We start from the raw sequence: 230,686 nt of genomic DNA on the forward strand, positions 1-230,686 counted from the left end.
AAGCGCCCCACTCCACCACTTCGATTTTGACATCGACATTCAATTCCTTCAACTTGGACTGTACATACTCGGCAACCTTGATGCGCTCCGGATTATCGTTGGTCCAGATGGTTGTGGAGAAACCTCCCTCGTACCCGGCCTCCTTCAGCAGTTCCTTCGCTTTGTCTATGTTATATTCGATCGGCTTTACGGTGGCATCATAGCCGTTTACGTCCGGTGCCAGCGGACCCACGGCAGGAATTCCCGTACCTTCATAAATACCCGAAATGATCTCATCCTTGTTGATGGCCATGGACAAGGCTTGCCTTACCTTCACATCATTAAACGGCTTCTTATCGTTATTAAATCCGATATAAGACAAGCTCAGCGAGGCTTGACGGTTCAACGACATGCCATCTGTGCTTTCAACGCGGCTGATGCTGCTTGGCGACACCGGATCTATAATGTGCGCATATCCCGTTTCGATCTCGGCGATCCGCGTCCCTTCTTCACTTACGACCTTGAACGTCACCCGGTCCACCTTCGCTTTATCCCCCCAGTAATCGGCATTTGCGACAAGTTTCACTTCCTGCCCGGGGTTCCAGCTCTCTAACTTGAAGACGCCCGTACCTACCGGATTTTGTGCAAGGTACGTGCCGGCTTTCTCACCTGCCTTCAGCTTGTCATAATCCAGCTTGATGGCCTCTGCACTCACCATGCTGACCGCGGAATGGGCAAGATGCGCAAGCAGCGGCGAGAAGGCATACTCGGTCACGAACTGCACCGTATACTCGTCAATAACCTTGACCTCTTTAATCATGGCGACAAGCGAGGCTCGCGGAGAGGCTACGTCCGGATCCTGCATACGCTCTATGTTCGCTTTTACGACCTCGGCATTGAATGGGGAGCCGTCCGTATACTTTACGCCCTGTCTCAGCTTGAACTCCCATGTCAGCTCATCGATTGCTTTCCAGCTCTCGGCCAGCCCGGGCTGAATGTTCAGGTCCTTATCATGAATCACCAGCGTGTTATAGATATGTGTTGTCATTACACTCGTTTGCTGGTCCGTCGACATATGAGGGTCCATGGATGGCGGATCAGAAAGCCAGGCAATCACAAGCTCATTCGCACCGGCTTCGGTCGTCCCCTCGGCGGGATCTTTGCTGCCTGTCTCCGGAGCCGGTGTATTGCTGTTATTTGACGGCGTTTCGGGATTACTGCTCTTGCTTGAACTATTGCACGCTGAGAGCACTACGGTAAGTATGACCAAGATACAGACAAGCCACCTTAATCTTCTATTACCTGCCATGTGAAACAAACTCCCCCTTCTCAATCAAAATAGGAAAATATTTTATACACAGTTAACATATATTTTACTATTTGATATTTATACCAGAAGAAGCCAGATTTACTTGCCGTTTCTACGACACCAATTCTGATATCCATACTCTGAGAAAGGATGATTTCACGTGCATAACATGACCGCTGATGCCAGACCACAAGAATCCGGTAATCATGGAACCCGCCTCGTACAATGGAAATCTTTCTACCACCGTCTGAGGAAAAACAAAGCGGCCTTATGGGGGGGTTATTTTCTCCTGCTGATGATTATTGTCGCTGTCATCGGCCCCCTGCTCACCCAGTATGATCCGACCAAAGTAGACTATTCTACGAAACTGCTCAAACCCTCTGCTGCCCACTGGTTCGGTACGGATCACAACGGAAGAGATATATTCACACGAATTATCCACGGCATGCGCCTCACACTCTCGGTCGGTTTTATCTCCGTCATCATCGGAGCTGCTTTTGGTGTCGTACTCGGAATCATATCAGGCTATTACGGCGGCAAATGGGATACTCTCATTATGAGAATTACTGATGTCATGCTGGCATTTCCAGGCATTCTGCTAGCATTGGCGGTTGTAAGCGTTCTCGGAAAAAACCTGTTTAACGTGATCATTGCAGTCAGCATCTTCTCGATTCCCACTTTTGCCAGAGTCGTCCGAGGCTCCACGCTTGCCGTCCGCAAGCTCGAATATATCGATGCCATGCGTTCGCTTGGCGCGAGCGACGGCCGCATCATCTTCGGACATATTCTGCCGAATATTACATCCCCCATCATCGTGCAGGCTACGCTGCGGATTGCGGTTGCCATCCTGACCGCCAGCGGTCTCTCCTTCCTCGGTCTTGGCGCCCAGCCTCCGACACCGGAATGGGGAGCCATGCTGAATGATGGGCGCAACTATATTATGGATCACCCTCATGTCGCCCTGTTCCCCGGCCTGTCGATCGTTGTCGTGGTCATCGCATTTAATCTGCTGGGTGACGGCTTGCGAGATGTCCTTGACCCGAAAATGAAAAAATAATGAAGGGAGCTGCCGGGCCATGCTCATCTATTCCATTCGAAGGCTTATTCAGACGATACCTGTCGTCATTGGCGTCACCATTGTTGTCTTTCTGCTGATGCACCTCATCCCGGGGGATGCGGCGCAGGTCATTATTGGGGAAGGGGCACCTAAAGAGCAGGTTGAGAAAATCCGCGAAAATCTGGGATTGAACGATCCGCTGCCACTGCAGTATTGGAACTATGTCAGCGGTTTGCTGCAAGGAGATCTCGGCGATTCAATCCGCAGCAACCGTCCCATCGCCGATGAAATATTCAAAAGCCGGTTCTGGATCACCATCGAGCTGGCCATCTACAGTACGATCCTGGCCGTATTTCTTGGCATTCTGGCAGGCATCATCTCCGCCGTTAAAAAAAGCTCGCCTGCCGACATCGGCGTCATGTTCATCGCCCTGTTCGGGCTGTCGATGCCGAACTTCTGGCTGGGGCTCATGTTGATTCAGTATTTTGCCGTAGATTTGGGCTGGTTCCGCCCTTCCGGCTGGGGCACCTGGTCGCAGACGGTCCTTCCCGTCATCACGCTCGGGACAGGCGGCGCTGCGATTATCGCCAGAATGACCCGCTCCAGCATGCTGGAGGTTATCGGTCAGGATTACATCCGCACCGCCCGTGCCAAGGGTGTCCGGGAGCGCATCATTGTCTACCGGCATGCCTTGAAAAATGCCATGATTCCCGTCATTACGGTCATCGGCCTCGAATTTGGAGGCCTGCTCGGCGGGGCGGTGCTGACCGAGTCCGTCTTTGCCGTGAACGGCATGGGACGCTATGTGATCGACTCGATCAGGGCGAGGGATTTTCCCGTTGTGCAGGCCACGGTACTGGTGCTCTCGGTCATGTTCGTGCTTGTCAATCTGCTCGTGGACATATCCTACCGATACTTCAACAAGCGCATCGATTTCGATTGATTGATCTGGTTAGGATTCCAATTGACCCCCTACTCGCTGCCTGCCGGACTTGATCTATTTCTGGGGTGCTGCGCAGACGCATGATCTGCTATTTGCTCTGAATCGACCTATTCTCAAGCCCTTGCGGACACACGATCCGTTATTTGCCGAGAATCGACCTATTCTCGAGCCCTTGCGGACACACGATCCGTTAATCTACTCAAAACCGTGGATTAATCCCGGAATATCTCGCATTAGCGGATCTGGTGTCCTCATACTGCTACTAAATGGCTAAAAACAAACAAATAGCGGAACCACGGTCCGAAAGCTACCCTATTGAGACAAACTGAGCTATTGGGAAGACTTTTGCACACCAACATTAGATACCAAATCCTCATTAACCTAACGAAGGAGCCGCATTTACTGAAATTACTTTGTTTCGGGACTTCGGGACATATACTCATGAGTAGCCCAACATCGTACTGTTTCGGGACTTTGGAACATACACCCCTGGTTAGTTGAATTAGTTGTTTTGGAACTTTGGGGCATTTAATCCAACACCGGACACACGATCCGAGGAGCGAGCCTGTTCTTGATTTCCTGCGGACACACGATCCGCTATTTGCTCAGAATCGACCTATTCTCGAGCCCTTGCGGACACACGATCCGTTAATCTACTCAAAACCGTGGATTAATCCCGGAATATCTCGCAATAGCGGATCTGGTGTCCTCGTACTGCTACTAAATGGCTAAAAACCAACAAATAGCGGAACCACGGTCCGAAAGCTACCCCTAATTGAGACAATCTGAGCTATTTGGGAGCCTTTTGCACACCAACATTAGATACCAAACCCTCATTAGCCTAACGAAAGAGCCGCATTTACTGAAATTACTTTGTTTCGGGATTTTGGGACATATACTCATGATTAGCCCAACATCGTGCCGCTCCGAGCCAACATCGCAAATACCGTCAGATCAATTGAAAGCGAAGGGAGCTTAGACCATGATGAAGATGGAACAGCACGCATCAAATCTGCTTACGATCAAGAACCTGCAGACCTCTTTTTTCACCGACCTGGGAGAAGTGAAAGCGGTGGATGATATCAGCCTGAGCGTACGTAAGGGGAAGACACTCGGGATCGTTGGCGAATCCGGCTCAGGCAAAAGCATATTGTCCTTGTCCATCCTGCGGCTGATCCTTCATCCGGGACGAATCGTTGGAGGACAAATCCTATATAACGGAGAGAATCTGCTCGATAAATCGGACCGGCAGATGCGCAAATTAAGGGGCAACCAAATCTCGATGATCTTCCAGGAGCCGATGACCTCGCTCAATCCGGTCTTCACCGTTGGCGATCAGATTGCAGAGGCGTATCAGATTCATGAGAATCTGAGCAAAAAACAAGCCATGGACAAAGCCGTCGACATGTTACGGCTGGTGGGCATTCCCTCCCCGGAAAAAAGAGTGCGCCAGTATCCCTTCCAGCTGTCCGGCGGTATGCGCCAACGTGTCATGATTGCCATGGCGCTGGCCTGCAACCCCGATCTGCTGATCGCAGACGAGCCGACCACGGCGCTTGACGTGACCATCCAGGCTCAAATACTGGAGCTGATGAAGGAACTGCAGCAGAAGCTGCAAATGTCGATTATTTTTATCACACATGATCTGGGCATTGTAGCCGAAACCTGTGATGACGTAGCGGTCATGTACTGCGGAAAAGTGGTGGAATATACCGATGTGCGGACCCTGTTCAAGCACCCGAAGCACCCCTACACCGTCGGCCTGATGAACTCGCTGCCGCGGCATGATGTCGATAAAGAAACGCTTGAGCCGATTAAAGGCTCCGTCCCAAGCCCTTATGATCCGCAGGATGGCTGCCGGTTTGCGCCGCGCTGTCCGCACGCCGCCCAGCTGTGCTATGACAAGCTGCCTGACCTCCAGGCACTGGATGACCATCAGCAGGTAAGGTGCTGGATATACACGGATCAATGGCAGACCGAAAGCGAGGTGAACGTTCTCCCATGAGCAAAGAGCTGTTAACCGTCAAGAATCTCAAGCAGTATTTCCCGATCAAGGGCGGCGTCCTTGGCCGCACCGTCAATGTCGTAAAGGCCGTGGATGACATTTCGTTCTCTGTGCATGAGGGGGAAACCGTCAGTATCGTGGGCGAATCCGGCTGCGGCAAATCCACCACAGGCCGGGCCATCCTAAGGCTGGATGAACCGACCTCCGGCGAGGTGCTGTTCGAAGGGACGGATCTGCTCTCCCTGAACAAAACGCAGATGACCCGAAGGCGCAAAGACTTGCAGATGATTTTTCAAGATCCCTACGCGTCGCTGAATCCCAGAAAAACCGCGCTGCAGGTACTGGAAGAAGCGATGGACATTCAGAATGTCGTGCCGAAGAAGGACCGCCGGTCCCGTTCCATCGAACTTCTGGAGACCGTCGGGCTGGCTTCCTATCAAGCCAATCGTTATCCCCATGAATTCAGCGGCGGGCAGCGACAGCGGATCGGGATCGCCCGTGCCCTGTCCGTGAATCCCAGGCTGATCATCAGCGATGAAGCAGTCTCAGCGCTCGACGTCTCGATCCAGGCACAGGTACTCAATCTGATGAAATCGCTGCAAACCGAGTTCAAGCTCACCTACCTGTTCATCTCCCATGATCTCGGGGTTGTACGCCATATCTCCGACCGGATCATCGTGATGTACCTGGGAAAAATTGTGGAAATCGCGGATAAGCGCGCGCTCTTCCAGCAGCCGCAGCACCCCTACACCCGCGCCCTGCTATCCGCCATCCCGACGCTGGATCCCGAGCGCAAGAAGGAACGAATCATCCTGAAAGGGGATGTTCCATCCCCAATCAATCCGCCTGACGGCTGCCGGTTCCACACTCGCTGCATGTATGCCAGGGACCTATGCAGATCCGAAGCCCCAGCGCTTCGGGAGGTGATTCAGCAGAACGGCGGCCATCAAGCAGCCTGCCACTATATCGAGGAGATTGCCGCCGGTACGCTGGGAATGGCGCAGCCCTGTTCACCACTTCGGACCGAATGACGGAAGTGTACAGGATGCGCGTGGCCCAGGGCATACTTGCAATGGCTTCCGAGACAACCACACGATAAATGCGCCACGAAAAAAGCGAGAGAACCATCATCTCGCTTTTTTTAATGCACGGAGCTATTAACCGGCCCCGGAATGAAGCGTAAATACCGAAATTTCTGGTGGATTGCCCAGCCTGATTTTAAAGCGCGTTGTGCCGATGCCCCGGTTCACATATAACCGTGCTTCCCGCTCTGAGCCGGATAAGTCGTACATCCCGCTTATATACTTGTCCGCCAGCGAAGTCCTGATCCATGCTCCCAGCACAGGCACATTCACTTGACCGCCATGGCTGTGACCGGACAGAATCAGGTCAATCGGATACCCAAGCAAGCGATCCGCTACGTCAGGCTCATGCACAAGCAGCATATTGAAGTGATCTTCGCTCAGGTCGGATAGTGTACCTTCAGCGTCCGGCCGACCCAGAAGATAATCGTCCAAGCCCGCAACGGTCATCGTCTCTCCGCTGCCGAGCGTTATGTTTGCCGTATCGTTGACAAGCACGCGGAACCCTGCCTTTTTCATATATTCCTGGTACACGCGGCTGCCCCCGCCTCCGCGGTCGTGATTGCCATAAACGGCGAATTTGCCTAGCGGTGCCTCGATCTCGGACAGAATATCCGGTACTTCCTGGATACTCGCCGGACTTCGCCATACCGAATCAAATAAATCGCCCGTAAATACGACCAAATCCGGCTTTTCCCGATTCAATCGCTGAACGAGTTGATGGAGCTGGCGGTTCGAATAGCTTTCGCCAAGATGAGTATCACTGAACTGGGCGATTTTGATCCCATGAAAAGATTGCGACAGGTTCGGCGATTCCACCGTATGATGGGTCACCGTCAGTCGGCTCGGTTCTATTTGCGTAGCATAATAATAAGTCCCGGCAGTCAGCAGGAGCATTCCGATTACAATCCAAACGATGACACGGAGTGGGCTAGGTGATTTGCCCATTCCCGCTGCAGCAGCTTTTGCCTGCACTCCGTCGTGATCCAGCATTCTCATATCAGCCTCTTCCTCTCTTTATCCCAGAACTCGGTGCCCCACATACAGCAGCAGCACCACTAGCAGGAAAAACAGGCTCAGCAGCAGACTCGGCAGTTTATGAATCATGGGTGTCATCCCTTTCTCTCGGTGATGACTACATCTTAGGTCCCCTCTGTTACATCAATGTGACAGCAGCAAAAAAAGCCAATACAACAGCCTCACGGCTGATGCATTGGCTCTAATCGATCCTCCTCACGAACGAACGATTTCAGGATCGCTATGATGATCCATGAACGGCAGGGAAAAATAGAAGGTCACCTCATCTGCGTCAGGACGGACCCCATAGATGGCATGATGCTTCTCCAGAATCGTCCGTACAATCGACAGGCCTAGGCCTGTGCCGCTGTATAACTTGCTGCGCGAGGATTCCATCACATAAAACGGCTCCCATACGTGATCCCAATCGACTGGAGATCTTGCAGACGGTCCTACTGCGTTGGTGATTTCGAAATGAAAAACACCCACCCTGCGCTCTGCCCTAACCCGGATGGTTTCATCCGCGGTATACTTCATGGCATTTGTCAGCAGATTGTGAAACACCGAGGCCAGCTTGGCCTCGTCGGCCATCACCATGCCGCCCTCTGGCGGCAGCAAATCCTCAAACTGCACGCTTAAACCCTGCTGTTCAAAGGATAAGCGGTACGTATCCAATATCCCGGTTAGCAGCTGACGAATCTCAACAGGAGCATGCGTATACGGCTCGACCTGCAGCTTGGAGAATAACAGGAGACGATCAACCATCTCCGTCATGTCATCGGTTTTGTTTCGTATAATTTCCGTATTCCGTCGTCAAGTCCATCCTGAATGCCTGTCGCATACGCCTTGATCAAGGCTAACGGTGTCCTCAGCTCATGTGAAATATCGGCAATAAACCTGCGCAGCTCCTCATTCTTCCCCTCAAGTGTCACATGGGCACTCTCCAGCTTGGTACTCATCGAGTTAATCCGCTCAGCCAGCTCCTCCACCTCATCACCGGTGCGAATGTCCGCTTTTGTAAAGGCCAGGTTGGAAATCGCTTCGGCGGTTTCATTCAGCTTCGCCAGCGGCTTGACGATTCGTGTCGTAAACAGCACGGACAGCAGGATCAGCACCACCAGGGCCCCGCTCCAAATATAAACATTAAAGTGATTAACCATCGAGATGGTGTCAGACGTATACGGAATGGACTCTCCAACGGCAACAACATTCCCTTCCATTGGCAAAAAATTGACGAGGAAGTTCGATTTTAATTTGGGTTGGTCGTATATTTTGTTAACCCTTCCGCCTTCCCGCAACGTATCGATGTTGTCCGTAGTCAGCCAAAAGCGGCTGAGCGTAATCCGCTTCTCATTCAGCCGCGTCTTGAGGCGGTCATTCAACTGATCTTCGCTCTCCGCCAGATCCGCATAAACGATCGTAACCCGGTAGGTCTGCTCCAGCTCCGCTATTTCCTCCAAGAGCCGCTTCTTTTCCATCGACAGCACATGGGAGCTCACTTCCGCGAGCTTCTGCTTCTGTTGGTATAACACGTATTTCGGGAGAAAATACGTATTTAAGGCAAGAGACACGATGAATACGGCGGAGAGCACCAGCGTAATGCGGATGATCAGCTTTTTGCTTAATTTGCTCATAGGCGATCATCCAGACTGTATCCCATCCCGCGGTGGGTCTGAATGCATGACTCGCCGATCTTTTCCCTAAGCCGCCGGATGTGGGTATCCACGGTGCGCTCATCGCCAAAATAATCAAAGCCCCATACGTGATCCAGCAGCATTTTTCTCGACAGAATCCGACCTTTGTTGGCCAGAAAATATTTCATGAGTTCGAACTCTTTATGCGTAGCCATCACGTCCTGTTCCCCGCGGTAAATCCGCTGCTCCTCCAAATCCACGGTCACGTTGCCGATCACGACCTTGGCGTTCAAATGCAGCAGCTTCTTGGCGCGCAGCAGCAGAATACGGGGATCAAACGGCTTCCGTACATAATCATCCGCACCGGACTGCAAAGCCGCAAACTCATCGTCCGCCTCGCCTTTAGCGGTTAACAGCAGAACTTTCGTATGGCCAAGCTGTTTAATGGTTCTGCATACTTCAATCCCGCTCCGCTTGGGCATCATCCAATCGAGAATGACCAGATCCATCTTATGATGATAAAAGAGGTCGACCGCCTCTTCCCCGTCCCGGGTAAGAAAGACAGTAAACCCCTCTTTTTCGAAATAAGCTTTCAAAATATGAAGCATGTGCTGTTCGTCATCTGCTATTAACAGGTTCATATACGTCTCCTTTTAACCTCATCGTGAGTATATATGCCCATCAGTATAACAAAAGACGATCTTCCACAGCAATTACGCCGCCTTCACAGAAGGCGCATCCCCCGCTTCGCTTGGAATCATGTTCTTCCGTCTGTAGATGGAGAGAAGCAGGCCGACCGCAGCGAGGTCCATGATTTGGTTCATCCCGCTATAGGAGATGAATGGCGGTTCTAATGTAACTTTTGGAAAAACACCCAATCCCATTAACATAGGCCAGAGCAAGCGGAATCCAAAAACAACGATCAGTAACGAAGAGATGTGTTTAGCATAAATGTCTTGGTGGACCGCAGAAATGTTCCATATCCTCATGAGGAATAGAAGAATCAGCACTCCTGTCGCAATCCCGAACATCCACCCGAAACAATAGATCAGATAAGGAAACACGTTTTCATACAGGACATAAGGGATCTTCGGTGTAACTTCACCAAATCCTTGTCCAAACCAGCCCGCTGCCTGGATCGTCTCAGCGTTATTCCCCATGTACCACAATTCCTTGGCTGACGGATTCACGAACTCTCTCCACCTGAGCAGTAAATGATCCATGCGAGTGAAGAGAAAAATGGATAACCCCGCAAGAGGCATCACAGAAATCAAGGCAAATTGTTTTCGGCTTCTGCTCGTTCTCCAAGTTAATACAAGAAACCCGACCGTATAAATGTACGTGTATATAATCGAGCTGCTTATGCTGTACAGAACTACTGGCAGAACCCCGCGATACAAGATGTTCAGTACCGTCTCCCACCGTCCCCACTGGCTGGCAGGCTTCATGCCTGCTAAGGCGATCAGAAGCGGCAGCAGCGAGAACGTGATGATATTGACGCCGATGAAACCTATATTGATATAAGGAGTTCTCATATCGTATAACTGCCCATATAACAGCGAGAAGGCTAATAGAAGGACGACGAAGAAAAACACAGGTGCCGAGTACTTTCTCAATTGCCGATAATCCAGAAAATAAAAAACGGTCATACATAGAACACCGATTCCGAGGTAGAGCAACTTTCTCTCTGCAAGGACGATGGAATACCTTTCGTCTCCGTAATACACACTCAACATGCCAACCAGCCCTATAATCAAAAGAAGCCCCAGCATCACCAGCAGCTTCCAATCCATCTGGGGCCGATGGGCCATGTGCAGGCTCTTGCCGATATCCTCCGGGACCCCCATCTGTTTTACCGCATCCTCCACGGCCGATTCTTCCGTATTCCCCTCCCGCATCAAAAACTCGACCCGATCTTCGATATGACTGAGCAGTTCCTCCCGAATCTCTATATGCATTTGTCTTGTGCGAACTTGTTTGCACACACGGTCCAAAAATTGCCGAACAATCTGATACTCCTCCATTTGCCGCATGCGGTTCCTCCTTGACAGAATATAATTCAGCATTAGCTTCCAGAAGTTTAATGACATCACGCCATAATAATCTTGCATATATAGGCAGGTTACATTAGCTAAATGATGAATACTTTTACAATAGTTAATTTAAAAAAAGATAACTCTCCCTAAACTTCGAAAAGAGTTATCTAATCATGATGGGCTAAAACAGTAGAAGTTGTACGATAAACCTGTTCGATATAACATAAGTTGGCTACATCAGCATTGCAATTACGCCGCCTTCACAGAAGGCGCATCCCCCGCTTCGCTTGGAATCATGTTCTTCCGTCTGTAGATGGAGAGAAGCATACCGACCGCAGCGAGGTCCAGCATGTTGTTTGTGCCGCCATAAGAGATGAATGGAAAATCCAGACTCACAACCGGTACCACGCCAAGTCCCATAATGATCGGCATGAGCAGGCGCAGGCCCAACACGACAATGACACCGGTCACGATATTTTTCCCGTAGGAATCGTGAAGTACATTGGATATGCTCCACATTCTGGCGAGGAACAAAAGAACGACCATCCCGACCACAATGCCAAACATCCAGCCGAAGCAATAGATCAGATAGGGATATATGGAGTCGCTGTAAACGAACGGGATCCCCGGATTCGGCGTTGCAAAACCTTGACCAAACCAGCCGGCAGAAGAAACGGCATCGGCGATGGTCCGCATGAAATAGCCCCCGGCTCCTTCTCGATCTGCAACCCCCTCCAGTCTCCACATGAGATAATTCCTTTTTGTAAACAGGACAACCGCCAATCCGGCAAACGGCAGCAGGGTCAATACTGCAAATTGTTTACTATTCTTTTTGGTAGTCCAAGTCAGTACCAGGAACGCCAGCAAGTAGATGAACATATACACCATGGATCCACTCAGACTGTACAGCACGATAGGCAGCACACCCCGATACAGGATGTGAAATACCCCCTCCCATGGTCCCCATTTGCTAGCAGGCTTCATGCCTGCCGCAGCAAATAGGAGAAGGAAGACGGAAACCGTTCCCAGCATGGGAATCACAATAGGCCCGAAGTGAAGATATAGGTTTGCCCCATTCACATTTGAGCCGAAAAATTCCGTCATCGCCATGAGGCACAGCGTGATGAAAAATAAAAATCCTGAATATTTTTTAAGCTTTCTGTAATCCAGGAAATAGAGGGCGATGAGAAGGATGAATCCTATACTCAGAAACACGGCTTTTCTTGCGAATATATCTGTGACGTGTTCCGTGCCGGCATAGTCCACGCTCAGCGCGCCGAACAGTCCAATAATCGAGAGCAGGGCCAGCAGAACCAGCAGCTTCCAATCCATCTGAGGCCGATGGGCCAGATGCAGGCTCTTGCCGATATCCTCCGGGACCCCCATCTGTTTTACCGCATCCTCCACCGCAGGCCCTTCGGCATTCCCCTCCAGCATCAGCAGCTCCGTACGCTCCTCAATATGCCCGAGCAGCTCTTCGCGGATTTCCGGATGCATGGCTCTGGCACGCACCTGCCTGCACACGCGGCCCAGAAAATCTTGCACCACCTTGTATTCTTCGATCGGTCGCATGCTAACGACCCTCCCCGATCACGGTGTCCACCGCCGTGCGGAACCTGACCCATTCCTTGGTCTTCTCACGGAGCTGGTCCTTCCCAAGCTCGGTAATCCGGTAATATTTACGCTTTCGGCCATCATGCTGACTCCAAGAGGATTCAAGCCACCCTTCCGCTTCAAGCGTGTGCAGAATCGGGTATAACGTGCCTTCCTTCATCAGAAATACCCCGTCCGAGCTTTGCTCGATCTCCTTGATCAGCTCATAACCGTACATTTCCCGCTTGTTCAGCACGGTAAGTAATAAAATGACGGTGCTGCCCTTAAGCAGCTCTTTGTTAATGCTCATTCTCTTATCACTCCAATACCTAGATAATCTATGTATCGTAAATCTATGTATATGAGTATAAAATAAGCTTCCCCACATTGCAACGGTAACTTCTCAAGTATTTTGATGCTCCATGTCCTTGCCGATCACAAATGATTCGTGCCTGCGCATCTGTGCCCCACGCTAAAAATAAAATCACAGCAGCTCCAGTAAAGCCTCTCCTTACCGCCCTCTGTATGACTCCACAGCGAATAGCCCGGAAGCTTCTGCTGCCAGGCTATTCCATCAGTTTTCAATTATTCAAACAGCTATTCCATCGATTAATTAAACAGCTCTTCATTTCTTCCTATCCAAACGGCCACGGAACCTCAACAGGCTGTAGTTTCGAGTATGGGAAACGACGATTTGGCCTTCCTCGCTGTTCGTAAAACCGTAAAAGATCCGCTACGCAGGAATCCGCACACTTTTTGTGTACCTTCCTTATCGGGACCGCACCACATTTGTTACATGCTGGGCAAAATCCTCCGCATAACGCCGCAGCTCTTCATCCGTCAGCTGCATGGCATTATGGACGGTAAATACCGGCAAGTACGCCGCGCCTACCAGACTGGCCGTCACTTCATACGGCCGTGTCAGCTCCTCCACCGTATAGCGGTTGTATCCCCCGCTGCCATACGCTTCTTCGGCTCCACCGGTCGTCACGGCCACGCCCCACTCTTTCCAACGAAGCTTGTCGCCGCCCGGACCATACGCCCATCCGAAAGTCAGCACCTGGTCGAACCAATGCTTCAGAAGGGGCGGTGAGCTGTACCACCAGAAGGGAAATTGAAACACGATTCGGTCATGCCGAAGCAGCAATTGCTGCTCTGCCGCGATATCGATGCATCCATCCGGATACTGTTGATACAGGTCATGCACCGTCACATTTTCCATAGATCTCACCGTCTCGGTTAGTTCCCGATTGATCCGTGATCCCGTTTGCAGACTCGGATGTGCAACGATTACCAGTGTTCTCATGTAGGATCCCCACCCTTTTCTAGGTCTAGTGTTATGTATACAAAAGGTATCAATCCCGACCGACGCCCGAATATGAGAAATGTCACAGGTAGCGTTATCCGTCTGTGATACTGTAGCAAGGAACATTGCGGGCGAAAATAAAGTACGCCAAGGGAGGAGAATGAGAACGTGGCCCTTGTTATTCAAAATGTCAAACTGGCTCATCGCATCTATCGACTTACCATTCAAGGCAGCTATTCGGCACGAATGGGGCAGTTCTTCATGCTTCGCTGCTGGGATACCTATCCCGTGCTGTCACGACCGATCAGCGTTCATAACCTGACGGAGGACTCCGTTTCCTTCTTGTATCGCGTGCATGGAACAGGCACATGGCTGCTATCGGCGCTTCAAGCGGGTGACAAGATTCAGCTGGAGGGGCCTTTCGGGCAAGGATTTCCTGAGCCCCAAGGCCGGACGGCACTGGTAGGAGGCGGCATTGGAGCAGCCCCACTGCTGCTGGCAGCTAAGGAAATACCTGATGCCAGCGTATATCTGGGATACACCAGCGTCCCTTTCGGAGTCACCGGATTCCACGAGATCAGCCGCAATGTCACCGTCAAATCCGGCGGCACCATCGTGGATGCAATTGACCCGAGCCGCTACGACACGATCCTTGCATGCGGTCCGGTTGCCATGCTGCAAGCTCTGGCCAAAAAAGTGGAGGGCACCCACGCCGAGCTTCACGTCTCCATCGAGAAGCGAATGGGCTGCGGCATCGGGGCATGCAACAGCTGCACGTTAACCTCCGCTGGCGCAAGCCGCAAAGTATGCACCGATGGTCCTGTCTTCCCGGCGAAGGAGGTGAATTGGAATGATCTCCATCGATTGTGAACTGGCAGGCGTGCCGTTGTCGAATCCGATACTGGCGGCATCAGGCACCTTCGGATTTGGCAAACCGTATGCGGATCTGTATCCGCTTCGCAAGCTCGGAGGCATCGTTTCCAAGGGACTGACCTTGAATCCTCGCCCCGGCAATACGGGTACGCGGCTCTATGAAACGCCATCCGGCATCATGAACAGCATTGGCCTTGAGAATCCGGGGATCCGGGCTTTTCTGGATTCGGAATTATCCGAAATGGCCTCGCATGGGACCGCGGTCATCGTCAATCTTGGCGGCGGTACCTTACGTGAATATACGGAGGGCGCCGAGCTGCTTACGGAAGCCAGCCTCAAGCTACAGGCAGCAGGCAAGCGTGCCATCGATATGATCGAGCTTAACATCTCCTGCCCCAACATCAAGGAAGGCGGACTTGCCTTCGGCGTTGAGAACGAACAGGCACAAGAGGTGGTCCGGGCTGTCCGCAGAGCTACTGCGCTGCCTCTGCTCGTCAAGCTCTCTCCCGGAGCACGGGATTTGAAGGAAATGGCACGAATGTGCGAAGCCGAAGGCGCTGACGGGCTTTCCCTTATCAATACGATTCAAGCGATGGCGATTGATATCCGGGAACGGCGAAGCGTATTTGACAGGGCTTATGCCGGATTATCGGGGCCGGCGATTAAACCGATTGCACTTCGCATGGTTCATCAGGTAGCCCGATCCGTATCCATCCCCGTCGTTGGGATCGGCGGAATCAGCTGTGCCGAGGACATCCTCGAATTCATCATGGCAGGTGCGGCAGCCGTGCAGATCGGCACCTTCAACTTCATCAACCTGCGAGCCGGCGATACCCTGGCTGAAGAGCTGATTCAGCTGATGGATCGTGAAGGGATCCCTTCGCTGGATGATATTCGAGGCATCATCTAGCCTAATAGCCCTCATCTGGAGTCATTCAAGTGGTCCCACACCCGGAGCATTATTGCTATTTGTGATTTTTTTCACCGATAACTATTCTTTTTAAGAATAAAATGAACTCAAGAACATCATTTGTGAAGTAATTCACAAAATTATAGGAGGAAACCAGAATGAAAAGGACACTCTCTCTATCCCTCTCCATTATGTTAATGTTTGCGCTGCTCGTTGGCTGCGGGGGCAACGGAGACCAAGAGCCTGCCACCACGGACAAACCGGCAGAGAGCCAAAACACGGATAATGGCGGAACTACGGAGCAACCGGCACAAGAAGGAACAGCCCTGCAAGACGGCTTGTATTACGCTGAAGGCGAGTTTGCCGAAGATTCCGGCTGGAAGGAGCTCGTAGCCATTCAAGTCGAAGACGGAAAAATCGTCAGCGCCAACTGGAACGGACTTCACAAGGACGGCGGCTTGGACAAAAAGACTTTTTCCGAGAAGGGTTTCTATGGCATGAAGGAAAAAGGCGGCGCTCAAGCGGAATGGCATGAGCAGGCAGCCAAAATGGAGGAATACCTCGTGGCTCAGCAGTCTGTCGATGGCTTGACCTTGAACGATGAAGGCCGCACGGATGCCGTTTCCGGGGTATCCATCCACGTCAACGGATTTACCGAACTGGCAGCAAAAGCCCTCGCGGCAGGACCTGTCGAAGCAGGACCATACAAAGACGGCAGCTACCATGCGGAAGCGGCTGACTTCGATGCCAACTCCGGCTGGAAGGAAACCGTTGACGTAACTGTCATCAATGGCAAGATCGCAGCCGTTAGCTGGAATGGTATTCACAAAGACGGCGGTACCGACAAAGTGACCCGTTCCAAATCCGGGGAGTACGGCATGAAGAAAGGCGGCGCTCAGTCTGAATGGCATGAGCAGGCTTATCAAGCCGAGCAGTACTTGATCGAAAAACAAGATCCGCAAGCAATCGTTACGGCCGAAGACGGCAAAACCGATGCCATTTCCGGTGTATCCATCCACGTCAACGGATTCGTAGAACTGGCAGCCAAAGCACTCGAAGGCGCTAAATAAGCAGCAAGAGCGATAGAAACAAGACAACTATTCCTTGAGGGGAGATTCGCATGAAACAGATTATCGTGCTGGGCGGCGGATATGGCGGCATACTCACGGCCAAGAAGCTGGCTAAACGACTGCGTAAACAGAAGGATTTGCGGATAACACTCATCGACCGCAAGCCGTATCATACACTGCTGACCGAACTGCATGAAGTAGCCGCTAACCGGGTAGAGGAAGATTCCATTAAGGTGGATCTCAAAAAAGTGTTTGCCGGATTCCGTAACGTGGATGTCGTGCTTGATGAGATCGGCGATATCGATTTTGACAACCAGAGACTCCGCGGTGAGAAACAAACCTATAACTACGACTATCTCGTCATCGGAACAGGCAGCAAGCCGACCTTCTTCGGCATACCGGGCGCGGATCAACACGCCTTTACCCTGTGGTCCTATGATGATGCGGTTCGCTTGAAGGAACACACCCTGAACATGTTCCGCAAAGCGGTACTTGAGCGCGACCCGCAGGTTCGCAAAGAAATGCTGACCTTCGTTGTGGTCGGCGGCGGGTTTACCGGCGTTGAGATGATCGGTGAGCTGGCTGAATTTACTAAAGAACTCTGCAAGGAGTTCCATGTCGAGCCAAGCGAGGTAACTCTTCATGTTGCCGATATGGTCGACAAGATCCTCCCGATCCTGCCCGAGCCGCTAATACGCAAAGCCGAAAAACGGCTGCGCAAAATGGACGTCAACATCATTACAGGCTCCAAGATTACAGAGGTTAAGGCGGACGGCGTTACCGTCGGCGGCAGCGACATTAAATCCCGTACGGTGATCTGGACCGCAGGAGTCGAAGGCTCGGACGTGGTTGGCAGCATGGATGTTGAGCAAAAAGGCCGCAAGCGGATTTTGACCAACGACAAGCTGCAAATCCCTGCCCATCCTAACGTGTACGTTGTAGGCGACAATATATTCTACATTCCTGAGGGTGCAGCTGCACCTGTCCCGCAGATGGTAGAAAACGCGGAGCTGGCAGCCCCGGTCATCGCATTTAACATCGTGGCCGAGCTGTTGAACAAACCGATGAAGTCCTACAAACCGACGTTCCACGGCACGATGGTCTGTATCGGCAGCCGTTACGGGGTAGCCAATGTGGGGGTTCCAGGCCACATGTTCAAGCTCAGCGGCTTCCTGGCTATGGCAGTCAAGCATCTGATCAACATGGTGTATTTATTCCAGGTGTGCGGCTTCAACAAGGTATACCATTACCTGCTGCATGAGTTCTTCCATGTCCGGAACAACCGCAGCTTCCTGGGGGGACATTTTGCGAAACGTTCGCCGAATTTCTGGCTCGTTCCGCTGCGGATTTTTGCCGGATGGATGTGGCTCTCCCAAGGCTGGGATAAGATTCACAAAATTATCGACGATCCGGATAAAGTGTTTCTGATTCCGGCCAAAGCAGCCGACGGCGTAAGCGCAGCCTCTGCTGCAGGCGCTGACGCCGCCGGAGCCGGAGCGGCAGATGCGGTGTCCGCCGCCTCCGCTTACACGGCTGAAGCGGTCTCGGCACTGCCAGTGCCGGATTTCATAAAATCGATGGTGGACTGGTCGATGGACCTCATGTTCTATACCGGCGACGGCGGTTATACTTCGCTTGCTTATGTGTTTCAGACCTCGATGGTACTGGCTGAGCTGATCGTTGGCATCCTGCTGATTGTCGGATTGTTCACAGCTCCTGCAGCCATAGTCAGTGTTGCTATGGGCGCCATGGTCTGGGTATCGGGCATGGCACCTAACGAAATGCTGTGGTACCTCGCAGCAGGGATCGCCTTGATCGGCGGATCGGGCAGCACGCTGGGTCTGGACTATTACGTGTACCCTTGGCTCAAAAAGGTATGGAAACGAATACCGCTGGTAAGGCGATGGTACGTGTACACGGACTAATCCCTTTCACTGTTATGAGAATAACCGTCACCATGCACGGCTGATTCATCTCATAAGCCGCTTCTGCGTCGGTATTTGGAACCCCATGATCAGACCTCAGAGCCGCGCATGTGTCCAGAGCGTAAGTTGCGTTCCCTTGTCGTTGCGATGCCGCCGCGGATTCTGCCCTGGTCCCCGGCGGTAACGGACGATTAAACGAACGTCCTGCGCTCTCTAATCAACACGAGCCTTCCGGAAGGAGTCAATCAACGATGGATATGAAGCTTTTACAAGATACAATCGACATGCTTCGGTCGCATATCGATTCCGGAACGGATATCGATTGGACAGATATGGATAACAGGCCGGTGAGGGACATTGCCGATATGCTGGACGCTTATGAATTGGCCCATTCCCGCAAAATGACGGTACTGGCATGCTGCATCCTGATTCAATCCGCGCTCAGCAAGCACGGCAAGCTGCACGCGCAGGATAACGAGAGATTGACGAGGATGCTGCTCGACGGCGATTATTTGACCGGACTCATGTACCGGATTGCCGTCAAACGGAAGGAGTGGAAGCTGCTGTCCCGGCTCCTGCCTTTTCACAAACGCATGCAGCTGACCCTGCTGAAGAAGAATGCATCACCTGAAGTCCTGCTGAGCGAGCTGAAACGTGAAATCCGCAGCTACCTGGAACAACGGAGCGCATAAGGAGCCCTTAAGGGAAAAAGGAGCGATTATTCAGATGAATATTCATAAACAAATAGGAGTGGATCTCGCTTCCTTTGACCGCCTGCTCCGGGAGGTGGTCACTTCAGACCGTGACCTCTCACCTCCATCCGTTGTGCTGGAGAGCGTCGTGAATCTCATCAACTCCGGCGGCAAGCGGCTGCGGCCGCTGATGGTCATGCTCGGCAGCCGTTTCGGGGTAAGCGGGCATGAGTCCGCCGTCATGAAAACCGCCGTGCTGCTCGAATATTTACACATGGCTTCGCTGGTGCATGATGACATCATCGATCAATCCGATATGCGGCGCGGCATGCCAACCCTGCATGAAACAACGGATGTTCAGACGGCCGTGCACATTGGCAACTACATGATCGCCCGTGCGATCGAGTGGGCTGCTGGCCATCCGGGCGAGGAATCAGACGGGGCCAGCGAAGCTGTCTCCGAGGAGGATGCTTACCGTTTGGCAGAGCTTGCCGCTCTCGTGACGGAGCTCTGTATGGGGGAGTACGACCAGCTGCATCACCGCTTTAACTATGATCTGACGATGGAGCAGTACTTGGAGAAGACACGCTGCAAAACCGCCCTGCTCATGGCTCACTGCCTGAAAGCGGGCGCTGAGGCGGCCAAAGCAGATGCCAGAACCGCTGAATTGCTCTTTCAATTCGGCGAAGCGCTGGGGATGGCGTTTCAGATCCGGGATGACCTGCTCGATTTCACGCAGTCCAAGGAGACCATCGGCAAACCCGCAGGCGCCGATCTGCGTAACGGCAACATTACGCTGCCCGTGATCTATGCCCTGAACGAACCTGCCCTTGCAGCGAAGATCAGGCAGCTCGGCCCAGGCTCAGCGGATGCTGACATGGATGAAGTGATACTCCGCATCGCGGGAAGCAGCGCAACCGAGCAGAGCGAAGAACTTGCACGCTCCTACGCGGAGCAAGCTCAGCTCATGATCGGTGAATTGGCTGATCATCCGGCCCGGTGTGATTTACAGGCTTTGCTCCATTATTTTCTGCCCTAAAGACATGAACTCATATATTCCAACTTGAACAGGGATCGTCCAATACGGGCGCATCCCTGTTCGGTATGAAAGGATGTTCAAGCACATGAATCACAAACAAATATGGAGGTGGAGAGCAGCGCTGATCACCTTCCTGATCCTGCTTGTCGCCGGAGGTTTCATGCTGTTCAAGTCCTCTCCCCTTGCCGATTGGGCTGCAGGCGACACACAGGTGAAATCCATTGCTGTTTTTGCTCTTAAGAGCTGCGGCAGCTGTTCCATAGCACTGGATGCCATGGAACAGCTGGAAGCAGAAACCCCTGCCTACCGCTTCCAGTACTTCAGTATTTCGGAGGATACGGAAGCCGTTAACCGGTACGGGATCATCGAGCATCCAACCATCCTGTTTCTGAACGCTCAGGACGAGGAAGTCGGAAGATTGACGGCAGATATTTCGAGCGAACGGATTATGCGCGAGCTGGAGACCCTCGCCGAAGACCCGGAGCGCGTGAGCCCGGCTGAAAGCACGATTATATCCGCCGTTCCCAGCACCATGTCCAGCGTAACTCTCCATGCCTATGACCCGCACAGCGGTTTATTCACGCCCGTGTCCCAGTATGTTCAGGCGGATACCGCTGTCCGTTATCCCAAGGTCAGTGCCATGACGATGCTGACCCAGCTTGGGGATCTGCTTCCACCTGAACTTGAGAGCGCCATTCCAGCAGGCGTAACCTTCGTGGAGATCCGAACCGAGAATGGGACAACCGTGGTTGAATTATCCACCTCCTTCCGTGATTTTGCCGCCTCGGAGGAAGGACAACGGGCAGAGCAGGCTATCGCTTTGACACTGCATACGTTCGAAGGTGTCCATGGCGTTCAAGTGGTAAGCGGTTCGTATCGGGGGAGCGTGCTGCAGGCGGAGGATCTGGCCGGCCGATCGGACGGAAAAAGCGACTATCTGCTGAACCCGGCTTCGCCCCTTCCCCATATAACCAGTGTAAAGGAATACAATGCGGCGATTCTTCACGCCAGCCACTTAGCCTTTATGCCCTGCTTCTGCGGGTGCGGCGATGCCGGCCACAGCAGCAATCTCAATTGCTATTATGCCAGGGGAGACGATGGCCGGCTCACGCCAAACACCCACGCAAAATTCTGCCAAACCTGCCTCGACATCACGAATATGTATCTGGACGGCAGGCATCAGGGCCTTAACCTGAAGGACATCCGGCAGTCCGTTGATCAGGCCTATCAGGGGATCGAACCGACGGACACCCCTTTGCCGTTAGATTAATAGGGAGCACAGGGAAACACCTATCTTGCTAGGATAGGTGTTTCCCTGTGCCAGCGAGGGCTGCAAGATGATCTCACCAAAATAATCGTTCAGTCTTCCAATTCATACATATTTTTACCATTTTATAGCTTTACGCCTAATATGAATCTAGTCTATGATTTGACTGGGTAAATCATCCATGGATCGTATACATCGGGCAGTGAAAATCGACGGATCAGAAGAGGGGACTTATTGAAGAGTGCGCAAAAAATACCTGAGCTTTATGACAGTAGCCTTACTATTTCTCTTGTTTGCCCATGAAGAGACCAGGGCTTCAAGCCAGAAAATGAATTTGACTATTTCTAACGGAGTAACCTATTACGGGGAAGTGAAGAATAACAAGCCCCACGGGAAAGGCACCATGAGATGGGGACCCTACAAAGTGTACAGCGGGGATTGGTACGATGGTCAAAGATCCGGCTTTGGCAAGTACATATCGGATAGAGTCTCTGATCATACGATCATCGTCTATGAAGGCGAATGGAAAAACGATCGTCCGAATGGAAGCGGGATTCGCAAAGAAAGCAACCCCGAACTAGAATTCTATAGCATCTCAAAGGGTCTGTTTCAAGATGATGTCTTGACATCAGGTCATTCCATTGTGCAATCGATCGGCGAGATTTGGTTTGAATATCAAAATGGGAACACCTACTTGGAATTTTCCGTCATGGATAACGAGGATGCTGCTGCTGTAATGCATTCCGAACTGGCAGACGGTACCATTGAAATTCTGAAATATTACAAAAGAATAAAGTCAACGCCTGACTTCAAAGGGTTCGAATATGCAAGGAGCGTAGAGGATTTCGGCAGTTCCTCCAGCGAAGGCTTATACAGGCCCGGTGATTATGATCTGATGGAAATCTATACGGGGGTCCATCAATATTACGCTGGCGGGAAGTACTATAGAGCAGAGAATTATAAGAGCGGGAAACTGCTTTCAGCCAAAGACATACTGGAGAAGGGACAGTTCGATGGGAGCCTCCAAAAGAAAATCAAAGATCATAAACATGTCTTGCTACCCTATCTGAGCGAATTCTCAACACTGTTGAAGGAGATTGAAAATGTCCCGGAGTCAACAGGCTGTCGCAATACCTCCACAAGCATATGCGGTTCCTTTCCGATTAAATTCGAGTAACCAACCGCAGTCCCTTAGGGACTGCGGTTTTCTCCATGTTCATGACATACCTACAGCAGTGCAGCAGCGGCCACAGGCAGCAGGAACGCCCCAACAAACAGCGTGTCTCCCCGTTTCCATACGAAGGCCCTGAATCGGCTTCTCGGCGCCCCCAGACGGTATCCTCTCGCTTCCATGGAATCGGCTAGCCCGATAGCGCGGCGGAATGCGCCTGTCGTTACAGGCACCAGCAGGGCAATGATCAGCCGCGCCTTCTCTCTCAGCGGCCGGGACGACAGGTCGAGTCCCCGGGATTGCTGCGCCTTCCACAGACGTTCCGCCTCCTCGAAGATAGTCGGAATGAACCGAAGCGCAATGCCAAGCATCAGTACCAGGCGATCAGTCGGCAGACCGATACAGGTCAGCGGCTTCAGCAAGCTGCCGAGCCCCTGGGCCAGCTGCTCCGGTTGTGTCGTAAAGGTCAGCACCGCAGCCAGCATGATGAAGAGCGCCATCCGCGATGCGGATACGATGCCTTTTTCCAGTCCGCCCGCATACACCTTGAACGCACCCGCATCCAGCAGCTTGCTGCCCCCTGCATCATACAAGAGATGAAATACCAGAATGAACAACATCAGGAACATAAGCGGCTTCATGGCTCGTATGAAGTAGCGGTACGGAATTCCGGTACCTCGGATCACCGCGAGAGTAAACAGCAGCAGCGCGAGTGCACCCATGTACCCGTCCACCATAAACACGGCCACCATAAACAGCGGCATGGCCGCCATCTTAGCACGGGGATCCAGCCGATGGACCCAGGAATCGCCTTCCATGTATCGACCCAGAATGATTTTTCGTTTCATGACTGCCCCTCCCTTCGCTTATGCCCTATGATTGTGATTCGAGAAGCCCAGCATACCAGTCCGCCAGGGCTGCTGCATCCGGCAGCATCTCCGGTGTCTCTATTCCCAGCTGCGCTGCAAGAGTACCTGCTATCCGTACCGAAGACGGAGCCATCAGACCCGCCTCCTCCAGTACCTCCTGCTTGTGCACCAGTTCCCGGGCCGTGCCTTGAAAAATAACCCGTCCGCCCTTGATCACCACGAAATCATCCGCATAGGATACAAGCTCCTCCAACCTGTGAGTAACAACGATCACCGTCTTCCCTTCCGTCTTGGTCAACCCATGCAGCCGCTGCATCAGATCCTCGCGGCTCGCAGGATCAAGGGATGCCGTAGGCTCATCCAGGGCCAGGATATCAGGATCAGCAGCCAGTACAGCCGCCACGGCCGCCTTCCGCATCTGCCCGGAGCTTAGCTTGAAGGGACTCTGTGCCAGCAGTGCCTCATCCAGCCCGACGAAGAAGGCTGCCCGGCGGACCGCTTCGGCGGCTTCCGCTTCACTCCATCCGAAATTAAGCGGCCCGAACAGCAAATCCTTCTCCACCGTATCCTCAAACAGCTGCTGCTCCGGATATTGAAACACCAGCCCCACTCTTTGCCGAAGCTTGGGAGGGATCTTCCTGCTGTCGCCTGATTCAAGGTTGAAATCCAGAATGCGAACCAGCCCCTCATCTGCCCGCATCAATCCGTTCATATGCTGAAGCAGCGTGGATTTTCCCGAACCCGGTGCGCCGAGGACAGCAATCATTCGTCCTTCTTCCAGCTCCAGATTCAGCCCGTCCAGTCCAAGAATCGTGGTCATCCCCCGGTCCCGGTAGCGGTAAGAAACCTCTTCGAATGATATAACCATAACGCCTCCTGCACCTCCTTCTCCCTGACAAGCTCACCGATATCGATCCCACGCTCTTTCAGCTCCCTGCACAGCTGAAGAGCAAATGGAGCCTTCAGCCTGCACCGCTGGAGCAGGTCCTCTCGCAGAAGCAGCTCCCTCGGACTGCCGTCTGCTGTGACCATTCCGCCATCCAATACGATCAACCGGTCGGCTTCAGCCATCTCCTCCACATCATGGGTGATGGAGATCAGGGTATACCGGCCATCTGCATGCATCGCTCTCATGGAATCCAGCAACTCGTTCTTGGACTTCTCATCCAGCATGGAAGCCGCCTCGTCCAGGACCAGTATGGAAGGCTCCATGGCCAGTACAGCAGCAATGGCGGACCGCTGCTTCTGTCCGCCGGACAGGGTTGCCGGATGGCGTTTTAACAGATGGACGATATCCAGCCGTTCCGCATAGGTCTGAATTCGATGCTGCATCTCTTCCCGGCTCAGACACAGATTTTCCAGGCCGAACGCGATATCGTCTTCCACGGTCAGGCCGACAAATTGATCGTCGGGATTGGCGAATACCATGCCGATATGGCGCCGAATGTCGCCCAGCGTACGGCCGCTTTGCTCCAGACCATCGATGAGAATGCGCCCGCGGCTCATGAGAAGCAGGCCGTTTAACAGCCGGATGAGCGTGGACTTCCCGGCCCCGTTCCTTCCGGCGATACAAACCCACTGCCCATGTGGAATAGCCAGCGAGACGTCCTTGAGCACATTCGTGCAGCCTTGTCCGTAGTACACATGCTCCAACAGGACGGCATGCTTTGATTTATCGATTGTGCCCATGCCCTTCGCCCCCTCCTTAGCTTTCCGCATGAAACATGCCAAACGGATCAATCCGTCTCAGGGATTCAATCAGATGTTTAGCAGCCCATCCGACAAAAATCCCCGTTACCACCCCTGCCCCGAGCAGGAACGGCAGGTAAAAGTATATTTTCGTTGTACCCAGTACGAGCGAGGCTGCCGTCAATTGGCCGATATTATGAGCTACGCCTCCCGCGATGCTCACGCCGGTCAGACTGAAATTGCTTCCGCCGAGCCGGAGCATGACATACATCACCAGGAAACTGCCCAGAGCCCCAAACATGCTGAACATAAAAGTCGAGAAACTTCCCAGTATAAAGGCGGTCAACAAGGTTTTTAGAACAATGAGCCACAGGGCATCCTTCCCCCCAAGGCAGACCAGACAAGTCAGTACGAGAATATTGCCAAGTCCCAGCTTGGCACCGGGTATCGTAACCGCGAACGGAATCAATGCTTCCACGATGCCAAGCACCACCGATAATGAAGCACAAATGGCGATCACGATCAGTTTGCGCAGCGCATAGGGATCAGGAGACAACGGCATCGGGCTCACTTCCTTCAGCTTGATCTCCGGTTACTTCCACAAACACGCGATTGGGCAAGCAGACAATGGTGTCATGGACATCATGGACGTGACCGAAGCCAACGCAGAGCTGGTCCGGACAATCCGACTCAACCATCTCGATTCCCTCGCGCGATATTCTCAGAAGGTTATGCCCCCGCTCTGTACGGATTTCTATATCCTGCGGTTCCTCCGTAAGTGCCACCGTATCATAATGCTTGCCGTTCACCTCGATCATGGCATAGGTTCCTTTCGCCGTTCCGTCTTCTCCCATAAACCTGGACAATCCAAACCAGGCGACAACGGCTATCAGTACGAGCGCTATTCCAATATCTCCGCGTTTCATCAGCATCTCTCCACTCCGCTTTGCTTATCTTCATTATCAGGCCAACACCAAGTGCCAGAAATGATTTTTCTCACATTCAGCACGATAAGGGTCTGATACGCTGGAATCATCAGAATCGAAGAGGAGGAGGCCCTGCCATGTACCGCACGTTTTTTTCCTTCGGCAGTAAACTGGTCATGTCCGCCATCCTGTTAATAGGTTTAATAGGATGTGCGTCCACAACGGATCGGAAGGAAGCAGCCGTAAGCACTGCACCGGCAACCGAACGTTATTTTATATTCGACACGATTGTAAGCCTGCGTGTTTATGACGAACGAATGACATCCCAGCATTTCGATGAGGTGCGCGGACTGCTGGAGCAAATCGACCAACGAATGAACCGGCTGCTTGCAGGCAGCGAGATTGATCAGGTCAATCAGGCAGCAGGGGCTTCTGCTGTAAGCGTCTCAGAGGAAACCTTCAAGGTTGTTCAGACAGCCGTTGATTACGCAGCAGCTTCTGGCGGGCATTTCGACCCGACCATCGGACCGATCGTCGATCTATGGGGAATAGGCAGCGAGCATGCGGCCGTGCCAGAGGATCGTAAATTGACTGCGGCAATGCAGAAAATTGACTACAAGAATGTGACCTTGGAACCGTCCTCACACGCCATCATGCTGAAGAAAAAAGGCATGTCGCTTGATCTCGGCGCAATCGCCAAGGGCTATGCCGCCGATGTGATCGCGGATTATTTGCAGCAGCAGGATTTCAAATCCGCCATTATCGATCTAGGGGGCAATGTCCTCGCGATGGGTGCAAAACCGAACGGTTCCCCCTGGAATATCGGTATTCAGGACCCCGGGGAACAACGCGGACAGCACCTGGGCACCCTTGAGGTCGTGAATAAAACCATTGTCACCTCCGGTGTATATGAACGGTTCTTCGAATCTGAGGGAAACGTGTATCACCATATTCTGAGCCCCTTCACCGGCTATCCGGTTGATAATGACCTGCTCAGTGTAACGATTGTGACCGAGACGTCCATGGACGCGGACGCCATGTCAACTTCCGTCTTCTCGCTCGGTCTTGCGGAAGGACGGCGGTTCATTGAGAGCCGGGACGATGCTGAGGCTATTTTTGTCACCAAGGACCATCAAATCTATCTCACCTCAGGCCTTACCGAAACATTCAATCGGACCAACGACGATTATCAGCTTGCCGAATAAGCTTACGGAAGGAGAAGATCGTATGAAACAGAATAGGGGCACCAGGTCCGATTCAAGGGATGGAGGGTTGTTTCCCGCGGGCACTTCCCCTCGTCTACTCACCGCCGCATCTCGCTTTAATCCGAGAGATTGCGGAGCCTGTCCGATTGTTGGCCGGCGATTATTTATATCAGGAGAACGATCCTGCTGACCAGCTGTATTTTGTTCATCGGGGAAGCTTGAAAGTGTCCAAGCTGCTTGAAGGAGGACTGTCAGCGACATTGTCCCTTCATATCCCCGGCGATCTGTTCGGTGAACCCGACCCGTTCGGGCGAGCCGTCCATCAATTCGAAGCCAAGGCGCTGGAGGATAGCGAGGTTGGGGTAGTACCGCAGACGGAGCTGGATAAAATCATCCGCACCAACGGCGACTTTGCCCTGGAATTCATGGGCTGGATGGCGCTTATGCACCGCACGACACAGAGCAAATTGCGTGATCTGCTGCTGCATGGTAAATCCGGCGCATTATGCTCTCTGCTGCTCCGTCTGTACAATATGTACGGCACGAATGGAGCAGGCAAGGACAGCAGAGCCATAATCAGCAAGCGGATAACGAATCTGGAAATGGCGGAGATGATCGGTTCAACCCGTGAAAGCGTCAATCGCATATTGAACGAGCTCAAGGAACTGGGCGTAATTTCAACCGAACGGGGACGCATTGTTCTGAATGATCCCGAGTATTTGCGAAATATTTGCCACTGCGAGGAATGCCCCAAGGAAATATGCCGAATGTAACGAATAGCCTGAATGCCAGATTGGCAGCGATACCACCAACAAACCGGCGCTTCCTCGTGAAGCTGCCGGTTTGTTGTCATTGTCATGATAGCGGAATGAAATTTTCACATGAAAACAACGCTAATTAGTGATGTATTCTGACTCTTCCCTCGCACGCTATCATAGAGTGGGTCCACAACAGCAGCTAGCAGATCTGAAACTGCCCTGTGTATTTCTGATAGCGTTTCCAATTCAATTATGCATAGAAATGAGGTTTTGCCCCATGACGTATCCATTTCAAAATCCGGACCTTCCGCTGGAAGAGAGGGTGAATAGGATCAACCTGAACTGCATAGCAAGAATTCATCAGATGTGCTTATTTCCCGGCTCAATCACCAGATTATTTTGGAAGTATAAGACTTCTAATCATTCGTATGGTTATGAAAGATAAAAGCCGTCATCAATGGCCTGCCTATGAGCGCCAGATACAATCTGGTGGTCTTTTTAGTTTTTGCACTAGGAAGGTTTACATATTTACAAAATACAAAAAACACATTAGATTTCTTCCATCAGTATTTTATTAAAAAATAACCCGTTGGAATTGATCATCAGCGGGTTTTCAAAATTCAATTTTTTAACATATAGATCAACCGATTTGACATACCAGGAAGATGACCGTCACTTGCTAATACAGTCTTACATAAAATAAGACCCACCCACGCATTCACGTGACAGTAGGTCTTATTTCGAGTTTAGAGGAATTTCATCTATTAGTTCCGACCCCGTATTCTTAACGTTTCCTACTGCAGCAGAAACGGGGTAGGAACGCATTTAAGCTGCAGGGAAAGGAGATAACAGTTCTTGCCCTTACCCTTATGCTGCAGAATATTAAAAGCGACATAGATTAGTCCTGGTGTTCGATCCATTTTTAGGATTTGATAAAAATCTGGCCATCGTTGCATCAAAGTCTGGTTTACCGGTAGTTATATCACACGCCACAAATTCTCTGTCCAGAGTCGTTCCTTTACCAGTTGCTCTGGCGGCTGCTTGAGTAATTTGCTGGTATCGATAACTCACATCATTTTGATGCCGTGTATATAATAACTTGCTCCTCTATATCTAAGATTCCCCTAATACCATCTATTTTCAATTCGGCAATGTGATCCTTTGCAGGTTCATTTAAAATAAGTCCGTGTTAAGAAAGATGAACTGCCTCAATAATACGTGGGGAAGTTCTGAATTTGTTGCTCTAAGATGCCAAGCGTCGTATTCGTCACTGGAGAAAATTGCACACCCTTTTTTATTCAATATGAGGTTGTACAAATATAGAATTTATCAAATGTCGATGAGTCACCTCATACATATTACAAGTAAGATGTTAAAAGCGTGGAGGTGAGAAAAGTCTGAAAAAAATCAAAGCAATCCGGCGCACACGGTCGAATATCAGGCTGATTCAGAAAAAAATCAAACTTAATCGTAGGTTGATTCGGAATTTGAAGCGTGCGTTGTATCAAAACCGAAGGCATGCAGTTTTTAAAAGAAATAGGGATAAAGCAATAAGAAAAAGGAGGTTTTCAAATAAAAGAAAACAATGCAATCTTGTTCGCAATAAAAAATACATTAGAGGACCAATCGGTTTTCCTGGAGCCATCGGAGCAACGGGACCTACAGGTATAAGCGGTCAGCAGGAGGGAATAGGTTCAACTGGGGCACAAGGTACTAGAGGTGCGACAGGTGCGACAGGTGCGACAGGCATTGGACTCAGCGGGATTGTTCTCTTTGATCCTGCTACAAGTGGACTGTATTCCCAAGGACAAGTGGTCACTTATAACGGAAGCACCTATATTGCAAACGTTTCTTCACCTATAGGGATACCATCAGAATCGCCAGATTATTCCTTGATTGCAGAAGCAGGTGTCGGACTCAATGGAGTAATTCCATTTGATCCTGCATTAAGTAATAGTTATCCAGCGGACCAGGTGATTACCTTTAATGGAAGTACTTATTTGACGAATGTTGCCGATCCCGAAGGTTTACCCGGAATGTCTCCAGATTATATGCTACTCGCAGCAAGAGGAGATACGGGCATAACCGGGGCTACTGGTGCAACCGGCGCGACTGGCGTTACCGGAGCCGCGGGCGTTACCGGAGCTACGGGTATAACCGGGCCTACAGGTGCAACGGGAGCTACGGGCACAATTGGGGCCACGGGCGAAACGGGAGCTACGGGCTCAACCGGAGCCACGGGCGTTACCGGAGTCACAGGTACAACCGGAGCCACGGGCGTTACGGGAGCTACGGGCTCAACCGGAGCCACGGGCGTAGCCGGAGCCACAGGTGCTACTGGAGCCACGGGCGTAACGGGAGCTACGGGCACAACCGGAGCCACGGGCGTTACCGGAGTCACAGGTGCAACTGGAGTGACTGGCGTAACGGGAGCTACGGGCACAACCGGCGCCACGGGCATAACCGGAGCCACGGGCGTAGCCGGAGCCACAGGTGCTACTGGAGCCACGGGCGTTACCGGAGTCACAGGTGCTACTGGAGTGACTGGCGTAACTGGAGCTACGGGCATATCGGGAGCGACTGGCGTAACAGGAGCTACGGGCGTAACCGGGGCTACTGGCGTAACTGGAGCCACAGGCGTTACCGGAGTGACTGGCGTTACCGGCGCCACTGGCGTTACGGGAGCCACGGGCGTTACCGGAGCCACGGGCGTTACCGGCGCCACGGGCGTTACCGGCGCCACGGGCGTTACCGGGGTCACTGGTGCAACGGGAGCGACTGGCGTTACCGGAGTCACAGGTGCAACCGGAGTGACTGGCGTAACTGGAGCTACGGGCATATCGGGAGCCACAGGTGCAACTGGAGCGACTGGCGTTACCGGGGCCACGGGCGTTACCGGAGCCACGGGCGTTACCGGAGTCACAGGTGCAACTGGAGTGACTGGCGTAACTGGAGCTACGGGCATATCGGGAGCCACAGGTGCAACTGGAGCGACTGGCGTAGCCGGGGCCACAGGTGCCACTGGAGCCACAGGCGTAACGGGAGCTACGGGCACATCCGGAGCCACGGGCGTTACCGGAGCCACGGGCGTTACGGGAGCCACGGGCGTTACCGGAGCCACGGGCGTTACCGGAGCCACGGGCGTTACCGGAGTCACGGGCGTAACGGGAGCTACGGGCGTTACGGGAGCCACGGGCGTTACCGGAGTCACAGGTGCAACTGGAGTGACTGGCGTAACCGGGGCCACGGGCATAACCGGAGCCACGGGCGTTACCGGAGCTACGGGCACAACCGGCGCCACGGGTACAACCGGAGCCACGGGCATAACCGGCGCCACGGGCGCAACCGGGGCTACGGGCACAATCGGGGCCACGGGCGTTACCGGAGCCACTGGTGCAACGGGAGCGACTGGCGTTACCGGAGTCACAGGTGCAACCGGCGCCACGGGCGTAACGGGAGCTACGGGCGTAACGGGAGCCACGGGCGTTACCGGAGTCACGGGCGTTACCGGGGCTACTGGCGTTACGGGAGCTACGGGCGTTACGGGAGCCACGGGCGTTACCGGAGTCACAGGTGCAACTGGAGTGACTGGCGTAACTGGAGCTACGGGCATATCGGGAGCCACAGGTGCAACTGGAGCGACTGGCGTAGCCGGGGCCACAGGTGCTACTGGAGCCACTGGCGTAACGGGAGCTACGGGCACATCCGGAGCCACGGGCGTTACGGGAGCCACGGGCGTTACCGGAGCCACGGGCGTTACCGGAGTCACGGGCGTAACGGGAGCTACGGGCGTAACGGGAGCCACGGGCGTTACCGGAGTCACAGGTGCAACTGGAGTGACTGGCGTAACTGGAGCTACGGGCATATCGGGAGCTACAGGTGCAACTGGAGCGACTGGCGTTACCGGGGCCACGGGCGTTACCGGGGCTACTGGCGTTACCGGAGCCACGGGCGTTACCGGAGCTACGGGCACAACCGGCGCCACGGGCATAACCGGAGCCACGGGCATAACCGGAGCCACGGGCATAACCGGAGCCACTGGCGTTACCGGAGCCACGGGTGCAACTGGAGTCACGGGCGTAACGGGAGCGACTGGCGTAACCGGGGCCACGGGCGTTACCGGAGCCACGGGCGTTACCGGGGCCACGGGCGTTACCGGGGCTACTGGTGCAACGGGAGGCACTGGCGTAACGGGAGCCACTGGCGTTACCGGAGCCACTGGTGCAACTGGAGTCACGGGCGTAACGGGAGCTACGGGCGTAACGGGAGCCACGGGCGTTACCGGAGTCACAGGTGCAACTGGAGCGACTGGCGTAACCGGGGCCACGGGCATAACCGGAGCCACGGGCGTTACCGGAGCTACGGGCACAACCGGAGCCACGGGCATAACCGGCGCCACGGGCGCAACCGGGGCTACGGGCACAATCGGGGCCACGGGCGTTACCGGAGCCACTGGTGCAACGGGAGCGACTGGCGTTACCGGAGTCACAGGTGCAACCGGCGCCACGGGCGTAACGGGAGCTACGGGCACAACCGGCGCCACGGGCGTTACCGGAGCCACTGGTGCAACGGGAGCCACGGGCGTTACCGGAGCCACTGGTGCAACTGGAGTCACTGGCGTAACGGGAGCCACGGGCGTTACCGGGGCTACTGGCGTAACTGGAGCCACGGGCGTTACCGGAGTGACTGGCGTAACAGGAGCCACGGGCATATCGGGAGCCACTGGTGCAACTGGAGCGACTGGCGTTACCGGCGCCACGGGCGTTACGGGAGCTACGGGCACAACCGGAGCCACGGGCGTTACAGGAGCCACAGGTGCTACTGGAACCACGGGCGTTACGGGAGCTACGGGCGTTACCGGAGTGACTGGCGTTACCGGAGCCACGGGCGTTACCGGAGCCACGGGTGCAACTGGAGCCACGGGCATAACCGGCACCACGGGCGTTATGGGAGCCACGGGCGTTACCGGGGTCACTGGTGCAACGGGAGCTACAGGCGTAACGGGAGCCACAGGCGTAACGGGAGCCACAGGTGCAACGGGAGCGACTGGCGTTACCGGAGCCACAGGTGCTACTGGAGCCACGGGTGTTACGGGAGCTACTGGCATCTCGGGAGCCACAGGTGCAACGGGAGCGACTGGCGTAACAGGAGCCACGGGCGTAACCGGGGCTACTGGCGTAACGGGAGCCACTGGCGTTACCGGAGTGACTGGCGTTACCGGAGCCACGGGCGTTACGGGAGCCACGGGCGTTACCGGAGCCACGGGCGTTACGGGAGCCACGGGCGTTACCGGGGTCACTGGTGCATCGGGAGCTACAGGCGTAACGGGAGCCACAGGTGCAACGGGAGTGACTGGCGTCACTGGAGCTACTGGCGTCACTGGAGCTACTGGCGTAACGGGAGCCACGGGCGTAGCCGGAGCCACAGGTGCTACTGGAGCGACTGGCGTTACCGGGGCTACTGGCGTAACTGGAGCCACGGGCGTAACCGGAGTCACAGGTGCAACCGGCGCCACGGGCGTTACCGGGGTCACTGGTGCAACTGGAGTGACTGGCGTAACTGGAGCTACGGGCACAACCGGCGCCACGGGCATAACCGGAGCTACGGGCACAACCGGCGCCACGGGCATAACCGGAGCTACGGGCACAACCGGCGCCACGGGCACAACCGGCGCCACGGGCATAACCGGAGCCACGGGCATAACCGGAGCCACGGGCGTAGCCGGAGCCACTGGCGCAACCGGCGCCACGGGCATAACCGGAGCCACGGGCACAACCGGCGCCACTGGTGCAACTGGAGCCACGGGCGTAGCCGGAGCCACAGGTGCTACTGGAGCCACGGGCGTAACGGGAGCTACGGGCATATCGGGAGCCACAGGTGCTACTGGAGCGACTGGCGTTACCGGGGCCACGGGCGTTACCGGAGTTACCGGGGTCACTGGTGCAACGGGAGCTACGGGCACAATCGGGGCCACTGGTGCAACGGGAGCTACAGGCGTAACGGGAGCCACAGGTGCTACTGGAGCCACGGGCGTTACGGGAGCTACGGGCATATCGGGAGCCACTGGTGCAACGGGAGCGACTGGCGTTACCGGAGCCACGGGCGTTACGGGAGCCACGGGCGTTACCGGGGTCACTGGTGCAACGGGAGCTACAGGCGTAACGGGGGCTACGGGCACAATCGGGGCCACTGGCGTAACCGGAGCCACGGGCATAACCGGAGCCACGGGCATAACCGGAGCCACGGGCGTAGCCGGAGCCACAGGTGCTACTGGAGCCACGGGCGTAACGGGAGCTACGGGCATATCGGGAGCCACAGGTGCTACTGGAGCGACTGGCGTTACCGGGGCCACGGGCGTTACCGGGGCCACGGGCGTTACCGGGGCCACGGGCGTTACCGGAGCCACGGGCGTTACCGGGGTCACTGGTGCAACGGGAGCGACTGGCGTTACCGGAGCTACGGGCACAACCGGCGCCACGGGCGTTACCGGGGCGACTGGCGTAACCGGAGCCACAGGTGCAACGGGAGCTACAGGAGTATTCCAGCAATTTCAAGTATCCGTGAATACTCCTAACACCTCTGGGAGCTCTGCAATTTTGCTAACTGCAGCACCGACAACGCTTAAAACAATTACCGTTACGTCCATTCCTGCAGGGAGCAGGGTATGGTTAACAGGAATAGTTGGTTGGGAGGCGACTGCAGGAACCTCTTCTATTCAGTTACAGATTCTTCGAGGAGCAACTGTTATCTTCAGTACGAATGCCCATGCTGCAGCCAATAGTGCGTTTGCAACAACAAACGTTAACCACGTAGATACAACACCAGGGACTGGAAATGTCACGTATTCATTAATTGCTGTAATGTTAGTGGGAACCGGTACGGCAGTAGGCGGAATAACTTTTACAGGCTCTTTAATCAATCCTTAACAAAGTGAACAAGGAGATTGTTTTGGGCATTGAGTGATGGTTTATAAAATTGCTTGTGAAACAGCTTACGCTTCAGCGGTAACAGCAGCAGTGGCAACAGCTCTGCAAGAGATGAATGCAATTATAGATGCAAAGACAGATGTTAACCATTTTGAGTTTAATCGTTTTATCGTTCAAGAAGGTCGTCTGACAGAAGCATTCCGCTTCGAAACTCAGCCTGGCGGTACTGCCATCATGAAGTCCTGGGAAGTAAATCAGCAAGCTTTAATTCGGGCGGTGCATGCAGCCAATCCGAATACGGTAGTCGTCATCGTCGGCGGGTACCCGTTTGCCGTGAACTGGGAGCAGGAGCATGTGCCGTCCATCGTCTTTACGTCCCATGCCGGTCAGGAGCTGGGGTATGCGGTCGCCGACGTGCTGTACGGGGATTACAATCCGGGTGGACGCTTGAATATGACGTGGTACCAATCCAGCGAGCAGCTTCCGGATATAATGGATTACGACATCATCAAAGGAAAACGGACCTATCAATATTTCGAGGGGAATGTGTTGTACCCGTTCGGTCACGGTCTCAGCTACTCCCACTTCAGCTATAGCGGCCTGGCGTTAAGCCAATCGAACATCCGGGCCGATGGCCAAGTGACCGTCACGCTGGTTGTGAAGAATGAAGGTCATCTGCCCGGCGATGAGGTCGTTCAGCTGTACGTAAAGGCTGATTCCTCTCGTGTCATCCGACCTCTCAAAACCCTGAAAGGCTTCCGCCGCATTCACCTCCAGCCAAACGCTTCGGAAACGGTAAGCTTTGAGCTTAAAGCGGGGGGACCTGGCCTTCTGGGATGTCACCCGTGATCGCTACTGTGTGGAGAGCGGCAGCTACACCCTCATGGTCGGACCGTCCTCCGGTCAAGTAGCTGAGACGGCCGTTCTTCAAATCGCAGGTGAAACCATTCCACCACGTTCCCTGCTGGAGCCCGTTCGAGCCGTGAATTATGATGACTATCAAAATGTCTTCATAGACGAATGCCGTGAAGGCGGCGAAAGCATACGTATGGCTGGTGATTCGGGATGGATCGCTTTCCATGACGTGAGCTTCGATGAAGCCTTCACCGCATTTGAGGCCAGGGTGAGCGGACACATCAAGGGCGGCGAAGTCATCGTAAGAACAGGCAGCCCCGACGGTCCCGAGGCCGGGAGCTGCAGGGTCCCTCCTACCGGAGGACGCCAAGCCTGGACAACCGTCAAGGCTCCTCTGACAGGATTAGCGGGAAGGCACAACGTATTTCTTGCCTTCACCGGCGAGGTACAGATCAGTTGGTTCCGTATAACATAGACTGTAAAAAATGGTAGCGGTAATTCACCCAGCATGCATATAACCAGTCCTGCTAACATGACATAGTTATCGGCTGATATCTAAAGAACATCTGATCCTCTTTTTTATAAGGGGGCAGGTGTTCTTTTTTGTTAGAATGAAATAATTCTGTATCCATAGAAGCAATTCAAAAAATATGAACCCTTTGCAACGGTCATTTGTTTATATAACATAACGCGAAGAAAGGAGTGCCTTGGATTGACGGAACGCGAGTTATTCGATGCTTATAACAAGGACGTGTACCGCACCTGCTACTACATGCTGCGGAACGCACAGGATGCGGAAGATCTCTGCCACGACGTGTTTGTCACCGTATTTCGTCAGGAATGGAGAAACGTTGAGCATACACGCGCCTGGATCATGCGTATCACGATGAACCACTGCCTGAATTTACTTAGAAGGAATCAGACACAGCGGGAAAAACAAAGCCAGGTTCAATGGCTTCACGAGCAGACCACCGCATCGGTTAAATCCGTAGACACCATCGTATTGGAAAAAGCGGCAACAGCCGAATGGGAGAAACTGCTGAATCAGCTTCCGGACAAGCTGATGGCCGTCATTACGCTCCGCTACATCGGCGAGCTGTCGATGACGGAAATCGCCGAAACCCTGAAGATTCCTGTAGGAACAGTTAAATCAAGGCTTCACAAAGCACTGAAAATCATGCGTAAAAAACTCGAACAAAATCACAGCATTTGGTTGAAGGGAGAGAAACAATATGGAACGCATTGAGAACAATCTGAAAGAACAAATGAAAGCAGAGAAGACCACGCCCTACCCGGATTTTGACCGGATGTGGAGCAGTATTCAACAGGATGAGCTGCGGGTCGCAGCCCGTGATGCGGCTGCACTTCGCCCTCGAAAGCGAAAGCAAATCGCCATCGTGGCAGGGATATCCGTTGCATTGATGGCTACGCCGGTATATGCAGCCCTGTCCTACGATTGGTCCAGCCTGCTCTCCTATCGAGCAGGTATCACAAACGCCCTGGAGCAGGGCCTTGGTCAGACGATTGAGCAATCCGTTACGAAGGATGGCGTAACCTTAACCGTGCACACGGCGTTTATCGATGACAACCGGACTTTCCTGCTCTACAGTCTGGACCCCGGATCATCACGGATGGGAGTGCAAGCAGGGTTTGATCATATCGGGATGAAGGATCACATGGGCAACCCCATTGAAGGTAATTATTCCCACCAGTGGAATGAGGAGCTTGGTGTATTCCAGGGTTATTTTGAGACCGATTGGGTTGCGGATGGGAAGACGGCTGACGTTGAATTTTCACTGGATAATATCCGCTTTACGGGTGACGGGATGCATTCCATCAGCTTCGACCCGAACAACCCCAATACGCAGGAGTTCCAGGTTCAGAAGGACGGTATTGGCAGTATGACCCTGCAGTCTTTCGATCAATCCGGTGGAAATATGCTCCTGAAATCAGCCATTACGTTCACGGATCCTGAGATGAGGCACCGAAGCTGGGTGCGGATTCAAGCCCTTAATGACAAGAACGAGCCTATTAAGGAAGCCGAGACCCCTGTCTTCGGGACACCTGGTGCTTCTGGAGAATACTTGAGTCAACAAATATTCAAGTCGAACTCCATACGTGCTCAGGGTGTCCAGTTCCAGCTGGCTTACGACCGCACGCTAGGAACCGCTGAAGGCACATGGAGCTTGAATTTGGCCCTGTCCAAAAAACAATTAGAAAACGGATCATTTAAGGAGACTCTGAATATCCCGCTGGATCAGGTGCCTGGCGGAACGAAGATTCATGAAATGATTGTCACGCCAACGCAAGTGCGATTGATCCTGACCCACAAAGAGAAGTATACCCGCGTTCCTTATATGGATTATCAGCTGGATGTTGGCGGGACACTGCTCAACGGAGGTATATGGTATAAGTCCGGTTCATCCAACCAAACGGAGCTGCGGTTTGAAATGACCGGACTGGATGCAGCCTCTCTTACTAAACAACCTGTGTCCTTGATCGCCAAGCACCGTGTCGACGAATTTGCCGGCGACAAGAATCCGATCAAACTGACCGGCATCTCAGCGGAACATCAAAGCTTGACCACCACTATCGCGGGGTATCCGATCACATGGACCTACTACATGAAGGAGAATCATCTCTATGTGGAATCCTTGAGCTCCGATCCGGCGTTTGGCGGTATCAATCAAACCTATTATTTGGATGGTAAAGACCGGAGCTATGGGATGCCGGCCATGATCGGTATGCTTGGCAATGAGAACAATAAACATATGGACGTGTATGAGAATTTCGATCAGACTGAGCTCGATATTTACATTTCGAACTACACAACCCACAATCGAAACGACGCGCTGCGCGTTCCACTTAAGGCTGGGCAATAACCTATATAGCACACGTTATCGATGAGAAAATAACAAGACAAAGAAACTCGCTTAGATGGACTTGAGCCGTGCCCCGCAACGGAAGGCGCTTCTGTGAAGAAGTGCTTTACCCACGGGGGCTCGTTCTCGACTCCAAAGGGGTTTCTTTTTTTTCTTATAATCCACGTCACAATCCTGCCCGGTGAACTGTCATATGGTTGAACATCAAATTTATACCGTAAAGGGGAACTGAACATGGAACTGCGAATGAATTACCGAACGGCCAATCCCGATGCCTTCAAGACGCTGCTAGCCCTTGAACAAGCCGTGCAAAAGAACGGGCTGGATCACAAACTGTACGAGATCATTAAACTCCGCGCATCCCAGATCAACGGCTGCTCCTTCTGTGCAGATATGCATTCCAAGGATCTGCTGGCCATGGGTGAGAGCGTGGATCGGCTGCTTCTGCTGCCGATGTGGCGAGAGGTTCCGATTTACTCCGAAGCGGAGCGTGCGGTCATCGAATTGACGGAATATGTGACCAAGCTGTCTGAGGCAGGGGTTCCCGCCGAGGTGTACGAACGTGTGCGGAAGCATTTTGACGAGAAGCAATACGTCGATTTAATTATGGCGATCACAACGATTAATGCCTGGAACCGGATCGGCGTTGCTACGGGCCTGTTCCCGGGCTGTTTTGATTAAAAAGCCGCAATTTGTCGGGATTGACCACCAGAAAAATCTGGCGGATCCGGGATAGGTCGGGCTCCCAATCGACTGTAAGCACCATGGAAACCCTGCCATTCCGTCTCAGCAGCAAACCGGGCTCTCCGTTGACGGAAACGGGTTCAAACCCCTCCCGGAATGAGCCCTTGGCGTACAATCCTTCGAAAAAAGCACATACCCGTTTCACACCCAATATCGGATTGAGGGCTGCCCGAGTCTTGCCGCCTCCATCCGAGAGCAGGGTAACCTCTTCTTTCAGCAATGAAAGCAGCGGCTTAAATTGGCCCATATCGGACGCTCGCAGGAACGCTTCAACGAAGCGTTCCTGCATTTCTGTCCGGGGTCCAGCGCCGGCTGGATCCTCGCGGGCAGGCCCCATCTTCTGCCGCGCCCGGCTGAAGGTCTTGCGGCAGCTTACCTCCGTCTTTCCCAGCATTTCCGCTATGACCTCATATTCGAGGCCCAACGTTTCCTTGGCGATATAAATGGCTCGCTCCAGCGGCGTTAATCGCTGAAGCAGCACAAGGTACGCATACCCAATATTCTCGCGGCGTTCCGCAGGATCGGCGCGTGTCAGCATATCATAGTCAGGCATCGGCTCCGGCAGCCAGGGACCTGTATACGTTTCGCGCTGCCGTCTGGAGGATTTCAGCAGATTGATACAGCGGTTGGTTGTCATTTTTGCCAAATAGGCCTTCTCGTTCACAATATCTCCCCGGTCCAGCCCCATAAAATGTGAAAAAACATCCTGCACGATGTCCTCCGCATCCGCTGCATTTCCCAGCATCCGGTAAGCAAGGCCAAACATCATCGGCTTGTACTGCGCATAGATCTGATCCAATAACATAAGGCACACCTTCTCACTCTGTATATTATGGCATGAACACCAATACTAACATGACAGATGAACGCCACGATCTGTGACATCTTGACGTTCTTCATCGGAGTAGTTTGGCTCACATGTGGATGCAAACCTTATCTGTAATTATCCGCCGCGATCGAGTGAACTCGAGATGATCTGCGAATAATTTCGCAGTCAGTCCCCTCTTTTTGCATACAGCGTCACCTTTTCTATATAGTATACGAATACTTAAACCCTACTCTATCCGTATTCCCTGATCCATGATAGGGGCCAGTTTGTCAGAGAGTTTCAAGGTCAGTGGAGGCAAGAGACCATTATCCAATATGTACATTGTGACAACCATCGATAAATCTATCGACATTTGGGTAATTTTTAAATAACATATGTGATGACTCATCACAGCGTACAGGTTTATGAGCTTAGAAAGTAGGTTAGATATGAAAAACTCCACCCCCTTACGCCGCGTTGAACTCGGATATTTCCTGCTGATTGCTCTTGCCATGGTCCAGCAACTGATGATTTACTGGAACATTTACGTAAACCAAACGTTTACTTTCACGGAATTCATGTTCAGCATTGGCACCCTTGCCGCCCTGTTGATCGGTTTTTTTCTTCCGGTAGGGGTTTCGACGGTTACGGTCTTTATGTTTCTTGTCACTTATTTTGTATGGCTATCCACCTTGGCACCCGTCAATGCACTCACGCTGTCCTGGATTCTGCTCCTGCCCGCCAATACCGCTGTTGCGATCCTCATCAAGCTGGCCCTTGTCCGAAGCCGGAGGTTTATTAAACGTCTGGAGCAATTAAGAAAAACCAACCCGGATATCGATATTGACACTTCCCTGGGAAGTAAAGATGCATTCGAGGACACACTAATGAAACAAGCCAATTTGGCCAATCGGTATTCGGATCAATACGGATTTTGCATCGTGATGTTCAAACTCGATTTTCTCCCCTTAACCAGGGAATCTGTCGGCTCACACCGCTTTGCCAAACTAATTATGGAGTTATCCCGCACCATTCAGAAGCAGATTCGCTACGAGGACTATAAATTCTCCATTGGTGAAGGGCGTTTTATCATCCTGTGCCCCCTCACCAAGCCAGAGTACCTCAAAAGCTTGATGGAACGCATCAAAATCGCCATGATGAACGTGCCCTTCCGCGATAAAAAAGGAATGTCGCTTAAGCTGGTGGTTCGCGCCGGTGGCCTCGTATTCCAGAAGGAACAATTCAGCAGGTACGAAAACATCGATGACATTATCTCCGCATTAGAACGAAATACGGAAACCGACCTGATCGGGGAGTATATTTAACCCGTGTACAACATGATTATAAGGAGGCCTACGATCCGATGGCGTACACCAGCTGGTTTATCCCTCTATGCATCGGGGTCAGTATTGTTTTCTTCATTTCCATCCTTCTTCTTACGGTGGCGACCTTAAGCTTCCGGTCAAAAATCAAACGAAAGTACGATCGGGGGAGGTTCAGTGACTGACTTTTTGCTGGTCATCTCGATCATCAGTATATGGGTTGCCGTTCTGGAATCCATCATTATTATGGCCGGCGCGATTCTGTTCATCCATAAACAAAGCCGTCAGAAGCTGGTCAACCCCAGCAATCTGGAGGATTTCCCAACTGTAACGGTTATGGTGCCCGCGCATAACGAGGAGCTGGTCATCCAAGCAACGGTCGAGCACATTCTGCAGATGAATTACCCTCATCACAAAATGCAGCTGATTGTCATTGCCGACAATTGCAAAGATCATACGGCCGAGCGCTTACGCGCATTAAAAGCCAATGAGCGCTACCGGGACCGCAACTTTATCATCTTGGAGAGAACCGGAACCGGCGGCAAGTCGGGGGCCTTGAACGATGCGCTCAAGCAGGCCACAGGCGAATGGATCTGTGTCTATGATGCGGATGCCGCGCCTGAGAAGAATGCGCTGCTGTTCCTGACGCAGAAGGCGATGGAGGAGCCTGAACGCTATGGTGCGGTCTTCGGACGCAACAAAGCCCGAAATCGCGGACAGAATTTTCTGTCCCGCTGCATCAATCTGGAGCTGGTTACCATTCAGCGCGTGCACCATACCGGTCTATGGCAGCTTTTTAAGCTGGGTACCATTCCAGGCACGAACTTTATCGTGAAGACTGGGCTGATCCGGGAAATCGGCGGATGGGACGAACATGCGATTACAGAGGATACCGCTATATCGTTCGAGATTCTGACACGAGGACAGCTGATTGCGCTGGCTCCGCAAGCTGAGGCTTATCAGCAGGAGCCCGAGGATCTGAAGGTCTACATGAAGCAGCGCGAACGCTGGGCCAAAGGAAACTACAGCGTGGTTACCGATAATATTCATCACCTGTTTGACCGGACAAGCTGGCGGATCAAGCTGCACGTGCTGTATTACGCGGCCAGCTACTTCTGGTTCATGATTGCCATCATCATCTCGGATATCATCTTCGTCGCAAACATCGTGTACCAGATCATCGCGCTGTTTAACCCGGCTGTGGTCTCTCCCTTCCGGTTTGAGGGGGACGTGTACATGTACCTGATCATTGCATGGGCGTTAATGTATTATATCTACGTCCTCCAGATCAACCTGGCGCTCGCCACGGACATTGGTCAGAGCAACACACGCAACTTCATTCTATCCTGCGTATCGTATTTCACCTACGCCCAGCTGTTTCTGGTTATATCCATCAAAGCCTTTGTCTCCATGATGAGGGACAAGATCACGGGCAGAGAGTCCAAATGGTATAAAACCGAGCGGTTTGGATGATTAGGCGTATGCTGATCATGAAGAAGAGCGAGTTAGTGGGGCATTCCCCTCCTGACTCGCTCTTTTTCCCGTGCATTTTAACTCCGTATTAGACATGTTTATTCTTCAACAGGCAGGTTGAATTCCAGTTCAGGTATATATGTTTTTTTATGCTCTGAACTATACACATAAGGTCTGACCGTGATGGATTTCGGTTTGGTTGGGAACGGTTCGTACATGAACGTGAATGTAAGATGGCTGCCGGAGCCGCTGCCCATGGCACCAAGGGATTTGGCTATTTCCCCCTTCTCGTTCATCACCTCATAATCAATATGTATGAAATCTTCCACTTTATATTGATCAGGAACAGATTCAATGAACTCCTTAAGATCCTGGCCTGGCTTACCCGTGATGCTAACTATCATTTGCATTGTGGCAGGGGTAATTTTAAAGCTCCTGATCTCCATATGGATATTGTCATGTATTTTAGGCTCCTCCGATTTAAGGACCGCACGATCCGCAGCGCTATTTTTGACCGGAATGCTGAATCTAAACGGCTCCGATACGCTGATGTCTCGAATAACGACCTCTAATGTGAACTCGTCGGGCAGTCCCTCTGGCGACAAGGTCACGATATCCGAATTCGGCGCGCCATCCCCTACTCCTGTAATGCTGTAACCGTAATTCCCCAGTTCCTCCCCATCCACGTAAAATTGGACCCCATTCACGTCCCCGCGCTGACTGGCCTTACTGCCTAATTGACCAAACGATTCATTCTTGCCATCGATGGTCTGCCGGGTCAATACCATTGAAATACGACTTCCGTCATACATCAATTCTGATATGCTTATCGTAATCCCATCATGGGCAACACTCTGTTGAACTTCCGTTATCATGCCCTGTCGGCTAGCTGTTTTTAACCCTTCATCCCCGTCATTCAGAAAAATGCTACCTAAAACCGGTATGTTTTTTAGAGCTTCGGCCATGACCGGGGAGATGAAACCCGATCCGATAATCAGTAACCCCGACACCGCCACAGCCACCAACAAACCAGTCCAATATCGCTTTTTTCGAACAGGAGGACTATTCTCTATAATCCGATAAGTATGGTCTAAACGCATACGGATCGTATCCGGCAACTGCTGAACTTCCCCTGCTTCATCCTTCGCCTGTTCAAGTTCGTGATTAAGGTCATGGTTCATACGTTAACCTCCCCTTCTTTATGATTGGTAAGCCATTCTGATAATGTAACCCGAGCCCGGTGGAGACGCGTCTTAACAGCACCTTCGTTCAAATCGAGCATTTCCGCAATTTGTCGTAAAGGTAAATCCCGAAAATAATGCAGGATAATGATGGTGCGAGACACCTCCTCCAGTCTGTACACGGCTTCGCGCAGATCGATCCTAACCTCCGGGTTCGGTGTATCATATTGGGCTTCATCCAGGTTTAACAAGGGAATCATGCTGCTTCTTCTTCGGATGATGGTGTTGCATTCATTGATCAGGATGCGAAACAGCCATGTTTTGAAGAAGGACGGTTGCCTTAAACTCGGGAGCGATTTATAAGCTTTCAATATGGCTTCCTGCATGGCATCTGCACAATCCTCATCGTGTCGGAGAATGGCCTTCGCTATGCTGTACATTTGCAATTCTAACGGTTTAATCAGATTAATAAATGCCTCATGATTTCCATTCTTGGCGAGTTTAATCTCTGAATCTTGCTCCAATTCCAAAGCATAACCTCCCTTCAGAGCATCTTCGTTAACCAGATTTATGTTGGATGATTTCAATGATTAGATGTCCGGGGCTTTCAAAAGGTTACACCCATACTGTATGTATTATATCGGAGCCACACCAAAAACTCCCGCAAGTTCAGTGAACCTGCGGGAGCTGTTATCTTAGGATATAAAAGTCTTTAAGGGGCTAAAAGTACGCAATAACACTTCGGATTGATAACTCACAGCCAGTAGTCCTTCTTTCAAAAAACCAGCTGCCGCAGTTCAATTATCTTTTAACTGCTTCTGCTTATCACGAAGCTTCTCGGGCGTTACATCGTTTCCGGCGGGATCCACGATGCTTAATCCCGAGAAGGTGCTGAGTACTTGTCCGCGAATTTCAAGCAAATATTCTTGGCGCAGGACCTGTTGCTCGTCTTTTTCCGCTGACGTGAGTGTGCCTTCCCGCTGTTTTTGGGCCAATTGATTAATCCGGGTTAAGCTTTGAATCATGAATATCGCCTCTTTTCCGTTGAATTCATTTCGTATTTTATCTTAATATAAAGATATAATATTTTAAGGAATTTGTCAATACTTTCCCCCTTTCCCACTCCCACTTCATAGTCGCCCGATTCCTTGATCCACAGCGCTGTGCTGGCTCAAACTTTATATTTCGGGTTTATTCATTTGCCATTCGTGGTTAATGTTAGTAGTGAAAACTTGGTTTTCGCAGCATACTAACAAACAGGTCCTTTATCCCTTAGGAAAAATTACTTATTCCTTTCTGATGAACTTGCAATATAATAGAAGAACTTAACTCTAAACTACTGGGGGACCGTCTATGAAGTCTACGCAAAACATCCCGGCAACGGGGAAAAACGACCGTTTTTCTTCAGCTGGTTTTATTCTGGCCGCGATCGGGAGCTCTGTCGGTCTCGGTAACATGTGGAAGTTCCCCTATATTACGGGCGAAAATGGCGGGGCAGCTTTCTTCCTGCTCTTCATCATCTGTCTCATCGTCGTTGGTTTGCCTGTTCTGCTGGCAGAGCTCGCCATCGGACGAGCCGGACGGGGAAGTGCAGCCACTTCCTTCGTGAAAGCCGGCGGTCCCAAAGCTTTCGGGCGTCTGGGACTGCTCCAGGTTATTGCTCCGTTTCTCATTCTGACTTTCTACGTTATCGTGGCTGGCTGGACGCTTCATTACGCAGTGATGTCCTTTAGCGGCAGCCTGTACAACAATACGGACTTCGGTGGTCAGTTCAGCACATTTACGGAGGGCTACATGCCGATTGTATGGCAGGTGGTTGCTATTGCAATCACAGCATGGGTCGTGGCAAAAGGCATCTCCGGAGGCATTGAGAAATTCAACAAGGTGCTGATCCCAGGCCTGATCATTCTGCTGGTTGTGTTGATGATTCGGGCGGTGACCTTGCCGGGAGCCGGGGAAGGCGTATCCTTCTTCCTGAATCCTGACTTCTCGAAGCTGAGTCCGGAAGCGGCACTGGTCGCGTTAGGACATGCCTTCTTCTCGCTATCGCTGGGTATGGGAATTCTACTGACGTATGGAGCTTACGTGGATAAGCGGCAATCGCTAGGTCCGGCAACCCTTGCCATCGGTGCAGGTGACCTGATCTATGCGTTTATTGCGGGTCTCATTATTTTCCCGACTACCGCTTCCTTCGGTATCGAGCCGGATTCCGGACCTTCGCTTGTCTTTATTGCACTGCCGGCTGCCTTCTCGGCCATGCCATTGGGTGCTTTTTTCGGAGGGTTATTCTTTGTCCTTCTAGCTATTGCCGCACTGACCTCCTCTGTATCCCTGCTGGAGGTGCCTACCTCTTACGTCATGGACCGCTGGGGTTGGGGACGGACCAAATCCGTCATGATCATCGGTGCGTTGGTTATGCTGGTTGGTCTTCCCTCCGCGCTATCATTCGGCATCTTGCCAGGACTAACCAATATAGGCGGCAAAAGCTTCTTTGATTGGCTGAATTTCATCACAGCTAATATCCTGCTTCCTGTCGGGGGACTAATTACGACGATCTTCGCGGGTTATTTCTGGAAGAGGGCTGCCGATGCCGCTGGTCTGAAGGCTGGCTGGTTCCGGGTATGGCTGTTCATGCTCCGTTATATTGCGCCAGTGCTTGTACTTCTGGTGCTGCTCCATACAACGGGTCTTATCAAGTTTGAATAGGTTGACCACAAGGCAATCTCTTAGCCTCTTGCGGGCGAACGAGGTTGCCTTTTTTATTCCCTTGCCCCAGGTTTACGAATTGAGAGTGTTCTGAAAACGACATTATCGATATCAACTTGATGGGTATCAGAAAATTCCAGTAAAAAAAAGGTGGAGCAAATCATGAATTTTGAGTATGTATTTGGTGTTGGATTAACCTTAATTCAGTACCTCCTGCTGTTCTTCTGGGCCTATTGGATGCTTATCAGTCTCTTTGGCTTTGGCAAACCGAAGAGACTGAAAGAACATGAGCCTGAGAAACGATTCCTTCTTTTGGTTCCAGCGCACAACGAAGAAGCGGTAATTGGACACCTGGTAGAGAATCTTCACAACATGGATTACCCGAGGGATCTCTATGAAGTGTGTGTTATTGCTGATGGATGCAAGGATAGAACAAGTGAAATCGCTAGAAAACTCGGTGCAACCGTTATTGAACATACATACCTGCCAGGAGAGCAAAAGGGAAAACCATATGGAATCAAATATGCGATTGAGCAGTATGGAGATCGGTTAATCCATGAGTTTGACGGTATCGCTTTCTTTGATGCTGACAACCTCGTTTCGTTAAACTATTTAAGGGAAATGAATAACCACTTGTTGAACGGGGATAAATTAATACAATGTTACCTGGATTCCAAGAATCCGAATGACAACTGGGTGACCATAGGCTACTCCGTAAGCTACATTTTCATGAACCGCTCCTGGCAGCTTGCCAAGTCCCGGTTAGGCTTAGGAAATGCCATCGGCGGAACGGGGTTCTGCGTAGATACGACCCTATTCCAAACGATCGGCTGGACTGCTCGTTCCTTAACGGAGGATCTTGAGTTTACGATGCAGTGCTTGCTTGAAGGCGTACCCGCTAGGTGGTGTCATTTTGCACGCGTGTACGATGAGAAGCCGGAGAGTTTCAGATCCTCCTGCATTCAACGTCTCCGTTGGGCAAGAGGGCACTGGGATGTCTGCTTCAAATACGCTCACAGATTAATGTGGCGATTCGTCACCAGACTGGACTTTAAAGCCTTTGATGGTTTGATGTACCTGATTAATCCTGGAAAAATTGTATTAAGTGCAACCACAAGTCTGCTTGTGTTCATATCTATGGCTACCGACTTATTAGATGCTCATCATTTGATTCCTTGGCAAGTATGGGTGATATGCTTGTTGTTCCAATTCATTTACGTAGGATACGCTCAGTTCCTCGATTCCAAGAATAAAGTCGGCATTTTCCGAAGCTATGTGTACCTGTACTTCTTCAATCTGACTTATGTACCGCTATTTCTTTGGTCACTCATCACCATGAAGAACGTCAACTGGAATCCAACAAAGCATACAAGAGCCCTTCAGTTGAGCGAGATTGAAGTGGATCAATAGCAATGTACATAGTGGATGAATATCACCAAAGCCGCAGGGAGCCTAGGCTCCCTGCGGCTTGCATTTCATCAGACCCATGACAAAGACTAGCAAACCAGGCTTTTAGCTCCAATACGCTAAGCGTGTGTTTCTCCTTTTTAAGCTGCTGAAACTACTATATATTTCGGACATTCCGCCAGCAATCGCTATTTCCCGAGAAATAATGACAAGCGCTCAGACCAATCTAAATTTATTATAAAATTAATTTTCATATTGAATGATAACTTACTAACATTTCCAGGATGAAGTAAAGAAACTATCGCCAAAAAAACCCGACACACTCTCAAATTGAAAGTCCATCGGGCTACCATTTACCATTATTCATCACCACTCGATTATTACAGCATCGCTTGCAGCCGGACGATCGCCTGTGCCCGATCCACCACTTCCAATTTGCTGTAGAGATTACTAATATAATTACGGGCAGTACCTTCGGCGATGTGCAGCATATCTGCGATTTCCCGGTTGTTCAGCCCCTGGACCATCAGTCTTGCCAATCCCTCTTCCCTTTCGGTCAATCGGATTCGATCCAGCCGGTTTCTCCGCATCACAGGATGGCCCTCCGTCATTTTGCTCATCCTTGCCGCCAATTTGGCTGCAACCGGAGCAGGAAGGATAAATTGGCCCGCGACCGTATCACGGATCGAGGCAATCATTTTATCTGCATCCATATCCTTCAACATATAACCGTTCGCTCCATGCGCCATTCCTTCTACAATGTAATCCGTCTCAATAAACGTAGTCAGAATGAGAATATAAATATCCGGATGGCTCTGCTTAATGTGCTTCAGGGCTTGAATGCCGTCCATGACGGGCATTTGAATATCGAGCAGCACGAGCCTGGGACGGAGTGTCTCCACCATTTCGCAAGCTTCTTCTCCGTTCTTGGCTGCACCGACCACCTCCATGTCATCTTCCAGATCCAGAATCGTCCGAAGGCCTTCCCGTGTTAACAGCTGGTCATCAGCAACTACAATCGTGATTTTTTCCATTCCTTTTCCCCAATCCATTGCATTTGGTAAGGCAAATCAATCCGCAGCATACAACCCTGTCCAGGTCTGGAATCGACCGACAAGCTGCCTCCCAGTTGTTCAACACGTTCTCTCATCGCTTTCAGTCCAAAACCCATCACAATCATGCGAGCTCCAATGCCATAATCCTGAAGCCTGAACTCCAGCCTATCTCCCACAGGCATCATGCTAAAATGAAATTCCTTGCTTCCCCCATGACGGATTCCGTTAGTCAAGCCCTCCTGCAGCGCATGATAGATCGTCTTCTTGTAAGCCGTGGATAGCCACTCGGGCAGATCGTGGATAGCCGCATGAATGATGACGCCCGTATTTCGCTCCGTGTCCCGGATCAGCTCGTGGAGCATGTTGGCAAGGTCTGCATACTTGTCCTCCTTCAACATGTGCACGGAGCCCCGTATTTCATTCAGGCTGTGCCGAACCAGATCCTGTGCCTCATTCAGCCGCTGAACACCGCCCTGCATGTCCTTATAGAGCAGCCTCTTTCCGGCTTCAATCTGCAGAATCGTCGACGTAAGCGTGTGCCCAACAATATCATGAATTTCTTGAGCAATGCGATTCCGCTCCTCATAGACAGAGGCCTCTGCCAATGCAGCGGATGTTTCCCGCATCGAGCGCTCCAGGCTTCGCGTTCTCTCCTCCACTTGCTGCTCCAGATTCTCCTTCAAATATTGGATTCCGGTATATAACTTAGCATTAGCAATCGAGATGGCGCATTGCGAGCCCAGCAGCTTCAGTACATCCAGCCGCTGTGGTGTAAATACGCTTCGTGACAGCTTGTTCTCCAAGTAGAGCATGCTGATCGACTTGCTGCTCTATATCAGATGCAGCACTTCCCTGCACTATGAAATCAAAAGATTCATCCCGTAATGGACAAAACGAATGGTGAAAACAGACCTCCTGTCAGAAGGTCTGTTTTCATGGCCTTGCATATTACTGCCAGGCATACCTTCCATTAGTTCCCCCATCTTCCGAAACAAACACCTCTTTCTATGTATTAATGATGTTTTTCATCGCTGTACCGAACACATATCATTTAATATAATGGAAGGGTCGTTCGACAAATAGTGAGTGCTGTCATCAAATTGTCATGTGACATTGATCCGTTTTTGGCGTGATGTAAGGTGTTTACCAAGTATTCGTGCCGCATCGTGCAGATTACTCAGGGTCAGGGGAAGTGCTTTCGGGTTTCTTCTTCTCTTGAGGAGCTTCTTCCAGTTTGAATTTATGGATGTCAATTCCTAGCTGAATACAAACGTCTTCTATTTTCAGATTAATAGTCATACATCACCCCAATGTACTCGCTATGACCTTACTTGTTATCCATCGATTGAAATCATGTTTCGTATCCAAAGCTAGGCGCCTTATGTCTCCTAAATATAATGCAAGGTCCGGTGACACCAATAGTGTGCGTTGTCATCAATATTGTCATATGACATCCACCTCGATTTGGTTAATAAGGAAATAAATGCAATAAAAGAACACTGATTATATTGCTCTTTTATTTATTTTCCACGTCATATTTCCAGTACGGCACCCGCTTTAGTCAGCATCATGCCGCTCGTTGCCAGCAATGAGTGAATTCCAGTTCCTAGTCAATCCCTCCCTCACCCAGCCGGTTCATCCCGTCCCACACAAACCCCGAATCTGAGTGTTGTCCCGAACCATGTCTGTTAGTCTTTGAATCGCCTCTATAAGTTCTGTAGTTGGAAATAACGAGTTATCACAGATTTCGGAGAGGACTTTTCATTTGAGGGGAACGAAAAAGATCCCTCATCCGTTTTACACGGTATAAGGGATCCCTTCTATAATGTGTATCTGCATCCATCCGGGCAAAACCGCCCATGGACGGACATTCTATGGTCACTTACGCCTGAACCTCTGCTGCTTCCACTGCCCAGTTGATAAATGTTTCTGTGCTCTCAAGGCGTTGACCGTCCAGCTCAACGACAATGTTCCAGCCCTGAGGATTGCGAACGGTCACGATCCGTCCAGCTCCCGCTTGCTGCGGTGCAATAGAGATATCCAGCTCGGCTTCACCTATCTTGAGATTGCTCAAGCTGCACTCACGATCCGACCACGAGGTTGGAAGCTGAGGCTTGATATGGACCGTCTTCGCATGCGCACTTGGCGTCACGCCGAAGAAGTGGCGGATAACCGGAACCGTGAGGGCATACAGCGTCCATGCCTGTACCACGCAGCCGTAATCCGGGGACATCTCGGAAAAAGAGCCCGGGAGCACTTTCGAGAAGGACCCCAGCATTCTGCGCAGCAGTGCCAGCGCCTCGTCCGGATGGCCGTTGGCCGCTTCCGCTACCGCATGAACACCCGTCGAGATCGTCATGGTGCCTTGCTTATAGATCCCTGCAAGATAGGTGCCGTACTCTCCAATGAAGATGTCGGAACGCATAGTTTCAAGCGCCCGCTCGGCCTTCTCCGGATCGGCGATTCGGGTCTCCATCGGCGTCACGATGACCCAGTTCTTGTTAAGCAGCCATCCACGGTCAGCCTTCGCATCTTTGGCTTCCGTTAACATCTTCTCCAGGTACTCGCGATATCCCTGAATCCCTTCCTTCTCCGCCAGGGAAACCATATAATCGACCTTCGGTTCTATATCGCTTCTCGAAGCAACCGCATCTGCGTACAAACCTTCCGACTCGCACCAGTACACTTCGTTAATGGCGCGTACTGCCCGGTCTGCAAGCTCATTATACTTCTTCGCGTTCTCTTCCTCGCCCAGATACCTGCTCATGTCCACCATGGCCTGCAGAGCCTGCGCGGTATACACCGCACTGTCGATCAGTTCCATGTTAAGGCCTGCAATCTCAATGATGCCATAACCCGAAGGGAACAGGTCCCCGTCCGGATCCATTTCTTGCAGAAGCCAATCGATACCCTTCACGCAATAGCGGTAATGGCGCTGCAGCAGCTCTTCATCTCCCGTCCAGCGGAACAGCTCCCATACAAAAGCGATATAATGAGCCGTCTCCTGGGTATTCCCCGGGTTCGATACGGCGCCCATGGTCGTGATCTCATGCACGATTCTGCCGTTGCCGTTGGCTTCCTCCGATTTTTGCAGCAGAAGATTCAGCGTATCCTTCGCCAGCTGTGCATCCCCGATAGCAAGCACGCCTTGAAGGGAGTACGTATTGTCGCATCCAAACCACCACGGATAGGTAGGTCCCCCGGCAGTTAAGCCGCGTCCAATTCCATCCACCTTCTGCACCAGCCACTGATTGTTCCACTTGGCCCATTTAAAGGCTTCATTCAGCAGATCCTCACCGGCGATTTCCAGCTTCGCGCGGTTCTCCACTACTTCATACAGTGCCTTCTTCTCCTGAAGAAGCTCCTCATGCGAAGAGACAAGCTTGTTATATACCGCTGCACTCTCCTCCTGAGATTCGTAGGAGCCGGCAACAAACAAACGGAATTGCAGTGTCTCCTTCTCCTGAAGCTCGATCACTCCGCTCCGGAAGACGACACCCGTCCCGTTTCCGGCCGTAAACTCCGGCCCGTACACGGAGGCTCCCGTCTCTACCTCGGTCCCCGGTAAATCCGTACCGATCTGGACATACCAGTCATGGGCGCTGTCCTTCACCGCAACGGTTCGTTCGGAAGACAGGATGACTTCATCCTGTTCGCCGTCTATAATGCCGATTTCATCGGAGAACCAAACGGGACGAAGATCGGTACGAGCCAGCAGCTCCAGCTTCAGCCGCGTGGTTCCTTTTCCATAGGACAGCAGCTGGTAATCGGCCACCATTCCTTTTTCCAGCTCAGGGGCGAACTGAACACGCTCCAGCCGGACCGGAATATGGCCAAGGCCATGATCGTATTGGAACCGGCTGCCCCAAGGCTCACTCATGAAGCTGTCCGAGCGGGACCAAACCGAAATGTTGCGGTCGATATCCGTGATTCTCAGCCAGAAGCCGTCCAGCAGCTTGATCGGGTGAAGCCATACACCGCCCATCTCGTTAGCGACATGGTGTCCGAAATCCGGGAAATAGCCATCCTGGGTTCCGCAGATTTTCATATACTCACCGGCGTTATAGTATAGATTGAAGGGGTGTCTGCTATTTAATCCTGATGTACCCTGCATGTCAGCCTCCTATGGCATCCATCCGGTCAACCTTTAATCGCTGAGGAGATGGATATGCCTTCGATGAAATATTTTTGTGCCAGGAAAAATACGATTAATGCCGGCAGCATAATCAGAATCGTAGCCGCCATCAGCATGTTCCATTCGACGTTATACAATCCCTTAAACATGGAAAGACCCAGTGCCAGCGTATATTTATCACTGGAGTTCAGATAGATGAGCGGTCCCTGAAAATCATTCCAGACGCCCATGAAGGTAAAGATCGATACGGCAATCAGCGGTGCCACCGACAGCGGCAGAACGATCCGGGTAAAGATCTGGAACCGGTTGGCTCCATCCACAAAGGCGGACTCGTCCAGGTCCCGGGGAATGCCGCGCATGAACTGGCGGATCAGGAATATATTAAAGGCTCCGCCGCCAAAAAACGCAGGAATGATCAGCGGCAGGAAGGTATCCACCCAACCGATCTCCTTAAACATAATGAACATCGGAATCATCGTAACCTGGGAAGGCAGCATCATCGTTGCCAGCAGAACCAGGAACAGCGTTCGTTTGCCTTTGAAGTTAAATCTTGCGAATCCGTAAGCACAGATGGCCGAAGATAATACGGTTCCGATTAAGACCGGAATCAGAATCATGACGGTGTTGCCCAGGAACTTGAAGAATGGTACGGCCTGCACGGCATCCCGGTAGTTGGTCCAATGCCACACGGTCGGGAAGAAGTTATCTTTGAACACCTCGGCCGGTGATTTCAGTGAGGTGAAGAAGGTCCACAGTAACGGCACAATGACGATAAGAGCCCCGGTAATGAGCGCCAGCATGGACAGGATATGCGGCAGGCTGATACGCTTGGCAGATTGATTCATGAATGACGCCTCCTTTAATCCTTATCATCGTCGCCCTGGTAATACACCCACATGGACGAGCTTCGAATGACGATCAGAGTAAATACAAGAATGATGACAAACAAGATCCAGGATAATGCCGAGGCATAACCCATCTCATAATCCTGAAATGCCTTGTTATAAAGATACAGGTTATAGAACAATGTAGAATTGAGCGGACCTCCGTTGGTCATGACAAAAGCTTGGGTAAAGTATTGGAACCCGCCGATAATCCCCATGATCAGGTTGAAGAATACCGTTGGCGATATCATCGGCAGCGTGATGCTGAAGAACCTCCGGATACGTCCGGCACCGTCCAGTTCGGCTGCTTCATGCATATCCTCCGGCACGCTTTGCAAGCCGGACAGATAAATAATGATGGTATTGCCGACACCCCAGATTCCCATTACAATGAGTGCTCCGAGCGCATAGGACGGGTCTTGAAGCCAAGCCGGGCCCTGGATGCCGAACCATCCAAGCGCTTTGTTCAATATTCCGTATTCGGGATTGAAGATCATCACCCACATCATCGATACGGCAACGGCCGGAATGACGGACGGCATGAAATAAATCAAGCGGAATACGTTCATGCCGCGGCTGCGCATATTAAGCAGCACCGCGATCAACAAGGAGACGATTTGGTAGAGCGGCACCGATACCAGTGCAAATATAAAGGTTACCTTTAGCGATTGATAGAACAATTCGTCATGGAAAATCGCCTTGAAGTTGTCCAGCCCAACCCACTCGATCGATTGCACGCCCGTGATGATGTCCCACTTGCTGAAGGCTAGCAGAAGTGAGAACAGCATCGGGCCAATCGTAAACAGCAGAAGTCCCAGAAGCCATGGCATGATGTACAAGTAGCCGGCCCAATCCGATTTTGACTTTCGCATAACAGCCTCCTTGATGAAGCAGGTGAAGCGCATGAGCATGCGCTTCACCTGTCATTTTTACTTGATTTTGCTATCCACGTTTTTCGCGGCTTCATCCAAAGCGCCTTTCACATCCTGCTGCTTCAGCAAAATCTTCTCCATGGCTTTGGTGAATTCTTCAACAAAAATCGGGCCATGGGTAGAGCGCAAGGTGACTGGCTTCTTCGCATAATCCATCATTTCAATAACCGGCTTGTCCGCAACTTCGTTAGCTTTCACTTCTTCCAGTTCCGTTACGGTTGCTGGAAGAACCTTGCCGTTCTCGGAGCGAAGCTTCTGGGCTTCGGTACCAGACAACCATTTCAACAGCTCATAAGCTTCCTGTTTGTGTTTGCCGTTCGCATTGATCGCCCAACCTGCACTAGCGATAATGCTGGTGCGTGTTCCGTCCTCACCGGTCGGAATCAGGGCTGAGCCGTATTCCACGTCCGATTTGTCCAGATCCGTCTTCACCCAGCGGCCTGTCACCATCATGGCCAATTTATCCGTCATGAACATAGAGGAGTCACCGCCAAGCGTCTCGGCATCCTGAGGGGTAGGCGATACGCGGTCTTCGCCTTGCGACAGCGCCACATATTTTTCAATAGCGGCTACCGTCTTCTCACCGTTCATGAACCCTTCGGCTTGCGTTCCATCTTCATTGGCTATATCTGTTCCATGATCCCAGAGGTACGTGTAAATCGGATATTCCCACTTGCCGGCATTGAAGCCGAATTCGGTATATTTATTGCCTTCCTTCTTGGTCAGTTTCTTGGAAGTTTCGATCAATTGGTCCCATGTCCAGTCATTGGACGGGTATTCCAGGCCAGCTTCATCAAACATGCGTTTGTTGTACCAGAGCGCCAGCGGATTGAAATCCTTCGGCAGATAGTACTGCTTGCCGTTGATGTTCATATTGTCGATCAGATCCTTCTGGAAGATATCCAGACTGAAATCACTATCCTTGCTCAAGTAGTCATCGAGCGGTTCCACAACACCTTTTTCAACATATTTGAAGTAATCGCCTTCGCCGATCAGGAACACGTCGGGTGCTTGTCCGGCTGCAAGTGAAGTTGTCAATTTCGTGCCATAGCCTTCACTTGGAATCGGCTCGAATTTCACCTGAATATTCGGGTGAGCTTTATTGAATTCATCAGCAAGCTTCTGCTCATTCGCGCTGGCGTTCACATCCCCCCATACGGTAAACGTCAGGTTAACCTTCTCGCCTGCAGCCCCGTTGCCAGACTCCCCGCTCTTACCGCCGCAAGCGGATAATGCCAAAGCCGCGATGATGACCATACTAAGCATTGTTGACCATTTCCAATTCTTTTTCATTGAATGACCCTCCTGAATGTTCAATATTGGATTTGAAGCTCTGTTGAGAACTTGATAGGGTTGCCGTGAATGACCAGCTGCACTTCCTGATCCGAATTTGCGGTCAGCGTCAAGGTCTCCCGGTTGATATGGACCTCCAAACGCTGCCCCTGCCAGTACAGCGGGAAGGAAAGCTCATCCCATGCCTTGGGCAGATTCGGATTCATATGCAGCTCTCCGCCAAGCATGCGGACTCCTGCGAACCCCAGCACGACGCATTCCCATATGCCGCCAAGTGAAGCGGAGTGAATACCGGCATCAGAAGAATACATGTACGGCCCCAGATCGATTTGCGAAGCCCGTTCAAACAGCTGATAGGCCAGATCCCGATCACCAAAGTCATTCGCCAGAATGCTGTGCGTTGACATGGAGAGGGAGGAATCATGAAGCGTTTTCGGCTCATAGTAGTCATAATTCGCTCGCTTCACTTCTGGCGTGAATTGATCCTCCAGCAGAAAGAACAGCATCATAATATCAGCCTGCTTGGATACCTGCATTTCCCCAACCTGATCCAGGTTATAGTCGTCGAAGATGCTGCCTACCTTGCTCTGCAACTTATATGGTGTTAAATCGATGAGTTTCTTCTGTAAGTACGTGTCATCCTGCGGGATAATCCCATCCTGGTTTGGCTGTGGCAAATAGATTTGCTCAATCTTGCTCTGCCACTCGTTCATAGCTTCCTCCAGTTCCAGCTTCCCGTTCAGCGATTGGAACAAGTCAGCATTCGAATTCTGGAGACTGTGATAGTATTCCATAGCCAGTCGAATATTAAAGGAAGCCATATAATTCGTGAATGCGTTATTGTCCACATGCTCCTTGTACTCATCCGGGCCCACTACCTCATTGATTTCATATACACCCTTGGCTTCGTTCCACTCCAGACGGCTGGCCCAGAATTTAGCGGTATCAAATATCATCTCGTAGCCGTATCGGTCCATAAAGTCCTGGTCGCCTGTCGCTTTGTAATAGTGCCATACCGCATAAGCAACATCGGATGTAATATGCTGTTCAATGAAACCGGACCAAATCTTAATCTGCTTGCCGGTTACGATATCCACCTGTCCCCACTCCGGCGTGACTTCGCCATCGCTTGGCCAAGCGGCCTCCCAAGGATACATCGCGCCTGTGAAGCCGTTCTCAATCGCTTTTGCTCTGGCGCCTTCTAGACCAAGATAGCGATACTCAAGCAAAGAGCGGGCGACCTCGGGATGGGTATAGATGTAGAATGGCAGGATGAAAATTTCCGTATCCCAGAAGGAATGACCCTTGTACCCCTCTCCGCTGAGCCCCTTGGCGCCGATGCCCATTCGCCGGTCATGTGCCGGTGTCATGATCACCAGATGATATATGGCAAACCGGACAGCCAGCTGATCGAAGGAGTTCGAAGATTGAATGGATACGTTGTATTGCTCCCAAACCTTGCTCCAGGCTAATTGATGTTCTGCAAAAAGCGGATCGTAACCAGCAGAATGGAACGCTTTCAATTCAGCCAGTGCATGCTGCCGAATATCGTCAAGGCTGGTTCCTTCAGCAAATTCACGGTCACGGCTTGTGAATACGGTTGCCATCTTCTCGAATTCGAGACAATCGCCCGCCGCTACATCAAATGCATAGGATACGGCCACTTTACGACGATCGATATCCATCTTGGGGGCTGCATCAATCTCTTGTTGATTTAACCGGAGTCGATGCGCCGCACCATGGACGAAATCCACCTTGGACTCGGTTGTCGTCTGAATCAGCTCAAGGAAGGTTTTATCGTAAATCCGCTTCTCACCCTCGTGGAAATGCTGACTGCCGCTGTTGCTGACCTGCCCGTCGATACCGGAGTTAATTACCAGTGTTATGCCCTCGTTCAGAGGAGTTATGCTAACCTTCAAACCGATCTGGTGCAGCTTGGCTAATGAGACAAAGCGCCTGAACTCAAATCGGATTTTCTTGCCCTCGTATTCCCAGATAAAACTTCGCACGAGCTCTGCATCGCGAATGTTCAGCATTCGCTCATACTCGGTCACCGTTCCCCGCTCCAGCGAGAACCTTGTACCATCTATCCGGATGTCAAGTCGCGTAATATCCGCCGTATTCGGAAGCTCCGTCACCTCGAATTCATCGAATTTATTAAATGTGCCGTTAACGAACAGGTTTCTCTTCTCCCCGATATACGACTCTTCCGCAGCTGATCGGAGACCCATATATCCATTCCCAAGCGACATAATCGCTTCACACTTGCCTAAAGCCAGCGGATTGAAATGCACCTCGGCAAATGACCATTTATTCAAATCTTCAGACTGTACCTCGTTGTAGCTCAGCATGGTTGTCATCCTCTCCAACTGTTTTTTCTCTATTTTTTGTAAGCGATACCTAAATCGTTTTCGATATTTTAAAAAAAGACCGAAAACGATTTCGAAATGAGCCTAAAATAAAAGCTTTCTTCATGCGAAAACGTTTTCGATAACATTATTGCACCATTATTGTCTCTCTGTCAACAATTTCGAAAGAAAGAATTTTATGATATCCTGGCGTTTGATTCTCCAGCATCTTGATGACTTCCTCAAATGCCGAATAGCCGATTTTTGTGAAGTCCTGCCTGACCGTTGACAATCTGGGAGTCGTATAACTGGAGAGTACGATATCGTCAAAGCCCATGATGGAGATATCCTCCGGAATTCTAATGTTCAGCTCGCGGCAGCGCGTCATAAATCCGATGGCCATCAGATCACTGGATATAAAAACTGCGGTCAGATTCGGATGCCTCTCCAAGTACGGCTCGGTAGCCTCATACGCTACTTGTTCGCTGAAATCCGCTTCGATTACCCGCTTCGGATCATATACGAGTCCCGCCTCTTCAAGTGCTTCCCGGTATCCCTGAAGACGCTGCACGCTAACCGCTGCAAAATTGTGCCCATTGATCATACCGATCTCACGGTGCCCTTTATCAATTAGATACTCCACGGCTTTTCTGGCGGCGCCTACGTTGTCCGTAATGACCGATCCGGTATGGGGACCGACAATGTCTGCATCCACTACCATGCATGGAAACTCACTATTCACCAGCTCGTCAAAATATGGATCCGTTGTACGTAGTCCGGAAATCACAACGCCGGCAATTTTGTTTTCCTTACAGAACTGCCAGTACGATTTATCCTGCTGTTCAGACAAACTACGCGTATAGATCACCACTTCATATTGATAATGCTGTGCTGCGGCATAGACGCCGGTCATGATTTGGAACATAACGCCATCCTTGCCGTTTGCCTGTTCAAAGTTCGATATGATCAGCGCAATGGTCTTGGTGACCTTGTGCTTAAGGTTTTTGGCAAGGCGATTCGGGAAATAGTTCAGCTCCTGCGCAGCCTTCATAACCTTTTCTTTAGTGGTTTCGCTTACATCGGAATAGCCGTTCAGAGTCTTGGAAACGGCTGAAATCGATACATTTGCCAGCTTGGCCACATCTTTGATTGACACCATTTATATCACCACTACCATTCGTTAGATTCACATACTATTGTATCCGTTACCAGTAAAATAGCAACAAAACGGATAAATTAGGAAGAAAAAAACGGTTCAATATCATACAAAAAGTGTAAATGATTTCAGCCTTTTCGAGGCTCTGTGGATGCATGATCGCATCTTCCATTGCAAATCCTATACCTGGATTTATTACTAGTATGGGAGGAATTCAATTGGAGCGTTTTGACCCGGAACTGGTCTTTTTCGAGCCGGCCGCTTTGGAGTATCCGCTTGGCAAAAAGCTTCATGCATGGTTTGAAGAGTTAGGCACTCCCATCAAAATGACCACTTCCCATAATCGGGTAACCGGCATTCCGGGGGAGACCGAAACTGAAAAATACCGCAACGCTAAGCGCACCCTCGTTGTCGGGATTCGAAAAACTCTGGAATTTGATACGTCCAAGCCATCTGCAGAGTATGCCATCCCGCTTACCACGGGATGTGCAGGACATTGTCATTACTGCTACCTCCAAACTACTATGAGCTCGAAGCCTTATGTTCGGATTTACGTCAATCTGGATGAAATTCTGGATCGGGCGAAGCAGTATATCACAGAACGTTCACCGGAAATTACCCGGTTCGAGGCGGCTTGTACCGGCGATCCCGTCTCCCTGGAGCATCTGACCGGAGCACTGGCATATTACATTGAATTCATGGCTAAGCAAGAACATGGACGGCTCCGATTCGTGACCAAATTCGCCAACATTGATTCCTTGCTGAACGTCGAGCACGGCGGACATACCCGGGTCCGATTCTCCATCAATTCCGATTATGTCATTCGGTATTTCGAGCCCGGAACCTCTTCCTTTGAAGAACGGATCGAAGCAGCGGGCAAAATTGCGGAAGCCGGATATCCGCTGGGTTTCATCATCGCTCCGATTGTCAAGTATGACGGATGGCAAGAGGGCTATTGGCATCTGCTAGAGAAGCTTCACGAGCGGTTAAGCCACGTAGAGGTAAAGGATCTAACATTTGAACTCATTCAACATCGGTTTACCAAAACAGCCAAAAACACCATTTTGAAGCGTTATCCGAAAACCAAGCTGGACATGGAAGAAGAAGACCGGCAGCTTAAATGGGGAAGATACGGAAAATTTAAATATGTCTATAAAGCAGAGACCGTTGAAGAATTCCAGCAGCTGTTCGAAAAGGGAATCAAGGAATATTTTCCAAAAGCGGAAATTGCGTATTTCGTGTAATCGGGTACACGCACCCAGCCCTGATCCGAAACTTTATTCTCCGCTCAACATGATAACGGACACCTCACGGTGCCCGTTATTTTCCGATATGTTTCTATTGATCTATCGTTAATCTAAGACCTTCCTCTATCCCATAACCTCGATCGTTTCGGCCTTGTGATCTTGCTCGTACATCCAGACATCAATCTCATCAATATCCATCGGTTTGCCGTAATAATACCCCTGCATGACATGACAGCCGAGTCCGGTCAGAAAGTCGATGTGCTCTTTATTCTCCACACCCTCGGCAATCACATCCAGATTTAAATTCTCTGCCATGAGAACGATGGCGTTGATAATCGCCCGTTTACTGGGCGTATCTAAATCGTTGGTGAAGAGGCGGTCCAGCTTCAGTGCATCGATCGGAATCCGGTCGAGCAGCCCGATCGAGGAATAACCGGTTCCGAAATCATCCATGGACACTTTAACCCCTAAAGCTCTGATGTTCTCAAGCTGTCGAATAATGTCGTTCACATCGTGCAGCACCATGGACTCTGTAATCTCAAGCTCTAACAGATGCGGGTCCAGCTCCGCCTTGTCCAGCACATTCCGAACAAGCTCCAGCAGATTATCGCCGTGAAACAGCCGAATGGACAAGTTCACCGAGACGGGCTGAACGATTCCTCTATCCTTCCATGCCCTGCACTGCTTGCAAGCCTCCTCAAGCGTCCATCGGGTCATCGGTATAATGAGCCCCGTCTCTTCGGCAATCGGAATAAATTCAAGCGGCGATATTATACCCAAGCGGGGATGATTCCAGCGAATCAACGCTTCAAACCCGACCAACCGGTTGCTTTTCACATTCCATTTCGGCTGATAGACGATGAAAAATTCCTTAAGCTCAAGCGCTCTCTGCAAATCCTTCTCCAATTCCATTTTGCGGACCTCTTGAACGCCCATCTCCTCGGTGTAGAGGCATTGCTGATTCTTGCCGAGTCCCTTCGCCTTATACATCGCCGTATCCGCATTCTTCAGCAGCGTGGACCTGTCCGAGCTATGAACAGAACCGATGCTGATTCCGATGCTTCCCGTAACGTACAATTCATTGCCATCGATAAAGTATACGTTTTTAATTTTTTGCAGAATATCTTCAGCCAGCCGCTGGGCATACATCGGATCACTTTGCTTCAAAATGATGAGAAATTCGTCTCCGCCGATTCGGAATACCTGCTGGTAGCCTTGAATGAATTGACGCAGTCGATTCCCCACCTCCTGAACGAGCATATCCCCAACATGATGACCGAGTGTATCGTTGATGGCTTTAAATTGATCCAGATCCAGAAATAAAACACTGATCTTCTCCGTTTCGGAATTACTTTCGAAGAAGCGGTTCATTTCATTGCGGTTAGGCAAACCCGTAATCGTATCCTGATAGGCCAGCTTTTCCAGCACATGCCGGTCAAAGAACATGGCCCCCCACGAAATCAACAGAATCGCAAAAATCGTAATGGTCACACAGTACAACAGAAAGAGATCCACAGACTGCGGCTCATGCTGAGTGATCATGCCGGAATGAGGCTCAAACCGTGCAGCCATCATTCCTGTATAGTGCATCCCGCATACGGCAAATCCCATAATGACCGCGGAGCCCCACTTCAGGAAGCTGGACTTGGAATGATTGCGAAAGCGGAGAAACAATATTAACGCTGCATAAGATGCAGCCAGTGCAATGATGGCAGACAATACCCAAATGACCGGGTCATAGCTTATTTCCGCGTGCATAATCATGGCTTCCATCCCCATGTAATGCATGGTCACGATTCCGCTGCCCATAATCAAACCACCGATGGCGATTTTGGACCAGTTGATGTCTCTGGGCATGGTAATGTAAAAAGCGATGAAGGAGGAGACCACACTCGCCAGCATTGACATGATCGTCAGAGCAACATCATACTTCACGTTCATATTCATATGCAGGGCCAGCATGCCAACAAAATGCATCGACCAAATTCCGCTCCCCATCACCATTGCGCCGCCAAAAAGCCAAAAGAACCTGGATTTGCCGCTCGCATCTGAAATCTTGGACGTAATATTTAAAGCGGAATATGAAGCAAGTATAGCAATCACGATTGAAAGCCCAACAATATAAAAATTATAGCTGCCGTCCATCTGAGCTGTGCACACTCCTTTTTCGACTAATTCTTAAGTCCTATGATGATCATACGTTTCCTGTCGGACAACGTTCCTGTTTCATTCCGTATCTCAAACCTGTTCGTACCGGGAAAATGCCAAACTCTGATTATTTATTACAGCCTCCCTGCCCCCGCATCCTATTCCATGATAACCAAGTGAACTATTCAATTTCTCGACAAGCTCGGTATCGTTCAAAAGCAGCAAAATATGAATTGAGTCTAAAGAACTAGATATTCAACAAATCTCTGGGTATTCCCTCTATTACTTTAGAAATAATGGAAAATAAAGTGGTTACAGCAAAAAAATAAAAAAAACTGCGGAACGCCATAGTTCGGTCCGCAGCTTGCTCTTATATATTGCCCTCAAGGGTGCTTACCTTCGTTTTTTCATTCAAATACTTCTCGCCCCAGTCGCAGATTTGATCCAGGATCGGCTGCAGCGAGTCTCCCAATTCACTCAGCTCGTATACTACCTTCGGCGGCACTTGATTAAAGACCGTTCGAGTAATGATCCCATCCTCCTCCAGTTCCCGAAGAGTCTGGGTCAACATCTTCTGCGTAATGTCCGGCATCTGCTTTTTAATTTCGCTCGTTCGCTTGGGACCATAACTTAAGTGGCACAGTACAATGACCTTCCACTTGCCACCGATCACATCCATCGTCGCTTCAGACGGAATATTGTATTTCCGCTCCCCGTTCACCCGTATACCCCTCCCCTCAAGCGTAGAGTTATATCGACTTCCTACAGGCACTTCCAGGTATTAATGATACTTTTGGGTACCTATAGAACTATTAAGTGCGTACTTCCTTCCTGTCATTATATGATACATAATCTCCTTAAGCCAGTGCTGCAGCAAATTATTGGAGGTGGAATCGCGATGACACTTATTTACATTGCTGGCGGTTATGGTGTAATCGGCAGTGCGCTTAGCATTCTGCTCTCCATTGAGCGCATTCTGGGCTGGGACGGCTCACCGCCTGCCCCGGGAGGCTTTTACCTGTCCGAAACATTAGTGCATGCAGATGCCGCAATGTCGCGTATTGAACAATTTGGCATACAAATTTTCAGAGAAGAAAGAGAAGGTGAATTTTTATGAAAGTACTAACGGTTGTCACACACCCACGGGAAAATTCCTTTACGTTTGCAGTTACCGCGAGATTTGTGCAGGGGCTTCGGGATGCCGGGCATGAAGCGGAAGTACTGGACCTTCATCGCATAGGTTTCAATCCGGTCCTATGGGAGGCCGACGAACCCGATTGGTCTGATCCTAAGAAGCTTTATTCTCCCGAGGTTGAAGCCGAAATATCACGAATGAAGGAGCACGATGCACTGGCTTACATCTTCCCGGTGTGGTGGTATGGGGTCCCCGCGATGCTGAAGGGGTATATCGACCGTGTCTGGAATCAAGGCTTTGCTTACGGCGGCGGCTCGAAGCTTCACCATAAACAGGTGTTATGGCTGGCCTTGGCAGGCGCTTCAGAAGACCATTTTGCCAAGCGCAGCTACGATCAAATGCTCTCCCATTCCCTCAATGTCGGGATCTCCAATTACTCCGGAATCGAGAATTCCCGAGTAGAGTTCTTCTACGACACCCTGGAAGCTATACCGGAGCACATGGAGGGCTTGCTGGAGCGCGCTTATCAGTTGGGACTGCATTATGCGGATCTCAAGGGATAAAGAAATCACTGCTTCATAAAATAGGGTCAAACGTTCGTACGACAAAAAAAGCGACCTCCCTCGGAGGCCGCTTTCTGATTGATAAAACCCTAACAGCTATCCGTAGAACTCTGGAGTTTCTATGGATCCACATGCAATCATGGTCCCAACACACGGGACAGTCTAACGAGCAGAACGGCTGCTTCCGCCCGCGTCATCGGCTCGTTCGGAGCAAAACGGTTAGCGCCTCTTCCTTGGAGCAGTCCATAATCTGCAGCCGCTTGTACGTACGGCTTAGCCCAGACTGGAATCCCGCTGTCATCAGCATAGGAGGTATTCCCGTCCATTTCACCGGACTCATTCATCACACGGGACAGCACCGCGGCGATCTCGGCGCGCGTAATCGGCTGGCCAGGCCGGAAGGTGCCGTCGGCATAACCGATCATAAGACCTTCCGTAACCGCCATATGAACCCCATCATGAGCCCAGGCAGGTATCGAATTGCCATCGGTAAAGCTTATGGAAGAGCCGGTTAGATCGGCTTTCAGCAATCTTCCCATCATAACCGCCCATTCGGCGCGGCTGACAGAAGCATGGGGACGGAAAGTACCGGATACGTCTCCCTTAACAATCCCGAGCGTAAAAGCCTTCTGGATGTCGGGCTCGGCCCAATGCCCCTGTATGTCAATAAAAGAGTTCTGAATCTCTTGATTCGGCTGTTCCCCTGTCTCCTCCAATGGCTCCCGCTTCAAGGTAAGGCGATAGGTTGTCGCCGATCCATCCTCAGCCTGAACACGAATCGTCAAGACATTATCCCCGTCCTTTAGAGGAACCGTGTAACCGGAGGTTACCCGCTCACCGTTGATCTCAACTTTTGCAGCAGAATGCATGATACGAGGGCTCACTACAACTTGAGCTTCCTTGGTGGTTACCGTATAATCGTAAACCCCTGCCTGGAATGGTGGAGTCAATGTGATTGGTTGGTCCCCTGCCGTAAGGCTCAGCTGCTGCAGCCTGGATTCCGAAGATAGTACCGATGGAACGGAGCCCGAGGACGATGATCCTGATCCTGACCCTGACCCCGAGCCGGAACCCGGAGCTGATGCAGACTGAATGGTCCCTTCAAGCCCTGGGCTGGCATTTCGGGCCGCATCCACTGCTTTAATCGCAAAATTATAGGTCGTATTCGCGGCCAAGCCGTTTATTGTATAATTTCTAGTTGTTGCAGGAACAGATTGTATAATCGTACCGCTTTGATATATTTCATAAGCAGCAATTCCCCTGTCGTCACTTGCTGCTGGCCACTCCAGGGTAACGGCACTTGACGTAACACTGGAGAATATCAGCTTCGCGCCAGTTTGCCATGAAGGCGGGGACGTGTCCGGAGAATCCGGCGGCACATCCTTAACGAGTGTCATGGAGACAACGGCTGACGCCTCCTGAGCGGATTCATTGCCAGCGGCATCCGTTGCGGTCACAACGAATGCGTAGGTACCCGGACTGAGGTCACCGATATCAGCAGGCAGTATTGAGCCGTCGGCTGCACTGAAGCCCAGCCCAATCGGTGCTCCCCATTCTCCTGCATTTACTGTGCCGTCCGCATCGGCATCTACCCAAGGGTACGCCTTCACCATCGCTCCAGCTTCGCTGACCGCACCTGCCTCACCGTACAATTGATCCGGCATTCCCTGATACTGATCGATGATACGAAACTTGGAGACATCAAGGACAGGGGGCGTTGTATCCGGAACAGCTACCGGTTCACGAATCGTCACTTCGGCTCTCGCAGATGCTCCAAGAACAGCACCGTTCGTCGGATTACCCAGTTCAACAAAAAATGTCCGATCCCCCTGATCCCCATTCCTGCCTATAATGGAAATGGGATAAGACTTGGTTGTCTCTCCTTCATTAAACACAAGCAGCTCATCAACGGAGTTATAATCCGTACCGGCAATTGCTGTTCCTTCTATTGTGCGAAGCGAAACCTTGGTTTGACCGTAGCTGCCTGCTGCCCGGTAGACCGAAACCGTCACGCTTGCCGAATTCTCGGCAGCCTCGTATCGATCCTGCGCCAGGGACACAACACCCTCAGCAGCACTGTTGAAGATTTTAATATAGCCATAACTGATATCGATTATATCCGCTTTGCCGTCCCCGTTAAAATCCCCCGAAGCCACCGCAGATGACGGCCGGTCGAAATATGTCCGGGCAGATTGAAAGGTGCCATCCCCGTTGCCCAGCAGTATCGGATTGGATGAATCCTGGACTCCTCCGAGGAGATCCAGATTACCATCCCCATCAAAATCAGCAACCTCAAGATCTAGAGGAGAATGCCCCAATGGAAGTGTAATAACAGGCCAGAACGTTCCGTCCCCGTTACCAAGAAACACGTTCGCCGTGTGATCTCCATTGGCGGCTAACGCCAGGTCCATGTACCCGTCTGAATTCAAATCGGCTGCTTGAAGACCAATAGGCGATCTTCCCGAACTGATGGCCAATACGGAAGTAAACCCGCCCTGGCCGTCACCAAGCAATATGTTTACGTTATTCGATCCTACATTAGCAACAGCTAAATCCACGATCCCGTCGCTATTCAAATCCTCAGAGGCTACACTGCGAGGTGACATCCCTACAGGTACTGTGATCGCTGTCCTAAATGTTCCATCACCCATGCCCCGCAAGATGGATACGGTGTTGGAGCTGTTGTTCGTTACGGCGAGATCCAAGATCCCATCCCCGTTAAAATCCTTAGCTGCCAATCCCACTGGCCAATTGCCTGTCGGGTACGCCACTTGTTGTTCGAATGTCCCATCCCCGCGTCCTATCAAAATGCCTACCGTATTATCCACGGCATTCGACACTGCCACATCTGCATGCCCATCGCCATTAAAGTCGGCAACAGTGACCGCGCGAGGAGACCTCCCGACAGAAGTATCCTGCTTCATCTGGAAGGTTCCATCCCCGTTACCCAGGAGAACAGATATTTTATTTTCCACCAAATCGAAAACAATGACATCCGCTCTTCCGTCCCCATTGACGTCATCTGCCACAGCGTCGTAAGGATTTGTTCCCGCGTGGTATAACACGCCATCCTGAACTAGCAGTTTGTCCGCGGCATGCCCCTGTAAGGGTGCAGCCAACAGAGACAGACCCAGAAGGATCGGTAGCAATCTGCGGGCTCTGACTACACTTTTCTCCAGCTTCAACTCTCATTCCCCCTTTTAAGCAAATCTATTATATCTCAACCTTTCCAACGAAAAATCCCCCTGCAGGGGGATGTGGGGCCATTACTTATTGCTTCAGTAGGATCGTCGGCAGACATATTTCAAAATTTGAAACATTTTAACCATGGGTACCGTACATATAAACAATGAAAATTACGGACAGAAGGAGGTACCGTCGATGATGCCCCAAGGAATGTCTTTTGGCGGAGGGTTTGATTTTATGTTTACGCTGGTTCCCATTCTGATCGGGATTGTGTTCGTTATTGTGATTGTCGGCTTCATCTCCAATGGCGCCCGCTATGTCAAGAATGCCAAATCGCCACGCACTTCCGAATTTGCCCGGGTGGTCTCCAAACGGATGGACGTCCGCCATCATACCAATCACCACAACGACGACAACGGAATGATGCACGCGAACCACTCGTCCCGCACGTATTATTACATCACCCTCGAATTTGATAATGGAGAACGGAGAGAGTACCTCGACGTCAAAAATCTATACGGTCTTGTTGTGGAGGGAGATACCGGCTATGCTTCCATCCAGGGCGATTGGATCGTTGCGTTTGAGCGGAATCTGCAGCCGCAATCCTAATGGATATGAAGATCATACCATTCTAAATTGCAACCGTGCTCCTACTTAAAATATCGCCACAGAACGACAGCCTTAGCTCCGTGATCATCTCGGGACTAAGGCTGTTGTTCATAACATCGCAAGAAAGGCAGTGCCGTCGTAAGCCATTATTTTGGGATTGATATGGACACGGACAGCACTAATGACGCTGCCAGCAGCTCTCTCCGGGACACGCCGCCCTTCAAACCAAAGCCAATGCTTATTCAAATGTTGGGAAACTTCGCAGAATGGTTTCCTTACGAAACTTCATGTACCACTGCCCCCACGGATGGAGGTTGTCGAACTTTCCCCCGCAGGCTTGGAACAGTTTGATATAACGGCCCATTTCCCGGAGCTTCATGAAGTATGGGATTTCCCGAAGCCACTTCTCCTCCAGCTGATGCTCTCTACGATATCCATCCAGGAACGGCATAAGGAATTTGCCCGGGTCCGGGTCGGCCCCTTCGGTTAAACTTGAGAAAAAAGCAGCCACCGCAATATCATCAATAAACCATGAATACCGACTCGCATCAAAATCAATCAAACACAGCGAATTCCCATGAACAAAAAAATTACCGTAATGAAAATCAGCATGAATCAATCCATAAGTCTCCGCTGACACCGGAAGGGCTGAGATATAATGGAACAATGCCTGGTACCGAGAGATGATCTCCTGTTCGGATGGTGGTAAATCGATATGCAACACCTTTTGGGCTTCAAATGACCAGTCCGGCCGTTTCGTGACAGGATCCTGGTGAACGTACGCTTGGGTGATGCGGTGCATATGGCCCATGAATTGGCCCATTCCCCTGTATAGATGCTCATTGGCATCATTCTCTCCCACCGGACGCCCCTTGGCCTCCTCGTAACATACGGCCGTATATTCACGGCCTTCCGCCGGGATGCGCTCCGCCAACTTCCCATCTACCGAGTACAGCGGTCTCGAAACACAGACACCCTTGCTTGCCAGAAACTCGACCCACTGTACTTCGCCTGCAATCTTCGCATACGGCTTGTGGGACTCATCGGTTATACGCAGGAAAACCTTGCGCTCTCCATGCCGATAGGAGGAAATCAAGCTATGCTCGGAGTCATGCGTTTGCTCCAGATTCTTTTCCAGCAGTCCGAATTTGTCTGCAGCTTCTATGCTCCACTTCATCCGGTGTTCCAATCCACAGCACCCCCTAACAAACTAAAGAACATTCCATTCCATCAGCCTAACCAAAAAGCGACCCTGTCAGATCTACGGATCACACTCCTCCTCTGCTCCAAGGGTAACCCTCCCAATCCCTTTTTCAATTCCAATTGTTGTGGTCAAAATGTTGGAGGGATATAATACGGGAGATAGATAAAATCGTCATGCATGAAAGAGGACCCCTATTATGAATCCTGAAACTCGCCATACCCGAACCCAACTCATCATAGAAGCAGCCGAGCATGTGTTTGCACATAAAGGCATTGAAAAAGCCACCATGCAGGATGTGGCCACCGAGGCCAAAATAGGCGTAGCGACCGTTTTTCGCTTTTTTCCCCGCAAAGAGAAGCTTGTTGTTGCGGTTGCGACGAAGAAGCTGGAGGCCGTCCTTGAGACCTTTCACTCCATCGCTGACCTGCCGATTTCCTGCATCGAGAAGCTGGAGCTGTTCTTCGACAACTTCATTTCCCTGCTGGAGCAAAAAGCCAGTTCCAACGTCAAGCTGCTCGAGAATTTCGAGAGTTATGCCGCTAAATTCACGGAGCCTCTCGAAGATATCGAGCTGTTTAACGCCGTCTACCGGAACATCTCCAAGGTATTCTCGACCATTGTCGAGCAAGGCATCCAGGACGGGTCGATTCAAGCCGACCTTCCGATCTCCGAGACGCTCTCTACCATCATCAATACGTTTGGTATTTTTGCCAGAAAGCTGTCCCTCCAGAAGAACATTCTGGTGGTCGAGCCTGACCTCGCGCCCGAGAAACAGCTGGCTATTCTTAAGCACATCCTGCTCAATTATTTGAGAACATAAGGATGAAGTCCCCATAAAAAAGAGTGCGCAGCACCCTATCTGCTCACTCTTATTTCGTTATGTCCACATCTACAAACCCAGCTTATGTCCCCGCTCCAAGCGCTGAATCTGCTCTTCGCCCGTTACGGCCAGTTCGCTGAACTGCTGGATCGTCTCCCGCATCCGCGGAAGAGCCTCCTGCTTGTAGGTGCTGATGGAATCCAGAGCCGACAGCACATCCGTGAACGCTTGCTTCAACGTATCCACGGAAATACTCGTTTCGAGCGATTGCTTGTGAATGGCAGCACCCTGATCCTTCAGCATTTTGGAGGTTGCGCTGATCAGGTTATTCGTGGTTTCGTTCAACAGCTCGATTTTCTTCAGGACAATCTTCTGATTATAGAGGGCGCTGGCTACCGTCACCGAGATTTTGAGCGCCGATACCGTTACGTTCCTTGCCCGATCCACGCCGCGGATCAACTCCTTGTTGTTCCGGATGACGACTTCAATAGCCATGATCCCCTGCTGGTTCACGACCAGCATCTGCTGCAGGTCCATCACCCGCTGGCGCAGCGGGAACAGTACCTCCTCGGTAATGAACCGGATTTTGTCCTCCGACTCCTGGCGTATTTTGGCCGCCTCAATCTGGGATTCGATTTCGGTGTCCATCAGCATACCCAGCTGAATTTCCTTTTGCAGCCTTTTGGTGAGCTCGCGGAGGGCCTGCTGCTCAATCTCGAGCGTGGTATTGTCGTTCTTTAATACCGTCTTTCCTTTATCCAGGGAAATGATGATATCCGAAATCACGGCATCCGCTTTTTGAAACTTGGCAAAATATCGCCGGAGCGGGTTAAACACCATGCCCAGAATCCCGCTCTTCGCAAAATCGATGACGCTCGGGTCCAGATCCTTCAGCTGCAGCTGCAGCTCCGTGAGCCCTCTGGCAACCTGGCCGCCTTCGTCCCCGGTTTTGGATAATCTTCCTACCGATACTTGCAGCAGTCCATTCTTCTCCGAAGAGGATCTCATCGTGCCCATACCGAAGGTGTCAATGGATTGCAGTACCTGTCTTCTCTTCTCGAGTGATTCGATATCCAGCTCCATGATGGCCTGCACGTTGCTCGCTGCCAGCTCCTTGAGCTGCGTGACTTCCTCTGGCTCGGGCTTCACCTGCTCTTCAATCGCATGCTTAATCTCTTCGGGACGAATGACTTCCATCGTAAATGACAATATAACCCCTCCTACAAGTTTCTGTAAAAACTTCGATATCAGAATAATATAAGATGCCCTTTCCTTCCGAGATAAGGGGTATGCCTCTAGAGTTTATGCTTGCTTATCTCTTAAAATGAGCGAGTATCACTTGGGATGAAACTACATCTGCACGTTCAGCAGCTGACCGATTTTATATACGACATCATCCGTATCGGCATTGATGCTGGCCGCTTCGTTAATGCTGGAGATGCTTTGAAGCGCCTGGATGTTGGCGTTATATCCAATTGTGTATACCGGGATTTTGAAGGCTTTAATCAGCTCCCGGATATCATCAAGGGAATGCCCTACGTTGGTCTCCCCGTCACTCAGCACAAAAATCAAAGGCTTCACGTCCGGATTCACCGCCATCTCGTCATGAAGCATCTTCATCGCCACCACAATGCCGTCAAATGTTGCGGTATTCCCGCTGGCCTCAAGGCTGTTAATCGCTCCGACAAACATCGACTGCTGGTTCAGGTCGTATTTGCCGATCGGAAGATTGATCGCGACATCCGTGGAATACGATACGAAGCCGATGCTGTTATCTCTGCCCAAATATTTCTGCCCCGTCAGCAAGGATTCCTTAAGACGGTGCAGAGGCTCGCCGTCCATGCTGCCTGATACGTCCGCTACAAATACGGCCGCAACTGGCTTGTTGCCATCCTTCTTCTCCTTCCACAGCTTCTGTGCGGACGGCAGCAGACTGCTGTCCACGACATCCAGCTCGGGTTGGTAATCATTAAGGCCATTGAACCCTTTTTTATCGGCTAACTGTTGATATGGATCCTGTTCCACAAACGCTGCAAATTTCTTAATAATTTCTAACTTCTCCTTCGGCAAGTTCCCCAGTGCATACAAGGGACTGTCGTGCCTTACGCCAAACGGAGTAAACACGTAACCGCTCTTCATATCCGCCGCATTGACATAAGTCTGGTACTCCAGAACAAAAGCGTCCAGCATGCCCGACTTCGCCGCATCACGCATCTGGATCGTGGTTGAGGCCGTGAAAGGGACGTTCGCCTGGAATTTCTCGAAGCCCTGCACTGCTTTTTCGCTGAGCAGGTCTGAACTGTCAAACGTTTCAAGTGCCGTAATCAGGAAGTTAAGACCCGTGGAGCTGGCAAAAGGATCCGTGTAACCCATCGCCAGCTCATTATTGGATATCGCATCCGTCAGCGTCTTGACGTTCAGGGAGCCGTACTTCTCCACCAGCTCATCGTATTTGGCCTTTCTGGTCACAACACCGGTCACATTTCCGGTCAGACGCTTGGATACAAGCTCCGCCTTGACGCCATATTCCTTAACCATTGCCCCCCACAGCTCATTCGAGGGCGTAAACGCATCCGGTACGTACTTGCCTGATGTTATGTAATCGGTTGCGGTTCCTGAAGCGATGTTGCGGATCTTCACAGATACCGGCTTTCCATTCACCACCGGCTTCGACAGGTTGAACTCCGTTGCTACTTCATTCAACCATCCGTCAATGCCCGGTCCTGCCTTCTCCGGAGATGAGAAGATTTCGACGAAGAGCTCCGTTGTATTCTCAACCGAGATCGGGAATTTGGATATGTCGGGCAAAGAATCCGCTACGGCGACCGGATCCAGGTCAACCTGACCTTTGATCGGGTCCGCCGCCGTGACCACAATGTCCTTGTAGATTTTGTTTATTTTCTTAGCTGCATCTTCCGAGTTAACCTCGGCTTGGCTTTTTCCCAGATTGGAGGTTAACGTAATCCCCGCATACACCAGAACAAACACAACGACCGCAATGGCCACTAGGACAACAAAGGCACTCCCTTTGCTTCGCATACTCATCTCCCTCTCTTATTGCTTGTATAATTTGGTTTGCTTGATCAACGCATCGATTTCCTTCATGCACGGCATATCTTCAACATCCCGGTAATCGGAACTGCCCAGTAATGAGATTTCCAGCAGCAGCTTATCCAGCTTCAGCATAATTTCCTCGTTGGCATCCAGATAACCGGCAACGTATGCCAGGTACTCCTGGTACAGTTCCGTTTTCTTCTGTGCGACCTTGCTGGATAGCCGGGCTGATTTCTGCGGATTGGACATATTCGTGAAATCGGAAGCGGTGAAGGCACCAAGCTTGTTAAGGATCCCTCTGATATTGAGATAGAAGAGTTTCTCCACCTCGTCAATGACCGCCATGAATTTCTTGTAGCTGAGCTCCGTCGGTTCAAAGCGTTCACCCAGAACGCTTAGCAGCGCGCTTCTCTTTTTCTCGATTCGTTCCAATTGGTCGAGGGCAAGGTCAATGTCGTTCTTCAGCACTTTCACATGGCGGTAATGGTGAAGGGAGTTTATGTAATCCTCGCGGGTTTGAATCGTTTTGATCGGCTTCGCAGCCGGAGACTTGAATAACAAGGCATAACTGCCATAGAACAATAGAAGAGCGCTGACAACCCATACCGTAACAACCGATGCCGTCTCGAAGGCGCTGTCGCCGCCGATGTGGAATCCCAGCAAGCCGGGCGAAACAAGCACAACATTCACCATGGCGATAACCGCCATAAGCAGGAGCAGCTTCACAGGTTTCGAGCCATTCAAGAAATTAACACCTCCCCTACTCCTAAAGAGCGATAACTGGTTTTTCCTGGTTCTTCCCTATAACAGCCTCTCAAATATCCATAAATCCATAGACAACTGAAGGATATAACACATACTACGTCTTCATTCGAAGTTAGATGCATTTTCCTCACGGGATGGGCCTGGCGATTTACAATTCATGATTCATGGCATACTTATCGGATTTGCGCCTGACCCTGATAATACCCATATTATCGTCCTTGCCTGGAAATTCGTGAGTGATCCTAAAAGAAACTGCCGTACTAACAGGGGATTCAAAGATGAGGTAAGTCAGATCATAGAGGTAGCGTAACTATATCAAAATTACATAAATAATCCAATGGTTCTGCGTCAAAAGACACAAAAAAAGTCTTCCAGGCCAACCCATCCCTGAAAGACTTTTGTTTCTTATAAATAGCTTAAGCTCCGATCAGCGGGCAGCAGCCTTACGCCTTCCCACGCGGGAGTTTATCCGCATACCTTGTCCGCAGTTTCCCCAAATCATCCAGCTTCTTGAGCACCTGCTCCTTGTTCAGCATGCCAATGCTCAAGATCAGCTGCTCCACGAGCAGCAGCGGCGTCACCATGGAATGAAATTCTCCCATATCCCCCCGACTGACAAAAAACGAGAGCTGAGCCGGTGTTCCATACCGGAAATCCTCCCGGTCGGTGATCATGATGGCTGCATTTCGAACACGACTCACACAGTCCAGGATGACCTCCGTTTCCGGCAGCATTCGGGTGAAGCTGAAGATGAGCACGACATCGTCCTGTTCCAAATGCGCGAGCGATTCCAGCAGCTCATGGCCGCTTCCGGCCATAAGCCGAATGGACATGCCGAACCGGGACAGGCGATACGATAACAGCTCCCCGAGCGATAAGGACGGTCCCGGCGCATACACATACACACGTCTGGCCGAAGCCATCAGCCTGGCCGCCTGCTCCAGATCATCCGGATCCGTCTTCTTCGATGTCTCTTGAAGATGGTGCACGGCCTGCTCCAGCATCTTTACCGGCAAGCTGGATGCATCCATCTCGGATATCGTTTTTTCCAGCTTCACAGCCGGTGTCTTGTCCGAGGTCTCCCGAAGCTTCAGCTTAAACGCCTTGGCATTCTCGTACCCGACAGCACGCCAGAACCGGGATACGGTTGCAATGCTGGTACCCAGCCGGTCCGCGATTTCCTGCTCCGTCATGAACAGCATCTCCTCGGGATAGCGTTCGATGAAATCGGCGATTTTGAGCTGACTCGGCGAGAATCCGGATTTATCGGAAAATAGGTTCTTCAATTGCGCTGCACTCCTTCTACAGTGGGAATCTTGGGCGTCTTCTTACCAGTCCATCATACGCCGTGATTGTTATGTAAGTTTTATTTCATGATTATATTTATGTAAAAAATATTACACTGCGTTGACATACTACTCCGTTCATTTTAATAATCGCCTCCTATACTAATAGCAAATCCCATTTCCAAGGAGGCTTTTCTTAATGGCAAGCAATTCACGGGTGTACACCCTCACATCTTCCCAGAAAATGATGATCTTTGTTCTGTCCATGTCCCTGTACGGACTATCCAACATGTTCACGGAGCTCATCCCGTCATTCCGATTAGGTCCTGTCGAGCTTTCCGTTGAGTATTTCGCTTTTATCCCCCTCACCCTTTGCATGCTGTTTCATCCTTTTTATGCAGCTGTAGGAGCGGCGCTTGGCGAGGTCATCTTCGGTGAACTGATGCTGGGTCAATTCGGTGGATTGGGCGAGCTGGAGAAATTCCTTACCTTCTCCTTCGCCATGTACGTTGCCGGACGCATGGTGAAGGATCCTCTTAACCGGACGCAAGTAGGCGTTGCTGCCATGACCGGCGTTATCATCCATCAGTTGTGCAGCTCATTGGTGGATATCGGCAAGGTATGGATCGGCGTCGAAGAATTTGAAGCCGTTCCCGGCCTTGCGCAGAGCGTGGTTCTGGTTGAAGGCGTCGGCTTCCTGAATGATGTGCTGTTCTCCGGCATTCTGTTTGCCCTGCTGCCTACATTATATCTGGTTCCCCGATTGTATGGAAAAATCGAGCCGCTGCTTGGCATCAAGCCCCGGCAGAAGCTGACCCAGTATGAAGCGGCCGGCATCATCTCGCCGAAACTGGTTATCCTCGGGATCGTGCTTGCGCTCGTTGCCTTCGGAGCCGAATCCCTCTCCGAGACGGACTGGAACTTCGGGGAATGGGACAGCGGCTTTGCAGATCGGTTCGGTGTCGGCGCCATCTGGATCAGTATCGCAGCAGCTGCGATTATCGCCTTGGCCGTGCTGGTGTTCATGCGGGTCCGCAGAAACCGCAGTATGAAAGAAGAACATGCAGCGGAGAAACTGCCTTATGTCTAAACAAGTTCCCCATCCTAATGTCCCGGCTGTAAACATAACCGATGTAACGTTTGTCTATCCCGGCTCCGAGCAGCCGGTGCTGAATGGAGCTTCCCTTACGATTGGCCGGGGCAGCTTCACGGCGATCATCGGCGGGAATGGCTGCGGCAAATCAACGCTATGCAAGCTGTTCAACGGCCTGATCCCCCATTATTATTCAGGGGATTTCACGGGAACCGTTGAAATATGCGGGCTATCCGCCGAGAAGCATACCGTCTCGGAGCTGTCCCGTATGGTGGGTTATGTATATCAGGATTTTGATAACCAGCTGGTCCGACCGACCGTGCTGGATGAAGCGGTATTCGCTCCGCTGAATTATGGTCTGGCCGAATATCAGGAGATGGGTTCCCGCGCCCTTGAGCTGTGCGGACTGACACATCTGAAAGACCGCTACATATGGGAGCTGAGCGGCGGTCAGAAGCATCTGCTCGCCTTGGCGGGAGCGCTCTCGCTGGAGCCGGATATTCTTGTCGTTGATGAGCCGGTATCCCAGCTCGACCCCCAGCATGCCAGGCAAGTATATGATGTGCTGCGCCAGCTGAACCGCGTACACGGGAAGACCATCATTGTAATTGAACATCATACAGAGTTTATTGCCGACTACTGCGAGGAAGTCTGCCTGATGGAGCAGGGAACCGTAAGATGGCAGCGGCCCGTAGCAGATGCGCTGAACAGCCTTGAGGACCTGGAGCGGCTGGGTATCCAGCCGCCAGAGGTTACCAAGGCGGCCGTCCAGCTGGCGGTCATGCTGAATCGTAGCGACATGGCTGCAGACCGTCCGCTTGGAGCACAGCCGATGCCGACCGGCTCCGAATCCGGCTCCCGCGCTGCCGGATTCGCTGAATCTCCGATCAAGCAGCCTTATCCGATTACCGCGGAAGCCGCCGAGATCTACTTCCGCGATCTTCTAACTCGGCAGGATGATCATTCACAGATGAATCGCAAACCACCCGCTCCGGGAGCGAATGATGATGCCCTCTTTACCGGCTTACACACGAAGCGAGGAATTCCTGAACCGCTGATGCAGGAAGAGGAGTTAGAGAGGCATCGGCGGCCAAGCACGGCTGTGCAGGAAGAGGTGGCAGGGCCGCTCTGGAAGCACAGCACGGCTGGGCGGGAAGAGGGCGCAGAGCCGTTCCGGAAGCACAGCACGGTTGTGCGAGAAGACTTGGCAGGGCCGCTCTGGAAGCACAGCACGGCTGTGCGGGAAGACGTGGCAGAGCCGTTCCGGAAGCACAGCACGGTTGTGCAGTTGAATCAGGCCGCTCTAAGGTACCGCACGATCCGCAAAGTAGATCATGAAGTGCTGCGAGGCATCGATTTGAGCTTGCACGAAGGCGAACGGATCGCTCTTGTAGGCAACAATGGTGCAGGCAAATCGTCCCTTCTGAAGCTGATCGCCGGAATCGCCAAGCCTTCAAGCGGCTCTGTGGAAATTATGGGACAAAGCACAGCGTTATCGTCGATGGAACAGATCTCCTCAAAGGTGGCTTATGTCTTTCAGAATCCGGAGGATATGTTCATTGAGGATAGCGTGTATAAGGAAGTTGCCTACGGCTTGACGAGCCGCCACTACCCGGAAGCGGAAGACAGGGCCAATCGAATGCTGGCCCACTTCCGCCTCGAGCCCTTCAGGGAACGAGATGCCCGGCTTCTCAGTGGAGGGCAGCAGCGGCGTGTATCGCTGGCGATAGGCTCGGCGATGATGCCTCATCTTATTCTGCTGGATGAGCCTACCGCCAATCTGGATTTAGCCACCCGTGAAGAGCTGCTGGGCACGCTGAAGGAGCTGGAGCAGCAGGTCCGTACGGTCATCATCGCCACGCATGACATGCAGTTGGTCCACCAATGGGCAACCCGAGTGATCGTGCTGCATCATGGCATGGTCGCTGGGGATGGCTCGGCTGCCGACATTTTTGCTGATCCTGCCTTAATCCATCGAGCCGGGCTAGCGCCTACTCAGATGATGGATTTATCCGCAAGGCTCGGCATCAACCCGCCGTACAGCTCTCCCACTGGGTTGGCACAGCATGTATACGCGATGATGACAGAACAGGAGGGAAGACACGATGCAGCTCGTCCGCAGCTGGTTTAACAAAATTACCATCGAACGCATTCAGCTTGAGCTGATGAATACCGCCTATGGGAGCGGTCATGCCACGCTATCTCGGCTCGATCCGCGCGGGATGCTGATCTGGTATCTGTTTTTTGCCATCGCGCCATGGTTTATCTCCAGTATGACCGTGCTGGCCGGATTGTTTCTCATGATGGTGGTCACCACGATCCTGTCGCGGGTAACGCCGTTTATTATTTTAGTCCTCTGTCTGGGCTTGATCGGGCAAGTCGGCTGGCTGTTTATCCTGTCTCTCTTTTTTGGCGGGGACATCAGCTCGGCCTTGCCGCTGCTGAAGCTGACGCTCAAGCTATCGGTCGTGTCGCTGGCCAGCATCACGGTTTTCTCCGGAATGGATCCTGAAAAAATCAGCGACGGTCTGTTGGCGCTCGGCATGCCGGCCGCTTTCTCGTTCAGTCTGTCTTACGGCTACCGGATTCTGCCGGTACTGTTCGAGGAGTTCCGCCATGTGCTGCTCTCCTATCGACTGCGGGGTAAAGCGCCGGATCAACCCGGCTTTCTCTACTGGCGGCTCGGCGTCTATTATTTGAAGCTGCTGGTGCTATCCTTCTTCCCATTAATGCTGGCCACGGCCAAGCGTTCCCGCACGACGGTGGAAGCGCTGGAAACCCGCGGTTTTTCTTATGGCATGAAGAATCCGGCAGCGAAGAAGCTGAAGCTGTCCCATCTGAAACTAACGTCGCAGGATATGCTCTTCCTATCCGGTACCGCCGGATATACGGCTCTGCTGTTCTGGGTCGGCTAACTCTAATACAGATTTTATAAGGAGTGTTTGAATATGAAGATTGATCTGCACACCCATGCCAAATTGTCCAAGGCATCAGACTTCTCACAGACCTACTATGAAGAGATGGTCCGCGAAGCCATGGATAACGGGCTGCATGCACTCGCGCTCACCGAGCATTTTAACACACGCAACTTCGACGAGGTGTACCAGCAGCTGGACCGGATGTTTCCTTACAATGGCGAGTATTATGATGCAGGCGGTTTAAAAATATTCCCCGGCATGGAAGTCGACATTCGGGAGACCGGCCACATTCTGCTCATCGGACGGAAGGAGTTCATTCTGGAAACCCGCCACCAGTTGAACGATTATACGGAGAAGGGCGCTTTTATTCCCTTTGATGATCTGATGGATCTGGCCGAAGCCCTGCCACTGCTCAAAATCGGAGCCCATCCGTTCCGGGAGAGCACGCCACTCCATCATTTGGACCACAGCCAGCTCCAGCGTCTGGATGCCTTTGATCTCAATGCCAAGGACATGTACCAATACGGCTGTGAGGCCAATCAGGATCAGGTCCAGCGTTTTGCCGCCAAACTCGGCAAGCCGGTGACGGCGGGCAGCGATACCCATCAATGCCTGCAATATGGAAGTGTCTACAACGAGCTGGATATGCCCTGTGAAACTGTTGCCGAGCTGAAGCACGCGATTCTTCAGGGTGCTTACCGGCTTCATGTCTCGGATAGCCTCCCTCTTCAGGTCAAGGCGTCCGTCATGCTGAAAAAGCTGATGAAACAAATCATCCGACTCGAGACAGCTCCAGGCATCGTATAAGGTCACGGAATACGTTGTCAGCCCAGAGGCGGCTGGGTCATAAAAATGACTCGGCCGTCTCTTGGCTGTCTAGTCCCTTAGGTAGAAGGGGAATCTGCGGTGAGGGTGGGGAAAAACCTAAGATAATCCATCGAATCTGTGGCTATTGAGCGCAAGAGTGGATAGCAAATCTTGTGACTAATCAATGAATCTGTAACTAACTATTGAACACCAACGTGGGGCAAATCTATGCCCATTCAACGAGTCTGTGACTATTGAAAGCCGAGAGTGGAAAGTAAATGTTATGACTAACCAAATGAATCTGTAACAATTGAGCGCCAACGTGGAGCAAATCTATGCTGTTCAACGAGTCTGTGACTATTGAGCGCAAGAGTGGAAAGTAAATGTTATGACAAATGAATCTGTAACTTTTGAGCAGCAATCTGGAGAAAATCTATGCGTATCAACGAGTCTGTGGCTATTGAGCGCCAAGAGTGGATAGCAAATCTTGTGACTAATCAATGAATCTGTAACTAACTATTGAACACCAACGTGGGGCAAATCTATGCCCATTCAACGAGTCTGTGACTATTGAACACCAATGTGGAAAGCAGGAGTTGCTATGGCGCTTGAACTCTACCAAACATGGTAACTAGAACTTCTCTTGACGGATGCCCGTCTATGCGGCTTACGGACCCTGAGTACGCTATTACCGCAAAAATAGTACTTTTCAAATTATAACGGACCGTAGGGACCTTATTTTGCCTTTAATTACGGTTACGCACGGTTTTTTTGCTAAATAACGGCTGTGGTGTCCGATAAACCACGAAATTATGCGGATGATTGATAATAGCGTACCCTCGGTCCGTTAGATCCGGCCATTGCCAAGCAAACAGGCAGATGGTGGGTATGTGTGTGTGTGTGTGTTACTCACCAAGCGAGCTGAGGAAAGGGGAATGCGGTGACATCATCAGGCGAGTCAAGGATGGTGCACGCACGTTGCCATCATCAAGCAAGCCGAGGATCGGTGCACTATCAAAAGAGCTGAGAATAGCTGAACCCGTTGTCATTATGCAAGCGAGCTGAGGATAGGCGAACGTGGCGAAATCATCGAGCGGACCGGGGATTAGTGCGAGCTCGCTGTCATTATCAAGTGAGCAGAGAATTTGCGAGCTTGATGACATCATCAAGCAAGCCGAGAATTGGCGAGTCCGATGATATCATCAGGCGAGCCAACGATAGGCCCGCGCGGTACCAACAACACGCGTGCCGAGGATTCGTGCGCACGCAGCATCCCCTAACAGAAACAAGGGGGTGTCCCGCCAGATCCAAGATCTGCTGGGACACCCCCTTTTGATGCATCAGCCGAACCGACCGCTGATGTAATCCTGTGTACGCGAGTCAACGGGATTGGCGAACAGCTGCCGGGTAGCGTCGTGCTCGATAACCTCGCCGTTCAGGAAGAACACCGTCTGCTGCGATACGCGCGCCGCCTGCTGCATATTGTGCGTAACCATGACGATGGTATAGCGATCCTTCAGCTCATGGGTCAACTCCTCGATCTTGAAGGTCGAGATGGGGTCCAGCGCCGAGGTCGCTTCATCCATCAGCAGAATATCGGGCTCTACCGCGAGCGCCCGGGCAATACAGAGCCGCTGCTGCTGTCCTCCCGACAAACTGAGCGCAGGACGCCTCAAGTCGTCCTTCACCTCATCCCACAGCACGGCAGAACGAAGGCTTTGTTCAACGAGTTCGTCCAGCTTCTTCTTGCCGCGAATTCCGTGCTGCTTGGGTCCAAAAGAGACATTATCGTAGATCGATTTCGGGAACGGGTTCGGCTGCTGGAATACCATTCCGATTTTTTTGCGGAGGGATTCCACATGCACCTCCCCGGAATAAATATCGATTCCGCCAATGGCTACCCTGCCTTCAACCCGTGCACCCGGAATCCGGTCATTCATCCGATTAAGGGTCCGCAGCAGCGTGGACTTGCCGCACCCGGACGGTCCGATAAAGGCGGTAATCGCACGCTCCGGAATCTGAACCGAAACATCCTTAAGGGCATGGAACTCGCCATAATACAAGTTCAGTTTGTTCATTTCAATGAAAGGCTGCATGACATGTCCTCCCGGTGTTGTTTTTGACGTGTTATCCAGATCGGCTTGACCCCATCAGGCTTTATTTTTACGTTCATTCAGCCACAGCGGCACACGGAATACGATATTAATGAGCAATGCAACAATGATCAGCACCGCCGTGGTCTTCTGGGCAATCTCCTGGGCATCCGGCACAATGGCCTCGGATTGGACATACCACAGATGTACGGCAAGGGTTCCACCCGGCGATAACAGATTGAAATCCCACATTTCCCCGGAGGTGGATACCCCGGCGGTCAAAATAATGACGGCACTCTCGCCGAACGCCCGGCCTGCTGTCAGGCAGATGCCCGTCATGATACCGTTCATAGCCACCGGCAGCAGCACACGGCGGATCGTCTGCAGATGGGTGGAGCCGAGCGCAAAGGACGCATTGCGAAGCTCAACCGGAACCGCCCGGATCGATTCTTCGGTCACTCTTGTAAGTACGGGCAGATTCAGGAAAGCTAAACTAATAGCCGCACCTAGAATCGTAAGACCGATCTCGAAGAATTCCACGAACAGCGCAATGCCAAACAATCCGAAGATGATCGACGGAACGGATGACAGTCCCTCCACGCATATGCGGACCACCTCAATCAGTTTATTGTTCGGGGCAAATTCCGCCAAATAAATACCGGCTGCTATGCCGATCGGGATGGAGACAATGAGGGAGATGATGAGCACATAGAATGAGTTAAACAGTGCCGGTCCGATGCCGCCGCCCTCTTCAATCTCGCTTGGCAGCCCGTACAGGAAGTTCCAGCTCAGCTGTGGCAGCCCTTTTTCAAGCAGCAGAAACAATAACCCGACAATAAATAAAATCACGATGATGCCGGTACCCCATACGAGTCCCGTAAACAGTCGATCCAGAAGGACGGAGGCCCCTCTGCGTTTGCCAAAGGAATAGGCCAGAGTAGAATGAGCCGGCTTCTTCACACTCATGAGTAGCGCCCCCCTTTTTTCTGAAGTATTCTAACCGCTACGATCATCAGCAGCGAGATGGCGAGCAGAATGAAACCCATCATGTACAAGCCATAATTCCAGGTGGAATCAAATTCCACGCTTGAAATCTGCATGACGATGTTACTTGTCAGCACGGCTGTCGGGGTAAACAGGCTGTTTGGCAGCTGGGCCGTGTTGCCGATGACCATGACTACGGCCATGGTTTCGCCGATCGCACGGGCCATGCCCAGAATTACGGCATACATGATGCCGCTTCTGGCCGCTGGCAGCACGACCCGGAACACGGTCTGAAACCGGTTCGCACCAAGCGCGTAAGCCGCGTCGCGATATTTATTGGGCACGGCAGAGATGGCGTCGTCACTGATCCGGCTGATCGTTGGAAGCACCATGATCGTCAGAACGATGGAAGCCGCAAGCAGACCGTCAGCCAGATCATGTCCGCTGAGGTTGCGAAGCCAAGGAATGAGCAGGGTTAATCCCAAAAAACCGTACACCACCGAAGGAATTCCTACGAGCAGATCCAGCACGGGGCGCAGCAGATTGCGAAGCCACTTCGGCGTCATTTCGGCCAGGAATACAGCGATGATGACAGAAATCGGAATCGATATCAGCATTGTCAGGCTGGTTAGCGCCAGCGTTCCGAGAATAAAGGTAAGCGCTCCATAGTGCTCATTCTCCGGGTCCCAGTTGGTGGAGAAGAAAAATTCCGTCAGCGAGACGTTCGAGAAGGTCAGGACGCCTGTACGGAGCATAAGGACCAATATGCATAACAGGACCAGGCATACAAACAAGGCGCTGCCGATACAGATCATGCGAAAAAGTTGGTTGGACCAGCGAAGACGCGCCTTCCGGTCAAACTTGGAGCCGGAAGTCTTGCCAAAGCTTTGACCCAGCTCGGCCGGGGCCTTGCTGTTCGTGGACGGGTTCATATCGATCATGTGGGGCTCTTCCTTTCACATAGAGAAGCCAGCTTGGCGTCCGTGCGCTGAAGCTGGCTAACCCTTTCCTTATGGAATACGCGTATGAATAACGTTCAAAGCGCGCTTATTTAACGGCGGAAAGCGGAATGAATTTCAGCTTTTTGAGGGAACCGTTCTGGAACTTGCTGCTTTGGATGTATTCGATGAAAGCTTTCGTTGCGCCGGTCGGCTGGCCTTTGGTCATGTAATAGCCGATGCCCCACACTTTGTAGCTTCCGTTAAGCACGTTTTTCTCTGTTGGCGCCACACCGTTGATCGACAATGCCTTCATCTTGCTGGTGACGTAAGGAAGGTCGATATAACCGATGGCATTCGGCGTTGTCTCAATCGTGGTTTTCATATCGCCACTGGAGCCAACCTCTTTGTAGTTATCACCTTTGTTCATAAACTCTTTGCCATCCAGCGCTTTTTGCTGGAAGTTAACGCGGGTGCCGGAACCGAACTTACGGTTAACGACTACGATTTTGGCATCCGAGCCGCCAACTTCCTTCCAGTTTGTCACTTTGCCGGAGAAGATGTCCTGAAGCTGCTTGGTCGTCAGGCTGTTTACGCCCACATTCGGATTCGCAACGGCTGTGAACACCGTTACCGCAACGGGGTTTGCTACCAAGCCATCGAATTTATTAAATCCAGGGACGTTCTTGGATGCGTCCCAATCCACTGCGCCGATGTCGGCAATGCCTTTACGTACCGATTGAGGACCCGTGATCGAGCCTGCTGCGGAAGCCGAGATTTTCACTTTCGGATTCTCTTTCTTGAATTCACTCGCGGCTTGAAGCGTAAGCGGCAGCAATGCGGAGGAACCGTTGATGACAATATTGCCTTTCAGGTTGCTTTTGGCTTCTACAGCAGACGAAGCGCCGCCGATCAGAGACACGGCCACCATCACCGCTGTCAGGGATTTCATCCATTTTTTCATGTTATATAAACTCCTCTCGAATTGGAAAAAGATGGTCTATCCTTGATTGAAAACATTACTTCGTAACCGCTCTCCAGCTGTCGCCTGCATTCACCAAAACCCGGCCGTTCTCGATGATGGCGATTTGCGATCCGGCTACGGTGATGGCGGATACGTCAGCAGATACCGTGTACAGCTTGGTTTGTTTGCCCGTCGCCGTATCAATGGAATAGATCACGCTGTTGCTGTCGTCTTGGGCAGCCAGCACATATAGTACTCCACCGGACAGAATCGCTTGCTCCACATCGTAATCGGCAAACACGTTGGCTGCCTTCTGAGAAGCATCCACGGACAACAGCCTGGCTTGATCATCTGTGGACGGGACGCTAACGTAGTATGCTTTCAGTCCATCCGTGGACAGTACAAACACTTTATCATCCGAGGTCGTAGTCAGCTTCACAGCTTCCGGTTTCGATCCGTCGATGTTAAACGAAAAGATTTGCTGCTGATTGGATGAGAAATCAATGGACACATTGTCTTCATCGATATTCGTGGTATCGGAGGTTACCGTACCGAGTGTGGTTACAGTGTAAATGAATTTCTTGCCATCGGCGGAAACGCTCAGATTTTCCTTATAGTCCACCTTGTCCTCCACCAATTTCGCGATGGAACCGTCGGCCAGACTCAGCTTGGCAATCACGGTGCCTTTATCCCCTTGCAGAAAATAGATAGCACTGCCGTCAGCCGACCACACGAGCTCCGGTTTAATGCTGTTATCGTTCGTGATCTGACGGGAAGCTTTGCTATTCAGATCCAGCACATATACCGCACCTTCTGCGTCCGTGTAGGCTGCTTGATTGCCGCTGGGCGCCACCACCAGATCGGACCCGCCGCTTGTTGTCAGCAGCAGCTCGAACTTACCGCTTGTTGTATCAACCAGGTAATCCGTTCTGCCATTCTCATCGCTCTTGGAAACGATCAGTTTGCCCGCTCCGGCAAAACGAGGGTTCTCTGCGCCTTCCAGAAGTGGTACCGTGCTGATCTCAAGCACGCCTGCTCTGCGGGCAATGGTTCCGCCAAGCCCTGATACCAGTGGACGTAATGCAACATAGCTTGTGCCGCTAACATTTGTGACAGGCTGGGCCAGCGTGGATTTCACTCCATCTACCATCATCTGAGTCGAATTGGCTTTCAGTACAACGGTATGTCCGTTCAGCGTTATTGTCGTAGTGCCGCTATGTACTTCTGCTTGCGCGCCGGTTGCCTTGATCACATCGCGCAGCGATACAAGCGTCTCGCCTTTCTTCACCATGGAACGAACCACAACCGTGCTGCCATTGATGGTGAACGAGGAATTTTGCACCTGGGCTGCAGCTGCAGCAGGCTTTACAGCCGGTGCGGCCGATACGGCGCTAACAACAGAAGTACCAACCACTGCGGCTACCATGGATACTACGAATGCTTTCTTCATTGACATTGGCTCTTGTCACCCTTCTCTTTTAACATTCTATTGGTTTAGGACTGTTTCACCCTGCTGCCCGGAACTCTGCTATTCTATTTATGAGAGCGTACCTGGCTCATCCCCCCAAACTCCTATCGTTCATGGTAAGCAGTAACCCTGCTTGATTGCTATTATAGGAGCGAATTGTAAACGGAAAATGTTGGAATTGTTATCTTAGTGTCAATATTTTCATATGCAAACAAAAAAGAGCCGCTGGAATCATCCAGGGCTCTCCTTCTCGTATCGCATGGTGTTACTTCATTTGATTCAATAGATTCAGCATGGCCTGTGCGCTTTCAGCACGGGTGGCAATCGCCTTGGGTGCGAATGTTCCGTTCGTATGACCCTTCATCAATCCAAGGGACAAGGCCTGATTCACCTCTTTGGCTGCCCATGCCGATATCTGCGACTGATCCTTCAGCTTCGGAGCTTCCACGGCAGTAGCGTTCCCCTTCAACTGGTAGGCACGGAAGAGCATGACAGCCAGCTCCTCTCGGGTGACAGCCGCATTCGGTGCGAAGGTGTCTTGGCTTCTGCCTTTCACCAGCCCATGCTGATGAGCTGCTGCAACAGCGGACGCATACCAGGCATCGCTGCTCACATCAGTGAAGATCGTACCTTGAGCATCTTCAAGGTTCAGGGCCGAAGCGAGCATCGCGGCAAACTCAGCCCGTGTCAGCTGCTGATTCGGGCTGAATTTTGTATCACTGGTGCCTTGCACCACCTGTTTTGCCGCAAGCGCTTTTACCGCCTGCTCCGCCCAATGGCCAACCAGATCGGTAAATGATTTGTTGTACTCCAGTACGGCATATGTGCTGAAATGGCTCACCTCTGCCGTCAGCAGCCCATTCACGAGCTTGCCGCCTGCATAAGACAATCGGCCTTGGTCTGAGATTTGGTAGATTCCAGCCAAGCTGCCCTGTATACCACTGTCAACTGCGAAACCAAGCCGTACGGGTGCGGTGAACTTCTCCTGTACATATTCCTTGCCGTCTTTGGTCTTCACGGAAAGGTTAAAATCATACATCTTGCTGCCCTGCTTCAGCTCAGCCTTCCCGAAAGCAGCGGCTTTAGCTATGAGTGAGGCAGCGGTCTGAGATGCAACCTCTTCCAGCTTGAAGGAAATCATCGCATCCTTGGCTTGATCCGCTGGCACAAGCTGCCGCAGCGCTTTGAGCAGTGCTGACGGAAGCTGGACAACCAGACCGTCTCTCTTTAGTTCCAGCGGCTTCGAACCGAGAATTTCTCCTGCTGTCAGTGGCAGGAGAATCCCGTTATCCTCTGCTCCAAGCTGAATCGTTACGTTCTCTTGCCCGCCTCGCAGTGACTCTTCGGAGATCACGCGCTGCCCCTTATCCGGCTTCGTTCCCGGATCGGTAGACGGGCTGCCGCTTGTTCCTCCATTGCCGTTGCCGCTTCCGCTTCCAGAACCGGGATTGCTGCCGTTGCCGCCGCCGCTCTTGGCGTCCGTCTTAATGACAACAGCCGTGAGAGGCTCAAGCGTGATCGAGCCAGCTGTTAATGCAAAGCCCGATTTTGCCTTGACGCCAACCGTGCCTGCCTCGTCATTATCCACAAGCACCGTGCCGGAAGTCAGGTCCTCGCTCAGCGTCAGCGATCTCGACTGGTTATCGGCATTAACAAACACATAGTAGCTACCTGTTCCGTCCGTCGCTTTGTTTTTGTAGGCTATAACCAGATCCTGGGCTTTCACTTCAGGGATCTGCAAAAGCGTCACATTTGAATCCACTGCAGACTTGTCGCCCAAACGGAAAGCATCGGACGATTTTCTTAATTCAATCAATCCGGTAGTGTACTCGCGTGTCTTGTTATTCTCCGGGTATTTGACTTCATTAGTCGCCTTCTCCCAATCAAACATGTTGATGGCATCGGAAGAGTCATATGAGTCATGAATGAAATATCCGAATCCCTTGCCTGTCTCATCAACCAATTCATGATACTTCTGTTCCGGAACGCCCGGGGCTTTCCACTGTTTCGTACGGCCGTATTCCTGCCCGGCATGGAGGAAAGACGTCCCTTGGGAAGTCAGAGTAAGCAGGTTCCCAAGACGTATCCGTTTATGAATCTCCAGATCATGAGCTGCCACCGAAGGGTCCTTCTTGATGGACTGTGCAATAATATCGTATAACGGCAGATTGTCATGGGCTTCAATGTATTGAACCATGTCGCCCGGATCGTCCTGCTTGGTATTGCTTGGCTGCGCCTTGATATTGTTAAAAATCGTTTGGATATCGCGCGCGCCGCCTGTAATGAATCTAGGCTCTCCTTCGTTACCGAAGCCGGATTTCAATTCGTTGCGGTATTCATCGGAGAATACGCCGACGTCATTCGTTTTGTCCATCCAATTCTGGTCTGCGCCCTTACCCGCCAGGGAAGGATCAGACAGATGTCCACCGAAGGTTATCCAGCCTTCACCGATAAACAACGCCTTCGGATTAATGGCAGCTGCGGCATCGTATGCGTTCTGTACCGCGTCATACGTGGCGTCGCCCATCATATCCCAGCGCATGCCGTCGATCTTGTACTCCTCGAACCAGTATTTCACGGAGTCTACCATCAGCTTCTCCGCCATTTTGTGGTTCGTTGCCAGATTGTTGCCGAAGCCCCCAATGAAATTGCCGTTAGCATCCTGGAAGGCATAATAGTTAGGCACGATATCGTTTAAAAATTCAGCCTTGGCCATATGGGTGTACACCACGTCGAGAACGACGCCCATATCCGCCTCATGAATGGCGTCAATCATCGCCTTCAGCTCTTTGATTCGAAGCTCCGGATCCGCAGGATCCTCGGAGTATGCACCGTCAGGCGAGAAGTAACTGTGCGGATCATACCCCCAGTTATACTCGTTGTCTTTTGCCGAATAGTCCAGTTCTCTATTCTTCATGGCAGCTTCGTCCCCGTAATACCAAGCCATCACAGGCAGCAGCTGGACATGAGTCACGCCCAGTGACTTAATATATTCGAGCTTGGCTTTGAAAGCATCGTACGACCCCCAAGTAGCGTTATGCAGGTCATTCTCGATGGTTGGATCCGAGGTAAAATCCCGAACATGGATCTCCCAGATGATGGCGTCTTCCCGCTGCTCATAACCCGGAATATCCGCGAAATCAAACCCGGCCGGATTCGTCTGGCTTAAGTCAACGATGGCCGCTTTGCCGACGGTATCGCCGTCAGGCCCAACTTCGCCCTTCGTATTCACTCTGAATTGCGCCATGGATTTAGCGTATGGATCAAGCACATTTTTCGTTACGCCGTTATGGCTCACCTCGTATTGATAGAAGTATCCTCTGAAGTCCTGAATGCCAAGGTCCCCAGGCTTCACCTGGACTGACCAGACGCCTTTATCGCCTTTTTGCAAAGCGACGTTGCCAATAAACTGCGCAGCATCATCCTTGTCGTATACGTTTGCGGTAACCGTGGTTGCCGTCGGTGCCCACAGCTTGAGCTCGGCCCCGCCAGCCTGGTAGGTTGCCCCAAGATCATTCCCATCGTAAGCATACATTTCATCCAGCATTCTCCAGCCTGTGGAGGCCGATATGGTTTTACCCGCGTAGCTTACCTTCAAGGGAATCTGATCCAGCTGGAATAACGCCATAACTTCAATCGTGGTGTTACCGGTAATCTCCACGTTCTGGATGTTAACGCTACCCCCGTCTTTGTCCTTGATTTGGAGCTCATTCTTCAGGGTCTCCGCTTCCAGACCTTCGGTCATCGTAAAACCAAGCTGGAGCTTCCCGGGTGCCAACACCTCAGCCGAGACTAATCCGGTAGGCACTTCACCATATGGCGATGTGTACACCGTGTTATCTCCCTCTTTAATAAACAGGTGCTGGTATCGGTCTACCAAAGTGAAGCCTTTGTCACCAGCTTCCTTGCCCGCATCTCCCTTGGATGGATCAAGGACCAGGAAATTCATCTTCTGAGCTCCCGATTTCATCGGGATATCCACATAAGCGCCATAGCGGTCCGTTTGACCCGCAGGGAACATCGTTGCGCCGGTCGGCCAGTCATTCGATGGCGCCGCTACATCTCCCCATAACCATAGACCAAACGGTTGGTAGTTCTGATCCTGTCTTGCATAGTGAACACGTACCGTATCTGCTGGAAGATCCACCGGTTCAAAGCTGTACACCGTATCGGAGCCTTCCTTAAGCCATACTTCCTTCATGTCCGGTGAAGCCAGCGCGAATTTCTTGTCTCCGCCGTCTTTATTGCCGCTGACGCGGTCAACAACGACGATGCCCACCTTCTGTGCCGCATCCTTCAGCGGAATGTCGACGAACGCGCCATAGCTGTCCAGCTGCCCATTCGGGAATGGCGTTGCCCCGTTTGGCCAGTTGGCCGAAGGAGCCGCAACGTCGTCGAATACCCACAGCCCTGTGCTGCCGTAATTCGCGTCAGCCCGATTATAATGGACACGCAGGTGGTTTGCGGGAACCGGAATTCCCGGATCTACAGGCACTGTAAAATCGGCAGCAACCTGATGATTGCCAGCGTTGTAACTGAACGTTACCTTAACATCCTGAGGCAGTTGAAGCGCCTCTCGGTTAGCCGGATACACCGGGCTAGCCGCGTCACCCCCTAAGGCAATCTGGTATTCGTGATCACCGCCATACACATCGGCTGTGACCGTATACACATTGTCATAATCGGCATCCTGCATGATCAGTCGTGCATCTGCCGGCGACCAGTCGGCCGCTTCGCCGATGCCTGATTGGAAGCTTCCTATGACTCTTGGAAGCTTATTCGCTTCCATCGGCGCGTAGTATGTAGAATCTGCGATCCGGTGGGTTCCATGATTGTAATAAAAGGTGACTTGGGCGTCCTGGCTTAGATCGATGAGAATATTGCCGTCCTTGTTGGCACCGCTGGTATTGGAGTAATTAGCGAATCCATAACTCTCCGTCCAATCCCCGTCAATGGCGATCTTGTATTCATAAGATCCCGCAGGCAAGTGGCCGGTAAACCTGTATTCGCCGTTCCCCATATCATTCATGGTGGTTGCGGCTGCTGTCGGATCCCAATCCGTGTTATGACCAAGCTCGGACTGCAAAGTCCCGACCAACGTGACCTGGCTTGGTGCGCTATTGGCATTGGCCGCCGATGGCGGAATGCCTAGCATGGAGATAATCAAAGAAAAAATCATAATGATGGACCACGTTCGCTTGCTTGCTGCAGTCATTCTCATTAACAAATAGCCTCCTTCTGTTTTTTAAATCAGGTAAGTGGTTGATGCTATTCTGATGCCATTCTTTGCGCAAACGCTTGCATTAATGAGTTTAAGCTTCCATCGTTTCAGGGAACGACAATTACTGACAATTGGGGAAGAATCACTCCGATATCTAGTGCTGGAACATGAGATGAAAGCGATTTCAATGAAAACGTTTGCATTTCTTATTGTAGTATCGCATCTCAAGGTCGTCAACCACATTTTGACCTGTTTTTAAAAAGTATTTTTCAGCTTGAATCAAGCTCTATCCAGCAGTATCTAGCTATAACAAATAAAGGGAAACAGCGACTGTATGGCTGATTCCCCTTCAATCTTATTGAACCGTTTCAGCAGTTTCCGTTTCTTGAACGGTTGACATGTCTTATTCCTCTAAGGTGTGCACATTAAACGTCTCGGTGGCTAATGAAACACCATCGATGCCTAGAGCCTGAACATCTACATGGTTATGGAGTGATTGGTCTTTGATATCCCATACCAAAGACCAGCCGTCTTCTCCATCACTATCATACCCTATGAGTTTCCGTTCCTTGCCAACCTCCGTTCCTGTAGGAGATGACCAGAATAACACAGTGTCGGCATGCTGTGCCTCCACATAAATGGTTATTGTGTCAGCATCCCTTGGGACAACCCACCATCCATTTTCCTCCTCGGCATCTGTATATACTTTGTCCATCATCACGGATGTTTTGCTGAATCCGGAAGGAGCATCGGAATTTGCTTTGTCTGGAATGGTTTCAGGTTCCTCGTTGCGAGAACAAGCTGATGCCAGAATCATGGTCAGCATCAGAAATGAGATTACGATTATTTTTTTCATATAGATCCCCCATGTGTGGTTACTTTGCAAGACTATTGAACTTCTAGATAATAATGTTTTGATGATGATTCGGATGATCTGTTGAATGATCCCCATGCTGTTTTACCGGCTGTCTAGGATATGTGACGTTATATCAAGTATAGGAATTAGCTAATACCCCAGCATAGGACTTATTAGCTACTGCCGCAGCATAAGAGACTTCTCTTTTGTTCTAATATTTACTGTTCATATATATATTAACTCTTAACACAAGCAATGGTTACGCAAAATTTTAGAGAGTTATGCCGCCATACCACTAGTGTTCGCAAAACTTAGGATTGATTTCCCTCAACGATTCCCATAACATTAAACATTATAATGATATAATGTTTAGTGTTTGCAAAATCTTGGATGCAGGGGGATTTCATATGAAATTTCGTTTCGCGGGTGCTGTATCGGATATACTGCCCGGTGCGCAGCTGCTGCTAGACGAACTTGGCGTAGAACTTGGGGAAGGCGGAGTCACGGTTGAGGTAGCATTGTCCGAGGGCGAGCTTCAAGTCGGACGAGAACATACCCGAGCTTACATTCGTTACGGCAGAAAGCATCAATTCTTCCGGGGGCTCGGCTTGCTCATTCAACATAGCCGCCATAGCGATACGTTCCATCTTCAAGAGAACCAGCAATTTGACCAGATCGGCCCGATGTTTGACCTGTCCCGGAACGCCGTGCTCACGGTGGACAGCTTTAAACTCATGCTGAACAAGATGGCCTTGATGGGAATGAACAGCGTGATGTTATACATGGAGGATACCTACGAGATCAAAGGCGAGCCCTATTTCGGATACATGCGCGGCCGCTACACGCAGGCGGAGCTAAAAGAAATTGACGATTATGCCGACCAGTTCGGCATTGAGGCTTTTCCAAGCATTCAAACCTTGGCGCACCTGGAGGAGTTTCTGAAATGGGAGCCCATCAAGCATTACCGTGATACAAAGGGTGCCCTGCTTGTTGGCGGCGAGCAAACGGATGCCCTGATTGAACGAATGATCGAGGCTGCAAGTGCCCCTTTTCGCAGCAAGAAAATTCATATTGGCATGGACGAAGCGGAGGAGCTTGGACGAGGCAAATATTTGGATCACAACGGCTATGTGAGCCGCTTCGATATTATGATCGCCCATCTGGAGAAGGTTCTGGCAGCCGTTCGAAGGCGCGGCCTGAAACCGATGATGTGGAGCGACATGTTCCTGAAGCTCGCTTCCGGCGGAGGCGGCGATGCGGCGTATTACGATAAGGAAGCCTCGATTCCGGAGGAAATGGCCCGCCAGATTCCGAAGGATGTGGACATGGTGTACTGGGACTATACCCATATGGAGCCGGAGGATTACGAAAAGGTGATTGCCAATCATCGGCCGCTCGGCTGCAATCTCGTGTTTGCGGGAGCAGTCTGGATTTTTAACACGTTCGGCGTAAACTACGGTCTGTCCCTGAACGCTTCCGATGTGGCGTTGCAAGTGTGCAAGCAGGAAGGAATTCGTGAGGTATACGCGACCATGTGGGGCGATGATGGCAACGAAGGAAATCCCTTTGCAGCCCTGCTTGGCCTCCAGCTCTATGCCGAGCATGCCTATTCGGAAGAGAAGCCTTCCCGGACGCAATTAGCGGAGCGGGTGAAGTTCTGTACGGGCATCGAGATGGAAACCTTCCTGCAACTGAAGGATCTGGACGAGATTCCCGGCCAGGAACCCAACAACGCCAAACAGAGCAATCCTTCGAAATTTCTGCTGTATCAGGACGTGCTTCTCGGGATGTTCGACAAGCAGATTGAAGGCCTGGATCTGGCGAACCACTATGCCGAGTTAGAGCAAAGCATACGCGGGAAACGCAACAGCCGCGCAGAGCTGGATTACCTCTTTGAAATGCCGGAGAAGCTGAGTGCTGTCCTCAAACGCAAGAGCGAGATCGGTATCCTGCTGAAACAAGCTTATGATGCCAAGGATAACGATACCCTAAGACATATGGCCAAGAACGTGCTGCCTGCCATCTCCAGAGCTGTCCAGGAGCTGCGTCTCGCCCACCGTACGCAGTGGCACCGCATGTTTAAGCCCTTCGGCTGGGAGGTCATCGACATCCGCTATGGCGGCGTTATCACCCGCCTGGACACTGCGTCGTTCCGCATTCTGGAATACGCCGAGGGGCGAGTGGCACGAATCGAAGAACTCGAGCAGGAACGGCTCGTGTTCAGCACGACCCACCGCGGCAACCACAAGGGTGTCGGCTGGTGCAGCCATTATTACCGGATGGCTTCGCCGAACGTGTTCTACCATGTGCTGAATCCTTTTTAAGGGTCCAAGCTGCCTGAAATTGCAATACTTTTCACCAATACATCATGAAAAAGCCCCGGAGACCGGGGCTTTTTTGCATAATCGCTAAGTCTTAGATGATATGCCCTAATCCACGCTTAAGATCCTTGATTTTGCACTTCCTCATACCAGACTCGTACATCCCGGCTAAGGCGCTCCACGATCTCGGGATAACGGTCCGCCAGGTTGGATCGCTCTCCCGGATCCTTGGACAGATCGGACAGATGAACCTGATCCGGAACCACGCGATCGAAATCGAGTTTTCCGTTCAGCACCAGCTTCCAGTTGCCTTCCCGGAGAGCCAGTTGACCTTGATACTCCCAGAACAATTGCTTATGCGGTGACGGCTTGCCCCTGAACAGCATCTCCTTCAGGCTGCTCCCATCCAGGGTAATCCCTTGAAGCGGTCCCGCCGCCAGATCGACGCCCGCCAGATCCAAGAAGGTCGGAACGATGTCCATCATGGCCGCGACCTCATCGCGCACTTGTCCGCCTTCCCATCCGTTCGGCCAGTTCAGTATGGCAGGTTCGCGGATTCCACCTTCGAACAGGCTTGCCTTATGCCCCCGAAAGATCCCCGCGCTCCCGCCGTAATAAATGTCTTCCGTCCCGTCCAGCCAGTTACGGCTCTCGGAAGACGGCCCATTATCGCTGGAGAAAAAGATGACCGTATCCTCATAACAGCCGGCTTCCTTCAGCGCCTCCACAATCTCTCCGACGCCATCATCCACCGCCGCAATCATGGCGGCCATCACCTGCCGATCCCATGGCAAATGCGCAAACCGGTCCATGTATTCCTGCGGTGCATGCATCGGATAGTGGGGCGCATTGTACGACGCAAACAAGAAGAACGGAGCCTCCTGCTCCCGTGACCGCTTAATGAAATCAACCGAGCGTTCTGTTATCAGTTCGGTCATATACCTGCCGTTCTCCCAAACCTCCGTTTCGTTTTCCCATAGATCATGCAGGGGATTGACGCCATGACCTTGCCCCCAATAAAAAATGTGCGAGTAAAAATCGACGCAGCCTGCCTTAAATCCAAAGAACTCATCGAACCCATGCGCATTCGGGCTGGTTTCCTTGGACAGGCCCAAATGCCATTTTCCATAAAGTGCCGTCCTGTACCCGGCAGGCTTAAGCGCCTTGGCCAACGTCACCTCGGCGGCAGGCAGCCCATGGGAACTGCGCTTCGCCCCCAGGATTTCACCGACTCCCGCTCGGACCGGATATTTGCCTGTCAACAAAGAGGCTCGTGACGGAGAGCAGACCGGGGAATTCGAATACCAATTCGTAAAACGAACGCCTTCATCTGCCAATCCGTCCAGATGCGGGGTTCTCACGGAATCCGAACCATAACATCCAAGATCCCCGTAGCCTAGGTCATCACAATAAACGACGACAAAATTCGGTTGTTTCATATCTCCATTCACCTCGGATATGCTCGACTTGTTCCTCATATCGTACCCTGTCGCGGATCAACACGGAATGTCCAATCCTTGCAATCGTTATACAATATGTTGCATATTAGCATTATCAAGCGAAGTGATCTCGTTTAGCTGGAAGGAGGAAGCAAAAGCATGACAGTGAACCAACGGCCATCCAGAGAAGAATACTTTAACAATCCGGCTTTCTTTGAGACTCAACTGGGACTATGGATATTCAAATCCGGATCCCATCCCTTCTTCACTGAAAAAGCCGGTCCCCGGTCCGTCGAATTTTATAGTATACATTTCGTTGCCTGCGGCAAGGTACGGTTTGAATGGGACGGCCGCAACGTCTCCCTCTCGGCAGGCGACCTGTTCTGCCTCTTCCCCGGCTCGGTCTATACATATGCCAAGGACTGTGACCAGCCGTCTACGATGATCACCTGGACGGCCTTTATGGGCGAATTGATGCCATCCATATTAAAGCATGTCGATCTATGCCCCGAGCAGCCCTATCGACGGAATGCCTTCGGGGAGAGTGCCTTGGCGGTGATCAAGGAAATTCAGGGATTGCTCCGGCAGCCCCAACAGGATCACAGCCTTCAGCTGATGTCGCTGGGCTTCCAATTGATCCACAGCATCGATCCGAACCGGAACCAGCGACATCCGGCTTCTTCGTCTGCTTCCGATTGGCTCGAATCCGTTCCCGGGTATATGAAGCTTTATTGCACAGAGAACCTATCTGTGGAGGAGCTTGCTGCGTGGGCCGGTGTGCATCGCAGTCATTTCACCCGTGCGTTTACCCGCCGATACGGTATCTCTCCGTCCCGCTACATGCAGCAGCTCATTATGGAGAAAGCGACCCGCCTGTTATCCGCTGAGGGAACCAGCATCACGCATACCGCTTTATCTCTGGGGTATTCGGATTTGTTTACATTCTCCCGCGCCTTTACCCGGTATTTTGGTATGACGCCGAGTGCATTCGTAAAAGGTCATCGCTCTTCATCGACGGCACGCGAATAAGAAGAAGCCATTGCGCTGAACAAACGTCCTACTCTTCCATCCGTTCCCACAGCGCCGTGAAAGCCTCGGCATCCAATTGAAAGAATACAGGAGCGTTTGCGTATCTTACATATTCCCCGTCTCTGAACAATCTTAACTGGACTTCCGTTCCGTCCTGGAGCTTAATATACAGAAATTTCTGTTCTCCCGATCCGGTCTCGTAGATCCCTTGCTCGAATAGAGGATCGGCCGCAATCGGCTTCGCCTCATACAAGGCCTCGACGAAGGCTTGCACCTCCGACTCGCCGGAAAAATCGTGCAGCTTGTTCTCCCCCATGTTCCAGCTGTCAAAATCCTGCCATTTTACCGATGTCATTCGATCCCTTAAATTCAGCTTGCCTATCAAGTCCTCGCCCTTGGTCACCGTAATCCCATTCAAATGCTCATACAGTTCAGCGTAGATCTCCCCATCATGCTCTACATAGGACATGATTCTAAAATCCAAGTCATACCCTTTTACCGAGTAGATGTCCATTTCTCCTATTGTTGAAGCGAGTTCCGTATAATCGTCGGGGGAACTCCATTCCGTAATGCCCGATTGGGACCGTCCCAGCTTGTCGCCCCGCAGCTGCTTGGCGGTTTCCGGCGATATTCGCGTGCCGGTCTGGGTGTAGATATTCCCCTGATATACAACTAACCCGATCATGTCGGCTTTAACACCGCTCTCTCTCGGAAGCTCAATCTTCGGAATGATCACCGGATCATGACCGACCTTAGCGATCGGTGTCGTGTTCTCTCCGGTCCCGGGAGTCACCGGGGTATTGCTGACAACTGGAGCATCTTCTCCATTCAACATGAGCGAAATAACCAACACCACACCCAGCATGACAGCCGCACTAACACCAGCCATCCCCATCCGGTTCCTTCTTGGCGTTTGGCGCCCATTCTGTTTCATTCCATTCATAAGCCGCTCCTCCAATCCTTGGTCAGGTTCTATTTGATCTATCAATTGGTTATAGTCATTCCGATTCATCAATCGTCCTCTCCTTCCAAGTCCATTCGCAGCAGCTTCCTGCCGCGCTGAAGGCGCATCTTGACCGCGGATTCGTTAATCTGCAATATCCCGGCAATCTCCTTAACAGAATAATCCTCGTAATAAAACAGGTGGATGACCGACTTATATTTGAACGGCAAACTCATGACATGGTCCATCAGCATCCGTTCAGATGGCTCAGCAAAATAATCGTTCATATGCTCCATTTTGGTTACCCGCCTGCGCCACAGGCTTCCTTGCATGTTCTTGCAATAGTTGGTTATCACCCGAATCAGCCAAGCCTTCTTATGCTCCTGGTCGCTGAATTCAGGCGCTTTATGCATCAATTTGATGAATGTTTCCTGAATAGCTTCTTCTACATCCTGTTTGTTCCCAAGGTACACCATCGCTATTTTAAAAAGCATATTTCCATATAATTCATAGGTTTCCGTAAAATCTCCGCCCGGCCGGAGCGAATCCATCTGCATCGCGTGTAGACCTCCTTTTACCCTTAACACAGTTATGGACGTGGATCGGTCACATTTTGTTTTTGCTTTTACGAACTAAAAAAAAGAGCTGCCCCTCAGGGGCAGCTCTTTCTCGCCAACCAATATCTCCGCTTATTGGAACACGAACACTGATGTGAACATCCAATCTCCATAAGCCGCATGCACTGCATGTTTATTTTACATACGTCAAATCCTGAATCATGCGATGAAGCACAGCGGCGCTTTCGGCTCGGGTTGCGCTGGACTGAGGATTGAAGCGCAGCTTCGGATCCCCGTTCAGAATACCAAGACCCGCCAATTCATATACAGCTGCCTGCGACCATGCGCTGATCGAGGACGCGTCGGCGAATTGGGCTTTTGCCGCGTCTGCCTGATGGTATCCGGCATAGTCCATAGCTTTGTATACCATCAGCGCCATCTGTTCGCGTGTAATGTCCCGATTCGGCTTAAAGTTGCCGTCCAAATATCCGGTTATGATGCCGGCATCGGCTGCCGCCTGGATCTCACCGGCATACCAGTCGGATAACGCAATATCCTGGAAAGCCACTGCCTTAGCGTCGGCCGTGAGGCCCAGCGCCCGGACTACCAGTGCCGCGAATTCGGCTCGGGTTATCGGAGCATTCGGAACAAAGTTCTGCTCTGAACGTCCGGTCACGATCATGTTGGCTGCAAGGGATTCAACGTCTCCCTTGGACCAATGTGTCTCCATATCCTGGAACGTTACCGGGTTCAGAAGGACCAGATACGTGCTGTTCGTTTGACTGTAAATATCGATTCGTTGACCATTCACCTTGAACGGCACCGGCGTGTATCCACTGCCTGTTCCGTCAACCCGAACAACCGCAATTTCGGAGGAACGATAGGTCTTGGCAACATTCAGGGACCGCTTCACATACGATTGGAACTTATCCAGCGTGATGGTTTTGCCGCTGCCGGACGTTGCGGTTACCGTGTAGCTTACGGCTTGCAGCGCATCATGTCCTTTGGAGACTGCCGATTTAAGAGCATTCGAATCCACGGCAAGTTGAATGACCAGCTGGATACTGTTTATATCCGATCCAGCTTGAGTTGCCAGAGCCTGCAGGTTGATCTCCCGCTTCGGAAGCTCGTAGCTTCCGTATGGAGTGACCACGTTCAGCACTTGAGCGCTTGATTGATCAAGCCATGCCCGCAGCGCTTCATTCTCAATCGTAATGGATGAAGACTCTATAGGCTGCGCACTTGTAACCTCAATGGTGACTTTCCCGTCTGAAGGCAGCTTCAACGCTTCCTTCATGGCCGCTCCGGTTACGGAGCCTGCTGCCGCGCCATTCTCCACTTTAACCGGAACCTTCACCTTGCCTGGTTCCGCCGGTGTCGTCGTGCCAGGGTTTGTAGAATTCACTGGAGGCGTCGTTGGCCCTGGAGTTCCAGGCGTGCCCGGGTTCCCAGGGTTGCCTGTTCCAGGCTCTCCCGGCCCACCAGGAAGCGGCGCTCCTTTCAGGTCTGTAATCCGACCCTCGACGGCCGAAGTCTTGTCCGTGATGGTGCCTACTTTTTTCACGTAATTCGAGAATACCTCATAGTCAGGCATATAGAGCAGGTTCACGCGCCCTTCCAAATATGCCTTTTCGAGCGAAGCGTAGAAATCGCCGCCCTTAGCAGTAAATGCATTTGTCGCTACCTCATATGATTTGTTCATATCAATCGGCTCGTAGCCGTTCTTGCCTTTCACCTCGATACGCAGTACGCGCGATCCAACCGGTTTGGTTGAATCGTAGATAAACTTCATGCCCGCAATATGCGGGAAGCGTCCATCCTCGGCCGGGGTTTTGGAAACCCCGTTCTCCATCGCTTCTTTAAGCTCGGAGCCCGTCAGCGTGATGGTGACGAGATCATTGTTAAACGGCAGGACGGTCATTACGTCACCCATCGTAACTTTACCGGCTCCAATCGAATCGCGAATTCCGCCGCCATTCTGCAAGGCAATGACCGCATTCGTTCCGGCTGCTTGCGCCGCATCCAGCATTCCGTCCGCGATGAGATTTCCGAGATTCGTTTCCTTCGTTCGCACATCGGCGCGGACGCCGTTCAGTTTCACTTCCGTTGTACCAACCTCGGTTTGTTTTAACTGATCTACGCCAGGTTTGTACTTGGCATTCAAAATGGCAAGTGCTTCTGTATCCGGCTGAATGACATACTCGCCTTTGCTGTTTTTCTCGTCAACTGAAATGAGGCGGCTGTTCCACTCCTGCAGAACGCCCTCGTTGTCAAATACGACCTCCAGCTGGCCTAAGAATTGGCCTTTTTCACCTGTCTGCACGATCAGTTTCGGCTCGCTGTCCGAACGGTCTACAACCGCCTGATCCAGCTTGGTATGACTATGACCGCCCACGATGATGTCGATGCCTTCAACTTGCTTCGCCAGGTTGACATCCACGTCATAACCGAGGTGCGACAGCACAACGATTTTGTTGATGCCTTCATTCTTCAGCATCGCGACGGTGTCTTTTGCCTTTTGCACCGCATCATCAAAGGTAACGTCTCCAGGGGAAGCGATGTTTGCCGTGTCTTCGGTCGTAAGACCGATCAAGCCGACCTGCTCACCGTCTACCTCCATGATGATGGCCGGGTAGATGGTTGCATCCTTGGCATCCCGGGCTACTTCATTCTTGAACTTTTGGCTTAATATAGCATCGGCTGAGAAATTCACGTTCGATGAAACAAACGGGAACTTCGCATGCTCAATGAAATCATTCAGTACTTCGGATCCTTTATCGAATTCATGATTCCCGAAGGTCATAGCATCATATTGAACCATATTCATGAACTCCAGATCCGCAAGTCCCAAGTATTGGTTGAAATAGAGTGTACCGGAGAATACATCCCCCGCATCCACGAGCAGTGGATTGACCGCATGCGCTCTCGCCTCTTTAATTGCCGTGACCCGGCGAGCAACGTTGTTCGGAGAGCTTGTGGTATCCAGATTGGCATGCGTGTCATTGGTATGCAGGATCGTAAGCGGGAACCCGTTAGCGGCCTCTCCTTGCAAATCGATCTGCGCGACAACCGGATCATGATCCGATACGCGGCCCTTAGAAGCCGGGAAATCGGCGTTCAGGTGCACTACATCGACTTGCGTAGAACGGGTCAGGTTCTTGCTGACCAGAATATGATCCAGCACCTGCGAATTTCCGTCATACGTGTACGTATACTGCTCTTTCAGCGGCAGCGTATCAATCAAGTTATCTAATTCATTCCCTTTCAAAATCGTTGCCGTCTGCGTAAATTGGAAATCATTCAAATCGCCCAGAACAACAACGTTTGCGTCCGGATTTGCGGTTACCACGCTCTTAACAAATCCGTTAACGACAGCCGCGATCTGATGGCGCTGCGCTTCGCTGGAGAGAACCGGCGGCTGCGTATTGCCAAATGGTCCCTGGTCCCCGGATTTCGAGTTAAAATGATTCGCAATCACAATCACTTTCTCGCCCCGGAATTCAAACTGCGCGGCCAGCGGCTTGCGTGAGGCATTAAATGCAGGATTCTGCGGATCAATTCTGCCTGGATTATAGGTCAGCTGATCCTTAGCTGCATCATAGGCCACGGAATCCGTGGAAGAGCCTTTTTTGTTGTTTACACTGTCCGATAATTGAACACGGTCCGGGTTGTAGAGGAATCCGACCCGAATGTTGGCTCCCGGCGCTCCCCCGTCATTATTATTAACCGGATCAATGTCGGTAAAGCTGTAGGTTGGGCCTCCCGCTGCCTTAATGGCTTTAATCAGAGCATCGTAGCTTAAGTCTGCTGCGGTGGTTCCATTGTTCTGCTCACCGTTGTTGTCCTGCACTTCTACAAGCCCGATAATATCCGGGGACTTGATGCTGCTAACAATCGACTCGGCCAGCTTGTTGATTTTGCTGGAGCCTACGCCCGGATAGAAGTTCTCGATATTATATGTCGCCACCCGAAGCTGCTCGGCATTCACATCAATGGTAGATACCTCTTGTTGAAATGGGCTGCTGTTAATTGCAGGCAATTCGCCTTTGCCCGGAATCACCTTGAAATTGCCGCTGTTGTATCCGATCACACCGATCACATCATCAGCAAACGTATCCCCGGTGCTTACTTCCTGTCCTGGATTGCCATAGGCAATAATAAGGCGCTGCGGATTGAAATTCCCTTGCTCTTTCAGAACGAGACCGCCAGCCGGCGTAATCACATCTGCTATATGATTTTCCACGCGGGTCGCGATATTGTACGTTCCGCTGCTTGTCCAGTACGGACTAATGATGGTTGGCTGCGGAAGTCTGACCCGCATACCCTCCAGGGACTCATAGAAATCGATAGCGTCTTCCTGCGGCTCGAATGCTGTCATCCCGTCGTTATCGATAATGGCAGCCGGAATCGGACGTCCACCCTTACCTAAAGTAACAGGCTCCGGCAGTGGTTGACCCTGATCCAGATTCTTCAAGGATTGCAGCTCAATTTGAGTCGATGTCAGATTGCTTGAGCTTCCTTCGTTAAATTCGGCCACTTTACCGGTGACGCTGACCAAATCTCCGATCTGAGGCCGGCTTGGGTCCGTAGAATACACAAAGATCGCATCAGAGGTATTCGGATTGGAATCCGGCTTCGGATCCTGAATATAAAAACCTTTGATGTTGCCGTTAGAGAAAGTATAGCCGTACTGCGTGACAACACCCTCGATATCTTTTACGGTTTGACCGTTGTAAGGCGAGGCATGGGTTTCCCCCTGAATGTCCGCAATGCGCGGCTGCTGTGTAGCCTTGTAGGCAAATTCGTATACCTTGCTCACATCCACACCAGAAACAACAATCGCTTTGATAGTCGTATCACGGTCAATTGGAATTGGCGAGCTGTACTGCGTGCTGGATGTCGTTGGAACCGATCCGTCCAGCGTATAATAAATGTTTGCACCTTGCGTAGGGCTGGACAGCGTTACCTTTCCGCCGGTAACAATCGGTCCGGCACCCGGGCTCGCCATCACAGAGAATAACTCTTCGATTAAGGCATCCTCACCCAGGGGGATCAGTTCATAAATACTTCCGAACTGCTTCACCACACCCGTAACGCGGCTGAACGATTTAACTGTCTTCAGCTTGGACAAGCCGGAATAGATAATGAATTCATGCCCGCCCTGTTCGGCTGTATACTCACCCGGCTTGTTCTCCGACTTGATGGTTACATCCTCCAGGGAGACGAGCCTTGCTTCGTATGTCTCTCCTGTTGCTGGAGACAGATCAGCCCCGGTGATTGGGAGAGCCTGCGGCAATCCCACTTGGGTGCCCGTTACGCTGTTCGGCAGCAAGGCGTGTGGTTTAATCTCCTGAAGATTGTTGTAAATCTCCATCACGCCTGCCACACTGACCCGGTCGCCAACACCAGCATTCAGCGGGTAGTCATAAAGCACGATACCGGCCGCGTCGTCTTGAATATAGGTTTCTCTGCCTTCGATATGCGTAATGATGCCTTCCGTCCACACATGCTCGCCTTTTGCCTTGCTGCGGGCTTCCGTAACGGATTTCTGCGTTAAAACATCGTATTGGAACGAGGTTACCGGTCCATCCGGTTGGCCGTCCTGGGCTGCGTACGCATCCACTCGTGTTGGCTCGTTGATCACAATTGGGTTATTGATGAGCTGGAAGCCGGACCCATTCCCGCCGGACAAGTACACATCCGCATAGACGGAAGCTCCCACCGTAGGAGGACTTAGCGTAATCTCCGTTCCGGCTGGCCAAGCATTCGGTCCTGGATTAGCCGTTACCAGGCCAAGTCCATTCCCCGGATTGACCGGTGTTGCAGGAGCTGCACTGTTACGCGGATCCGGCGTCGCAACGATAAAATCCGCTGCATTGTTATCCGTATCAAGACCACGATCCGATTGACCAGTGGTCAATTCTTTGCGAATTGCTGCCGTGCCGTTGGACAAAGCTGCCGTTGGATTCGTTTCAGATTCTATTGCAGTTGATCCATAACCAATGAGATCGATACGATCTCCCGCCGCATTCACCAGATCCACGATTCCGTTGCTGCCGCTTAAATTAAGCGATCCTAGAACATCGGGTGTCGGCAGAGCATTCCCTGTTGTGCCACCACTCTGTTGGACTAATAGATAGGTATAAGGCTCCATAATGCCGTTTAAAGAGGTTGTACCGTTAAATGCACCCGAGGCTGCGCTGGCATAACGTACCTTCCAGCCTGTGAGGTCAACTGGACTGCCCGTTGGATTGAACAGCTCGATAAAATCATTCTTATATTGCGCTCCGCTGTTTCCCCCTCCCCCGTATACCTGGCTGATGACAACCTGATCATTGTGGGGAGCAGCCTCCGCAACCTTCACGGGACTGAAAGGAACAAGGATACTCAGGAGCATCACGATGGCCAAAAGCATGCTGAGATGCTTTTGGTACTTATGTAATCGAATGTGCATTCAGGTTTTTCACTCCTCTATTCTATCAAATTTTGTAGCCTTATTAACTATATATAACAGATATGTTTGGGGAGTTCTAACATAAAGTATGCCCTATGTAAAAAAACCTCCGATAGACCTAACCCATAATCTGGGTAAGCATATCAGAGGTTCTACTTATGTTACATTTCCTTGCGTATACGTTACCGTTTACCTGAATCGAACGGCTCCCCTACCGCCTTCGGCGCATTCGAGGATTTGGAGAAAATAACCAAAGCGATTAGTGTCACCACATAAGGGAAAATCTTAAGAATAACCGGTGGGAACACCGCCAGCGATGGAATGACCTGCGATACGTTGGCTACCGTCGTGGCAAACCCGAAGAACAAGGTCGCCAGCAGGATGCCAAGCGGCTTCCATTGTCCGAAGATGAGCGAAGCCAAGGCAAGGAACCCTAGTCCCGCAACGTTCCCCGTAAATTCGCCAGAATACGTCAACAGGATAACAGCTCCCCCAAGCCCGGAAAAAGCCCCCGAGATCATGACGCCGACATACCGCATGGACTGGACTTTAATCCCTGCTGCTTCCGCCGCATGCGGATGTTCACCGCAGGACCGAAGTCGCAGGCCGAACGGTGTTCTGTACAATGCCAGTGCACTGAGCACCAGCACCAACAGAACTAACCAGGTCGTAGCATAGGTTTTAGTAAAAAATAAATCTCCGATGATCGGTATCTTCGACAGCCAAGGCACATCGAACGGCGCGAAACCATTCGTGATGCTGATCTTGCCGCTGCCCGTGATGTTGCGGGCCAGGAAAATCGTCAAGGCGCCTGCAATCATGTTGATCGCCGTTCCGCTTATGATCTGGTTGGCACTGAGGTTAATGCTGGCAAAGGCATGCAGCAGAGAGAACAGCGCACTCGCTGCGGCCGCTGCCAACAGCCCTACCCATAATACCCACGATTGGCCGGGCCATTGCGCCTGCATTTTGAAAATAACAAAAGCTCCGATGAAAGAACCGACAATCATCAACCCGTCAAGGCCGATATTCACGACTCCGCTTCGTTCACTGAACAGCGCGCCCAAGGCGGTAATCAAAAGCGGGATCGTGTAAGCGATGGCATACGGAAAAATCTGTTCAATCGTTGTCCACATATGTCCTTACTCCCCCTGCTTTTTATTTGCCGCACGACGCAGCTTCAATTTGCGGTAAAGACGTTCGATCAAGATGCTGGTTGCTGCAAAATAGATAATAATAGCGATGATCGAATCGGCAATCTCCGGCGGAATCTCCGTCATGGCATTCATAAACCCTCTGCCCGAGTAGAGAATCCCGAAGAACAAGGCCGACACCAATACGCCGAGCGGCGCGTTAATTCCGAGCAGGGCAACAGCGATGCCGTCGAATCCCTGGCTTGGCAGCACGCCGATCTGCATGCTGGATGCATTCCCAGCATATTGCGCAACGCCGGCAAGGCCCGCGAGCCCCCCGGAGATGAACATGGACAGGACGATGCTGCGTTTTACGGCAATCCCCGCATATTCGGACGCATGGCGGTTGAACCCAACTGCCTTCAGCTCATATCCCAGCGTCGTTTTGTTAATCAGGAAAGCAACAATCAATACGGCGATGACCGCGATAAAAAAGCCCAGATTGACATAGGAGCCTTGGAACATATCGCTGAGCCACTGCTGATGCAGCATCGCATCCGGCGGAAGCTGGCGAGATTCCGTCTCCAGGCTTGTCCCTTTGAAATAAGCTGGAATGACATAATAAACGGTCCAGTAGGCCGTCCAGTTCATCATGATGGTGGACACGACCTCATGCACGTTATATTTGGCCTTCAAAAAACCGGGAACGACCGCCCATAGCGCACCGCCGATAAACCCGGCCAGCACCATCACCAACAGGAGCAGGGCACGCGGCAGATCCAGCGAGAGACCAACTGCCGTCGCGCAAAAGCCGCCGAACAGCATTTGTCCCGCTGCACCGATATTAAACAGTCCGGTACGGAAGGCAAAGGCTACCGACAAACCGGTCAGAATAAGCGGAGTTGCCGTCGCCAGCGTATTTCCGATCCTCTCCGGGTTCTTGAGCCCACCCTGGATGAGATACTTATACCCTTCTACCGGATTATGACCGGTCAGCGCCATAAGCAGTGCCCCCGCGATGAGTCCGAACAGGACGGCAAGCAACGATTTTACGCTGTTATTCATGTGGTGCCTCCTCTTTTTGATACCCGGCCATCATCAGCCCGAGCTCTCTTTCGTTCGTTTCGGAGGTTTTGACGATACCTACCAGTTCACCGTTATTTATAACGGCAATCCGGTCCGACAAGTTCAGCACTTCATCAAGCTCCAGGGAAACCAGCAGAACGGCCTTCCCTTTATCACGCTGTTCGATCAGACGACGGTGAATGTATTCAATCGAGCCTACGTCAAGGCCGCGGGTCGGCTGGACCGCAATGAGCAGATCGGGATCACGTTCAACCTCGCGTCCGATAATCGCTTTTTGCTGGTTGCCCCCGGACATTGAACGCACGATCGACCGGCCGCCCGTTCCTGACCGTACATCAAAGCTCTGGATGATATGCTCCGCATGCTTGCGAATCGCAGCAGGCTGAAGCAGGCCATTCTTGGAGTAAGGAGGCTTGTTATACACCTCGAGAATCAGATTCTCTTCGATTGTATAGTCCAGAACAAGTCCTCTTTTTTGGCGATCCTCCGGGATATGACCGATCCCGCTCTCATTCCGCTGACGGACAGATAGGCCGTTCAACGCTTTGCCGTTCAGGTTTACCGTTCCACTCTCCGCTTGCCGAAGACCGGTGATGGCTTCGATCAGTTCGGATTGGCCATTGCCATCCACGCCCGCAATGCCCACAATCTCTCCGGCATGCAGATCCAGGCTAAAGCCTTTGAGTGCATCAACCTTCTTGCTGTTTTTCACTGTGAGCGACTGAATTCGAAGAACGGTTTTACCCGGGCTGCTCTCCTGCTTGTCTACCTTGAAGGAGACGCTGCGGCCCACCATCATTTCGGCCATGGCCTCGCGGCTGGTGTCCGCGACATCGACGGTGCCGATTGTTTTGCCCCGGCGGATGACGGTACAGCGGTCCGCAACCGCTTTAATTTCTTTCAATTTATGCGTGATCAGAATGATCGATTTGCCTTCCTTGACCAAATTTCTCATGATGCCCTGCAGATCTTCGATTTCCTGCGGCGTCAGCACCGCGGTTGGCTCGTCAAATATGAGTACTTCCGCATCGCGGTACAGCATTTTGAGAATTTCTACCCGCTGCTGCATACCTACCGAGATATCCTCGATTTTGGCGTAAGGGTCTACGTTGAGGCCGTATCGTTTGGACAATTCCTCCACCCGCTTGGCAGCGGATTTTACATCCAGGCCAAAGTAATATTTGCGCGTCTCACTGCCCAGAATAATATTCTCGGTCACTGTGAACGGGTCGACCAATTTAAAATGCTGATGCACCATCCCGATTCCGAGTTTATTTGCCACATTCGGATTGGAAATCCGCACTTCCTTGCCGTTGACCTTGATCGTGCCACGGTCAGGCTGATACATGCCGAACAGGATACTCATCAGGGTTGACTTGCCCGCTCCGTTTTCCCCAAGCAGAGCATGAATCTCGCCCTTCTTCAGCCTGATCGTGATATCGTCATTGGCCACAATCCCCGGAAATTCCTTGCGGATGCCCACCATCTCGACAACATAGTCCATGGTTTAGGGTCCTCTCCTTCTTCTTGGTTAAATATCTTCTGTGTTCAAAAATTGCTAAAAAAAACGCGGATCGACTCACTTCCAAACAGCCAGAACGCAGTTAAATAGTTCTGATTCTATTCAATATCAGGATGCAATCGCTTGCGCCGGTGATACGGTCTGATACCTAAAATAGCCCCACAAAGTGGAGCCTATGCTTCGATGCTTGTTCCAAATACTTTGCGGGGGCCCCAAAACATATAAATGCGATTACAGAATTGCTTACGCTTCGCTGAAATAACTTATTATTTCTAATACCTTAAAAAAAGACGGAAGGGAATCCGTCTTTTTTTCATGCGGTATCGCTGCTTTTCAAGTAAGTCTATCCACGCTCTGCTAATGCTCTTGTTGTCTTGAATTACTTAATCAATTCGCCTTGCTCTCCGGCTACTTTAATTTCCCCGGCTTTGATCTTGTTGAACACATCATCCACTTGCTTGAGGATGTCTTCGCTCAGGTTCGGGTTCTTCTCAGGAAGACCGACACCGTCATTGGTAGCATCCAGTGTGAGTGTTTGTCCACCTGGGAATTTACCTTCGGTTTCCGCTTTGATCATATCGTAAGCCGCTTGGTCAATTTTCTTAACAGCGGAAGTCAGAACGACGGACTTGTCGCCTTCGTAAACGCCATCTTGATACTGGTCAACGTCAACGCCAACGATCCAAACGTCTTTGCCGTTCTGAACGCGGGTCTTCGCTTCGTTAATCGCACCAACACCTACGCCGCCAGCTGCCGCGAAAATGACATTGACACCGCGGTCATACATTTGAGCCGCCAATTGGTTACCTGCTGCAACATCGTCGAAAGTTCCTTGGTATACCACGTTTTCTTTGTTAATAACCAATTTTGTTCCGAGATTATCGTTCGCATAAGTCACACCTTGCTGGAAGCCCCAGTTGAACTTCTGTACAGGCGGAATTTCCATGCCGCCGATAAATCCGGCTTGTCCATCCTTCACATGAAGCGCAGTCGCTACGCCAGCCAGGAAGCCAGCTTCATGCTCAGCGAAGAAGATCGATACCGTATTTTCTTTAACTACCGGGGCTGCGCCTTCTTCTCCTGAATGAGGCGTTCCGTCGATAATAACGAATTTAGCGTCTGTATACTTGTCCTGTGCTTTGAACACGGCTGTTTCAAATTTGAAACCCGGGGTTACGATAAATTTAAATCCGGCATCGTACAGGTTTCCGATCTCTTTGGTGTAGTCAGCTTCTGTTGTTCCTGCAGGCTTCAGGTATTTATACTCCATTTTGAAGTCCTCATTGGCCTTCACAATGCCCTCATATGTTCCCTGGTTAAACGACTTGTCATCAATGGTTCCCGCGTCCGTAACCATACCAACCTTAAAGTTCGCTTTAGGTGCGTCTCCTCCTGCACCGCCGCTTGGTTCTGTAGCTGGTTTGTCGCCGCAACCTGCCAGCATTGTGACAGATAACGCCAAACTGATTAAAGATATGACCCCTTTTTTCATTAAGGATAACCCTCCTAGGTATATATGCCCGAATACTAGATTCGTGCTATTTACAATATATTAATAAAACAGACCCTTTTCAACATAAATTTGGGGGATTCTGTCAAACTGCATCTGTGCCGCGGTGAAACGTTTAAGACATGTTTTATCCCAATTTTAGAAGACTTAGGTAACCGCTCTCAACACGATGTTGATATAACGGTTTTTATAGATAACACGGGGGTTACAGGTGATGTGATACACAAAGCGAGGAGGATATAATATCAACTAAACTTCGAAAAAAATAAATAGACTTTATTCTACCACATTTGTATTTGGGCTTGTTTGTTATGGCTGCGTTAAGTATTAAGGCCTACTGTTTACATTCTGTTCTTGTACAAAAATACAGGTCGTCGGAATGAGACACATTACCAAAACTCCTACTTCCATTCCTTTCGTCACCCGCAAGCTTCCATATCCTGAAAGAAAGCACCTCGGCAAGGTGCTTGAGCAGGATGTCATCCATCCTGTAGCTTGAATTATTATTCATTTACGGCGAACTTTCATCATGCGGTTATACATGACAAATGCGGCAATAATCATCGCAATAAAACCGAGATTGCTCGCCGACTCCGGCGACATGCCGAACACCGCAGCCAGGTTCGAAACCAAGCCGTTCGTAAGCAGCGCAACCGCAATCAGCATGATCGGACGCCACACATTATACCTTCTCATCCTCGAAACACCCCTAAGCCAGTTTCGCAAGCAGAATACCAGAACATCAGAATACCTGAGATCATAGACTATTAGCTGTCATTATACCATGAATAAGAATGCGTTTACATTAATAATTAGATTCATAGGGGAATTTATGAGTCGATTGATTCAATAACAAATCCAAAGTCAAAAAAGAATCGGAGCCGGGATGAGAACGAAATTTCGAGAAAGCTGCTTCATTTGAAAAAGATATTTTATATAGAAGAAACAGCAATTGATTTGTAGAACAAACACCTAATTATAGTAAAACGAACAGCCCCCCGCTCCTTTGAGCGGGGGGCTGTTTTCATGAAGTAATCGATAATTCGCTGGCTCCAGCCAACACTAGTATCATGAAGTAACGAGTCTGAAACTGCTCAGCGTAACCATATGTTGTGCGGCTATTTCAAGTTAGAGCGAAACTCAGCCCAGCTTATGTCCACAATTCGGACAGAAATTCGCCCCTTCGTTCTTCGCGCCGCAGTTCGGGCAGAAGTTAGGCTTCTTATTGCCTTCGGAGGAAGATGAAGCCGCAGTTGACGCAGATTTCTCCTTCTCAGCTGGTGGCTGCTGGTTTTGGTTTTGGCTCTGGCTCTGGTTTTGGTTCATATTTTTCATCATCTCATTGGCCATGTTCATGCCCATCATCATACCCGCCATATCCGAAGCAGCGCCGCCGCCCTGCACCTTGCCAGATGCGATACCGTCGGTCATGCTGACCTGCTGGTACTTTTGCAGATTGCCAATCATTTCATGGGAAGCCGTCTTCGTAATCATATCCTGAATTTCCTTCGGATAATTGAAGCTCATCACCTGGAAGCCGGTGATTGTCATCCCGTTGTCCATCACCTGCATATCCAGATCTTCACGAATCCCTTGTGCAATATCCGCGGCATTCGCCTGCAGATTGAACATATCCTTGCCTTCTCGACTGATCCACTTCATCAGCAGTTGATCGAGCACCGACGTAATCCGGATCTTCACATCCTCTACAAGGTAACTCTCTTTCATGCCGGCAATTTTGTCGATCAGTGTAACATAATCGGTCACTTTGAAATTGAACGTGCCGTTGGCACGAATTGGCATACCCCCGGGCAGCTGGGGAGTCGGGATCAGAACCGGATTCTGCGTCCCCCACCTGACGGTGAATTCCTTGGTGTTAACGAATAACACCTCCACGCGCATGCCGCTGTTAAAGCCGAATTTAAACCCTTTTAACGTGGACAGGAATGGAATGATATCCGAGTCAATGCTGTATACCCCTTCATCCTCGAAGATCCCTTCGATCTTGCCGTTATTTACAAATATTGCGTCTTGCCCGGAGCGAATGACCAGCTTGCTTCCTTTTTTGATCTCCCGGTTGCTCCATTTCCAGAAAATCATGTCATCTCTAAACTCTTCCCATTCCACGACATTGGAGAATTGGTTCTTAAAAAATCCCATCTATACAATCCATCCCTTCCATTAAAATTTCCCGCTGCTGCTGCTGTGCGAATGCCCACCCCTGGTGACGCCTCCGCCTCCTCCGCCACCCGAACCTCCGCCCGTGTTGCGCTCAATCTTCCGCTTCGTTGTTGTTGTTCGAATGTATCGGTCCTGATGATCCATGATTCCCGATGTGCTGGCATCCTCATAGGTTCGACGGTTGACCGTCACACGGCCGCCGGAGCGGTAAGCCATGATGCCTACGGCAATTGCGCCGATGGCAGCGGCACTGCCAAGTTGGAACCAAATGTTAAACAGGACATTATCCGGGTTCACACCAGGCTCAAAGCCCATATAGCGGTGAGCGGTTTTGATGTATTTTTCAAAAGCCTGTTTATAATCACCATTCGATAAATCGGGTGTAATCTTGCTGCGTATTTTCGTAAGCCTGCCGGAGTCCAGATACTTCTCAGCCTTATAATAACCTTCCAAATGCACGTTCCGAGTACCATCACGAGCACTCATGACCATGGTCAAAATGACGGTATTGCCGTGCGGCTTGTCATACCCGGGTGCATACTCATCGTAAAAATTTTCCGTCCATAACTCATAATCGTCATTGGGAACGCTGTTAACCGTAAGGATCATAAAGTCCGTCTCGCGCTTTGCGCCGTACTCATTCGCCATTGCATTCAGCTCATTGCGTTCTTCCGGACTGAGCAGATTCGCTTCATCGAAGATCAACGGTTTCATATCCTCTGCTGCCACCGCACCGGCGGGAACCATCCAATATACAGCCAGTAAGAATAAGACCGCCCATAACGTATATCGTCTTCTCACAGGAACCCTCCCCCCATCGCCCAGGAGATTAGCTTCAATGATAGCAAGGAGACGCCAGAAATGCCTGCAAACCATGCAGCCACCTTGGCTTTGCTGATCGGCGGTTTGCCGACGACCTTACCCGTCTGACCATTCATCGCAAAGGTATGCTCGGATTTATTGTAGTCATAGTGAACCATCCATACCGGAAGCAGCACATAATCGGCTTGTTTTAAAGTTGTATCGATCTGTTTGTTGGTGTAACTCACGGTTGTATAACCTGACACCGCTGTCGAAATATAGGAATCAATGTAGGAGCTGATTTTTTCTTTGGCGCGTGGATAGAGCTGCTCGTCGTTCTGACTGTATTTCTCCGCTATGTAACCGGCAAGATACGGCGTCTTGAACTCCTTCAGCTGCTGATAGGGAAATGGCTCCAGCTTATCCATCAACTCATCGTTCATCTTCTCCGAAGCGTCAATTGGCACCTTCACATAGTTCAGGCGAATTTTCCGATAGATATCAAAATGCTGCGTTTCCGTGTACTGATAATCGCCTCTCGTGTAGGTTCTCACCTTCGTACCGCGGGCATGAACCTCGACCCGGTTATGCAGTTCATACAACCAGAAGGGCACATACATCCCCGTAATGCCCTTGATGCGATCCGCGGTCATAAACCCGCCTGGCGTCAGCAGGCCGTTTCTGCACCATTTCTTGAAAGCCTTCATGGCCTCTTCCTTCGTAATCGAAAAAGGGATCACCATCACCGGAGCCAAATTACCGCTCAATCGATCGCTGAGCACAACGGCCGAACCGCAGAAGCTGCAGGTCGTTGCACTTGTCTCCGGTTCGGTCACGATGACAGCCCCGCAGCTGTTGCAATGATACTCCTTCACCTCGTCCTCGATAAAAACCTGCTTCTTCAGGGGATCCGGGATTTGCTCGATATTGTCTTTTCTACCGCAGCTTGGGCAGGATAACATCCCTGTATTACCGTCAAAAACCATGCCACTGCCGCAATTGGGGCATTTGTATTCAATAACCGGCATCTGCTCACCTCAATAACAAAGAAATGGTTAGTCCTTCTTATTCAGCTTTTCCTTCATGGCTTCCAGTTCATCCTCGGCATGGGGAGCCTTGGTTGAACCGGCTACGCCCTTCTCCATGTTCTTCTCCAATTCGGCGATCAGATCATCCAGATCATCTTCCTTAGCACCCGCACGAAGCTCAGCCAAGGCGATCGCTTCATCCAGCGCGCGGCTCGCCTTCTCTTCCATCGAATGAAAGGCTGAATTCGCGCCACCCGAGGAAGAGCGGGAATTTAATTCCTGCTGAGCCTTGGCAGCGGTCATTTTCCCTTTCAGCTCGGCATGGCGTGCTTCCAGCTGGCTCATATCCGATACAAGTTTATCCTGCATTCGCTTCATATTCGCGGCGTTTGAGGAAGCGGCATCATATGCAGCCTGCAAATCGTCCAGCTTCTCAGCCTGCACCGCTTTTCTCTGCAGGAACTTCAAGGCATCGTCCTCGTTCCCCGCTTCCACAGCCTTCTCCGCATATCGCTGCAGCTTCTTGATCTCGGCGCTGCACTCATCAAGCGCCCGCTTTGCCCTGCGCTCATCCGATAGCACGGAGGCCGTCTCCGCTTTCACCTTGCCCAGATCACTGCTCAAGCTCCGCATATAAGTATCCACTGTTTTCTCCGGATCTTCGGTCCGTTCCAACAATGAATTCACGTTGACCTTCATAATATCCTTAAACCTCGATAAGATTCCCATCATGAGTTTCCCCCTCGAAAAGTTTACATTTACCCTATAATACCCTATGTACCGACAAAAGGTTTCATTTGCCGAAATTCGATGGAATATATGTAAATTTATAACTATTAATTACAGAAAAGAACCCCCCGACCCTAAGGATCGGAGGGTTCGTATAGGATTAGATATCATCCCGAATCTGGATGCGTTTCTTACCGGAGTTAGGCTGCTTCGGTATTTCAAGCTTAAGCACCCCATCCTTCAGCAATGCCGAGATTTGGTCCTCCGCAATCTGCTGAACGTAAAATCTGCGGACATACTCGCCATAACGGCGTTCCTTCCGGACGATGTGCTGGTCCGTATCCTCTACGCTGTGATCTTCCTTGCGAACGGCTTTGATCGTTAAGTAAGGGTCAGCGTAGCTGATTTCGATGTCTTCTTTTTGGAAACCGGGCAGCTCCGCCTCAACCAGATAAGCCTGCTCACTCTCTTTAATGTCCGTCTTGAAGGACATCATCGAGCCCTTAAACGGCGCAAACACGTCATCATTAAAGGCATCATGAAACGACTTCACCAGCTGACCGAAGGCATCTTCTCTGCGCTTCCCAAAAGGAATCAATTCAAACATCATCTATTTCCCCTTTCTTTGACCTTATTTGACCTTACGCCTTTATTATATGCCGGGAGAACGTAGATGCCAAAACCGATTTAGAAGGAAAACAGACCAAAATAACGCGTTTTCAGCCATTTTACGTGGGTAATTTAGTTTGATCTTTTCGTTTGACCTTTTTTGATCTTCGGACTTATTCACTCTGGATTCATTTCTCATTAAGCAGCGTGAAATTAAAGAAAAGGACATCCCTGAGGATGCCCTTCCATATCGGCTTATCGTTTCTTCATAATCTGATCGATTTCACTCTTCAACAAAAGGTATCGATGCACGCTTCGCATGATCGGAACTTTGGTTAGCTTATTCTGATCGACATAGCTTTTCATTTGATCCTTAGACAGACCTAACAAATTACCTGCTTCAGAAACGGTTAATACCACTTCGTTGCTTGTCGCATTAAACGTTTTCTTCACCTTTAGATTCCAATCCTCGAATACCTGCATGAGATTCTCAACCTTTCTTATACTTAACTAATGAAACGAACAAACCATCTTCTATCGGAATTGCAGGAGCCTGCCTCTTACGATTTAGTATCCTTGCGCTGATTCTTGCGGTAAAGTTTGATTTGCTGATCGGACGAAACGAGTATCGGCAAAATCTTATTGCTGCTGACCATGGACGACGCGCACTGTGAACAAACGGGAACTTCCTTGAACGAGAAGCTGTCTCGAATCCAACCGTTGCACCCTTCCTTCGTACAGGACCAAATGGCGGTCAACTCTTCTGGCAAATTTTCCAGTGGTCTATTCCAAGAGTAAGACATTGAATTTCCCCCTTAGCTACATTTTTAACGCCCTCATTGCCCTTTTACAAAGCTTGCCTTTTATAAAAAAATCCCCAAACGATACGTTTGGGGATCCTTTCAGAAATCTACAGTTTTACAACGTTCTCGGCTTGCTGTCCGCGGTTACCTTGGACTACGTTAAATTCAACGCGTTGTCCTTCGTCCAGCGACTTGAAACCGTCACCTGTGATCGCACTAAAGTGTACGAATACGTCTTCTCCACCTTCAACCTCGATGAAGCCAAATCCTTTTTCTGCGTTAAACCATTTCACTGTTCCTGTTTGCATAGAAACACCTCCTAAATTTATATGATTTTCTCATTTTGGTTAAAAAACAAAAAATTCACATATTGAACAAGGTTAATAATCAAAATAATAACCCTCTGCAATATGTGAATCCCAGGTCAAAATCCCAATAAACTCATTATACCCCAAGGGTCAGGAAATAGCAAATGATAAATCATTTCCAATAACATCTGCACAATTAACGTAAATAAATAAGGTAAACATCGTTTTAAAGATGAAGAAGAAGCCCGCTCCTCGAGCGGACTTCTAAATATTTCACAAAGACAATGGCATACAGATCATGCAGCGTTTTACCAACGATGCTGTCTAAACCCGTTTAAATTCAATCCAATCGATCTGTAGGCCAGGTTTGACAAAATCCAGCTTCATCTCATAATTACCGGCCTCCAACCGGACTTTGACGAGCTTCTGTTTGATCCATCTGCCGTCCGTGCCGTTCGTTTGAATCGTTGTCACCGGCTGATCATTCAGCGTCACGTTGCACGCGCTTTGCGCCAGCTCGGATTCCGGCGACATGATGCGTACAATGATGCGGTATTCGCCAGGCTCCTCCACGTTCACATAAGTCGATCCGCCTGCGGCAGGCTTCACCTGCATATTCCCGGATAAGGTCTGAGCCTGTTCCGGCGAGAGGGAACGATTGGATTTAAAAGCACCAACGGCCTCCTCCTTCACCTGTTTCCTGGAGAATACCGGAGCGTGCATCAGAAATTCGCATATGTTCATCGCGCTGCGCTGCAGCTCCCCACGGGTAAGCGTACTATTTTCGAGGGATTCCAGCGTATTGTCTTCCCACGCATTGATTTCCGCGCCATAGTTCATGACCACCATGTACAGATCATTTTGCGCCCGGATCATCCAGTTCGTATTTTTTCGATCAGCTGGACCCCCGTTTACCACATCATTCATAATGGCCCACCAGTCGGTCATCACAATGCCTTGAAAACCCCACTCCCCGCGCAGGATCGTAGTATTCAGATCATAATTGGATGCTGCCCAGTGCCCGTTAATCGGGTTATAGGAGGTCATGATGCAGTTCGCCCCGCCCTGCTTCACCGCAATTTCGAAGCCTTTCAAATAAATCTCGCGAAGGGCTCGTTCGGACACAATCGCATCCACCTTACTCCGATGTTTTTCCTGGTTATTGCAGGCAAAATGCTTCAGGGTAGCGTTGGAGCCGCCCTTTATAATCCCGCGCGTGCACGCCGCAGCAAATGCCCCGGAGATCAGCGGATCTTCCGAGAAATATTCGAAGTTTCGTCCATTCAGCGGACTCCGCCGAATGTTCAGTCCCGGTCCAAGCAGCGCATCAATGTTGTAACTGAGCAGTTCCCGGCCTTCCATAACATACAGCTCTTCGACCAGTTCCGTATTCCAGGTCGCTGCGAGCAGTGTGCCAATCGCAACCTGTGTGGCCTGCTGTCCGCTGTCCATCCGAATCCCGGACGGGCCATCCGCCGTACAAGCCACCGGAATTCCGTAGTCGAGCAAGCTGTCGCTTAACCCGCCGAATGCGGAGGCCGTTCCCGCTGTCACCAGCGGGCTGCTCATGCCCTCCCCTCTGACAATCACCGCGAGATCCTGGTCGCTAAGCTGAGCGACAAAGTCCTCCATGCTGGCTTTGCCCTCATAAACATCTCTCAATTTATAGCCTTTATTTTCGGTTTGCTCCAAGGCAGCGGGCAGATTATGCTGGATCCGGTCCGCCATGGATACCTTGCGCTGCGGAACTTCCTCGAAGATCAGTTCATAGGAGCCGTCATCCTTGCGGGCACCCGGCTTCATTCTTGTGAAGCTTTCCGTTGGCGCCATGGCTTCCTGAAGCTGCTCCACCACTCGAAGCGTATCCACCACGTAGCCGCTGTGACCCTCCATACCGATGGGCTCCACGCTTCTCACGCTGGTTCCCACGTACAAGTTATAGATCCCGGCTTCTAACACATACGCGGAAGGCTGCCCCGTCACACCGGCATCATCATAAGAAGCCATTGCATGAACCGGGAAGCTGATCGTAAGCTGCTGCGAATCGCCCGGTTGGAGCTCCCGCGTCTTACCGAATGCGGCCAACACTTTGGCGGGCTGACCCAGCTTTCCTTGCGGCGCTTCGTAATAAACCTGCAAGACCTCTTTACCTGCATAGGTGGACCCTGTATTTTTTACGTTTACACGGACTTCAATGGATTCTTCACTATCTTTGACCGTTCTCTTGGCTTCTTCAAGGGCAACTTCGAACTCGGTATAGGACAATCCGAAGCCGAACTCATACTGAACTTGGCCGGGTCGAAACGTTTCGAAAAAACGGTACCCTACATAAATGTCTTCCTGATACAGGTTCTTCTGTTCATTGCCATAGTTACGGGTGGATGGATAATCCTCGATTGAATAAGCAATGGTGTCGGTTAACTTCCCGCTAGGGGTCACCTCACCGACCAATACGTCCGCAATCGCGTTGCCACCTTCCATGCCACCGTGCCAAGCGTAAATGACACTGGAAATCGGGTGTGCGTAACCTTCATCATTCATCCAGCTCATATCAATAATGTTGGATACATTCAACACAACAACGGTCTTATCAAAATATGCTGTCACCTGCTTCAGCATCGCTTGTTCCTCTGCCGTTAACTGGTAGCTGCCGGACTCGTCGGCATTATCCTGGTCTTCTCCCGCGGTGCGGCCGATTACGACAATCGCTTTGTCGGATATATGTCTTGCTGCGGATACCAGTTCATCCGTTAGAGGCATTTCCTTCTGGTGCCACGGCTCAGCCGCCCAGCCACCACCGCCATTATCGAAGGGGTTCTGCTCAATCCACTGTTCATAGGCAGTTGCTAATTCCTCGTTAATCGCAATGCTTTTCTTATCCCGAAGTCCGTCAAGCAGATTCGTGGTATGGGAAACATGAACACTCCCTCCCGAACCGGTACCGCTGCGGTAATAGTTAATCTGCGTTCTGCCAAAAACGGATACGGTATCGTGTGCTTGAAGAGGAAGCACCTGTCCTTCATTCTGTAACAGTATGGCACCTTCGGCGGAGACTTTTCGGCTGAATTCAGCAAAGCCTTCCAAAGGAACTCCTAATCTCTCTGTGCTCAATAGATTCCCTCCTAATAAATAATCGACATCTATTCACTATCATAGTAACAAATTCTGTATATGAATATGTAAAAAACTCTTGTAAGGAAATTCTTATCCTATTTCTTGCAAATAAAATAATTACGATTGAATGGTGAAGCTGGTATACTTGAAGGTATAACGTTTATCTTGATTGGATTGGCACGCTTTTTTTGAGAATATAACTGCGAATGGATCTAGTACCTTAATATAATCTGCTTTCAATAAAAGGAGGCACTCCCTTGAAGATCATCTCCAGGCTGTTTTCTGAGTACTTGCTTATCCCCCGGCCTTTTCGGCTATTGATTTTATGGGGCTGGATTTTCCTCTTTTTTGCCATTGGCATTAAGCTCAATTGGTTTATTAACTTTTAACAACGTACAACCTCCATATTGGAGGTACGACAAAATACAACCATTAAGAATCCCATCTCCGATGGCGGAAATCACAACCCATTACTAAGAAATTGCAGGTAGTCTCCTGGTTCAGATAAAAATTCAATTGCTAAACCAGATATTCCTATTAAAACACCATACAGAATATGAACCTTTTTCTCGCTTAACTTTGTTTTTTCAAAGATAACAATTAATGATATAAGAATCACCAAATCAACAAGATTACTGGCACTACTTTCTTTAACAAAGTTAGATAAGAATAAAGAAACACCAAGAGCAAACAAAAACAACGGTATTCTTAAGGTGACCATTGTAATCATAAACTCCTTCCTTTCTGGGTGCTCAGTGTGCGGAAGCTGTTTCGATGGATTCGTCGGAAGCTAAACAAGCAAAAACCACCGTCTAAGGTTGGAGCCTGTTTACGGTGGTTTGTCGTTAGATGATTAAATTATGTCTCAAACGCACGCCGTGGGTTTCACAGCCTTTGATCCTGAACTTTAGAGTCTTCACCGTTCCCGCGGTGAGGGCTCTATTTCTATTATAGTTAGTAATACTACGACGCAATTACTCTTTGTAATCATATTTTTGCGTAAAACAAAAATATTCCTAAACCTGTTGTAACGTTTATCATGATTTACGGATATATAGTTTGGGGAGGTGAACAGATGCAAGACACCGATGAATTATACAGGGAATATTCGACCCAAGTATATAAATTCGTATTCAGTTTTTGCCACAATCACTTGCTGGCCGAAGAAATCACACAAGAAACTTTTTATAGAGCTATAAAATCCATACATAGATACGATGGAACCTGCAAAGTGTACGTGTGGCTTTGTCAGATAGCTAAGCATGTGTGGTACCAGGAGCTGGACAAGCAGAACAAGAGGAAGGCTGACCCGTTGGAAGACAGTTCCTTATCCGAATCCTCCCATTCCACAGAATCTCAGTTCATTCTGGCTCAAGAGAAAATGGACTTGTTCAAGCAGCTTCATTTACTGGATCCCCATACAAAAGAAGTCATGTATCTGCGCATGACCGGAGAATTCAGCTTTCGGGAAATCGGCGAAATTCTGGGCAGAGACGAAACGTGGGCCAGAGTTACCTTCTACAGAGGAAAACAAAAATTGATGAAAGGAAGAATGTCATGAAATGCGATATGGCTCGGGACTTGTTACCCTCCTATATTGAGAAACTAACTTCTTCGCACAGTAACGAAGAAATCGAAAAGCATCTGCAAACGTGCGAAGAATGCCTCCAGTATTACAAGGAAATGACCAAACCAACGGATCTCTCCGTGCCCGTCATGGATAAAGAAGAGGTTGAGAACATCAACTTTTTGAAAAAGGTGAAGCAAAAAAACAGAAAAACACTCCTTCTCTCTATCTTGGCGGTGCTCATATTGGTGGCTGCCATTATTAAGCTGTTTGCCATCGGCTTTACGGTGTCATCTCAGGATGTAGATATCGTTCATCAGAAAGTGAATGGTCGCCTGGAGGTACACCTATCTCTGAAGAAGAACGGCCAGGACTTGGTGTTCTCGGGCAATAGCAAATTTATCTATGATGAGAATGACAATGTAATCGGCTACGAAACTCGTTACACCCCTAAAGGCGTGCTTCATAATCCTTTTGATGATGTGGGCGATGAGATTATGCTGGGTACAGAGATGAACAACGATACGGATTATTCGAACACGTTTATTCTTCTATTCAAAGATAAAACCATGACGTTCATCGATGGCGTTCTGGTGGAATAGAATACATCGGATAACATCCGGTCACAGCCTATGCAAAATTAAAGCCAGTCCCGCTCATTTCTTGCGGGACTGGCTTATTGTAACTCCAGCGGTTCATCCATTATCCTTCAGCTATAAGTCTAGCTTCGTGGCTGCCGCCGAAACGAAACGCCCAACCAATCATTCGGTAAAGTCTCTGAGCTTCTTGAATTAATGCACCTGATCGAGCAATTGATAGGCTTGCTCCTTCGTTGTCACCGCCAATAGCGCTTCTCGGAAATCATCATCCATCAGCTTGCGGGACAGCATCTGCAGCACTTTCAAATGTGCATTCTGTTTACTATTCCGCGGCACGGCAATCATAAAGATCAGTTTGGCTTCACTGCCGTCCAGACTCTTCCAGTCCACACCATCCTGCTTGATACCAAAGACTACGCTTGGTTTCAGGACAGCATCCGATTTACCGTGAGGGATCGCAATATTCAGGCCGATGCCGGTGGAGCTTTCTTGTTCCCGGGCTAAAATGGCCTGTTTAAAATCTCCATCAGCGCGTACCGACCCGTTCCGCTCCAAGATCCCGATCATTTCGTCAATAACGGCATCCTGTGTCGTTCCAACCAGATTCAGATTTATAAGCTCCGGTGTTACAATATCCGTCAATTTCTCAACCCGAATAACAGGTGGTTCCGTTACTGTCCCCTTATTACTCTCGATCGAGGACACTTCAGCTGAGTTCCGAGCCAGAGGTACACCTGCACCTGCGTCTTCGTCTGCTGCCAATCCCTCACCTGATCCGGCAGGATTACCAGCCGCTCCTCCTCCAAAAGCTGCCGGCGTCACAGCTGCCACATCTTTCTTGAGCAGGCTTACCATCATCACCGATACGGCTGCGCCGACCATGACCGCGATGAAGAACATCAACACATTATCAACGGCACCAAGTACGGCTACAATCGGACCGCCATGGGCTACGCTGTCACCGACACTGCCAAACATCGCAATCACCGAACCTGTCATCGAACCGACCATGATACTCGGTATGACGCGCAGCGGATCTTGTGCAGCGAATGGAATCGCTCCTTCGGTAATACCGAACAGTCCCATCGTAAAGGTTGCCTTCCCAGCTTCACGTTCCGAAGGCGTAAATTTCCTTTTGTTCATCATGGCTGCCAGTCCCATCGCAATCGGAGGAACACAGATGGCAACGGCAATTTGGCCCATAATCTCATAATTTCCTTCACCGATCATAGCCGAGCCGAACAGGAACGCAACCTTATTCACGGGCCCACCCATGTCAAAAGAAATCATCGCGCCCAGAATAAGCGCTAACAGAATCGAACTTGTGCCCTGCATTCCCGCGAGCCATGCGGTCAACGCTTCGAACAGGTCCGCAACCGGAGCACCAATCACAAAGACGAAGATTAACCCTACAACCAGTGAAGCCAGCACCGGGATAACGATAATGGGCATAATCGGCTGCAACGACCGGGGAACCTTGATCTTTTTAATCGCAAGTGCAACATAACCTGCCAGGAAACCGGCAATGATCCCCCCGATGAATCCAGCTCCCGCTTCACTTCCGTAAAAGCTGCCGTTCGCAGCTATGAACCCGCCGACCATACCTGGTGCAAGGCCCGGCCTGTCCGCAATACTCATTGCGATAAATCCGGCCAGGATCGGAACCATGAAGGTAAACGCAGCCCCGCCGATACTCTCAATCGTTTTCCAGATCGAGCCTTCCGGTATAACCAGACCGCCCGGCGTCTTCACACCGCCCATCGTCAGTGCAATCGCAATGAGCAGCCCGCCGATCACGATAAACGGTACCATATAGGATACACCGTTCATCAAGTGACGGTAGATCGGATTTTGTTTCGGTTTGTTCTCTCCTGTATCTTCAACAGACTTGGACTGTGCCTGATAGACGGGCACATCCCCTCTCATCATCCGTTGGATCAGCTCTTCCGGGTGACGGATACCCTCCTGCACCCCAACAACAAGCAGTTTTTTACCCACAAACCGGTCTTTCACCACCGTTTTATCCGCTGCGATGATAATACCATCGGCTTCACGGATATCCTGCTCCGTGAATTGGTTCTCCACGCCAATGGAGCCCTGAGTCTCAACCTTCAGATCAACGCCCAGCTTCGCGCCTGCCTTCTGCAGATTCTCAGCGGCCATATACGTATGTGCAATTCCGTTAGGACATGAGGTAATCGCTAATATTTTCATGATCGTCATTCCCCTTCTTTCCTGTCATGTTCCCGCTTACATTTATAGTGTACACGCTGAAAACGCTGTTATCGGACGAACTTTTTACCGGAACTTCCGGAAAAACAGATTTATTTCGCAATAAAATATCCCGCAAAGTGGAGCCTATGCTACGCCGCTTATTCCAAATACTTGGCCGGGACCCGAAAAAAATGTAAAAAGCAGGACGTATACGCCCTGCTTCATCATCACAAACACTACTATTCATGTTACCCTTTTAACGTATTCAGCAATCGAATCGCATCGGTCTCCTTAGCCAACACACTGACCAATGCCGGCTGCTCACTGATCCGCGACAATTCTTTGAACAGCTGTCGCATCTCTTTCCGCTCATCATGCTTAATCGCAAGCAAGAACACAAGCTCTACCTTCTCGGTTCCCCAGGTGATGGGCTGCTTCAGAGTAACAACAGCGATGCAGGACTGTTTGACCCACTCCGAGCTGCCATGTGGAATGGCAATGCCGCCCCCTATCGTCGTAGCCGACATGTGTTCACGATCCAGCACGCTTTTCGTATACCCTGCCTCGACATACCCTTTGTCCTCCAGCATGAGCGCAAACTTGGCGATTAACTGTTCTGGACGCTCTGCCTCCTGCTGAGGAAAGACAAGAAAAGGTGTCGTATATTTCAAGAAAACCGATTCCTCAGCCGTTCGGCTGTCCGACTCATCAAGCCGGCGGATCGCCTGCTCCAGCTTCCGTTCATCATTCGCCTCGAGCAGAGGGGAGACGAGGATATGAGGTGATTTTAACTCGGGCAGCTCAACGGTCGTAATAACAAGATCCACCTCATGAGCTGCCAGATAATCCTCAACCTCCGCTCTGGACATCGTTGTCTCCACATGCACGGACGGGAATCTCCGTTCCACCTTCGCTAGAAGCAATTGTGACATTCCAACGCCCATGTGACACACAATAATCACCTTCTGAGGGTGACTCTCATTCTGGTGAAGCCGTTCCACGGACGCCTGAAAGTGCAGCGTCAAATAGGCGGCCTCCTCTTCGGGAAAGTGCAGATGGAGCGCTCCCCCTACCTCTTCCAGTGCGATAATGACCCGATCGAACATATAGGGATACATCCTTTTGATCTCGGCCAGCATCGGATTGGACACAGCCAGACCGTATTCAAGACGATTTATGGTTGTGTACAAATGCACTTTCAACCCGTTCAATAATACCTGGTCCTTGGAAAACGGGATCATATTCAGCTCCGACATTCGCTGAATCAGCTGCTCAACCAATTGGGGCAACAGGGGGTGGCTGTCCGCCAGCTCGCTCCGTCCAACGCCCCCATCCTCCTGACTGTATCGGAACTTCCCGCCAAGCAGGTGCAGGGTAAGATAAGCCGTTTCTTCCTTGGAAAAAGGGACCGCGAACAGCTTTTGCAGCTGCTTCAAAAAGCCTATCGCCCATGCAAACTCCGCTTTGTTCTCCAAAAAGGAAATGTCCTGCCCGGAAAGCGAGATCGGCTGTCCCAGCTTGGTCCGCTTGACCATGAGCAGAATATGCAGCATCAGGCTTTCAAAGGTTTCATCGGTGAAGCGAAGCTGATGCTGCTGTTGCAAAACCTTCAACTCATTGTATACGGTTGCAATCTCGTGCGGTTCATACTGGTTGCGCATCATCTGTCCCGTTAACTCGGGACGGTTGATCAACTGGTTCAACCGTGCCAGTGCCGTCCGTTTGTTCTTCTCCGAGCCTTCAATCATGAAGCCCACGCGCTGCTTGGTCACCAAGCTCAGATCAAAGCTCCGCAGCCAGTTCTGAATCTTTTCCATATCCCGGCGGATAATCGCCTTATTCACGTAAAATGGGGAAGCCAAATTCTGCAGCGTTACGGGTTTCGCGCTCATCAAGAGCCGATATGCCAGGTGCAGCACCCTTTCCTCATCGGATTCATCGCCGGTGGTGCTCTCGTTGGAATATAAGCGGTGGAATAATTCAGCCTGATCCGCTTCGCTGATCTCCAGATAGATGCCAAGTCCCGGCCTTTTCACCAGATGACCACCGGAGTGCGTAACTATATATTCTTCAATCACCTTCAGATCGTTTCGGATCGTCTTCTCCGAGCACTCGGTCTGATCCGCCAGATCCTGCACGAGCCACAACCGGTTCGGTTCCATTAACAAATTGCGAAAAATCTCTTTTTGCCTGTTATTCATTCCAATCTCCCATATTCAGCTTATTTGGAGAGCTCACGAATCGTGAGCAGGTACTTGGTCCTACTGTATATCATATCCGGTCTGTGTGGCAATCGGATCGGGGAAATGGCAGCAAAAGATATTTAAAAAGCAAAGGATCATCTTTAATTTACAATAAGACTCGCACTCTGCCGGATGATAAAATTGGGAAAAGGAAAGGAGGTCTCTCACCACATTATGTAAGCGCTTAAATAATTCATTCATCACGATAAAGGGAGGACAGTAAATGAATAAATGGACCCAACAAGTCATCTCGATGATGACCGCGGCAGCTTTGCTCATACCTTCAGGCTGGTATGCTTCGGACGTAAACGCGGATGCACAGGCATCACCAAATATCGAGACCGTATATCATGAAAGCTTTGAGACCGGAGTTGGAAAAGCCGTGCAATCTGGCAGTGCCAGCTTAACGCACGTTGCCGACAAAGCGTTTGAAGGGAATGATGACGGCGGGGCTCTGTATGTGAGCAATAGAGCAAACAACTGGGATGCCGTTGACTTCAAATATGCCGACATCGGCTTGAAGAATGGCGAGACGTATACGGTAACCGCATCCGTCTACGTGGACGCAGACGTGATCGTGCCAAGCGGCGCACAAGCGTTTTTGCAAACGGTAAACAGCTACGGCTGGCTGGACGGCAAAGACTTTACAGCCGGAAGCGCTGCCGTGCTTAGCAAGGAATTTACGGTGAATACCGGGACGGATTCAGCCCTGCGGATTCAATCCAACGATGAAGGGAAGGCCGTTCCGTTTTACCTCGGAGATGTACGCATTACCAAGAAAGTGACTCCCGGCGGCGGTGAGGAGGAATTACCGAGAGACCCCGCCCTGCCTTTCACCACCATCGACTTTGAAAACCAAACGACAGGCGGCTTTGAAGGCAGGGCAGGCACCGAAACGCTGAGCGTAACAGAGGAAGCCAACCATACGGAGGGCGGCTCGTACGCTTTGAAAGTCGAAGGCCGGACAACCTCATGGCATGGCCCTTCATTGCGAGTAGAGAAATACGTAGATAAGGGCAGCGAATATAAAATATCAGCATGGGTCAAATTGATTGAGCCCGCCAGCTCACAGCTTCAGCTGTCCACCCAGGTTGGCTCTGGAAGCAGTGCGAATTATGTAACTCTGGCACCCAAAACGATCAGTACCAGCGACGGATGGGTTCAATTTGAAGGAACTTACCGTTATAACAGTGTGGGGGACGAATACTTAACCATCTATGTAGAAAGCTCGAATAACGGGTCTGCATCCTTTTATATCGACGACATCAGCTTTACAGCAACAAGCGCGGGCCCCGTCGAAATCGAGAAGGACTTGATTCCCATCAAGCAGGCGTATCAGAACGAATTCCTGATCGGCAATGCCATCACGGCGGAGGATCTGGAAGGTGTGCGACTTGAGCTGTTATCCATGCACCACAATGTCGCCACGGCAGGCAACGCGATGAAGCCGGATGCGATGCAGCCGACAAGAGGCAATTTTACGTTTAGCTCAGCGGACGCCATGGTCGATAAAGTCCTGGCAGAAAATATGCAGATGCACGGACACGTGCTTGTCTGGCACCAGCAATCACCGGCGTGGATGAATACGGCGCAGGACGGACAAGGAAACTCTGTGCCGTTAAGCCGCGATGAAGCACTTGAGAATTTGCGGACGCATATCCGCACCGTCATGGAGCATTTTGGCGACAAGGTCATCTCCTGGGATGTCGTCAATGAAGCAATGAACGACAATCCGCCAAATCCGGCCGATTGGGAAGCTTCGCTTCGCCAATCCCCGTGGTATCAAGCCATTGGACCTGACTATGTCGAGCAGGCCTTCCTTGCGGCTAGGGAAGTGCTGGATGATCATCCCGAGTGGGATATCAAGCTTCATTACAACGATTACAACGAAGATAACCAGAACAAAGCCACTGCCATTTACAACATGGTAAAATCCATGAACGACAAATATGCAGAAACTCACCTAGGCAAATTGCTGGTTGACGGTGTCGGCATGCAAGGGCACTACAACATCAACACAAATCCGGAAAATGTAAAGCGGTCCCTGGAGAAGTTTATCTCCCTGGGTGTAGAGGTTACCATCAGCGAGCTGGACATCACCGCAGGAAGCGACTACCAGCTTCCCGAGCCGCTTGCGAATAAACAGGGCTATTTATACGCCCAATTGATGAAGATCTTCCGGGACCATGCGGACAGCATCAGCCGCGTGACCTTCTGGGGGATGGACGACAGCACAAGCTGGCGGGCTTCATCCAATCCATTGTTATTTGATAAGAACCTTAAGGCCAAGCCTGCCTACTACGGCGTCATTGATCCTGACACCTTTATCGAAGAGCATCAGCCCGGCTCGGAGAATGTCAACCAATCCAGTGCGGCGTATGGTACACCTACCATCGACGGGACCATCGATGCCCTGTGGAATCAGGCTCCCGCCATGTCGATCAATCGGTATCAGATGGCTTGGCAAGGTGCGACCGGCGTGGCAAAAGCGCTCTGGGATGAACACAATCTGTACGTACTGATTCAGGTTAGCGACGCGCAGCTGGATAAATCCAGCACCAACGTCTGGGAGCAGGACTCCGTCGAAATCTTCGTGGACCAAAACAATGCAAAAACGACATTTTACCAAGATGACGACGGGCAGTACCGAATCAACTTCGACAACGAAACTTCATTCAGCCCGCTGAAAATCGCCGAAGGCTTCGTATCGGCAACGCAGGTATCAGGCACCAACTATACCGTGGAAGCGAAGATTCCGCTCAAAGCGATCACTCCGGCAAACGGAGTCAAAATCGGCTTCGACTCGCAAATCAACGACGCCAAGAGCGGCGCTCGCCAAAGTGTAGCTGCCTGGAATGATACAACCGGCAACGGTTATCAGGATCCATCCATATTCGGCGTGCTGACCCTTACCGGCAAACCCGGAAGTCCAGGCGGGAATGGCCCCGGCAGCGGGGACGGCGGCAGCGGCGGTCAGAATAACAGTGGCGGCAGCAGCAGTCATAGCAGCAATGGTGCCGGCAGCCCCTCCGGCATCTCTGTGAGCGAAAATGGCGTAGTAACCATCAAGGCGGAAGTGAAGGTCATAGGCGGACGCGCAGTGGCTGTCATTTCCAGTGACCTCCTGAAGAAAGCACTTGAGCAAGCTGCTCAAATGGTCAACGGCAAGAAACAGATTATTGTTGAGGTGACCCAACAGAACGATGTCGATTCATACGACATACAGCTGCCTAGCCAAAGCTTGAAGGGTCAGGAAGCCTTTGAGCTATTGCTGAAGACCGAACACGCGGTCCTTCATATTCCAAGCAACATGCTTTCGAGTACAGCGGATCTCGCTGAGCCCGTGTCCGTTCGCATCGGCACAGCCTCTACAGCACCAATGAGCGCAGCGGACAGAGAACGGGTTGGCACCCGTCCGGTGATCCAGCTGGAACTGCTGGCAGGCGGCCATGTCATCGACTGGAACAATCCCAAGGCACCCGTAACAGTAGAAATTCCTTACGCGCCGGCTGTGACGGAACGGATTCATTCCGATCACATCGTGGTGTGGTATATCGATGGCAATGGCAAGGTTCATCCTATTCCAAATAGCCGATATGATGCGGGATCTGGCAGGGCTATTTTCCATACAACCCATTTTAGCACCTTCGCGGTAGCCTATGTGTCCCACGCGTTCGGAGATCTGGCAAGCGTCCCTTGGGCGAAGGATGCCATTATGCACATGGCGGCACGCGATGTCATCAAGGGTACAACTGCGAGCAGCTTCTCCCCGGAGACCTTTATCACGAGAGCTGACTTTGCAGCGCTGTTGGTTCGGGCTCTGGAATTGCAGAGCAGCGGAAACCCTGCGGCTGCCTTTAACGATATCGAGCCAAGCGCTTATTACAGAGACGCCATAGACACTGCGCTTTCCCTTGGCCTCGTGAATGGATTCAAGGACCAGACCTTCAGACCAAACAGCCCCATTTCCCGGCAGGATATGATGTCGATGGCAGCACGGGCATTGTCTGCAGCCGGCAAGAAAGCCGAGGGCAGCGGAAGCTTGGACGGGTATCTGGATGCAGCAAGCATCTCCGGCTATGCCATGGACAGCGTTGCGGCCTTAGTGAAGTCCGGAATCGTAAACGGCAAGAACGGCAAGATCGCTCCGCATGACTCGCTCACCCGCGCGGAAGCGGCGGTGATTTTGCACCGAATTTGGAACCTGTAGTGCAGCGATAGAGCCTTCATAAACAGAAGCAGACGCCAGTCGATGACTGGCGTCTGCTGTATTTTCAGCACACAATGCAAACCGTTATCCTAAAGCTTACATGTCTCTTTGACGATCTGCGGTCTTGATTTTGGTATCTCAATATCCTCGCGAATACTCTGGACTTTCTTTCAGTTGGACTATATCATGGCCCGTCGGATTCTGGAAGGCACGAAGCCCGAATGTCGGGGCGACGGCAAAAATATGATCAAAAATATCGGCCTGAATCGATTCATACACTGCCCAGTTGATATCATTGGTGAAAGTGTAGATTTCCAGTGGCAGTCCATTATCTCCCGGTGCCAGCTGTCTGACAATCAGCGTCATATCCTTATGAATTTTCGGATGATTTCTTAGATATTGATGGATATATTCTCTGAACACACCTACATTCGTAAGCTGTCTGCCGTTCACTTTGCTATCCGTATTAATCTGATGCTCCATGTTATAAGCGTTAATTTCATTTAATCTGGTCGTGACATAATCGCTAAGGTAGTGAATCTTCTGAAATTCCTCAATCATGTCCTGAGTACAGAAGCTTATGCTGCTCGTATCAATGTAGAAGCTGCGCTTAATCCTTCTGCCGCCGGATACCTGCATGCCTCTCCAATTCTTGAACGAGTCCGAGATGAGGGCATAGCTTGGAATCATCGTGATCGTTTTATCGAAATTCATCACCTTTACGGTGTTCAAGGTAATGTCGATGACGTCACCGTCCGCATTATATTTGGGCATTTCAATCCAGTCGCCTACGCGTACCATATCATTCGATGATAGCTGAATGCCTGCTACCAGACCTAGTATGGAATCCTTGAAGACCAGCATCAGAACAGCCGATAAGGCACCCAGCCCACTGAGAATGATCAACGGATTTTGACCGATCAGGTTCGAGATCACCACAATGCCGCCGATGATGAACAGAATGATGTTCGCCACCTGAATGTATCCCTTGATCGGTCTGATCTTGGAGATTTCAAACGAACGATAAATCGCGTCAAAGGCGTTGAGCAGCGCATTAAATACCATGATGGTTACGATAATCATATACGTCATGGCCGCTTTTTCAATCAGAACCTGGTACGAGGGAAAGATGGATGCCGAGAAATAGATGATGATGGCCGGCACCAGATGCGACAGCTTGTGGAACACCTTTTTCTCCACAATGATGTTGTCCCATGTGTAGCGATTGCTGTTGACGATATGTATAATCGTCTTCAGTACGATTTTTTTAGTTATGATATTTGCCAGAATTGAGATCAATGCGATAAATAAGACCATGATCATACTCGAAAGATACACAATGGTCTGTTCACTCATGCCATATCCGTCTAGTTGATTTTTGATAAAATCCATTGGTTCCTCCTACCGCTGTTTATATTAGCCTATTATTATAGAATAGATTCCAGCACGAAGCAAAAGTACAAAAATTCCCATCCGCGACCTCATGTGGGTAATGAACATACAGGTTCAATATCCAGCAGCGGAGATTCGCCATGCTTGCAGGGTGCGATTCCGATATAAGTTGGCTATAATGGAGGTACGCGCCTGCATCTCGCAAGAACGAGGTACACGGCCAATTGATTTATACAAAAAGGCAGGATAAATATGAGTATACATGTCCATATGATTGCTCCATATGAAGCGATGATTCCCGTAATACAAGAGTGTATTCCCCATTTTCCCGAACTAGACATTCAGTATGCGGTCGGCGATTTGATGAAAGGGGCTGAGCTGGCAGCCCATGCTGAGAAAAACGGAGCCGAAGTCATTATCAGCCGCGGCGGAACGGCGCAGCGCATCAAGGACGCCGTCACGATTCCCGTCATTGACATCCACCTGTCGGGATACGACATGATCCGTTCTCTCACGCTGGCGAGTCAGTTTAACGGAAAAACAGCCATCGTGGGCTTTTCCAATATTACTTCCGGCGCACAATCGATTATTGAGCTGATGGATTTGCCATTAAAGGTATACACCATCCATAGCTCCGAAGACGTTGCCAGATTACTGCTGGAGCTGAAGTCTGACGGCTACCGCCAGATTGTCGGCGATGTCATCACCGTGAATACAGCCCAGGCATACGGCTTAAAGGGCTTGTTAATCCATTCAGGCAAAGAATCGATCATAAGAGCTCTGGAGGATGCCCAGCTTATCTATCGCTATCTCAGCAAAAGCAACGTCGTTTCCATGATACTGAACGATCTCGTTACACTGGAGCATCCCAATCTCGTTATTCTGAACGATCGGAATGAGGTCATATTTGAGCGATTGACGGATTTTGACCACAGCCCTTTGACGGACCATCATATTTTTCTGACTAATACCAGCCTGGAATTCCACAAATTCAAAATTCAGAATATGTTCATGGTCGATAATTTCCAGTTGGCGGTCACAGCTTATGAAACAACCTTGAATCATATAAGTTATAAAGTATACACGCTGGAAAAAGAACAGCCTTATGCGTTTGCGCAGACAGGCGTAAAGGCATACCAAGAAGCACTAGCCGAACCTGTTGTCGCGGAATCCCCCGCTATGCGCAGGGCATTGGACCATATCCAAGCGCTCTATCAGCACCATGAGCCCATTCATCTGCTTGGGGAGAAGGATACGGGGAAGTCCTTCCTTGTTCAATATTTTCATCAGTTGTACTCGGACGGCGGCTTGCTGCTTCAGATCGATATGGCCCAAATCTCCCCGGATCAGTTAGAGAAAATTCCGTTGTCCAACGTTCGCAATGTGGAATTCATCCATATCGAACAAAGCGTACCTGATCCTCGTTTTGCTGCATTCGTTCAGGCCTGCCTTCCTAGGCAGATCGGCGTATTCATGCTCAGTGAACAGCAGCTTGACCAAGCCGGAACCGGACATATACAGCTCAATACAGTCATCATGCCGTCCCTGTCTGACCGATTGGATGACCTCCCTTCGCTCATTCAGCATTTTCTAAGCCGATACCATCAAAAATACGGAACCAATGCAGTAAAAATAAAGGATGACGCATTGCAGCTGATACGGCAGTCCGCTTCGTTTATGACAATCGGCCAATTAAAACAGCTCATCAAGCAAGCGGCCCTGAACGAGACGGATTACGTGATTTCAGCCGAAACCTTATCTCGCCTGCTGGATGGGCATTCTGCCTCAAACCCTATCCAGCTTGAAGGAACCCTAAAAGAGATCGAGAAAGAAATCATTCAACATGTACTCCGTGAGGAGAATAATAATCAATCAAGGGCGGCAGAACGATTAGGGATTAATCGGGCCACGCTTTGGCGCAAACTTAAAGAATGAATTTAAGTTTGCGTCTTTTTTTCGTTATATATGTTGCAATTTTAAACAGTTAGATAAAATTTTATTATTTACATAAATTATATGTTGCTAAAATAAGCAATATGGACTAGTATAATGACTGCAAGCGCTTCAATAAAACGATTACATTAAGGAGCTAATACTATGAAAATCAAAGCGACATTAGATCGTATCCCTGGCGGTATGATGGTTGTTCCCCTCCTCGTCGGAGCGTGCATCAATACATTCGCACCTAATGCTTTGCGCATCGGCGGTTTCACGGAGGCTTTATTCGTGAACAGCTCGAGTACACTCATTGCCCTGTTCCTGCTGATTGCCGGAACGCAAATCACGTTTAAAACAGCAGGGTCCTCTGTTGGTAAGGGTGTCACACTGCTGGTGTTTAAATGGGCTATCGGTGCACTATTAGGATTGATCGCCATTATGTTTGCCGATTCCAATGGATTATTCCTGGGTCTTGCCCCTCTTGCCATTATCGCCGCGATGACAAATTCCAACGGCGGACTGTATATAGCGCTAGCCGGACAATATGGAAAAGAGGATGACAAGGCTGCTTATCCTTTCCTTGCTTTAAGCGACGGACCGTTCTTGACGATGGTGGCCCTCTCGATCTTCGGCGCTATGGGTTTTGCCAACGGCATGTTCTCGCCGATGTCTTTTGTTGCGGTACTGCTTCCCCTGCTCGTCGGTGTCGTGATCGGGAACCTGGACCGCGATATGGCCGATTGGCTGCATAAAGGCAGTGACAAGCTGGTTCCTTTCTTCGCTTTCTCGCTGGGTATGGGCATCAATTTCTCGTCCATCATTCAGGGTGGACTGAGCGGCATCCTGCTTGGGGTGATGACCGTATTGATCACGGGCGGCATTGGATTCCTTCTCTTCAGAGCCATCGGCTGGAACCCGATTGTCGGTGCTTCGGAAGGCTCCACAGCCGGTAACGCAGTTGGAACGCCGGCTGCAATTTTGGCTGCCAACGCCTCATTCGCTCCCATCGCTGAACTTGCAACTGTACAAATCGCCGCGAGTGTCGTGACCACGGCCATCCTGCTGCCGATCTTTATCGGCTTCCTGTCCAAGAGATTGGAGAAATCAGGCGGCGTAGCCAAATACAATAATCCAACATCATAGAGGTTTTTTTAAGAACCCCTCTATCCATCAGCTTTTTAAGAGGAGGTAGCAGCATGAAATTAGCTATTATCGCAGATGATTTGACAGGTGCCAATGACAGCGGGGTCCAACTCGCCCGTCATGGCTTGAAAACAAGTGTGTTATTCGATATGGACGAAGATAATATTCATCACTATGATGCTGTTGTCTTCGATACGGACAGTCGTTCCATTACATCAGAGGAGGCATATCGGCGAGTAAGCCGAGCCGCCCAATTTTTAACGGATGCCGGGTTTGACACGATTTTCAAAAAAATGGACTCCACCATGCGCGGCAATATCGGGATCGAGATCGATGCCCTGTACGACATAGTGAAGCCTGACTTCATGATGATCGTCCCGGGTTATCCCAAAAACAATCGCACCATTCTAGATGGAACTCATTATCTGAATGGCGTGCCGCTGGCAGAGACGGAGATTGCCAACGATCCCAAGACACCAGTCACCCATTCCTATCTGCCGGACCTGCTTCAATTGCAGACCAAACATGCCGTCGGCGTGATTTCAGTCCGCGATCTGAACGCTGGCAGGGACCATATTAAGAATAAGTTAAAGGAATGGATAGAACAGGATATCCCGTATGTGCTGGTGGACTCCACGGAAGAAGCGCATTTAGAGCAGATCCTGCGAATAACCAAACAACTGGACTATGACTTCGCATGGGCTGGATCTGCAGGCATTGCCAACTATCTTCCTTCTCATTACGATATTTCGAGCCGTCCTGTCGAGCTCACCATCAAGCAAAATCAGGGGCCAATCCTTACCGTCGTGGGCAGCGTGAACAAGAATTCCCGCGCACAGCTTAAACTTCTGCTTGAACAAACCGATGTTTATCCGGTACCATTCAGCTCCTATAAGGCTGTATCCGCGCAAGCAGAGCGCGATGAGGAAATCCAGCGCGTGTATGAAGAAGTGAAGACCCAGGCACTGCAAGGCAAGGACATCGTCATCTACTCAACCGCAGAGCAGTCTGATGTTGACCAAGCACGAGCAGTTGGTGAGACTAGAGGACTTAATCACACCGAGGTCAGCAATGAGATTGTGCGCGCCATTGGTGAAATCTGCGCCAAGCTGCTGGAGAACGGGTATTTCCAGGGTGTATCCATGACTGGCGGAGATACCGCCAAGCAGATCTGCATGAAATGGAAGATTAGCGGCTTTGAATTGTTGGACGAGCTTGAGATTGGCGTGCCGATCTCGAAATTTTTAAGCGTTGACGACCTGTATGTCATCACCAAGGCAGGCGGATTCGGCAAACCGGACGTATTTATCCACGCGATTCATAAGTTAAAAGGAGGTCATACCGCATGAAACCGACCGTTGGAATTACGATGGGCGATGCCGCAGGCATCGGACCCGAGATTATTATGAAGGCACTCTCCCATCAGGAGATGTACGATAACTGCAATCCACTTGTTATTGGAGATGCAAAAATTTTAGAGCGGGTACTGCCCATTATCGGTTCAGACTTACAGGTACACGCCATTCAGGATCCATCCGAGGCCAAATATGAATTTGGCACCGTGGATGTTATCGATCTGGATCTCGTTCCGGCCGACCTTAAATTCGGCGAAGTATCCGCTATTGCGGGAGATGCAGCCTTTCGATTCCTGGCCAGAGCGATCGAGCTGGCGAAACAGCACAAGATCCACTCCATCTGCACAGCTCCACTGAACAAGGAAGCTTTACATCAAGGCGGGCATCTGTATCCCGGTCACACCGAGATCCTGGCGGACCTCACCGATACAACAGATTTCTCGATGATGCTGACAACGCCGAACTTGCGGGTGATTCACCTGACTACACATATGGGGTTGATCGAAGCCATTCAGAGCATCACCCCGGAAAGAACGTATACCGTCGTCAAGCTGGCTCACGATACTCTGAAAAAAGCCGGTTTCGACAATCCAAGAGTGGCCGTCTGCGGAATCAACCCGCATGCGGGCGAGAACGGGCTCTTCGGCAACGGAGAAGAAGAGAAACAACTGCAGCCGGGCATCGAGCGTGCCCAGCAGGAAGGTATTAATGTTGTGGGCCCCCTGCCTGCGGACACCTTATTCTTCAGAGCAGGCAGAGGCGATTTCGATATCGTGGTTGCTTGCTACCATGACCAGGGACATGCCCCCATCAAGGTCATGGGCATCGAAGAAGGCGTGAACATCACGGTCGGACTGAAGGGCGGCATCATCCGCACCTCGGTCGACCATGGCACCGCCTTCGATATTGCCGGGAAGAACATCGCCGACGACAAGAGCATGCTCGCCGCGATTCGCTCGGCCATTGAGCTGGCTCCGAAGGATTGGATTTAGTCGAGTGACGATTTGAAGATGTCACATGTGGAAGACCCGGCAGAAGCCGGGTCTTTTTTTGCTGCACACAATAACGGTTTCTGCAGCTTGCCCTCAATTCAGGCCAATGCGGTAACCACGAATAACCGAATACCAGCCAGCACATACTAAACATCACAATCGATTCCAGTACAAGGAGGACCTTTCCATTGAGCGACCATCAACCGGACAAGAACCTGATCAACACGGTGAAAGACCTCGAAGCGACACCCGTGAACAGCCTGGAGGCCCAGCAGCAGCAGCAGGCCCGCAATGATCGCCGGAAGCAAGCCCAACATGACAGCAACGGCAAATACAAGGAGAATGAATCCAAGAACTATCATTAACCGCGTTGTGACCATATGGGCTTCTATACATGCCAATCCCCCCTCATATTACACGTCAAAAAAGCGGCCCGTTAGGGACGCTTTTTTGTTTGGCTTAAACGCTTATTCTTTTGTAGTTACATGCTCATACAAATCGCCGCCACTGCTTTCTATTCCTTCCAATTTTCAATTCCGGTTTCGAGCTGCTCGAACGAATGCGGAATCGAAGCTTCCATGATGTCGGAATAGTAGTCATGTCCTTCCGGAACATCGGTCCATTTCGGTTCAACCTTGATATCCCAAGGCTTACGATCCAGCAGCTGGTTAAGGATCCGAATGACCTCTACCCTTGTAATGGATTGGTTCGGATTGAAGGACTTCTCCGTGAAATCGAACAGCAGTCCCTGTTCCTGGGCCGTTGCGATGGCTTTTTCAGCCCAGTGTCCCGTTACGTCCGTATATGTGCTTTCCTGTACGGCATCCCATTGGTACACATTCATAAGGATCTGCGCAAATTCCGCCCGCGTGATCTGTTTCTTCGGTTTGAACGTGTTGTCGCTAAAACCGACCATCCATTTATTATGAGTTGCCGTCGTGATGGCGTTCATTGCCCAATGTTTTGCAGTTACATCCGAATAGGATACTTTGTTAGCTCCCGCTTCAGCTGTATACAAACGGGACAGAATCGCAGCCATCTCCGAACGGATAATTCCGCGGTCCGCTTGGAACGTGCCGTCTGGATATCCGACCATGTAAGCACGATGATCGCCTGAAGCCTTCACTTTCGGCTGTGCAGAGAAACTGAATTTCACGATGGTATCACCGACGTGGATGACTCCGTCCTTAATGTAGCTGTCATTCCCGAAGCGCTCTTCACGCTTGTCATTACGGCTGTCAAACACGATGTAACCATTCTTCTCGCCTAGGAAATAGTAATCGCCATCTGCGTAAACCATCCAGCCGTATTGGCCGCTGTCAGAGCTGCTCTGCGGGTTGTGGTTTTTGTTCGGCGAAAAATCCGGAAGCTCCGGCAGTTGAACAACCGTTCCCGGCACTCTGCCTTTGGAACGATTCAGCTCCGTATCTGCCCAATACAACTGCATATTCACTCCTGCAACCGGCTGACTTGTCACCTTATCGAGAATCGTGCCATATGGATCGACCAGATCAACCGATAGCTTTGCATTACCATTGCTGTCAACGCTTAACTTGCCGGCAGGGCCCGCCAGCTTCTCTCCGTTAGGTGCGATTACATTCAGCGACAATGTATACTCGCCGGCAGCAACTTTCGGAAGCGTAAAGCTGCCGTCCTGGTTCATTACGATACTCGGCAGATTCAGCTCTTGCCCGGTTGCCGACTTTATTTTCCCGGATACTTTTAAGTTGTCGCCGACAAGCTTCGTAATTTTCTCCTGAACGACTTTGCCCCCGTTCGCTTGGTCGGAAACAACCACTTCCGCTTTCATTGTGGATGCAGGTTGTTGTTGTACAACGCCCGTGTTCCCTGCAGGTGGAGTTTCTTCCAGTACCGCAGGCGCGTGAGGTTTGACGCTGACCACATTGGACACGCCTGCATGTGGACCCGATTCAACGATTAATCGGAAATAGTAGGTTTCACGGCTGGATAAACCGGCTATGGTTGCACTTGTGGAGCCGCTATCCAGCGTCTCTAATGGGCTAACCGGTGTGAAGGTAGTACCGTCTGTAGATCGTTCAATTACAATGCTTGATGCCCCCGTTAGAGCAGGGAAATTCAATGTCACTTGTCCGATGCCTGCAACGGCCGACAACGTGGTGATCGGTTCCGAAGGCAACGCTTCGACCACATTGGATACGCCTGCATACGGACCTGATCCGACGTTCAATCGGAAATAATAGGTTTCGCCGTTCGTTAATCCGGTCAAGGTTGCACTCGTTGAAGCCGCATCCAGCGGCTCTGATGGGCTAACCGGTGTAAAGGTAGTTCCATCGGTAGATTGTTCAACAACAATGCTTGATGCCCCTGTTAGAGCAGGGAAATTCAACGTCACCTGCCCGCTGCCTGCAACGGCCGACAACGTGGTTAACGATTTCGAAGGCGAAGCCTGGACCACATTGGATATGCCGTCATATAGCCCCGATTCAACGTTTAGCCGGAAATGGTAGGTTTCACCGTTCGTTAACCCGGTTACTGTTGCGCTTGTAGAAGTCGCATCCAACGTCTCCAAAGGGCTAACCGGCGTAAAGGTGGTTCCATCAATAGATTGTTCAACAACGATGTTCGATGCCCCCGTTAGAGCAGGGAATTTCAATGTCACTTCCCCATTGCCAGAAGCGGCGGTCAACGTGCCTAAAGGAGCCGGATCAGCCGCATTCACATACACGGTGAATGTCTTCTCGCTTGTAAGCCCGTCCTTGGTGATGGTTGCCGTCAAGGTCACGTAAGTTCCCGACTGGGTGATAACCGGTCTGGTTACGGTTCCGTCGGGCGCGATGATCGACGGCTGGTCAGAGGACCAGACGGTAGTTACGTCATCGTCCTGCTGCAGGGTAAGATTGTTTTTTACCGAGTTTTTGGTGTCGCCGGGCTGAAACCGGATATCGGTATTGCTCTCTGCCTCTTCGATGTCCAGAATAGCCGCTTTATAATCTGTAATCAGTTGATCTGCGATACGATCGGCAATCTCTTGAATGATATCGGCGCTGGATTTGTCGGAATGGATATGTAGTCCGCCGCCTGTAATGCCGTCGATAAACGTTTGGTCGATGTCCGCATACGTGGCGCTGGTTACACCAACATATTGTGCACCGCTGTTATTGAACGAGTTTGTCAGATTGGATTGATTCGAGCCCCCGTCCAAATCCCCGCGAGGGTCATCGTTAATGTTCACGACATAGCGCAGTGGCGACGTTCCCCAAAGGATATTATCCGCAGCCACATCCAGTGTCTTGCTCGACGTTGAATACAACTTCATATTATCAAATGAAAAAATCGAGATGATCTCGCAGCCATGGCCGATATGGCTAACAATGGGCCCAAATTCATTCCCGTAAACATCCGGAAGGGTTAAATTCCGAATGATCTGGTCGCCATTATCCCACATGCTCAGCGTGGTGTCCGTTGCTACGATTTTGATGCTGTGATGAGTGGATGCCCCTTTCGGAAAACTTCCGATCGAGGTAACGCCTGTCATCGAACTCAAATCTCTTCCTGTCTCATGATGCAGCGCGGATGCATCCACACCATTGATTTTATATACCTTGACGGCGCCTTGAACATATAAAATCGAATAACCGCTCAACTTTCCGTTGCCATCGATCTGCGTATTAAATAGAAAGCCGCCGCCTTCCATGCTGTGGTAATCCACTTTGGATTCGTCCATGTCGAAGGTAATGATCTTTTTGCCCGAAGGGCTTCCCTGCGTCAGCATGTAATCCTTATAAGCAGGCGAGGTATAACCATAGAAGGTTAACGTGCCGCCATTGTTGGAAATTTGAACATGATTGTAATCGGCGGTTTCAACCGCCGGGCGAGTGGCATAAGGTCCGCCTATATACCAGCTGTCATAACCGTTATGGACATACGTCGTATCCGTTACCGTTGCCCGGTCTGCACTCGCGTCCATGATCGACACATATTTGGGATTTACGCCTTCCGCTATCAGCCTGGCTTTAATCGCATCATTTAATTGGCTCTCAAAATCACTAGAATCATAGATGCTCGTCCCAGCATTATAGTAGACCTCTGCTACCGGCGAGAGCGCATATGCCATCGGCATATTCGTAACAATTAACAGTGCTGCCACTATCATGGATATGATTTTTTTCTTCAACTGTTTCACCCATCCTGTAAGTTTAGTAACCGTCTGACATTCTACACCGACATGTGACCCCTTATCCCCATTTTTGAATAAAATTGTGCGGATAACACCCTCCAGCAGATCAGATTGTAAAAAATGTAATTCCAACATATCAGAAGCATCTCTCAAAAATCTCTCAAATTCGACTTCGATCGACAGGTAGATTTTTGAGAGATCTTTGCCATATGATAGAGTCCATAGGGGTGTGACTATACATGAAGAAATGGATTGGTTGTCTGGGTGCCATATGTGCCCTAATCGCCATTCTCTATATGATCTTTAGCGATCAGGATACAGGTGCCGTCAAAATCAAAGCCGTAAACGGCGTGCTTGACCTGCGAGAGCTCAAGGAGACATCGTTTGTCTCGTTAGCAGGCGATTGGAAATTCACCGGCGAAGCTTTTGTTGCCCCGACAGACTTTTCCAGTGAAGCCGAACATCTGCCGGTACCCGGTCCCTGGGCATCGGAGGTCGAGTGGGGCTCCTATCAATTAATGGTATATCTGCCGGACCACTGGTCGGGAGAGATCGGTCTCCGCGTTCGCAATATCTGGTCCGCTCACACCATCTATGTGGATGGCGTAGCCCTCTCGAAAATAGGAACCGTGGCAACAACCAAACAAGCGACAACACCGGACAATCCATCCTATGAAGCGTACTTTAAACCGGACAGCCGGCAGCTCCTTATCACCATCCACGTATCCAACTTCTACAATACGAGAGGCGGCATCGTCCTGCCGATTGATTTCGGCGACGCCGAACTGATGAAGGAAGACGTGCAGCGGGATCTGTCCCTGGAGTGGACAGCTACCTTATGTTTGCTGCTGTTCAGCATGTTCCATATGACAATCTACCTGCTGCGAACAAAGGACGAAGCCTTCTTGTACAGCGGGCTGCACTTTCTGCTATTGGCCCTGGTTATCGTGCTGCGAGGGGAACGGCTATTCATTCGGGAGTTCCCGTCGTTTCCCTTTGAGCTCTATTTTCGGCTGCAGGATACCTTTACCTTCCTGGCCTCCATCCTGCTGATTGTCTTTATCGTCAAAATGATTCCTTCCATCATGAGTCGAAAGACGATGTATCTGCTGTTTCTGCCGATCCTGGCCTATGCATTCTTCAATGCGGTTCTCCCGGCTAGAACCCTGTCGGTTACGCAGTACCCGCTCTTTTATTACAACGATGGATTAATCCTGGGCATTATTATTCGCATCTTCTATTTGACGCTTAAAAAGCGAATCAACATACGCCGAAATGAAGCAATCATCTTAATGTCCATGCTGCTGTTTCTTGCCGTATTTGCGATAAGCGCTTCATCGGACAATTTATTCTTTACCGGGCGAAATTACATGAACCGTATCGGGTTGGTCGGGTTTGTCATGACGATGAATGTTTTTCTCGGTATACGTCTGATGAACCGGGCTGAGGAATCGGAACAGCTGAGCACGAGGCTGCAAAAGGCAAACGATGCGAAGGATGCCTTCCTGAAAGTCACGACCCAGGACTTGCAGAGGCCATTGCACGATGCCATCCATCTCGTGGGAGCCATGAATCGGGAGCCCGATCGCGAGAAGCAAGGCCAGCAATTGTACTTGGCTGAGCAGCTAATGGGGAACATGGTTTATTTATTGAGGGATCTGCATGATTTTACCCGTCTTCGATTTGATGATTATGCGATCCAGCTTAAGTCCACCAATCTTCGGATGGTCATGCTTCATGTCATTCAGCTGATGCAGTTTACCTTCACGAATAAAAAAATCGCAATCCATGAACAGATTCCGAAGCAGCTTTATGTATGGGCGGATGAGAAGCGCTTAACGCAAGTATTCATTCGGATCATGACAGAGATCTCTCACGATATCGCAGAAGATCAACTGACGATTGAAGCTATACAGGTGGGCACGGATATCCTGCTTAAAGTGACGTCAGCCGGCGAATCAACGCCAGTGAATCGGGATCGCCCGCATTCTTCGGGACTCATGATGACAGAAGAACTTGTCCAACAGATGAATGGAAGCATCGCATATGAACGTTTGCAAGGCAGAATTCGCTTTACGGTCACACTGGCTTTCAGCGAATGTAAAGAGCCGGTTACCACAGCCGAATATGAATACAACCTGGAATCTGCGGCACACGCAGAAGATCGGGATCTGGGAACGCTCCTGATTGTCGATGACGATGCGATGCATGCGGAGGTCATGAGGGACATGCTGGGGGATGCCTACCGGGTACGAATCGCGTATACGGCTCAAGAAGCGCTTGATTATTATAGGAATCATCCGGAAATCGCGATGATGATCATGGATGATATCATTCCTGGCGACATGAATAGTCTGGAGCTGCTTCAACAAATCCGTACTCAGGCATCCGTAATGGACCTGCCGGTCTTAATGATGATTTCTTCCGAGTATCCCAGACATATCGAAATGATTTTCGCTGCTGGCGCCAATGATTATTTACTGAAGCCTTTTTCCAAAGAGACCTTGATGGCCCGCTTGAATGCCGCAGAACAAACGAAGCAGTCTATGCAGAAGGCGATTGAATATGAAATGGCCTTTCTGCAGACCCAAATCAAACCGCATTTTCTCTATAATGCGCTCAGCAACATCATTGCCTTTTGTTATACGGACGGGGAGCGTGCAGCCTATCTTCTAACGATGCTCAGCTCTTTCCTGCGTTATATATTTGAGACGAGCCGGGACGGACAATTCTCTACCCTGCAGAAGGAGCTGGAGATTATCGACGCTTATGTAGAGGTGGAAAAAGCCAGATTTGGCGAACGGTTAACCTTCGCTTATGACATCGACCCGTCCATTGCCGCGGAGCATATTCTGATTCCGAGTCTGCTCCTGCAGCCTTTAGTGGAGAACGCGATTCGCCATGGCCTGTTCGACAAGGAAGGTCCGGGGCATGTTCAGGTCACGGTTTCCTTGCAGGGTTCCTGCTTGAATATCCGCGTCACCGATGACGGGGTAGGCATGTCGGCCTTGCAATGCGCTCAATTAATGGGGGGAACGGCTGCCCATGCCGGAATCGGATTTACGAATGTACGTCGGCGCGTGCATGACCTATCCCAAGGGAGCCTGGAGATTGACTCCTCACCGGGTAATGGAACAACCATTCAAATCATGATTCCCGTGAAGGAGGGACAAGGGTAATGTGGAAGATCATCATCGTGGAGGATGAGAAACCGATTCTGGGCCTGCATGCCCGATTGCTTGAAACGTATGGCCCGTTTCAAATTGTAGGCTGCTTCGAATCGCCATTTGATGCGCTGCAGGAAATACCCAAGCTGGATCTGGACGCACTCGTGCTCGACATTGAAATGCCGAGAATGACGGGACTTCAGCTGGCCCAGAACTTGGTGGAGAACGGGATCGACGTGCCTGTGATCTTCACGACCGCTCACCAGCAATATGCCGTGCAGGCCTTTCGCGTGCAAGCCCTGGATTATCTCTTGAAACCGATGACCATGAATATGGTGAAGCAGCTGGATGAACGCCTTCAGAAGTATTATGGTCAGAGACCAAAGCCGATCCCTAAGAATACACTCGATGTCCAGTTATACGGAGAAGCATCCGTTATGAGAGGAGACCAGCTTGTAAAATGGCCTACCCGCTTAACGGAGGAGCTGTTTTACTATTTGCTGCTTCATGAAAATAAGTTATGCCATAAATGGAGAATCATCGATGATCTCTGGACGAACGTAGAGGAGAAGCGAGCGCTGTCCAATTTGTATAATACGATTTATCGGATGCGTCAGCTGTTGATGGAACTGGATATTCCCATCGTCATCGAGCGAATGAATGAAGGTTACATCATGAATACAAACAACAGCATCGTTGTGAAACCGAAGGAAGGGCCGGATGCCCTTCTGCTGGAATCGAAAGGATATCTGTGGGCCTACGCTTTCGAATCCGCACGATAAGCAAAAACCACATTCGCATGCGGATGTGGTTTTTGCATTTTTCAAATCCGATCTCAATATCCTCGCGAATATTCCGGGCTTTCTTTGAGATGGACGATATCACGATATCCGCTTGAATCGATTCATACACTCTCCAGGCGGTCTTTCAAGATGAGCCGTACTAAACTTACCGTTTTACCTAAGCCAAAGTTGCAGCAAAAGAGCCCAGCGTCTTTCTGCATGCAGAGAAGGATTGCAGCTCAATGCAAATCTGTGGTTCCTCATTTCTGTCCGCTTCCTGATTACGTACAATCCAGACCCCTTCATTAGCAGGAAGCACAAACAAAATATCCTCGATTGCCGTCTGATTTCCGCTGCCAATTCTTATCGTGCTTAGATTGTCCATGGTACGGGCATTGGTTTGAAAATCCTGCTGCCATTTTGCAATCAGCTGCTGCTGGTCTGATGAAAGCTCATCATGAAGAGGGGAGGCAGGGAATTCACCAGATGTCAGCTGGTTCCACAATTCTTCAGTGATCACAACCTTGGATTCGGATAAAGTCGTCCCATCGGCTATCGAAGGCTCCACTCCATAGAAACGTACAAGCTCCTCTTCCCAATCCGCCGGCTCTGTCCAGGTTAGAAAATGAAGCGTATGATTGTCAGACAAGTGATACAAATACCGCTGCTGCAGCTCGTGGATCGTCAGTACTTTGTTAGAATTCCGATCCGTAATGCCTCTCAGCATATAATTGCTGTACAGCAAATGCTGAATCATTTGCGTAATTTCGGAAGGAAAACGAACCTCTCCGTTCTCTTCATCAATCGATTCTATAAAACCTTTGGACATCAAGCTATGTGTAGCGGCCTGAAACAAAAGCTCCCATCTGTCTTCAGACAGATCTCCATAATATGCCTTCATAAGTCCTGCAGCCATTTCCTCCCCTTGATGAACGGCCAAGGCGTAACCCAGCTCTTCTAATGAAAATATATAGGTATGCTTGCTCATGTAAGCAAATCCTCCAATACAAATCTATTTCGATTCCTTTCCGTTACGGCTGATCAGCCCCCGCAGGCGCTTCATGGCAGATTGAATTTCGGTATCAGTCAACAAATAATACGTGTTCACGGTCCAGGTCTCTCTGTTTTTCAAATGAAAAATCAGCACAGGAAATTTCGGAAGCAGCCACTTCCGAATGGAAGGGCCGCTGTAGCTGATGCTTGTAATCTCCGCCCAGGCTACGGTCCGCGTACCATCTGAAATGGAATTTGGATCGTAGGTGAGAAGCTGCGTATCTGATTTCAGCGCCTTTGGCAAGCTGACAACCAAATATCCTCCAAAAAAAGGAATTCCTATGATGGCTGATGTGATACAAAAAAACTTGCGAATAAAGGAAGTGTCCATAAAAAAAGCTGCGTACAGCAGAAACAGGCAGGCCAGCACAAACAGTAAACTGCCAAGTGATTTGCCCCATGCCACGGATTTCCGATATGATATTGCGTTCATGATTTAGCGCCTTCCTGAAATTATTTGAACAGTCCGCTAATCCAGCGAACTCCTTTTTCGACCACTTTAGCTGCGCCATCACCGACAAAGGCTCCAACCGTACCGCCTACATAGGAACCGATGGCCGCACCAACCGGACCGCCAATCATCGCTCCGACGGCTCCGCCTGCTACAGCTCCGCCATAGGTGGCGGCTGTTTTTACAACAACGTTGGATGCGGCTACAGCTACTTCTTCCCCGTTAAGCTTGCCCTCACGATACTTACTGACAAGGCCGGAAGCCTCACCGATCACATTAAAGGTTGCGTTAATCGGGAATATCTTTTTGGCGATCATGCCTGGGATTTTCTTGGTAGCGATCCCATATCTACCTTTTTCCACGCCGACTATGACCTGTCTAGTCCATTGAGGAAAATTCTTAGCTTGACTAAAGCCTAGCCCAAAATTGAGACCGAATTTGCTTGCCACTCTATCAAAGCCTTTGATTCCGTTCATCATGAAGCCTGGGTTCACAATTTGGCGATTTATGCCTCTTGCCAAGTTCTTCAAGAACGTATTGTTACCTTTGCCTTTAACCCATGGAGCATTATGAATTTTGGCTCGGGACGGATTTCTAGGATCTACTCTGAGTTGTACCGTCTTGGTTAAGACTAAGGAAGCACCCACAGAGCTGTATAGGAGAGTTCCCCACTTTTCCAGATTATCTCTTGCTTCAAGCGAGCTGTCTAACACGTTCTGGGTTTGATCAATCGGATCGGCGGCCGTCCTTGCCTGTAAAGAAACTTGAGTGGAATCGGCCTCTTTAAAACGGTTGACAATCGTATGTAATTCCGTGCTGACTGAACCCACCGCTGTGGTGAAATTATCCATTTGCTGACGGGCCAGCTGGAAATTTTGATAGAATTGTTGCCTTGTCGTACCTTCCCATCCACTTTCAAGAATTTGAATCTGCTGGGTAAGGTGGCTGCAAATTTGCACCCCGATCTCCCTGGCCTGTGCAAATTGTTGGGATATCTCCATAAGTCTTTCCGGAGGAACTAATATTTTACCCATGGCACTCACCTCAACAATATACAGATTAATGTAATTATTGTAGTAAAGGTCATCCATCTTCACAAAAGGAACAAGTAACAGAATAGTAAAAAATCGTTAGGACCTTGGGACCATTTTCCTTTTCCCCATAGTCGGAGGACAGAGCCGATTACGAATTCAAACCCATATCGTTCAGTCAAAAGTAAAGTACCTTGTGCCAAATGGACTAAATAATCTTCAGTTGTCCAAATAAATCACGCTTCAAGTAGTGGAATTAAAAAAAGAGAGCTTCTAAAGCTCTCTATACGCCGTCTGCATCATCCCTTGAGCGGGCTGATCCTCTTCGTACTCATAATATTGCGATTGAACAGGTGCTTCCACTGGTACTGACGGTTGCGGATATGGCTCATCCACATACATGATTCTGCGCTGAATTTGCATCAGCCCATTTACGACGCGAAGAGCGATCCAAAAAAGAACAAGTCCAACGCCTGCGTACAGCAGATATTGCTGATTATAGGTCCAATCGATATGAAAATAACTAAACAAGCTATTCTCTAAAATATCAAGCTGCATTTCATTCATCAAAATGATATGCACGACTGGCAGAGCAATCAATCCCAGTGCTAGTGAAATCACCGTTACCATAACAACAAAGAATACGATACCCGTTACAAATCTTAGTAAAACGAGCAGCAGATTTCGAATAAATAATCCACCGTCAAAACCTCTCACCATTCGTTTCAACCAGTTCTGCCCCGCTTCTGACTGTTGATGGTTGCTATACGCTACAGGAGGATTAGGTAAACCTAAAATTTGTCTAATCAAGCTCTGTTCAAAAATCACAATCCCATTCAACAGCTTGGCTACTCCAAAAAACAGCGGTATTCCGATAAATACGGGAGTTAATCCAATGGATAGTACAATTCCCGTGATGGCCACTGTAAAATAGATAATCCCTAATGGAAGGGATAGCATTAAGTAGAGGATCGTTGCATAGGTTTTTGGATTAAAAAGCACCCAGTTCACCTTACCTGCCCGCGCCTTGGCGGTCGTTTCCATTGCCTTCATATTCAAACACTCCTTGGCTTCATAAGTCACGCTCTCAGATATACATCCATTATATCTGCCTTATTTGCCCGACATAACCGTCTTAGGGGGTATCTGAACCTAGACTTTAGACTAGGGACTGGGCTGGCTTAGATGAACTTGTTGAAGCTAGGACGCTGTTAGTGAGGTATAGGAACCGCATTATATCACTCATTGCTCGTCGAAGAATATATTAAAATTCTTTAGTGACCCCCAGTACTTTACCTTGAATATTTTTAAATGGAACGGGGCCCAAATGACGACTGTCCACACTTCTTCCCCAATGATCACCTAAGACAAATATATATTCTTTAGGAATTTCAACTTTACCCATGTTTTGTTTAAAAAAATCATGGTCTTCCTGAGTTAATTTAAAATTGGGGTCAATTTCTTTTTGTTTATCAATATACTCCTGCTCAGTTAGACCGTATTTTGCTGCCGCACCGTAAAAGCCATCAAGTTTTTTGTCATTGACATAAACCACTCCTTCTTTTATTTCCACACTATCTCCCTCACTTGCGATAAGTCTAGAAATATAATGGTCAGCTAACTTAAAATTTGGGTTATCCTTAAATTCTTCAAACTCTGGAGGTATAAAATAAACAATATCGCCCGGCTTCATAGTCGTATGGTCGATTTCCGAGTCAATTACTAACGAACCATCCTCAGCATAATGATATTCCGTTCGTTGACGGCTCATGTTGTCGAGTCTATAGTCAATTATTTTTAATACCTTCGGTTTTTCTGAATCGTTTATGCTCTCCGTGGATGTCTTATCTGTAGAACATCCCGACATTAGAAAAATCAAAATAAGACCAAGAATCCACGTTCTTCTCATCCCAGCACCTCCTGCGTCGGTACAAATCTAACATATCCTGATGCACTTACATGTAACACTAAAAAACAAAAATAGATCCTACTTAAAAGTAGAGCTATTAAATTTTCTTCACCCAATATTTTCATCTGATTTTTTTTGTATTGCTGAATTTACGAGAGACAAGCCATTTGAAATTAAGTAATGAATTAGACCAACTAATGACGTCAAAGAGATCGATATGAATCTCACATTGACACTCCAAATATTTTTGAAAAGAAAATATGACGCAAAAAATGATAAACAATATAATATTACACTTAGCAAAACTTTAAATGAAATCTTTCTAACGAAGAATCGATTTATAAGAAACGATAATATTGAGAAAAAAATAAAGAAACTCGGTAAAAATATTAAAACCATAGATATATCAGTAAACAAAGGGAAATCGTTATCGACATATCTCGGCCAGAAGACAATTATACCGATAATTGATACTGATGAAGTAAGAAACATCCAGAGTTTTAACAGACCATTCAATCATAAACACCCCCTGCTTGAAACAATAACAAGATAAATCGTAAAAGAGCATCCGACTTAAAGATGCTTCAGTACAGAGCTTAAAAAACAGCGATGGCGGCACTATTTTCAACAATCAATCTTTTTAGAAACTTCAATTCAAAACACATGTTATGGAGCCCTATTCCTCTCACTCCAGATGAGAGAATTATCACCGAACCCTATGTAGATCATTCCACCTTATACAACATAGAGCCTAACAGCTCCCTAATCCTCTGTTCTTCCCCGCTCTCGTTGGTACGGAACCTTTCTAATTCCATTCCAAATTTTTTGAAAATCTCTTCTTTTTTCTTATCTCGCTTTAATTGTTCAGGATTGTTCTCATGAAAGGCAAATCCATCAACTTCGATCGCCAGCGCTAGCGATCTGTCCAGTTTATGATAAATCACAAAATCAACAGAAGAACGATTTCGGACGAATCTGCGCTCTTCTTCATTTAACCGTTCCAGGTCGGTAAATAAATTCATCAGTAAAATCTGATTCCCTAGTTCAAAATCCTTAAACATAGGCTCCTGTAATATCTGGTCGAGCAAGGCGTGCATCAAATTCTCGCTCCGATGCCTTGATTTATTAAAGAAACGAACGCGTTCTCGAAATTCCTGGAGATTATCCGAGTATTCCTTGTATAACAAGTCAAATACAGAATGAATCTCGCTCTCCACGACATTGTTGTCCAGCGTGCTATATTCCATATATCGCATGAGATCACCCACTTCATTCCCATACTTGCGAAACGCAGATTGATCGGTTACCAGAATAAACCTCTCCTGCGCACGGGACACAGCCACATTAATCATGCAAGGATCATTAACAAACTTCATCCCCATGCCTCCTGCTCTCGTTCGGTCGAGCACTGTAGACATGATCATAACGGACTTCTCACGTCCCTGGTATTTATGGATCGTGTCGCTCTCAATGTCAGCAGTGAATTGCAGAGCCGCTTTCTCCACTTGCTTGCGATATGGCGTCACAAAGCCGATATCCGCATGCCCTGCTGCTGCTTCGAGGTACCCCAACAGAATTTCCTGTTCAATGACATCAAGTTCCCTGACATTGAACTTTCCTTTTTTGCCATGGGTTACTTCCCTCATGTGATTGCCCGGTGACGTCTTGTAGATCAATAAAGGAGATTCGGAAATCCCCGGATCGGTAAAAGCAATCAATTTGCCATCGTAATATTTCCTGTTGCAGAATTCAATAATTTGGGGATGACAGCGGTAATGCTCTCTTAACATCACTTTTGGAACGGAATCCCCGTATAAAGCCAACATGGACGACAACAAATTATGCTCGATATAACTGTAAGCTTCATCCATGTCAGGAGCCGCCTGGCTCTGGATTTTCTGTACAATCTCCTTCCCCACGATATGCGGCAGTTGCTTGGTATCGCCCACAATAATAGCTTGCTTGCAGCAGGACAAAGCCAGAGCCCCTGTCAGCAGATCAACCTGTGAGGATTCGTCAATGATGCAATAATCAAATAAGTAATTCGCAGGTATACAATTCCGCAAAGAATGCGTTGTACTAAGCATAATCGGATAGTGCTCGATAAACGTTTTAAACTTGTTGTTGTGAGTGTATGTCTTCTCATTGCAGTCCACAGCTGGACGGTTATGGTATTTCTCATGTAATCGGTGCCGAAACAGCGTTTCGGAGAACTGCTGGTGCTGATCCATTAAGGCTTGATAGTCCTGGGACTCCAATTCTTTCTCAAGCTCCTGAATGCGATCTGATAGCTCCTCAACTTTTAACGTGTAAAATTTACGCTGAACATTCAAGATGACATCCAGCCCCTGCTCTTTCAATCGTTTGAAATCCGTAAAACCATGCCTAAAGAACAACTTGAATTGGTATAGGAGCTTATATTTCCTTTTCATCTCTACAGCCAGGAAGCTGTCTTTCATAAACTCCAGAATCCGCTTTGGTGTCTGCCGGTAAAATGACAACTTCTCTAAAGGCGGGACATCCTGTCTAGCATAATAATGCTCAAAATGCTCCTGTTCAAGCAAATAGGCCGACAGCTTCTGCATAAGCTGTGCCTTCGCCCGATCCAGTTCCATCAAGCGGTGAATACGTTGATCCAAATCTTGTAGTTTGGCGTTTAACTCATCCTCTGGCAACTCACTGGACCATTCCGCTACATCCCAATTGGGTAGATTGGCAAAAAACTTTTTCTTGTTCTCTTGGTTGCCCAAACTAGCTACAAAAAAGTGGTACCCTTGCCGTTCCATCTTTTCTTGTACATTCAGAACTGCAGCGTTGTTACCGGAAACAACCGCTACCTTTTTCCCCTGCATAACCGCCAGATTCGCAAGGATGTTTAAGATCGTCTGGGTTTTACCCGTGCCCGGAGGACCTTCGATAATACTGATGGTGCTTTTTAAAGCCTGCTCAAGCGCAGTCCTTTGACTCAAATTGTACCTGAACGGGAAAATCGGTTCGCTTGTAACCGGGATATCGCTCTTTATAGGTTTTTTCTGAAGATAATGGCTCAAAGCACTATCCGGATCTACATAATGTAGTTTCGCAAATTGCTTGGCCAAAAAAGCTTCCTTGTTCTCCTGTTCATCCTCACTTTTTACATATTTTGAAATCGCGCGCCAATAGTCCAGAATCTGACGCCCTTCAGCGTTTTGGGTACTACTACTTCTAACTTGAATACGTCCACTATCGTATGTACGAATACTCCCATTGTTGAAACACACCCGAATCTTTGGCCCGAAATCTAGCACCCGTTTTACATTATAAAAAGGATACTCATCGTTAAAAACAGCCATATCCTCCGTTATGTCCTGAACGGTCGGCGTCAGTAACTGTATATCATTGAGTTGATACGGATAAGCCTTGGAAGAACCTTTATATATAATCCTTACTATTGGAGGATCTATTTCATATGAAGATACATCCTGTGTCTTGTCATCACCTTTAACGATGATCATAAATCTCTCTTGGTCCATGGCAGCCTCTTTTGTATGTATAGTCGATGTTATATACAGAGGTTTCTATAAACTGGGGGAATATTCCTGCCGCGCTGAGGAATTTAGAGCGAAGATACCTTATGGGAGCTGTATGCGTTATGAAATTCGTTTTGCTATATGCGGGGTAGGGTGATAGTCAATATTTTGCGGTATAAAAAAAGACACTGTTCGTGTCTTTACGGCAGTTCTATGAGTGTTCTTACTAATCACACGATCTCAGAGTACACCTCGATGATCATCGTCGCTCCCAGTCTAAAACCATCAGTAAAAGAAGCAACCATTTCCAGTCCTTGGACTTGTCGATATAAATCTAATAACTCCTCAAGCTCATGAAAATCATCATCGGAAAGCCTCTTCTTCCAAGCATCCATGGACTCGGATATTTGCCGGCTCAATTGGCGATACTGAGGATCGGTGGAAACAGCCTTCTCTACAGGATTCAACTGTCCGTAATATAGGGATTCCAGGAAGCTTGGCATGGGATTCTCCTTCCTTTGTACTTAAGACTTTGAATGATAAAGTTAGCGTATCATATGTTATTGCAATATGTGGTACGCTTATACGTAGTGGGTCTATTTTTTACTGCACTGTTTTATAATTTTTCTACAGAATGTCTATTTTTTTCAACGCTTTGTTGACTAAAGTGTACACAAGTAGTAATATTATGGTAACAGATCTCGCCCCGCCAATCAGTCTAGACTGATTGGCGCTTAGGGCGAGCCAATTTTTTATTAGGGGCTTTTTTATGACTTCATCAGTTGGAATAAAGCCGGCTCTTACACATCAAGAAATGATTTCTCTTTTTAAAGATCGTGGAATGATCATTGAAGATGAGGAAAAAGCAATCGAGGTATTAACAAGAGTTAGCTATTATCGCTTCACCGGATACGATCTGACCTTTAAAAAAGATAATAAATATGCTGAAGGTACGACCTTCGAAAAAATCCATCGCCACTACGAGTTCGATAAATCACTTAGATTGATGTTGATGGAACTAATCGAATACATCGAAATCTCTATTAGAACACAGCTAACCTACATGATTGCTCATGACTATCCGGATTTAGGGTACAGAGATCCACACAACTTTGTGAACGAAGAAAAACACCAGCGATTACTGGAGATTTTGGATAATGAATTAAACAAATCAAATGAGTTGTTTGTAAAGCACCATCGCGAAAATCGAAATGGAGTTTTTCCAGTTTGGGTTGCTTTAGAGATGGCCACATTCTCTAACCTTGTGGAGCTTCACAAAAATTTAAGAACTGATGACCAGATCAAGATATCCAATCAGTACAATTTACACAATACAGTACTTAAAAATTGGCTTATCATTTTAAAAATACTAAGAAATCGTTGCGCACATCACAGTAGACTATTTAATAGTTTGATTATTACAAAGCCAAAAATACTCCGTACAGATAAACACTTAGACTTACAGGAACATCATCTATACACACAAATATTTAATATGAAGTACCTTATAAAGGACCATACACTTTGGAATTCCTGGGTCACGCGTCTAGAGGCATTGATTGAACAGTATGATGATGTCGATATTAATAGAATGGGTTTCAAAAAGAAATGGTCAACCCTACTAAAAACAGTCTAAGGCTCCAATATTCGGGGCTTTTTCTTTTGCCTATATACCCAAGTACAATACTTTTAAGTACAATATGGGAGGTTTACCATGAGCAGCTTTATACATTCAGATTAGTACAAATCGGCAATCTGAGGAAGGCTCCTATTGGGAAGCATAACATGACATTCTAATAGAGCTGCTAAAGAAGAAAGGCATAGAGGCCGTAACTAAACCGGCTAAGTCGTAGGTCTGGCTATCGCTTCCCTGACGTTAAAACAAAGTCGGGTGAGCGCATGTTTGCAACCAGCGCCGTTAGAACTGAAATGATTGCGCTTGAAGATGGAAGCTTTGGCCAGATGCCTATGCGACGCTGATCAATGAAGAAGAAGCGTGAATGAAATAAGTTCATGCTCATTCCAGTATTAGGACGATCGGTACATAATTGAACTACAACTTATTCCACAAGAGGATCTTTCAATGAGCACAAACCAACCAGACAAAAGATCAATTAACACGGAGAAAAACTTGATGAGACAACCGTGAACAGCCAGGAATCCCACGGAAGGATGCTCCTTTTAAAAAGATTGCAAATCCGCTGCATGATATAAATTTGACTATAGGATTAACGCAAGCTTCCGACTCGGATAACCCCCATATAAACAGCTAATTTAAAACTCGAATCCAAACCGCGTCCCCCGTCTCATAGTTGACCGCAACAGCTTGGATTCTTCATGCTTCCCATAGGTCTGCACTTTACACTGTCACCCACGTCAAAGCCAGTTGTACTGCAGCGCTTGGTGGGAGCAATCATCGAGTCATCCTCAGACAGCAGGTGATCGATTTCATCTTCTTCCACTTGTCGCTTTAGTCGCGGACAAAGGAATCGTTTCGAAAATGAGCCTGAGTTTCTTTATCCGCTATATATGTTGTTTTAATGAAGCGGAATTCATCATTTGTGCATAGCACTTATTCCACACACACACTCATCGTATGTCCTAATTCAATATTATTCACGGCTCTTACCACATTTGGATTCTCATACTACCTCAATACCCATTAGGCCTTTAAGTTTGGCGTAATGTTAATTTGTTAATTACATTTTATATAGATGAATTATCGTTTATATAAGCTTGCACATGTGCTTTCAATTTTAATATTCGACTATTGTAGTCATTTAATATGCTCTGCATCCTTTTTCGCTCTTCTACATTCCCTGGAGGGTCTAATCCTTTAATAATATCATTTACGTAGTTGATTTCATTAACATACGCTTTCATTTTGGTCTTTCCATTATATCTCTTTTTGTATCCATCTATTTCAAGTAATGCCTCTAACAACTTCTTATTAGGATCCAATAAAAAGTTCTTAATTTGCCCATTGCTGGCATTATGAATAAATGAATCATTTTTAAGATCCAGTATCCCTACTAAATTTTTTTCAATCTTAGCTAACATTGTTGTTCTTATCAACTCTAATGTATAATGTTCTACTATCTCCGGTTTTGTTCTGGATAAGGTATCTAACCATTTGATTAAATACGATAATATGGAGATGGAGTATCTATCATTCTTTAAGTTTTCTTCAATCTCAGAGTGTGGGTAGTAGCTAAATATCTTTACTCTCAAAGAGACAAAGGAGCAACTTTTGTTCATTTTACGGGCAAGCTTTCTAAACGAACATTTTTCCCAATATATCCACATATCATAAGTATGTTTAGCCCATTCATAAACACTCCAATCTGATTTCCCCCCTTGTACAGAACCAAGTCTTTCTTGTTCTTCCTCTTTAGTTTTAGGAGCTTCCACCAGATATATGGGTATCTTCTTATAGGATAATTTTTTGGCTGCGTACCATCTTCGATGACCCGATAAAATGACGTATTGATCACCTTTTTGATAGCAAGTGATAGGTACCTCCCACCCTTTTTCTTTTAATACCCGCTGTATTTCATCTGTCTTAATCGCATTATTGGTTCGTGGATTTAGTGGATTAGGGATAACGTGCTTTATATCTGCCATAATAAAATCGAGGAACCCCCTCATATTATAATCCCCCCTTTAACTCAAGATTTTTTATAGTGATTTCTCCCAATATCTTATCCAACTCGCTCATTATTTGCTGAGCTTCTTTTAGATCGTTCCATTCTATCTTTTTTAAGGCCTCTACTGATTCGTCTAACAGTTGATATATTTTACTGTCATTACGTTCTTTTTTCGCTTTTTCTATAGTCAGTTCAATTTCTGATTGTCGCAATGTTTTAGTTGTATCCGAAAGAAATGAAAATATCTCTTCAGGGCTAGCATTGCATACAAAATCTCTATCGTTGGCGATACGGCTACTAAAACACTTATTTTCGTATTTCGTTAACATCTGTGTTCTGATGAACTCTTCGGTTATTGATTTCACAAAATCCGGTTGATATTTTTCTAAACGCTTGATCCATGTGAGGATATAATCCAGCATCGAAATCGAATACATTCCATTCGTTAACTTGTCCTCTATCTCAGCACGTTGGTAATATTTATAAACACGAATTTTAGCTGCGATCTTTGATTTGGGAACGCCTATTTTTTTTGCGAATTCGGTATAGGTTATCCCTCCAGCATAGATCCAACGGTCATAAATATTCCTTGCTGATTCATATGGGGTCCAATCGACCTGAATACTTTGCAAAGACCCTAGCCGGTCCTTCTCCTCTGCTTTACTTGCTGGAGGATCTACAATAAATACAGGTATCTTTTTAAATCCCAATTGTTTGGAGGCATACCATCTGCGATGACCGGCCAATAAGATATAATAGTCCCCCCTCTTATAACACGTCACCGGTTCCTCCCATCCTTTTGACGTTAATGTTTCTTGCAATTGTACTGTTTTGACTGCGAGATTCTTTCTTGGATTACTGGGACTGGAACTAATTAACTCGACCTTCACCCATTCAAAGTTCTTCTTCTCACCATCCTGCAACTTCTGGCCACCCTCTTCCAACGTTGAAATTTGCATCAGTAAGTCCTCGTTTCTATCGAAGATTGTCTGTTTATCGAATCCGCATTTTTTTAGTATCTCATCCATAGTTTCTTTCAATTCAATAGCACGCATACCGCAATGCTCGATTATATTTTCTCTGCTATATCCGTTAATTAACATCAACGATATTTTTTGCTCTATTTCGGAAAATCCACTTTGACTTTCGATCAGAAATAGCTCGTCCTCATTTCCCTCAGCCGCCACTTTATCAATGACTTGTTGCTCATCATGTTGTTTTTGGTTTGTAGTGGCTGGTTCATACAAATAAACCATACGGCGAATTAATATAAAATGCAGAGCATTTACAGCCATGCCATAGGAGCAACCTAGTGCTTGGGATATGTGGTAAGGCGACTGCCCTAGGAGATCCCTTCTTTTTATCTCTAGTATTAGACTGTTTATTTTTTTGCTTGGTCGTATGTAATTAAAATGTTGTATCGTAAATTCTATCATTCTACCCTTTACGAATTTATAGGCGTAACGCCAGAAAAACTCCTTACCTTTATTAAAATCATATTTTGGATATGCCTCAATAAGCCCTAAATAACCTTGTTGTATCAGGTCTTCTAGGAGCCATTTATCATATAACATTCTAACATTCATAAATTTATTTACTGTTCTTTTTACGTTGTTAGCATATCTTTCTATGACGTCTTCAATTGTTGTTTCCATGGATTGAGGTTGATACAAAATGCTACCCTCCTCTCATGTAAGCATCTTTATTACAATTATAATTTAATATATCGTTAGAAATCTCTCATTCGCCAAAGGTTCCAAACATTCAACAACGATGTACCTATTCTGACAAGATTCCTTTTTAGATAGATCCAGGGGTATGTGACAGCGTTCCCACTGAAGTTTGGCCCTCATCCTGGTCTATATGCGATAAGCGATAACACCCGAGTATGTTATTAAGCTTAAGCATTGTAAAAAATAATATCGTTCATAGTCAAAATTAAAGTCTATTGTTTTCAGGAAAAGTCAACGCTCGGTTGATCAGATAGTTGTAAATTAACCGCGCAAAGTATTCTCTAAAGAAGGTGATATCACCAAGACCTAAAGACGACACCATACAAAAAAATTGAGGAAATTAGTGAAAGTAATAAATTGCTAGAGGAGAAGTATGGTCTTTCAGGGTTGCCTACTACGAAACCAGATATTCTATCCAATGCATCTATACAATCTGGAACTCGAATTTCATATAGGAAATCATTAAAGCCAACACAATAAAAGACAAAGACTCTCCATTATATGCAAATACTTTAATTGTTGTATCTGGAATTAAGGGTTTTAACGAAGTCTTTTGTAAAATCATGAGTGGTAAGAGGTTAGAGTGGCTTAGAAAATCTCAAATACTTAGTCGTTTATGTAGGCAAACCTATTTCAAATTACACATTATGCTCCCATAGAAAGCTTTCAAGTACTCAATAATAAAAAGTATAAATTCATGTTAGGAAAACCATTTGGACTAGGTCCTGTATGCAAACTCTGACCCTATAATTTGGGTAATTAACAAGTATGATGAGACGATATGAAATACGTGACGACCAATGGGAAAAGATTAAGGACCTACTGCTACCGGAACGAAAACCACAAGGAGGGAGACCCCCGAAAGACCATCGTCATATGCTGAATGCCATGTTATGGATTGCACACACCGGTGCCTCTTGGCGGGATTTACCGGATTACTACGGCTCTTGGTCCAGCGTTTACAGCCGATTTCGCCGCTGGCAAATCGCCGGCATTTGGGACAAAATCTTAGAGCATGTCTCCATTGAACCTGATTGGGAAAGCGTCATGATTGACGCGACAATTGTCCGTGTCCACCAACATGGATCAGGAGCAAAAGGGGGGCCTCAAGCAAGCAATAGGGCGTTCTCGTGGCGGACTAACCACCAAAATTCACGCCGCGGTTGATGCTCTAGGTAATCCCCTGCGCTTTAAGCTGACAGGAGATCAATGCCATGATTCGGTAACCGGCTACAAAATGTTAAAACAAATGGATCTAACGAAAAAACAGGTGTTGGCTGATCGAGCGTACGACACCAATCAAATTCTTCATTTGTTAGAGCAGCGATCAGCTACGCCTGTGATACCCAGTAAGAAAAATCGCCGCAAACCAAGAAAATGGGATAAAGAAATTTACAAAGAACGGCATCTCATTGAATGTTTTTTCAATAAAGTAAAACATTATCGTCGGTTGGCGACTCGCTTTGATAAGTTAGCAAGCTCGTTCAAGGCTTTTTTAACGCTGGCATCAATTATGATCTGACTCGCTTAGGTTTACATACACGCTCTAGCTCAACCAATAGAATTATCAGAGCACGATTACACAGTTACAATAAGCTTTAAATACAACTTTAGAGCATTTAAAAAAATCTAAATATTTATATGAGTTGTCGCACTGGTAGCATAAATAGTTTTCAGAGAGACAGCAAAAATCCACAATCTTAATTGATTGTGGATTTTAAGTATGTATGGAGGCGAGGGGAGTCGAACCCCTGTCCGAAGATAACGACAACACAAGCTTCTACGGGTGTAGTGACAGATTTGATGTCACCCTAGAGACTCCCTGTCACCGGATTCCCTTCAGGTCAGCCTGATTGTCTTCTTCAGCTAGCCCCAGGCGGAGACTAGACAGCGTATCCCACTAAAGTTGAGCCCTCATCCCGGTACATGGGCGATACAGAGCGAGAGCACGCTCACAGGTTATTAAGCTGCGAAAGCGTAGTTGTTTTGTTGTTTGCCGTTTAATTGGCTTTAGCGTTGATGAAGTGGACGCGTCCCCACTACCCGCTACTCATGCCCGAACTATCCCCGTCGAATCCAAAAACGCCCCCTTAAGTTGGAGAAATGCCAGTGCTTCGCACCTGAGCGTTCCTGCCAAAAAGGGCTATCGGATTAAATCAAAGAATGTATTCCGTCATAGCAGTCAATCTATTGCGCATTCTTTCCCTCCAAGAAAGGAAGACGCAGGCTGTATGCTGATTGTCAAAGATCTTATTGATCTCTCTTACATCACTTAGTATATCACATTTTATATCAAAATGATATATACATTGCAGGTAACACAGCTAAAAGCTGCCAACCAGCTATAATGCTAAATTCAAGCATGTTGACGCAACTCTTTTATACAGGAATCAAAATCATACTTAGCTTTCATTACCTAATGACACTTACCCTAATTACCCATTACCGTTACCTTGCAATCTTCTGCTTCTCGCGCAGCGCACGCTGGATATCGCGCTGTGCATCCTTCTTCGCAGCATCGGCACGCTTGTCATACTGACGCTTACCTTTACCGAGGCCCAGCAATAACTTCGCATAACCGTTGCGGATGTAGATCTTCAGCGGTACAATCGCGTAGCCATCCTGCTTGGACAATCCCAGCAGCTTGCGGATCTGCTCCTTATGCAGCAGCAGCTTCCGTGTACGCGTAGGGTCCAATGGATTGTTACGGTTCCCCTGCTCGAACGGGCTGATATGCATGTTATGGATATGAATCTCGCCATTCCGAATGGTGGCGAACGCGTCTCCAATATTGGCACGGCCGTTCCGAATGGACTTGATCTCCGTTCCGGTCAGGACCATCCCGGCTTCATAGGTATCCTCGATGAAGTAATCATGGGAAGCTTTTTTGTTCTGGGCCAGAACCTTCCCGTCACTTTTCTTACCCATGGTCTCACCCCTTGTCGTCAACAATGTTTATGAAAAAAGGACTTCCGGCAGACCGCCAATATGCAATCTCACCAGAAGTCCATTGTATCAAACGTCTGCCTCCAAAAGCAAGGCGGGGCAAGCTTCTCCAGCAATAGATGGGAAGTGGAACCTTACTTTTTCTTCTTGCGGACAAAAGCGGCTGTACTGTTCCCGCCCTTGTTCTTCCGCTTGCGGCCACCGCCGCCTCCAGCAGAGCCATTGCCATTGCCGCCGGAGTTACCTCCACCACTGACACCGCCCGGTGTTGCTCCGGCTCCGATGAAGATGCCGCTGCCCGACGTCTTCTTGCGCCGGTTCTTGCCACCGGCGCCGCCTGAGCTGCGGGCATTGCGGTCAAAGCCGAGGGCGCCGCCGCCCGCGGAGGTGTAACCGCCTTTGCCAGAGCCAAAGGCGAAGTTCGACGCCTGCGACTGCTGCTCGCCCGTCTCGGCAGCAGCTTCACCGCCGCCGCGCTTGCCGCGCCCGGCGGATGCGCCATCGCCGCGGCCACCCTGGCCGCCGGCACTGTCATTGCGGCGCCCGCCTGGCGCGCCGCCTTCACCCGGGCCGCGCTTACCACCGCGGCCCTTGCCCCCGCGGGCTGCGCCATCGCGGGCACCAAACCCGCGGCCGCCGTTGCCGCCGCGGTCGCCTTCGCCGCGCCCTTGACGGCGCGGCTTCATATCCACCATCTCAAAATCGATGGTGTGGTCGTCCATGTTCACCTTCGCCACGCGAACCTTCACATCATCACCGATGCGGTATACCTTCGAGGTCCGCTCCCCGATCAGCGCCATATGGCCCTCATCGAAATGATAATAATCATCGGTCATCGCGCTGAGACGAATCAAGCCTTCAACCGTATTCTCCAGCTCAATGAACATGCCGAAGCTGGTCACGCTGCTGATAATGCCTTCGAATTCTTCACCGACCTTATCCAGCATGAACTCCGCTTTCTTGAGGGCTTCCGTATCCCGCTCGGCATCCACCGCCACACGTTCCCGTTCCGAGGATTGCTGCGCAATGTCAGCCATCCGGCCGGACAGATGCTCGTGGCGCTTCTCATCAAGCGCACCTCCGCTCTCCAGTACTTCCCGGATGACCCGATGAATAACCAGATCGGGATAACGCCGGATCGGAGACGTAAAGTGGGAATAATACTCTGCCGCAAGGCCGAAGTGGCCCGTGCTCTCCGCATCGTATTTCGCCTGCTTCATCGAACGGAGCATCATCGTGCTGAGCACGGTCTGCTCCTTCGTGCCTTGAATATCCTCCAGCAGGTTTTGCAGGGCGCGCGGATGGATCGAGTTGCCCCGTCCCTTCACCTGATGCCCGAAATTGGCCGCGAACGCCATGAAGTTTTGCAGCTTCTCCTGATCCGGGTCCTCATGGATCCGGTAGATGAACGGCACCTTGAGCCAGTGGAAATGCTCAGCCACGGTTTCGTTGGCGGCCAGCATGAATTCTTCAATGATCTGCTCGGCAATGGAGCGTTCTCTTTTGACGATATCCACGGCTTTGCCGTTCTCGTCCACGATAACCTTGGATTCCACAAAATCGAAATCCACCGCGCCACGGCGCATCCGGCGATTCCGCAGCTTCAGCGCCAGCTCGCGCATCAAGCGGAAATCCTCGACGAGGTCACTGTAGCGCTCGATCAGCTCGGGATCCTCATCCACCAGAATTTTGCGCACATTGTTGTACGTCATCCGTTCCTTCGTGCGAATAACACTGGTGAAGATGTCGTGCTTCACGACCTTCATCTGCTCGTTGAATTCCATCTCGCAGGACATCGTCAGACGATCCACCTGCGGATTCAAACTGCAAATCCCGTTGGACAGACGGTGCGGAAGCATCGGAATCACCCGATCCACCAGATAGACGCTGCATCCACGGTTGTAGGCTTCCTTATCCAGCTCAGAGCGCTCACGCACGTAGTAGCTGACATCGGCAATATGAACGCCCAGACGGAAGTTCCCGTTCGGCAAACGTTCTACATTCACTGCGTCATCGAGATCCTTGGCATCTTCGCCGTCAATCGTCACAATGTTCAGCCCGCGCAGATCGCGGCGGCCCTGCTGTACAATCTCATCTTCCGTAATGGAATCCGGCGCTGCATCCGCCTCGGCCAGCACTTCCTCCGGAAAACCCTCCGGCAGCTGGTGCTTGCGGATAATGGACAGAATATCGATGCCCGGATCATCCTTGTGACCCAGAATCTCCACAACTTCGCCCTCAGCCGCAGCTCTTCCTTCCGGATAGCTGACCAGCTTCACCACAACCTTCACGCCATCAACAGCACCGTTTATGGCATGCTTCGGAATAAAAATATCCCGGTTGATCCGTTTGTCATCCGGCAGCACAAAGCCATAGGCTTCATGGTTCTGGAACACGCCGACCACTTGCGTCACAGCGCGCGTCAAGATACGGACAACTTCGCCTTCCATTTTGCCGCCGTCGTTATGTTTGGAACTAATCTTGATTAAGACGATATCTCCGTTCATGGCACTCTTGAGATCATTGGCATGAATGTACACATCCGGGTGCTCCCGGTCGTCTGGAATCAGAAAAGCAAAGCCCTTCGCATGGGCCTGCAGACGTCCGCGCAGCAAAGACATCCGTTCCGGCACGCCATAGCGCTGGGTGCTCGTCAGGATGATTTTTCCGGATTGCTCAAGCTCATTCAGCAGCTTCAGAAACTCCCTGAATTCATGGGCGTCTTCAATCGCGAAATGTTGTTCCAATTCCTGATACGTCATCGGTTTGTATGCAGTTTCCCGCATAAAGTCCAGTAAAATTTGTTCAGTTATCATGATTATCACCTCGGGGAACCTGCAATTTCATCGTTCCTCTATCCATTCTTTACCTTCATATACACATACCCTAGTATACACGAAATTAATCTGCGGTATCCTTCGGACCATACGAAAGATATAATTTTCCATTTTTTAGGCAAATAAAAAACCCCCGCTCTTCCAAGAGTGAAAAAGCGAGGGTAACATTCTTGTTATTTCAACATAGCAACAACGATGGCCAAAATCATAAATCCAGCTGCAAGACCTACCGTTGTGCGCTGCAGTACGAGATCCATACCGCGAGCCTTCGTTTTACCAAAAAGATGTTCCGCACCGCCGGAGATGGCACCGGCAAGACCTGCGCTTTTCCCTTTTTGGAGAAGAACGACAGTAATCAACCCGATGGAGAAAATAACAAGCAACACTTCAAAAAATATAACCATGACTTCCACCTCCTACGTATGTAAACATCTGAATTTATTATCTTAACGAGACATTCTAGATTCTACATGAAAAACAGCATTTTCATTGTACCACAGCTTTATCGCCTTGACAAGAATAACAGGGATTAACAAGGACCGGAATCATGTCACTGTGTTTCTCCGGTCATACATCACGGCACTTATAATTTCCAGAAAACACGGACGGTCCCATTGTATTTGTAAAGTACATTTCAGAAAGATGTCTCATTTATTTGAGACATTTAGTACAAGCGTAACCACCGAGTATGGATCTAGAACAATTTTTCGTCAAACAGAACCTTACCAGTTTGTTCCTTGGCTTGGATTGAAAGGCTTAGTGGAGGATTATCTCCCCAGATATAATACCATAAAACTAAATCACCTTCTCTTACTAAATTACCCTTTTGCCCATTTACCTCTATTGTTGTTATTTGGTGGTTGGTAATTGTCCCGTAAACAACGCTAAATTGTTTGGATTCAGCAACTTCATATGTAAAGCCTTTATCAGAGTCAATCGGTATACCTCCTACTATGTGCGTTTTCATTTTTCTGTTGTTCTCTAATACACCTAATCCAAGTCCAGGATAAGTGTTATATACTGTATTTGTATAAAACGCATAAATATTATTGTTTTTCATGTCATAATGAACCAATTCTTTAAAAGTATTATCTTGAATAGTAAGCTGTTCAACAATCTTTGTTTCAATAGGTTTGTTCTCGAGAATAAAGAATTGAATAAAGATACTGAAAACGAATAATAAGACCAATAATGAGATTATTAATTTTACTTTCAAAGTGATTCACCTTCTTCTCCTCCTGTACTTCCCTTTGGAGTAGCTGCTTGTTTTATATACATAATCCTATTGTAAATTATAAAACAGAAAAGAAAAAAAACCCATTTCACAAAAATGGGGGGTTTTGATCATTACTTTTATTTAATGGGTATAAATCCACTGATCTGCATGGTCCATTGACTGCCATCCTTGGTTCATCCAACTGAGATTTAGTAAGGACCAACACCGATGCTATTAATGGAAGTTTCGTCCCAAGTACCCATGAATCAAATAGATGTACAAATTTCCAGAGCACAGAAAAAATGGCCTGCCTCCTTCTCCTTCAAAGGATAAGGATGACAGACCATCGGTTCCATAGCAGCTGCGCTGCTTTATTTCACCCGGAACGACCCCGTGCTGATCGCGACAAGATCGCCCTTCTCATTCGTAATCTTGCAGTCCGTTGTCACCGAACGGTGGGTCTGGTGCACAATGCTTGCCGTTACGGTTAGCATTCCTGCCCTGGCGGGCATGACAAAATGCACGTTAAGATTGCTAGTTACCGTGGACTCGCCGGGACGCTCCAGCATGACCGCAATGCCCATGGCGTTATCCATCAATGAGGAGAGCACGCCTCCATGCACAATCCCCATCATATTCATATGATGAGGCTGTGCATCCAGGGTTACAACAACCGCCTCCGAATTGGCAGACGCAAGCTTGCAGCCGAGATATCCCCAGAAGGTGGGCTCTGCCGCTTTGGTCATGGCCTCCATGTATGCCTCACGGTCGAATTCCGGCTGTCCGGCCTTCGTGTCCGGGTTGGTATTGGTATGATTCATCAGGCCGCCTCCTTTTTTTCTTATGACATTATTACATACGGTCTCCATTCCTGCCGTATACCATTTATAGAGTGATGATGCGAAAATTCCGGTCGCTCCCATCCCGCTCGAGGCTTGCACGGCAAACGGTCTGCGTCCGGGATAATTCCGACCGATTTCTCCATTAAATCCGCCCGTCTCGACAGCATCCAACATGAGCCATTCCATGCATCAGCCTGTCGGTCTGCCTTCCTCTTCCTCCTCCAGGAGCTTGCGGCGCAGCACCTTGCCTACCATCGTCTTCGGCAGCGAGTCGCGGAACACATACTGACGCGGCACCTTGTACGCAGCGAGTTGACTGCGGCAAAACTTCTCAAGGCCCGAAGGGTCCGGGGAAGCCCCGTCCTTCAGAACGATATACGCTTTTACCGTTTCTCCGCGATATTCGTCCTTGGTTCCAACGACTACCGCTTCCTTCACGGAAGGGTGCTCATACAGCACCTCCTCGATTTCCCGAGGATAAATATTGAAACCGCTTGCAATAATCATATCCTTCTTGCGGTCGATGATCGTAAAATACCCCTCTTCGTCCATCGTTGCCATATCGCCCGTGAACAGCCAGCCGTTGCGAAGCGTCTCAAAGGTCTCATCCGGCCGATTCCAATAACCCATCATCACCTGCGGCCCTTTCACGATCAGCTCGCCGGGTTCGCCGATCGGCATTTCATCGCCCGTATCCGGGTCGACCACCTTGGCATCGGTATCCGGAACCGGAACGCCGATCGAGCCGATTTTTCGTCTTCCCCAGATCGGATTCACATGGGTCACCGGCGAAGCCTCGGTTAGGCCGTACCCTTCGATCAGCCGGCCCTTCGTCAGCTCCTCGAATTTATCCTGCACCTCAACCGGAAGCCCGGCAGAGCCGCTGACGCAGGCATTGATCGAAGACAGATCATATTCCTTGATCCGCGGATGATTGATCAGGGCAATGTACATGGTCGGCGCGCCCGGGAAGAGTGTCGGCTTCATTTTTTTAATGAGGTCCAGGATCATGGTCACTTCAAATTTCGGTACCAGAATCAGCAAGCCTGCCCGGTAGATCGCTTGATTCAGCAGCACCGTCAGCCCGAACACGTGAAAACAGGGGAGTGCCGCCAGATACCGCTCTTTCCCGTCCTCGACCTGGAAGCACCAGTTCGCCGACTGTACGGTATTGGCGATCAGATTCATATGCGTCAGCATCACGCCTTTCGGGACACCGGTCGTGCCGCCGGTGTACTGCAGCAGGGCCAAATCCTTCTCGGCGTTCACGGATTCGCAGATCGGTTCATTCGAAGAGGCGGCTAGCAGCTTTTTGAAGGCATGAACACGGTCGCTGTAATGAACAACAGGAAGAGGGCCATCCTTCTTGGCCTTGATCGGATACAGGAGGTTCTTGGGGAACGGCAGATAGTCCGCCACGGATGTGACGATGAGATGCTGCAGCTCCGTCTCCTCAATCACGTTCTCGACCCGGGACACAAACATATCCATGGTGATGATGATTTTGGTACCGGAATCCTTCATCTGATGCGCGATTTCCCGCTCCATGTAGAGCGGGTTTGTCATCACGGCCACGCCTCCGGCAAGGAGCACGCCATAATACGAAATGACCACCTGCGGGCAGTTGGGCAGCATAATCGCTACCCGGTCACCCTTCTTGATCCCTTTGCTGCGGAGCGCGTTCGCCATACGGTAGGACGACTCCAGCAGACTTTTGTAATTGATCGTTTTGCCCATAAAATACATCGCCGGTCGATCCGGAAACTTTTGCGCCGACGTTACGAGAAATGAAGCCAAATTCTGTTTCGGATAATCAAAAGCGGGGGCTACTTCCGGTGGATAAAACGGCAGCCAAGGCTTTGCATCCATACAAAACCAACCCTTTCCTAAGGAATGCTCCTTCTTTCCTACTCCAAGAAAAATCTCTCTCTGTTGAGGTAGCGGTTTATACCGTGTACCGTTCGTTCTTGACTACGCGTGCTGCGATGCTGCGCTTGAGCGCCACCGTATCAACCGGATTGCTGCGTGTCAGTTTCTTGAGCACCGACAGCTGCATGCGCAGCATATCGCCGGTTTCAACCGAGGCAAGCGTCTCTTTTGCGAGTGCTTCCATGCGCTGGAACGCCTCATATGCGTACACCTGCGTCATCTCGATCATGCTGGCTGCTTTTTCCTCCGACGTGCGGGCAATCTGCTTGCGGGTACGGAGCAGTGCACTCTCGAGGGCATAAATATCAATCATCATATCCGCCAGATTGGACAAGGCCTCCTGTTCTTTCTCCAGCTTCGTTCCAAACTTCTGAACCGCCAGACCGCCAGCGAGGAGGAAAATCTTCTTGCTCATGTCCAGGAAGTGCGCTTCCTGCTCCAGTGTGCCCTCAAAGGTTTGACCTGGCACCAGCTGCAGCAGCTCGCCTTGGAGGCTTTGCGCTTTCTGCAGAAGCGCGATTTCGCCTTTCATGGCCTTCTTCACAAGTGTACCCGGAATCAGGAGCCGGTTGATCTCGTTCGTGCCTTCGAAGATGCGGTTGATGCGGGAGTCGCGATAGATGCGTTCCACTTTATATTCTTGTATATACCCGTAGCCCCCATGAATCTGAACCCCTTCATCTGCCACAAAATCGAGTCCTTCCGAACAGAACACCTTGTTGATCGAGCATTCAATCGCATAATCGGAGATCGCTGCAGCCGAGTGGATTCCCGCATCCTCTCCGTTGTAATCGATGTCCTGCATCGCTTCGTCAAGTAGTCCTGCGGTACGGTACACCATGCTCTCCATCACAAAGGCGGTGATGTTCATCTCGGCCAGCTTTTTGCGCATGAGCGGGAACTGCGAGATTGGCGTATCGAACTGTTTGCGTGTATTAGCATATTTCGCGCTCAGCTCAATGGATTCCTTTGCTGCACCGACGGTGCCGGCTGCCAATTTGTACCGTCCGATGTTCAGGATGTTAAAGGCAATCCGGTGTCCTTTTCCAATCTCGCCCAGCAGATTCTCCTTCGGTACCTTCACGTCTTCAAAAAAGAGCGGACGCGTCGAGGAGCCCTTGATGCCCATCTTCTTCTCTTCCGGCCCCAGCGTGAAGCCTTCCATCTCCTTCTCGACAATGAACGCGGTGAAGTGCTCTCCGTCAATCTTGGCGTATACGATAAAGATATCCGCAAATCCGGCGTTAGTTATATATAGCTTCGATCCGTTCAAAATATAATACTCTCCGTCATCGGACAGGCGTGCCGTGGTTTTGGCACCCAGCGCATCTGAGCCGGAGGTCGGCTCCGTTAAACAGTAAGCTGCGATTTTGGTACCGGTTGAGAGATCCGGCAGGTACTTCTGTTTCTGCTCGGTCGTGCCGAAGAACACGATCGGCAGCGTGCCGATTCCGACATGAGCACCGAACGAAAGCGCAAAGGACGAGCCTTTAGCCAGGTTCTCGTTAATAATCGTGGAGCTGACCTTATCCAACCCGATGCCGCCGAACGGCTCCGGCACATCCGCCCCCAGCAGGCCCAGCTCACCGGCTTTGCGAAGCAGGTCTACCGTCATCTCATAATTCAGCTTCTCCAGCTCTTCATCATGCGGCACCACTTCGCCCTCGATAAAGTCACGTACCGTCTCACCGATCATGCGGTGCTCCTCCGTGAAATCCTCCGGTGTCAGAATGCGCTGCACATCGGGATTGTCGATGACAAAGCTGCCGCCTTTGATTTTCGGTTCTTTGGTTTGGTTATCGCTCATGATTGGTTTCCCCTTTCGGAATGTGGAATTAGGCGAAAAACAAGGATTGCCTTGGTGGTGCTGGGATGCTATTTAAATGCATGGCTGTGAAAAAATACTGGTTGCTGCGTGCGCGGATTGTACTGGTATGTGACCATTCGATCGATCAAGTACATCCGGTGATAGTACCGGTCGCTGCGCGTGCGGATTGTCCTTCCGATCGCTGTTGATTTTGGATTTCCGGAATGGGTCTATTAATAGTAGAAATCCAAAATCAAAGGCGACCACTTCGTTTCTCCAGTACAATTCCGCCCTCTCCGCTGGGCTGACGCTCTGCCGGAAGCCCCCAACTTGCGGCTATCATTGCATTCGCCTGTGGTTTGGAGTAAGTGGTGCGATGTCCGGTCCATGTACGGAGCGGACATCTCCATGACCAGATAAGTAACGTGACAGAATTTGATAGATTGAAAATCTGGAATTTCTACTTTAAGGGATCAACTACTGTTGAGGTATTGATTCGTTCTTCAGGTGATCTCACCGATACTAGACTGTGGCTATCCCTCCCTGCCTTCAGCACCTTGGTCAGGAGGTATAAGTCCCTTTTGTGGACTTATTTTGGGGATTGGCCCCGGCTGAGACGCTCCAAGTCCCTCTTCCTTACGCTCCGGCGGCGTGCACCTCGAACACCCCGGCGGCGCCCATACCGCCGCCGATGCACATGCTCACGACGCCGTAACCGCCGCCGCGGCGGGCGAGCTCGGAGACGAGGCTGACGGTCAGCTTGGCGCCGGTGCAGCCGAGCGGGTGACCGAGCGCAATGGCACCGCCATTGACGTTGACCTTGCTCTCGTCAATGCCCAAGGCACGGATGATGTGCAGACATTGCGAAGCGAACGCTTCGTTAATCTCGAACACATCCACTTGATCCAGCTCGATCCCTGCCATGCGCAGCGCTTTCGGGATCGCTTCGACGGGTCCTACCCCCATAATCTCTGGCTCAACGCCCGCCAGGGCGAACGATCTGAAGGTAGCCAGCGGCGTGAGACCCAGCTCCTCCGCTTTCTCGCGGCTCATGACGGCTACGGCTGCTGCACCGTCACTCGTCTGGGACGCGTTGCCTGCGGTAACGGAACCGCCGAGGGCAAAGGCCGGCTTGAGCCTTGCCAATACCTCCGGGGAGGTATCCGGCCGCACCCCTTCATCCGTATCCACGGCGAAGTTGCTGCTGCGGACCTTGCCCTGCTCATCCGCGGCAGCCAGCGATACGTTCACGGGTACGATCTCGTCCCGGAACTTCCCTTCAGCGATGGCAGCCGCTGCCTTAGCGTGGCTGCTGGCCGCGAAGGCATCCTGCGCTTCGCGGGTAATGCCAAAGCGACGGGCCACCTCCTCTGCGGTGTGTCCCATGCCGATGTATACCTCAGACATCTCCTCCACAATTGTCGGATGCGGTGCTGGCTTGAAGCCGGTCATCGGCACATGGCTCATGCTCTCGACGCCGCCTGCCACGATGACTTCCGCATGGCCAAGCATAATGCGCTCTGCCGCAAAGGCGATCGCTTGCAGTCCCGAGGAGCAGAAGCGATTGACGGTCAGGGCAGGGACCGTCACCGGATATCCTGCATACAGCGAGATGATCCGCGCTACGTTGAGACCCTGCTCACCCTCCGGCATTGCACAGCCGAGAATGATGTCCTCGACATCCTCTTTTTTTAGACCCGGCGCACGCTCAATGACGGCTTCCAATACCGCCTTGCCAAGATCCTCTACGCGCGTCTGGGCGAAACTTCCTTTCTTTGCTTTCCCTACCGGAGTACGGGCAAGGGATACTATGACTGCTTCTCTCATGCCATTCACCTCATCAACTTGAAATGGTTGAATCCAATTCGGATATGATTGCTGGACACTAATCGGCCATGATATGAATTTGTAACGGGTGGAGCTAATTCAAGAGCCGCCATGATCTAACTTCAACAGCACGGATAACTGCCACCCACGCACTGTATGCACGGTTGATTTATCGAATCGCGTTTGACGAATGATAACTAATCTTTAACTGTAAAGCAGCTCTCTCCAAAACAGCTCTCATCACTCCTAATTACGCAGCGGCTTGCCCTTTGCCAGCATGTGCTGCATGCGCTGCTGGGTTTTGGCCTCGCCGAGCAGGCTGAGGAACGCTTCGCGTTCCAGGTCGAGCAGGTGCTGCTCGCTTACTACAGTTCCAGCAGGAACGTCACCGCCCGTCAGGATATGAGCCAGCTTCTTCGCGATCAGCAGATCATGATCGCTGATGTAGCCGCTTCGCTTCATATCGATGGCACCCAGCTGAAGCACGGCACGGCCGTCGCGGCCGACAACGCGGGCTTTGCCCGGCTGTGGCGGCACATAGCCTGCCCGGTCCATCGCAAGGACCGCCTGCTTCGCTTCATAGATCCGGTAATCCTGATTCATGACCACCGTATCTCCGCTGCGTCCGTAACCCATGCGGATCGCTTCATGTCCGCTGGTCGATGCCTTCGCCATCGCCACCATCTCGAAGATCCTGTTGATCTCCGGCTGGAGATCATGGTCCGCATCCGGATGCCGGTTGCTGGTCATGAGCGCCAGTTCCTTGCAGCCGCCGCCTGCCGGAATGAGACCCACCCCTGTCTCCACGAGACCGAAATACGTCTCCGCCGAGAAGATGATTCGGTCGGCCGGCAGGCACGCTTCCACGCCGCCGCCGAGTGTCATCCGGTGAGGCGCAGCCACAACCGGCTTCTCCAGCCCCTTCAGCTTCATCATGCTGCCCTGGAACAGACGGATGATGTCATCCACCTCATCCCAGTCACCGCTCTGCGCTTCCATCAGCATGAGCATCAGGTTCGCGCCAACGCAGAAGTTGCGGCCTTCGTTTGCGACCACGAGCCCACGGTAATTCGCCCGAATCTCTTCGACGCTCTGCTGAATCATGACCAGAATATCGGCACCAATCGCATTATTCGGAGAGGTGAATTCAAGACACGCTACACCATCCCCAAGATCAATCAGGTTCGCGCCCGTGTTTGAGCGAATAATCCGGTTTTGCGACTTTAAAGTCTGCAGCGAGATCAGCTCCGGCTGAACCTCCATCCCTTTGTACTCGCCTTTGAAATAATGGAACGCCTCGCCGTCCTTCTGCTGATAGAAGGTCTTATTCCCGGCGGCAATCCAATCCTTCACCCAAGCCGGGACGGTCAGTCCTTCTGCTTCCATGCGCTGCACCGATTCCGGCAGTCCGATCAGATCCCAGGTCTCGAATGGACCGAGCTCCCAGTTGAAGCCCCATTTCATCGCGTTGTCGATGTCCTGAATGGAATCCGCGATCTCACCAAGCTTATCGGCAGCATATACAAGCACCTGCTTCAATACATTCAAGGCCAACTCCGAGTAGCGATCCTGCGTACTCAGGAATGCTTTGATCTTCCGTTTGGCTCCCTTCACCGCTTTCGCAGCTTCGATGGAAGCGGAGCTTATTTTGGCGCTCGGGTGGTACTCCATCGTTGACAGGTTGAGCGATAAGATCTGACTGCCTTTATCGCCCTTCACTTTTTTATAGAAACCCTGGCCGCCCTTCTCTCCGATCCAGCCGCGGGTGACAAGCTCATTCATCACATCAGGTACCGTGAACACGTCTTTCTCGGCGCCATCCGGCACTGAGTCGTAAACATTTCTCGCCACATGGACAAACGTATCGATGCCCACAAGATCCAGCGTACGGAAGGTTGCACTCTTCGGGCGTCCCAGAATCGGACCCGTGGCCGCATCCACTTCCTCCACCGTATAGCTGTTCTTCACCATCTCCTGTAGCGTAACGAGGAGTCCGTAGGTGCCAATCCGGTTCGAGATGAAATTCGGCGTATCCTTTGCCAGAACAACCCCTTTGCCAAGGCGCTTCGTACAGAATTCAACCATGAACTTCGTAATATCCGGATCGGTGTCAAAGCCCGGGATAATCTCCAGAAGCTTCATATGACGCGGCGGATTGAAGAAATGGGTCCCCAGGAAATGACTTCGGAATTCCTCGCTGCAATCCTCGACCATGGCATTAACGGATATACCGGAGGTGTTCGTGCTGACGATGGCCCCTTCTTTACGCACACCTTCGATCTGCTTGAAGATGCTTTTCTTGATTTCCAGACGCTCCGTGACCACTTCAATGATCCAGTCCGCATCCTTCAACTGGCTTAGATGATCCTCCGTGTTCCCCGGCGTGATCCGGCTCACAAAGTCGGCGCTGTACAGCGGGGCCGTGCTGGATTTAGGCAGTGCCGCAACGGCCTTGGCTGCAAGCCTGCTTCGAACCTTGGGATGATCCAGCGTCAAGCCGGCTTTCTCATCCTCGGCGGTCAAGGAATTCGGAACGATGTCGAGCAGCAGACAGGGAATTCCTGCATTGGCTAGATGGGCGGCAATACCCGACCCCATGACACCAGAGCCGATTACGGCTGCTTTGGTTATGTTTCGACCTGCGACACCGGAACCGCTAACGACTTCTTTGGTAATGGTATTACTCATTGCACAACGACCTCCTGTTCATGGATTTCAGATAGACCGAATACGGATAATTCCAAGATTTCCGCGATATCTCGCGTTTTGACGCTTTCTTCCACTTCCTTCAGCTTCGTGCCATCCTCCAGCATCGTCAGGCAGAACGGACAAGCCGAACTGATCATGGTCGGCGACACGGACAACGCCTGCTCGGTACGCGCCAGATTCACGCGCTTGCCAGCGTCCTCTTCCATCCACATCTGACCGCCGCCGGCGCCGCAGCACATCCCGTTCTCCCGGCTGCGCTCCATCTCCAGCAGCTCGACGCCCGGAATGGCGCGCAGTACATTGCGCGGCTGATCATATACGTCGTTATAACGCCCAAGGTAGCAGGAGTCATGATACGTGATTTTCTCCTGAACCTGATACTGTGGCTTAAGACGTCCTTCCTTCACCAGCTGATCCAGCAGCTCCGTATGGTGAATCACTTCGGCCGTGAGACCAAATTCCGGATATTCGTTCTTGAAAATATTGAATGTATGCGGACAAGCTGTGACAATCCGTTTCACATCGTACTTCTGGAACGTCTCGATGTTCTCCATGCACAGCTGCTGGAACAGAAATTCATTGCCCATGCGGCGCGGCGTGTCGCCCGAATTCTTCTCCTCGTTGCCAAGAATGGCGAAGTTGACGCCTGCTTCGTTCATCAGCCGGACGAAGGCCCGGGTAATCTTGCGGCTGCGGTTGTCATACGAACCCATAGACCCGACAAAGAACAGCACATCAAAATCCGGATTCTCCTTCACGGTAGGAATCTTCAGCTCCAGAGCCCCTTCGGGATCAACCTCCTTCACCCACTTGCTGCGATCCGCACGGCTGATCCCCCAAGGGTTGCCCTGACGCTCGATGTTCTGCATCGCGCGCTGTCCTTCCTGCGGCACGCTGCCCTCCATCAGAACGAGATGGCGCCGGAGATCCACGATTTTGTCGACATGCTCGTTAGCTACCGGACATTGATCCTCACAGTTGCGGCAGGTGGTGCATGCCCAGATCTCTTCCTCCGTCATGACGCCGCCGATCAATTGAACGTCCTTCGGGTCTACCCCCTCAACTTGATGCCAGGAGCTCTTCTGCACGTCCATTGTCGGACCGATATCAGTAATCCCCTCGCCCTTCCAGCCGACAAGAGCCAGATCCGTAGCAGCCATGGAGTGAACACCAGGCGATCCAAACACCGACGCCGGCATCCACGCCGATTTGGAGGTGAGTGCGGCTCCTTTTTCCGTCAGATGATCCCTGAGCTTCACAATCATGTGCATCGGCGACAGCAGCTTGCCTGTATTCGATGCCGGACATACGTTGGTGCATCTTCCGCACTCCACGCAGGCGTAGAAATCGAGCATCTGCTTCTGCGTAAAGTCCTCAATCTTGCCCACCCCGAATTCCTCGGCCTCTTCATCCTCCAGATCGAGCTTGCTGAGCTTGCCTGGAGGATCCGTGCGGCGTACCAGGATGTTGATCGGTGCCGTAATGAGGTGAAAATGCTTCGATTGCGGTACATAGATGAGGAACGACAGCAGAATAAGCAGATGAAGCCACCAGAACACGAAATAACCAACCGTGACCGCCACCGGCGGCATCCAGGCAAAAACAGCCGCAATGCTGGATGAGATGGGCGCCATCGCCGACCACGCCAGTCCTTCCCGAAGCCGTTCAAAAGCCATCGTCAGCAGTACCGAGGCCATCAGCGCCGTGATGAAAAACACGACAATGCTGGGCTTCCACCCTCGCTTCAGCCGCTTCAGCTTCTCGCCGTAACGCCGGTAAGCTGCATAACCGATTGCCAGCAGGATCAGTGTCACCGTTATCTCCTGCATGAGGATGAAGCCGCCATGCCCCGGAATCGGCAAGCTGTGCCCTGACAGCCCCTTCCATATAATGTCGAGCGCACCGAACTGCAAAATGATAAAACCATAAAAAACGATAAAGTGCATGATACCGCTCTTGCGGTCCTTGAACAGCTTGCTCTGTCCGAACACCTGAATGGCGAATTGGCTCAGGCGTTCCTTCATATCCTTCTTCAAATTCGCTGGCTTGCCCAGACGGATATACAGGTACCGTCGATACACCACCGTAGCGAACATGTACACTGCCCAGCCGGTGATCCCGACAAAGAGAAGCGCGTTGATTAGTTGTAGAATCATCTCTCTTCAGCCCCTTGCGTTAGAATCATCTGCCCTGGTTCTTCTAATAGTGCAGTCTTAATTTCGAAGACTCGTTCACTCCTTCCACAATCCGGATCGTCATGGTGTCCATGTCGGGACAAATATATGAAGCGCTTTCATTGGAGCTGCAAAAATAGACCTCCACATCGTGCCTTGCCGACCACTCTAAACCGAACATGAATTCTTAGCTGCATCACTTCATCTGTACTAGCCTAACGGATACCCAGCTGCTTCGTTTCTTCCGGTTGAACTGCTGTCGATTGCTCTGATATGAACGCCTTAATTGCTGCCCTTCTACGCCTGCTTCATCAAATTCCCGGGTCTTCGCAACCCATCGTTGACAACGACATGAACGTATTTTATGATGGATACAAGAAATGAATGAGTATTCATTCATAATTTTAACTGTATTCTAACATCGGGGTGAGCATATGACAAGTAAAAAAAATGATAAATATTACCTTATTCTCCAGGGCGCCCTGCAAGTATTCGCCGAAAACGGCTATCACCGGTCCCAGGTATCCAAGATTGCCAAGGCTGCCGGCGTAGCTGACGGCACCATCTATTTGTATTTTAAGAGGAAGGAGGATATCCTCATTTGCCTGTTCCAGGAGAAGCTCGGCGAGCTGGTCGGCAAATTCCACGAAAGTGTGGAAGGTACCGCGGACGCGGTGGAAGCGCTGCGTACGGTGTGCAGCATTCATTTTTCCGAGCTGGAGAGCAATCCCGAATTCGCTTATGTCACACAGATTGAGCTGCGGCAGAGTGATTTGGAGCTGCGGAAGGAAATTGGCAACGCGCTTAAGCCATATATTGTGCTGATCGAGAATATCCTGGAACAGGGCATTAAAGAACAGAAATTCCGTTCCGATCTGAACATCAAGCTGGTGCGCAATCTGATATTTGGCGCCATGGACGAAGCGGTAACCTCTTGGCTGATCTCCGGCCGCAAATATTCTCTGTCCGATCAGGCGGAGGAGACGCTCAGCTTTTTTCTGAACGGTGTTTCCAGCGGACAATAAGTCCTGCTGATATTCATATTGAAGGGAGAGTTTAACCGATGAAGATTGTAGTACTGCTTAAACAGACCTTTGACACAGAGGAAAAAATCACGATTGAAAACGGATCGATTGCCGAGGATGGGGTGAAATTTGTAATCAATCCGTATGATGAATATGCTGTGGAAGAAGCCGTGAAGCTTCGGGATGACCATGGCGGCAGCGTAACACTTCTGTCCGTCGGACCGGATCGTACCGCAGAGGCCCTTCGGACCGCGCTCGCGATGGGTGCTGATGATGCCGTACTGATCTCCGATGAGCGGATTCCAGACGATGAGTATGCGGTATCGAAGGTGCTGCATGCGTATTTGTCGAAGGAAAGCCCGGATCTGATCCTCGGCGGCAATTTCTCGGTGGACCGCGGTTCAGGTCAAGTGGCGATTCGCCTTGCCCGTCTCCTCGGTATTTCCCATACCGGCTCCATCACCAAACTTACGCTGAACGGTACCACAGCCGAAGTACACCGGGACGCCGAAGGCGATCTCGAAGTGCTGGAGGTTCAGCTGCCTGCTATCTTCACGGCACAGCAGGGGTTGAATGAACCTCGCTATCCATCGCTGCCAGGTATCATGAAGGCCAAGAAGAAGCCTTTTCAGACGCTGTCGCTGGATGATCTCGGATTATCGGAAGGCGACATTCAGCCAGCAACGAAGCAAAGCGAATTGTCATTGCCGCCGGAGCGCAGTGCAGGAGTCATTCTCAAGGGTGAGCCTGCGGAAGTGGCACATGAGCTGGTATCCTTGCTGCGCACCCAGTCGAAGGTGATCTGAGTATTAGGGAATGAGCGTATGAATCCCTTTGAATCTCACTTCTGAATGCGGTTACATGACATCAACAGTGCACCCTGCCCTCATTCCTTATGTATTCTGATTGTATGGTTTACAGGCTGTCCGTCATGCACGCTTTTCGCCTGATTGCTTTAGTGAATCTGGGCCAACAGCGATTTTTGAAGTATCATCCGCATTCGCTTGGTTGTTAAGACAAGTCGGAATCGTAAAACTCTTTTCACTTCAATCTCAATTGGAACTTAGGAGGTTATGATATGAGCAAAACGATATTAGTATATGCCGAGAACCGGGATGGACGGCTGCGGCAGGTTGCCCTTGAGACCTTGGGCGCTGCCCGTTTAATTGCAGCTGATGATGACAGCATCCGCATTCTGGTTGCAGGAGCCAACATTACGGAAGCCGTATCGGCCCTGAACGGATATGGTGCTGATACGATCTATACTGTCGAGCATGATGATCTGGAAAGTTATAATCCTGAGGCTTATATGGCGGCCATTGAGGCCGTTATTCATCAGGCGCAGCCGGATGCGGTGCTCTTCGGGCATACGGCCATCGGCCGTGATTTGGCCCCGCTGGTAGCCGCGTCCCTGAATGCCGGACAGATTTCCGACGTGACGGCAATCGAGAACGAAGCTGGAGAAGCGGTGTTCACTCGCCCGCTCTATGCCGGCAAAGCTTTTGAGAAACGTGTGTTCCAGAACGGGCCATGGGTCGTAACGGTGCGTCCGAACAATATTCCTGCCGCGGAAGCCGTAGAAGGTGCAAGCACGAGCATTGAGGACATCGCTTACCCGGCCCCCTCCCTCCGCTCCGTGGTAAAGGACGTCGTTCGCAAGACCACGGGAAAAATCGACCTCTCGGAAGCTAAAATCGTCATTTCCGGCGGTCGCGGCGTCAAGAGCGCGGAAGGCTTCCAGCCGCTGGAGGAGCTGGCGGACCTGCTCGGCGGCGCCGTCGGCGCATCGCGCGGTGCGTGCGATGCCGGCTACTGCGATTACGCGCTCCAGATCGGGCAGACGGGCAAAGTGGTCACACCCGAAATTTATATTGCCTGCGGCATTAGCGGAGCCATCCAGCATTTGGCCGGCATGAGCCAATCCCGGGTCATTATTGCCATCAACAAAGACCCCGAGGCTCCTATCTTCAAGGTGGCGGATTACGGCATCGTCGGCGACCTGTTCGATATCGTTCCCTTGCTGACGCAGGAGTTCCGCAAAGTGCTGGTGTCATAACATTTTGTCATAACGACTTCATGTGATCATACAACGTCAATAGGCTGCACCCCATCGTCCAAGGGACCTTGGGGGCAGCCTTCTTTGCTGCGTCATTCTGTGGTAGGCACGCCTTTGGAATTAAGAGTTTTCCAGGGGACTTCCTTACCACCTGCTCGCGAAACAGACGCTATCCCATATCTCCATTAAGAGCCAAACCGCTTCAGCAGCTTGTGCTGATGGGCCGTGAATGCTTCTTCCAGCGTGATATCATAGAGATCGGCCAGCAGCGAAATGTTGCCGAGCACGTCGCCGATCTCCTCCACCAAATCCTGCTTGAGCCGTTCCCTGGACTGGGCCTCCTCATCGGGCCGATCCCTGCCAATCTCATAAGCGCGGACGGCACGTGCCGTTTCCCCTGTCTCCTCCATCAAGAATCCGACCCGAATAAAGGGGCCGTACCCGGTCCAGCCTCGCTCCCCGTAAAACTGCTTAATCCATTGCTGCGCCTCATTCATATCCATAGCTTGTGCTACCTCCGCGATTCCTTGGGATGAACCAACCCATCCCCTAATTTTTTTACATAATTCGAGATCAAACTCAAGATCATGTTAACACGTATGTCATAAGCTAAGAGAGGCAAACCTAACATTGAAGCGATATGTATCCCTGCGTTCCATGACATAGATCACTATATATAGTATAATTACTTCATTATAATATCAACATCTGGTTAAGGAGTGTGCGAATTGAAATCTATATGCGTATTTGCAGGATCCAACATGGGTGAACATCCCGATTATAAAGCGAGGGCGGCCGAGCTTGGCAGACATATTGCCCACAGCCAATACAAGCTTGTGTACGGCGGCTCCAGAATCGGATTGATGGGCGAAGTGGCTGATGCCGTATTGCAAAATGGCGGCGAGGTCATCGGAGTCATGCCCAGGGGGCTGTTCAAAGGCGAGATTGTACATACCGAGCTGACCCAGCTCATTGAAGTCGCTGACATGCATGAACGCAAAGCAACGATGTCGAGACTGTCCGACGGTTTTATTGCCATGCCGGGCGGTTTTGGAACCTATGAGGAATTGTTCGAGGTATTGTGCTGGTCCCAAATCGGGATTCACCAGAAGCCGATCGGACTGCTGAGCATCCGGGATTATTTCGAACCGTTCATGAAGCTGATTCAGTACAGCATCACAGAGGGCTTCTCCAATGCCTCCCACTTAAACCTGATCAATATATCCAATGACCCGCTCAAGCTGCTGGAACTCATGGACAGCTACACGCCGCCGACGCTGGACATGAAGTGGAAAGACCTTGAGTAGAAACCATTTGCCGGATATGACCACCGGACTCCCTCGGTCAGGATACATCCTTGAATGCGCAGGCTCATAGGGAAATCCAACAACAGCCATCACTGTCATTGGGTACACAAAAAGCACCGGGAATCCCGGTGCTTTTCTCTTATCCTCGCACATCCTGATTAACGTCGCGGATTTTACACGAATCCCCCGTTCACGCGGAGTGTTTGACCCGTGATCCATTTTGACTCCTCGCCAGCCAGAAACAATACCACTCCTGCGACATCATCCGGTTCACCCAGACGTCCGAAGGCATTCATGTTCACGATGCCCGCAATCTGTTCCTCCGACTTGCCTTCCATGAACAGTTCCGTATGGATCGGCCCGGGAGCCACCGCGTTAATCGTGATGCCTTTGGGACCGAATTCTTTAGCCAACTGACGCGTAAACTGCTCCACAGCGCCCTTCGTGCCTGCATATACGCTGTAAGACGGGAACATCTGTCCAGCCACCGACGTCGAGAAATTGATAATGCGGCCGCCCGAATTCATATGCTGAAAGGCCCGCTGAATCGCAAAATAAGTTCCCTTCACGTTAATCGCGAACTGCTTATCGAAATCCTCCTCCGTCATGGACGCGATCGGCTTGGTTGTCATGATCCCCGCATTGTTCACCAGGATATCCATTCCACCATAAACCTCCAAGGTTTGACGGAACAGCATCTCGATCTCCGCCACTTGGCTGATATCGGCTTGAATCGCCACTGCTTCGCCACCGCGCAACTTAATGCTGCTCACAACTTCCTCTGCTTTGGCCGGGCTGTTCGCATAGTTTATAACGACCTTGGCCCCGTTCTCCGCAAGCGCTATTGCAATTTCGCGTCCTATGCCTCTTGATGCGCCGGTTACGATGGCTACTTTGCCAATCAAGCTGTTTTTCATGATAAAAGCCTCCCGCTTGCGAATTTGTATATCTGTAAATGCTGGTGCGTGAATATCTCATCAGATGGATCAAGGACCTATAGGTATCTTATTCGCCATTGATTATATGCCGAGTCCTAACAAATAACAAGTGACAATTTTATATATTTGTCATTCACTCACTTGATAAATGCATACAAAAAAGATGCTCTTCCATGCGAGTATCGCCAGGATCAGCATCTTTTTACATAGGGAACGATCTTACCACGCTTCTCCCAGGGCAGCATGAACCTTTAGAATGACCGTCGAACAGGCCTTATTCCATTTTTCGCATTATTCAGACCCGTTAACGGTTGATTTCATGATTCCCGACAGCAATAACGCCCATACCGAGTCAAAATCTGCTTCAATCTCGCTGGAGCTCCACTGATAGGCATGCGCCGGATGATGGAACTGGGACGTTGCCATGAACAAGGCCTTGGCCACCGGCTCCGGCTCGCCCGACTTAAATTCACCGGCACGCATTCCTTGCTTGATGATCTGGGCAATCTGCCCGGTCAATAACTTCACATGCGTATCAATCATCATGACGGCATCCAGCGTCACGGTGGTGTACATGGCAAACATCTCGGGGTCTTCCAGAACGTAATTCCGCTTGGTCCGGATGAGAGTATCCATCCATAACCGCAATCGATCAGCGGCGCTGCCATCCGTTCCGTCTGCAATTTCTTGCAACGGATCTGCAATCCGCTGCAGCCAGCGCTCGGTAACGGCTTCCCTGAGGGCCGCTTTGCTGGGAAAATGCCGATACAGGGAGCCATGGCTGACCTGAAGCGCTTTGGCAACGTCGACAACCGATGTTTTCTCAGGACCATAACGCCGCAGCGTCTGTTCGGCCGCATCTAATATGGCTTCTTTCGTTAAAGGCTGATCATGTGACATATATTTCAATGAGCGATGGTGAATGATAGACATCATCCCTCAACCCCATTCTCACGCCCCCTCTCTCTGCTGAACACATTATAACAAACAAGCCTTCGATATCCATATGGATCTTCTTCATCTTCTTGGTCACTCCCATGCATGGATTGGTATAATATGATCATTCATCCGGAAGCCACAACCTAAAATAACGTTAAGAAAGCGAGTGTGGACCATGGCTAAACTGGACTATCTGCTCTCCATTCTGTGGTTACTTCGATCCCATGGAAAAATGACAGCTGAACAATTGGCCGAGAGACTTGAGTTAAGTGTCCGAACGGTCTATCGATACATCGACACACTGGGTGTGAGCGGAGTCCCCATTATATCCGAATCCGGGCATGGCGGAGGTTTTAGGTTGCCTGATACTTTTTTGAGCGTGCCTTTGTTCTTCGAATTAACCGAGCTTAAGGCCATGGAACACAGTGCGCTCCTAGCCCGGCATGCGGACTACCCTTTTACGGATGCGCTTGAAAAAGCACTTTCCAAGATTGAGCACCGGCTTCAGGAATCCCAATTGGAGGACTTGAGGCGTCATGTCGGCAGTATTAATGTCCTTTCCTCTTCACAGGGCGCCCTGCTTCAGCCCCTATTGCGTGAGTTAGAGCAAGCTGTCGCTAAACGGGAAACGCTGATCCTTCACTATGCGAAGTCATCCAGCAGTTCCGCTCAAGAACGCCACATCGATCCCTATGGTCTCATCTACCGTCTCGGCAAGTGGTATTTGACTGCTTACTGCCATACACGGAAAGCCCTCCGCGTGTTCCGAGTGGACCGGATGAAGAGCCTGTCGTTAACAGGTCGCACATTTGAAATGCCGGAGCATTTCTCGGTCCAAGACTACCTGAGCAATGTTCATGAACATCAGGATCAGGTAACCATGGATACGCCGTCTGTGACCGTGCGCCTTCAGGGTCATACCGAAGCGCTGGACGCGATATGCAACCAGTGGTTTCTGCAGCCTTATCTTGTCGTCAGAAGAACTGAGTATGAAGCCGAGTTCCATATACAGCCTGACCGGATGATAAAATACATGCCGTATCTCCTGCTTTCTTTTGGCAGATCAATCAACGTGCTTGAACCGAAGGAGCTGCGCAGCGCTCTCTTCGAAACGGCAAGGGATCTTGCGAATTATTACGATGAATAATCTTTTAGCAACTTCACTGACTCTCATGCAGTCAGTGAAGTTATTTTATGATAGGCATAATTCATGAGCAAAAAGGAGAGATTCGTATGCTGCTTCCTAAACTCGATCTGACCAAAAGCGATAAAACCTATTACACAGCCGGAAACACGCCTGAGCTTGTGCAATATGATCCCCTACCCTATCTGTCATTAGCAGGCCAAGGCGCACCCGAAAGCTCCATGTTCGAGGATGCTACCGAGGCGTTGTATACCGTCGCTTATGGAGTTAAGGGATATTGCAAGACGGAAATTCAGGATTTTACGGTTCCTAAACTTGAGGGACAATGGTGGGTGGACTCGGATCAGTATGGTTTGGAGGTTCCGAAAGAGGAATGGTATTGGAAGCTGCTCATTCGGATGCCGGCGTTTGTCACCCCGGAGACCGTGGACTCCGCTCGGGACAAAGCCTTCTCCAAGAAAAATCATCTGGAACCCATTCAGCGAGTGGTATTGGAGACGATCCATGAGGGGCTATGTGTCGAAATCATGCATATCGGCCCCTACAGCACAGAGCCGGATACGCTGGCGAAAATGTATGCATTCATGAAACAGCATGCTTACGTCCCGAACGGACTGCACCATGAGATTTATTTATCCGACCCCCGAAAAGCCTCCTCCTCCTCCATGAAAACCATTCTCCGTACTCCTGTAAGACAGGAGCAATAGATGGGTTTAGTGAATACGGGACAACCTGTTGTGCTGACGACAGCCACCATCCTCAACCAAAAGAGGAAGCCGGTACATAACCGGCTCCCCCACATCTATATCTTGCGGATGCTCAGCAGCGAGCTGCCGTTTCGCATAAACTCGTAAGGCACCTTGTTCTCCGTCACCACCAGGCCTTCTGCCTCCAGCTCGTGAATCAAGCGATCCAGATGGTCGTAACGGGATCCCGTTAAATCGGTTAACGGAAAGATGCGGACCTCCTCCGAGGCGACCCGCAGCAGCTCCTGTATCGTCTGCTTGTGAAAGTCATAATCCAAGCGGTCGCTGTACATAAACAGAAAATGGGCGGACAGCACCAGATCAAACTGCTCGTCATGAAAAGGCAGCTCCGGCAGAACCGCAGCGACGTAGCGCCCCGGAAGCTCCCTCATATGCTGCACGCAATCCTGGAGTGCTTGGTGGCGATGTCGGCTAAGCCCCTCCACATCTCCATAGTAATCCCAGACATAATTGCTCTTCGCCCGTTCTATCGTTTCCATGGCATGCCGGATATCCTGCAATCCCTTGCGCTCCAGATCATCAGGCTTGTGATCATAGGTTATATCGCTTGCGGTAATATCGAGTCCAAGCCTCGAACCGTGCGCGGTGAACGAACACGCTCCCCCGGGACAATCCAGAATCCTTTTTCCGACAAGCTCCTCCATGCGCAAATCAAACATGTTGTTATACTCTTCAAACGTGCGGCCAATGAACACAACCCGATCCAGTTCCTGCTTGGTCTTACCTGCACTCTGCTCATCTCTGCTCATCTCTTCTCACCTCAGCTATATGATTTGACTGCGGACGCTACAGTTTCCTGTTTACCCACAAGTATATACTACCATAACATGGAAAATCCGAATAACAATTTCATCATTTCACAGAATCCTGAATTTCACGACGGGTTCAGCGGTCGTATTTATACTATAATGTAGATAATTAACTTTCTTCGAAGGAGATTGTCCTATGTTACCTTATCCAGCCGCTACGACCAGAGAAGAGAAAATGAACATCATTCATCAAATGAAAGACCGACTGCTTCAACTGCATGGCGATGATATTCTGGCCATTGGCTTGTACGGTTCGATCGCGCAGGGAATAGATGGCCCATACTCGGATATTGAACTTCGAGTTGTCACGAAGGACGGGGTATCCCTGCCTGGCCACGAATTCATATACGATCCCTTCAAAATCGAAATCGGCATGGTACAAAAAGGTGAAATATTCAAAGCAGCATCGTCTGTGGATGATTCCTGGGCTATTACAGCCGGCGCTTACGTACATTTACAGGAACTCTACGACCCAACCAATCTGTTGGAGGAAATCCGAGAATTGCCCCTTCAGGTTTCAGACGAAGCCATTAGAGAAACGATGAGGGAGTTCATGATCTGGGAGCCCTACGAAACGATGGGCAAAATACGGAACAATGTCCAAGCCGGGAACCTCTGTTACCTGCCACTGGGCGCAAAGGATCTGACCTGGCAGACGGCCAAACTGATTGGACTCGCCAACCGAACATTTTATAATACAAGAGCCAAAACGCTGGAGGAATCGCTGTCCCTGGAATCCAGACCTTCGGGGTATGATGAGTTGGCGCAATTGGTGATGCGCGGCCAGCTTCTCCAGATCGATCATCTCTATGAGCTGTGTGAACGGCTTTGGACCGGACTTAACACGTGGTATGAAAAAATGAATATTGAATATAAATCAAAAGAGCTTCCATTCTAATGGGAGCTTTTGCTTTGCAGCATTGGCCTGAATGATCCCCAAAGGAAGTGAGTATTAACATGCAAATTCAATTGAGCAGACCACCGGACCGCAAGCCGCCTTATTGGCTGCCGCTTACGACCATCCTCACCGTCATACTCGTGATCTCCCTCATGCTGTGGTTCGAGAAGCCGCCGCAAGCCAGAAGCACCGATACCCCCGCAACCGAATTCTCTGCTGAACGCGCAATGGTCCATGTCGAGCAAATCGCCCAGCAGCCCCATCCGCTGGGATCTTCCGCCCATGCAGAGGTGAGGGCCTATTTGGTGGAACAGATGGAGCAGCTAGGCTTGAACCCGGACGTTCAAGAATTTAATGGCCGCCTGACAACGAAATACATCGACCAGAGCGTTCAGCTTACGAACATCTTGGGTGTCATTAAGGGCACAGGATCCGGTAAACCGCTCCTGCTCATGTCCCACTACGACTCCGTTCCGGCCGGACCCGGGGCCAATGATGCTTCGGTCAGCGTTGCCTCATTGCTGGAAACGGCACGAGCGATTCAAGCTGGTCCCCCGCCGCAGAACGACATATGGATCCTGCTTACAGACGGGGAAGAGAAAGGGCTGTTGGGTGCTGAAGTGTTCTTCCGGGATCCTCAGCACCGCGAGATCGGCATGATTGCGAATTTTGAAGCCCGGGGATCGAAGGGCTCGTCCTTCATGTTCCAGACGAGTGATAGCAACGGGCGGATCATCGAAGAATATGCCCGGGCTGTATCCAACCCGGTCAGCAACTCGCTCTTGGTGGCCCTGTACAAACAGCTTCCCAATGATACCGATCTGACGGTGGCGCTGGAGCACGGTCTTCCGGGGCTGAACTTTGCCTATGGTGATGGGTGGGTAGCTTATCATACTCCTATGGACAACACGGACAACGTCTCCCTTGAGACCATGCAGCATCAAGGCGAGAACGCACTCGCCATGGCTAAACATTTCGGCAATCTCGACTTGTCTGACCTGTCTTCGGAAGGCGACCGCGTCTATTTCAATCTGTTCGGACTGCTGCTTCACTACCCTGCAAAATGGGTGGTTGCCATCACCCTTGTGCTCGCGGCGATATGGCTGGGTTTGGTGTTCATGTTTGCCCGCATCTCATCTCTCAGCATAAAGGGGAGCCTGATCGGCCTGCTGATCCCGATTCTGGCAGCTGTTCTATCCACCGCGCTAAGCTATGGCTTATGGAAGCTGATTGATGCGCTGTGGGCCGGTAAAATGACGCAGCCCTCAGGCGCAACCTACGACTCACTTCTGTACAGTGTCAGCTTCATACTGGTAACACTCATCGTTCATGTTGCCCTTACCCGATGGATCCTACGGAAAGCGAATGAACTGGAAATGCTGCTGGGGGGAGCATTCTTATTCCTGCTTCTGCTTGTCGGCTCATCCTGGCTCCTGCCGGGAGCAAGTTATCTGTTTGCGATTCCGCTGCTGGTCCATTTCATCGCTTTAGCGTGGACCGCATTTACCCGGGATCCGCTGCAATCCTTGCATCATCCAGCTGTGGTACTCACCACCACGCTCGTTCCTATCCTGTTGTTCGCCTCCATCTTTCATATTGTGTTCCTCTTGCTGCCGCCTGGGATTCACCTGTTCAGTGTTGTCCTGATCGGGTTCATACTTGCCTTGATGTCACCGGCCGTACGAATGCTCGCGCAATCCTGGAAATGGGCCGTGCCCGCTGCCTTCATCGCCATCATCGTTCTGCTCGGCATCGGCTGGACTCAGGCCGAGCCCGGACCGGATCGGCCCGTGTACGAGAGAAGGTAGCCTACGTCTCGCACCTACCGTGCTGATCCCATGTACGAGGGCACACCCGGTATGGGTACCATGAAATGCCAAACAAGCAAACGCGAATCACGTTTGCTTGTTTTTTTACAACTATCAAGCTAAACCCATGCTACTTCACCATATCCTGCCAATGCGGGGGCACCTCATGCGTCTCCAGATGCTGAAATTCCACCAGTTTGACCATACCACCGGGAAGCGTTGGGGCTACCTCGAAGACAAGCCGGTCCTTTCCGACCGTAATATGCGGACCGACCGTTGGGTGTGCCTCGAGTGTAAGGATGAAATGAAAGCCGCGAAAGCCGTTCACCCTCTTCACTTCGGTCACATCCACATAATATGGGTAGACAATGAGCTGCTCTTTAAGCGATTTGGAGTAATGCTCACGAACCGCAGCCTCAATATGAGGAAGAAGAATGATCATCAGCATGTCTTGATATTGCAGCTCGGTGCTGTCCCTCTTCGGTGAAGGAGAGGTATTCTCTGCATGGGATGTCAGCGGTAAACCAGTAGTCATAACGACAACAAGGATCAGCACCATGAAGCGTTTGTTCATGATTCTACAATCACCTCCTGCCGAAACTCTTTGGTTTTAGGTTCCCCCAACCGATAGAATTGATGTAACACAAGGGCCGAAGTGTGATCTGCCATATAGATTAATCAGATTTCGTACGATATTATAGGTGGAAGGAACTGCTACTTCGCATCGGCCCATTTTCCTTCGTAACCACCATCATATGACGCATACGAGCGGCTGCGAGGGGGAGGATATCCATCATTATGAAAAAAAGGATTATGATCATGTCTGCAACTATCATTGCACTTTTAGTCATCATTATTGTCTCAGCAAGCTTCTACTTCTATAACGTTGCCATTGCACGTGCCGACAAAACCTTCCTGGACGGCAACCCGGATCTGGAAGCCAACTCCAACATCGACAATCCGTTTGCGGACAGCAAGGATTGGTGGGCCAGGCAAAGCCTGCAGGAATGGAGTCTCACATCGGACGACGGTCTCAAGCTGTATGCGTACTATTTGCCCGCCGCCGCACCCACGGACAAAACCGTCATTATCGCACACGGATATTCCGGGCATTCAGAGCTGATGAGCGGGTTCGCCCAAATGTACCGTGAGGACTTGGGTTATAACGTGCTGCTGCCCGATGCCCGCGGACACGGAAAAAGCGAAGGTGATTATATCGGATTCGGATGGCCCGAACGCAAGGACTATCTGAAATGGATCGATTTAGTCATCGAGCGTACGGGTGAGAAGTCCCAAATCGTTCTTCATGGCGTATCCATGGGCGGTGCCACGGTGATGATGACCAGTGGCGAGGAGCTTCCTCCCCAGGTAAAGGCCATTGTGGAGGACTGCGGATATACCTCGGTTACGGATGAGCTGACCTATCAGCTGAAGCGCATGTATAAGCTGCCTTCTTTCCCGCTTGTTCAGTCCACGAGCCTGCTGACCAAGATTCGGGCCGGATACTCATTCGGCGAAGCCTCGGCACTGGAGCAGGTTAAGAAGTCCAAGACGCCGATGCTGTTTATTCACGGCGGCGGGGATTTATTCGTTCCTACCGAGATGGTATATGAACTGTACAAGAATGGTCCGGAGCAGAAGAGGTTATTCGTCGTTCCTGACGCAGGCCATGGCATGGCGCGTCAATTCGATCCCGAGGGGTATGACCGGGAAGTAACGGAGTTTATCGGCACATACGTGCAATAGAGAAAGAGCAGTCCATGCGGACTGCTCTTCTGTGTTGAGAGGACGGTTTGGACACATGACTTAATTGGACTGAAGCAGCTCATTCACCATACGAATTCCTTCAGCATGCTCGGGGTCCAGCTCAACCGATTTCTCATAATGCATTAGCGCCAGCGCGCGTTCACCCGCAAGCAGATACATCTCGCCAAGACTATCATGAAGGTTCGAGGATCCCGGGAAAATCTGTACGGACAGTTCGAGCAGCCTTACTTGATTTCTCTCCGCATAAGCAGGTAATAATTAACTATAGCTGAACACTACCCGTCTGCTAAGATTAAGAAGAGTTGGGCGCTAACCTAGCAATCTCTGGCTCTCTATCAAGGTCAAGGCGGTTATACAACATGAATCCTAGAAAAACTTCCCGGCGTCTCTACAGTTCCATGCTGATGGTGATCGCTGGATTTGTCCTGTACGTCCTGTATGCCAACTTCATCCACGACCCACAGGCCGGTGAATTTCTAAGCCACAAGGAAAGCCCGAAGCGCACGGTGCCAGTGTCAGCCTGGCTGAACGTGATGTATGTACATGTGATTTTTGCATGTATTGCCATGGTTGGCGGCGCGATGAACTTCTCGAACACGGTGCTGCAAAAGTACCGGCGATTTCACCGGGCGAACGGTTATGTCTACGTCGCTTCCGTCATGGTGGTTGTGCTGACCTCCGGGTATATGGCTCCTTACGCAACCGGCGGCAAGTTAACGAGTGTCCCGTTCAATCTGCTGAACATCATCTGGCCCGCGATAACGGTCATCGCCATTCTAAAAATCAAAAAGAAACAGATCCATCAACATCGCCAATGGATGGCGAGAAGTTATGCCTTCTGCTTCACGAACCTGTTCATTCATCTGTTTGCGGCTGTGTTCCACAGCGGATTCGGACTCGCCTATAAAACGAGTTATGTCATCGGGGTGTACAGTGCCATTCTGTCCCTGTTTCTACTGGCTGAGATTGTGGTGCGAACCGTGTTTCGGGAACCGCCGCCCCAGTTGGGGGATGTAACAGCACGGTAGAAGACCCTATACCCGCCACACAGCAGAAAAAGCCGCGTGAGAACGCGGCCCTTTTATTATCATTCCTTTATGGTTGCATCCCCGGTCTTTTTCCCTCGGACAACATTCCATTTATGTTCTCGATGAGTTGTGGGAGCTCGGACATCGTATGAATCGTAAAGTCCGCCCCGTTCCGGATAAACGTCTGCTCGGCCTTCGCGATCGCAGCTTCCCGCTCCGATTCCGACAAGGCCTGGAATTCGTCCAGGCTCAGGCCCATTTCCGAGCTGCCGATGACGACTCCAACCGACCATACGCCTGCGTTCACGCCCTCTTTTACATCCGAGACGGTGTCGCCCACCTTAACGACTTTCCATGAAGCCGACAATTGGAGAAACTCCATATTCCGATAGATCATGTAAGGGTATGGTCTTCCCTTCGAGTGTGTGTCATCCGGGGTGAAATAGACATCCGGACTGTAACCCTTCTGCCGGGCATTCGAGACAACAACCTCCATCATATTGCTTGTATAGCCTGTTGTGGAGCCAATCTTCAGCCCTTGTGACTTCAACGCTTCCACCGTCTCGATGACACCCGGAATCGGGTCCGTATACTCGGATAAGGAAGCCATTAAGGCCGGCTCAAACTCCGCATACAGCCGCTGCACATCCTGCTCTTGATAAGCTTCTCCATACTTCGCTTCCCATAGAGCCGATACTCTCGGCATCGACAGCATGGCACGGATATGATCGATCTTCAGCATGCCCATCGGTGCTCTCGCTTCGTCCATCGTCACTTCAATACCCGCATTCTTGAAAATATCGACAAACACATTCACAGGTGCAAAACATCCGAAATCAACGGCCGTTCCGGCCCAGTCCAATATAACGCCTTCGATTCTGTTCATTGTGCTATCACTCCCCTATATTCTTCGATAATGCGGCATAACTCCTCGATGTCCTGTTCATAGATTTCCCCGATATTCCCGATGCGGAAGGTATCCACGTCGGTCAGTTTGCCCGGGTATATGACATAGCCTCTTTCTTTGATATAAGCGTAAAATTGCCCAAAGCTAAACCCTTCACCAGGGAACAGAAACGTTGTGATAATTGGTGATTGCTTGTCTTCGGTTATATAGGCATGAATGCCGATCCGGGCCAATTTCTCCCGCAGCAGGCGATTGTTATTCCGGTAGCGTCTGAATCTGGCGGATACGCCGCCTTCTGCATCCAGCTCATCCAGCGCTTTGGAGAATGCCGCCACCACATGCGTCGGTGAGGTATAGCGCCATTTGCCATCCTTGTCCATGCCCTTCCACTGATCGTACAGATCCAGCGACAGGCTGCGTGCAATCCCCTCGCATAACGCAAGCTTCTCCAGCTTGGCGATGACGAATCCAAATCCCGGGACGCCTTGAATGCATTTATTCGCACTGCTGATCAGGTAATCGATGCCAAGACCCTGAACGTCAATCTCCATTCCGCCAAAGCTGCTCATGGCATCGATAATAAGGGTTTTCCCATACTCCTTGGACAGCCTGGATACCATCTCCAGCGGGTTCAGTATCCCCGTTGTTGTCTCGCAATGCACCATCGCAATATGCGTAATTCGCAGATCCTTTTGAAGTCTCGAGCGCAGCTCATCCTCACTTGGTTGTTCATTGTAATTCAACTTGTATTCCGCGTAATGCAGTCCGATGTACTCCGCCATCTTCACGAGTCGCTCGCCATAGGCGCCGTTGGTCACGATCAGCACCTTATCTTCCTTCGATATGGTTGACGTCATCACGGATTCGACGGCAAACGTTCCGCTTCCCTGCATCAGAACAGCTGTGTATTGTGCCGCATCCGCCCCGGCTAATGCCAGAAGCTGTGATCTGATTTTTTGCGTAATGGATTTATATTCGTCATCCCATGTACAGCGGTCAAGGAGCATCTCCTCCTTCACCGAGCTGGTTGTCGTCAAAGGGCCGGGTGTCAAAAGTTTATATTTATTCATATCGTATCGCTCCTAAGGTGCCTATTCTTTAGATCCGTTGAAAAATTGCTGGTGCTCTTCCAACAGCTCAACCGTCAATGGTTTCTCGAACTTCATGGCGTACGCTGGTTTATTGACCTCATCCACAGTCTCCCCCTCATACAGGGCTACCGGATAGTTCACAATCAGATCTTTTCTGGCGTCCTTGATCAGGGTTTCCGCCATTTTCATCGCCAAATCTGTTGTGGCATTCTCCTTGTCCACCACCGCAACCGACTCGGTCAGGGAGAAGTTGCCTTCAACCGGATCCACGTAATCAATCGGTGCACCGGCAGCTTTGGCCGCAACGGCCTGATGCCGGAGTCCAAACCCGGCTGCTACTTCGCCGGCCTGCACCTTCTTGATCGGACCCGAGCCCGAGCTTTCCAGATGCGGTCCGACATTGGCAATCAGATCATGGAGCACCTGCCGGCCTGCGTCTTCACCGTATTGGCTGATAATCGCCTGAACCAGCAGCCAGCCGGTGGAGGAATCCATGATGTTCGGAATCGATACGAGTCCGCTGAATTCCGGTTTGGTCAGGTCGGTGATGGAGGTTGGCATCGGCAAGCCTTTTTCCTTCAACACCTCCGTATTGACGAAGATGGACCCGGTATTCGCCAGAATCGGCGTGTAATAGGCCGGATAGGAGTCAACGGCGCCTGTATCAAAAGCCAGGTCCTTGAACATGGAATGCTCGCTCTGCGAGCTCTCGATAAAGTACGAGCTCATCGTGATCAAGTCGGCCTCGATTTTGTTCCCTTCGGCCATGAGCTTGCCTCCCAGCTCTGAAGTGCCTAGTGATTGCACGAGATATTGTCCGTCATATCCCGCGTTCTTCAACGAGGTTTCCATCGCGGCGACGGCTTCTTCATCCCCGTTCGTGTAGATGACCACCTTCTTCGCTTCCCCCGCGCTGCCGCTGCCACAGGCAGCCAGTGCAAACACCATGCTGATAGCGATTAATGACAGCAGCATTCCTTTTAACGTTTTGATCATGAGTAACTCCACTCCTTGTTGTGTTGTTATATTAGAAATCAAGTGAAAAGATGGGTCTAACTTGCTTGCGCATATCTTTGATTGAATTGCAGATTATGCTTCTGGGCACGGTACTTCTTGCTTCTTGCTTGGTGCTTCGTGCTGTCACCCAGCGAAAGAGGACGGAATCGTACTGGAGAAGCGTATGCGTTCGCCTCGGATTTCTGCAGTTGATTCATTCAATCAGAGAAATCTGAAGATAACAGCGATCGGAAGTACGATCCGGCGTCGCAGCGGACATGCATCCCTTGCAGCAATAGCTCAGCGTCGAACGGAAGTCCTCCGCTGCCATGCGTCGCACACCAGCTTGATGATCAGATTCGTGAAGAAGATCAGCATCGACAGCACGAAGATTTCATTAAACTTGGCGAAATGCTGCAGCTCTTTGATCTTGCTGGCAACAAGCGACGTCTGGGCCGATACGAGAAAGATAATCCCGCTGACCGTCACCATAGCGTTGATGAAATAGTAGCCAAACATCTCGATGACGGTTGAGGCCGAGTTCGGCAGGATCACCCGATATACGGTCTTGAACCAGCTGTCGCCCAACAGCTCCCCGGTAGTCTCCCAGGATGGATTCATTTTGGACAGAGAGTTCTTGGCCATTAAGTACGGCGTCGTAAAGAAATGCACGATATTGCATAAGACAATAATGACAAACGTGCCCTTCAGGCTGCTTCCATTAAAGAGGAGCAGGTAGGAGATCCCCAGCACCATGCCGGGTACCGTATTGGTAATCATCGATACCATATCTACCGCCGATCGGGCTTTTAACGAGGTGCGGACATTGAGCAATGCCGATCCGTATGCCATCAGGGTTCCGAACAGAGCCGTCAGGAGGGCGACCCAGAGCGAGTTGCGATATACCCCCGTCAAATCGCTCGATTGAAACACGTCCCGTACATGCTTGAACGTAAACGTCAGGTCATAGGGATAACTGCTCAGCCATGGTGCAATGAACATCACGGCAAAAATAGAGAGCATTCCAAGCACGATCACCGATGAAATAACTCCGAATGCGATATCCCGCACTCGGTGCCGCGGCAGCTCGATATCCGACAGCTTGTCATAGTGAAAATTCCATTTCTCCAGATAATTCAGCAGCCAGATGCCGAACACGGCCGGAATCAGCATCAGAACCGCAATAACAGCGCCTTGGTTGAAGTCCGGAATGGAGCCCAGCATCACCTGATACAGCTGCGTTGCCACGACGGGATAGGTACCGCCAACGGAAGCCGGTATCCCGAAATCCGTAAAACTTAAAATAAAGGAAAGTACAAAAGCTCCGCCCAGCGCACCCGCGAGAGGGCGCAGAATGGTGTTCATGAAACTTCTCATCGTTCCGTCTCCCATTAACTTGGATACGATGATGAACTTTTTATCAATGTATTGAAAAGCGTTATGGATCAGCAGGAATACGGGAGGCAGCGTGTATACGACATAGCCGATGAGTAATCCGTTCAATCCGTAGATTTCGAACAAATTGCGTCCGGCAAGCCGGGTGATCAATCCCTGGTTACCAAACGAATACATAATGGCGAACCCATACGTAATCGTCGGAAGCAGCATCGGGACGATGATGACGGTTTTCAACACCCCTTTGAGGGGCTGATATATCCTCGTGCAATGAATGGAGTACGCCAGCATAAATCCCAGGATGGTTGTGATCAGCGCCGTTAACGCCGATACCTTCACACTGTTGCCGATCGCTGTCATCAATTCCCGGTTCGAGCCTAGTGACATATAGTGACCGAGGGTAAATCCCTGATCGGACTCGAAGGAACGAACCAGCAATATAAGCAACGGCAGGAACAGAAACCCAGCGAACAAGATCAGAATGACGGTGAAGATTACCCGCATTTCCGGCTTCACATTAGGCATAATGCTCACCGAACAGATTGTAAATATTCTGCCTTTTGATATGCAGCTGCTTGATGATGAACTGCTTCACAAAATCATCCTGGGGATGATGAACAATCTCCTGTGGCGTACCGAACTGGGCGATTTTCCCTTGGTTAATAATCAGGATTTTATCGGACAGCGTCAGCGCCTCCTCCGGATCATGCGTCACAATGATCGTGGTGAGTTTGAATTCTCTGGCAATCGACTGGATACGCTGCTTGATCGACTCCTTAATGACGCCATCCAGCGCACTGAGCGGTTCGTCGAGCAGCAGAATTTTCGGCTTGGTGACAAGTGTTCTTGCCAGGGCCACCCTCTGCTTCTGACCCCCTGACAGCTCGCTGATCCTCTTCTTCAAGTGGGGCTGTAGCTCCAGAAAGTCGATGTATTCCTGTACCTCCTGCTCACTCAGAGTTCCCTTCTTATTGCGCAGCCCGTATACAATATTGTCGTAGGCATTCAAATTCGGGAATAAGGCATAATCCTGAAAAACAATATTAAAGCCCCGCTTCTTCATCGGTACGCTGCTCAGATCCTGATCATGGAACACGATGCTTCCCTGGTCCATCCGGGTGAGTCCCAAAATGATATTCAGTAATGTGGTCTTTCCGCTGCCGCTCGGACCAAGCAGTGACACAATCTCACCTGTACCGATTTCTACGCTGATGTCATCCAAAACCACTTTATCGTCGAATTGTTTGCTTATATGCTGAAGCTTCAACAATCGGCTCACCTCCTTGAACACATCCTCAGTATAAAAACCATATGTAAACAAGAATCATGCAAACTGTTAAATGTAAGTAAATTATGCATATATCATTCATAAATTAATACTAATTGTTGACTATATTTAACTGTATCACATGCCTAACTTACGAATAATATGGGTAAATCTATTGAATATGGAGGCACGAATGAGTAAACTAGACTTGAAAGCGAGCGTCAACTACTAATGCAAATTGAATGGGTGAGGGCGAATGTTTCCACTGGAGAGGCACAAGAAAATACTAGAGCTGCTTACGATTAGAAAAGTATTAAAGATCACGGAACTAACCGAAGAGCTGAATATCTCTGTGGATACACTGCGCCGGGATCTGAACACTTTGACCAAGCAAGGCCGGATTGAGAAGATTTACGGCGGGGTTAAACTCGTAGAGTCCCGGTTCGGCGAATCCTCCATGGATGAGCGTATGGTCAGCCAGCTGGAAGAGAAGGACAGGATCGCCCGCAAAAGCAGTGAATTCATCCATGACGGCGATTGTATCTACATCGACAGCGGCTCGACCACGTATCAGATCGCCAAATACGTGAAGCATAAGAAGAAGCTGACGGTGGTTACGAATTCGCTTCCGGTTGCGATTGAGCTGATGGACAGCGATGTAGAGCTGATTATGATTGGCGGCAAAATCCGGCGCGAGGAACAGTCCATCGTAGCGTATGAATACATTTTCAACTTCCATGAGCTGAATGTGCTGAAGGCCTTCATCTGCTGCAGCGGCATTACCATCGAGAAAGGCATTTCCGACTATAATCTGGAAGAAGCCATTACTCGTAAAAAAATGATCGAGCTGTCCAAAGAGGTGTTTGTTATGGCGGACAGCACCAAGTTTGGCAAAGACGTTACCATCTCTATCGCATCACTCGACAAAATTGATACCATCGTGACAGATGCCAACGTCAATGCAAGCCTCATTCCAAAATTCAAAAAAACCAGTACAACGCTAGTGATTGCGGATGAATAGAATAAACATCAAAACGGACATTCTCCATCGCCGAAGCTTCAGCGATGATGGGAATGTCCGTTTTGGCATTTCACGTTGGATATACCGATGCTGCTTATGAGCGCTAACCTTCTCGAATCCCTCCACCCGTACCATGTTCCCTTCTTACCTAATGCCGCCAATCCCTCGGCACAACGAGAGCCATCAAGCCTCATGCGGTTGTACTCTAGATTTAAAGCCCATATAATGTAATGAAGAATAGGATATTTTTGTTATTTTACTTAGATACTCATGCAGGTAGAGGAGGAAGTAGGACATGAACGTGGGATCAGCACGAGCAGCAGCCACCGATTGGGTCTTGCAGCATGCCAGCAGGGAGCCCGGCTTTATGGGTGCCTATTTTAGCGGCTCCACCGTAGGGAAGCCGGATGATGCCGAGATGGCCCCGTCCTCGGACATCGACGTTGTCGTTGTCACTGAAGACGCAGAACCCCCTCTCAAGCTCGGAAAGTTTGTCTACCAGGACGCCTTGATTGAGGCCACCTATCTTTCCTGGCGGGACCTGTCCTCGCCCGAGCAGGTATTAACGTCCTATCATCTGGTCGGCAGCTTTCGGGTAGACACCCTGATGTCCGATCCGACCGGGCAGCTCCGCAAGCTGCAAACAGAGGTTTCCCGGCATTTCGCCGAGAGGATCTGGGTCAGCCGCCGCTGCGAGAATGTGCGAGAACGCATCATTACCGGGCTCAGATCCATCGATCCTTCTGCCTCCTGGCATAGACAGGTTACCTCCTGGCTCTTCCCTACCGGCGTTACGACCCACTTGCTGCTGGTTGCCGCTCTTCGGAACCCAACCGTCAGACTGCGTTATGCGGCAGCCCGCGATGTGCTTAAGGAATACGGCCGAGAGGAAATCTACGAAGAGTTGTTAAGACTGCTGGGCTGTAAGGACATGACGGCCGAGCAAGCGATGAATCATCTCAATGGACTCTCTCGAACCTTCGACGCCGCTGCCGCGATTGCGAAGACAACTTTCTTCTTCAGCAGCGATATTACCGTGGACGCAAGACCGATTGCTATTGAAGGCAGCCGCGAGCTGATCCTGAACGGCAGCCATCGAGAGGCTGTTTTCTGGATGGTCGCCACCTTTGCACGCTGCCACAACATTTTGGAAGCTGATGGACCTCCTGAGTTTCAACGGGAATACGCCCCGGCCTTTGACGCCATACTTGCGGATCTTGGCATTACATCCACGGCAGATCTGCAAAAGCGGGCAGACGAAGTCATTCGCTTCCTACCCACGCTTTGGAACATCACGGAGGGGATTCTGGAGGCCAATCCCGAAGTAACAGGAGGCCCAGAGCCGACCTAGAATTTCTATATAATTTAAGACCACGCCCCCATATGGCAAGCGTGGTCTTTGTTTTTGTATATGGGGATCTCCTGGTCACCGAACCGCCAGAACAACGCATCCTATCCAGACTTTACCACTGGTTACAGTTCCACCCAACAGAAGCATTTGCCCTTCCCAAAACCCCGAACGATCTTTCCTTTCACTCATACAAATGGAAATTTCCTTAAAGTGGATTTACATTTATGTTATTACGTAATATAATAATTACGTAATAACATAAATTTACGATAAGTGAGGTTGATGACTCCTATGACACGCGACCTGCTCCATGAAATGGATGTCTTACAGAAACAAATGGCGGCGCTGCAGCAGCTTGTATACCAAGCTCTGGTGGAACGAAAACCAGCTTCCGCATCAAACCAGCAGCCCCAAGAAATCACTTCAGCATCCAACATACATGTCTCGAACCATGAACCCGGCTCCGTCTTTTACTCCGGACAGGTGCACCTGAACGGCGATGGACTCCGGTGGGAGCCCCAGGAACGCCGAATGGAGCAATTGCTGGACATGAACACCGAGAAGGCAGCCAAAATCCTCGCAGCCCTGGGCAATAAGCAGCGCCTCGATATTTTAAAGGCCGTCATGACAGAGCCCTTGACCGGCTCCGAGCTGGTGGAACGCTTGAACATGGGGACGACCGGCCAGCTGTATCATCACCTCAAGGCGCTTCTCGGCGCGGATTTACTCGTGCAAGAGCACGGTGGACGCTACGCTCTGCCCAAGCACCGGAGCCTGCCGTTCCTGCTGCTGCTGTCTGCGGCGGGCGATCTTCTTGATACGAGCGATTATCTGGAAATGACAGAAACCCGCAATCATGCGGGGATGTATTTCGGAACCTCGCAGAATTTCGATATTCATCAGCTGCTCTGGGCGGTGGTGGAGAATTCGATATTGGAGCATACGAACGGGTACGGCAATCAGATTGGCATCTTTCTGCATGGGGATGGCAGCGTAACGGTGACCGACAACGGCAGAGGCATTCCCGTGCAGGCCCTTCCGAATTCCAGCATTCCTGCCGTCCAATCGATTCTGACCGATGTCCACCGCTTGAATTCAAGCGCACACTTCCTCGTCCCTGGCGCGGAAAAAGGCATCAGTATCGCCGTGGTCAATGCCCTCTCTCAGCGTCTGGCCGTAGAGATTCGTCGCGACGGCAAGGTGTATCGTCAAGAGTACCGCCACGGCATTCCGCAAACCGGACTTTTGACAGTTGGTTTGACTCAAGACACTGGCACCAGTGTGACTTTCAAACCCGAGCCCGAATTATTCGGCTCCGCCTTTGAAATGAACCACATCATGGAGCGGAAGAAGGCGATTGACGCGGATTATCCTGAGCTCACCCTAACGATCGGTGACATTGCTGAATAAAAGAAACGCAGGAGATCGGTTTCGCACCCCCTTTTTTCCCAGTCTGTAGTAATGTAGTAAGCTCCCGTGCAAACCGGCTTTACGCGCCTGTGATATACTGAGCTTGAACGAACGCTAATCGAGGTGATGTAGAATGTTGGAACGTTCTATGGAGAATGTAATGGAATCCGAACAGGAAAGGGGATGTTGCGATTAAACAAAATAAGAAAAGAGGACGATACACATGCACACACAGCGTACGATCATGAGCGACGGATTTGCTTTGAGTGTTTCCATTCATGGAAGGGGCATGCCCATATTGGTGGTGGGAAGCAGTATTTACTATCCCCGCTTATTTTCGGAGTTGCTCTATACCCAATTTCAATTGATTTTCCTGGATCACAGAGGATTTGTGAAGCCCCCTCGAGCACTGGAACCGGAAGACTATACACTGGATCAGGTTCTGGATGATATCGAAACGGCAAAACAAACGCTGGGACTGGAGGATTTTATCATATTAGGGCATTCGGGGCACGCCTTCATGGCCTTGGAGTATGCCGCCCAATATCCGGAGTCTGTCCGGAAGGTCATTCTGCTGAATGCTGCGCCGACCAACAGCCTGGAACGACAGCAGCAGAGTTTGGATGGCTTCAACGAGACGGCAAGTCCTGCCCGGAAGCTGCAGTTTGAAGGTGATATGGCCCTGCTGGAAGGTGATATTCAGAGGGAGCCCGAGCGGCGCTTTGTTCATATGTGCATCCGGATGGGAGCCCACAGCTTCTATAACTATGCCTTTGATGCGGCATCGATGTGGGATGGAGTTTTCACGAACATGCCCGTTATGGATCATTTATGGGGAGAGGCTTTCGCGCAGCTCAATCTGATCGAATCACTGAAAGGCTTCACCAAGCCGATATTCCTCGGTCTTGGGCGTTACGACTACCTGGTCGGCCCCGTATCGCTATGGGATACTGTCGACGGGTCGCAAGAGAACGTGAAGAAGGTCATTTTTGAAAAAAGCGGCCATAATCCGATGTTCGAGGAGCCTGAGCTTTTTGAGGCCATATTAACGGCTTGGATTCATGAAACAGACAGCTAATCCGGTGAAGTAACTAACGTATACCGATGGATGAACTAAGAGGAGCCCGCAGCATTCCCGCTGGGGCTCCTCTTCTGTGGTACTAGTGTTTCAACCGATAAACCCTCGCTTCATACGGCTTCAGCGGCAGCGTGCGGACGCTCTTCTCCTTGCCGACCTCCATGTTGGAAATCAACAGCTCGAATTCACGGTACTTGATATCCTTCGACAGATTGAATACCGTTTCATCTGCCGTCAGGTTCGTGATGATCAGCAATTGCTCGTCTTCCAGCGTTCGGGTGTACGCATAAATCCGCTTATGATTCTTCAACAGAAGCTCATAGGAGCCGTATACCAATGCAGGATGCGCCTTGCGAATTTCAATCATTTTTTTATAGTAGTGATAGATGGAATTCGGATCTTTCCGTGCCTTCTCGACATGGATCTCCTTGTAATTCGGATTTACCTTCAGCCACGGGGTGCCGCTCGTGAATCCTGCCTGCTCCCCGTCATTCCACTGCATCGGTGTTCGGGAATTATCCCGTCCATTCTTCCAGATGATCCTCATGATCTCGTCATGACTCTTGCCGTTCTCGGATTCGATGCGGTACAGATTCTTGATTGCCACATCATTGTAGTCCTCAATGGATTCAAACTGCACGTTTGTCATTCCGATTTCCTGGCCTTGATAGATAAACGGAGTCCCCTGCATGAAGAAATACATCGTAGCCAGCGACTTGGCGGATGCATCCCAATACGCACCGTCATTGCCCCATGTAGATACCGACCGCGGCTGGTCGTGATTCTCCATGAAGAGAGCGTTCCAGCCTACGCCTTCAAGGCCCTTTTGCCAGCGGGTCAGGGTTTTCTTAAGCGCATAAATGTCTACGCCCCCGGTAACACTCTTACTCCAAAGTCCCATGTGCTCAAATTGAAAAATCATGTTAAATTTGCCGCTGGACTCTCCTACCCACAGATCCGCATCCTGAACGCTGACGCCGTTCGCTTCGCCCACCGTCATAATGTCATACCGATCAAACGTCTCTTGCTTCAGCTCGTTCAGGAACATATGAATGCCTTCCCGGTTCATATGTCCGTCCATGGAAGGCACATATCTCAGCTTGTATTTATTTGGCATATCGGGGAATCCCGGTACCTTCTTGATGTGGGAGATCGCATCAATCCGGAAGCCATCGATACCTTTATCCAGCCACCAGTTGATCATATCGTACAGTTCCCGGCGCACGTTCGGATTTTCCCAATTCAGGTCCGGCTGTTTGCGGGAGAAAATGTGCATGTAGTACTGTTCCGTCGGTTCATCATATTCCCACACGGAACCACCGAAGATGCTCTCCCAGTTGTTCGGCTCCTCGCCGTTCTTGGCATCCGTCCATATATAATAATCGCGCTTGGGATTGCTCTTGCTCGAACGCGATTCGACAAACCATGGATGCTCATCGGAGGTATGGTTGATCACCAGGTCCATGATCAGTTTCATGCCCCGATTATGAACCTCTTGGAGCAGCTGATCAAAATCCTGAATCGTTCCAAACTCTTCCATGATGTCCTGATAATCGGAAATGTCGTATCCGTTATCGTCGTTCGGCGATTTGTATATCGGGCAAATCCAGATGACATCGATGCCGAGCTCCTTCAAGTAATCCAGCTTCGATATAATACCTTGCAAATCTCCGATGCCATCGCCATTGCTGTCCATAAAACTTCGAGGGTAGATCTGATACGCTACGGCCTCTTTCCACCAAATTCTATCTGTCATTCGTGCACTCCTCGTATGTTGTCCTTGTTTGTTATCGTTTTGCTCTATATGGACTCTAAAAATACATCCTTCATCATTATCCATTGTCTGCGTTCCCCGTCAAGTCCCCATATAAGGTTCCATCTATGGTGTAGAAACTCTGTAATTAGAAATTCGTGAGAATTTCCTGGAAAACAACTAATTATCGTATGTAGCTGTTCAGGCTAGGACCGCTTCGCCTGCTGAATCCGTGGATGATTGAGGTTAAGTTAACAAGGCTATTTCGTGTCCATTCGGACACAGGAGCCGTTATTTGCTTAAAACCACTCTATTTGCGAGTCCAATCGGACACAGGTTCCGTTATTTGCTCAAATCACGGATAAATACCCCGAAAATTGTGAAATAACGGATCTCTTGTCCTCATATCGTTACAAATCAGCAAAAAACAACAAAATAGCGGAACCACGGTCCTCTAAAAACGGCCAATCCATACTTGATCGTAAATGATACCCGTGCTCCCTTGATGAAGCCCTGTTTTTCCCCAAGATCTTGGCGCAAGATACATTAACACCTAGGGTCTCGTAGAAAGTACATAACCCATAAGGCCATTGTACAGAGCACATACACCCTAAGTCATACAGAGCACATAAACCCTAAGGTCCTCATAAAGAGCACATTAGCTCTTAGGGCGATCGTACAGAGCACATCTAACCACTAGGGTCATTGCAGAGTATATAAATCCTAAGGTCATCGTACAGAGTACAAACCCCCAAGGGTCATCCTACAAAGTTACAAAGTACATAAATCCCCCAAGTCATCGCACGGAACACAAAATCCCCTAAAGTCATCATACAAAGCACATAATCCCTAGGACTCGTCGTACGAAGCACATACTCAACGGATTCAGCACCCGCTCTCCCAACTCCATCTGCCTCAACCTTCCTTCAAGATTTAAGGAGGCGGAACCCTTCCGCCCCCCTCAGAAGGACAACCCCTCCAGCCTGCGGGTCTCCTCCTCAATCCGGCTTGTATCGATACGTTCAAACAAGAGCTCCACGTGATGGAGGGGCTCGCCAGCCGGAACATTGCACCAATTCCACGCTGCTGGCTTCAACGAGAGAAAGCCTCTTATTTTCTCACAGGAAAACGGGATAAACGGCTGCAGCAGATTCGTCAGGTTAGCGATGATCTGAACACAGGTGAAGAGGGTATCCCCGCAAGCTTCGCGATCCTCCTTGACCTGAATCCATGGCTTGCGCTCATCAAAATATTTGTTCGCATGACGTACCGTACTAAAAATTAATTCCAGCGCCTCCTTCAATCGCCCCTCTTCGATGAGCGTTCCGGCCTCCCGGTACAATGACTCCATACGTCTCTGCCACTCTTCAGTTATGCGCCCTTCGGGTACCTTCCCGTCAAACGATTTGTTCACAAACACCAAAGTTCGATTCACGAGATTCCCAAAAGCTCCAAGCAGCTCGCCATTATGGCTATGAATGAACTCCCGCCAGGAAAAATCGGTATCCCGCTTCTCGGGACCGTTCGCAATGAGGAAGTAGCGGATCGAATCCGGCTGATAGCGACTTAGCAAATCCGGTACCCAGATCGCCCAGTTCCGACTGGTCGAGAACTTCTTCCCTTCCAGCGTCATGTACTCACAGGAAATGATCCGATCCGGCACATGCAGTCCTCCGGCACCCTTAAGCAGCGCTGGCCAGATCAATGTGTGAAACGGGATATTGTCTTTCCCATGAACATAATAAGCTGTTATATCCTCCCTCTCTTTCAGCCAAAAGGACTCCCAATCGCCGCCCGTTTCCGCGGCCCACTGCTTGCTGGCGGATAGATAGCCGCTTACCGCCTCAATCCATACATAGATTTTCTTATCCTCGAAGCCAGGGACGGGTACATCCACTCCCCAAGTGAGATCCCTCGTCGCCGCCCGGTCCACAAGCCCTTCCTCCAGATATCTTCGAGTCAGCTGGATCGCATTCTCCCGCCAGCCCTTGGCGTTATTCAGGTCATCGGTGAGCTCTCCTTGAAAATGCGACAGCGAAACATAATAATGCTCGGTTGGCCGTTCTACTGGCGGGTTGCCGCAGATTTTGCAGGCTCTGTTACTCAGATCCGACGGATCCAGTAGGGTTGAACAGACGTCGCACTGGTCACCGCGAGCCCTGCTGCCGCATACCGGACAGTCTCCTTCCACATAACGGTCCGGCAGAAACCGCCGATCGGTCTCGCAATACGTCTGCTGGATCGTTTTCCGATACAGATGGCCGTTATCCAGCAGCTTCAGAAACAGCTCCTGAACCACGCCATGATGAAATTCCTGATCGGTTCGCGTATACAAATCGTAGGAAAAACCCAGCTGTTCGAAGCATTTCGCAAACTCTCCATGATACCGATCCGCAATATCCCGAGGCGTTACCCCCTCTTGAATCGCCTGCACCGCCACCGGCGTACCATGGCAATCGCTGCCGGACACATACAACACCTGCTCTCCCTTCGCGCGGAAATAACGTGCTAACACGTCGCCGGGCAGTAAGCTTGCGAGCCTCCCCAAATGTAAGGAACCGTTGGCATAAGGCCAGGCACCGCCGATAAAAATGTTTGTCATATCGTTCATCCTCCTTTTTATGGACAACAAAAAAAGCCCTCATCCCAAAGGGACGAGAGCTTGTCGCTCACGTGGTACCACCCAATTTCATTCATGCCTCGCGGCACTCACCTCTTCGGGTACGGCGCGAATCATCGCGGGTATACCCTAGCATGTTAACGGATGCGGGTTCCGGCACAGCCTACAACCCGCTTACGGGTTTCGGTGCACAGCTCAGAGACCATGTTCCCAAGGTTCTTTCCTTACCCCTTTTCACCAGCCGGGGCTCTCTGTTCAAAGACGTCGCCAAGGTACTCTTTCTCTTCATTGCTTTTGCTTGATTTATTCAAGTTATTGGAGATAATACCCGATCCTAACTCAAGAAGTCAAGAGGAAGGAGGCGAGGCCTTTCTTACTTTCGTCTACCGTCCCGCAGCGCCCCCACTTTCTTGCCCAGCATGATATTCAATTTCTTGCGGGCTCTGCTCATGCGATTCCGTACATTGACAGGCTCAATCTGAAGGACTTCCGCTATTTCCAAGGTGTTGAATTTCTCATAGTAATACAAATACATCGGCTGTCTCAAGGTTTCAGGCAATGCAAGCACAGCGGACAGCAGAGCATCGCCTGGATCCTCACTACCAATAGCCAATTCCGGAGGTGTCTGCATGGTGCATTCGCTTAAACGATCCCTAGAAAGAAAGTCCATCGATATCAGCTCCATTTCGTCATAGGTTGATCCATTCTTCCTTATCACCCCTTTAAGGTTGAACTTAGGCCCGCTTACTGATCGGTCGAAATGGCCTTACATAGCGTAGTTCAGGAGTTGATTGGCCGGTCTTTGAGGACCGTGGTTCCGCTATTTTGCTGTTTTCTGCTGGTTTGTAACATTATGAGGACAAGAGATCCGTTATTTCAGGATTTTCGATGATTAATCCTCGATTCTGGCACATTAACGGAACCTGTGTCCGTGTGGACAGGAAAATAGAGTGGTTTTTAGCGAATAACGGAACCTGTGTCCGAGTGGATAGGAAAATAGAGAGGTTTTCAGCGAATAATGGAACCTGTGTCCGACTGGACGAAAGTGGACCGCAGTGTCAGGAATAAAGCACCCCATGTCGGGTTATCGAGATCAAGCTCCGGACTTGCCTGTATTTCCAAGCCTCTCCAGCCTCCTGATCCCGCTCCATCTGCTGCTGCCGTATGAGGTAATCCACAACAAATCAATTGTTCATCCCCACCTCTCTCCTTTCCCTGCCCATAAGTTCATATTTTTTTGAACTAATTAATTTAGTTCAATTATATACAAACCAATAATAAGTTCAATATTTATTTTTCCCAGGTTGTGGTATCCTAAAAACGGATAGATGAGCCCTTGAAGGAGAATGACCATGACCTTAATCAGAATTGACTATTCGCCTGTTCACGAGCTGGTAACCAGCTTGTTCGCATATACAGACAATAAAAATCAACTGCACGATCTCGGCAATAAATGGAGGAAGGAAATTGAGAAGAAGCTGCCTGCATCTTTTAAGAAGAAGCTGGAAGAGCTGAACCTGTACGAAACCATTGCTTATCTGCATCTGATCATTGTCGACAGCCCGGAAAAAGACAACGTCGAGCGGTTTCTCAGCTGGTTCAAAAGCTTAGGCGAAGGTCAGTTGTATGAGCTCTTGGCGCCTTATCTTGAGGATGGAATACCCATGGGGCTTAAAACGTTCCGTGACCTTAGCCATGAGATCATGTTAGAGTGGCAACAGGCCTATACCATCCCGCCTGAGATTCATGAATTACTGGGGCGCTCCGCCGCACGTATGGAACAATTGAAGCCACAACTTTCATACATCGATCTGATTGATGAAGCAACGAGCGGCATTGTGCTGGATTCCTCAGACGAATACAACGGCCTGCTTCTCATCCCCACCTATCACATCAAGCCGCTGAACCGGCTGGACTTTGTGAGCAATCAACTCATCGTTAGCTATGCCGTAGACGATGAGCAGATTGACGAGGATACACCAACCAATCAGCTGCTGCGCATGACCAAGGGATTGGCTGACGAGAAGAGGCTGACGCTGCTGCACATTTTGGCTAACGGACCGGTCACATTTACCGAATTGCAGCAGAAGACCAAGCTCTCCAAGAGCAATCTCCACTATCACCTGTCCCTGCTCAAAACCGCGGGGCTCTTGCGAATGCATTTCAAAATGCCAAACGAAAAATATAAATACAGCGCAAGACCCGAGTCATTCAATCAACTGAAGGGTTTACTGGAGTCTTATGTGTTCGGACTTACAGGCTACAATGATCGGTGAGGAGGAATAATGGGTGTTTATCATCTTTGTAGGTGCGGTCCTCGGCGTCATGCAAACGTTATTGAACTTCATTATCGTTGACAAAGAAGAAAGCAAGTTCAAAAAAATGTACGATACCGCCGGAGCCTCATATTATTTCCGCGGAAGCGTGATCTTCTTCATCGTGATTATCGGAATTGCAATCATCGGCTTCTTGGACATAATCACGGCGGCAGCTATTCAGCGGATGTTTCTCGTCTCCCTGATTATTGCTCTGGCCCTTCGCGCGTATATGGAATGGAAGTACCTCCGCAATACGAACCAGCATAAAGCCACGCTGATCCTATTAGGCACCCTGCTTCTTTTTTCTGTATTTTTCTTTTTGTTAAAATAAGTTCATGCTCATCACAAAAAAGCCTGGAACACAAGATTCCAGGCTCCAAGCTGCCGAGGACATCCCGGCGGCTGTTTTTTATAGTTCCGTACGAATATGGAGCCGACCGCTAATCTCGACTCTGTTCGTTCACTAGCTGTTCGCCAGCATGACAGTCAGAGCGCTCTTGGCCGGCATCTCCAGCTGCAATGCCTCTTCCCCGCGCAGCTGGATCGCCACGCTCTCCGGTGCCTCGCTGTCGTTGAACAATACGGCTGCGATTGAACCATCCGTATTCTTGAAGGCAACAGAGCGGATCAGATCATTGCTGGTGGAAGCAACACGCAGCGCTTTCGGACGGACACATTTGCTGAAATGTGCCAGCGCATAATAGTCCAGCGTATACGTTAGCTCCTTTGTCTGCTGATTAACGGTCACGATGCCGCGGCAGGTGCTTTTGCCAAAGCCAGGCACGGTAGGACCATTCTTCTCATCCAAGGCCATATTCCACAGCACATAGGACTTACTATGATTGCGCAGAATCTCAATACCCGTCCGCATTACATTGGAGAAGGCCTGCTCAAACGGCGGAATCCACTCACCGCCCGACCCTTCCGTAAAATGCACCTCTTTGCCAGGGAAAGCTTCGAATACGTCAGATTGGGCCGACGGCTTGCCGCCATACCAGTGCCAGGCAACACCATCCACTGCATCTTCCGCTTGCTCGAATACCGTCATCGGGTAATCCGGCTTATCCCAGTTATGATCATAACAGAGGATTTTTGTGTTGATCCGGTTCTTCACGAATTGCGGCTTCAAGTGATTCTTGATGAATTCGCTTTGTACTTCAGGCAGCATGATCATGCCCGGATAGTGCCCGGGTGAATACAGCGCCTCATTTTGCGGGGTAACGGCATAAATCGGGAGACCGTGTGAAGCATATCCCTGAATATAGCGCACAAAATAATTTGCATACACCGAATAATATTCCGGCTTCAGCTCTCCGCCAATCATCGAGCCGCTCGTCTTCATCCAGCCTGGGGGACTCCAAGGCGAGCCCATCAGCTTCACATCGGGATTCAATCGCAGCGCTTCCTGCAGCAGTGGAATCATATCATCCTCATCGTGTGCGATGGAGAACTGCTTCAGTTCCTCATCGGATTGACCTTCCGGCAGATCATTATAACTATAGAAATCCCGAGCGTAATCAGACGCGCCCATCGGTTGCCGCAGTACCGACAGACCGATCCCTTCGTTGGCATCGAACAATTGTGTCATGAGCTCCGAACGCTGCTCGGTCTCCAGCACTTGATGAATCAGATAAGCAGCGGAATCCGTAAAGGACGCTCCAAAGCCATCCATCTCCTGAAACGTCTGCTCCTCATCGATAACAATTGTGTGCTGCTGTGCCTCCGGGGATACGGGCGCCAGCTGCTCCTTGGTTTTCTTAACGAATAATTGCTCTTCACCGTTTGACTGGTAGATTGTGATGTTCGACATGTTGTTTCCCTCCAGTGTTCTGTTTATATTTCCTATCCCATGGCTTTACTCTGAACCGCTGACATAGAGAAAGCCCCTTCCTATCAAGAAAGGAGCTCTCCCAGCAAGAGATTTACTTATTTCAGCCCCAGCTTTTCTTTGTTCGCTTTCATCTTCTCGTTGCGGACTTCGGTGATTTTATCCCAGTTGTTATCGTCCAGGAACTTTTTGTATTCGTTCAAAAGGCTATCGAATGCTGCATCATCCTTCGAACGGATCATACTGACGAGAGTTGAGTTCCATTTCGTATTGATGGCCGTCAGGGAGCGTGCTTCCGGTGTTCCTTGGTCCGGGTTGATATTCTCCAAAATAAAGTGCGGTACGAGCTTCCCTTTGCCCCATTCCTGCATCTGCTTGATGGCATCCGGGAATGCATCCCCGCTCAGCGCTTTGTGGCGGTCATGACCGAAGAACATGAATTCGCCCATACGGTAGTCCTTCTTGAACGTATCCGAATTGTTCATCTGAAGATCCTTCACCTCAGGAAGGAACTCTACTGTTCCATCTGCATTCACCTGATAGGTCTCGCCTTCAATCCCATAGTTCATCAGCATTTGTCCTTCTTCGCTTAACAAATACGTGAAGAGCTGAATGGATTTGGCAGGATCTGCATTCTCTTTGGTAATAAAGCTGATCATCCAGCCGGTGATACCGGATTGGTTCAGGGTCGGCGCATGTCCGACCGTGCTTTGCGGTCCGTCAATCGCGATGTACTCACTGCCTTTGTTGTTGCTGTAGAAGCTCTGCAGGTTACCACCCTGCTGCGGCGTGCCGTCCAGCATCATCGTTGCGTATTTGCCTGCTTTGACCTTCTCTTCAAAAGCTGTTCCGTCATCGGCAAAGCTGTCATCGCTGATCGCTCCGTCACGATATACGGTATTGAATGCCTTCACCCAAGTCAGATAGTCTTCATCCAGGTTACGGTTATAGAAACCGCCGTTCTCGTCTTCGAGCGGCACGCCGATGAAATCCTGCAGCACGTCGCCAAGCGAGCCGGTGCCTTCACCGATGGAGTTAAAGCCCAGTGGAATCAGAGCAGGGAACTGCTTCTTGATGTCCGCGAGAGCAGCCCGGAATTCTTCCGGCGTTCCCATAGCCGGCTTCCCTATAGCCTCATATACGTCCTTGCGGATGATAAATGCCGTTTTGGCAGGAATGTTACCGCTGTCATAATCCTCCTGCGTATTGGAATAGTTCGGATATCCGTACGTTTTGCCGTCCTTCAACTGGAACCAGTTGATCGTATCCTGTGCTGCTACTTTATTGAAATAAGGATCATATTTCTCGGCAAGATCATTTAACGGCAGCGCCCATGTGGCCGCCTTCTGGACAACCGGGGAGTTGGAGTCAAACGTTGTGATCAGATCCGGCATTTCTCCGCCTGCAAAAAACGTATTTAATTTGGTGTCGTCACCCGTAATGAATTTGATGTTGATGTTCAGATCTTCCTTGATTTTTTTAGTTACAACGTCCTTGCCAAAGTCCGTGTTCCACCAGTCTGCATTCACGTACCAAGTGAGCTCGGTTGTCTCCTCTTTTTTATCCAGCTGCCAAGCCGGGGTCTCTGCGTCCGGTGTATAACGATCCTCGATCGAAACCCAGTTTTCCTTCTTGGAGCCGGAATTGCCGCCAGATCCGCCGCATCCGCTAACAACCAATACAACAGCCATCAATGCGGTGATCAGCGTGAGGCCCTTCTTGCCCAAAGCTTTGTTCTTCAACATCCTGTAACCCTCCCTTTAAATAAAAGCGCTTTCTTGTTAGACCCTAACCTGTCCAGGTGTGCTTCTGTTCCACTCCCCTAAGAGCAGTAGCTCTACTCTTTAACTGCCCCCAGCATCATGCCGGAGATAAAATATCTCTGTAATATTGGATACATCACAACAATTGGCAGCGTTGTCACGACAATTGTTGCTAGTTGGACCCCTTTGGTGGTCGTCTGGATCGCAACCGAACCGATATTTTGCATCGATTGGGTCTGGGACTGCACAATAATCTCATACAGCATCATCTGTAATGGATATAGCGACTGATCCGTGATGTACAATTTGGTGGTCATGAAATCATTCCACTGTCCGACCCCGTTAAACAACGCAATGGTCGCCATAGCTGGCATGGAGAGAGGAATGAAGATGCTCAGGAAAATTCTCCAGTCACCCCCGCCGTCGATCTTCGCCGATTCCTCCAGCGAATCCGGTACGTTGCGGAAGAAGTTCATCAGAATGATAACATCGTAAAAACTCAACAGAGCTGGAATGATATAAACCCAGAAGCTGTTTAGCAGCCCCAAATCCTTCATCAACAAGTACGTCGGAATCATGCCGCCCGAGAAAAACATGGTGACGACACCCATCGACACGTAGAATTTACGGCCGCGGACGTATTTTTTGCTCAAGCCATAACCCACCATGGCACAGAAGAACACGTGCGTGATGACCCCGATTACGGTTTTGGCAACCGAGATGAAAAAGGCATTCCATATGCTGGCATCCCGGAACACGGCCTGATAATTCTCAAGAGAGAATTCCGTAGGCCAGAAGATGAACCCGCCCTCGGCCAGCGACCTGCCCGAGCTGAAGGATGAAACAACCACGTTCCACAGCGGAACGACAATGATGATGGTAAACGTAACCAGTAAAATGATATTGATCGTATCAAAGATCTTGCTGTCGAGATCCCCTTTTGCTGCTTTCAAATTCACCGTATTACCTCCTTCTGCATGACCTATAGAACGGATTGATTATCATTCAATTTACTGGTCACCTTATTAGCCGTAACGAGCAGAATGACAGATATGATGGATACACCCAAACCAACGGCGGTGGCATAAGAGAAATCGCCTTGTGTCATACCCATCCGGTATACGTACGAGTTAATGACTTCGGCCTTTTCCCGGTTCTGCGAATTCATGAGCACCAGGGTTTGATCCAGATTCGATCCCAATAAACCGCTTACAGTAAGGATTAAATTCAAGCTGATGATCATCTTCATGTTCGGCAGGGTGATGTTCCAGATTTGTCTTAGCCGACTGGCCCCATCAATCTTGGCAGCCTCGTAATAGGTAGGATCAATCTTGGCCATGATCGCCAAGTACAGAATCGTTCCCCACCCGGCTTCCTTCCATATATCCGATAACGTTGCGATCCACCAATACTTGCTCGGGTCGAGCAGAATATTTTGCGGCTGCGAGATTAACCCGAGACTCAGCAAAATTTCGTTGAATAGTCCGGATGTCGAGAACCAGGTAATGAGCATGCCGCCCAATACGATCCAGGACAAGAAGTGAGGCAGATAGGAGATCGTTTGGACGAATTTCTTGAATCGCCCCATGCCCACCTCGTAAATCATAATGGCCAGAATAATCGGAATGACAAAACCGATCGCCAGCTTCAGGAAGCTGATGCCCAGCGTATTGACCACGGAGTCCCAAAAATACTTATCCGATAAAATAATTTTGAAATTATCGAAGCCAACCCATGGAGCAGAATCCAGCGTATCGATCACGGTGTAATTTTTAAAAGCAATTGTCAAACCGTAAATCGGAATGTAGCAAAAAATAAACATAAAAATAACGCCGGGAATAATCATCGACTGAAGCTCCCATTGCCGCCTGAAATCAATGAAGAATTCCTTGATCCTCTGCCCCATCGGCTTCTTCCCGGTTGGCTGAACCGTACCCGTGCCAGTTGACTGAACTGCAGCTGTTTTGCTCACCTGCTTAGCCTCCTTTGATCATAAAATCGATAAGATAAATCAGCGCTAATAAAAACGTTTTTATTTTTGGCGAAAAAATCACCATGACATGATGATCATTTTAAAAAAACAGATACAAAAAATTCCGTTTCTTCACTTAAACCGATTCGTTCCGATTCATCTTCACGTGACTGGAACCGCGAACGACCAGTTCCCCCGGCAGTTTCTGAATCTTGCCCTTCTCTTTCTTCTGAATCATGCGAACCAGATGATCCACGACCAGAATGCCTTGTCTGGCAATCTGATTGCGTACGGTCGAGAGAGGCGGGGTAAAATACTGCGCGATATCGATATCATCAAAGCCCACAACGCTGATATCCTGCGGAACCTCGTAACCAAGGGACTTCAGCGCCTTGATGCAGCCAATGGCACTCACGTCGTTACCGGCAAGGAAAGCATCCGGCACTTTGCCGGGATGGAGATGAAGAAGCGACTTTACAGCAGAATAGGAGCCTTCCTCCTCAAAATAACCTTGCAGTATGTAGTCGCCATCGATCGGGAACTGGCACTCTCGCAGTGCAGCCAAATATCCCTCTTTCCGCTGAACGCTGTCAAACATCGTATCCACGCCGGATATATACGCAATTTTCTTATGACCCAGGCTGATCAGGTATTTGGTTGCCTCATAACCGGCTACGTAAGAGTCGAATATGATGCTGCCCATCGTCTCGTTCTGAACCTCACGGTCCAGGAATACAGCCTTAATCTTGTCTTTCTCCATGGCGGCGATGTCTTTATCGTCGATCTTCAGCTCTTCAAAGATAATGACGCCATCCACTCGGCCGCCCATTATATTGCTCATAATGACCTGCTTATCCTTCGTAACAAACACGTTCAATCCATAACCCAGACGGTCACATTCACGTGACATCGACTCAACCAGTGTGTAGAAGTAAGGCCCTGACACGCTTGTTGTAAAGAAGCCCAGCATATTGGTCTTCCCCGACTTCAACAGCTTCCCGTTCAGGTTCGGTACATAGTTTAGTCGCTCCGCCACCTTCAGCACATGTGATTTGGTCTCCGGGTTCAATACATCTACATCATTCAAAGCATTTGAAACCGTTGAAATAGAGACTCCGGCTTCTCTTGCCACATCCTTAATCGTTACCTTACCCATATAACTATTCTTCCTTTGCAATAAAAACGTTTTTATGTACATAAGTTACCATACAAGCGCTTACAATTCAATGCTTTTTTTCAAGGCGTTACAAATATTTTTTCCGATTATACTTAACAACCCTTGGGGAGATAGGATATGAAAAAAACAGGCACTCTTCAAAGCGGTACCCTTCATCGGTACCACTCTTCAAAGTGTGCCTGCAGGAATTGAATCTCTTTTTCGTAATGAGCCACATGCCCTTCATCGATCATTTTCTGGTAAGCCTTGTTGCCTTGTGCCGCACCGGTTGTAAGTGTATCGCATAATGCCTTAATGCGTCTTATAATCCACTCTTTCATGTTGGGAGGCGGAGCTATACCATAAGACTTAAAGAACAGCGATATTCTGTGAGTACGATCCGCAGCATGTAATTCCGATCGATAAGGTATCGATGTCCCTGTAGTGTAATTTATTGCAAAGCTTGCTAGCGGGACTGAAGTGTACAGCATATAAACCATGTCCCAGATTCGTGGGCCTTGTGCAGCCAGATCAAAATCGATCAGCGCTACCGGAACCTCGTCTCTAAACACGATATTGTACAAAGCGGCATCATTGTGACAGATCACTTCATCGTCCCATTCCCCCGAAGCCTGAGGGTTATGTTCAGACTCCGTTTGGATTGAAGTAGTTGCAAAGCCTTGTACGGCGTCATGATAACGCCGTAACAACGCTGCACTCTGGATAAGGGCATGGTCCGACCATATATAGGGTTTAAAATCAGGATATTGGTTTCCCGGTACCTCTCCAGGAATAAAGGACAAGATCTCGCGACCGCTATGATCAATACCTATAAACTTGGGAGCGCCATCAAAGCCCTGCTTATCCAAATGTCGAAGCAAATCATGGACGAAAGAACTCCAATTTGTAGTACGGTGAACGTTATTTCCGATACGTACGACTTCGTTAACATTGCCACCGGGAAGTACTTCCTCCTTGTCACACATCCATAGCTCCCCTTCCCGCTGCTCCATGTACCATCCCCAGTACCTCAGCCAGTCCCTCCAGATCCAGTCCGTCGGCGGCAAAAGCGGTGCGGACTAGCTTCGGCGGGACAAACTCGTCATATTTGCCGAGATACGGCGCCTCATCCGGGTCGAGAAGCGCTCCGGCATCCTCGCAATCCGTCAGCTCCTTACGGATTTCCTCCATCAGCGTCTCGTTATCCACCTTGCCCGCGACAACCATGTAATACGGCTCCATCGGCACGATGGATCGAAGGGCCAGCCGCTCCGACAGATTATGCTTCAGCAATCGCTCCAGCGTCCGGAACTGCTTGCTGCCCGCCCAAGGCAGGATGAACAGGGAGTCGCCGCCCGCCGGTAGGACCACCTGCTTCAGCAGCCCGCTTTCCCGGGCAAGCCGGCGAGCCCGCTCCAGGCGGTTTACCGCACCCGGTGCCAGATACGGATAGATGGTGCTGTCCGCCAGCACCTCCCGCATCTTCTGCACCACACGGGTATGCACATCGCCGCCTGCGCCAAGCCACAAGGTATCAACCTTGCCCTTGGCCGACTTCACGTACAGTGCCTTATGCTTCGTGTCGACTTCCTCCACCTTCCACAGCATGCCTGCCAGCGAGAAGCAGTAGCCGGGCGGGGGTACGGTCGTAATCGATCCGATTTCTTCCGACCCGTTATAGACGACATGCTCTTCATCGTCTTTAAACACCGCATAGAAGCGGTAGTTGTTGACGATTTTCTCTCCGCCAAGGCCGATGATCAGGCTGCCTTCTTCCGTACGCTGGATGTGGTCCGTCTGGATCAAATACTGCAAGAACTCCTTGTATTCCTCCGGCTCGATGCCGCGGAAGGCCGGGAGCGTCAGCACCGCTCGCGCCAGATCCGGCGGCTCGGCCTCGCCCATGCTCTTAAGCATGCTCATCGTCTGATGGTAGAGCACGCCCACCGGTTTCTTCCGCAGGGCGAGCGGTTCAACCCACTTCTCGCGAATATACAGCTCAATGACGGCAATGGCCCGGAGCAGCATCCATGGCATGCGTGCCGGCAGCTGTGCTTCTTCGTCCTCGTCCTCCGGACAGAGGAACATCATCTCGGAGGCCTGATCCCCGCGCCGGCCGGAGCGGCCGAGCCGCTGAACGAAGCTGGAGCAGCTGTACGGCGCGCCCAGCTGGATGACCCGCTCCAGCTCGCCGAGATCGATGCCGAGCTCGAGCGTCAGGGTGGCCGCGGCAACCGCTGGCCCCGGGCCTTCGCGGAGCGCGGCCTCGGCTTCCTCGCGCAGCATGGCGGAGATGCTTCCATGGTGCACATGGAAGACATCCCGCTGCTCGCGCTTGGCCGCAATCCGCCGCAGCTCGAGCGTGGTCAGCTCGGCATCCGAGCGGCTGTTCGTGAAGACCAGCGCTTTTTTCAGGTGGGTGTTGTCGTACACGAAGTCGTAATAGGCTTTGCGTGCAAGCTCCAGCTGCTCCGCCTGCTTCTCATCCCGCGCATCCGGGAATGAGAAATGCTCGACAGACAGCCGCAGCTTGCGTCCTCCTTGCGGCGAAACGACCTCGACCGCATTCTTCGTGCCTGCGCCCAGCCAGGCGGCTGCGGTCTCATAATCACTGAGCGTTGCCGACAGCCCGATGCGGCGAGGCGAGCAGGAAGCCATCCGCTCGATACGGGTCAGCTGGCTCAGCACCTGAATGCCCCGATCGGCACCCATGAAAGCGTGCACCTCATCAATGATGACGTACCGTAAATCCTGGAACAGCGCCGGAATGGCATTCGGCCGGTTCATAAGCAGCCCCTCAAGCGATTCCGGCGTAATCTGCAGCACGCCGCAAGGCTTCTGCATCAGCTTGGTTTTCTCAGCTTGGGACACATCGCCATGCCAATGCCACACCGGCACCTGACCTTCCTTCAACAAGTCGGTGATGCGTTCAAACTGGTCGTTAATCAGTGCCTTCAGCGGCCCGATATACAGAATTCCTACCGAGCTGGAAGGCTCATTGTACAGCTCCGTCAGCGCCGGGAAGAACGCGGCCTCGGTCTTGCCCGATGCGGTACCGGAAGCAATCAGCAGATGGTTCGGCGTATCGAACAGGACGCGGCAGGCTTCCACCTGCGCCTCGCGGAGCGTGTCCCATCTTTTTTTATAGATAAACTCCTGAATGAACGGAGCCAGTCTGGTAAAAGGGTTCACACTCATAATTCGAACTCCGCCAGCAGATCGTCCAAATCGTCCGAAGCCGCTTCATTATTCCCCTTGCCTTGCGGCTGCGCCGCGGCGCGTTCTCCCAGGAGCTCCTCGAAGACGGCCTCCGGATGCTGATGCAGTGTATGCAGCAGATCCATAAAGTCCCGCACCACCTCGCGGGTGGTAAGCAGCTCCTCAGCCCCCAGCCGGTTCACGGCTATCTGCATGAAAGCGATCAGCTGCTCATCCGTCAGCTGCGGCTCATACTTGAAGTGCAGGGCATGAATGTCCCGCAGCTTTTGCAACAGAATGAGAATTTCCTCGTACGACAGCATGTCCAGCTTCAGGATGGGCGAGGTGTAGGTTTTCAGCGAACCGCTGCCGTAGCGCCCGTCGATCAGGCGGGAGCGCAGCGCATCATAACTGAACAGCCCCCGGCGCTCATCCTCGACAAACTGCGGCGTTCCGCCCATATAGATGCCCAAATGCTCCGCCTTGCCCTGCATGGTGTCGTTGAACATGGTCAGCAGCTTCTCGTAGTTGCTCTGGCGGGATACACTATTGGTAATTTTGTAGAGGTTAACCCCTTCATCAATAAACAACAGCAGTCCCTTATAACCGATGGCCGCCGTAAATTCGGACCACAGCTTCATGTAGTCATACCAATTGTCGTCATCGATAATGACCCCCACGCCGAGGTCCTTGCGCGCTTCTGTCTTCGTTGGCACTTCTCCGCGGAGCCAGCGCAGCGCTGCCCCCTTGCGGTCATCGTCGCCCAGTTTATAGCCGTTCCAGTAAGCAGCCAGCACCTTCGCAAAATCAAACCCATGCACCAGATTCTGCATGCCGTTAGTCACCGCATAAATCTGCAGCTCCACGCTTTCGTTCAGGGCAGGGTCATCCGGGCGCATGCCCGTTTCCTGCATGATATCCTGCTGGATCGCGGCGATCCATTTCTGCAAAATGGCTTCCAGCGCACCGCCGTCCGGCCTGGTTCTCGTGGACAGATGGGTCATCAGCTCCCGGTACGTGGCAAGCCCCTGTCCCTTCGTGCCCACCAGCCGCCGCTCCGGCGACAGATCCGCATCCGCCACCACGAAATCGCGATCCATCGCGTAGTTGCGGATGATCTGCAGCAGGAAGCTTTTGCCGCTTCCGTAGCGGCCCGTAATCAGGCGGAAGGCAGCCCCGCCCTCGGCGATATTATCCATATCGAGCAGGATAGACTCCACCTCTGGCTTCCGTCCAACGGCAATAAATTCCAGCCCCACCCGCGGCACAACGCCTGCGGTTAGAGAGTTTACAAGGGCCGTTGTGAGCCGTTTGGGGATTTTCAGTTCAGTCATGGTTCCACCTCTCTCAAGCAGCTTACAAACCTAACGATTCCAATGGGTTTCAATCCGTTCGTTTACACGGACTTCAACGTTTCCAGCATCTCTATATAATCATCCGCAATGGTCTCCCCATCAATCAGAAGGTCCCCGATGGTATCCATTGCGGCATCATTGATCTCATCGAGCAATAGCGCCGGCATGGAGCCGGCTTTCTCCGCAATCCGCTGCAGCCCCGGACGGTTCAAACCATCCTTGAGGGCATGGAGAACTTCCAGGTGGATGGGACTCAGACGCTCTGCGAGCTCCTGCCATTCCTCATCCTCGACCTCCCATTGCCACGACTGCTCTTCTACTGCAAGCATCCCTGTAGGCATTCCGGTGTGCACGTCATTCTCTACGGGGTGCGGGTCCATACCATGGATAACTCCAGCTTCAGAAGAATGCTCTTCTCGTGAACCCATGGATTGCATCAAGCTATCATCAGCGCTCCCTGACGACTCCATATAGCAGCTTTCAGCTGCTCCTAATTGGGACTCTGCTTCTGGTTGCTTCGCTTCTAGCGTATTTACGGAACTAGCGATGTCATCTGCATCATCCGATTGTTCCCGCATCTCGATGGAATCGAGCTCATAAGGATCTGCATCAAAATCCATCACGGCCTGGAACACGTCCGGTTTCTTAGGCGCGGATCTGGTGGCGGATCGGCTCCTGGAAGGCGTTTCGGTCTTAGCGCTATCTTTTGTAATAGAGCCTGCGTCGTCCAAAGGTACTCTTGGCGCTCGCGTCAGCTCGCGCTGAAACACTTCAGCCTGCTGCTGCCCGGCTTCCTCCGTAAGCAGCATGTCGCGGACCTGGTCCGACTCCCGCTGTAACCGGCGCAGCTTCCCTGTGTCGATCTGAACCTCAGGCAGGCTCTGCTTGCGCTCGGCCTCCATCTGCTCCTGAATCTCTTTTTTCAAGTAACGGGTGATGATCTCTTCCACTTCGGGCTCAACCACATCCGCGCCGCGCAGCCTTCCCTTGAAGCCTCTCAGCTCTCGCAGCTTATTCTCCGTCAAGCGGACCAGCCCGGTTATATAGGAACGCAAAGGAGCGTACTCGCTTAACGACACCACCGTCAGCACGATGGTGCGCCCGTATAACCCGTGATCGTACACCGCGCTGCGGAATAAATGGCGCTTTACCTGCCGGGGCCGGGGCTGAAAGCGGTCGATGAAGCGCTGACCCTTCATTTTGGCCAAATAGCTGTCCACGAGCGCAATCACCTTCGGGGCGTACCGTTCCAAGTCCTTGCGGCCATTCTCCTGGTAAAAACGGCTCTTCTCCACGTCATAATCCAGCAGTTCCAGCAGCAGATCCCATGTCAGCTCCACCGGCTGGAGGGAGAACCGGCGCTTCCATTCCTTCTCTTTCAGCTCAGCGGATAAAACGCGTGGAAAGCGCTGGTACGTCTCCCGGATCGGCATATCCAGGCCATGCACGATCATAAAATCATATAACCACTCCCGCAGGTACGTATCCAGTTTGGCATAGCGCTTGCGGTATGCGGTCCACGTCTGCTCCATCCATTCGTACCCTTGGAGGGGATCACTCCAGCCTACGCCATGGATCAGCTCATAAAAATACACAAATAAATAGGATAAGTCCGTATCCGGGTACCGCCCGGACCTGACTTCCTCCCGCCAGTAGAAATACCATGTGAACTGGTCGCTAGTCATTTGGTCGTAGGTCGGCCAATAGCTTTTGAAGGTAACAAAAGGGGTCTCCCCCTCCACATGCCATGCGAGCTCCCTTGCCTTCTGCACGAATTGCTGCTCCTTGGTCACGTATCGGAAATCCTCGCCCCAGTTCATATCGAGCGACTGCTGCGGCTCGACAATCAAGGGCTTCTTCGTTGGGACAGCAGGGTCAACTGTTTCCTGCACCTGATTCAGCGTATCCGGGCGCTTGTCCGGGATTGAAACATCCTGCTCATCACCGGCCAGTTCGAATTCGGCAAAACGAATCCCCTGGTCGTTCACGTGCGTAGTATGTCTTATTGAATTTATGTGATTGTCGTTGTTAGGCTTATCATTTTTCATCAAACATGAACCTCCGTCACAACTTCAATTATACCATTTAACCGAAAGGGTCTACCCGATTTTCACATGTTTCTCATCTGTATTATAATGGACGGAATGATAGTCTAGCGAATGACTTTACGCTGAAAGGACCTTCGAATGAATAAATGGCTAAAAGCACTCTTGTTTCTAGTGGGCGCAGCTTTTCTGACGAGGCTGATCCCCTTCTCCTCCTGGTTCCGTATCCTGGATACGATGATCCACGAGCTGGGGCATGCCGTGATGACCCTTATTATGTCAGGGCGGGTACTTAGCATTGAGCTGAACCCCGATCATAGCGGCGTTACCTATTCCATGCTGGCTTCAGGCGGGTGGAGCCCGATTGTCGTCTCGCTTGCAGGCTATATGTCCGCATCCCTGTTCGCCATTCTGATGTTCTACGGCTACGCCAAGAAAAAACAGGCCGCCGGCCTGATCACCATTACCGTGCTTGCCCTCATCATGATTATTTTCTTCGTTCGCACCGGCTACGGATTATGGTGGCTGATTATTTTTATGATCGTGAATCTGATCTTTTATTTTCTCGGCGAGAAGATCCGCAATTTCTATTACCTGCTGCTCGCCTTTCTCGTACTCGAAGAATCCGTGGTCGGTCCGCTCACCCTCTTGACCATGGCGCTGACCCAGCCCAATCAAGCAGGCGACGCCTCCAACCTGGCTAACTTGACCGTGCTCCCGGCCTTCGTCTGGGCACTGCTGTTCCTGCTGTTCTCCCTGTGGTGCGCAAAGGTGGCGCTGCAGCTGTTCTGGAAGAAGCGGTGAGGGTGAAGGAAGGTATATAGATTAAGCCAGCGTTATCCAACATGTGGATGGCACTGGCTTTTTTTATAGCGACTTTTTACTCATATGGATCTAAGGGTCACAATTCACTGCGCTTTGGAAGAGGATTAACTCCCTCATCATGGAACTTGTATAAATCAAAATAAACAAATAAAACCTATAAAAGCGTTATAAAATGAGCTATACTGAGGTAAGAATAAGTAAGGAGTCGTGCTGCGAACACGACTCCAGAGTACAAAAACTGCATAAAGAGCAGTCGGCCACGAAAGATAGGTCGAAAAATAGACCGTTACCTTAGGCAGGGCGGTCTATTTCTTTTTCATGTAGGTGAGCAATGCCAGAATGAACATGCCGAACATGAACATTAAGGAAAGTGCATCTTTGACCTCCATGGGCATCACCTCCCTTCTGGGAGATTAGCCGACCGCCCTTATAAGCCGTATATTGTACTAGAAAATTATAACATAACGAAGACGATCTAATACGCAAACAAGCATAAAATACGATAAAAGAGTAATGAAAAAAGACTATATAAGGCAGTATATACCGATCATCCAAACCAATCTTAGGACATAGCCTCCATGAAAATAGGCAACCCAGCAAGTAGTTCCACTACTGGCGGGTTGCCTATTTCCTATTTATACTTCACACGAATGGTTATCTCAATCTCTGACATAATCCCATTAGATGCCTGAAAACCGAGTGACATCCTTCATCCTCCAACTACCACTCTCACCGGCACCGCACCTGTAAATCGATCGGATAGCGGCCCGCATTCCGTCCATACAGACTGATGCCGCCTTCTTCGGCTCGCAGCTCCAACCGGAAGCTGCGCTTGCGATCAAGCTTCGCCGAAAGTCTTCCCGGTACTTGAGCTTGGCACAGGTATCCGTACGAACCGGCCTCCTCCAGAAGATTATGGACCGGCTGATAGTGCCACGACAGCACGCCCCGGCTGTCGGCAGGATCATCAGCGAGCACAGCCTCGCCGATTTTGACATCGTCTACCCAAACAGATACACGCGATTCATGCAGCTCTTCATCCGTCATATAGTAAGTGCTCGGGTTATACTCTACGTCCGCCGATGCCCCGTGCATGAAGTCGATGCCGTGGCTGCGATGCCGCGCACCCTCGATATTTCGTGCCAGCAATCGCTTAGCGCCAGCCTCAAAGAAAATCTCGATATCGCGGATCAGCGGCTGTTCCTCACGGTCCGGCAGCTGCACGTCATAGACGAATCGTCCCTCTCCGCCGCCGTTCACTTTGGCTCCTTGAAGCGCCTCCCACATATAGGAGAAGCTTTGCTCACGGAATGTGTTGACCGGAATGCGTACCGTTCTGGCTTCCGCTCCACCATTGCACTGCTCCTCTCCGCCGCGCACGTCAAACGTCGTGAAGTTGCGCGTCACGACTCCGTTCGCACCATTCAGGAGACGAACGCCGAGTATTGCAACCGCATCGGTCTCCGGCATGCGAAGCTGCAGTTCGGTCAGCGGCGCCACACCGTAACCGTCCCATGCGACCTCCAGGGATCCTTGATCAGCCACGACCTTCGTACCCAACTGGTCATAGGATAATTCCCAGGCAAGGATAAGCTTCTGTCCATGATATTGATCGGAATAACTGGAACGCTGCAGCGGTATGGATACTGCGGCTCCTTGCTCCAGCGTCTGACAAGGCGGTGCGTCAATGACAACGAAATCCGGCGTGTGCAGGTCGGCTATCGTCATACCTGGCACAAAGTCCTCGTATCCGAATTTTTTATCCGTACCATCAAGACGATAATAGCCGTTGAACTCGTTCGTGACATCACGGAATTCCGTAAATACAAAGCCGCACAGTTTATCATGTCGCCGGAATTCGTTGAGCATGTAACGGTAATGCCATGCCAGATCGCTGTCCCCGGCTCCTCCGTCAATTCCCCACACATTACCACATTCGCTGTTCATGAGCGGAGCGTCACCCTGCTGATTGCCGCCGATATAGTTATGTTCGGAACCCGGATGCGTCTTCTGAACAATCTCCTCGATATGATTCCGCAGCGGTTCATACCCGTTGATGTAAAAATGCCAGGTGTTAATATCCGTTTCCACATGATCATAAGCGCAAGGCGAATTGTCTTCAACGATCCGGGTCGGATCTAGCTCCTTGGCCCATCTGTACTTCTCCCGCACCCATTCCTGCGTCTCCGGGAGATAATATCGATGCTGTCCTTCTCCCCCGGTCAGGCCGGCGGATTCGCTGTCCGTGCGCAGCCCCCAAGTTTCGTTAAACATCACCCAGGAAAAAATAGACGGATGATTCCGGTCCCGCTCTATAATTTCAAGCGCCTCGCTCTCGTAGGCTGAGCGTGCTGTCTCATCCGGGTTGCCCCAAAAACACGGCATATCCTCCATCACCAGAATGCCGAGTTTATCCGCCCAATACAGCTTGCGGGGCTCCTCCGGCTTAATATGAATCCGCACGAAGTTCAGTCCAAGCCGCTTCATGAGATAGATCTCGTCCTGCATCTCCGTATCCGTCGGGTAGGTGAAGAACCCGGTCTGATGATAGGACTGGTCCAGCGTTCCGTTTAAATATACCGGCTTCCCGTTCAATGTGATCCAGCGGTACTCCCGACCGTCGAACTTCGCCGTCCCGATCTCGCGTATCCCAAAGTAAGTATGCACGACATCATCACCGGCGGAACCCGACAGAGTCAGCTGCCCTTCATACAGGTGCGGCGTTTCAGGACTCCACAGCTGTGGATCGTTAACCTGGAACACGGTAGTGCACTCATTAACCCCTTCTGCCAGCTCCCACTCCACCTGATGAGTAATGGAACCTTCTTCAAAAGAAAGATGAAGTGTCGCCGTGCCTGCTTCATGCGCCTGAATCCTGGATTTCAGTTCGACCTGACCATCGAGGGAAGTTATGAAGGTTGCTTGCTCCATGTAGGTTTGCGGCCGGGCCTCCAGCCAAACCGGCTGCCATATTCCCCGGATCTCCCCATATCCCTGCTTCCCGCGGGCCTGATAGTTATGATCATAGTCCTCTGCACGGACCACGAGAATATTGTCTTGTTCCGCATTCCAAACCGTAGTCACATCAAACTCAAATGTTCCGTACCCGCCTTGATGCGAGCCGACATGCTTGCCGTTAACCCATACATCGCACAGATAATCCACGGCGCCGAACCGCAGGAAGATTCGAGACTGCTTCTCGGCCGGCCCCCACTTCACGGAACGTCGGTACCAGCCGACACCCTTTACATCACGCTCAACACCGGACAATGGGCTTACCCAGGAGAACGGCACCGTAATCTCGGAATCAAAACACCGTGCATCGCCCGCTTGCAAGGAAATGTATTCATCCTCGCCAGCATGCTGCTGAGTATCATCGGATCCTTCTGTTTCCAGCTGGAACGACCACTGACCGTTCAGATTTAACCAATCTCTCCGCTCATAATCGGGCCTCGGGTACTCCGGGCGTGGAATTTCCGTACGGATGGGCGTTGCTACAGGAGACTTCATGAAGCGAACACAACCTTTCCTTTTTCTAAATTTGCCCCTATTCTAGCACCTGTATATAATAATTGCAATGTACATTATATTTTTACAATATATCGAATTTAGTGTACACTTGGAGTCACTATATCTCTTCAGTAAAGGAAGGGGATTATGAACGAATCGAAGCTGGAAACCAACCGTTATCCGGCATCCCGGATCGTGGAAGTAGCCAAAGCCTTATCCAGTGATGTCCGTGTGCGCATTCTTGAAGCGCTTGGCGATAAACCGATGAGTGTCGGTCAATTGGCCGAAGCGCTTGGGATTGCGCAGCCTACGGTATCCATTAATGTCCAGATGCTGGAGCAGGCGGACCTGATCGTCTCTTCGCAAGGTGCCAACCGGGAAAAAATCTGCGCCGTTACCTGCCGCTCCATTTTTCTCGAACTGCCCGCAAAGCCGGGCGAGGGGCTGCAGCGCACGGAAGAGATCCACATGCCGATCGGCATGTTCTCCCACTGCTCGATCGAGCCTACCTGCGGCATGGCGGCTCGGGATGGCTCTCTGATCGGATCGCCTGACGATCCGCGCGCCTTTTACATGCCGGAACGAACAGAGGCCGCGCTGCTCTGGTTCTCGGGATCCGGATATATCGAATATTATTTTGCCAATCCCATGCCGCCCGGAGCCGCTCTCGATGAACTGCGCATCCGTGCGGAGCTCAGCTCCGAAGCGCCTTCCTTCCAGCAGGATTGGCCATCCGATATAACCGTCAGCATTAACGATCTCCCTGTAGGCACCTGGAGAAGCCCTGGCGATTTTGGTGATCGCAAAGGGAAACTCACGCCGGATAAATGGAGAAGCGGCAGTGAATACGGCATGCTGACGGAATGGCGCGTAACCGCAACAGGCAGCCAAGTCGACGGTCAAGCGGCAGGCGCGACCACCATAGATTCGCTGGGACTCGCCTTCAACCGGCCGATTCGCGTCCGCTTTGAGGTGAAGGAAGACGCCGAATACCCGAACGGCCTGAATCTGTACGGTTCGGGTTTTGGGGATCATCCGCAGGATATCACCCTGTCTTTTGTGCGGTATACGGAGGCCTGACAGTTGATGCTGCCGGAAAAACTAACGTGAAACACATCTGCGGTATGGATGACCTTGTAGTGACAGGTCTCGTTCCGGGGCTCTACCAACACGGAGCATCCCGCAGCCAAGATGATGCAAAAAACAAGCCTTGGCAATCACAACATTGGCCTGTAAACATCGCTGACGGTTCAGCCTCACCGTGTATCCATGGCTAAATTCAATCATTTTTCTTGGGCTCAACCCCAACCTGAATAAAAGCTATTCCATGCCGACCCCTGGGCTGGCCTGGGAATAGTCTTTTTTTCTTTTAGTTATTTTCCCAAAGTTTATATTTACATTTCTATAAAAATAGATATAATGAGCATATGGATACCATACAAACCATCAAAGCACTATCAAACGAGACCCGGTTTAAACTTCTGGAGTGGCTGAAGCATCCGGAGGAACATTTTGATCCGCAGAAGCACATGCCTTCTACATGCGATTTTCAGGGCGGTGTCTGCGTCGGCTCCATTTCAGAGAAAACAGGGCTTGCACAGTCGGTCGTTTCTGGCTACCTGGTCAAATTGCAAAAGGCAGGTCTGCTGGAATCCAGGCGCTCGGGCCAGTGGACATATTACAGACGTAATGAGGAGGGTATCGCGCGTTTTATCGAACAACTCAAGAAAGAGCTATAGGCTTAAACGAGCATTATCACCATAAAGGAGGCCTAAAAGCTCTTTCTTTTCATTATATATATCTATTTTTATGAAAATGCAGAAAAACATATTAGAGATATTGGAGGATTCCATACATGAGCAACCAAAATCAAAACACCCGATCCACCGAGGCTCTTTTCGAGCCTTATACAATCGGAAACCTGACTCTTTCATCCCGCGTGGTGATGGCACCCATGACCCGCGGCTTCTCCCCGAATGGCGTACCGGGCCCGAATGTGGCGGCTTACTATCGTCAGCGTGCAGAGAATGGCGTCGGACTAATCATTACCGAAGGAACGCTGATAGACCACCCGGCAGCTACCGATAACCCCAATATACCTAATTTCCACGGTGAAGCCGCATTGAACGGCTGGGCCGAGGTCGTCCGTCAGGTTCATGAGGCTGGCGGCAAGATCATGCCGCAGATTTGGCACATCGGCATGACCCGTCCGGTAGGCGCCGAGCCAAACCCGGAGGCACTTCCGATCGGACCATCCGGACTTGACCTGGAAGGCAACCTGATCACTAAGCCGATGACCATAGATGAAATCAAACAAGTCATTCAAGCTTATGCGGATGCTGCTGCGAATGCCAAACGCATTGGCTTTGACGGTGTAGAAATCCATGGTGCCCACGGATACCTGATTGATCAATTCCTCTGGGAAAGAACGAACCAGCGTACCGATGAGTATGGAGGAGACATGCTGAAGCGTGCCCGCTTTGCGATCGAAGTGGTGAAAGCCGTACGTCAAGCGGTAGGTCCGGACTTCCCTGTTGCCATCCGTCTATCCCAGTGGAAGACAACCCAATAC

Annotated in this window: 173 protein-coding genes, 1 other RNA gene, 1 pseudogene and 1 other annotated feature (2 of these 176 running past the window's edge); of the genes and pseudogenes, 67 read left to right on the top strand and 108 right to left on the bottom strand. The window is 50.3% G+C overall.

Going from position 1 to position 230,686, the window contains the following annotated elements; translation table 11 throughout:
- Positions 1-1,288 carry the 5' portion of a glutathione ABC transporter substrate-binding protein gene (locus tag B9D94_RS26515; protein WP_036644067.1) on the bottom strand. Its footprint begins 362 nt before the window's first position, so the window shows 1,288 of its 1,650 coding nt (coding positions 1-1,288); its start codon is at positions 1,286-1,288; the stop codon falls past the left edge of the window.
- Between the two features lie 160 nt (positions 1,289-1,448).
- Between B9D94_RS26515 and nikC the strand changes: the two genes are divergently transcribed.
- The 4 genes from nikC to B9D94_RS26535 all read left to right on the top strand — a co-directional run bounded on the left by nikC (position 1,449) and on the right by B9D94_RS26535 (position 6,324).
- The gene (nikC, locus tag B9D94_RS26520; protein ID WP_036644070.1) at positions 1,449-2,345 is read left to right on the top strand and encodes a nickel transporter permease; all 897 of its coding nucleotides are present in this window, start codon (positions 1,449-1,451) and stop codon (positions 2,343-2,345) included.
- A gap of 19 nt (positions 2,346-2,364) precedes the next feature.
- On the top strand, positions 2,365-3,288 hold the full coding sequence (locus B9D94_RS26525) for an ABC transporter permease (protein WP_148248382.1): 924 nt from the start codon (positions 2,365-2,367) through the stop codon (positions 3,286-3,288).
- Positions 3,289-4,279: 991 nt separating this feature from the next.
- Positions 4,280-5,293, top strand: a complete 1,014-nt coding sequence (locus tag B9D94_RS26530; protein ID WP_036644147.1) for an ABC transporter ATP-binding protein — start codon at positions 4,280-4,282, stop codon at positions 5,291-5,293.
- Positions 5,290-6,324, top strand: a complete 1,035-nt coding sequence (locus tag B9D94_RS26535) for an ABC transporter ATP-binding protein (protein ID WP_148248383.1) — start codon at positions 5,290-5,292, stop codon at positions 6,322-6,324. Before B9D94_RS26530 ends, B9D94_RS26535 begins: the two co-directional genes overlap by 4 nt.
- 126 nt (positions 6,325-6,450) lie before the next feature.
- Here B9D94_RS26535 and B9D94_RS26540 read toward each other — a convergent pair whose 3' ends face one another.
- From B9D94_RS26540 to B9D94_RS26575, 8 genes are all read right to left on the bottom strand, one after another.
- Positions 6,451-7,374, bottom strand: coding sequence for a metallophosphoesterase (locus B9D94_RS26540; RefSeq protein WP_367613807.1), 924 nt, complete (start codon positions 7,372-7,374; stop codon positions 6,451-6,453).
- A gap of 234 nt (positions 7,375-7,608) precedes the next feature.
- Positions 7,609-8,166 (bottom strand): sensor histidine kinase, encoded by a 558-nt coding sequence (locus B9D94_RS26545; RefSeq protein ID WP_148248384.1) that lies wholly within the window; start codon positions 8,164-8,166, stop codon positions 7,609-7,611.
- Positions 8,163-9,026: a histidine kinase dimerization/phospho-acceptor domain-containing protein gene (locus tag B9D94_RS26550; protein ID WP_148248385.1), complete on the bottom strand. Its 864-nt coding sequence runs from the start codon at positions 9,024-9,026 to the stop codon at positions 8,163-8,165. The genes B9D94_RS26545 and B9D94_RS26550 overlap by 4 nt, the downstream gene beginning before the upstream one ends.
- Entirely contained in the window at positions 9,023-9,667 is a 645-nt protein-coding gene (locus tag B9D94_RS26555; RefSeq protein ID WP_148248386.1) for a response regulator transcription factor, read from the bottom strand. The genes B9D94_RS26550 and B9D94_RS26555 overlap by 4 nt, the downstream gene beginning before the upstream one ends.
- Before the next feature lie 72 nt (positions 9,668-9,739).
- On the bottom strand, positions 9,740-11,059 hold the full coding sequence (locus tag B9D94_RS26560; RefSeq protein ID WP_063478390.1) for an FtsW/RodA/SpoVE family cell cycle protein: 1,320 nt from the start codon (positions 11,057-11,059) through the stop codon (positions 9,740-9,742).
- A 252-nt stretch (positions 11,060-11,311) separates the two neighbouring features.
- Positions 11,312-12,634 carry an FtsW/RodA/SpoVE family cell cycle protein gene (locus B9D94_RS26565; protein ID WP_148248387.1) on the bottom strand — a complete coding sequence of 441 codons (1,323 nt, stop codon included), beginning with the start codon at positions 12,632-12,634 and terminating at the stop codon, positions 11,312-11,314.
- A gap of 1 nt (position 12,635) precedes the next feature.
- Positions 12,636-12,965, bottom strand: coding sequence for a PadR family transcriptional regulator (locus B9D94_RS26570; protein ID WP_148248388.1), 330 nt, complete (start codon positions 12,963-12,965; stop codon positions 12,636-12,638).
- 459 nt (positions 12,966-13,424) lie between these two features.
- The gene (locus tag B9D94_RS26575) at positions 13,425-13,961 is read right to left on the bottom strand and encodes an NAD(P)H-dependent oxidoreductase (protein ID WP_148248389.1); all 537 of its coding nucleotides are present in this window, start codon (positions 13,959-13,961) and stop codon (positions 13,425-13,427) included.
- 168 nt (positions 13,962-14,129) lie between these two features.
- On the opposite strand from B9D94_RS26575, the gene B9D94_RS26580 reads away from it, so the two are divergent.
- From B9D94_RS26580 to B9D94_RS26615, 8 genes are all read left to right on the top strand, one after another.
- On the top strand, positions 14,130-14,831 hold the full coding sequence (locus B9D94_RS26580) for a dihydroorotate dehydrogenase electron transfer subunit (RefSeq protein ID WP_148248390.1): 702 nt from the start codon (positions 14,130-14,132) through the stop codon (positions 14,829-14,831).
- Positions 14,812-15,744, top strand: a complete 933-nt coding sequence (locus tag B9D94_RS26585) for a dihydroorotate dehydrogenase (RefSeq protein ID WP_148248391.1) — start codon at positions 14,812-14,814, stop codon at positions 15,742-15,744. The genes B9D94_RS26580 and B9D94_RS26585 overlap by 20 nt, the downstream gene beginning before the upstream one ends.
- A gap of 158 nt (positions 15,745-15,902) precedes the next feature.
- The gene (locus B9D94_RS26590; protein ID WP_148248392.1) at positions 15,903-16,814 is read left to right on the top strand and encodes an FMN-binding protein; all 912 of its coding nucleotides are present in this window, start codon (positions 15,903-15,905) and stop codon (positions 16,812-16,814) included.
- A 50-nt stretch (positions 16,815-16,864) separates the two neighbouring features.
- The gene (locus B9D94_RS26595) at positions 16,865-18,739 is read left to right on the top strand and encodes an FAD-dependent oxidoreductase (protein ID WP_148248393.1); all 1,875 of its coding nucleotides are present in this window, start codon (positions 16,865-16,867) and stop codon (positions 18,737-18,739) included.
- A 251-nt stretch (positions 18,740-18,990) separates the two neighbouring features.
- Positions 18,991-19,431 (top strand): hypothetical protein, encoded by a 441-nt coding sequence (locus B9D94_RS26600; protein WP_148248394.1) that lies wholly within the window; start codon positions 18,991-18,993, stop codon positions 19,429-19,431.
- Between the two features lie 34 nt (positions 19,432-19,465).
- On the top strand, positions 19,466-20,470 hold the full coding sequence (locus B9D94_RS26605; protein WP_148248395.1) for a polyprenyl synthetase family protein: 1,005 nt from the start codon (positions 19,466-19,468) through the stop codon (positions 20,468-20,470).
- 85 nt (positions 20,471-20,555) lie between these two features.
- Positions 20,556-21,740 carry a PCYCGC motif-containing (lipo)protein gene (locus B9D94_RS26610; protein ID WP_148248396.1) on the top strand — a complete coding sequence of 395 codons (1,185 nt, stop codon included), beginning with the start codon at positions 20,556-20,558 and terminating at the stop codon, positions 21,738-21,740.
- 238 nt (positions 21,741-21,978) lie between these two features.
- Positions 21,979-22,914: an MORN repeat-containing protein gene (locus B9D94_RS26615; RefSeq protein ID WP_148248397.1), complete on the top strand. Its 936-nt coding sequence runs from the start codon at positions 21,979-21,981 to the stop codon at positions 22,912-22,914.
- 50 nt (positions 22,915-22,964) lie between these two features.
- Here the strand turns inward: B9D94_RS26615 and B9D94_RS26620 are convergent, their stop codons facing one another.
- The 5 genes from B9D94_RS26620 to B9D94_RS26640 are packed head-to-tail and all read right to left on the bottom strand — an operon-like array spanning position 22,965 to position 26,392.
- On the bottom strand, positions 22,965-23,756 hold the full coding sequence (locus tag B9D94_RS26620; protein WP_148248398.1) for an energy-coupling factor transporter transmembrane component T family protein: 792 nt from the start codon (positions 23,754-23,756) through the stop codon (positions 22,965-22,967).
- 25 nt (positions 23,757-23,781) lie between these two features.
- Complete coding sequence (locus B9D94_RS26625) at positions 23,782-24,645, bottom strand: ATP-binding cassette domain-containing protein (RefSeq protein ID WP_148248399.1); 864 nt, start codon at positions 24,643-24,645, stop codon at positions 23,782-23,784.
- Positions 24,594-25,466, bottom strand: a complete 873-nt coding sequence (locus B9D94_RS26630; RefSeq protein ID WP_148248400.1) for an ATP-binding cassette domain-containing protein — start codon at positions 25,464-25,466, stop codon at positions 24,594-24,596. The genes B9D94_RS26625 and B9D94_RS26630 overlap by 52 nt, the downstream gene beginning before the upstream one ends.
- A gap of 16 nt (positions 25,467-25,482) precedes the next feature.
- The gene (locus tag B9D94_RS26635) at positions 25,483-26,028 is read right to left on the bottom strand and encodes a Gx transporter family protein (protein WP_006207762.1); all 546 of its coding nucleotides are present in this window, start codon (positions 26,026-26,028) and stop codon (positions 25,483-25,485) included.
- Complete coding sequence (locus B9D94_RS26640; protein WP_148248401.1) at positions 26,012-26,392, bottom strand: NusG domain II-containing protein; 381 nt, start codon at positions 26,390-26,392, stop codon at positions 26,012-26,014. The genes B9D94_RS26635 and B9D94_RS26640 overlap by 17 nt, the downstream gene beginning before the upstream one ends.
- A 137-nt stretch (positions 26,393-26,529) precedes the next feature.
- Here B9D94_RS26640 and B9D94_RS26645 point away from each other — a divergent pair, with 137 nt between their 5' ends.
- From B9D94_RS26645 to B9D94_RS26675, 8 genes are all read left to right on the top strand, one after another.
- Positions 26,530-27,597 carry an FAD:protein FMN transferase gene (locus B9D94_RS26645; protein ID WP_148248402.1) on the top strand — a complete coding sequence of 356 codons (1,068 nt, stop codon included), beginning with the start codon at positions 26,530-26,532 and terminating at the stop codon, positions 27,595-27,597.
- Between the two features lie 59 nt (positions 27,598-27,656).
- Positions 27,657-28,370: a Crp/Fnr family transcriptional regulator gene (locus B9D94_RS26650; protein ID WP_253806056.1), complete on the top strand. Its 714-nt coding sequence runs from the start codon at positions 27,657-27,659 to the stop codon at positions 28,368-28,370.
- A gap of 2,021 nt (positions 28,371-30,391) precedes the next feature.
- Positions 30,392-35,281 carry a hypothetical protein gene (locus B9D94_RS26655; RefSeq protein ID WP_253806197.1) on the top strand — a complete coding sequence of 1,630 codons (4,890 nt, stop codon included), beginning with the start codon at positions 30,392-30,394 and terminating at the stop codon, positions 35,279-35,281.
- A 36-nt stretch (positions 35,282-35,317) separates the two neighbouring features.
- Positions 35,318-36,130, top strand: coding sequence for a glycoside hydrolase family 3 C-terminal domain-containing protein (locus tag B9D94_RS31690; RefSeq protein WP_234972767.1), 813 nt, complete (start codon positions 35,318-35,320; stop codon positions 36,128-36,130).
- Positions 36,084-36,611 carry a carbohydrate-binding protein gene (locus tag B9D94_RS31695; protein WP_231887979.1) on the top strand — a complete coding sequence of 176 codons (528 nt, stop codon included), beginning with the start codon at positions 36,084-36,086 and terminating at the stop codon, positions 36,609-36,611. The genes B9D94_RS31690 and B9D94_RS31695 overlap by 47 nt, the downstream gene beginning before the upstream one ends.
- Before the next feature lie 237 nt (positions 36,612-36,848).
- Positions 36,849-37,382 (top strand): RNA polymerase sigma factor, encoded by a 534-nt coding sequence (locus B9D94_RS26665; RefSeq protein ID WP_036636487.1) that lies wholly within the window; start codon positions 36,849-36,851, stop codon positions 37,380-37,382.
- Positions 37,369-39,018 (top strand): DUF4179 domain-containing protein, encoded by a 1,650-nt coding sequence (locus B9D94_RS26670; RefSeq protein ID WP_148248403.1) that lies wholly within the window; start codon positions 37,369-37,371, stop codon positions 39,016-39,018. Before B9D94_RS26665 ends, B9D94_RS26670 begins: the two co-directional genes overlap by 14 nt.
- A gap of 234 nt (positions 39,019-39,252) precedes the next feature.
- Positions 39,253-39,699: a carboxymuconolactone decarboxylase family protein gene (locus tag B9D94_RS26675; protein WP_006207754.1), complete on the top strand. Its 447-nt coding sequence runs from the start codon at positions 39,253-39,255 to the stop codon at positions 39,697-39,699.
- Here the strand turns inward: B9D94_RS26675 and B9D94_RS26680 are convergent.
- A complete protein-coding gene (locus B9D94_RS26680) occupies positions 39,668-40,567 on the bottom strand; it encodes a sigma-70 family RNA polymerase sigma factor (protein ID WP_036636483.1) in 900 nt (299 codons plus the stop codon). The two genes, B9D94_RS26675 and B9D94_RS26680, sit on opposite strands and share 32 nt — an antisense overlap.
- Before the next feature lie 452 nt (positions 40,568-41,019).
- Here B9D94_RS26680 and B9D94_RS26685 point away from each other — a divergent pair, with 452 nt between their 5' ends.
- Both B9D94_RS26685 and B9D94_RS26690 read left to right on the top strand, forming a co-directional pair.
- Positions 41,020-41,895, top strand: coding sequence for a GGDEF domain-containing protein (locus B9D94_RS26685; RefSeq protein WP_148248404.1), 876 nt, complete (start codon positions 41,020-41,022; stop codon positions 41,893-41,895).
- A 174-nt stretch (positions 41,896-42,069) separates the two neighbouring features.
- Positions 42,070-43,365 carry a glycosyltransferase family 2 protein gene (locus tag B9D94_RS26690; RefSeq protein WP_006207750.1) on the top strand — a complete coding sequence of 432 codons (1,296 nt, stop codon included), beginning with the start codon at positions 42,070-42,072 and terminating at the stop codon, positions 43,363-43,365.
- A gap of 98 nt (positions 43,366-43,463) precedes the next feature.
- Here B9D94_RS26690 and B9D94_RS26695 read toward each other — a convergent pair whose 3' ends face one another.
- From B9D94_RS26695 to B9D94_RS26705, 3 genes are all read right to left on the bottom strand, one after another.
- The gene (locus B9D94_RS26695) at positions 43,464-44,546 is read right to left on the bottom strand and encodes a DUF4179 domain-containing protein (RefSeq protein ID WP_148248405.1); all 1,083 of its coding nucleotides are present in this window, start codon (positions 44,544-44,546) and stop codon (positions 43,464-43,466) included.
- Positions 44,543-45,076 (bottom strand): sigma-70 family RNA polymerase sigma factor, encoded by a 534-nt coding sequence (locus B9D94_RS26700; protein WP_083676908.1) that lies wholly within the window; start codon positions 45,074-45,076, stop codon positions 44,543-44,545. The genes B9D94_RS26695 and B9D94_RS26700 overlap by 4 nt, the downstream gene beginning before the upstream one ends.
- A gap of 267 nt (positions 45,077-45,343) precedes the next feature.
- The gene (locus B9D94_RS26705) at positions 45,344-45,571 is read right to left on the bottom strand and encodes a DUF896 domain-containing protein (RefSeq protein WP_006207747.1); all 228 of its coding nucleotides are present in this window, start codon (positions 45,569-45,571) and stop codon (positions 45,344-45,346) included.
- 328 nt (positions 45,572-45,899) lie between these two features.
- On the opposite strand from B9D94_RS26705, the gene B9D94_RS26710 reads away from it, so the two are divergent.
- A complete protein-coding gene (locus B9D94_RS26710) occupies positions 45,900-47,252 on the top strand; it encodes a sodium-dependent transporter (protein ID WP_148248406.1) in 1,353 nt (450 codons plus the stop codon).
- Between the two features lie 162 nt (positions 47,253-47,414).
- Positions 47,415-48,662 carry a glycosyltransferase family 2 protein gene (locus B9D94_RS26715; protein ID WP_006207745.1) on the top strand — a complete coding sequence of 416 codons (1,248 nt, stop codon included), beginning with the start codon at positions 47,415-47,417 and terminating at the stop codon, positions 48,660-48,662.
- A 377-nt stretch (positions 48,663-49,039) separates the two neighbouring features.
- Here the strand turns inward: B9D94_RS26715 and B9D94_RS26720 are convergent, their stop codons facing one another.
- The 8 genes from B9D94_RS26720 to B9D94_RS26755 form a co-directional block, all read right to left on the bottom strand.
- On the bottom strand, positions 49,040-49,693 hold the full coding sequence (locus tag B9D94_RS26720; protein WP_063478371.1) for a response regulator: 654 nt from the start codon (positions 49,691-49,693) through the stop codon (positions 49,040-49,042).
- Entirely contained in the window at positions 49,672-50,526 is an 855-nt protein-coding gene (locus B9D94_RS26725; RefSeq protein WP_253806058.1) for a sensor histidine kinase, read from the bottom strand. Before B9D94_RS26725 ends, B9D94_RS26720 begins: the two co-directional genes overlap by 22 nt.
- A gap of 1,070 nt (positions 50,527-51,596) precedes the next feature.
- Positions 51,597-53,828, bottom strand: a complete 2,232-nt coding sequence (locus B9D94_RS26730) for an alpha-L-rhamnosidase-related protein (RefSeq protein WP_148248407.1) — start codon at positions 53,826-53,828, stop codon at positions 51,597-51,599.
- 26 nt (positions 53,829-53,854) lie between these two features.
- Positions 53,855-54,694 carry a carbohydrate ABC transporter permease gene (locus B9D94_RS26735; RefSeq protein WP_006207740.1) on the bottom strand — a complete coding sequence of 280 codons (840 nt, stop codon included), beginning with the start codon at positions 54,692-54,694 and terminating at the stop codon, positions 53,855-53,857.
- Positions 54,695-54,708: 14 nt separating this feature from the next.
- Positions 54,709-55,605, bottom strand: a complete 897-nt coding sequence (locus tag B9D94_RS26740; RefSeq protein ID WP_100086460.1) for a carbohydrate ABC transporter permease — start codon at positions 55,603-55,605, stop codon at positions 54,709-54,711.
- A 57-nt stretch (positions 55,606-55,662) separates the two neighbouring features.
- Entirely contained in the window at positions 55,663-56,958 is a 1,296-nt protein-coding gene (locus tag B9D94_RS26745) for an ABC transporter substrate-binding protein (protein ID WP_063478368.1), read from the bottom strand.
- A 20-nt stretch (positions 56,959-56,978) separates the two neighbouring features.
- Positions 56,979-59,309: a glycoside hydrolase family 65 protein gene (locus B9D94_RS26750; protein WP_148248408.1), complete on the bottom strand. Its 2,331-nt coding sequence runs from the start codon at positions 59,307-59,309 to the stop codon at positions 56,979-56,981.
- Positions 59,310-59,454: 145 nt separating this feature from the next.
- Positions 59,455-60,465 (bottom strand): LacI family DNA-binding transcriptional regulator, encoded by a 1,011-nt coding sequence (locus tag B9D94_RS26755; protein WP_148248409.1) that lies wholly within the window; start codon positions 60,463-60,465, stop codon positions 59,455-59,457.
- Positions 60,466-60,680: 215 nt separating this feature from the next.
- On the opposite strand from B9D94_RS26755, the gene splB reads away from it, so the two are divergent.
- Entirely contained in the window at positions 60,681-61,706 is a 1,026-nt protein-coding gene (gene splB / locus B9D94_RS26760; protein WP_006207735.1) for a spore photoproduct lyase, read from the top strand.
- Positions 61,707-61,832: 126 nt separating this feature from the next.
- Here splB and B9D94_RS26765 read toward each other — a convergent pair whose 3' ends face one another.
- Positions 61,833-63,854 carry a bifunctional diguanylate cyclase/phosphodiesterase gene (locus B9D94_RS26765; protein ID WP_148248410.1) on the bottom strand — a complete coding sequence of 674 codons (2,022 nt, stop codon included), beginning with the start codon at positions 63,852-63,854 and terminating at the stop codon, positions 61,833-61,835.
- A gap of 373 nt (positions 63,855-64,227) precedes the next feature.
- On the bottom strand, positions 64,228-64,536 hold the full coding sequence (locus B9D94_RS26770) for a winged helix-turn-helix transcriptional regulator (RefSeq protein WP_051449079.1): 309 nt from the start codon (positions 64,534-64,536) through the stop codon (positions 64,228-64,230).
- 219 nt (positions 64,537-64,755) lie between these two features.
- On the opposite strand from B9D94_RS26770, the gene B9D94_RS26775 reads away from it, so the two are divergent.
- Positions 64,756-64,974 (top strand): hypothetical protein, encoded by a 219-nt coding sequence (locus tag B9D94_RS26775; RefSeq protein ID WP_006207732.1) that lies wholly within the window; start codon positions 64,756-64,758, stop codon positions 64,972-64,974.
- On the top strand, positions 64,971-65,555 hold the full coding sequence (locus B9D94_RS26780; protein ID WP_063478364.1) for an NAD(P)H oxidoreductase: 585 nt from the start codon (positions 64,971-64,973) through the stop codon (positions 65,553-65,555). Before B9D94_RS26775 ends, B9D94_RS26780 begins: the two co-directional genes overlap by 4 nt.
- A gap of 137 nt (positions 65,556-65,692) precedes the next feature.
- Here the strand turns inward: B9D94_RS26780 and B9D94_RS26785 are convergent, their stop codons facing one another.
- The gene (locus B9D94_RS26785) at positions 65,693-68,740 is read right to left on the bottom strand and encodes an FG-GAP-like repeat-containing protein (RefSeq protein WP_148248411.1); all 3,048 of its coding nucleotides are present in this window, start codon (positions 68,738-68,740) and stop codon (positions 65,693-65,695) included.
- Between the two features lie 196 nt (positions 68,741-68,936).
- On the opposite strand from B9D94_RS26785, the gene B9D94_RS26790 reads away from it, so the two are divergent.
- Complete coding sequence (locus tag B9D94_RS26790) at positions 68,937-69,350, top strand: DUF2500 domain-containing protein (protein ID WP_036636450.1); 414 nt, start codon at positions 68,937-68,939, stop codon at positions 69,348-69,350.
- 238 nt (positions 69,351-69,588) lie between these two features.
- Here B9D94_RS26790 and B9D94_RS26795 read toward each other — a convergent pair whose 3' ends face one another.
- Entirely contained in the window at positions 69,589-70,539 is a 951-nt protein-coding gene (locus B9D94_RS26795; protein WP_148248412.1) for a phosphotransferase enzyme family protein, read from the bottom strand.
- Between the two features lie 211 nt (positions 70,540-70,750).
- On the opposite strand from B9D94_RS26795, the gene B9D94_RS26800 reads away from it, so the two are divergent.
- Entirely contained in the window at positions 70,751-71,374 is a 624-nt protein-coding gene (locus B9D94_RS26800; protein ID WP_148248413.1) for a TetR/AcrR family transcriptional regulator, read from the top strand.
- 69 nt (positions 71,375-71,443) lie between these two features.
- On the opposite strand, the gene B9D94_RS26805 is transcribed toward B9D94_RS26800, so the two are convergent.
- The 4 genes from B9D94_RS26805 to B9D94_RS26820 form a co-directional block, all read right to left on the bottom strand.
- The gene (locus B9D94_RS26805) at positions 71,444-72,583 is read right to left on the bottom strand and encodes a toxic anion resistance protein (RefSeq protein WP_006207726.1); all 1,140 of its coding nucleotides are present in this window, start codon (positions 72,581-72,583) and stop codon (positions 71,444-71,446) included.
- A 141-nt stretch (positions 72,584-72,724) separates the two neighbouring features.
- On the bottom strand, positions 72,725-74,413 hold the full coding sequence (locus B9D94_RS26810) for a vWA domain-containing protein (RefSeq protein WP_148248414.1): 1,689 nt from the start codon (positions 74,411-74,413) through the stop codon (positions 72,725-72,727).
- Between the two features lie 15 nt (positions 74,414-74,428).
- Positions 74,429-75,172: a hypothetical protein gene (locus B9D94_RS26815; protein ID WP_148248415.1), complete on the bottom strand. Its 744-nt coding sequence runs from the start codon at positions 75,170-75,172 to the stop codon at positions 74,429-74,431.
- A 464-nt stretch (positions 75,173-75,636) separates the two neighbouring features.
- Positions 75,637-76,479 carry a MurR/RpiR family transcriptional regulator gene (locus tag B9D94_RS26820; protein WP_006207723.1) on the bottom strand — a complete coding sequence of 281 codons (843 nt, stop codon included), beginning with the start codon at positions 76,477-76,479 and terminating at the stop codon, positions 75,637-75,639.
- A gap of 199 nt (positions 76,480-76,678) precedes the next feature.
- On the opposite strand from B9D94_RS26820, the gene B9D94_RS26825 reads away from it, so the two are divergent.
- The 4 genes from B9D94_RS26825 to B9D94_RS26840 are packed head-to-tail and all read left to right on the top strand — an operon-like array spanning position 76,679 to position 81,297.
- Positions 76,679-77,569, top strand: a complete 891-nt coding sequence (locus B9D94_RS26825; RefSeq protein ID WP_036636440.1) for a DUF8171 family membrane protein — start codon at positions 76,679-76,681, stop codon at positions 77,567-77,569.
- Positions 77,562-79,703: an ABC transporter ATP-binding protein gene (locus B9D94_RS26830; protein ID WP_148248416.1), complete on the top strand. Its 2,142-nt coding sequence runs from the start codon at positions 77,562-77,564 to the stop codon at positions 79,701-79,703. The genes B9D94_RS26825 and B9D94_RS26830 overlap by 8 nt, the downstream gene beginning before the upstream one ends.
- Positions 79,678-80,487 (top strand): energy-coupling factor transporter transmembrane component T family protein, encoded by an 810-nt coding sequence (locus B9D94_RS26835; protein WP_036636435.1) that lies wholly within the window; start codon positions 79,678-79,680, stop codon positions 80,485-80,487. Before B9D94_RS26830 ends, B9D94_RS26835 begins: the two co-directional genes overlap by 26 nt.
- Positions 80,488-80,520: 33 nt before the next feature.
- Positions 80,521-81,297: a PHP domain-containing protein gene (locus tag B9D94_RS26840; protein ID WP_036636433.1), complete on the top strand. Its 777-nt coding sequence runs from the start codon at positions 80,521-80,523 to the stop codon at positions 81,295-81,297.
- Between the two features lie 1,340 nt (positions 81,298-82,637).
- On the opposite strand, the gene pstB is transcribed toward B9D94_RS26840, so the two are convergent.
- From pstB to B9D94_RS26880, 7 genes are all read right to left on the bottom strand, one after another.
- Positions 82,638-83,393: a phosphate ABC transporter ATP-binding protein PstB gene (gene pstB / locus B9D94_RS26850; RefSeq protein ID WP_063478359.1), complete on the bottom strand. Its 756-nt coding sequence runs from the start codon at positions 83,391-83,393 to the stop codon at positions 82,638-82,640.
- A gap of 54 nt (positions 83,394-83,447) precedes the next feature.
- Positions 83,448-84,356 (bottom strand): phosphate ABC transporter permease PstA, encoded by a 909-nt coding sequence (pstA, locus tag B9D94_RS26855; protein ID WP_063478358.1) that lies wholly within the window; start codon positions 84,354-84,356, stop codon positions 83,448-83,450.
- Entirely contained in the window at positions 84,353-85,315 is a 963-nt protein-coding gene (gene pstC / locus B9D94_RS26860) for a phosphate ABC transporter permease subunit PstC (protein ID WP_006207717.1), read from the bottom strand. Before pstC ends, pstA begins: the two co-directional genes overlap by 4 nt.
- Before the next feature lie 106 nt (positions 85,316-85,421).
- A complete protein-coding gene (locus B9D94_RS26865) occupies positions 85,422-86,276 on the bottom strand; it encodes a phosphate ABC transporter substrate-binding protein (protein ID WP_006207716.1) in 855 nt (284 codons plus the stop codon).
- A gap of 55 nt (positions 86,277-86,331) precedes the next feature.
- Positions 86,332-87,726 (bottom strand): stalk domain-containing protein, encoded by a 1,395-nt coding sequence (locus B9D94_RS26870; RefSeq protein WP_253806060.1) that lies wholly within the window; start codon positions 87,724-87,726, stop codon positions 86,332-86,334.
- A gap of 283 nt (positions 87,727-88,009) precedes the next feature.
- Positions 88,010-92,965, bottom strand: coding sequence for a pullulanase (locus B9D94_RS26875; protein WP_148248419.1), 4,956 nt, complete (start codon positions 92,963-92,965; stop codon positions 88,010-88,012).
- A gap of 403 nt (positions 92,966-93,368) precedes the next feature.
- The gene (locus B9D94_RS26880; RefSeq protein ID WP_006207713.1) at positions 93,369-93,821 is read right to left on the bottom strand and encodes a hypothetical protein; all 453 of its coding nucleotides are present in this window, start codon (positions 93,819-93,821) and stop codon (positions 93,369-93,371) included.
- A 407-nt stretch (positions 93,822-94,228) separates the two neighbouring features.
- Here B9D94_RS26880 and B9D94_RS26885 point away from each other — a divergent pair, with 407 nt between their 5' ends.
- Entirely contained in the window at positions 94,229-96,145 is a 1,917-nt protein-coding gene (locus B9D94_RS26885) for a beta-N-acetylhexosaminidase (RefSeq protein WP_006207712.1), read from the top strand.
- A 116-nt stretch (positions 96,146-96,261) separates the two neighbouring features.
- Here the strand turns inward: B9D94_RS26885 and B9D94_RS26890 are convergent, their stop codons facing one another.
- A complete protein-coding gene (locus B9D94_RS26890) occupies positions 96,262-97,581 on the bottom strand; it encodes a sulfatase-like hydrolase/transferase (protein ID WP_148248420.1) in 1,320 nt (439 codons plus the stop codon).
- Between the two features lie 159 nt (positions 97,582-97,740).
- Here B9D94_RS26890 and B9D94_RS26895 point away from each other — a divergent pair, with 159 nt between their 5' ends.
- Positions 97,741-98,610 (top strand): AraC family transcriptional regulator, encoded by an 870-nt coding sequence (locus B9D94_RS26895; RefSeq protein ID WP_148248421.1) that lies wholly within the window; start codon positions 97,741-97,743, stop codon positions 98,608-98,610.
- 28 nt (positions 98,611-98,638) lie between these two features.
- On the opposite strand, the gene B9D94_RS26900 is transcribed toward B9D94_RS26895, so the two are convergent.
- From B9D94_RS26900 to B9D94_RS26985, 18 genes are all read right to left on the bottom strand, one after another.
- Positions 98,639-99,622 carry a hypothetical protein gene (locus tag B9D94_RS26900; RefSeq protein WP_148248422.1) on the bottom strand — a complete coding sequence of 328 codons (984 nt, stop codon included), beginning with the start codon at positions 99,620-99,622 and terminating at the stop codon, positions 98,639-98,641.
- Positions 99,622-100,110 (bottom strand): RNA polymerase sigma factor, encoded by a 489-nt coding sequence (locus B9D94_RS26905; RefSeq protein ID WP_036636417.1) that lies wholly within the window; start codon positions 100,108-100,110, stop codon positions 99,622-99,624. The genes B9D94_RS26900 and B9D94_RS26905 overlap by 1 nt, the downstream gene beginning before the upstream one ends.
- 193 nt (positions 100,111-100,303) lie before the next feature.
- Positions 100,304-106,564 (bottom strand): 5'-nucleotidase C-terminal domain-containing protein, encoded by a 6,261-nt coding sequence (locus tag B9D94_RS26910; RefSeq protein WP_148248423.1) that lies wholly within the window; start codon positions 106,562-106,564, stop codon positions 100,304-100,306.
- A 182-nt stretch (positions 106,565-106,746) separates the two neighbouring features.
- Positions 106,747-107,700 carry an ABC transporter permease gene (locus B9D94_RS26915; protein WP_006207705.1) on the bottom strand — a complete coding sequence of 318 codons (954 nt, stop codon included), beginning with the start codon at positions 107,698-107,700 and terminating at the stop codon, positions 106,747-106,749.
- Positions 107,701-107,706: 6 nt separating this feature from the next.
- Positions 107,707-108,762, bottom strand: a complete 1,056-nt coding sequence (locus tag B9D94_RS26920; RefSeq protein WP_006207704.1) for an ABC transporter permease — start codon at positions 108,760-108,762, stop codon at positions 107,707-107,709.
- A complete protein-coding gene (locus B9D94_RS26925) occupies positions 108,755-110,287 on the bottom strand; it encodes an ABC transporter ATP-binding protein (protein ID WP_148248424.1) in 1,533 nt (510 codons plus the stop codon). Before B9D94_RS26925 ends, B9D94_RS26920 begins: the two co-directional genes overlap by 8 nt.
- Before the next feature lie 397 nt (positions 110,288-110,684).
- On the bottom strand, positions 110,685-111,797 hold the full coding sequence (locus B9D94_RS26930; RefSeq protein WP_006207702.1) for a BMP family lipoprotein: 1,113 nt from the start codon (positions 111,795-111,797) through the stop codon (positions 110,685-110,687).
- Positions 111,798-112,322: 525 nt separating this feature from the next.
- Positions 112,323-112,511, bottom strand: coding sequence for a hypothetical protein (locus tag B9D94_RS26935; RefSeq protein WP_006207700.1), 189 nt, complete (start codon positions 112,509-112,511; stop codon positions 112,323-112,325).
- A 444-nt stretch (positions 112,512-112,955) separates the two neighbouring features.
- Positions 112,956-113,975 carry an SPFH domain-containing protein gene (locus tag B9D94_RS26940; RefSeq protein ID WP_006207699.1) on the bottom strand — a complete coding sequence of 340 codons (1,020 nt, stop codon included), beginning with the start codon at positions 113,973-113,975 and terminating at the stop codon, positions 112,956-112,958.
- Positions 113,976-113,996: 21 nt separating this feature from the next.
- Positions 113,997-114,797, bottom strand: coding sequence for a TPM domain-containing protein (locus B9D94_RS26945; RefSeq protein ID WP_148248425.1), 801 nt, complete (start codon positions 114,795-114,797; stop codon positions 113,997-113,999).
- The gene (locus B9D94_RS26950; protein ID WP_036636408.1) at positions 114,794-115,825 is read right to left on the bottom strand and encodes a TFIIB-type zinc ribbon-containing protein; all 1,032 of its coding nucleotides are present in this window, start codon (positions 115,823-115,825) and stop codon (positions 114,794-114,796) included. Before B9D94_RS26950 ends, B9D94_RS26945 begins: the two co-directional genes overlap by 4 nt.
- 27 nt (positions 115,826-115,852) lie before the next feature.
- Positions 115,853-116,554 (bottom strand): PspA/IM30 family protein, encoded by a 702-nt coding sequence (locus B9D94_RS26955; protein ID WP_172964080.1) that lies wholly within the window; start codon positions 116,552-116,554, stop codon positions 115,853-115,855.
- Between the two features lie 160 nt (positions 116,555-116,714).
- Positions 116,715-117,161 carry an Hsp20/alpha crystallin family protein gene (locus tag B9D94_RS26960; protein WP_148248870.1) on the bottom strand — a complete coding sequence of 149 codons (447 nt, stop codon included), beginning with the start codon at positions 117,159-117,161 and terminating at the stop codon, positions 116,715-116,717.
- 257 nt (positions 117,162-117,418) lie between these two features.
- Entirely contained in the window at positions 117,419-117,646 is a 228-nt protein-coding gene (locus tag B9D94_RS26965; RefSeq protein ID WP_006207694.1) for a helix-turn-helix domain-containing protein, read from the bottom strand.
- Between the two features lie 77 nt (positions 117,647-117,723).
- Positions 117,724-117,966, bottom strand: a complete 243-nt coding sequence (locus B9D94_RS26970; protein WP_006207693.1) for a cold-shock protein — start codon at positions 117,964-117,966, stop codon at positions 117,724-117,726.
- Positions 117,967-118,073: 107 nt separating this feature from the next.
- The gene (locus B9D94_RS26975; RefSeq protein WP_006207692.1) at positions 118,074-118,274 is read right to left on the bottom strand and encodes a cold-shock protein; all 201 of its coding nucleotides are present in this window, start codon (positions 118,272-118,274) and stop codon (positions 118,074-118,076) included.
- A gap of 324 nt (positions 118,275-118,598) precedes the next feature.
- A complete protein-coding gene (locus tag B9D94_RS26980; protein WP_148248426.1) occupies positions 118,599-121,385 on the bottom strand; it encodes a glycoside hydrolase family 3 C-terminal domain-containing protein in 2,787 nt (928 codons plus the stop codon).
- Positions 121,386-121,848: 463 nt separating this feature from the next.
- Positions 121,849-122,118 (bottom strand): hypothetical protein, encoded by a 270-nt coding sequence (locus B9D94_RS26985; RefSeq protein ID WP_148248427.1) that lies wholly within the window; start codon positions 122,116-122,118, stop codon positions 121,849-121,851.
- A gap of 345 nt (positions 122,119-122,463) precedes the next feature.
- On the opposite strand from B9D94_RS26985, the gene B9D94_RS26990 reads away from it, so the two are divergent.
- Both B9D94_RS26990 and B9D94_RS26995 read left to right on the top strand, forming a co-directional pair.
- Positions 122,464-122,949 (top strand): RNA polymerase sigma factor, encoded by a 486-nt coding sequence (locus B9D94_RS26990; RefSeq protein ID WP_006207689.1) that lies wholly within the window; start codon positions 122,464-122,466, stop codon positions 122,947-122,949.
- On the top strand, positions 122,946-123,557 hold the full coding sequence (locus B9D94_RS26995) for a zf-HC2 domain-containing protein (RefSeq protein WP_148248428.1): 612 nt from the start codon (positions 122,946-122,948) through the stop codon (positions 123,555-123,557). Before B9D94_RS26990 ends, B9D94_RS26995 begins: the two co-directional genes overlap by 4 nt.
- 189 nt (positions 123,558-123,746) lie before the next feature.
- Here B9D94_RS26995 and B9D94_RS27000 read toward each other — a convergent pair whose 3' ends face one another.
- The gene (locus B9D94_RS27000; protein WP_148248429.1) at positions 123,747-125,768 is read right to left on the bottom strand and encodes a fructose-specific PTS transporter subunit EIIC; all 2,022 of its coding nucleotides are present in this window, start codon (positions 125,766-125,768) and stop codon (positions 123,747-123,749) included.
- 248 nt (positions 125,769-126,016) lie between these two features.
- Positions 126,017-127,969, bottom strand: a complete 1,953-nt coding sequence (locus tag B9D94_RS27005; protein ID WP_148248430.1) for a BglG family transcription antiterminator — start codon at positions 127,967-127,969, stop codon at positions 126,017-126,019.
- 265 nt (positions 127,970-128,234) lie between these two features.
- Between B9D94_RS27005 and B9D94_RS27010 the strand changes: the two genes are divergently transcribed.
- Complete coding sequence (locus tag B9D94_RS27010) at positions 128,235-132,221, top strand: glycoside hydrolase family 10 protein (protein WP_148248431.1); 3,987 nt, start codon at positions 128,235-128,237, stop codon at positions 132,219-132,221.
- Between the two features lie 138 nt (positions 132,222-132,359).
- Here B9D94_RS27010 and B9D94_RS27015 read toward each other — a convergent pair whose 3' ends face one another.
- On the bottom strand, positions 132,360-133,613 hold the full coding sequence (locus B9D94_RS27015) for a mechanosensitive ion channel family protein (protein ID WP_006207686.1): 1,254 nt from the start codon (positions 133,611-133,613) through the stop codon (positions 132,360-132,362).
- A 252-nt stretch (positions 133,614-133,865) separates the two neighbouring features.
- Here B9D94_RS27015 and B9D94_RS27020 point away from each other — a divergent pair, with 252 nt between their 5' ends.
- The 5 genes from B9D94_RS27020 to B9D94_RS31205 all read left to right on the top strand — a co-directional run bounded on the left by B9D94_RS27020 (position 133,866) and on the right by B9D94_RS31205 (position 139,406).
- A complete protein-coding gene (locus B9D94_RS27020; protein ID WP_172964003.1) occupies positions 133,866-135,548 on the top strand; it encodes a sigma-54-dependent transcriptional regulator in 1,683 nt (560 codons plus the stop codon).
- A gap of 162 nt (positions 135,549-135,710) precedes the next feature.
- Entirely contained in the window at positions 135,711-136,694 is a 984-nt protein-coding gene (locus B9D94_RS27025) for a 2-keto-3-deoxygluconate permease (RefSeq protein ID WP_036636391.1), read from the top strand.
- A gap of 53 nt (positions 136,695-136,747) precedes the next feature.
- A complete protein-coding gene (locus B9D94_RS27030) occupies positions 136,748-138,043 on the top strand; it encodes a four-carbon acid sugar kinase family protein (protein ID WP_063478342.1) in 1,296 nt (431 codons plus the stop codon).
- Positions 138,040-139,041, top strand: coding sequence for a 4-hydroxythreonine-4-phosphate dehydrogenase PdxA (gene pdxA / locus B9D94_RS27035; RefSeq protein ID WP_148248432.1), 1,002 nt, complete (start codon positions 138,040-138,042; stop codon positions 139,039-139,041). The genes B9D94_RS27030 and pdxA overlap by 4 nt, the downstream gene beginning before the upstream one ends.
- 188 nt (positions 139,042-139,229) lie before the next feature.
- Positions 139,230-139,406 carry a hypothetical protein gene (locus B9D94_RS31205; protein ID WP_006207681.1) on the top strand — a complete coding sequence of 59 codons (177 nt, stop codon included), beginning with the start codon at positions 139,230-139,232 and terminating at the stop codon, positions 139,404-139,406.
- A gap of 149 nt (positions 139,407-139,555) precedes the next feature.
- On the opposite strand, the gene B9D94_RS27040 is transcribed toward B9D94_RS31205, so the two are convergent.
- Entirely contained in the window at positions 139,556-143,206 is a 3,651-nt protein-coding gene (locus tag B9D94_RS27040; RefSeq protein ID WP_253806198.1) for an S-layer homology domain-containing protein, read from the bottom strand.
- A gap of 233 nt (positions 143,207-143,439) precedes the next feature.
- Between B9D94_RS27040 and B9D94_RS27045 the strand changes: the two genes are divergently transcribed.
- On the top strand, positions 143,440-146,379 hold the full coding sequence (locus tag B9D94_RS27045; RefSeq protein WP_148248434.1) for a histidine kinase: 2,940 nt from the start codon (positions 143,440-143,442) through the stop codon (positions 146,377-146,379).
- The gene (locus B9D94_RS27050) at positions 146,379-147,149 is read left to right on the top strand and encodes a response regulator (RefSeq protein WP_006207678.1); all 771 of its coding nucleotides are present in this window, start codon (positions 146,379-146,381) and stop codon (positions 147,147-147,149) included. Before B9D94_RS27045 ends, B9D94_RS27050 begins: the two co-directional genes overlap by 1 nt.
- Before the next feature lie 178 nt (positions 147,150-147,327).
- On the opposite strand, the gene B9D94_RS27055 is transcribed toward B9D94_RS27050, so the two are convergent.
- From B9D94_RS27055 to B9D94_RS27085, 7 genes are all read right to left on the bottom strand, one after another.
- Positions 147,328-148,137, bottom strand: coding sequence for a hypothetical protein (locus B9D94_RS27055; protein ID WP_036636386.1), 810 nt, complete (start codon positions 148,135-148,137; stop codon positions 147,328-147,330).
- 24 nt (positions 148,138-148,161) lie between these two features.
- Positions 148,162-148,635 (bottom strand): DUF5381 family protein, encoded by a 474-nt coding sequence (locus B9D94_RS27060; RefSeq protein WP_036636381.1) that lies wholly within the window; start codon positions 148,633-148,635, stop codon positions 148,162-148,164.
- Between the two features lie 20 nt (positions 148,636-148,655).
- Positions 148,656-149,687 (bottom strand): WXG100 family type VII secretion target, encoded by a 1,032-nt coding sequence (locus tag B9D94_RS27065; RefSeq protein ID WP_036636379.1) that lies wholly within the window; start codon positions 149,685-149,687, stop codon positions 148,656-148,658.
- A gap of 270 nt (positions 149,688-149,957) precedes the next feature.
- Complete coding sequence (locus tag B9D94_RS27070; RefSeq protein ID WP_148248435.1) at positions 149,958-150,737, bottom strand: sensor domain-containing protein; 780 nt, start codon at positions 150,735-150,737, stop codon at positions 149,958-149,960.
- Between the two features lie 211 nt (positions 150,738-150,948).
- A complete protein-coding gene (gene lepB, locus B9D94_RS27075; protein WP_148248436.1) occupies positions 150,949-151,593 on the bottom strand; it encodes a signal peptidase I in 645 nt (214 codons plus the stop codon).
- Between the two features lie 725 nt (positions 151,594-152,318).
- Positions 152,319-155,105 (bottom strand): AAA domain-containing protein, encoded by a 2,787-nt coding sequence (locus tag B9D94_RS27080; protein WP_148248437.1) that lies wholly within the window; start codon positions 155,103-155,105, stop codon positions 152,319-152,321.
- A 227-nt stretch (positions 155,106-155,332) separates the two neighbouring features.
- Positions 155,333-155,605 (bottom strand): DUF6809 family protein, encoded by a 273-nt coding sequence (locus B9D94_RS27085; protein WP_148248438.1) that lies wholly within the window; start codon positions 155,603-155,605, stop codon positions 155,333-155,335.
- 266 nt (positions 155,606-155,871) lie between these two features.
- Between B9D94_RS27085 and B9D94_RS27090 the strand changes: the two genes are divergently transcribed.
- Positions 155,872-156,738: an Abi family protein gene (locus B9D94_RS27090; protein WP_148248439.1), complete on the top strand. Its 867-nt coding sequence runs from the start codon at positions 155,872-155,874 to the stop codon at positions 156,736-156,738.
- 1,070 nt (positions 156,739-157,808) lie between these two features.
- On the opposite strand, the gene B9D94_RS27095 is transcribed toward B9D94_RS27090, so the two are convergent.
- Both B9D94_RS27095 and B9D94_RS27100 read right to left on the bottom strand, forming a co-directional pair.
- A complete protein-coding gene (locus tag B9D94_RS27095; protein WP_148248440.1) occupies positions 157,809-158,750 on the bottom strand; it encodes a ParB/RepB/Spo0J family partition protein in 942 nt (313 codons plus the stop codon).
- A gap of 1 nt (position 158,751) precedes the next feature.
- Positions 158,752-160,422: a ParB N-terminal domain-containing protein gene (locus tag B9D94_RS27100; protein ID WP_148248441.1), complete on the bottom strand. Its 1,671-nt coding sequence runs from the start codon at positions 160,420-160,422 to the stop codon at positions 158,752-158,754.
- An 828-nt stretch (positions 160,423-161,250) separates the two neighbouring features.
- Here B9D94_RS27100 and B9D94_RS27105 point away from each other — a divergent pair.
- Positions 161,251-162,004, top strand: a pseudogene (locus B9D94_RS27105) (IS5 family transposase).
- A gap of 203 nt (positions 162,005-162,207) precedes the next feature.
- On the opposite strand, the gene ssrA reads toward B9D94_RS27105, so the two are convergent.
- From ssrA to B9D94_RS27160, 11 genes are all read right to left on the bottom strand, one after another.
- Positions 162,208-162,572, bottom strand: a transfer-messenger RNA (tmRNA) gene (ssrA, locus tag B9D94_RS27110).
- A 358-nt stretch (positions 162,573-162,930) separates the two neighbouring features.
- Entirely contained in the window at positions 162,931-163,410 is a 480-nt protein-coding gene (gene smpB / locus B9D94_RS27115) for an SsrA-binding protein SmpB (RefSeq protein WP_148248442.1), read from the bottom strand.
- Between the two features lie 152 nt (positions 163,411-163,562).
- Entirely contained in the window at positions 163,563-166,244 is a 2,682-nt protein-coding gene (rnr, locus tag B9D94_RS27120) for a ribonuclease R (protein WP_148248443.1), read from the bottom strand.
- A gap of 194 nt (positions 166,245-166,438) precedes the next feature.
- Positions 166,439-166,669: a preprotein translocase subunit SecG gene (gene secG / locus B9D94_RS27125; RefSeq protein ID WP_006207643.1), complete on the bottom strand. Its 231-nt coding sequence runs from the start codon at positions 166,667-166,669 to the stop codon at positions 166,439-166,441.
- A 290-nt stretch (positions 166,670-166,959) separates the two neighbouring features.
- Complete coding sequence (locus B9D94_RS27130) at positions 166,960-167,481, bottom strand: hypothetical protein (RefSeq protein WP_148248444.1); 522 nt, start codon at positions 167,479-167,481, stop codon at positions 166,960-166,962.
- A gap of 371 nt (positions 167,482-167,852) precedes the next feature.
- Positions 167,853-168,302, bottom strand: a complete 450-nt coding sequence (locus tag B9D94_RS27135; RefSeq protein ID WP_006207642.1) for a PaaI family thioesterase — start codon at positions 168,300-168,302, stop codon at positions 167,853-167,855.
- Positions 168,303-168,512: 210 nt separating this feature from the next.
- The gene (locus tag B9D94_RS27140; RefSeq protein WP_006207640.1) at positions 168,513-170,192 is read right to left on the bottom strand and encodes a long-chain-fatty-acid--CoA ligase; all 1,680 of its coding nucleotides are present in this window, start codon (positions 170,190-170,192) and stop codon (positions 168,513-168,515) included.
- A 76-nt stretch (positions 170,193-170,268) separates the two neighbouring features.
- Positions 170,269-172,059: an acyl-CoA dehydrogenase FadE gene (locus B9D94_RS27145; RefSeq protein ID WP_148248445.1), complete on the bottom strand. Its 1,791-nt coding sequence runs from the start codon at positions 172,057-172,059 to the stop codon at positions 170,269-170,271.
- A 636-nt stretch (positions 172,060-172,695) separates the two neighbouring features.
- Positions 172,696-173,886: an acetyl-CoA C-acyltransferase gene (locus B9D94_RS27150; RefSeq protein ID WP_006207639.1), complete on the bottom strand. Its 1,191-nt coding sequence runs from the start codon at positions 173,884-173,886 to the stop codon at positions 172,696-172,698.
- 246 nt (positions 173,887-174,132) lie between these two features.
- Positions 174,133-176,574 (bottom strand): 3-hydroxyacyl-CoA dehydrogenase/enoyl-CoA hydratase family protein, encoded by a 2,442-nt coding sequence (locus B9D94_RS27155; RefSeq protein WP_148248446.1) that lies wholly within the window; start codon positions 176,572-176,574, stop codon positions 174,133-174,135.
- The gene (locus B9D94_RS27160) at positions 176,571-178,751 is read right to left on the bottom strand and encodes a (Fe-S)-binding protein (protein ID WP_148248447.1); all 2,181 of its coding nucleotides are present in this window, start codon (positions 178,749-178,751) and stop codon (positions 176,571-176,573) included. The genes B9D94_RS27155 and B9D94_RS27160 overlap by 4 nt, the downstream gene beginning before the upstream one ends.
- A gap of 452 nt (positions 178,752-179,203) precedes the next feature.
- On the opposite strand from B9D94_RS27160, the gene B9D94_RS27165 reads away from it, so the two are divergent.
- The 3 genes from B9D94_RS27165 (at position 179,204) to B9D94_RS27175 (ending at position 181,850) form a co-directional block, all read left to right on the top strand.
- Complete coding sequence (locus tag B9D94_RS27165; protein ID WP_036644349.1) at positions 179,204-179,794, top strand: fatty acid metabolism transcriptional regulator FadR; 591 nt, start codon at positions 179,204-179,206, stop codon at positions 179,792-179,794.
- 38 nt (positions 179,795-179,832) lie between these two features.
- Positions 179,833-180,600, top strand: a complete 768-nt coding sequence (locus B9D94_RS27170; protein ID WP_063478309.1) for an electron transfer flavoprotein subunit beta/FixA family protein — start codon at positions 179,833-179,835, stop codon at positions 180,598-180,600.
- 272 nt (positions 180,601-180,872) lie between these two features.
- Positions 180,873-181,850, top strand: a complete 978-nt coding sequence (locus B9D94_RS27175; protein WP_063478308.1) for an electron transfer flavoprotein subunit alpha/FixB family protein — start codon at positions 180,873-180,875, stop codon at positions 181,848-181,850.
- A 185-nt stretch (positions 181,851-182,035) separates the two neighbouring features.
- On the opposite strand, the gene B9D94_RS27180 is transcribed toward B9D94_RS27175, so the two are convergent.
- Complete coding sequence (locus B9D94_RS27180; protein WP_036644346.1) at positions 182,036-182,353, bottom strand: MazG nucleotide pyrophosphohydrolase domain-containing protein; 318 nt, start codon at positions 182,351-182,353, stop codon at positions 182,036-182,038.
- A 225-nt stretch (positions 182,354-182,578) separates the two neighbouring features.
- Here B9D94_RS27180 and B9D94_RS27185 point away from each other — a divergent pair, with 225 nt between their 5' ends.
- On the top strand, positions 182,579-183,157 hold the full coding sequence (locus tag B9D94_RS27185) for an LOG family protein (RefSeq protein WP_036644344.1): 579 nt from the start codon (positions 182,579-182,581) through the stop codon (positions 183,155-183,157).
- 173 nt (positions 183,158-183,330) lie between these two features.
- On the opposite strand, the gene B9D94_RS27190 is transcribed toward B9D94_RS27185, so the two are convergent.
- A complete protein-coding gene (locus B9D94_RS27190; RefSeq protein ID WP_148248448.1) occupies positions 183,331-184,074 on the bottom strand; it encodes an SDR family oxidoreductase in 744 nt (247 codons plus the stop codon).
- Between the two features lie 312 nt (positions 184,075-184,386).
- Positions 184,387-185,031 carry a TetR/AcrR family transcriptional regulator gene (locus B9D94_RS27195; RefSeq protein ID WP_172964004.1) on the bottom strand — a complete coding sequence of 215 codons (645 nt, stop codon included), beginning with the start codon at positions 185,029-185,031 and terminating at the stop codon, positions 184,387-184,389.
- Positions 185,032-185,209: 178 nt separating this feature from the next.
- On the opposite strand from B9D94_RS27195, the gene B9D94_RS27200 reads away from it, so the two are divergent.
- Together B9D94_RS27200 and B9D94_RS27205 are read left to right on the top strand one after the other, a co-directional pair.
- Complete coding sequence (locus B9D94_RS27200) at positions 185,210-186,181, top strand: helix-turn-helix transcriptional regulator (RefSeq protein WP_148248449.1); 972 nt, start codon at positions 185,210-185,212, stop codon at positions 186,179-186,181.
- 86 nt (positions 186,182-186,267) lie between these two features.
- Complete coding sequence (locus tag B9D94_RS27205) at positions 186,268-186,885, top strand: GyrI-like domain-containing protein (RefSeq protein ID WP_148248450.1); 618 nt, start codon at positions 186,268-186,270, stop codon at positions 186,883-186,885.
- A 95-nt stretch (positions 186,886-186,980) separates the two neighbouring features.
- Here the strand turns inward: B9D94_RS27205 and B9D94_RS27210 are convergent, their stop codons facing one another.
- Positions 186,981-187,694 (bottom strand): class I SAM-dependent methyltransferase, encoded by a 714-nt coding sequence (locus B9D94_RS27210; protein WP_148248451.1) that lies wholly within the window; start codon positions 187,692-187,694, stop codon positions 186,981-186,983.
- Between the two features lie 196 nt (positions 187,695-187,890).
- Between B9D94_RS27210 and B9D94_RS27215 the strand changes: the two genes are divergently transcribed.
- Complete coding sequence (locus tag B9D94_RS27215; RefSeq protein ID WP_006207626.1) at positions 187,891-188,652, top strand: kanamycin nucleotidyltransferase C-terminal domain-containing protein; 762 nt, start codon at positions 187,891-187,893, stop codon at positions 188,650-188,652.
- Positions 188,653-188,711: 59 nt separating this feature from the next.
- Positions 188,712-190,460, top strand: a complete 1,749-nt coding sequence (locus B9D94_RS27220) for a M28 family peptidase (protein WP_148248452.1) — start codon at positions 188,712-188,714, stop codon at positions 190,458-190,460.
- Between the two features lie 130 nt (positions 190,461-190,590).
- On the opposite strand, the gene B9D94_RS27225 is transcribed toward B9D94_RS27220, so the two are convergent.
- Positions 190,591-191,034 carry a DUF3888 domain-containing protein gene (locus B9D94_RS27225; RefSeq protein WP_148248453.1) on the bottom strand — a complete coding sequence of 148 codons (444 nt, stop codon included), beginning with the start codon at positions 191,032-191,034 and terminating at the stop codon, positions 190,591-190,593.
- Positions 191,035-191,258: 224 nt separating this feature from the next.
- Between B9D94_RS27225 and B9D94_RS27230 the strand changes: the two genes are divergently transcribed.
- Entirely contained in the window at positions 191,259-192,206 is a 948-nt protein-coding gene (locus tag B9D94_RS27230) for an alpha/beta hydrolase (protein ID WP_148248454.1), read from the top strand.
- A 380-nt stretch (positions 192,207-192,586) separates the two neighbouring features.
- Positions 192,587-193,255, top strand: a complete 669-nt coding sequence (locus B9D94_RS27235) for a DUF2306 domain-containing protein (protein ID WP_076152543.1) — start codon at positions 192,587-192,589, stop codon at positions 193,253-193,255.
- A 67-nt stretch (positions 193,256-193,322) separates the two neighbouring features.
- Here B9D94_RS27235 and phnX read toward each other — a convergent pair whose 3' ends face one another.
- The 5 genes from phnX to B9D94_RS27260 form a co-directional block, all read right to left on the bottom strand.
- Entirely contained in the window at positions 193,323-194,141 is an 819-nt protein-coding gene (phnX, locus tag B9D94_RS27240; protein WP_006207620.1) for a phosphonoacetaldehyde hydrolase, read from the bottom strand.
- Positions 194,138-195,232 carry a 2-aminoethylphosphonate--pyruvate transaminase gene (gene phnW, locus B9D94_RS27245; protein ID WP_148248455.1) on the bottom strand — a complete coding sequence of 365 codons (1,095 nt, stop codon included), beginning with the start codon at positions 195,230-195,232 and terminating at the stop codon, positions 194,138-194,140. The genes phnX and phnW overlap by 4 nt, the downstream gene beginning before the upstream one ends.
- A gap of 21 nt (positions 195,233-195,253) precedes the next feature.
- The gene (locus tag B9D94_RS27250) at positions 195,254-196,249 is read right to left on the bottom strand and encodes an extracellular solute-binding protein (RefSeq protein WP_036644328.1); all 996 of its coding nucleotides are present in this window, start codon (positions 196,247-196,249) and stop codon (positions 195,254-195,256) included.
- 300 nt (positions 196,250-196,549) lie between these two features.
- The gene (locus B9D94_RS27255; RefSeq protein WP_148248456.1) at positions 196,550-198,169 is read right to left on the bottom strand and encodes an ABC transporter permease subunit; all 1,620 of its coding nucleotides are present in this window, start codon (positions 198,167-198,169) and stop codon (positions 196,550-196,552) included.
- The gene (locus B9D94_RS27260; protein WP_148248457.1) at positions 198,162-198,914 is read right to left on the bottom strand and encodes an ABC transporter ATP-binding protein; all 753 of its coding nucleotides are present in this window, start codon (positions 198,912-198,914) and stop codon (positions 198,162-198,164) included. Before B9D94_RS27260 ends, B9D94_RS27255 begins: the two co-directional genes overlap by 8 nt.
- Positions 198,915-199,167: 253 nt before the next feature.
- On the opposite strand from B9D94_RS27260, the gene B9D94_RS27265 reads away from it, so the two are divergent.
- The 4 genes from B9D94_RS27265 (at position 199,168) to B9D94_RS27280 (ending at position 203,771) form a co-directional block, all read left to right on the top strand.
- Entirely contained in the window at positions 199,168-199,932 is a 765-nt protein-coding gene (locus B9D94_RS27265) for a DeoR/GlpR family DNA-binding transcription regulator (protein ID WP_036644326.1), read from the top strand.
- A 295-nt stretch (positions 199,933-200,227) separates the two neighbouring features.
- A complete protein-coding gene (locus B9D94_RS27270; protein ID WP_148248458.1) occupies positions 200,228-201,283 on the top strand; it encodes a hypothetical protein in 1,056 nt (351 codons plus the stop codon).
- Positions 201,284-201,574: 291 nt separating this feature from the next.
- Complete coding sequence (locus tag B9D94_RS27275) at positions 201,575-202,693, top strand: ATP-binding protein (protein ID WP_148248459.1); 1,119 nt, start codon at positions 201,575-201,577, stop codon at positions 202,691-202,693.
- 223 nt (positions 202,694-202,916) lie between these two features.
- On the top strand, positions 202,917-203,771 hold the full coding sequence (locus B9D94_RS27280; RefSeq protein ID WP_148248460.1) for an alpha/beta fold hydrolase: 855 nt from the start codon (positions 202,917-202,919) through the stop codon (positions 203,769-203,771).
- A gap of 82 nt (positions 203,772-203,853) precedes the next feature.
- Here B9D94_RS27280 and B9D94_RS27285 read toward each other — a convergent pair whose 3' ends face one another.
- From B9D94_RS27285 to B9D94_RS27295, 3 genes are all read right to left on the bottom strand, one after another.
- On the bottom strand, positions 203,854-205,527 hold the full coding sequence (locus B9D94_RS27285; protein WP_148248461.1) for a glycoside hydrolase family 13 protein: 1,674 nt from the start codon (positions 205,525-205,527) through the stop codon (positions 203,854-203,856).
- 958 nt (positions 205,528-206,485) lie between these two features.
- Complete coding sequence (gene metG / locus B9D94_RS27290; protein WP_148248462.1) at positions 206,486-208,126, bottom strand: methionine--tRNA ligase; 1,641 nt, start codon at positions 208,124-208,126, stop codon at positions 206,486-206,488.
- Between the two features lie 45 nt (positions 208,127-208,171).
- Positions 208,172-208,442: a binding site (T-box leader), on the bottom strand.
- Between the two features lie 75 nt (positions 208,443-208,517).
- Positions 208,518-208,814 carry a sigma factor-like helix-turn-helix DNA-binding protein gene (locus tag B9D94_RS27295; RefSeq protein ID WP_100086457.1) on the bottom strand — a complete coding sequence of 99 codons (297 nt, stop codon included), beginning with the start codon at positions 208,812-208,814 and terminating at the stop codon, positions 208,518-208,520.
- A gap of 682 nt (positions 208,815-209,496) precedes the next feature.
- Between B9D94_RS27295 and B9D94_RS27300 the strand changes: the two genes are divergently transcribed.
- Together B9D94_RS27300 and B9D94_RS27305 are read left to right on the top strand one after the other, a co-directional pair.
- Complete coding sequence (locus B9D94_RS27300) at positions 209,497-210,420, top strand: ArsR/SmtB family transcription factor (protein ID WP_148248463.1); 924 nt, start codon at positions 209,497-209,499, stop codon at positions 210,418-210,420.
- A gap of 13 nt (positions 210,421-210,433) precedes the next feature.
- A complete protein-coding gene (locus B9D94_RS27305) occupies positions 210,434-210,793 on the top strand; it encodes a DUF4181 domain-containing protein (protein ID WP_148248464.1) in 360 nt (119 codons plus the stop codon).
- 132 nt (positions 210,794-210,925) lie between these two features.
- Here B9D94_RS27305 and B9D94_RS27310 read toward each other — a convergent pair whose 3' ends face one another.
- The 9 genes from B9D94_RS27310 to B9D94_RS27350 all read right to left on the bottom strand — a co-directional run bounded on the left by B9D94_RS27310 (position 210,926) and on the right by B9D94_RS27350 (position 223,782).
- Positions 210,926-212,272 carry a glycoside hydrolase family 30 protein gene (locus B9D94_RS27310; protein ID WP_148248465.1) on the bottom strand — a complete coding sequence of 449 codons (1,347 nt, stop codon included), beginning with the start codon at positions 212,270-212,272 and terminating at the stop codon, positions 210,926-210,928.
- Between the two features lie 116 nt (positions 212,273-212,388).
- Positions 212,389-214,035, bottom strand: coding sequence for a type 2 periplasmic-binding domain-containing protein (locus B9D94_RS27315; protein WP_063478286.1), 1,647 nt, complete (start codon positions 214,033-214,035; stop codon positions 212,389-212,391).
- A 92-nt stretch (positions 214,036-214,127) separates the two neighbouring features.
- The gene (locus tag B9D94_RS27320; RefSeq protein ID WP_063478285.1) at positions 214,128-215,012 is read right to left on the bottom strand and encodes a carbohydrate ABC transporter permease; all 885 of its coding nucleotides are present in this window, start codon (positions 215,010-215,012) and stop codon (positions 214,128-214,130) included.
- A gap of 23 nt (positions 215,013-215,035) precedes the next feature.
- The gene (locus B9D94_RS27325; RefSeq protein ID WP_006207601.1) at positions 215,036-216,025 is read right to left on the bottom strand and encodes an ABC transporter permease; all 990 of its coding nucleotides are present in this window, start codon (positions 216,023-216,025) and stop codon (positions 215,036-215,038) included.
- A 136-nt stretch (positions 216,026-216,161) separates the two neighbouring features.
- Complete coding sequence (locus tag B9D94_RS27330; RefSeq protein ID WP_006207600.1) at positions 216,162-217,181, bottom strand: LacI family DNA-binding transcriptional regulator; 1,020 nt, start codon at positions 217,179-217,181, stop codon at positions 216,162-216,164.
- Positions 217,182-217,354: 173 nt separating this feature from the next.
- On the bottom strand, positions 217,355-218,194 hold the full coding sequence (locus B9D94_RS27335; RefSeq protein ID WP_234972755.1) for an aminoglycoside phosphotransferase family protein: 840 nt from the start codon (positions 218,192-218,194) through the stop codon (positions 217,355-217,357).
- Positions 218,160-220,379: a DEAD/DEAH box helicase gene (locus B9D94_RS27340; RefSeq protein ID WP_148248466.1), complete on the bottom strand. Its 2,220-nt coding sequence runs from the start codon at positions 220,377-220,379 to the stop codon at positions 218,160-218,162. Before B9D94_RS27340 ends, B9D94_RS27335 begins: the two co-directional genes overlap by 35 nt.
- The gene (locus B9D94_RS27345; RefSeq protein ID WP_148248467.1) at positions 220,376-221,713 is read right to left on the bottom strand and encodes an ATP-binding protein; all 1,338 of its coding nucleotides are present in this window, start codon (positions 221,711-221,713) and stop codon (positions 220,376-220,378) included. Before B9D94_RS27345 ends, B9D94_RS27340 begins: the two co-directional genes overlap by 4 nt.
- A 62-nt stretch (positions 221,714-221,775) precedes the next feature.
- A complete protein-coding gene (locus tag B9D94_RS27350; protein ID WP_148248468.1) occupies positions 221,776-223,782 on the bottom strand; it encodes a TerB N-terminal domain-containing protein in 2,007 nt (668 codons plus the stop codon).
- A gap of 138 nt (positions 223,783-223,920) precedes the next feature.
- Here B9D94_RS27350 and B9D94_RS27355 point away from each other — a divergent pair, with 138 nt between their 5' ends.
- On the top strand, positions 223,921-224,583 hold the full coding sequence (locus B9D94_RS27355; RefSeq protein ID WP_006207595.1) for a M50 family metallopeptidase: 663 nt from the start codon (positions 223,921-223,923) through the stop codon (positions 224,581-224,583).
- A 326-nt stretch (positions 224,584-224,909) separates the two neighbouring features.
- Here B9D94_RS27355 and B9D94_RS31995 read toward each other — a convergent pair whose 3' ends face one another.
- Together B9D94_RS31995 and B9D94_RS27360 are read right to left on the bottom strand one after the other, a co-directional pair.
- Entirely contained in the window at positions 224,910-224,993 is an 84-nt protein-coding gene (locus B9D94_RS31995) for a putative holin-like toxin (protein WP_220687457.1), read from the bottom strand.
- A gap of 340 nt (positions 224,994-225,333) precedes the next feature.
- On the bottom strand, positions 225,334-228,114 hold the full coding sequence (locus B9D94_RS27360) for a glycoside hydrolase family 2 protein (RefSeq protein WP_148248469.1): 2,781 nt from the start codon (positions 228,112-228,114) through the stop codon (positions 225,334-225,336).
- A gap of 147 nt (positions 228,115-228,261) precedes the next feature.
- On the opposite strand from B9D94_RS27360, the gene B9D94_RS27365 reads away from it, so the two are divergent.
- The 3 genes from B9D94_RS27365 to B9D94_RS27375 all read left to right on the top strand — a co-directional run.
- Positions 228,262-229,194, top strand: a complete 933-nt coding sequence (locus tag B9D94_RS27365; protein WP_076152561.1) for an ArsR/SmtB family transcription factor — start codon at positions 228,262-228,264, stop codon at positions 229,192-229,194.
- A 347-nt stretch (positions 229,195-229,541) separates the two neighbouring features.
- Positions 229,542-229,853, top strand: a complete 312-nt coding sequence (locus B9D94_RS27370; protein WP_006207592.1) for an ArsR/SmtB family transcription factor — start codon at positions 229,542-229,544, stop codon at positions 229,851-229,853.
- Positions 229,854-229,969: 116 nt separating this feature from the next.
- Positions 229,970-230,686 carry the 5' portion of an NADH:flavin oxidoreductase gene (locus tag B9D94_RS27375; RefSeq protein WP_006207591.1) on the top strand. It continues 408 nt past the right edge of the window, so 717 of the gene's 1,125 nt are visible here — the first part of the coding sequence; it begins with the start codon at positions 229,970-229,972; its stop codon lies off the right edge, out of view.

Origin of the sequence: Paenibacillus sp. Cedars (genome assembly GCF_003184205.1) — a bacterium.
Classification (GTDB): Bacteria; Bacillota; Bacilli; order Paenibacillales; family Paenibacillaceae; genus Paenibacillus_AQ; species Paenibacillus_AQ glucanolyticus.

Coding starts and splice junctions, on each gene's coding strand:
- B9D94_RS26525 (WP_148248382.1), top strand. CDS start 2,365: ATGCTCATCTATTCCATTCGAAGGCTTATTCAGACGATACCTGTCGTC.
- B9D94_RS26530 (WP_036644147.1), top strand. CDS start 4,280: ATGGAACAGCACGCATCAAATCTGCTTACGATCAAGAACCTGCAGACC.
- B9D94_RS26535 (WP_148248383.1), top strand. CDS start 5,290: ATGAGCAAAGAGCTGTTAACCGTCAAGAATCTCAAGCAGTATTTCCCG.
- B9D94_RS26540 (WP_367613807.1), bottom strand. CDS start 7,374: ATGAGAATGCTGGATCACGACGGAGTGCAGGCAAAAGCTGCTGCAGCG.
- B9D94_RS26545 (WP_148248384.1), bottom strand. CDS start 8,166: ATGACGGAGATGGTTGATCGTCTCCTGTTATTCTCCAAGCTGCAGGTC.
- B9D94_RS26550 (WP_148248385.1), bottom strand. CDS start 9,026: ATGAGCAAATTAAGCAAAAAGCTGATCATCCGCATTACGCTGGTGCTC.
- B9D94_RS26555 (WP_148248386.1), bottom strand. CDS start 9,667: ATGAACCTGTTAATAGCAGATGACGAACAGCACATGCTTCATATTTTG.
- B9D94_RS26560 (WP_063478390.1), bottom strand. CDS start 11,059: ATGCGGCAAATGGAGGAGTATCAGATTGTTCGGCAATTTTTGGACCGT.
- B9D94_RS26565 (WP_148248387.1), bottom strand. CDS start 12,634: ATGCGACCGATCGAAGAATACAAGGTGGTGCAAGATTTTCTGGGCCGC.
- B9D94_RS26570 (WP_148248388.1), bottom strand. CDS start 12,965: ATGAGCATTAACAAAGAGCTGCTTAAGGGCAGCACCGTCATTTTATTA.
- B9D94_RS26575 (WP_148248389.1), bottom strand. CDS start 13,961: ATGAGAACACTGGTAATCGTTGCACATCCGAGTCTGCAAACGGGATCA.
- B9D94_RS26585 (WP_148248391.1), top strand. CDS start 14,812: ATGATCTCCATCGATTGTGAACTGGCAGGCGTGCCGTTGTCGAATCCG.
- B9D94_RS26590 (WP_148248392.1), top strand. CDS start 15,903: ATGAAAAGGACACTCTCTCTATCCCTCTCCATTATGTTAATGTTTGCG.
- B9D94_RS26595 (WP_148248393.1), top strand. CDS start 16,865: ATGAAACAGATTATCGTGCTGGGCGGCGGATATGGCGGCATACTCACG.
- B9D94_RS26600 (WP_148248394.1), top strand. CDS start 18,991: ATGGATATGAAGCTTTTACAAGATACAATCGACATGCTTCGGTCGCAT.
- B9D94_RS26605 (WP_148248395.1), top strand. CDS start 19,466: ATGAATATTCATAAACAAATAGGAGTGGATCTCGCTTCCTTTGACCGC.
- B9D94_RS26610 (WP_148248396.1), top strand. CDS start 20,556: ATGAATCACAAACAAATATGGAGGTGGAGAGCAGCGCTGATCACCTTC.
- B9D94_RS26620 (WP_148248398.1), bottom strand. CDS start 23,756: ATGAAACGAAAAATCATTCTGGGTCGATACATGGAAGGCGATTCCTGG.
- B9D94_RS26625 (WP_148248399.1), bottom strand. CDS start 24,645: ATGGTTATATCATTCGAAGAGGTTTCTTACCGCTACCGGGACCGGGGG.
- B9D94_RS26630 (WP_148248400.1), bottom strand. CDS start 25,466: ATGGGCACAATCGATAAATCAAAGCATGCCGTCCTGTTGGAGCATGTG.
- B9D94_RS26635 (WP_006207762.1), bottom strand. CDS start 26,028: ATGCCGTTGTCTCCTGATCCCTATGCGCTGCGCAAACTGATCGTGATC.
- B9D94_RS26640 (WP_148248401.1), bottom strand. CDS start 26,392: ATGAAACGCGGAGATATTGGAATAGCGCTCGTACTGATAGCCGTTGTC.
- B9D94_RS26645 (WP_148248402.1), top strand. CDS start 26,530: ATGTACCGCACGTTTTTTTCCTTCGGCAGTAAACTGGTCATGTCCGCC.
- B9D94_RS26650 (WP_253806056.1), top strand. CDS start 27,657: ATGGAGGGTTGTTTCCCGCGGGCACTTCCCCTCGTCTACTCACCGCCG.
- B9D94_RS26655 (WP_253806197.1), top strand. CDS start 30,392: ATGTCTCCAGATTATATGCTACTCGCAGCAAGAGGAGATACGGGCATA.
- B9D94_RS31690 (WP_234972767.1), top strand. CDS start 35,318: ATGGTTTATAAAATTGCTTGTGAAACAGCTTACGCTTCAGCGGTAACA.
- B9D94_RS26670 (WP_148248403.1), top strand. CDS start 37,369: ATGGAACGCATTGAGAACAATCTGAAAGAACAAATGAAAGCAGAGAAG.
- B9D94_RS26675 (WP_006207754.1), top strand. CDS start 39,253: ATGGAACTGCGAATGAATTACCGAACGGCCAATCCCGATGCCTTCAAG.
- B9D94_RS26680 (WP_036636483.1), bottom strand. CDS start 40,567: ATGTTATTGGATCAGATCTATGCGCAGTACAAGCCGATGATGTTTGGC.
- B9D94_RS26685 (WP_148248404.1), top strand. CDS start 41,020: ATGAAAAACTCCACCCCCTTACGCCGCGTTGAACTCGGATATTTCCTG.
- B9D94_RS26695 (WP_148248405.1), bottom strand. CDS start 44,546: ATGAACCATGACCTTAATCACGAACTTGAACAGGCGAAGGATGAAGCA.
- B9D94_RS26705 (WP_006207747.1), bottom strand. CDS start 45,571: ATGATTCAAAGCTTAACCCGGATTAATCAATTGGCCCAAAAACAGCGG.
- B9D94_RS26710 (WP_148248406.1), top strand. CDS start 45,900: ATGAAGTCTACGCAAAACATCCCGGCAACGGGGAAAAACGACCGTTTT.
- B9D94_RS26715 (WP_006207745.1), top strand. CDS start 47,415: ATGAATTTTGAGTATGTATTTGGTGTTGGATTAACCTTAATTCAGTAC.
- B9D94_RS26720 (WP_063478371.1), bottom strand. CDS start 49,693: ATGGAAAAAATCACGATTGTAGTTGCTGATGACCAGCTGTTAACACGG.
- B9D94_RS26725 (WP_253806058.1), bottom strand. CDS start 50,526: ATGCTCTACTTGGAGAACAAGCTGTCACGAAGCGTATTTACACCACAG.
- B9D94_RS26730 (WP_148248407.1), bottom strand. CDS start 53,828: ATGCAGGGTACATCAGGATTAAATAGCAGACACCCCTTCAATCTATAC.
- B9D94_RS26735 (WP_006207740.1), bottom strand. CDS start 54,694: ATGAATCAATCTGCCAAGCGTATCAGCCTGCCGCATATCCTGTCCATG.
- B9D94_RS26740 (WP_100086460.1), bottom strand. CDS start 55,605: ATGCGAAAGTCAAAATCGGATTGGGCCGGCTACTTGTACATCATGCCA.
- B9D94_RS26745 (WP_063478368.1), bottom strand. CDS start 56,958: ATGAAAAAGAATTGGAAATGGTCAACAATGCTTAGTATGGTCATCATC.
- B9D94_RS26750 (WP_148248408.1), bottom strand. CDS start 59,309: ATGCTGAGCTACAACGAGGTACAGTCTGAAGATTTGAATAAATGGTCA.
- B9D94_RS26755 (WP_148248409.1), bottom strand. CDS start 60,465: ATGGTGTCAATCAAAGATGTGGCCAAGCTGGCAAATGTATCGATTTCA.
- B9D94_RS26765 (WP_148248410.1), bottom strand. CDS start 63,854: ATGGACGGCAGCTATAATTTTTATATTGTTGGGCTTTCAATCGTGATT.
- B9D94_RS26770 (WP_051449079.1), bottom strand. CDS start 64,536: ATGGATGTGATCGGTGGCAAGTGGAAGGTCATTGTACTGTGCCACTTA.
- B9D94_RS26775 (WP_006207732.1), top strand. CDS start 64,756: ATGACACTTATTTACATTGCTGGCGGTTATGGTGTAATCGGCAGTGCG.
- B9D94_RS26780 (WP_063478364.1), top strand. CDS start 64,971: ATGAAAGTACTAACGGTTGTCACACACCCACGGGAAAATTCCTTTACG.
- B9D94_RS26790 (WP_036636450.1), top strand. CDS start 68,937: ATGATGCCCCAAGGAATGTCTTTTGGCGGAGGGTTTGATTTTATGTTT.
- B9D94_RS26800 (WP_148248413.1), top strand. CDS start 70,751: ATGAATCCTGAAACTCGCCATACCCGAACCCAACTCATCATAGAAGCA.
- B9D94_RS26810 (WP_148248414.1), bottom strand. CDS start 74,413: ATGCGAAGCAAAGGGAGTGCCTTTGTTGTCCTAGTGGCCATTGCGGTC.
- B9D94_RS26825 (WP_036636440.1), top strand. CDS start 76,679: ATGGCAAGCAATTCACGGGTGTACACCCTCACATCTTCCCAGAAAATG.
- B9D94_RS26830 (WP_148248416.1), top strand. CDS start 77,562: ATGTCTAAACAAGTTCCCCATCCTAATGTCCCGGCTGTAAACATAACC.
- B9D94_RS26835 (WP_036636435.1), top strand. CDS start 79,678: ATGCAGCTCGTCCGCAGCTGGTTTAACAAAATTACCATCGAACGCATT.
- B9D94_RS26840 (WP_036636433.1), top strand. CDS start 80,521: ATGAAGATTGATCTGCACACCCATGCCAAATTGTCCAAGGCATCAGAC.
- pstB (WP_063478359.1), bottom strand. CDS start 83,393: ATGCAGCCTTTCATTGAAATGAACAAACTGAACTTGTATTATGGCGAG.
- pstA (WP_063478358.1), bottom strand. CDS start 84,356: ATGAGTGTGAAGAAGCCGGCTCATTCTACTCTGGCCTATTCCTTTGGC.
- pstC (WP_006207717.1), bottom strand. CDS start 85,315: ATGATCGATATGAACCCGTCCACGAACAGCAAGGCCCCGGCCGAGCTG.
- B9D94_RS26865 (WP_006207716.1), bottom strand. CDS start 86,276: ATGAAAAAATGGATGAAATCCCTGACAGCGGTGATGGTGGCCGTGTCT.
- B9D94_RS26870 (WP_253806060.1), bottom strand. CDS start 87,726: ATGAAGAAAGCATTCGTAGTATCCATGGTAGCCGCAGTGGTTGGTACT.
- B9D94_RS26875 (WP_148248419.1), bottom strand. CDS start 92,965: ATGAGAATGACTGCAGCAAGCAAGCGAACGTGGTCCATCATTATGATT.
- B9D94_RS26880 (WP_006207713.1), bottom strand. CDS start 93,821: ATGAAAAAAATAATCGTAATCTCATTTCTGATGCTGACCATGATTCTG.
- B9D94_RS26885 (WP_006207712.1), top strand. CDS start 94,229: ATGAAATTTCGTTTCGCGGGTGCTGTATCGGATATACTGCCCGGTGCG.
- B9D94_RS26890 (WP_148248420.1), bottom strand. CDS start 97,581: ATGAAACAACCGAATTTTGTCGTCGTTTATTGTGATGACCTAGGCTAC.
- B9D94_RS26895 (WP_148248421.1), top strand. CDS start 97,741: ATGACAGTGAACCAACGGCCATCCAGAGAAGAATACTTTAACAATCCG.
- B9D94_RS26900 (WP_148248422.1), bottom strand. CDS start 99,622: ATGAATCGGAATGACTATAACCAATTGATAGATCAAATAGAACCTGAC.
- B9D94_RS26905 (WP_036636417.1), bottom strand. CDS start 100,110: ATGCAGATGGATTCGCTCCGGCCGGGCGGAGATTTTACGGAAACCTAT.
- B9D94_RS26910 (WP_148248423.1), bottom strand. CDS start 106,564: ATGCACATTCGATTACATAAGTACCAAAAGCATCTCAGCATGCTTTTG.
- B9D94_RS26915 (WP_006207705.1), bottom strand. CDS start 107,700: ATGTGGACAACGATTGAACAGATTTTTCCGTATGCCATCGCTTACACG.
- B9D94_RS26920 (WP_006207704.1), bottom strand. CDS start 108,762: ATGAATAACAGCGTAAAATCGTTGCTTGCCGTCCTGTTCGGACTCATC.
- B9D94_RS26925 (WP_148248424.1), bottom strand. CDS start 110,287: ATGGACTATGTTGTCGAGATGGTGGGCATCCGCAAGGAATTTCCGGGG.
- B9D94_RS26930 (WP_006207702.1), bottom strand. CDS start 111,797: ATGAAAAAAGGGGTCATATCTTTAATCAGTTTGGCGTTATCTGTCACA.
- B9D94_RS26935 (WP_006207700.1), bottom strand. CDS start 112,511: ATGAGAAGGTATAATGTGTGGCGTCCGATCATGCTGATTGCGGTTGCG.
- B9D94_RS26940 (WP_006207699.1), bottom strand. CDS start 113,975: ATGGGATTTTTTAAGAACCAATTCTCCAATGTCGTGGAATGGGAAGAG.
- B9D94_RS26950 (WP_036636408.1), bottom strand. CDS start 115,825: ATGCCGGTTATTGAATACAAATGCCCCAATTGCGGCAGTGGCATGGTT.
- B9D94_RS26955 (WP_172964080.1), bottom strand. CDS start 116,554: ATGGGAATCTTATCGAGGTTTAAGGATATTATGAAGGTCAACGTGAAT.
- B9D94_RS26960 (WP_148248870.1), bottom strand. CDS start 117,161: ATGTTTGAATTGATTCCTTTTGGGAAGCGCAGAGAAGATGCCTTCGGT.
- B9D94_RS26965 (WP_006207694.1), bottom strand. CDS start 117,646: ATGCAGGTATTCGAGGATTGGAATCTAAAGGTGAAGAAAACGTTTAAT.
- B9D94_RS26970 (WP_006207693.1), bottom strand. CDS start 117,966: ATGTCTTACTCTTGGAATAGACCACTGGAAAATTTGCCAGAAGAGTTG.
- B9D94_RS26975 (WP_006207692.1), bottom strand. CDS start 118,274: ATGCAAACAGGAACAGTGAAATGGTTTAACGCAGAAAAAGGATTTGGC.
- B9D94_RS26985 (WP_148248427.1), bottom strand. CDS start 122,118: ATGATTACAATGGTCACCTTAAGAATACCGTTGTTTTTGTTTGCTCTT.
- B9D94_RS26990 (WP_006207689.1), top strand. CDS start 122,464: ATGCAAGACACCGATGAATTATACAGGGAATATTCGACCCAAGTATAT.
- B9D94_RS26995 (WP_148248428.1), top strand. CDS start 122,946: ATGAAATGCGATATGGCTCGGGACTTGTTACCCTCCTATATTGAGAAA.
- B9D94_RS27000 (WP_148248429.1), bottom strand. CDS start 125,768: ATGAAAATATTAGCGATTACCTCATGTCCTAACGGAATTGCACATACG.
- B9D94_RS27005 (WP_148248430.1), bottom strand. CDS start 127,969: ATGAATAACAGGCAAAAAGAGATTTTTCGCAATTTGTTAATGGAACCG.
- B9D94_RS27010 (WP_148248431.1), top strand. CDS start 128,235: ATGAATAAATGGACCCAACAAGTCATCTCGATGATGACCGCGGCAGCT.
- B9D94_RS27015 (WP_006207686.1), bottom strand. CDS start 133,613: ATGGATTTTATCAAAAATCAACTAGACGGATATGGCATGAGTGAACAG.
- B9D94_RS27020 (WP_172964003.1), top strand. CDS start 133,866: ATGAGTATACATGTCCATATGATTGCTCCATATGAAGCGATGATTCCC.
- B9D94_RS27025 (WP_036636391.1), top strand. CDS start 135,711: ATGAAAATCAAAGCGACATTAGATCGTATCCCTGGCGGTATGATGGTT.
- B9D94_RS27030 (WP_063478342.1), top strand. CDS start 136,748: ATGAAATTAGCTATTATCGCAGATGATTTGACAGGTGCCAATGACAGC.
- pdxA (WP_148248432.1), top strand. CDS start 138,040: ATGAAACCGACCGTTGGAATTACGATGGGCGATGCCGCAGGCATCGGA.
- B9D94_RS27045 (WP_148248434.1), top strand. CDS start 143,440: ATGAAGAAATGGATTGGTTGTCTGGGTGCCATATGTGCCCTAATCGCC.
- B9D94_RS27050 (WP_006207678.1), top strand. CDS start 146,379: ATGTGGAAGATCATCATCGTGGAGGATGAGAAACCGATTCTGGGCCTG.
- B9D94_RS27055 (WP_036636386.1), bottom strand. CDS start 148,137: ATGAGCAAGCATACCTATATATTTTCATTAGAAGAGCTGGGTTACGCC.
- B9D94_RS27060 (WP_036636381.1), bottom strand. CDS start 148,635: ATGAACGCAATATCATATCGGAAATCCGTGGCATGGGGCAAATCACTT.
- B9D94_RS27065 (WP_036636379.1), bottom strand. CDS start 149,687: ATGGGTAAAATATTAGTTCCTCCGGAAAGACTTATGGAGATATCCCAA.
- B9D94_RS27070 (WP_148248435.1), bottom strand. CDS start 150,737: ATGAAGGCAATGGAAACGACCGCCAAGGCGCGGGCAGGTAAGGTGAAC.
- lepB (WP_148248436.1), bottom strand. CDS start 151,593: ATGAGAAGAACGTGGATTCTTGGTCTTATTTTGATTTTTCTAATGTCG.
- B9D94_RS27080 (WP_148248437.1), bottom strand. CDS start 155,105: ATGGACCAAGAGAGATTTATGATCATCGTTAAAGGTGATGACAAGACA.
- B9D94_RS27085 (WP_148248438.1), bottom strand. CDS start 155,605: ATGCCAAGCTTCCTGGAATCCCTATATTACGGACAGTTGAATCCTGTA.
- B9D94_RS27090 (WP_148248439.1), top strand. CDS start 155,872: ATGACTTCATCAGTTGGAATAAAGCCGGCTCTTACACATCAAGAAATG.
- B9D94_RS27095 (WP_148248440.1), bottom strand. CDS start 158,750: ATGAGGGGGTTCCTCGATTTTATTATGGCAGATATAAAGCACGTTATC.
- smpB (WP_148248442.1), bottom strand. CDS start 163,410: ATGGGTAAGAAAAGTGACGGGAAGGTTCTGGCCCAGAACAAAAAAGCT.
- rnr (WP_148248443.1), bottom strand. CDS start 166,244: ATGATAACTGAACAAATTTTACTGGACTTTATGCGGGAAACTGCATAC.
- secG (WP_006207643.1), bottom strand. CDS start 166,669: ATGGTTATATTTTTTGAAGTGTTGCTTGTTATTTTCTCCATCGGGTTG.
- B9D94_RS27135 (WP_006207642.1), bottom strand. CDS start 168,302: ATGAATCATACCAATACCAACCCGGACACGAAGGCCGGACAGCCGGAA.
- B9D94_RS27140 (WP_006207640.1), bottom strand. CDS start 170,192: ATGGATGCAAAGCCTTGGCTGCCGTTTTATCCACCGGAAGTAGCCCCC.
- B9D94_RS27145 (WP_148248445.1), bottom strand. CDS start 172,059: ATGAGCGATAACCAAACCAAAGAACCGAAAATCAAAGGCGGCAGCTTT.
- B9D94_RS27150 (WP_006207639.1), bottom strand. CDS start 173,886: ATGAGAGAAGCAGTCATAGTATCCCTTGCCCGTACTCCGGTAGGGAAA.
- B9D94_RS27155 (WP_148248446.1), bottom strand. CDS start 176,574: ATGAGTAATACCATTACCAAAGAAGTCGTTAGCGGTTCCGGTGTCGCA.
- B9D94_RS27160 (WP_148248447.1), bottom strand. CDS start 178,751: ATGATTCTACAACTAATCAACGCGCTTCTCTTTGTCGGGATCACCGGC.
- B9D94_RS27165 (WP_036644349.1), top strand. CDS start 179,204: ATGACAAGTAAAAAAAATGATAAATATTACCTTATTCTCCAGGGCGCC.
- B9D94_RS27170 (WP_063478309.1), top strand. CDS start 179,833: ATGAAGATTGTAGTACTGCTTAAACAGACCTTTGACACAGAGGAAAAA.
- B9D94_RS27175 (WP_063478308.1), top strand. CDS start 180,873: ATGAGCAAAACGATATTAGTATATGCCGAGAACCGGGATGGACGGCTG.
- B9D94_RS27180 (WP_036644346.1), bottom strand. CDS start 182,353: ATGGATATGAATGAGGCGCAGCAATGGATTAAGCAGTTTTACGGGGAG.
- B9D94_RS27190 (WP_148248448.1), bottom strand. CDS start 184,074: ATGAAAAACAGCTTGATTGGCAAAGTAGCCATCGTAACCGGCGCATCA.
- B9D94_RS27195 (WP_172964004.1), bottom strand. CDS start 185,031: ATGATGTCTATCATTCACCATCGCTCATTGAAATATATGTCACATGAT.
- B9D94_RS27200 (WP_148248449.1), top strand. CDS start 185,210: ATGGCTAAACTGGACTATCTGCTCTCCATTCTGTGGTTACTTCGATCC.
- B9D94_RS27205 (WP_148248450.1), top strand. CDS start 186,268: ATGCTGCTTCCTAAACTCGATCTGACCAAAAGCGATAAAACCTATTAC.
- B9D94_RS27210 (WP_148248451.1), bottom strand. CDS start 187,694: ATGAGCAGAGATGAGCAGAGTGCAGGTAAGACCAAGCAGGAACTGGAT.
- B9D94_RS27215 (WP_006207626.1), top strand. CDS start 187,891: ATGTTACCTTATCCAGCCGCTACGACCAGAGAAGAGAAAATGAACATC.
- B9D94_RS27220 (WP_148248452.1), top strand. CDS start 188,712: ATGCAAATTCAATTGAGCAGACCACCGGACCGCAAGCCGCCTTATTGG.
- B9D94_RS27225 (WP_148248453.1), bottom strand. CDS start 191,034: ATGAACAAACGCTTCATGGTGCTGATCCTTGTTGTCGTTATGACTACT.
- B9D94_RS27230 (WP_148248454.1), top strand. CDS start 191,259: ATGAAAAAAAGGATTATGATCATGTCTGCAACTATCATTGCACTTTTA.
- B9D94_RS27235 (WP_076152543.1), top strand. CDS start 192,587: ATGAATCCTAGAAAAACTTCCCGGCGTCTCTACAGTTCCATGCTGATG.
- phnX (WP_006207620.1), bottom strand. CDS start 194,141: ATGAACAGAATCGAAGGCGTTATATTGGACTGGGCCGGAACGGCCGTT.
- phnW (WP_148248455.1), bottom strand. CDS start 195,232: ATGAATAAATATAAACTTTTGACACCCGGCCCTTTGACGACAACCAGC.
- B9D94_RS27250 (WP_036644328.1), bottom strand. CDS start 196,249: ATGATCAAAACGTTAAAAGGAATGCTGCTGTCATTAATCGCTATCAGC.
- B9D94_RS27255 (WP_148248456.1), bottom strand. CDS start 198,169: ATGCCTAATGTGAAGCCGGAAATGCGGGTAATCTTCACCGTCATTCTG.
- B9D94_RS27265 (WP_036644326.1), top strand. CDS start 199,168: ATGTTTCCACTGGAGAGGCACAAGAAAATACTAGAGCTGCTTACGATT.
- B9D94_RS27270 (WP_148248458.1), top strand. CDS start 200,228: ATGAACGTGGGATCAGCACGAGCAGCAGCCACCGATTGGGTCTTGCAG.
- B9D94_RS27275 (WP_148248459.1), top strand. CDS start 201,575: ATGACACGCGACCTGCTCCATGAAATGGATGTCTTACAGAAACAAATG.
- B9D94_RS27280 (WP_148248460.1), top strand. CDS start 202,917: ATGCACACACAGCGTACGATCATGAGCGACGGATTTGCTTTGAGTGTT.
- B9D94_RS27285 (WP_148248461.1), bottom strand. CDS start 205,527: ATGACAGATAGAATTTGGTGGAAAGAGGCCGTAGCGTATCAGATCTAC.
- metG (WP_148248462.1), bottom strand. CDS start 208,126: ATGACAAACATTTTTATCGGCGGTGCCTGGCCTTATGCCAACGGTTCC.
- B9D94_RS27295 (WP_100086457.1), bottom strand. CDS start 208,814: ATGGACTTTCTTTCTAGGGATCGTTTAAGCGAATGCACCATGCAGACA.
- B9D94_RS27300 (WP_148248463.1), top strand. CDS start 209,497: ATGACCTTAATCAGAATTGACTATTCGCCTGTTCACGAGCTGGTAACC.
- B9D94_RS27310 (WP_148248465.1), bottom strand. CDS start 212,272: ATGTCGAACATCACAATCTACCAGTCAAACGGTGAAGAGCAATTATTC.
- B9D94_RS27315 (WP_063478286.1), bottom strand. CDS start 214,035: ATGTTGAAGAACAAAGCTTTGGGCAAGAAGGGCCTCACGCTGATCACC.
- B9D94_RS27330 (WP_006207600.1), bottom strand. CDS start 217,181: ATGGGTAAGGTAACGATTAAGGATGTGGCAAGAGAAGCCGGAGTCTCT.
- B9D94_RS27335 (WP_234972755.1), bottom strand. CDS start 218,194: ATGGAGCAGCGGGAAGGGGAGCTATGGATGTGTGACAAGGAGGAAGTA.
- B9D94_RS27340 (WP_148248466.1), bottom strand. CDS start 220,379: ATGAGTGTGAACCCTTTTACCAGACTGGCTCCGTTCATTCAGGAGTTT.
- B9D94_RS27345 (WP_148248467.1), bottom strand. CDS start 221,713: ATGACTGAACTGAAAATCCCCAAACGGCTCACAACGGCCCTTGTAAAC.
- B9D94_RS27350 (WP_148248468.1), bottom strand. CDS start 223,782: ATGAAAAATGATAAGCCTAACAACGACAATCACATAAATTCAATAAGA.
- B9D94_RS27355 (WP_006207595.1), top strand. CDS start 223,921: ATGAATAAATGGCTAAAAGCACTCTTGTTTCTAGTGGGCGCAGCTTTT.
- B9D94_RS31995 (WP_220687457.1), bottom strand. CDS start 224,993: ATGGAGGTCAAAGATGCACTTTCCTTAATGTTCATGTTCGGCATGTTC.
- B9D94_RS27360 (WP_148248469.1), bottom strand. CDS start 228,114: ATGAAGTCTCCTGTAGCAACGCCCATCCGTACGGAAATTCCACGCCCG.
- B9D94_RS27365 (WP_076152561.1), top strand. CDS start 228,262: ATGAACGAATCGAAGCTGGAAACCAACCGTTATCCGGCATCCCGGATC.
- B9D94_RS27370 (WP_006207592.1), top strand. CDS start 229,542: ATGGATACCATACAAACCATCAAAGCACTATCAAACGAGACCCGGTTT.